General features: G+C 71.4%; 187 protein-coding genes, 2 tRNA genes and 5 pseudogenes (2 of these 194 cut by a window edge). 98 read left to right on the top strand and 96 right to left on the bottom strand.

Annotated elements, in window-relative coordinates; all coding sequences use genetic code 11:
- The 4 genes from KQY30_RS20500 to KQY30_RS20515 form a co-directional block, all read right to left on the bottom strand.
- On the bottom strand, positions 1-3,122 hold the 5' portion of the coding sequence (locus tag KQY30_RS20500) for a caspase family protein (RefSeq protein WP_217308084.1). 1,888 nt of this gene lie to the left of the window's left edge; only the first 3,122 of its 5,010 coding nucleotides appear in the window; it begins with the start codon at positions 3,120-3,122; its stop codon lies off the left edge, out of view.
- 12 nt (positions 3,123-3,134) lie between these two features.
- On the bottom strand, positions 3,135-3,542 hold the full coding sequence (locus KQY30_RS20505) for a hypothetical protein (protein WP_217308085.1): 408 nt from the start codon (positions 3,540-3,542) through the stop codon (positions 3,135-3,137).
- 85 nt (positions 3,543-3,627) lie between these two features.
- Positions 3,628-4,290 (bottom strand): HD domain-containing protein, encoded by a 663-nt coding sequence (locus tag KQY30_RS20510; RefSeq protein WP_217308086.1) that lies wholly within the window; start codon positions 4,288-4,290, stop codon positions 3,628-3,630.
- Positions 4,291-4,489: 199 nt separating this feature from the next.
- Positions 4,490-6,832, bottom strand: coding sequence for a cation-translocating P-type ATPase (locus tag KQY30_RS20515; protein ID WP_217308087.1), 2,343 nt, complete (start codon positions 6,830-6,832; stop codon positions 4,490-4,492).
- A 274-nt stretch (positions 6,833-7,106) separates the two neighbouring features.
- Here KQY30_RS20515 and KQY30_RS20520 point away from each other — a divergent pair, with 274 nt between their 5' ends.
- Positions 7,107-7,820, top strand: a complete 714-nt coding sequence (locus KQY30_RS20520; RefSeq protein WP_217308088.1) for a copper homeostasis protein CutC — start codon at positions 7,107-7,109, stop codon at positions 7,818-7,820.
- Between the two features lie 105 nt (positions 7,821-7,925).
- Here KQY30_RS20520 and KQY30_RS20525 read toward each other — a convergent pair whose 3' ends face one another.
- Entirely contained in the window at positions 7,926-8,774 is an 849-nt protein-coding gene (locus KQY30_RS20525; protein ID WP_217308089.1) for an NAD(P)H-binding protein, read from the bottom strand.
- A gap of 127 nt (positions 8,775-8,901) precedes the next feature.
- Positions 8,902-9,783, bottom strand: a complete 882-nt coding sequence (locus KQY30_RS20530) for an SDR family oxidoreductase (RefSeq protein ID WP_217308090.1) — start codon at positions 9,781-9,783, stop codon at positions 8,902-8,904.
- Positions 9,784-9,866: 83 nt separating this feature from the next.
- Here KQY30_RS20530 and KQY30_RS20535 point away from each other — a divergent pair, with 83 nt between their 5' ends.
- Together KQY30_RS20535 and KQY30_RS20540 are read left to right on the top strand one after the other, a co-directional pair.
- Positions 9,867-10,445, top strand: a complete 579-nt coding sequence (locus tag KQY30_RS20535; protein WP_217308091.1) for a TetR/AcrR family transcriptional regulator — start codon at positions 9,867-9,869, stop codon at positions 10,443-10,445.
- 158 nt (positions 10,446-10,603) lie between these two features.
- On the top strand, positions 10,604-11,332 hold the full coding sequence (locus KQY30_RS20540; protein WP_217308092.1) for an SDR family oxidoreductase: 729 nt from the start codon (positions 10,604-10,606) through the stop codon (positions 11,330-11,332).
- Here the strand turns inward: KQY30_RS20540 and KQY30_RS20545 are convergent.
- Both KQY30_RS20545 and KQY30_RS20550 read right to left on the bottom strand, forming a co-directional pair.
- Positions 11,311-13,535, bottom strand: a pseudogene (locus KQY30_RS20545) (UvrD-helicase domain-containing protein). The gene KQY30_RS20540 and the pseudogene KQY30_RS20545 sit on opposite strands and share 22 nt — an antisense overlap.
- A 158-nt stretch (positions 13,536-13,693) precedes the next feature.
- Complete coding sequence (locus tag KQY30_RS20550) at positions 13,694-14,002, bottom strand: hypothetical protein (protein WP_217308093.1); 309 nt, start codon at positions 14,000-14,002, stop codon at positions 13,694-13,696.
- A gap of 6 nt (positions 14,003-14,008) precedes the next feature.
- Between KQY30_RS20550 and KQY30_RS20555 the strand changes: the two genes are divergently transcribed.
- Positions 14,009-14,212: a hypothetical protein gene (locus tag KQY30_RS20555; RefSeq protein WP_217308094.1), complete on the top strand. Its 204-nt coding sequence runs from the start codon at positions 14,009-14,011 to the stop codon at positions 14,210-14,212.
- Between the two features lie 258 nt (positions 14,213-14,470).
- Positions 14,471-15,592 (top strand): glycosyltransferase 87 family protein, encoded by a 1,122-nt coding sequence (locus tag KQY30_RS20560; RefSeq protein ID WP_217311193.1) that lies wholly within the window; start codon positions 14,471-14,473, stop codon positions 15,590-15,592.
- A 79-nt stretch (positions 15,593-15,671) separates the two neighbouring features.
- Here KQY30_RS20560 and KQY30_RS20565 read toward each other — a convergent pair whose 3' ends face one another.
- Positions 15,672-17,315: a DNA repair helicase XPB gene (locus tag KQY30_RS20565; protein ID WP_217308095.1), complete on the bottom strand. Its 1,644-nt coding sequence runs from the start codon at positions 17,313-17,315 to the stop codon at positions 15,672-15,674.
- Between the two features lie 152 nt (positions 17,316-17,467).
- Between KQY30_RS20565 and KQY30_RS20570 the strand changes: the two genes are divergently transcribed.
- The gene (locus tag KQY30_RS20570) at positions 17,468-18,085 is read left to right on the top strand and encodes a VanZ family protein (RefSeq protein WP_217308096.1); all 618 of its coding nucleotides are present in this window, start codon (positions 17,468-17,470) and stop codon (positions 18,083-18,085) included.
- A gap of 141 nt (positions 18,086-18,226) precedes the next feature.
- Complete coding sequence (locus tag KQY30_RS20575) at positions 18,227-20,029, top strand: pectate lyase (RefSeq protein WP_217308097.1); 1,803 nt, start codon at positions 18,227-18,229, stop codon at positions 20,027-20,029.
- Positions 20,030-20,071: 42 nt separating this feature from the next.
- On the opposite strand, the gene KQY30_RS20580 is transcribed toward KQY30_RS20575, so the two are convergent.
- The gene (locus KQY30_RS20580; protein WP_217308098.1) at positions 20,072-22,798 is read right to left on the bottom strand and encodes a helicase C-terminal domain-containing protein; all 2,727 of its coding nucleotides are present in this window, start codon (positions 22,796-22,798) and stop codon (positions 20,072-20,074) included.
- Positions 22,799-22,994: 196 nt separating this feature from the next.
- Between KQY30_RS20580 and KQY30_RS20585 the strand changes: the two genes are divergently transcribed.
- Positions 22,995-24,056 carry a hypothetical protein gene (locus KQY30_RS20585; protein ID WP_217308099.1) on the top strand — a complete coding sequence of 354 codons (1,062 nt, stop codon included), beginning with the start codon at positions 22,995-22,997 and terminating at the stop codon, positions 24,054-24,056.
- Positions 24,057-24,260: 204 nt separating this feature from the next.
- Positions 24,261-24,443 carry a hypothetical protein gene (locus KQY30_RS20590; protein WP_217308100.1) on the top strand — a complete coding sequence of 61 codons (183 nt, stop codon included), beginning with the start codon at positions 24,261-24,263 and terminating at the stop codon, positions 24,441-24,443.
- A gap of 260 nt (positions 24,444-24,703) precedes the next feature.
- On the opposite strand, the gene KQY30_RS20595 is transcribed toward KQY30_RS20590, so the two are convergent.
- Positions 24,704-25,264, bottom strand: coding sequence for a hypothetical protein (locus KQY30_RS20595; RefSeq protein ID WP_217308101.1), 561 nt, complete (start codon positions 25,262-25,264; stop codon positions 24,704-24,706).
- 169 nt (positions 25,265-25,433) lie between these two features.
- Here KQY30_RS20595 and KQY30_RS20600 point away from each other — a divergent pair, with 169 nt between their 5' ends.
- Positions 25,434-30,356: a cation-translocating P-type ATPase gene (locus KQY30_RS20600; protein WP_217308102.1), complete on the top strand. Its 4,923-nt coding sequence runs from the start codon at positions 25,434-25,436 to the stop codon at positions 30,354-30,356.
- A 32-nt stretch (positions 30,357-30,388) separates the two neighbouring features.
- On the opposite strand, the gene KQY30_RS20605 is transcribed toward KQY30_RS20600, so the two are convergent.
- The 3 genes from KQY30_RS20605 to KQY30_RS20615 form a co-directional block, all read right to left on the bottom strand.
- Complete coding sequence (locus KQY30_RS20605) at positions 30,389-31,234, bottom strand: ABC transporter ATP-binding protein (RefSeq protein WP_217308103.1); 846 nt, start codon at positions 31,232-31,234, stop codon at positions 30,389-30,391.
- Positions 31,231-32,304, bottom strand: coding sequence for an iron chelate uptake ABC transporter family permease subunit (locus KQY30_RS20610; RefSeq protein ID WP_254407634.1), 1,074 nt, complete (start codon positions 32,302-32,304; stop codon positions 31,231-31,233). The genes KQY30_RS20605 and KQY30_RS20610 overlap by 4 nt, the downstream gene beginning before the upstream one ends.
- Positions 32,305-32,384: 80 nt before the next feature.
- On the bottom strand, positions 32,385-33,419 hold the full coding sequence (locus KQY30_RS20615) for an iron ABC transporter permease (protein ID WP_217308105.1): 1,035 nt from the start codon (positions 33,417-33,419) through the stop codon (positions 32,385-32,387).
- Between the two features lie 214 nt (positions 33,420-33,633).
- Between KQY30_RS20615 and KQY30_RS20620 the strand changes: the two genes are divergently transcribed.
- Entirely contained in the window at positions 33,634-34,335 is a 702-nt protein-coding gene (locus KQY30_RS20620; RefSeq protein WP_217308106.1) for an HAD family hydrolase, read from the top strand.
- On the opposite strand, the gene KQY30_RS20625 is transcribed toward KQY30_RS20620, so the two are convergent.
- Positions 34,314-34,571 carry a hypothetical protein gene (locus KQY30_RS20625; RefSeq protein WP_217308107.1) on the bottom strand — a complete coding sequence of 86 codons (258 nt, stop codon included), beginning with the start codon at positions 34,569-34,571 and terminating at the stop codon, positions 34,314-34,316. The two genes, KQY30_RS20620 and KQY30_RS20625, sit on opposite strands and share 22 nt — an antisense overlap.
- 177 nt (positions 34,572-34,748) lie before the next feature.
- Here KQY30_RS20625 and KQY30_RS37150 point away from each other — a divergent pair, with 177 nt between their 5' ends.
- Complete coding sequence (locus tag KQY30_RS37150; RefSeq protein WP_046507938.1) at positions 34,749-35,132, top strand: cold-shock protein; 384 nt, start codon at positions 34,749-34,751, stop codon at positions 35,130-35,132.
- 191 nt (positions 35,133-35,323) lie between these two features.
- Here KQY30_RS37150 and KQY30_RS20635 read toward each other — a convergent pair whose 3' ends face one another.
- The 4 genes from KQY30_RS20635 to KQY30_RS20650 form a co-directional block, all read right to left on the bottom strand.
- Positions 35,324-36,202 (bottom strand): 1,4-dihydroxy-6-naphthoate synthase, encoded by an 879-nt coding sequence (locus KQY30_RS20635; RefSeq protein WP_217308108.1) that lies wholly within the window; start codon positions 36,200-36,202, stop codon positions 35,324-35,326.
- Entirely contained in the window at positions 36,199-36,960 is a 762-nt protein-coding gene (locus KQY30_RS20640) for a futalosine hydrolase (protein ID WP_217308109.1), read from the bottom strand. Before KQY30_RS20640 ends, KQY30_RS20635 begins: the two co-directional genes overlap by 4 nt.
- A gap of 46 nt (positions 36,961-37,006) precedes the next feature.
- Positions 37,007-37,486, bottom strand: coding sequence for a DUF2771 domain-containing protein (locus KQY30_RS20645; RefSeq protein WP_217308110.1), 480 nt, complete (start codon positions 37,484-37,486; stop codon positions 37,007-37,009).
- 98 nt (positions 37,487-37,584) lie between these two features.
- Positions 37,585-38,982 (bottom strand): MFS transporter, encoded by a 1,398-nt coding sequence (locus KQY30_RS20650; protein ID WP_254407243.1) that lies wholly within the window; start codon positions 38,980-38,982, stop codon positions 37,585-37,587.
- A gap of 492 nt (positions 38,983-39,474) precedes the next feature.
- Here KQY30_RS20650 and KQY30_RS20655 point away from each other — a divergent pair, with 492 nt between their 5' ends.
- A complete protein-coding gene (locus KQY30_RS20655; RefSeq protein WP_217308112.1) occupies positions 39,475-40,482 on the top strand; it encodes a DUF3027 domain-containing protein in 1,008 nt (335 codons plus the stop codon).
- Positions 40,483-40,699: 217 nt separating this feature from the next.
- On the opposite strand, the gene KQY30_RS20660 is transcribed toward KQY30_RS20655, so the two are convergent.
- Complete coding sequence (locus KQY30_RS20660; RefSeq protein ID WP_254407244.1) at positions 40,700-41,110, bottom strand: hypothetical protein; 411 nt, start codon at positions 41,108-41,110, stop codon at positions 40,700-40,702.
- Positions 41,111-41,571: 461 nt separating this feature from the next.
- Between KQY30_RS20660 and KQY30_RS20665 the strand changes: the two are divergent.
- A pseudogene (locus tag KQY30_RS20665) lies at positions 41,572-44,729 on the top strand (molecular chaperone Hsp90).
- 167 nt (positions 44,730-44,896) lie between these two features.
- Positions 44,897-45,778, top strand: coding sequence for a DUF5707 domain-containing protein (locus KQY30_RS20670; protein ID WP_217308113.1), 882 nt, complete (start codon positions 44,897-44,899; stop codon positions 45,776-45,778).
- Between the two features lie 143 nt (positions 45,779-45,921).
- Here KQY30_RS20670 and KQY30_RS20675 read toward each other — a convergent pair whose 3' ends face one another.
- The 3 genes from KQY30_RS20675 to KQY30_RS20685 form a co-directional block, all read right to left on the bottom strand.
- Positions 45,922-48,483, bottom strand: a complete 2,562-nt coding sequence (locus KQY30_RS20675) for a cation-translocating P-type ATPase (protein ID WP_217308114.1) — start codon at positions 48,481-48,483, stop codon at positions 45,922-45,924.
- A gap of 234 nt (positions 48,484-48,717) precedes the next feature.
- Positions 48,718-49,029 (bottom strand): DUF2530 domain-containing protein, encoded by a 312-nt coding sequence (locus KQY30_RS20680; RefSeq protein ID WP_046508126.1) that lies wholly within the window; start codon positions 49,027-49,029, stop codon positions 48,718-48,720.
- 95 nt (positions 49,030-49,124) lie between these two features.
- Complete coding sequence (locus tag KQY30_RS20685; RefSeq protein WP_217311542.1) at positions 49,125-49,451, bottom strand: hypothetical protein; 327 nt, start codon at positions 49,449-49,451, stop codon at positions 49,125-49,127.
- A gap of 163 nt (positions 49,452-49,614) precedes the next feature.
- Between KQY30_RS20685 and KQY30_RS20690 the strand changes: the two genes are divergently transcribed.
- From KQY30_RS20690 to thpR, 3 genes are all read left to right on the top strand, one after another.
- The gene (locus KQY30_RS20690; protein WP_217308115.1) at positions 49,615-50,055 is read left to right on the top strand and encodes a MarR family winged helix-turn-helix transcriptional regulator; all 441 of its coding nucleotides are present in this window, start codon (positions 49,615-49,617) and stop codon (positions 50,053-50,055) included.
- Between the two features lie 28 nt (positions 50,056-50,083).
- Positions 50,084-51,442: an MFS transporter gene (locus KQY30_RS20695; RefSeq protein WP_217308116.1), complete on the top strand. Its 1,359-nt coding sequence runs from the start codon at positions 50,084-50,086 to the stop codon at positions 51,440-51,442.
- A gap of 244 nt (positions 51,443-51,686) precedes the next feature.
- Positions 51,687-52,343 carry an RNA 2',3'-cyclic phosphodiesterase gene (thpR, locus tag KQY30_RS20700; protein WP_217308117.1) on the top strand — a complete coding sequence of 219 codons (657 nt, stop codon included), beginning with the start codon at positions 51,687-51,689 and terminating at the stop codon, positions 52,341-52,343.
- A gap of 153 nt (positions 52,344-52,496) precedes the next feature.
- Here thpR and KQY30_RS20705 read toward each other — a convergent pair whose 3' ends face one another.
- From KQY30_RS20705 to KQY30_RS20715, 3 genes are all read right to left on the bottom strand, one after another.
- The gene (locus KQY30_RS20705) at positions 52,497-53,480 is read right to left on the bottom strand and encodes an aldo/keto reductase (protein WP_217308118.1); all 984 of its coding nucleotides are present in this window, start codon (positions 53,478-53,480) and stop codon (positions 52,497-52,499) included.
- 90 nt (positions 53,481-53,570) lie between these two features.
- Entirely contained in the window at positions 53,571-54,584 is a 1,014-nt protein-coding gene (pip, locus tag KQY30_RS20710) for a prolyl aminopeptidase (RefSeq protein WP_217308119.1), read from the bottom strand.
- Positions 54,585-54,736: 152 nt separating this feature from the next.
- Positions 54,737-55,423: a GDSL-type esterase/lipase family protein gene (locus KQY30_RS20715; RefSeq protein ID WP_217311195.1), complete on the bottom strand. Its 687-nt coding sequence runs from the start codon at positions 55,421-55,423 to the stop codon at positions 54,737-54,739.
- A gap of 120 nt (positions 55,424-55,543) precedes the next feature.
- On the opposite strand from KQY30_RS20715, the gene KQY30_RS20720 reads away from it, so the two are divergent.
- Positions 55,544-56,602: a WD40 repeat domain-containing protein gene (locus tag KQY30_RS20720; RefSeq protein ID WP_217308120.1), complete on the top strand. Its 1,059-nt coding sequence runs from the start codon at positions 55,544-55,546 to the stop codon at positions 56,600-56,602.
- 133 nt (positions 56,603-56,735) lie between these two features.
- Here KQY30_RS20720 and KQY30_RS20725 read toward each other — a convergent pair whose 3' ends face one another.
- Entirely contained in the window at positions 56,736-57,158 is a 423-nt protein-coding gene (locus KQY30_RS20725; RefSeq protein ID WP_217308121.1) for an ArsI/CadI family heavy metal resistance metalloenzyme, read from the bottom strand.
- Positions 57,159-57,333: 175 nt separating this feature from the next.
- Between KQY30_RS20725 and KQY30_RS20730 the strand changes: the two genes are divergently transcribed.
- Genes KQY30_RS20730 through KQY30_RS20745 form a run of 4 tightly spaced genes read left to right on the top strand, consistent with a single transcriptional unit; the run spans position 57,334 to position 59,385 of the window.
- A complete protein-coding gene (locus KQY30_RS20730) occupies positions 57,334-57,654 on the top strand; it encodes a helix-turn-helix transcriptional regulator (RefSeq protein WP_217311196.1) in 321 nt (106 codons plus the stop codon).
- The gene (locus KQY30_RS20735; protein ID WP_254407245.1) at positions 57,651-58,457 is read left to right on the top strand and encodes an aquaporin; all 807 of its coding nucleotides are present in this window, start codon (positions 57,651-57,653) and stop codon (positions 58,455-58,457) included. The genes KQY30_RS20730 and KQY30_RS20735 overlap by 4 nt, the downstream gene beginning before the upstream one ends.
- A complete protein-coding gene (locus tag KQY30_RS20740) occupies positions 58,454-58,882 on the top strand; it encodes an arsenate reductase ArsC (RefSeq protein WP_217308122.1) in 429 nt (142 codons plus the stop codon). The genes KQY30_RS20735 and KQY30_RS20740 overlap by 4 nt, the downstream gene beginning before the upstream one ends.
- Before the next feature lie 29 nt (positions 58,883-58,911).
- Positions 58,912-59,385, top strand: a complete 474-nt coding sequence (locus KQY30_RS20745) for a GNAT family N-acetyltransferase (RefSeq protein WP_217311198.1) — start codon at positions 58,912-58,914, stop codon at positions 59,383-59,385.
- Positions 59,386-59,523: 138 nt separating this feature from the next.
- On the opposite strand, the gene serC is transcribed toward KQY30_RS20745, so the two are convergent.
- Together serC and KQY30_RS20755 are read right to left on the bottom strand one after the other, a co-directional pair.
- Complete coding sequence (serC, locus tag KQY30_RS20750; protein WP_217308123.1) at positions 59,524-60,642, bottom strand: phosphoserine transaminase; 1,119 nt, start codon at positions 60,640-60,642, stop codon at positions 59,524-59,526.
- 213 nt (positions 60,643-60,855) lie between these two features.
- Positions 60,856-61,515, bottom strand: coding sequence for an ATP/GTP-binding protein (locus KQY30_RS20755; protein WP_217308124.1), 660 nt, complete (start codon positions 61,513-61,515; stop codon positions 60,856-60,858).
- Between the two features lie 311 nt (positions 61,516-61,826).
- On the opposite strand from KQY30_RS20755, the gene KQY30_RS20760 reads away from it, so the two are divergent.
- Positions 61,827-64,832 carry an FAD-binding and (Fe-S)-binding domain-containing protein gene (locus KQY30_RS20760; protein ID WP_217308125.1) on the top strand — a complete coding sequence of 1,002 codons (3,006 nt, stop codon included), beginning with the start codon at positions 61,827-61,829 and terminating at the stop codon, positions 64,830-64,832.
- A gap of 92 nt (positions 64,833-64,924) precedes the next feature.
- Here the strand turns inward: KQY30_RS20760 and KQY30_RS20765 are convergent, their stop codons facing one another.
- Positions 64,925-66,025 (bottom strand): alpha/beta fold hydrolase, encoded by a 1,101-nt coding sequence (locus KQY30_RS20765; RefSeq protein ID WP_217308126.1) that lies wholly within the window; start codon positions 66,023-66,025, stop codon positions 64,925-64,927.
- A 182-nt stretch (positions 66,026-66,207) separates the two neighbouring features.
- Here KQY30_RS20765 and KQY30_RS20770 point away from each other — a divergent pair, with 182 nt between their 5' ends.
- The 6 genes from KQY30_RS20770 (at position 66,208) to KQY30_RS20805 (ending at position 75,683) form a co-directional block, all read left to right on the top strand.
- The gene (locus tag KQY30_RS20770; protein ID WP_254407246.1) at positions 66,208-67,185 is read left to right on the top strand and encodes a DMT family transporter; all 978 of its coding nucleotides are present in this window, start codon (positions 66,208-66,210) and stop codon (positions 67,183-67,185) included.
- A gap of 113 nt (positions 67,186-67,298) precedes the next feature.
- Positions 67,299-68,147 carry a TIGR03084 family metal-binding protein gene (locus tag KQY30_RS20775; protein WP_217308127.1) on the top strand — a complete coding sequence of 283 codons (849 nt, stop codon included), beginning with the start codon at positions 67,299-67,301 and terminating at the stop codon, positions 68,145-68,147.
- Positions 68,148-68,479: 332 nt separating this feature from the next.
- Entirely contained in the window at positions 68,480-70,543 is a 2,064-nt protein-coding gene (locus KQY30_RS36585) for an acyclic terpene utilization AtuA family protein (protein ID WP_254407636.1), read from the top strand.
- 78 nt (positions 70,544-70,621) lie between these two features.
- On the top strand, positions 70,622-72,220 hold the full coding sequence (locus tag KQY30_RS20795; protein WP_217308128.1) for an acyl-CoA carboxylase subunit beta: 1,599 nt from the start codon (positions 70,622-70,624) through the stop codon (positions 72,218-72,220).
- A 185-nt stretch (positions 72,221-72,405) separates the two neighbouring features.
- Entirely contained in the window at positions 72,406-74,547 is a 2,142-nt protein-coding gene (locus KQY30_RS20800) for a biotin carboxylase N-terminal domain-containing protein (RefSeq protein WP_217311200.1), read from the top strand.
- Positions 74,544-75,683, top strand: a complete 1,140-nt coding sequence (locus KQY30_RS20805; protein WP_217308129.1) for an acyl-CoA dehydrogenase family protein — start codon at positions 74,544-74,546, stop codon at positions 75,681-75,683. Before KQY30_RS20800 ends, KQY30_RS20805 begins: the two co-directional genes overlap by 4 nt.
- Positions 75,684-76,099: 416 nt before the next feature.
- On the opposite strand, the gene KQY30_RS20810 is transcribed toward KQY30_RS20805, so the two are convergent.
- Positions 76,100-76,453, bottom strand: a complete 354-nt coding sequence (locus tag KQY30_RS20810; RefSeq protein ID WP_217308130.1) for a DUF6415 family natural product biosynthesis protein — start codon at positions 76,451-76,453, stop codon at positions 76,100-76,102.
- Between the two features lie 239 nt (positions 76,454-76,692).
- On the opposite strand from KQY30_RS20810, the gene KQY30_RS20815 reads away from it, so the two are divergent.
- The 4 genes from KQY30_RS20815 (at position 76,693) to KQY30_RS20830 (ending at position 79,411) form a co-directional block, all read left to right on the top strand.
- On the top strand, positions 76,693-76,947 hold the full coding sequence (locus tag KQY30_RS20815; protein WP_217308131.1) for a hypothetical protein: 255 nt from the start codon (positions 76,693-76,695) through the stop codon (positions 76,945-76,947).
- Positions 76,919-77,437, top strand: a complete 519-nt coding sequence (locus KQY30_RS20820) for a DUF6879 family protein (protein WP_217308132.1) — start codon at positions 76,919-76,921, stop codon at positions 77,435-77,437. Before KQY30_RS20815 ends, KQY30_RS20820 begins: the two co-directional genes overlap by 29 nt.
- Before the next feature lie 12 nt (positions 77,438-77,449).
- Positions 77,450-78,304 carry a helix-turn-helix transcriptional regulator gene (locus tag KQY30_RS20825; RefSeq protein WP_217308133.1) on the top strand — a complete coding sequence of 285 codons (855 nt, stop codon included), beginning with the start codon at positions 77,450-77,452 and terminating at the stop codon, positions 78,302-78,304.
- A gap of 123 nt (positions 78,305-78,427) precedes the next feature.
- Positions 78,428-79,411 (top strand): threonine/serine dehydratase, encoded by a 984-nt coding sequence (locus tag KQY30_RS20830; RefSeq protein ID WP_217308134.1) that lies wholly within the window; start codon positions 78,428-78,430, stop codon positions 79,409-79,411.
- A gap of 150 nt (positions 79,412-79,561) precedes the next feature.
- On the opposite strand, the gene KQY30_RS20835 is transcribed toward KQY30_RS20830, so the two are convergent.
- The 3 genes from KQY30_RS20835 to KQY30_RS20845 all read right to left on the bottom strand — a co-directional run bounded on the left by KQY30_RS20835 (position 79,562) and on the right by KQY30_RS20845 (position 81,304).
- Entirely contained in the window at positions 79,562-79,996 is a 435-nt protein-coding gene (locus tag KQY30_RS20835; protein WP_217308135.1) for a nitroreductase family deazaflavin-dependent oxidoreductase, read from the bottom strand.
- Positions 79,997-80,014: 18 nt separating this feature from the next.
- Entirely contained in the window at positions 80,015-80,362 is a 348-nt protein-coding gene (locus KQY30_RS20840) for a VOC family protein (protein ID WP_217308136.1), read from the bottom strand.
- A 198-nt stretch (positions 80,363-80,560) separates the two neighbouring features.
- On the bottom strand, positions 80,561-81,304 hold the full coding sequence (locus KQY30_RS20845) for an SDR family NAD(P)-dependent oxidoreductase (protein ID WP_217308137.1): 744 nt from the start codon (positions 81,302-81,304) through the stop codon (positions 80,561-80,563).
- A gap of 155 nt (positions 81,305-81,459) precedes the next feature.
- Between KQY30_RS20845 and KQY30_RS20850 the strand changes: the two genes are divergently transcribed.
- Positions 81,460-82,053 carry a TetR/AcrR family transcriptional regulator gene (locus KQY30_RS20850; RefSeq protein ID WP_217308138.1) on the top strand — a complete coding sequence of 198 codons (594 nt, stop codon included), beginning with the start codon at positions 81,460-81,462 and terminating at the stop codon, positions 82,051-82,053.
- A gap of 700 nt (positions 82,054-82,753) precedes the next feature.
- Complete coding sequence (locus tag KQY30_RS20855; protein ID WP_254407247.1) at positions 82,754-83,785, top strand: SGNH/GDSL hydrolase family protein; 1,032 nt, start codon at positions 82,754-82,756, stop codon at positions 83,783-83,785.
- Positions 83,786-83,850: 65 nt separating this feature from the next.
- Here the strand turns inward: KQY30_RS20855 and KQY30_RS20860 are convergent, their stop codons facing one another.
- From KQY30_RS20860 to KQY30_RS20870, 3 genes are read right to left on the bottom strand one after another with little or no spacing between them, the layout of a single operon-like run.
- On the bottom strand, positions 83,851-84,069 hold the full coding sequence (locus KQY30_RS20860; RefSeq protein WP_217308139.1) for a DUF397 domain-containing protein: 219 nt from the start codon (positions 84,067-84,069) through the stop codon (positions 83,851-83,853).
- Positions 84,070-84,079: 10 nt separating this feature from the next.
- Positions 84,080-84,298: a DUF397 domain-containing protein gene (locus tag KQY30_RS20865; protein ID WP_217308140.1), complete on the bottom strand. Its 219-nt coding sequence runs from the start codon at positions 84,296-84,298 to the stop codon at positions 84,080-84,082.
- Positions 84,295-85,131: a helix-turn-helix transcriptional regulator gene (locus KQY30_RS20870; RefSeq protein WP_217308141.1), complete on the bottom strand. Its 837-nt coding sequence runs from the start codon at positions 85,129-85,131 to the stop codon at positions 84,295-84,297. Before KQY30_RS20870 ends, KQY30_RS20865 begins: the two co-directional genes overlap by 4 nt.
- 107 nt (positions 85,132-85,238) lie before the next feature.
- On the opposite strand from KQY30_RS20870, the gene KQY30_RS37155 reads away from it, so the two are divergent.
- The 5 genes and pseudogenes from KQY30_RS37155 to KQY30_RS20895 all read left to right on the top strand — a co-directional run bounded on the left by KQY30_RS37155 (position 85,239) and on the right by KQY30_RS20895 (position 90,222).
- Complete coding sequence (locus KQY30_RS37155; RefSeq protein WP_302185326.1) at positions 85,239-85,772, top strand: ATP-binding protein; 534 nt, start codon at positions 85,239-85,241, stop codon at positions 85,770-85,772.
- Complete coding sequence (locus KQY30_RS20880; protein ID WP_254407248.1) at positions 85,769-86,425, top strand: hypothetical protein; 657 nt, start codon at positions 85,769-85,771, stop codon at positions 86,423-86,425. The genes KQY30_RS37155 and KQY30_RS20880 overlap by 4 nt, the downstream gene beginning before the upstream one ends.
- A 391-nt stretch (positions 86,426-86,816) precedes the next feature.
- Positions 86,817-88,274, top strand: a pseudogene (locus tag KQY30_RS20885) (AMP-binding protein); the annotation flags it as partial.
- 311 nt (positions 88,275-88,585) lie between these two features.
- Positions 88,586-89,455 carry an enoyl-CoA hydratase family protein gene (locus KQY30_RS20890; RefSeq protein ID WP_254407249.1) on the top strand — a complete coding sequence of 290 codons (870 nt, stop codon included), beginning with the start codon at positions 88,586-88,588 and terminating at the stop codon, positions 89,453-89,455.
- Between the two features lie 194 nt (positions 89,456-89,649).
- Positions 89,650-90,222, top strand: a complete 573-nt coding sequence (locus KQY30_RS20895) for a TetR/AcrR family transcriptional regulator (RefSeq protein WP_217308143.1) — start codon at positions 89,650-89,652, stop codon at positions 90,220-90,222.
- A gap of 127 nt (positions 90,223-90,349) precedes the next feature.
- Here KQY30_RS20895 and KQY30_RS20900 read toward each other — a convergent pair whose 3' ends face one another.
- The gene (locus KQY30_RS20900) at positions 90,350-91,477 is read right to left on the bottom strand and encodes a citrate synthase 2 (protein WP_217308144.1); all 1,128 of its coding nucleotides are present in this window, start codon (positions 91,475-91,477) and stop codon (positions 90,350-90,352) included.
- A gap of 381 nt (positions 91,478-91,858) precedes the next feature.
- Between KQY30_RS20900 and pdxH the strand changes: the two genes are divergently transcribed.
- Positions 91,859-92,494, top strand: coding sequence for a pyridoxamine 5'-phosphate oxidase (pdxH, locus tag KQY30_RS20905; RefSeq protein ID WP_217311204.1), 636 nt, complete (start codon positions 91,859-91,861; stop codon positions 92,492-92,494).
- Positions 92,495-92,960: 466 nt separating this feature from the next.
- Positions 92,961-94,415, top strand: a complete 1,455-nt coding sequence (locus KQY30_RS20910; RefSeq protein ID WP_217308145.1) for a PAS domain-containing protein — start codon at positions 92,961-92,963, stop codon at positions 94,413-94,415.
- 182 nt (positions 94,416-94,597) lie between these two features.
- On the opposite strand, the gene KQY30_RS20915 is transcribed toward KQY30_RS20910, so the two are convergent.
- From KQY30_RS20915 to KQY30_RS20925, 3 genes are all read right to left on the bottom strand, one after another.
- Positions 94,598-96,082 carry a SulP family inorganic anion transporter gene (locus KQY30_RS20915; RefSeq protein WP_217308146.1) on the bottom strand — a complete coding sequence of 495 codons (1,485 nt, stop codon included), beginning with the start codon at positions 96,080-96,082 and terminating at the stop codon, positions 94,598-94,600.
- Positions 96,083-96,195: 113 nt separating this feature from the next.
- Positions 96,196-96,780, bottom strand: a complete 585-nt coding sequence (locus KQY30_RS20920; RefSeq protein WP_217308147.1) for a carbonic anhydrase — start codon at positions 96,778-96,780, stop codon at positions 96,196-96,198.
- A 690-nt stretch (positions 96,781-97,470) separates the two neighbouring features.
- Positions 97,471-98,226 (bottom strand): SIS domain-containing protein, encoded by a 756-nt coding sequence (locus tag KQY30_RS20925; protein ID WP_217308148.1) that lies wholly within the window; start codon positions 98,224-98,226, stop codon positions 97,471-97,473.
- A gap of 262 nt (positions 98,227-98,488) precedes the next feature.
- Here KQY30_RS20925 and KQY30_RS20930 point away from each other — a divergent pair, with 262 nt between their 5' ends.
- Both KQY30_RS20930 and KQY30_RS20935 read left to right on the top strand, forming a co-directional pair.
- Positions 98,489-99,181: a metal-dependent transcriptional regulator gene (locus tag KQY30_RS20930; protein WP_217308149.1), complete on the top strand. Its 693-nt coding sequence runs from the start codon at positions 98,489-98,491 to the stop codon at positions 99,179-99,181.
- Between the two features lie 770 nt (positions 99,182-99,951).
- Entirely contained in the window at positions 99,952-100,905 is a 954-nt protein-coding gene (locus KQY30_RS20935; RefSeq protein WP_217308150.1) for an alpha/beta fold hydrolase, read from the top strand.
- Between the two features lie 106 nt (positions 100,906-101,011).
- On the opposite strand, the gene KQY30_RS20940 is transcribed toward KQY30_RS20935, so the two are convergent.
- From KQY30_RS20940 to KQY30_RS20950, 3 genes are read right to left on the bottom strand one after another with little or no spacing between them, the layout of a single operon-like run.
- Positions 101,012-102,649 (bottom strand): transporter, encoded by a 1,638-nt coding sequence (locus tag KQY30_RS20940; RefSeq protein WP_217308151.1) that lies wholly within the window; start codon positions 102,647-102,649, stop codon positions 101,012-101,014.
- Positions 102,646-103,512, bottom strand: a complete 867-nt coding sequence (locus tag KQY30_RS20945) for an ABC transporter ATP-binding protein (protein WP_217308152.1) — start codon at positions 103,510-103,512, stop codon at positions 102,646-102,648. Before KQY30_RS20945 ends, KQY30_RS20940 begins: the two co-directional genes overlap by 4 nt.
- A 57-nt stretch (positions 103,513-103,569) precedes the next feature.
- Positions 103,570-104,256 carry a bifunctional DNA primase/polymerase gene (locus KQY30_RS20950; protein WP_217311205.1) on the bottom strand — a complete coding sequence of 229 codons (687 nt, stop codon included), beginning with the start codon at positions 104,254-104,256 and terminating at the stop codon, positions 103,570-103,572.
- Between the two features lie 327 nt (positions 104,257-104,583).
- On the opposite strand from KQY30_RS20950, the gene KQY30_RS20955 reads away from it, so the two are divergent.
- From KQY30_RS20955 to KQY30_RS20965, 3 genes are all read left to right on the top strand, one after another.
- Positions 104,584-105,966 carry a transcriptional regulator gene (locus KQY30_RS20955; protein ID WP_217308153.1) on the top strand — a complete coding sequence of 461 codons (1,383 nt, stop codon included), beginning with the start codon at positions 104,584-104,586 and terminating at the stop codon, positions 105,964-105,966.
- A gap of 316 nt (positions 105,967-106,282) precedes the next feature.
- Positions 106,283-108,007: a hypothetical protein gene (locus KQY30_RS20960; protein WP_217308154.1), complete on the top strand. Its 1,725-nt coding sequence runs from the start codon at positions 106,283-106,285 to the stop codon at positions 108,005-108,007.
- A gap of 132 nt (positions 108,008-108,139) precedes the next feature.
- Positions 108,140-108,433, top strand: coding sequence for a hypothetical protein (locus tag KQY30_RS20965; RefSeq protein ID WP_217308155.1), 294 nt, complete (start codon positions 108,140-108,142; stop codon positions 108,431-108,433).
- 145 nt (positions 108,434-108,578) lie between these two features.
- On the opposite strand, the gene KQY30_RS20970 is transcribed toward KQY30_RS20965, so the two are convergent.
- Positions 108,579-109,853 (bottom strand): ABC transporter substrate-binding protein, encoded by a 1,275-nt coding sequence (locus KQY30_RS20970; protein WP_217308156.1) that lies wholly within the window; start codon positions 109,851-109,853, stop codon positions 108,579-108,581.
- Between the two features lie 173 nt (positions 109,854-110,026).
- On the opposite strand from KQY30_RS20970, the gene KQY30_RS20975 reads away from it, so the two are divergent.
- Positions 110,027-110,473 carry a hypothetical protein gene (locus KQY30_RS20975; RefSeq protein ID WP_046500344.1) on the top strand — a complete coding sequence of 149 codons (447 nt, stop codon included), beginning with the start codon at positions 110,027-110,029 and terminating at the stop codon, positions 110,471-110,473.
- Between the two features lie 41 nt (positions 110,474-110,514).
- On the top strand, positions 110,515-111,465 hold the full coding sequence (purU, locus tag KQY30_RS20980) for a formyltetrahydrofolate deformylase (RefSeq protein ID WP_254407250.1): 951 nt from the start codon (positions 110,515-110,517) through the stop codon (positions 111,463-111,465).
- Between the two features lie 128 nt (positions 111,466-111,593).
- Here purU and KQY30_RS20985 read toward each other — a convergent pair whose 3' ends face one another.
- Together KQY30_RS20985 and KQY30_RS20990 are read right to left on the bottom strand one after the other, a co-directional pair.
- Complete coding sequence (locus tag KQY30_RS20985; RefSeq protein ID WP_302185327.1) at positions 111,594-112,943, bottom strand: zf-HC2 domain-containing protein; 1,350 nt, start codon at positions 112,941-112,943, stop codon at positions 111,594-111,596.
- Positions 112,944-113,035: 92 nt separating this feature from the next.
- Complete coding sequence (locus KQY30_RS20990; RefSeq protein ID WP_217308158.1) at positions 113,036-113,626, bottom strand: RNA polymerase sigma factor; 591 nt, start codon at positions 113,624-113,626, stop codon at positions 113,036-113,038.
- Positions 113,627-113,917: 291 nt separating this feature from the next.
- On the opposite strand from KQY30_RS20990, the gene KQY30_RS20995 reads away from it, so the two are divergent.
- Together KQY30_RS20995 and KQY30_RS21000 are read left to right on the top strand one after the other, a co-directional pair.
- Positions 113,918-114,430, top strand: a complete 513-nt coding sequence (locus KQY30_RS20995; RefSeq protein WP_217308159.1) for an EF-hand domain-containing protein — start codon at positions 113,918-113,920, stop codon at positions 114,428-114,430.
- Between the two features lie 595 nt (positions 114,431-115,025).
- Positions 115,026-115,583, top strand: a complete 558-nt coding sequence (locus tag KQY30_RS21000) for an ATP-binding protein (RefSeq protein ID WP_254407251.1) — start codon at positions 115,026-115,028, stop codon at positions 115,581-115,583.
- Here the strand turns inward: KQY30_RS21000 and KQY30_RS21005 are convergent.
- Positions 115,547-116,770 (bottom strand): GlxA family transcriptional regulator, encoded by a 1,224-nt coding sequence (locus KQY30_RS21005; protein WP_217308160.1) that lies wholly within the window; start codon positions 116,768-116,770, stop codon positions 115,547-115,549. The two genes, KQY30_RS21000 and KQY30_RS21005, sit on opposite strands and share 37 nt — an antisense overlap.
- A 209-nt stretch (positions 116,771-116,979) precedes the next feature.
- Here KQY30_RS21005 and KQY30_RS21010 point away from each other — a divergent pair, with 209 nt between their 5' ends.
- Positions 116,980-118,209, top strand: a complete 1,230-nt coding sequence (locus tag KQY30_RS21010; protein ID WP_254407637.1) for an MFS transporter — start codon at positions 116,980-116,982, stop codon at positions 118,207-118,209.
- Between the two features lie 253 nt (positions 118,210-118,462).
- The gene (locus tag KQY30_RS21015) at positions 118,463-119,710 is read left to right on the top strand and encodes an MFS transporter (RefSeq protein WP_217311207.1); all 1,248 of its coding nucleotides are present in this window, start codon (positions 118,463-118,465) and stop codon (positions 119,708-119,710) included.
- A gap of 248 nt (positions 119,711-119,958) precedes the next feature.
- On the opposite strand, the gene KQY30_RS21020 is transcribed toward KQY30_RS21015, so the two are convergent.
- The 4 genes from KQY30_RS21020 to KQY30_RS21035 form a co-directional block, all read right to left on the bottom strand.
- Positions 119,959-120,258, bottom strand: coding sequence for a helix-turn-helix domain-containing protein (locus KQY30_RS21020; RefSeq protein ID WP_217308162.1), 300 nt, complete (start codon positions 120,256-120,258; stop codon positions 119,959-119,961).
- Between the two features lie 159 nt (positions 120,259-120,417).
- Entirely contained in the window at positions 120,418-121,566 is a 1,149-nt protein-coding gene (locus tag KQY30_RS21025) for an NAD(P)/FAD-dependent oxidoreductase (RefSeq protein ID WP_217308163.1), read from the bottom strand.
- Between the two features lie 150 nt (positions 121,567-121,716).
- Entirely contained in the window at positions 121,717-122,547 is an 831-nt protein-coding gene (locus tag KQY30_RS21030) for a pyridoxal 5'-phosphate synthase (protein WP_217308164.1), read from the bottom strand.
- A 154-nt stretch (positions 122,548-122,701) separates the two neighbouring features.
- Positions 122,702-123,349, bottom strand: coding sequence for a TetR family transcriptional regulator (locus tag KQY30_RS21035; RefSeq protein WP_217308165.1), 648 nt, complete (start codon positions 123,347-123,349; stop codon positions 122,702-122,704).
- A 307-nt stretch (positions 123,350-123,656) separates the two neighbouring features.
- Between KQY30_RS21035 and KQY30_RS21040 the strand changes: the two are divergent.
- Positions 123,657-124,448: pseudogene (locus KQY30_RS21040) on the top strand (VOC family protein); the annotation flags it as partial.
- Between the two features lie 399 nt (positions 124,449-124,847).
- Complete coding sequence (locus tag KQY30_RS21045; protein WP_217308167.1) at positions 124,848-127,418, top strand: PQQ-binding-like beta-propeller repeat protein; 2,571 nt, start codon at positions 124,848-124,850, stop codon at positions 127,416-127,418.
- Positions 127,419-127,424: 6 nt separating this feature from the next.
- Here the strand turns inward: KQY30_RS21045 and KQY30_RS21050 are convergent, their stop codons facing one another.
- Entirely contained in the window at positions 127,425-128,201 is a 777-nt protein-coding gene (locus KQY30_RS21050) for a hypothetical protein (protein ID WP_217308168.1), read from the bottom strand.
- A gap of 151 nt (positions 128,202-128,352) precedes the next feature.
- Here KQY30_RS21050 and KQY30_RS21055 point away from each other — a divergent pair, with 151 nt between their 5' ends.
- A complete protein-coding gene (locus KQY30_RS21055) occupies positions 128,353-128,931 on the top strand; it encodes a hypothetical protein (protein ID WP_217308169.1) in 579 nt (192 codons plus the stop codon).
- A gap of 130 nt (positions 128,932-129,061) precedes the next feature.
- Here the strand turns inward: KQY30_RS21055 and KQY30_RS21060 are convergent, their stop codons facing one another.
- The 3 genes from KQY30_RS21060 to KQY30_RS21070 all read right to left on the bottom strand — a co-directional run bounded on the left by KQY30_RS21060 (position 129,062) and on the right by KQY30_RS21070 (position 133,284).
- Positions 129,062-129,298, bottom strand: a complete 237-nt coding sequence (locus tag KQY30_RS21060; RefSeq protein WP_254407252.1) for a hypothetical protein — start codon at positions 129,296-129,298, stop codon at positions 129,062-129,064.
- Positions 129,299-129,504: 206 nt separating this feature from the next.
- On the bottom strand, positions 129,505-132,453 hold the full coding sequence (locus KQY30_RS21065; protein ID WP_217308170.1) for a BTAD domain-containing putative transcriptional regulator: 2,949 nt from the start codon (positions 132,451-132,453) through the stop codon (positions 129,505-129,507).
- Positions 132,454-132,612: 159 nt separating this feature from the next.
- Positions 132,613-133,284 carry a hypothetical protein gene (locus KQY30_RS21070; RefSeq protein WP_217308171.1) on the bottom strand — a complete coding sequence of 224 codons (672 nt, stop codon included), beginning with the start codon at positions 133,282-133,284 and terminating at the stop codon, positions 132,613-132,615.
- 177 nt (positions 133,285-133,461) lie between these two features.
- On the opposite strand from KQY30_RS21070, the gene KQY30_RS21075 reads away from it, so the two are divergent.
- The 3 genes from KQY30_RS21075 to KQY30_RS21085 all read left to right on the top strand — a co-directional run bounded on the left by KQY30_RS21075 (position 133,462) and on the right by KQY30_RS21085 (position 138,013).
- Positions 133,462-134,697: a HupE/UreJ family protein gene (locus KQY30_RS21075; protein WP_217308172.1), complete on the top strand. Its 1,236-nt coding sequence runs from the start codon at positions 133,462-133,464 to the stop codon at positions 134,695-134,697.
- A gap of 133 nt (positions 134,698-134,830) precedes the next feature.
- Positions 134,831-136,807 (top strand): metallophosphoesterase family protein, encoded by a 1,977-nt coding sequence (locus KQY30_RS21080; protein ID WP_217308173.1) that lies wholly within the window; start codon positions 134,831-134,833, stop codon positions 136,805-136,807.
- A 72-nt stretch (positions 136,808-136,879) separates the two neighbouring features.
- Positions 136,880-138,013, top strand: coding sequence for a DUF916 domain-containing protein (locus KQY30_RS21085; RefSeq protein ID WP_217308174.1), 1,134 nt, complete (start codon positions 136,880-136,882; stop codon positions 138,011-138,013).
- A 123-nt stretch (positions 138,014-138,136) separates the two neighbouring features.
- Here KQY30_RS21085 and KQY30_RS21090 read toward each other — a convergent pair whose 3' ends face one another.
- Complete coding sequence (locus tag KQY30_RS21090) at positions 138,137-139,612, bottom strand: CehA/McbA family metallohydrolase (RefSeq protein ID WP_254407638.1); 1,476 nt, start codon at positions 139,610-139,612, stop codon at positions 138,137-138,139.
- Between the two features lie 432 nt (positions 139,613-140,044).
- Here KQY30_RS21090 and KQY30_RS21095 point away from each other — a divergent pair, with 432 nt between their 5' ends.
- Positions 140,045-140,875, top strand: coding sequence for an LLM class F420-dependent oxidoreductase (locus tag KQY30_RS21095; RefSeq protein ID WP_217308175.1), 831 nt, complete (start codon positions 140,045-140,047; stop codon positions 140,873-140,875).
- A gap of 81 nt (positions 140,876-140,956) precedes the next feature.
- Here the strand turns inward: KQY30_RS21095 and KQY30_RS21100 are convergent, their stop codons facing one another.
- Positions 140,957-141,409, bottom strand: a complete 453-nt coding sequence (locus KQY30_RS21100; protein ID WP_254407253.1) for a type II toxin-antitoxin system VapC family toxin — start codon at positions 141,407-141,409, stop codon at positions 140,957-140,959.
- Entirely contained in the window at positions 141,384-141,614 is a 231-nt protein-coding gene (locus tag KQY30_RS21105) for an antitoxin (protein WP_217308176.1), read from the bottom strand. Before KQY30_RS21105 ends, KQY30_RS21100 begins: the two co-directional genes overlap by 26 nt.
- Positions 141,615-141,773: 159 nt before the next feature.
- On the opposite strand from KQY30_RS21105, the gene KQY30_RS21110 reads away from it, so the two are divergent.
- From KQY30_RS21110 to KQY30_RS21125, 5 genes and pseudogenes are all read left to right on the top strand, one after another.
- Entirely contained in the window at positions 141,774-144,437 is a 2,664-nt protein-coding gene (locus KQY30_RS21110) for a bifunctional FO biosynthesis protein CofGH (protein WP_302185328.1), read from the top strand.
- Between the two features lie 8 nt (positions 144,438-144,445).
- Entirely contained in the window at positions 144,446-147,220 is a 2,775-nt protein-coding gene (locus KQY30_RS37160; RefSeq protein WP_217308177.1) for a tetratricopeptide repeat protein, read from the top strand.
- 301 nt (positions 147,221-147,521) lie between these two features.
- Positions 147,522-147,659, top strand: a pseudogene (locus tag KQY30_RS36605) (XRE family transcriptional regulator); the annotation flags it as partial.
- Positions 147,660-148,064: 405 nt separating this feature from the next.
- Positions 148,065-149,183: an ADP-ribosylglycohydrolase family protein gene (locus KQY30_RS21120; protein WP_217308178.1), complete on the top strand. Its 1,119-nt coding sequence runs from the start codon at positions 148,065-148,067 to the stop codon at positions 149,181-149,183.
- A gap of 312 nt (positions 149,184-149,495) precedes the next feature.
- Positions 149,496-150,866 carry a CoA transferase gene (locus tag KQY30_RS21125; RefSeq protein WP_217308179.1) on the top strand — a complete coding sequence of 457 codons (1,371 nt, stop codon included), beginning with the start codon at positions 149,496-149,498 and terminating at the stop codon, positions 150,864-150,866.
- A 251-nt stretch (positions 150,867-151,117) separates the two neighbouring features.
- On the opposite strand, the gene KQY30_RS21130 is transcribed toward KQY30_RS21125, so the two are convergent.
- The 4 genes from KQY30_RS21130 to KQY30_RS21145 form a co-directional block, all read right to left on the bottom strand.
- Positions 151,118-152,713 (bottom strand): sodium:solute symporter family protein, encoded by a 1,596-nt coding sequence (locus KQY30_RS21130; protein ID WP_217308180.1) that lies wholly within the window; start codon positions 152,711-152,713, stop codon positions 151,118-151,120.
- 475 nt (positions 152,714-153,188) lie between these two features.
- A complete protein-coding gene (locus KQY30_RS21135; RefSeq protein ID WP_217308181.1) occupies positions 153,189-153,398 on the bottom strand; it encodes a DUF397 domain-containing protein in 210 nt (69 codons plus the stop codon).
- Positions 153,399-153,689: 291 nt separating this feature from the next.
- Entirely contained in the window at positions 153,690-154,547 is an 858-nt protein-coding gene (locus KQY30_RS21140; protein ID WP_217308182.1) for a helix-turn-helix transcriptional regulator, read from the bottom strand.
- 684 nt (positions 154,548-155,231) lie between these two features.
- Entirely contained in the window at positions 155,232-155,972 is a 741-nt protein-coding gene (locus KQY30_RS21145; RefSeq protein ID WP_217308183.1) for a GPP34 family phosphoprotein, read from the bottom strand.
- 706 nt (positions 155,973-156,678) lie between these two features.
- Here KQY30_RS21145 and KQY30_RS21150 point away from each other — a divergent pair.
- The 3 genes from KQY30_RS21150 to KQY30_RS21160 all read left to right on the top strand — a co-directional run bounded on the left by KQY30_RS21150 (position 156,679) and on the right by KQY30_RS21160 (position 162,710).
- On the top strand, positions 156,679-159,282 hold the full coding sequence (locus tag KQY30_RS21150; protein ID WP_254407254.1) for a D-alanyl-D-alanine carboxypeptidase: 2,604 nt from the start codon (positions 156,679-156,681) through the stop codon (positions 159,280-159,282).
- A gap of 525 nt (positions 159,283-159,807) precedes the next feature.
- Positions 159,808-161,496 carry an MFS transporter gene (locus tag KQY30_RS21155; RefSeq protein ID WP_254407641.1) on the top strand — a complete coding sequence of 563 codons (1,689 nt, stop codon included), beginning with the start codon at positions 159,808-159,810 and terminating at the stop codon, positions 161,494-161,496.
- A 467-nt stretch (positions 161,497-161,963) separates the two neighbouring features.
- A complete protein-coding gene (locus tag KQY30_RS21160) occupies positions 161,964-162,710 on the top strand; it encodes an adhesin (protein ID WP_254407255.1) in 747 nt (248 codons plus the stop codon).
- Positions 162,711-163,033: 323 nt separating this feature from the next.
- Here the strand turns inward: KQY30_RS21160 and KQY30_RS21165 are convergent, their stop codons facing one another.
- The 4 genes from KQY30_RS21165 to KQY30_RS21180 all read right to left on the bottom strand — a co-directional run bounded on the left by KQY30_RS21165 (position 163,034) and on the right by KQY30_RS21180 (position 168,300).
- Positions 163,034-163,360, bottom strand: coding sequence for a hypothetical protein (locus KQY30_RS21165; RefSeq protein ID WP_046500602.1), 327 nt, complete (start codon positions 163,358-163,360; stop codon positions 163,034-163,036).
- Between the two features lie 403 nt (positions 163,361-163,763).
- On the bottom strand, positions 163,764-164,573 hold the full coding sequence (locus tag KQY30_RS21170; protein ID WP_217308187.1) for an MBL fold metallo-hydrolase: 810 nt from the start codon (positions 164,571-164,573) through the stop codon (positions 163,764-163,766).
- Between the two features lie 398 nt (positions 164,574-164,971).
- Positions 164,972-167,569, bottom strand: a complete 2,598-nt coding sequence (locus KQY30_RS21175; protein ID WP_217308188.1) for an ABC transporter permease — start codon at positions 167,567-167,569, stop codon at positions 164,972-164,974.
- Positions 167,563-168,300 carry an ABC transporter ATP-binding protein gene (locus tag KQY30_RS21180; protein WP_217308189.1) on the bottom strand — a complete coding sequence of 246 codons (738 nt, stop codon included), beginning with the start codon at positions 168,298-168,300 and terminating at the stop codon, positions 167,563-167,565. Before KQY30_RS21180 ends, KQY30_RS21175 begins: the two co-directional genes overlap by 7 nt.
- 349 nt (positions 168,301-168,649) lie before the next feature.
- On the opposite strand from KQY30_RS21180, the gene KQY30_RS21185 reads away from it, so the two are divergent.
- Both KQY30_RS21185 and KQY30_RS21190 read left to right on the top strand, forming a co-directional pair.
- Positions 168,650-170,002: a sensor histidine kinase gene (locus KQY30_RS21185; RefSeq protein WP_217311212.1), complete on the top strand. Its 1,353-nt coding sequence runs from the start codon at positions 168,650-168,652 to the stop codon at positions 170,000-170,002.
- Positions 170,002-170,634 carry a response regulator transcription factor gene (locus tag KQY30_RS21190; protein WP_217308190.1) on the top strand — a complete coding sequence of 211 codons (633 nt, stop codon included), beginning with the start codon at positions 170,002-170,004 and terminating at the stop codon, positions 170,632-170,634. Before KQY30_RS21185 ends, KQY30_RS21190 begins: the two co-directional genes overlap by 1 nt.
- 50 nt (positions 170,635-170,684) lie before the next feature.
- Here KQY30_RS21190 and KQY30_RS21195 read toward each other — a convergent pair whose 3' ends face one another.
- Positions 170,685-171,665, bottom strand: a complete 981-nt coding sequence (locus KQY30_RS21195; protein WP_217308191.1) for a zinc-binding dehydrogenase — start codon at positions 171,663-171,665, stop codon at positions 170,685-170,687.
- 134 nt (positions 171,666-171,799) lie between these two features.
- Between KQY30_RS21195 and KQY30_RS21200 the strand changes: the two genes are divergently transcribed.
- Both KQY30_RS21200 and KQY30_RS21205 read left to right on the top strand, forming a co-directional pair.
- Positions 171,800-172,456, top strand: coding sequence for a TetR family transcriptional regulator (locus KQY30_RS21200; protein ID WP_217308192.1), 657 nt, complete (start codon positions 171,800-171,802; stop codon positions 172,454-172,456).
- Between the two features lie 34 nt (positions 172,457-172,490).
- The gene (locus KQY30_RS21205; RefSeq protein WP_217308193.1) at positions 172,491-173,600 is read left to right on the top strand and encodes an IS630 family transposase; all 1,110 of its coding nucleotides are present in this window, start codon (positions 172,491-172,493) and stop codon (positions 173,598-173,600) included.
- On the opposite strand, the gene KQY30_RS21210 is transcribed toward KQY30_RS21205, so the two are convergent.
- Entirely contained in the window at positions 173,581-174,042 is a 462-nt protein-coding gene (locus KQY30_RS21210) for a hypothetical protein (protein WP_254407256.1), read from the bottom strand. The genes KQY30_RS21205 and KQY30_RS21210 overlap by 20 nt on opposite strands.
- A gap of 304 nt (positions 174,043-174,346) precedes the next feature.
- Positions 174,347-174,419: transfer RNA gene (locus KQY30_RS21215), tRNA-Arg, on the bottom strand.
- Positions 174,420-174,594: 175 nt separating this feature from the next.
- Here KQY30_RS21215 and KQY30_RS21220 point away from each other — a divergent pair.
- Entirely contained in the window at positions 174,595-175,362 is a 768-nt protein-coding gene (locus KQY30_RS21220; protein ID WP_217308194.1) for an SDR family NAD(P)-dependent oxidoreductase, read from the top strand.
- A gap of 367 nt (positions 175,363-175,729) precedes the next feature.
- Positions 175,730-177,496, top strand: coding sequence for a class I adenylate-forming enzyme family protein (locus KQY30_RS21225; protein ID WP_217308195.1), 1,767 nt, complete (start codon positions 175,730-175,732; stop codon positions 177,494-177,496).
- A 12-nt stretch (positions 177,497-177,508) separates the two neighbouring features.
- On the opposite strand, the gene KQY30_RS21230 is transcribed toward KQY30_RS21225, so the two are convergent.
- Positions 177,509-178,897 carry a M6 family metalloprotease domain-containing protein gene (locus tag KQY30_RS21230; protein ID WP_254407642.1) on the bottom strand — a complete coding sequence of 463 codons (1,389 nt, stop codon included), beginning with the start codon at positions 178,895-178,897 and terminating at the stop codon, positions 177,509-177,511.
- Between the two features lie 498 nt (positions 178,898-179,395).
- On the opposite strand from KQY30_RS21230, the gene KQY30_RS21235 reads away from it, so the two are divergent.
- Positions 179,396-180,055: a TetR/AcrR family transcriptional regulator gene (locus KQY30_RS21235; RefSeq protein WP_217308197.1), complete on the top strand. Its 660-nt coding sequence runs from the start codon at positions 179,396-179,398 to the stop codon at positions 180,053-180,055.
- A gap of 499 nt (positions 180,056-180,554) precedes the next feature.
- On the top strand, positions 180,555-182,141 hold the full coding sequence (locus KQY30_RS21240) for a DHA2 family efflux MFS transporter permease subunit (RefSeq protein ID WP_217308198.1): 1,587 nt from the start codon (positions 180,555-180,557) through the stop codon (positions 182,139-182,141).
- A gap of 286 nt (positions 182,142-182,427) precedes the next feature.
- Here the strand turns inward: KQY30_RS21240 and KQY30_RS21245 are convergent, their stop codons facing one another.
- Complete coding sequence (locus KQY30_RS21245) at positions 182,428-182,952, bottom strand: MarR family winged helix-turn-helix transcriptional regulator (RefSeq protein ID WP_217308199.1); 525 nt, start codon at positions 182,950-182,952, stop codon at positions 182,428-182,430.
- A gap of 311 nt (positions 182,953-183,263) precedes the next feature.
- On the opposite strand from KQY30_RS21245, the gene KQY30_RS21250 reads away from it, so the two are divergent.
- Together KQY30_RS21250 and KQY30_RS21255 are read left to right on the top strand one after the other, a co-directional pair.
- On the top strand, positions 183,264-184,046 hold the full coding sequence (locus KQY30_RS21250; protein WP_217308200.1) for a dioxygenase: 783 nt from the start codon (positions 183,264-183,266) through the stop codon (positions 184,044-184,046).
- A 398-nt stretch (positions 184,047-184,444) separates the two neighbouring features.
- Positions 184,445-185,440 carry an RNA polymerase sigma factor RpoD/SigA gene (locus KQY30_RS21255; protein WP_217308201.1) on the top strand — a complete coding sequence of 332 codons (996 nt, stop codon included), beginning with the start codon at positions 184,445-184,447 and terminating at the stop codon, positions 185,438-185,440.
- Positions 185,441-185,581: 141 nt separating this feature from the next.
- Here KQY30_RS21255 and KQY30_RS21260 read toward each other — a convergent pair whose 3' ends face one another.
- The gene (locus tag KQY30_RS21260; RefSeq protein ID WP_217308202.1) at positions 185,582-186,586 is read right to left on the bottom strand and encodes a YafY family protein; all 1,005 of its coding nucleotides are present in this window, start codon (positions 186,584-186,586) and stop codon (positions 185,582-185,584) included.
- A gap of 63 nt (positions 186,587-186,649) precedes the next feature.
- Here KQY30_RS21260 and KQY30_RS21265 point away from each other — a divergent pair, with 63 nt between their 5' ends.
- The 4 genes from KQY30_RS21265 (at position 186,650) to KQY30_RS21280 (ending at position 192,790) form a co-directional block, all read left to right on the top strand.
- Positions 186,650-188,320, top strand: a complete 1,671-nt coding sequence (locus KQY30_RS21265; RefSeq protein ID WP_217308203.1) for an MFS transporter — start codon at positions 186,650-186,652, stop codon at positions 188,318-188,320.
- A gap of 146 nt (positions 188,321-188,466) precedes the next feature.
- Positions 188,467-189,228 carry a DeoR/GlpR family DNA-binding transcription regulator gene (locus tag KQY30_RS21270; RefSeq protein WP_217308204.1) on the top strand — a complete coding sequence of 254 codons (762 nt, stop codon included), beginning with the start codon at positions 188,467-188,469 and terminating at the stop codon, positions 189,226-189,228.
- A 255-nt stretch (positions 189,229-189,483) separates the two neighbouring features.
- A complete protein-coding gene (pfkB, locus tag KQY30_RS21275; protein ID WP_217308205.1) occupies positions 189,484-190,431 on the top strand; it encodes a 1-phosphofructokinase in 948 nt (315 codons plus the stop codon).
- Between the two features lie 166 nt (positions 190,432-190,597).
- The gene (locus tag KQY30_RS21280; RefSeq protein WP_217308206.1) at positions 190,598-192,790 is read left to right on the top strand and encodes a fructose-specific PTS transporter subunit EIIC; all 2,193 of its coding nucleotides are present in this window, start codon (positions 190,598-190,600) and stop codon (positions 192,788-192,790) included.
- Positions 192,791-192,858: 68 nt separating this feature from the next.
- Here KQY30_RS21280 and KQY30_RS21285 read toward each other — a convergent pair whose 3' ends face one another.
- Positions 192,859-193,719, bottom strand: a complete 861-nt coding sequence (locus KQY30_RS21285) for a DUF6227 family protein (protein WP_217308207.1) — start codon at positions 193,717-193,719, stop codon at positions 192,859-192,861.
- Between the two features lie 146 nt (positions 193,720-193,865).
- Complete coding sequence (locus tag KQY30_RS21290; protein WP_217308208.1) at positions 193,866-194,897, bottom strand: P1 family peptidase; 1,032 nt, start codon at positions 194,895-194,897, stop codon at positions 193,866-193,868.
- 425 nt (positions 194,898-195,322) lie between these two features.
- On the opposite strand from KQY30_RS21290, the gene KQY30_RS21295 reads away from it, so the two are divergent.
- Complete coding sequence (locus KQY30_RS21295) at positions 195,323-195,544, top strand: hypothetical protein (RefSeq protein WP_217308209.1); 222 nt, start codon at positions 195,323-195,325, stop codon at positions 195,542-195,544.
- A gap of 31 nt (positions 195,545-195,575) precedes the next feature.
- On the opposite strand, the gene mscL is transcribed toward KQY30_RS21295, so the two are convergent.
- From mscL to KQY30_RS21325, 6 genes are all read right to left on the bottom strand, one after another.
- Positions 195,576-196,052 carry a large conductance mechanosensitive channel protein MscL gene (mscL, locus tag KQY30_RS21300; protein WP_217308210.1) on the bottom strand — a complete coding sequence of 159 codons (477 nt, stop codon included), beginning with the start codon at positions 196,050-196,052 and terminating at the stop codon, positions 195,576-195,578.
- Between the two features lie 168 nt (positions 196,053-196,220).
- A complete protein-coding gene (locus KQY30_RS21305; protein ID WP_217308211.1) occupies positions 196,221-196,769 on the bottom strand; it encodes a hypothetical protein in 549 nt (182 codons plus the stop codon).
- A 354-nt stretch (positions 196,770-197,123) separates the two neighbouring features.
- On the bottom strand, positions 197,124-197,957 hold the full coding sequence (locus tag KQY30_RS21310; RefSeq protein WP_217308212.1) for an S-methyl-5'-thioadenosine phosphorylase: 834 nt from the start codon (positions 197,955-197,957) through the stop codon (positions 197,124-197,126).
- 93 nt (positions 197,958-198,050) lie between these two features.
- Positions 198,051-198,425: an FmdB family zinc ribbon protein gene (locus tag KQY30_RS21315; RefSeq protein ID WP_217308213.1), complete on the bottom strand. Its 375-nt coding sequence runs from the start codon at positions 198,423-198,425 to the stop codon at positions 198,051-198,053.
- A gap of 66 nt (positions 198,426-198,491) precedes the next feature.
- Positions 198,492-199,889 carry an MFS transporter gene (locus KQY30_RS21320; protein ID WP_254407257.1) on the bottom strand — a complete coding sequence of 466 codons (1,398 nt, stop codon included), beginning with the start codon at positions 199,887-199,889 and terminating at the stop codon, positions 198,492-198,494.
- Positions 199,890-200,254: 365 nt separating this feature from the next.
- Positions 200,255-201,847 (bottom strand): potassium/proton antiporter, encoded by a 1,593-nt coding sequence (locus KQY30_RS21325; RefSeq protein WP_254407644.1) that lies wholly within the window; start codon positions 201,845-201,847, stop codon positions 200,255-200,257.
- Between the two features lie 407 nt (positions 201,848-202,254).
- Between KQY30_RS21325 and KQY30_RS21330 the strand changes: the two genes are divergently transcribed.
- The gene (locus tag KQY30_RS21330) at positions 202,255-205,023 is read left to right on the top strand and encodes a penicillin acylase family protein (RefSeq protein ID WP_217308216.1); all 2,769 of its coding nucleotides are present in this window, start codon (positions 202,255-202,257) and stop codon (positions 205,021-205,023) included.
- A gap of 31 nt (positions 205,024-205,054) precedes the next feature.
- Here KQY30_RS21330 and KQY30_RS21335 read toward each other — a convergent pair whose 3' ends face one another.
- A complete protein-coding gene (locus tag KQY30_RS21335) occupies positions 205,055-205,678 on the bottom strand; it encodes a 5-formyltetrahydrofolate cyclo-ligase (RefSeq protein WP_217311213.1) in 624 nt (207 codons plus the stop codon).
- A gap of 105 nt (positions 205,679-205,783) precedes the next feature.
- Between KQY30_RS21335 and galU the strand changes: the two genes are divergently transcribed.
- The 7 genes from galU (at position 205,784) to KQY30_RS21370 (ending at position 211,275) form a co-directional block, all read left to right on the top strand.
- Positions 205,784-206,686: a UTP--glucose-1-phosphate uridylyltransferase GalU gene (gene galU, locus KQY30_RS21340; protein ID WP_217308217.1), complete on the top strand. Its 903-nt coding sequence runs from the start codon at positions 205,784-205,786 to the stop codon at positions 206,684-206,686.
- Positions 206,687-206,689: 3 nt separating this feature from the next.
- Positions 206,690-208,024 (top strand): gephyrin-like molybdotransferase Glp, encoded by a 1,335-nt coding sequence (glp, locus tag KQY30_RS21345; protein ID WP_217308218.1) that lies wholly within the window; start codon positions 206,690-206,692, stop codon positions 208,022-208,024.
- Positions 208,025-208,179: 155 nt separating this feature from the next.
- Positions 208,180-208,635 (top strand): cyclic pyranopterin monophosphate synthase MoaC, encoded by a 456-nt coding sequence (gene moaC / locus KQY30_RS21350; RefSeq protein WP_254407258.1) that lies wholly within the window; start codon positions 208,180-208,182, stop codon positions 208,633-208,635.
- Complete coding sequence (locus KQY30_RS21355; protein WP_217308219.1) at positions 208,632-209,210, top strand: molybdenum cofactor biosynthesis protein B; 579 nt, start codon at positions 208,632-208,634, stop codon at positions 209,208-209,210. Before moaC ends, KQY30_RS21355 begins: the two co-directional genes overlap by 4 nt.
- Entirely contained in the window at positions 209,207-209,830 is a 624-nt protein-coding gene (locus KQY30_RS21360) for a GNAT family N-acetyltransferase (protein WP_217308220.1), read from the top strand. Before KQY30_RS21355 ends, KQY30_RS21360 begins: the two co-directional genes overlap by 4 nt.
- Before the next feature lie 142 nt (positions 209,831-209,972).
- The gene (gene glpR / locus KQY30_RS21365) at positions 209,973-211,118 is read left to right on the top strand and encodes a gephyrin-like molybdotransferase receptor GlpR (protein ID WP_217308221.1); all 1,146 of its coding nucleotides are present in this window, start codon (positions 209,973-209,975) and stop codon (positions 211,116-211,118) included.
- 83 nt (positions 211,119-211,201) lie between these two features.
- Positions 211,202-211,275: transfer RNA gene (locus tag KQY30_RS21370), tRNA-Ala, on the top strand.
- A gap of 235 nt (positions 211,276-211,510) precedes the next feature.
- On the opposite strand, the gene KQY30_RS21375 is transcribed toward KQY30_RS21370, so the two are convergent.
- Both KQY30_RS21375 and KQY30_RS21380 read right to left on the bottom strand, forming a co-directional pair.
- Complete coding sequence (locus KQY30_RS21375) at positions 211,511-213,271, bottom strand: hypothetical protein (RefSeq protein ID WP_217308222.1); 1,761 nt, start codon at positions 213,269-213,271, stop codon at positions 211,511-211,513.
- Between the two features lie 65 nt (positions 213,272-213,336).
- Positions 213,337-214,266 (bottom strand): hypothetical protein, encoded by a 930-nt coding sequence (locus KQY30_RS21380; protein ID WP_217308223.1) that lies wholly within the window; start codon positions 214,264-214,266, stop codon positions 213,337-213,339.
- A 72-nt stretch (positions 214,267-214,338) separates the two neighbouring features.
- Here KQY30_RS21380 and KQY30_RS21385 point away from each other — a divergent pair, with 72 nt between their 5' ends.
- Complete coding sequence (locus tag KQY30_RS21385) at positions 214,339-214,656, top strand: helix-turn-helix transcriptional regulator (protein ID WP_217308224.1); 318 nt, start codon at positions 214,339-214,341, stop codon at positions 214,654-214,656.
- Between the two features lie 204 nt (positions 214,657-214,860).
- On the opposite strand, the gene KQY30_RS21390 is transcribed toward KQY30_RS21385, so the two are convergent.
- Positions 214,861-215,421 (bottom strand): hypothetical protein, encoded by a 561-nt coding sequence (locus tag KQY30_RS21390; RefSeq protein WP_217308225.1) that lies wholly within the window; start codon positions 215,419-215,421, stop codon positions 214,861-214,863.
- 188 nt (positions 215,422-215,609) lie between these two features.
- On the opposite strand from KQY30_RS21390, the gene KQY30_RS21395 reads away from it, so the two are divergent.
- A complete protein-coding gene (locus tag KQY30_RS21395; protein ID WP_217308226.1) occupies positions 215,610-216,491 on the top strand; it encodes a barstar family protein in 882 nt (293 codons plus the stop codon).
- Between the two features lie 39 nt (positions 216,492-216,530).
- On the opposite strand, the gene KQY30_RS21400 is transcribed toward KQY30_RS21395, so the two are convergent.
- The 8 genes from KQY30_RS21400 to KQY30_RS21435 form a co-directional block, all read right to left on the bottom strand.
- Positions 216,531-217,019 (bottom strand): DUF4265 domain-containing protein, encoded by a 489-nt coding sequence (locus KQY30_RS21400; protein WP_217308227.1) that lies wholly within the window; start codon positions 217,017-217,019, stop codon positions 216,531-216,533.
- 31 nt (positions 217,020-217,050) lie between these two features.
- The gene (locus KQY30_RS21405; RefSeq protein ID WP_217308228.1) at positions 217,051-217,635 is read right to left on the bottom strand and encodes a hypothetical protein; all 585 of its coding nucleotides are present in this window, start codon (positions 217,633-217,635) and stop codon (positions 217,051-217,053) included.
- A 250-nt stretch (positions 217,636-217,885) separates the two neighbouring features.
- A complete protein-coding gene (locus KQY30_RS21410; RefSeq protein ID WP_217308229.1) occupies positions 217,886-218,683 on the bottom strand; it encodes a hypothetical protein in 798 nt (265 codons plus the stop codon).
- Positions 218,676-219,767, bottom strand: a complete 1,092-nt coding sequence (locus KQY30_RS21415) for a hypothetical protein (protein ID WP_217308230.1) — start codon at positions 219,765-219,767, stop codon at positions 218,676-218,678. The genes KQY30_RS21410 and KQY30_RS21415 overlap by 8 nt, the downstream gene beginning before the upstream one ends.
- Before the next feature lie 260 nt (positions 219,768-220,027).
- Positions 220,028-221,314, bottom strand: a complete 1,287-nt coding sequence (locus KQY30_RS21420; RefSeq protein WP_217308231.1) for a hypothetical protein — start codon at positions 221,312-221,314, stop codon at positions 220,028-220,030.
- A gap of 469 nt (positions 221,315-221,783) precedes the next feature.
- Positions 221,784-222,179, bottom strand: coding sequence for a DUF5958 family protein (locus tag KQY30_RS21425; RefSeq protein WP_217308232.1), 396 nt, complete (start codon positions 222,177-222,179; stop codon positions 221,784-221,786).
- Complete coding sequence (locus KQY30_RS21430) at positions 222,176-222,649, bottom strand: Fic family protein (protein WP_217308233.1); 474 nt, start codon at positions 222,647-222,649, stop codon at positions 222,176-222,178. Before KQY30_RS21430 ends, KQY30_RS21425 begins: the two co-directional genes overlap by 4 nt.
- A 182-nt stretch (positions 222,650-222,831) precedes the next feature.
- On the bottom strand, positions 222,832-223,503 hold the full coding sequence (locus KQY30_RS21435) for a hypothetical protein (RefSeq protein WP_254407259.1): 672 nt from the start codon (positions 223,501-223,503) through the stop codon (positions 222,832-222,834).
- 156 nt (positions 223,504-223,659) lie between these two features.
- Between KQY30_RS21435 and KQY30_RS21440 the strand changes: the two genes are divergently transcribed.
- The gene (locus KQY30_RS21440; RefSeq protein WP_217308234.1) at positions 223,660-225,834 is read left to right on the top strand and encodes an ATP-binding protein; all 2,175 of its coding nucleotides are present in this window, start codon (positions 223,660-223,662) and stop codon (positions 225,832-225,834) included.
- Positions 225,835-225,943: 109 nt separating this feature from the next.
- Here KQY30_RS21440 and KQY30_RS21445 read toward each other — a convergent pair whose 3' ends face one another.
- On the bottom strand, positions 225,944-227,770 hold the full coding sequence (locus tag KQY30_RS21445; RefSeq protein ID WP_217311216.1) for a hypothetical protein: 1,827 nt from the start codon (positions 227,768-227,770) through the stop codon (positions 225,944-225,946).
- A gap of 252 nt (positions 227,771-228,022) precedes the next feature.
- On the opposite strand from KQY30_RS21445, the gene KQY30_RS21450 reads away from it, so the two are divergent.
- Together KQY30_RS21450 and KQY30_RS21455 are read left to right on the top strand one after the other, a co-directional pair.
- Entirely contained in the window at positions 228,023-228,529 is a 507-nt protein-coding gene (locus KQY30_RS21450; RefSeq protein WP_217308235.1) for a DUF5949 family protein, read from the top strand.
- Positions 228,530-228,577: 48 nt separating this feature from the next.
- Complete coding sequence (locus tag KQY30_RS21455) at positions 228,578-229,270, top strand: vitamin K epoxide reductase family protein (protein WP_217308236.1); 693 nt, start codon at positions 228,578-228,580, stop codon at positions 229,268-229,270.
- Positions 229,271-229,414: 144 nt separating this feature from the next.
- On the opposite strand, the gene KQY30_RS36615 is transcribed toward KQY30_RS21455, so the two are convergent.
- Both KQY30_RS36615 and KQY30_RS21465 read right to left on the bottom strand, forming a co-directional pair.
- On the bottom strand, positions 229,415-229,789 hold the full coding sequence (locus tag KQY30_RS36615; protein WP_254407260.1) for a hypothetical protein: 375 nt from the start codon (positions 229,787-229,789) through the stop codon (positions 229,415-229,417).
- A 225-nt stretch (positions 229,790-230,014) separates the two neighbouring features.
- Positions 230,015-230,254: a chaplin gene (locus KQY30_RS21465; RefSeq protein WP_217308237.1), complete on the bottom strand. Its 240-nt coding sequence runs from the start codon at positions 230,252-230,254 to the stop codon at positions 230,015-230,017.
- A gap of 392 nt (positions 230,255-230,646) precedes the next feature.
- On the opposite strand from KQY30_RS21465, the gene KQY30_RS21470 reads away from it, so the two are divergent.
- Positions 230,647-230,686, top strand: the beginning of a protein-coding gene (locus KQY30_RS21470; protein WP_254407261.1) for a glycosyltransferase. Its footprint extends 1,265 nt past the window's final position; 40 of the gene's 1,305 nt are visible here — the first part of the coding sequence; its start codon is at positions 230,647-230,649; its stop codon lies beyond the right edge, outside the window.

The following is a 230,686-nucleotide window of genomic DNA, read 5'->3' on the forward strand; positions in this document are numbered from 1 at the left end:
TCGCTCGTCTGCGCCCGCTCGGCCACCGCGTCCGCGAACCGGATGGAGAACGCGCTGACCCGTTCCAGCCAGTCGGGACGCAGCAGGGGGCGCGCGGTCGAGAAGAGGCTGGGCAGCGCCTCGTCCATGAGCCCGTCCACATAGGCGCTGTCGAGCGCACGGATGGTCTTGCGGTCGACGCTCAGCTCCGGCTGGTGCTCCCCGCCGAGATTGACCAGCGCGCCGTACGGCTCATGCCCGTTGCTGGCCGCGGCCAGGAGTCCGTCGCTGAGGAGCCAGCCCGTACCGTCCACCCACCACACGTCCGGATGGTCGGACGGGAAGCTCGCGCCGCTGAGCGAGAACATCTCCGCGTCGTTGAGCCAGGCCAGCTCCGGGCCGCTGATGGAGAGCTGTCCCGGGTCCCAGCCGTAGCGGCGGGAGCCGTGTTCAGCCGTTGTACGGTACGGCGCCAGCCAGAGCACCCGCTGCAAGGTGTCGACGCAGGACACGCGCTCCACGTGCTCGGTGAGGAGCAGCCGTACCGTCGTCCCCGGCTCGGTGCCCTGGCCCAGGTCCTCGATACGGAACAGATTGCCCGGACCCGCGATCTTGACCTGGAGCCTGCGTCCCGGGCGGCCGTCGCGGCCCATGCGGCAGGTGGTCACCTCGATCTCGTCGGCCAGCATGAAGTAGCTGAGCACACCGATGCCGAAGCGGCTGTTGGGGTGCAACTCGATGCGCGGTTCGCCGAGTTCGGCCCAGGCGGTCTGCTCCTCGATGTACTCGGGGAGGTCCACGAAACGGGCGCCGCCCTGCGAGAAGACATTGCTCAGCTCGTTGATGCCCATGCCGATGCCGTTGTCGCGGCATTCCAGGTACGGGCGCCCCTGGTCGTCCACGGACTGGAGGAACTCGATCAGTCCGTCGAACCGCTCCTCCGGGCGCTGTCCGGACCGGCGCAGATATTCCGTACGGCGGTCGCGGTAGCGGACCGCGTCCAGGGCGTTCTGGTACAGCTCGCGGATCGCAAGTTCGCGTTCGCCGTACAGCTCCTCGCCCATGAGCAGTTCCTGCACCCGGTCCTCGGCGAGCTGGAAGCGGATGCCGTCGGAGAGATGGGCGGGGGTGTTGCCGCTGAGGCGGACGCGGTCGGCGTCGGCGTACGGGGGCAGGGAGCGCAGCGGCGCGAGGGCGGGCGCCGGGGAGCGGTTGATGTCGCGGAGCAGGGCGTCGACGCGCTGGGCGTGCTCACGGAGCGCGATCTGTACGGCGGGGTGCTCGCAGAGTGCCTTGAGGGAGCGGCCGAGGCCGGAGTTGGGCCAGTTCGAGCCGCGGATCGTGGTCAGCAGGTCGGTCAGCTTGACGCTGTCGGAGATCCCGATGTGCTCGACGAGGATCTCGGGCAGGTCCAGCGGGTCGACGGCGAAGGCCTGCGCGGTCTTGGCGAGGGAGGCGACGAGGGGCTCGCGCAGCTCGTGCTCGTCCCTGGTCGTGGCGGCGACGAGATCGTGGTCGGACTCGTCGTGGTCGCCGGGGCGGGGGGTACGGCGGGGTACGGCGAAGGGGGCCGCCCGCAGCTCCTGGAGGAAGCGCATGAAGCGCTCTCCGGACAGCACGTCGGCGGCCCAGGCCGGGCACTCGGGATCGCCCGGAGGCGGTCCGAGCAGGGTCTTGAGGGTCTGGGACGCGTACAGCTCGGGCTGGCGGATCAGCCAGCGGTGGAACAGCCACCAGCGGATGCGCTCCACCGAACCGTCGGAGACGCCGCGCTGTTCGAGGGTACGGAGACGGCGCTGGAGGCGCGGGAAGCCCTGGGCGAACTTGGCGAAGCGGTCGCGCTCGGGGGTGGTCTCCTCGGCCTCGGCTCCGGCTGCCGCTCCGGCCCCGGCTCCGGCCCTGGTCCTGGTCCTGGGGGAGCCGTCGGCCGCGGGGCCCCCGGTGACCACGCCCGCGCGCTGGGCCGCCTCATGCGTCCAGAAGGCCTGGCCGACCAGGGGCAGAAGGACGGCCAGCGCGGCTTCGCTGGGCGAGAGCTGGGTGCCGGGGGCCAGCTTGTCGGTGAGGAAGCCAAGACGGTCCTGGGCGCGCTTGGCCAGTTCGCCGTCGTGCCAGGGGTCGTCGCGGAGCGCCGCGGCGGCCTTCTCGTACCCGTCGGCGAGCCGGGCGGCGAGGGTGCCGCAGACCTCCTTGAGGGCATCGCGGGCGTTGCCCGGGGCGGTGCGCTCCCACACGGGATGGGTGGCGGTGCTCCGTACCCAGGGGTGCTCGGAGGAGTCGCGGGCCGGGCCCGGCAGTACGGTGAACTCGGGCCAGGGGATGTCCGTTTCGACCCTGATCTGCTGGACCGGGGGCTTCTTGCCGTACGCCGTGTGCAGTTCGGTCACCCGCTGCTGGACGGCTTCGGCGAACTCGCCGATGTGCAGGGTGTGCTGGACCCCGGTCACGATGTCGGAGACGGCGCGGGAGAACAGACTGAAGGAGTCGCCGGGCTGGGTGCCGATGCCGGTGTCGGTCCCATGAGCGTCCTCGCTCTGGACGACGGCCTCGGACTCGTCCACGTACAACGCGTACTGGCCCTTGGAACAGGCGTATATGTAGGCGACCTTGCGGCGCAGGGCCGCCGCGATCTTGGGCTTTTCCCAGCCGGGCATCCGGGGCGGAGCCGCCTTGGCCCTCCGCGCGGCGCCTTCGCGGCAGGCGTCGATGAGGAAGACGACCTGGCCGGCGGGGGAGTCTTCGAGTTCCTTCTGCCAGCCGATCTCGATACAGCTATCAGCGAAGGAGCCGCCTTCGTAATAGGCGTCCTCGGGGATGAGGTAGTCGCGGCCCTCGAAGTGCAGGCCATGGCCGCTGAGCAGGATGAACAGGGTGTCGCCGCGGCCGGCTTCGCGCAGGAAGCGCAGGACGTGGCGGTTGACGGCGTTCGGGGTGATGCCTCGCTGCGACTCGGCGATCTCGACGGGCTGGAAGCCGCGTTCGGAGAGCGCGGTGTTCATCCGCTGGAGATCGTCCCGGATGAAGGGGAGGGACCGGATCGCCGGTTCGTCGTACTCACTGGCGCCGATGAGCAGGGCCTTGTGGCGCGGGCGTGACGACGGTCCGGAGCGGGGCGAGGGTGATGACCGGTACGACGGCGGCATGGGCGGGGACCGCTACGACGGGCGCTTGAACGTCAGGGTCAGACCGCGGGTGCCCTGGATCTGGCCGCTGCCGATGAGCTGGATACCGCCGCTCGCGGTGACCTGGAAGGAGAGCTGGGCCTCGGCGAGGGGGAGCGTACCGCCACGGTTCGCGACCTCCTCGAAGACCTTCTGGAGGGCGTCGACGGTGTCCGCGAGGTTCTTGCGGAGGGGGCCGAGGGGGACGGAGCGCAGGACGGTCTCGCCGTCGGAGCCGTGACGGAAGAGACCGCCCATGGCGTTGCCGTCGCCGCCGTCCTCCTCTTCGACCACGTCGACCCAGAACGGCAGAGTCCCGCCCTCGGTCTGCTCGTCGATGTGGCCAACGGTGTCAACGTGGTCGATGTGGCCCGCGAGGTGGTCCGCCGTCTGCTCCGTCATACCGAAAACGCCCCCTGAAGCTGATGGAGACTCAACTCTAGTGCGGCGTAAGGCGTCTATCGACTGAACGGGCGCGAACGAGGTGTCATTCCGCCCGGAGGCCGACCAGCTCCGCGGTGAGATTGGCGCGGGCGCGGGCCTCCCACTCCCGTACGGCATGAGGGGTACGGAACAGCCCCGGCAGCGCGAGCAGTTGTTCCAGTACGGCCGCCCGCCCCGCCCGGAAGCCGGCGTCGGGGACGAAGCCGTACTCCTCCCGTACCGCCGTCCGGTATGTCTCGTACGCCGCCGGGGCCGAGGCCAGCACCGCGAGGTCGGCATCGCAGAGGACGGCTCCGTTGCGGTCGCCGGGGGCGGCGGCGTGGGTGGTGGTGAGACGGACGAGCCGGGCGACCTCGCGCGTACGGTCGTCGCTCAACCCGGCCTCGGCGAGGGCGCGTTCGGCGAGCCGGGCGGAGCGCTCCTCGTTCTCGGAGCGGTCGGGGCGGTAGACGGCGTCGTGGAACCAGGCGGCGAGGCGTACGAGATCGGGGTCCTCGGCGTACTCGGCGAGGGTGTCGATGTGGTCGAGGACGGCGAGCAGGTGGGCGGTGGTGTGGTAGCGGCGCTGGGGTTCGGCCCAGCGTGCGAGCAGGTCGTCGGCGTAGGGGTACGGGTCGGGGCGCGTGTCGTCGCCCGGGTCGCGCAGGGCGTTGAGGGCGGCGGCGAAGCGGTCGCGGAGGGCGGGGTGCGGCTCGGGTGCGGGCATGGGACGACCTTAGGCCGGGGGCCGGTGGGCGTTTCGTACGGCGGGTGTACGGAACGGCTACCGGCCCCGGCCTGGAAGGGCATCAGCGCCATGGAGTCCAGCGCGCTGGGCTGCTGGGCCTTGAACGACGGCACCTTGAAGTCCAGCGCCATGGGCTCCAGTGCCTTGGACCGCTGCGCTCGGACTGCGGGACTGCCGACTACAGCGCTCGGAACCCGCGCAGCCGGAGCGAGTTGCCGACCACGAACACCGACGAGAAGGCCATGGCCGCCCCGGCGATCATCGGGTTGAGGAGTCCGGCGGCGGCGAGCGGGATCGCGGCGACGTTGTAGGCGAAGGCCCAGAAGAGGTTGACGCGGATGGTGGTGAGTGTGCGGCGCGCGAGGCGGATGGCGTCGGCGGTGGCGCGCAGGTCGCCCCGTACGAGCGTGAGGTCGCCCGCCTCGATCGCGGCGTCGGTGCCGGTGCCCATGGCGAGACCGAGGTCGGCCTGGGCGAGGGCGGCGGCGTCATTGACACCGTCGCCGACCATGGCGACGCTGCGGCCCTCGGCCTGGAGTTTCTTGATGACGTCGACCTTGTCCTGGGGCAGGACCTCGGCGATGACCTGGTCCGGGTCGATGCCGACCTCGGCGGCCACGGAGGCGGCGACCGCCTTGTTGTCGCCGGTGAGGAGGACCGGGGTCAGACCGAGGGCGCGGAGCCGGCGGACCGCTTCGGCGCTGGTGTCCTTGACGGCGTCGGCGACTTCGAGGACGGCGCGCGCCTCGCCGTCCCAGGCGACCGCGATGGCGGTACGGCCCGCCGCCTCGGCCTCGGACTTCCGCTGCTCCAGGCCGGCGGGGAGACGGATCTCCCATTCGGCGAGCAGCCGCGTACGGCCGACGAGGACGGCGTGTCCTTCGACGACGCCCTGGACACCGAGACCGGGGACGTTGGCGAAGTCCTCGGGCACCGGAAGCTCGGGTACCGGAAGAGCGCCGTCGGTCCCGCCCGTGCCGGTCGCGGCGGCCAGACGTTCGGTCGCGCCGGTGGCGACGGCCCGTGCGATCGGGTGTTCCGAGGCGTGTTCCAGCGCGCCCGCCAGCCGGAGCGCCTCGGTCTCGTCCGTACCGGGAGCGGTGTGGACGGCGAGCAGTGTCATCCGGCCGGTGGTCACGGTGCCGGTCTTGTCGAGTACGACCGTGTCGGCCCGGCGGGTGGATTCGAGCACCTCGGGCCCCTTGATCAGGATGCCGAGCTGCGCCCCGCGCCCGGTTCCGACCAGCAGCGCCGTGGGTGTGGCCAGGCCCAGCGCGCAGGGGCAGGCGATGATCAGGACGGCCACGGCGGCGGTGAAGGCCGCGGCCGGTCCGGCGCCGTTGCCGAGCCAGAAGCCGAGCGTCGCCAGGGCGAGGGCGATGACGGCCGGGACGAAGACGGCGGAGATCCGGTCGGCGAGGCGCTGGGCTGCGGCCTTGCCGTTCTGGGCCTCCTCGACCATCCGGGCCATCCGCGCGAGCTGGGTGTCCGCGCCGATCCGGGTCGCCTCGACGACCAGCCGCCCGCCCGCGTTGAGGGTGGCTCCCGTCACCGCGTCCCCGGCGGACACCTCGACCGGCACGGATTCCCCCGTGAGCATCGAGGCGTCGACGGCGGACGAGCCCTCGACGACCGTGCCGTCGGTGGCGATCTTCTCGCCGGGCCGTACGACGAAACGGTCGCCGAGCCGGAGACTGGCCGTGGGCACGGTGGTCTCGCGCCCGTCGCGCAGGACGGTGACCTCCTTGGCGCCCAGTTCCAGCAGCGCGCGCAGGGCCGCGCCGGCCTTGCGCTTGGAGCGGGCCTCGAAGTAGCGGCCGGCCAGGATGAAGGCGGTGACCCCGGCGGCGGCTTCCAGATAGATGTTCCCGGCGCCGTCGGAGCGGGCGATCGTCAGCTCGAAGGGATGCGTCATCCCGGGCATCCCCGCCGTACCGAAGAACAGCGCCCACAGCGACCAGCCGAACGCGGCGATGGTGCCGACCGAGATCAGCGTGTCCATGGTGGCCGCGCCGTGCCGGGCGTTGGTGAGGGCCGCGCGGTGGAAGGGGTAGCCGGCGTAGACGACGACCGGGGCGGCGAGGGTGAGGGAGAGCCACTGCCAGTACTGGAACTGGAGGGCGGGGATCATCGCCATCGCGACGACGGGTACGGAGAGGACGACAGCGGTGATCAGGCGCTCGCGCAGGGAGCGCAGCTCGGCGTCCTTGGCCTGGTCCTCGGCGCTCGGCCGGTCGTCGCGGGGCTCGCCGGGCTCGCCGGGCGAGGGCTCCGGCCGTACGGGAGCGGGCTCGTGCGCGGTGTAACCGGTGGCCTCGACGGTCGCGATGAGGTCCTGTACGGCGACGTCCCCGCCGCGGTAGACGACCTTGGCCTTCTCGGTCGCGTAGTTGACGGTGGCCTCGACGCCGTCCATCCGGTTGAGCTTCTTCTCGATCCGGGCGGCGCAGGAGGCACAGGTCATACCGCCGATCAGCAGCTCGACTTCGGCGGGTGTGCCGGTGGTCTGGGCGAGGCTCATGGCTGATGGCTCCTCGGTGTCGGCCCGTACATCTTCATCGTACCCCCAGGGGTATCCCTTTCCTTCAGGTATACCTCGGGCGGGCGATGACTTCAACATACCCCTCGGGGGTATTTTTATTCGGGTGTCCCGATTCTGGTGGGGCCCACGGTACGGGTGCGCCGGTGCGCCGGGTTTTGGCTCCCCTTAGGCTGGACATTGGACTAGACCTATAGCCCGGCCCAGCCTTGTCCTGCCCGTCCCCGAAGTCCACCCCCCTATGAATGAGGTCCCCATGAGCAAGCGTGCAGTCCTGGAGGTGATCGCCCTCGACGCGGCGGACGCGGTCGCCGCGTCGCGCGGAGGCGCTGACCGCCTCGAACTCGTCACCGACATGGCGGCGGATGGGCTGACCCCGCCCCGCGAGACCTTCGCGGAGATCCGTGCGGCGGTCGACATCCCGCTGCGGGTGATGCTGCGGCTGGCCGACGGCTTCACGGTGGCCGAGCCCGGCGCGCCCGGCGACGCGGACGCGCTGGTGGAGGCGGCGCGCGGGCTGCGGGCGGAGGGGGCGGACGAGTTCGTCCTCGGCTTCCTCGACGAGGACGGGATGCCCGATCTGGTGACGGTGGAACGGCTGCTCGCGGAGCTGGACGGCTGCCGCTGGACCTTCCACCGGGCGATCGACCGCGCGGTCGACCGCGACGCGCTGCGCAAGCAGCTCGCGGATCTGCCGGGGCTCGACACGTACCTCACCGCCGGTTCGGCCACGGGCGTGGACGACGGGCTGCCGACGCTGCTCGCGGAAGCGCGCGCGGCGGGCCGCGGCGAACCGGGCTACGGCCCCCACATGCTGGTCGGCGGCGGCCTCCGCCTCGACCATGTGGAGGTCCTGGTCGAGGCGGGCGTCGACGGCTTCCACATCGGCGGCGCGGCACGGCCGGGCGGCTGGGAGGCGCCGGTGTCGTCGGAGGCGGTACGGGAGTGGCGGACGAGGCTGGACGGGTAAGGGGGGAGCCGGGGCGGGCCGCGGACCCGCGCGGCCGGCCCGCGGCTCTGCGAACCGGCCGTAGACGACTTCGAACCGGCCGCGGACAACCGCGTCCTGTCCGGTTCAGCGGAAGTCGTCGGCGTGGTCGGCGGCCCACTGGGCGTAGGTGTGCGCCGGAGTGCCGGTGATCTTTCCGACGATGGCGGAGGTCGTGACCGGGACACCGTCGGCGGCGGCCCATTGGTCCACGATCGCCTCGGCCACGACCGGAGGCATTGTTCTGCCGACTTCCGCGCGAGCCTCCTCGTCGGAGATGTGCTCGATCCGGATGCGGCGGCCGATGGCCTCGCCGATGTGCTCGACCTGGCGTCGCAGGGTCAGGGACTCGGCCCCGTAGACGGTGTAGGTCTGGTGCGAGTGGCCCGGTTCGGTCAGGGCGGTCACCGCCAGTGCCGCGATGTCCTTCTCGGCCACCGGAGCCGACTGCGCGAGGGGATAGGGAAGGCGGACGACGTTGTCGGTGCGGATCGATTCGGCCCACCAGGTACGGGTGTTGGTGGCGAACGTGCCCGGCCTGAGGAACGTCCAGTCCATGCCCGACCGTTGGACGGCCTGCTCGATCGTGCGGTTCAGGCGGGGGACCGGGTGGTCGGCGTCGGGGTTCAGCACCGACACCGACGAGAGCAGAACCACCTGCCGGATCCCCGCGGCCGTGGCCGCCGCGGTGACCTTCTCGATGTCGTAGGGCTTCTCGGGGTGGAGCATTCCGTAGAGGAACGCCTTGTCCGCACCGTCGAGCGCCGCGGCCAGCGTCTCGGGACGCTCCAGGTCGGCGGCGGCGGTTTCCCAACCGGGCGTCAAGCCCGCGGCCGGGGTTCTGCTGACTGCTCTGACCTGCTCACCGGCGGCCAGCAGGCCGGCGGCCACGTGATGCCCCACGTTGCCGCGAGCGCCGAAGACGACTGTCACCATGACGGGAACTCCTGCTTGGTTGTGGACTTGTTGGACGTGGACGTGGACGTGGAGGTGTGGACGTGAAGTGCCGCTGCCGGTGCGGGCGTCGGCAGCGAGTGACGTGGGTGAGGGGCCCGGTCCCCGGTCAGGGCTGAATGTTCTCCAGGTCTTCCAGAAGGCTCGGGTGCTTCGGCTCCCAGCCGAGGGTCTGCCGGGTGTGCGTGCTGGACGAGGGCTGGTCGTACGCGAAGATCGGGCCGAGAGGACCGTAGGTCTCCGGCGGCACCGACTCGACCGGCAGGCCCAGCCGTCGGCCGATGACCGCGGCGATGTCACGCACCTCGTCGCCCTCGTCCGCCACGGCGTGCCAGGAGCTGCCGGCCGGGGCCAGCTCCAGGGCGAGCCGGAAGAGGGCTGCCGCGTCGAGCGCGTGCACGGCCGGCCAGCGCTGCGTGCCGTCGCCCGGGTAGCCGGACACTCCGGTCTGGCGTGCGATACCGGTCAGCAATCCGGCGAATCCGCCCGTGCCCTGGTTGTGGACCGTGCGCGGCAGTCGTACGGCCGTGCTCCGTACTCCGCGCGAGGCCAGGCCCAGGACCGCCGTGACCGCGCGACCGCGACCACCGACCGGCCCGTCGGTCGGCAGCGGATCGGCCTCGGTGGAGGCCCGGCCCGGCGCGGCGGGCGTACCCGAGGCGGTGACGAAGGGGCGGTCGCTGCCGACGAGTGCCTCGCCGAGGGCCGCGAGGGCGGCGCTTTCCTCGGCGACCGCGTTCGCGAGGGCGTCGGGGCTGCTGAAGTCGTTGGCGAATGCCAGATGGATCACCCCGTCGACCTGGGCGACGCCGGCGCGAAGGACGTCCAGGTCGGCGAGGGCTCCCCGGAGCGGCTCGGCGCCTGCCGTCTCGGCGGCCAGCGCGGACGCGTCGGAGCGGGCGAGCGCGAGGACGGTGTGGCCGTTGCCGAGCAGTTCGGCGACGACGGCGGAACCGATCAGACCGGTGCCACCAGTGAGCAAGACACGCATGGGACTCTCCCCAAGTGATGGGACTCTTGTCCCGTCACCCTAACAGGTGATGGGACAAGAGTCCCATCGCGTATGATCGACCCATGGGGCGATGGGAACCAGGGGCGCGCGAACGCCTCGTCGTGGCTGCTGTCGACCTGTTCACCGAGCAGGGGTACGACGCGACGACGGTCGCGCAGATCGCCGAGCGTGCCGGGGTCACCAAAAGCACGTTCTTCCGGCACTTCCCCGACAAGCGCGAGCTGCTGGTGGCCGGGCAGGAGACGCTGAGCCGGCTGCTGGCCGAGGGGATCGCCGAGGCGCCCGCTGACGCCAGTCCACTCGAAGCGGTCGCCGCCGGTCTTGAGCGCGCCTCAAGCGCGATGGGCGCCATGAACCGGGAGCTCGCGCCCCGTCTGAAGGCGGCCGTCGCCGCCAGCGCCGAGCTTCAGGAGCGTGACGCCCTCAAGAGCGTCAGCCTCGCGGCCGCGATGACGACCGCTCTGACCGCCCGCGGCGTACCCGGCCCGACCGCGGCACTCGCGGGCGAGCTGGGCGTCCTCGCCTTCAAGCGGGCGTACGCCGAATGGGCCGAGGGTGACGGCTCCGGCAAGGGCGAGCTCGCCGAGTACGCCCTGGCGGCCCTGGACGAGCTGCGCGCGGCGAGCGCGTCGCTGGGCTGACCGACTCTTCCTCACCGCCTGGCCGCCTCACCGCCTTGCCCGCCGGGCGCCGGACCTGCCTCCGACGTGGGGGGGCATATGCCAAATTCGGGTATGCATCCCATTGGAATCCCTGAACTCCACTGGAATCCCACTGAACTCCCACCGAAGGGCATCTCATGAAGTTCGCGGTCATCGGCGGTACGGGGCTGATCGGGTCACAGGTCGTCAGAAAGCTGAACGCCGCCGGTCATGAGGCGGTACCGCACGGGCACTCCACCGGAATCGACGTCATCAGCGGCCGGGGACTGGACCAGGCGGTGGACGGGGCCGATGTCATCGTCAATCTGACGAACTCCCCGACCTTCGACGAAGCCTCCCCGGCCTTCTTCCGGACCTCGATGGACAATCTGCTGGCCGCGGGCCGGAAAAGCGGCGTCGGCCATTTCGTCATCCTCTCGATCGTCGGCGTGGATCAGGTGCCGGAGCTGGACTACTACCGGGCCAAGGCGCTCCAGGAGGACATCCTCGCGGCCGGGCCGATCCCGTACTCGATCGTCCGCGCCACACAGTTCATGGAGTTCATCGAAGCTGTCCTGTCCTGGACCGCCGACGGCGACACCGTCCGGCTGCCCGCCACGCCGATCCAGCCGATCGCCGCCGAGGACGTGGCCGAGGCGGTGGCGGACGTCGCGGCGGGCACCCCGCTGAGAGGCATTCGCAACATCGCCGGTCCGGAGATCTTCTCCCTGGACGAGCTGGGCCGGATCACCCTGGCCCACAAGGGCGACAAGCGTACGGTCGTCACCGACCCCACCGCCGGCATGTTCGCCGCCGTCAAGGGCGATGTCCTCACCGACAAGGACGCCCGCCTCGCCCCCACCCGTTACGCGGACTGGCTCTCCTGAACCGCTCGTACGACCGGGGGCCGGCCCAGAAGCTCGGCCGGGAGGGGCTCCGTGTGGAGGATCGTGAGACCTGAGACCGCGCGCGTCAGGGCGACGTACAGCCGACGGAGGCCGGTGCGTTCGTCCGGTTCCCCGGAGACGACGGGCGTGGGGTCGTCCAGGACCACGTAGTCGTATTCCAGGCCCTTCGCCAGCGAGGCCGGGACCAGGGTGAGGCGGGAGTCCGCGGTCGTCTCCTCGCCCGGGGAGAGCCAGGGCAGGCCGGCCGCCGTGAGTGCCTCGCGCAGGGCGGGGATTCTGGAGTCCGCGGCGATCAGACCGGTGGAGCCCTCATGGGCCAGGGCTTGCGTGCAGGCCGCTACGACCGCCGTGTCCAGGGCGGCCGCGTCGGGCACCTCCCGTACCTCCAGCGAGCCCGGCGACTCGCGGACCGACCGGACCTCCGCCAGGCCCGGCGAGATGTGCGGGAGCAGCCTCGACGCGTACGCGATGACCTCGCGCGGTACGCGGAAGCCCGCCGTCAGCTCCTCGACCACCGCGTCCGCCTTGCCGAGATGGCGCAGGGCGTCCGCCCAGCTCGCCGTTGCCCACGGGGTGGTCCCCTGGGCCAGATCGCCCAGGACCGTGGCCGAACCCGTCGAGCAGCGGCGCCCCACCGCGCGGTACTGCATGGGGGACAGGTCCTGCGCCTCGTCCAGCACGACATGGCCCAACGAGTGTGTACGGGCGATCAGATCGGCCGTCTCGTCGATCAGCACCGCGTCCGCCGCCGACCACTTCACCGACTTCAGACCGCGCGCCGGCTTCGTCCACAGGATCGTCCGCTGCTCGTCGGCCGTCAGCAGGTCCGCCGCGTGCTCCGCCAGGAACTCCGCGTCGGAGAGCAGCCGGAGCACCAGTTTCGCCGGATCGACCGGCGGCCAGACGGCCTTGACCAGCGCCTTCACCGCCGGGTTCCGTGCCACCGCGTCCTGCACCCGGTCGTCGGGCGCCTCGCCCGCCCGTTCCATCTGTACGAGCACGGCGTGCGCGACCCGTTGCGGCAGGGCCTCGCGGGCGGCTCCGTACCGGATGTCCCGGGCCAGCAACTCCCGGATGATCTCTTCGAGTTCGTACACCGGGACCCGCCACCGCCGTGAGCCGCGCACCACCACGACGCCCTCGGCCGGCAGGGTCACATGGGACCGTACGGCCCGGCGCAGGACCTCGGCCATCCTGGCGTCGCCCTTGACGACCGCGGCGGGCGCGGGGTCCGTACCGCGTACCTCCACCGCGGCGACCGCGGTGACCAGATCGTCCACCGTCGACTGCCGCACCTCCAACTCGCCCAGCGCGGGCAGGACCTGCTCGATGTAGTGGAGGAAGGAGGCGTTCGGTCCGATGACCAGGGTGCCGGTACGGGCCAGCCGCTCGCGGTGCGCGTACAGCAGATACGCGACCCGGTGCAGGCCGACCGCGGTCTTGCCGGTGCCGGGACCGCCCTGGACACAGACCGTACCGCCGAGCCCGCTCCGTACGATCTCGTCCTGCTCGGGCTGGATCGTCGCGACGATGTCCCGCATGGGGCCGACACGCGGGCGTTCGATTTCCGCCTGGAGCAGTTTGCTGGTGCGCGCGGCCTCGGCGGGGTCGGAGAGGTGCTCGTCCTCGTACGCGGTGAGGTCGCCGCCGGTGTAGCCGAAGCGGCGGCGCAGCGCGACACCGAGCGGGTCCTTCTTGGAGGCGCGGTAGAACGGCTGGGAGACGGGGGCGCGCCAGTCGATGACCATGGGGTCGCCGTCGGCGTCGTGCACATGGCGACGGCCGATGTACACCGTCGAATCAGCCGCCTCCGGCAGCGGGCGGTCGCCCTCGGCGCCTTCGGCGCTCGCGGCGCCCACGGCGTGCAGATAGTCGAGGCGGCCGAAGAAGAGGGGGTGTGGGAGAGATCGGCGAGGGCCTTGATGCGCTCCTCGATCTGGGCCTCCAGGACGGCGGCGTTGACCCAGTTCGCGGTGACATCGCTGATGTCGAGCGCTTCGACGTCCTCGCGCATGGCGCGGAGGGCGGAGCGGGAGGCGCTGAGATGGGCGCGTTCGGTACCGAGGGGGTCGGCGAGGTCGGTGGGTTGAGTGGGTTCGTCGGGAGCGGTGGATTCGGTGCGCTCGGCTGGCTCGGTGAGGGTGGCGAGGTCGGGGGTCTGGTCGGGGTCGTACGCGGGCACGGTCTTTGCCTCCGGGCAGTACGCATGCCGAAACACCGCGAGCCGGTCGGTCGGCGGCCCTGGCGGTCGGCGTGGATCACATCATGGCGGTGGCCGTCCGGTTTCCGTCCGGACGGCGGCGCTCCGCAGAGGGAGGCGGGCAAGAGAGGAGATTGTAGTCAGCGGGGGCGGGACGGGCGAATGGTTTTTCTGCCGCCGCCGCTGTCGGCCCCTGCGACGGGCCCGCGCCGCCACCGCGCCGCCTGGGTGACCGGCTCGCGCTGCCCCCGCGCCCCGCCGAGCTGCCCCCGCCGTGCCGCCTGGGTGACCGGCTCGCGCTGCCGCCGCCGTGCCGCTCCCGTGTCCGTCCCGTAGGGGAGACCCCGTATGCCGGGAGTCGTACGGGCCACCGCGCCCCGAGTCGTACCCGCCGCCCGGCAGCTTCCGTCCTTGGTGCGATGCGTACGCCGGTGCAGCGAATCCATCATGGACCTATGAGCACAGCAGCCTTCACCCCAGCCCACGCCCCGCACGGCGCGCCGCCCGGCGCGACGGCCTCGGGCGCCGCCCCCCACCCGGCCCACCATGTCGGCAACGCGCTGCGCGCGGTCAAGGTCTTCGTGAGCACCGCGTTCCGGGTGGCGGTCCTCGGAGAGTACGCGGAGGAGGCCGGCATACGGCGCCGCTCGACCCTCTGAGCTGAGAGCGCTCTCAGCGTTCTCGGCGGCCGAGCCCGTCCGTACCGCCCCCGTATCGCCCCCGTACCGCCCCCGCACCGTCCCGCACCCCTCTGAGCACCGCTTACGATGGTCACCGTTGCTGCGTGGCACGCCTGATCCACTAGGGTCGCGGCCGTGACCTACCCGACCGTGACCCTCCGCTCACTCGCCGCAGTGGGCACGCTCGCCCTGTCGCTGGCCGTGTTCGCCACCCTCTGCGTCGCCCGGCGCATCCCCATGGCCGACACGCTCGTCTACCGTGCGGAAGGCGCGGCGGTCGTCGGCGGCACCGACCTCTACGGGTTCACGGTCACCCAGTGGCAGCTCCCCGCCACCTATCCGCCCTTCGCCGCGATCCTCTTCGTACCCACCACCTGGCTGCCCGTCGACGCCCTCAAGGTTGTCTTCGTCATCGGGAACGTCGCGCTGCTGGCTCTGTTCGTACGGCTGTCCTGGCGCTTCGCGGGGCTGCCGGCCGGTCCCGTACCGCTGCTCGTGGCCGTCGCGGTCGGGCTGTGGCTCGAACCCGTCTTCCAGACCGTCCTCTTCGGCCAGATCAATCTCGCCCTCGCGTGTCTTGTGCTGTGGGACCTGTCGAGGGCCGAGCACGCGATCGGGAAGGGCTTCGCGCTCGGCGTCGCCGCCGGCATCAAGCTGACCCCGGCGGTCTTCATCGTGTACCTGCTGGTGACCGGCCGGGTACGGGCGGGCCTCACCGCCCTCGCGTCCTTCACCGGCACGGTGCTGCTGGGGGTGCTCGTACTCCCGGCGGCCAGCGCCGAGTTCTGGACGCGGCGGCTCTTCGAGACCGGGCGGATCGGCAAGCCGTGGATCGTCGACAACCAGTCGTTGCAGGGGCTGCTCGCACGCGTGCTGCACACTCCGGACCCGGGCGCGCTGTGGGCGGTGGCGGCGGTGGTCACGGCGGTGGGCGGACTGTGGACGGCGCGCAGGGCGGTCGTAGGGGCCGGGTCGGAGAGCTGGGGAGTGCTGGTCACCGCGCTGACGGCGCTGCTCGTGTCGCCCATTAGCTGGTCGCACCACTGGGTGTGGTGCGTTCCGCTGCTGGCGGTGCTGATCGCGGAGGGCCGGTTCCGGATGGCGGCACTGGTCGGGGTGGTGTGGACGGCCCGCAGCTTCTGGGCCGTACCGCACGAGGGCGAACGGGACCTGCGGCTGCCCTGGTGGCAGCAGCCGCTGGCCTCGCCGTACGCGCTGTGCGCCCTTGGCCTGCTGGCCTTCGCGGTCTGGCGCGTCTGCACCACGGCGGGCACGGCGCCGGTACGCGGCGGGGTGCTGGTCCCGTCGCCGCGTACGAAGTCGGGCTCGGGCGTGAGCACGTCGGCGGGGACGGGGTGAGGGACGGGATCCCGTCCCTCACACAGGGTCCCCGGCGCCCTGCCCCTCGGTCTCTCAGCCCTTTCCGGCTCCGACCCCTTCAGTCCCCCGCCAGCAGTTCGTCCGCGTCCACGATCCGGTACGCGTACCCCTGCTCCGCCAGGAAGCGCTGCCGGTGCGCCGCGAAGTCCTGGTCGATGGTGTCGCGCGCAACGACCGAGTAGAAGCGCGCCTCGTGCCCGTCCGCCTTGGGCCGCAGCACCCGGCCCAGCCGCTGCGCCTCCTCCTGGCGGGAGCCGAACGTGCCCGAGACCTGGATCGCGACCGTCGCCTCCGGCAGGTCGATCGAGAAGTTCGCGACCTTCGACACCACCAGCACCGAGATCTCGCCCTGCCGGAACGCCTCGAACAGCAGCTCCCGCTGCGCGTTGCTCGTCTCGCCCTTGATGACCGGCGCGCCGAGATGCTCGCCCAGTTCGTCGAGCTGGTCGATGTACTGCCCGATGACCAGCGTCTGCTCGCCCATGTGCTTCCGTACCAGCGCCTCCGTCACCCGCCGCTTCGTCGGGGTCGTCGCGCAGTACCGGTACTTCTCCTCCGTCTCGGCGGTCGCGTACGCGAGGCGCTCGCTGTCGGTGAGGTTGACCCGTACCTCCACACAGTCGGCCGGGGCGATGTACCCCTGCGCCTCGATCTCCTTCCACGGCGCGTCGAACCGCTTGGGCCCGATGAGCGAGAAGACGTCGGACTCGCGGCCGTCCTCCCGTACGAGCGTGGCGGTCAGTCCGAGACGGCGGCGGGCCTGGAGATCGGCGGTGAACTTGAAGACCGGCGCGGGCAGCAGATGCACCTCGTCGTACACGATGAGACCCCAGTCGCGGGAGTCGAACAGTTCCAGGTGCGGATAGATGCCCTTACGACGGGTCGTGAGCACCTGGTACGTGGCGATGGTGACGGGGCGGATCTCCTTCCGCGTACCGCTGTACTCGCCGATCTCGTCCTCGGTCAGCGAGGTGCGCTTCACCAGCTCGTGCTTCCACTGGCGGGCGGAGACGGTGTTGGTGACCAGGATCAGGGTCGTGGCCTTGGCCTGCGCCATCGCACCCGCGCCGACCAGGGTCTTCCCGGCGCCGCAGGGCAGGACGACCACGCCGGAGCCGCCGTGCCAGAAGCCCTCGACGGCCTGCTTCTGGTACGGGCGCAGCGCCCAGCCGGTCTCGTCCAGCTCGATGGCGTGCGCCTCGCCGTCGACGTAACCGGCGTGATCCTCGGCCGGCCAGCCCAGCTTGAGCAGCGTCTGCTTGATCTGGCCGCGCTCGGAGGGGTGCACGGCGACGGTGTCCGGATCGATCCGGGCGCCGACCAGCGGCTGGATCTTCTTGGAACGGAGGATCTCCTCCAGCACCGGACGGTCCGTGGACGTCAGCACAAGGCCGTGGGTGGGGTGCTTGGAGAGGACGAGCCGGCCGTAGCGGGCCATTGTCTCGGCGACATCGACGAGCAGGGCGTGCGGCACGGGATACCGCGAGAACTCCACCAGCGCGTCCACCACCTGCTCGGCGTCATGCCCGGCGGCCCGGGCGTTCCACAGCCCGAGCGGGGTCAGCCGGTAGGTATGGATGTGCTCGGGGGCCCGCTCCAGCTCGGCGAACGGCGCGATGGCGCGACGGCAGGCCCCCGCCTGCTCGTGGTCGACTTCGAGCAGCAATGTCTTGTCGCTCTGGACGATGAGGGGTCCATTCACAGCCGCGCCCTTTCCGTATGTCCGTATGCCAAACGCCCAGTCTCCCGCATCCGGCCCTGATCCGGACCACGAAGGGAGCCCGGGGATCCGCTTCGGGGGTCGCCGGGGCCGCCGGTGGGCGTACCGGGGCGGGGCGGGGGCATCAGGGGGGTATGGATGGTGGGAGGGTGAGCGCCCGGATCGGGCGGGGAATCGTGGTGGCGGTGGCCTTTGTGGCGCTGGTGGCGTTCTCGGCCGTACTGGCCAGACTCACGCTGACGCCGTCCCCGGCCTCCGCGGAGATCGCGGGGGCCAATTTGCGGCCGGGGCACTCGTTGCGGCAGTACGTGGAGAGCTACACATTCCTCGGCGCGTGCAAGCAGATCGGCGGGAATCTGCTGCTGGGGGCGCCTTTCGGGCTGCTGCTGCCGGTGCTCGGGCCGCGCAGGATGCGGATGGCGCGGGTGGTGCTGCTGACCGCGCTGGTGATGGTGCTGGTGGAGCTGGCCCAGGGCGCGATCGTCGAGGGGCGTGCCTTCGACATCGATGATGTGATCCTCAACACGACGGGCGCGCTGCTCGCGTATCTGGTCGCGCTCACCGCGTACCGCGTGATCGGCCGCCGGGTGGGCCGCCTCCGCCGCCCCCGTCGCCCTCGCCTCAGCGGCCCGCGTAAGCCTCGCCCCCGTAAGCCTCGTCCGGGTAAGCCCCGCCTCCGCTTCCGCGGCTTCCGGGCGTCCTCGAAGGCGTCCCCGAAGGCGTCCCCGAAGAAGAGCGCCGCCAAGGGCTGACCTCGTTCTCATACGAAAGTGCTGTCCACATACTTGAAGAGCGTGCGTGGGGTCACTACCTTCCCGAGGTGACAGCGGCACCCGTGTTCAGCCACCGCCGAGGGAGGCACTTCTCGTATGAAGAAGCCCTGGAAAACGCCCTTGAACCGCCGCACATTCAGTCAACTCGCCGTTACTCCGCTGCTCGCGGGGCCCGCGCTGCTGCGGCCCGACGCGGCCCGGGCCGCGTCGGGAGCCGCGTCCGGAGCCTCGTCTCGGAGTACGGTCGTACGTGCCATGAAGCGAGCTGTCGCGTTCATGGACGGGACCGTCTCCTACAGAGGTGGATACGTCTGGAACTATCTGCCTGATCTCTCCGTCACCTGGGGCGAGATGGAGGCCAAGCGCACCATGTGCTGGGTCCAGCCGCCCGGTACGCCCTCCGTCGGTCACAGCCTGCTCGACGCGTACCACGCCACCGGCGAGGAGGTCTGCTGGCGGGCCGCCGAGCGGACCGGGCTCGCGCTCGTCGAGGCCCAGCTTCCCGTCGGCGGCTGGAACTACATCCATGACTTCGCCGGCGAGGACTCCCTGCGCGACTGGTACGAGACGATCGGCGCCAACGGCTGGCGGCTGGAGGAGTTCCAGCACTACTACGGCAACGCCACCTTCGACGACGCCGGCACCTCGTCCGCCGCCCAGTTCATCCTCCGGCTGTACGCCGAGCGACGCGACCCCCGCTTCAAGCGCTCGCTGGACCGGGTCATCAGCTTCCTGCTCGCCTCGCAGTTCAGGGGCGGTGTCGCCGACGGCGGCTGGCCGCAGCGCTTCCCCGCGTTCGCCGGATCCGTCAGCCGTACCCCCTGGCCCGACAAGCGCCCGCCCTGGCTGCTGGGCGATGTACGGCACGGCATGGAGGACGGCGAGTACACCCAGCAGGTCACCTTCAACGACGATGTCCTCGGCGAGAACATCAAGTTCCTGCTGATGTGCATATCGACCCTCGGCCGCCGCGATCTGATCGACCCCGTCCTGCGGGCCATGGAGTGCCTGCACCGGATGCAGCAGCCCGCGCCCCAGGCGGGCTGGGGCCTTCAGCACCTCTCCCGCGCCAAGGGCGGCCGGCCTGCGGGGGCGCCCGCCGGAGCGCGTTCGTACGAACCGCGCGCCCTCGCCACCCACACCACCCAGACCAATGTCCAGCAGCTCTTCCACTACTTCCGGCTGACCGGCGACCGTGCCTATCTGCGCCGGGTGCCCGAGGCCCTGGCCTGGCTGGAGAGCTGCGCGCTGACGAGCGAGCAGATCGCCGAGAACCCGCTGCTGGCCGGCCGTACCCACCCGACCTTCGTCGAACTCGGCACCAACCGCGCCCGGTTCGTGCACCGCTTCGGCTCCAACATCCGCAATGGCGCGTACTACAACGACTACGACCACAAGGACACCCTCAGCCACTACTCGGGCGGCCGCTCCATCGATCTCGCCGGTCTGCGCGCCACGTACGAGGAACTCGCCGCGCTGACCCCCGCTCAGATCGCCGCCCTGCGCGCCCGTTCACCGCTCTCGCCCGCCAACGCGCACGGCGGCCGGATCCCGCTGCCGCGCTACTTCTCGCCGCGCGACCTCCAGCTCTCCGACCTGCTGCGGGACGCCCCGCTGCCGCTGCCCACCGTGACGGAGGCCGAGGCGGCGGCGCTCGTGGACGGCCTCGGGACGCGGGACCACTGGCTGACGCCGATCGACCAGATCACCAACCCGTACCAGGGGCCGGGCTCGACGGAGCCGTACGACGGCCGGGCGTATATGAGCAAGCATGTCGGCGACCCGCGCGACACCTCGCCCTACAGCCCGAAGGACCCGCCGCTGGAGCCGCCGTACCGGCCGGCCGAGCCGCCGCTGTGCATCAGTTCGGCCGCGTACGTGGCGAACATGGCGAAGCTGATCGGGTACGTGGCGGGTGGCTGAGGACTGCTGAGGACCCCTGAGGACTGCTGAGGACTTACGGACCTACGCGGGGTCGTCGGCCAGTTCGGCGACCCCGGTGATCCGGTGCAGCGGGTAGGTGCGGACCTCGTCCGCCGTGTGGTCGTACGCCGTCACATAGCCGCCCTCCACCCGCACCGGGGCGATGACCCGCTGGCTGGCCGCGCCGTCGGCGTTGACGTAACCGATCCAGACCGCCGAGCCGGTCATGGCGGCGGCCTGGACGGTCGCGAGGGTCTCGGCGGAGGTGGTACGGGGGAGCCGGCCGTCGGGTGAGAGCGCGACCGGTGACGCGCCGTCGGCCGACGGCTCCGGGTGCGCGGCCGGTACGGACGGCGGCACCTGCACCGGCACCTGCGCCTGGGCCGGCTTGCGCGCCACCGTGGCCGCCCGGTCCCCGGCCCTGATCGCCCGTACCGCCGCGCCGAGCAGCGTCGCGTCCGGTACGGGCGGGCCGTCCGGAACCGGCGCGGGCGCGGCCCGGGGCGGCGTCCGGTGGGCATGGGCGCGGGTGATCATCACATCGCCCTCGGCGGACTCGGCGGCGGGCGCGAACCCCATCGTGCGCAGCCCGTCCAGCAGGGCCGCCGGGTCGGCGTGGGCGGACAGCACGGTCGGCGCGAGCCGGCGCAGCCGCAGGGACTGCGAGCGCTTGTCGGCGAGGATCTCGTCGAGTACGGCCTCGTCGTCGCAGCGTACGTACGCGGAGGCGGAGCCGACCCGGAGATGGCCGTGCTTGCGCGCCACATCGTCGATGAGATAGGCGAGCGGCTGCGGAACGGGCGTACGGCTGTGGGCCTTCAGGAAATCGTGCAGGTCGGAGGCGGACTGGCCGGCGTCGAGGGCGCGCCGTACGGACCCGGGGGTGAAGCGGTAGACCGTGGCACCGCCCTTGGACTCGACATCGGCGGCGATGGAGAGCAGCTCGGCGAGCGGGCGGAGGAGGGGGCCGGGGGCCACGGCGGTGAGGTCGGCCTGGAGGAGGACATGGTCGAGCGGCTCGGGGAGGTGCGGGGCGAGGGCCGCGGCGGCGCGCAGGCCCGCGGTGCTGAGCGAGGCGGTGCCGGGCGGGGTGGTGGAGAGCGGGGCGGTGATGGGCAGGGCGGCGGTGACGGGCGGGGCGGTGCTGGGCGCGGTGGGAGTGGACGCGGTGGTGGTGGGGGCGCCGCTTCCGGAGTCGCCGCTCGCCACCCCCGCCTTCGGACCCAGCAGCGCCCGGCCATGAGTTGAGAGCGCTCCCCGGCCCGTCACCCCCAGCATCTCCGCCTCGTTCAGCGTCCAGGCCGCCAGCCGCGAGCGCAGATCGTCCGCCCGCCCGGTGGCCGACGCGCCGCGCAGCGGGCGCTCCCAGCGCAGCCGCGCCAGCAGCGATTCGGGGTCGGGGGCGATGCCCTCCGGCAGGGTGGCGAGGAGTTCGAGGATCCGTCGCCGTACCTCGGGCGCGGCACCCCGGTCCAGGTCGGGGCCGAGCGCCGCGAGCGTACGCCCCTTGCTGTCCTGACTGCCCGCCAGTCCGGGCGTACGGGTCGACGCCAGCCAGGCCGTCGCGATCCTGGCCCACCGCTCGGGCGGGGGAAGCTCCTGCCACTCGTCGTACGCGGGCGTCGGCGCGTACCGCTCGTCGGCCTCGCCGTCCGTGGCCAACAGCCCTGCCGTATAGGCGAGTTCGACCCAGAAGGCGGCCACGGTCTCCGAGGCGCCAAGGGCACTGGCGGTGCGTTTGAGATCGCGTACGGAGAGGCCGCCCGCCCGCAGGACGTTCGGCCCGCCCTCGTTCCAGTCCTTGGCCAGCTCCTCGACGGTGGCGAGCGCGGTGTACGCCTGGGCGGCGGCCGCGCTGTCCACCACCAGCGGTCGCGTTCCGGCGGGCGCCCCGCCGGCGGCCTCCGGCGCGCGCGGCGCGACAGCGGGGGCGAAGGGCTCCGGCGTACGGTGTGCGCGCCCGGCGCGCAGATGCAGCGCGGCCTCACGCGGGAGCACGACCGTACGGGTGGTCGCGGGCAGCAGCAGCCCCCGGTCGCGCAGCCACTGCACGGGCGGGGTGGGCGTGGAGGTGACCTCCCCGTACGGCGGCCCCCACACCAGCCGGTCCAGCACTGAGAGCGCTTCCATCGGCGCGGTGTCGAGCAGCGCGGCCATCCGCGTACGGTCGGTGAAGAGCCCGCTCAGCGCGGCGACGGCGGAGACCGGATCGTGCGTGGAGGGCAGACCGGCCGCCGCGAGGATCTCCTGGAGACGGCCCGGCGACATGCCCGAGGTGGCCTCGGCGACGGTCGGGCCGAGCCCGGTCGGGGAGGGGTGCGCGGGGGAGGGCGCGAGGAGTTCGCGGGCGGTACGGACCAGCCGCAGCCGGTCGTCACCGCCCCAGATCAGTGCCCGGTCCCGCAGCGCGCGGACCGCGCCCGGGAGCGCTTCCTCGATCCGCGGATCGCCCTCGTCGCCGGTCAGCAGCGCGCGCAGCGTGTCGTAGGGCGCGGGCTCCGGCGCGACGGCCAGCGCCTCCGCGGTCTGCAGCGTGAACCGGTCGAGCCGCTCCAGCGCCCGTACGACCGACGCCCGGGTGCCCGCGCGGGTCGCGAGCTGCGACAGGTCGCTGGGGACGGGGGTGAGGAGATCGGGCCTGGCACGCAGCAGCGCGGCGAGTGAACTGTCGCTCTGGGTACGCAGGGCCTCCGCGAGCGTGCGCGGTGGCGTACCGCCGGTTCCTTCGGGCACGTGCGCCTCCTGCTCGGCCTTTCCACGGGTCCCCATCCGTTCCACGTTAGCCCCTGAGGGGCGCTTCGCCCGCGCCGCGGGGCCCGGGGGCGGCGGCGGGTGTGGTGCCGAGTCTGCTCCGTACCCTCCTCGGAGCGGACATACGGCGCGCGTGTTCGGGGTGGACGTTCGGGGATGACTCCGACACCATCGCGGGTGGCGGTGAGCGCTTGTCGCTTGTGCGGAGGACTGTGTGGGGATCGAGAGCGACCAGCTCGTCTTTGACTATCTGAGCCGGGTCGGGGACGTGGCACAGCAGCGGCAACTCCCCTCCGGGGAGCGGATGCGGCTGGTGTCGACGCTGCGGAACGAGATCGACCGGCGGCGCGGCAGACCGGGCTTGGGCGGCCCGGCCGCGGTGCGCCGGATCCTGGGGCGGCTGGGGACACCGGACGCGGTGGTACAGGCGGCTTCCGAGGGCGTGTTTGAGAGCGCTCCCGAGAGCGCGTACGAAGCGGTGTTCGAGGACGGGCCGCAGGAGCCGCGGCCGACCGTGCCGGGGCAGCGCACGGCGGAACCTGTCGACGCGGACGTCCTGCGGGTCGCGGCGCCGCCACCTCCGCTCGACACGCCGGCGCCGGAATTCGGCGAGCCCGACTGGTGGCGGATCCAGCTCGGGCCGATGGACCCGACGGCGGGCGACCGTGGGGTCTGGGCGGGGATCGAGGTCCCCGAAATACTGAAACCGCCGCCGGAGGATCCGGAGGAGACCGAGAAGAAGAAGGCGAAGGAGAAGGCCGCCGAGGAGGCGGCGAAGGGCGGCGCGCGCGGGTGGTGGCTGAAGCTCAGGCGCCTGGGCGGCTTCGGCGGGAAGCCCGGCGAGTCGGGCAAGCCCGCCAAGTCCGGGGAGCCGGCTGAGACGAAGCCGGACCCGAAGGCCGGAGACGGCGGAAAGCCCGCGAAGAAGCCCGGGGTGCTGAGCGGATTCTCCAGCCCGTTCCTGCTGGTGGCCGCGGCGCTGCTGGTGGCGGGCGCGGTGCTCGGTTCCTGGATCGCCCTGGGCCTGGGCTGGCTCCTCGCGTACGCCTCGCGCAGGCTCTCCCGTACGGAAGCGAAGTGGGCGGTCTTCGGTCTGCCCGGCATCTCCGCGGCGGGCGGCCTGGTCTGGCTGTGGGGCCGCATGGACGGCCGCTGGGGCGAACCGCTCCCGGACACGGGCATGGCGGAAGCGCTCTCAGGGGCCTGGCCGGTGGTACTCCGCACAGCGGCGGTGGCATCGGCGCTGTACCTGATCTGGCGAGCCCGCCGCCGCTAGCCCGCCCGCCGCGGGCCCGCCGCCGCTAGCCCGCCCGCCGCGGGCCCGCCGCCGCTAGCCCGCTGCTGCTGGCCCGCCGCCGGTTCCGGTGGTGTGCCTTGTCCTCGAAGTCCTCGATCGCCCGGACCGGGGGCCCGCTCCCTCGATCCGGCCGCGCTTCATTCGTCCAGTGTTCATCTGGCATTGGTCGGCAGGGTCCCTCGGATGGCTCACAAATGGGAGGAACAGACAGCATCGACAGAAAGGGCGCCGATGTCCGGCTTCCTGGTCTCGCTCCTCACCAGGGCGGCAGTCATCGCGATCGAGATGGTCGTCACCCGCCTGGTCACCCGGCTCTGGACGGAGTACGCGCACTCGCGGGATGCCGCGAATCCGGCCTTCGCCTGACGGAAGCGTTCGCCTGACGGAACGGGCCGCCGGGCGGCCGCCCCGGCACACGGCGCCCCGGCACACGGCGCCCCGGCACACGGCGCCCCGCCCTGCACGTGGCGCCCCGGCACTTGCGTCAGCGGGCCCCGCACGTGGCGCCCCGGCGCGTGCGCCGACACGCCCGGCGCGCGACGCCCCGCCCGCTACGTAACGGCCCGCCCGGCGGCCCCGCGTCGACCGCGGGTCCGCCGGGCCGGCGGTGTCGGCTCAGGCCTCACTCACGCCTTCGCGGTCGCCTTCTTGGCCGCGCCCCTCGTGCCGCCCCGGGCGCCACCTCTCGTACCGCCCCTCGTGCCGCCTCGCGCGGCCGGCTTGCTCTCCTCCTCCGCCGGAGGAGTGGCCGCGGTCTTGCGGGTTCTCCTGGTAGCGCTCTCAGCGCGCCCGCCCTTCTTGGCGCGCCCGCCGCCATCGCTCTCTCCGTCCTCCCCGCGCCGTCCGCTGCGCGCGACCGCGGTCGCGGCCCCGATGGCCACCGCGACCGGCCAGTCCAGGGCTCCGAGGACCGCGAGGGCGCCCAGACCGCCATAGAAGGCGAGCCGTTTGGGCGGTGGCAGCGATGGCATTGACGGCATCGAGGGCAGTGGAGGCTTCGGCGGCGTCAGCTTCGAGCCCGCCACGCGGGCGTTGGCGGTGATGTCGCTCGCCGTGAGGTACGGGATGGGCAGGTCCGCGTGAAGGGTGTGCATCCGCAGGCCGCCGCCCGACCGGGTCCCGGACGTCCGGTCCGCCCCATCACCCGTATGTCCGGCCGCACGCCGTGTCCTGGTGGCGTCTGTCACGGTGATCGCCTCCTTGAGCATTTGTCCTTTTTATACTACTTTTTTGATCGCATCCGTGCCGTACGAGCCCCCTGTCCGCCGCCCCTTGTCCGCGGTCGGCGGGGTGCGTCCTGTCCTGCCCCGGCCGCCCCGGCACTCGGCCCGATCAGCCGAACGTGGACGGTGAGTTGTGGGAATCCCCGGACTCGGCACTCTGAGGGCTGTCGCGCTCAGGACTGTCGCGCGGCCCGCCACGGCTGTGCTCCCCGCCCTCGGCGTAGTGCACGCGGTGGTGGAGCCCCTGCTGTCCCGGGCTCATGAGCGAGTGCGGACGTACGAGGGCGGACGGGCGCATCTGACCGTGCGCGGGCTGCGCGGCCCGGCCGGTGCCAAGGTCGCCGAAGCCCTGGAACAGGGGCTGGCCGAGGTGCCCGGTGTGCGGTGGGCCGCGGTGAACGCCGTCCTGCAGAGCGTGGTCGTCGCGGTGGAGGGCCCGGCGGAGGACGAGTCGACCGTAGGCGCGCTGCTTGAGGTCGTCGAGGCGGTCGAGGAGGCGTACGACACGGCGCACGGGCCGCTGCCGCTCCACCCGGCCGCCGCCGAACCGGCCGGACGGGCTGTCTGGTCCCTGGCGACCCAGACCGTCGCGCTCCCGCTCGCCGTGATGGGGCGCCTCACCCACCACGCCCCGCTGCCGATCGAGCTGGCCTCCGTGGTGACCATCGTCGACACGCAGCCGCGGCTGCGGCGGATGGTCGGGAAGGTGGTGGGGGAGCGGAACACCTCCGTCGTACTCGCCACCCTGAACGCCGCGGCCCAGGGCAGCGCCGGCGGATTCCTCGGCCTCGCCGTCGACGCCGTACGGCACGCCCTCAGCGCGGCGGAGCTGAAGGCCCACCGCACCGCTTGGACCAGCGCCGAGCCGGATCTCGCCCGGGAACCCCAGCTCGCGCGCGCGGAGTTCCGGGACCCCGTGCCGCGTCCTGCTCCGCTGCGGCCGGGGCCCGTCGAGCGGTACGCCGACATGGCGGCGGTCATCGCGGGGCTGACCTTCGCCGGGGCGCTGGCGGTGACCCGGCGTACCGGCAGCGCGGCCAGTGCCTCGCTCGCGGCCATCCCCAAGGCGCCCGTTCTGGCCCGGGAGGGGTTCGCCTGCGTTCTCGGCGGCGCCCTCGCGCACAGCGGCACCCTGGTCCACGGCCCGGACTCGCTGCGCAGGCTCGACCGTATCCGTACGGTCGTCCTCGACAGCGCGGCCCTGACCACCGGCGCGCATGTCCTCGCGGATCTCGTCCCGCTCGACGAGGCGTCCGCAGGCGACCTGGCCGCCACCGCCCACCGGCTCTTCGACCCCCATGACCCGGAACGCCTCAGCCGGGGCGATGCCGGGGAGGGCGGCGTCGACGGCGAAGGAGGCGGTGAAGGCCGGGGCGGCAGCGCCGATCAGGAGCAGGGCGCGGGCGGACACGCGGACGAGCCGTCGGTACGCGCGGAGGAGAAGGCTCCGGGGGCGTCCCCTGCCCCGGGGGCATCCCCTGCCCCGGGGGAGTCCTCCGCCCCGGACTCGGCCTCAAGCCCCGAGTGGTTCCTCGGCCCGCTGGACCGGCTCAGCCTGCGCGGCCGTGCGGGAACCCGGGCGCGGGCGCGCCTGGAGCGTGAGGGGGCCGCGCATGTGCTGGGCCTGGCGCGGGGCGACCGGCTGATGGCGGTGATCAGCACCGTACCGGAGGTGCACGAGGCCGCCGAGCGGCTGGTGGGCGCCGCGCGGCGGGCCGGACTGCGGGTGCTGGCGGCGGACGGCCACGCCCCGGCCGTCGTGACCGGCACCGACGGCACCGTACGCGGTGGCGAGAGGCTGGCCGCGTCCGTACGCGAACTCCAGGCCGACGGCACCGGGGTGCTGGTGGTGTCCCGCGACCGGGAGGCCCTGGACGCCGCGGACGTCGGGGTGGGCATCGCCGGTTCGCAGGGCCGTCCCGCCTGGGGCGCCCACCTCTACACCGCGGATCCCGGCGGGGCCGTGATCGTGGTCGAGGCCTGCGGGGTCGCTCGCCGGGTCGCCCGCCGCGGGGTGTGGCTGGCCAAGGGAGCCGCGGGCCTGGGCAGCACCATGACCCTGGCCGGACGGTCCGGACAACCGGGGGAGCTCAGTCTGTCGGCCGTCAACTGGGCCGCCGGGCTCGGCATCGCGTACGGCGCCTGGTCCGCGGCCGAACTCCTGCGCCGCCCGCCGGTGCACGGGGCTTCCCGGCAGCCCTGGCACGCGATGCCGCCGGAGACCGTGCTCGCCAGAACGGCCGGCGAGGAGAACGGTCTGACGCAGCGTCAGGCCGACGCCCGTGCCTCGCGGTCCGGCGACCACGCGGCCCAGCCGCCTTCGCTGCCCCGTGCCGTCATCACCGAACTGGCCAATCCGCTCACGCCCGTTCTGGTGGGCGGCGCGGCGCTGTCGGCGGCGGTCGGCGGGGTCCTCGACGCGGTCATCGTTCTCGCGGTGACCGGTCTCTCCGGCCTGATCGGCGGCACCCAGCGCCATATGACCGACCGGGCGGTGCGCCGTCTGCACCAGCGGTCGGCCGTACAGGCCCGGGTGGTGCGGGACGGTGAGGCGCGGGCTGTACCGGCCGAGGAACTGGTGGTCGGGGACGTCGTCACGGTCGGCTCCGGCGATGTCGTTCCCGCCGACTGCCGGCTGCTGGACAGCCATGGCCTGGAGGCCGACGAGTCGGCGCTGACCGGCGAGTCCCTGCCGGTCGCCAAGGCCGTACGCCCGGTGCTCGCCGCGGACGTGGCGGACCGTACGTCCATGCTGTACGAGGGCACCACCGTGGCCGCCGGCCGGGCCCGGGCCGTCGTCGTGGCGACCGGCACGGCCACCGAGGCCGGGCGCGGTGCCATGGCGGGCCGGGGCGCCCGGCCGGCGGTGGGCGTCGAACACCGGCTCGCGCGGATCACCAGGACCACCCTGCCCCTGGCGCTCGGCTCGGCGGGGGCGGTGATGGCGGCGGGGCTCCTGCGCGGCCGGCCCGCCCGCGAGACGGTGGGGGCGGGCGTGGGGCTGGCGGTGGCGAGTGTGCCGGAAGGGCTGCCCTTCCTGGTCTCGGCGGCCCAACTCGCCGCAGCCCGCAGGCTTTCCACGCTGGGTGTGCTGGTGCGCGATCCCCGTACGATCGAGGCCGCGGGGCGGGCGGACGTACTGTGCTTCGACAAGACCGGCACGCTCACCCATGGACGGATCGAGCTCGCGCTGGTCGTCGCGCACGGGGGCGACGGGGCGGAGGCCGGGGACGGGCGCGGCGTGCCGGGCGACGAGGGGTCCGGGCCCGGTGACCGCGAAGGGCGTCCGCCGGAGTGTCTCGGCCATCGCCAACAGGCCGTACTCGCCGCCGCGTTGCGTGCCACCCCGCGTCCGCGCGACAACCAGAAGCTGGAGCACTTCACCGATCGCGCCGTGGTGTCCGGCGCCGAGCGGGCCGGCGTCTCCCGTACCGACGGAGCGCGCGGCTGGCGACGCACCGCGAGCCTGCCGTTCGAGCCGAGCCGCGGCTTTCACGCCACCCGGGGCCGCGACGGTACGGACCGGCTGCTGTCGGTCAAGGGCGCCCCGGAGCGGGTCGTCGAACTCTGCGACCTGAGCCGGGAGTCGAAGGACGCGCTGCTGGCCGACAGCGAGAAGCTGGCCGCCGAGGGCCACCGGGTCCTGGCGGTCGCGGAGTCGCGTGACCAGGGCGGCGGCCCGCTCACCGACGACGCGGTGCACGGCCTCGGCTTCCTCGGCTTCCTGCTCCTCAGCGACAAGGTCCGCAGTGGCGCGGCGCGTTCGGTACGGCAGCTCGCCGAGGCGGGCGTGCACATCGTGATGATCACCGGCGACCATCCGCAGACCGCCGAGTCGATCGCCCGCGAACTCGACGTGGCCGACGGGCGGAGGGTCGTCACCGGCGCGGACCTGGACGCCCTGGACGACGACGAACTGGAAGCGCTGCTACCGCATGTCGGTGTGGTTGCCCGGGGGACGCCGACGCACAAGGTGCGGGTCGTCAAGGCGTTCCAGCGGCTCGGCCGTACGGTCGCGATGACCGGCGACGGAGCCAATGACGCGCCCGCGATCCGGCTCGCGGACGTCGGTATCGCCCTCGGTACCCGGGCCACCCCGGCCGCCCGGGCGGCGGCGGACCTCGTCGTCACGGACGACCGGCTGGAGACCATCCTGGCCGCGCTGGTCGAGGGACGCGCGATGTGGGCGTCGGTACGGCAGGCACTGGCGATCCTCCTCGGCGGGAACCTGGGCGAGATCGGTTTCACGGTCCTGGGCTCCACGGTCAGCGGCGCCTCGCCTCTGACGGCCCGTCAGCTCCTGTTGGTGAACCTCTTCACTGACCTCGCGCCGGCCATCGCCGTGGCCCTGCGTCCGCCGGGGGAGGACGCCAGAGGGCGCCTTCTGCGCGAAGGCCCCGAGTCGTCGCTCGGCACCGCGCTGACCGACGAGATCACCGTACGGGCCATGGCCACCGCGCTGGGAGCCGCGGCCGGCTGGATCGCGGCGTGCGCGACGGGCCGCCCGGCCCGTGCCCGTACGGTCGCGCTGGCCGCGCTCGTCGCCACCCAGCTTGGCCAGACCCTCCTGGTCGGCTGGCGCAGCCCCGCGGTCCTGGCCTCGGTCGCCGGCTCCATGGCGGCCCTGGCCGCGGTCATCCAGACGCCCGGCGTCAGCCACTTCTTCGGCAGTACCCCGCTCGGCCCGGTCGGCTGGACGATCGCCCTGACGGCGGCGACGGCGGGCACGATGGCGGCCCTCCGTCTCCCCCCGGTGGCACGGCGCGCGCGCACGTCCCTGGACAGTCTGTGGTCGGAAGGCCTGTGGTCGAACCCGCCGGAGGGCGGGTACCGGGCGGGCCTGATCGCCATGTGGAAGCGCCTGACGGACACGATGAACACGCCGGACACGGCCGATACGACGGGTGCGACGGGCGTACGGGAAGCAGGGGCGCCGGGGCCGGCCGACGGCGCCCGCACATCACACGCGCCCGAGGCTGTGCGCATCCCGGACATGGACGTCTACGAGGCCCCGGCCCTGGACGCCCACGCGGGCAACGGCGTCCGTACGAAGTGACGCGACGGCCCGCCGGACCTGTCGCCGCGTCCTCAATCGCCGGACGGGCTCCCTGTTGTGTCCTCAATCGCCGGACGGGCTGAGATTTTCCCCGGCCGGAACGGTGCCCCCGGTACCACCAGCGGTGAGCCCGTCACCGGGTCCGGGATCACCACCGCTTCGAGGCCGAAGACCTCCCGTACCAGCTCCGCCGTCACCACCTCCCCCGGCGCGCCCTCCGCGATCACGCGGCCCGACTTCATCGCGACGAGGTGGTCGGCGTAGCGGGCCGCCTGGTTGAGGTCGTGGAGGACGATCACGACCGTACGGCCCTGCTCATGGTTGAGGCGGCGCACCAGGTCGAGGACCTCCACCTGGTGCGCGATGTCCAGGAACGTCGTCGGCTCGTCCAGGAGCAGCAGATCCGTCTCCTGTGCCAGGGCCATCGCGATCCAGACGCGCTGCCGCTGCCCGCCGGAGAGTTCGTCCACCGGCCGGTCGGCGAGAGCGCTCACATCCGTACGGGCCATCGCCTCGGTCACCGCGCGCTCGTCCTCGTCCGACCACTGCTGCCACCAGTGCTGGTGCGGCTGGCGCCCGCGCGCCACCAGGTCCGCGACCGTGATCGCCTCCGGCGCGACCGGGGACTGGGGCAGCAGCCCGATCGACCGCGCGATCCTCTTCGTCGGGATCTTCGCCAGCTCCGTACCGTCCAGCAGCACCGAGCCGCCGCGCGGCTTGAGCAGCCGGCCCAGCGCGCGCAGGGTGGTCGACTTGCCGCAGGCGTTCGGGCCGACGATGACGGTCACCTGCCCGTCGGGGACGGCCAGTTCGAGCTCGTGGACGACCGTACGGTCCTCGTAGGCGAGCGTCAGCCCGCGGGCCATGAGCCTGCTCATGCGGTCCCTCCCTTTCGTACCCCCGTCGCACCCGCGCCCACGGCACGGCTCCGGACGATCAGCCAGATCAGATACGGCGCGCCCACCGCCGCCGTCAGCACGCCCACCGGCAGCTCAGTCGGCGCGAGCACCTTGCGGGCCAGCAGATCGGCCAGTACGACGACGACCGCGCCCGTCAGCGCCGAGCAGAGCAGCGGGATCTGGGCGGTACGGGTCAGCCGGCGCGCGATCTGGGGTGCCAGCAGCGCCACGAAGTCCACCGGCCCCGCCGCGCCCGTCGCGACCGACGCCAGCACCACGCCGAGCAGGACCAGACCGAGCCGGACGCGCCCCAGCCGTATGCCCAGCGCGGTGGCCGTGTCGTCGTCCACCGACACCGTGCGCTGCGCGTACGCCGCCCACAGCATCGCGGGCAGCAGGGCGAGCAGCAGCCAGCCGAGCGGGGCGGCCTCGTCCCAGCCGCGGCCGTTGAGCGAACCGGTCATCCAGACCTGTGCCTGCTGCGCGACCAGATAGTCGCCCTTGGTCAGGAAGAGCGTGGTGACGGAGCGCAGCGCGATCGCGAACCCGATCCCGATGAGGACGAACCGGGTCGCGTGCAGCCCGCCGCGCCAGGCGAACACGTACACCAGCGCCGCCGCCAGGATCCCGCCGGCGACCGACAGATACGGCAGCACGGCGAACGAGGTGACGCCGAACGTCATGGCGCCGACCGTGAGAGCGCTCGCACCCTGGCTGATGCCGATGATGTCCGGGCTGGCCAGCGGGTTGCGGGCGACGGTCTGGATCAGCGCGCCCGCGACCCCGAACGCCAGCCCCACGAACAGCCCGGTCATCATGCGCGGCAACCGCAGTGTGCCGACGACGAGTTCGTTCGCGGACGGCTGCCCGCTGAGCACCCGTACCACCTCGGACGGCGGTACGAAGCTCTCGCCGACGCTCAGATACGCGACGCACACCGCCGCCAGCACCACCGCGAGTCCGACGGCGGCCACGGCCGCCCGCCGGTGCAGCAGGAACGAACCGCGCCCGATCCGTAGGCGGGTGTATCCGGTCGGCCGTATGCCCATCACGCGGGCGTCCGTCGGGTCAGCGGAGCCAGGGGAGTCGGCGGCGCCGGCCGTGTCGGTGCCGCTCGTGGTCCGCGCCGTCATGCCGGCACCGCCTTCCTGCGTACGAGCGCGACCAGGAACGGCACCCCGAGCAGCGCCGTCGCCACCCCCGCCGGTATCTCGCCCGGCGGGAACACGATCCTGCCGACCACATCGGAGACGAGCAGCATCACAGGACCCAGCAGCGCGGCCATCGGCAGCACCCAGCGGTGATCGGTGCCGACGATCGCGCGGGCGATATGCGGAACGGCCAGACCGACAAAGGCGATCGGCCCCGCCGCCGCGACGCCGACCCCGGTCAGTACGGTCGCGCCGACCCCGCCCAGGACCCGTACCGCCGCGACATTCTGGCCGAGCCCCTTCGCGACGTCCTCGCCGAGCGCCAGCGCGTCCAGACCGCGTGCCACCGAGACCACCAGCACCGTGCCCACCAGCAGGAACGGCCAGACCTGGGCCACCACTTCGGAGTCCCGGCCCGCCACCGAGCCCACCTGCCAGAAGCGGAACTCGTCCAGCGCCGCCGCGTCGGTCGTCAGTACGGCCGTGGTCACCGAGAGGAGCAGCGCGTTGATCGCGGCGCCGCCCAGGGCGAGTTTGACCGGGGTCGCGCCGCCGCGCCCGCTGGAGGCGACCGCGTACACCGCCACCGAGGCGATGCCCGCGCCCGTGAACGCGTACCAGACATAGCCGGTGAGGGTGTGCACCCCGGCGAACGCGATGGCCAGCACCACTCCGGCCGAGGCGCCCTGGCTGATGCCGAGGATGCCCGGGTCGGCGATCGGATTGCGGGTGATGCCCTGGAGGACGGTGCCCGCGAGGGCGAGCGCGGCGCCGACCATCAGCCCGATCAGCGTGCGCGGCACCCGGAGTTGACGGATGACCTCGGCGTCGTCTCCGCGCGCGCCGTGCAGCAGCGCGTCGAAGACGGCGGAGGGGGCGACGGCGCGCGCGCCGACCGCGAGGCTGAGGAGGACCGCGAGCAGTACGGCGACGACGGCGGCGGCCGTCCAGCCGATACGGCGGGCGACCAGGACGCGTCTGACACCGGGGACCGGCGGGGCGGCGGCTGACATGCGGACCAATCGGGGCGAGTGCGGGGCGGGCGGTCAGGTGCGGGTGCGGGTACGGGTACGGGTACGGGTGTACGAGCCGGGGTGCGCGAGTGCGGGGCAGGCGGTCGGGTGCTCAGGTGCGGGTGCGGGCTGGGGCGGCTGGGGTCGAGGCTGGTTAGGTTTGGCTAAGTCTAAGCACCCGGTTCAAGCCATCCCCCTGGGCACAATGGGTGCCATGGCTTCCTCCTCGGCCCGTCACGCGCCCACGGTCGGCTTTGACCTCGATATGACCCTCATCGACTCCCGCCCCGGTATTCACGCCGCCTACCTGGCACTTTCCGCCGAGACCGGGGTCGAGATCGACGCCGATCTCGCCATCACCCGGCTCGGCCCGCCGCTCGAAGAGGAGCTGGCGCACTGGTTCCCCGAGGACCGGATCGAGGAGATGGGCGACCTCTACAGGGAGATCTATCCCACATTCGCCATCGCCCCGACCCCGGCGATGCCCGGCGCCCGCGAGGCGATCGCCGCGGTGCGGGCGCTCGGCGGCCGGGCGATCGTCGTCACCGCGAAGCACGAGCCGAACGCCCGGCTCCATCTCAGCCACCTCGGCATCGAGCCCGACGCGGTCATCGGCTGGCTGTGGGCGGAGGCCAAGGGCGAGGCGCTGCGCGCGCACGGCGCGACGGTGTACGTCGGCGACCACACCGGTGATGTGCGCGGAGCGCGTACGGCGAGAGCGCTCTCAGTCGCCGTACCGACCGGACCGTGCGACGAGGAGGAACTACGGGCGGCCGGCGCCGATGTGATCCTCAAGGACCTGACGGCGTTCCCGGCGTGGCTCAACGGCTACGCGGCTGCGCTGCCCGGCGACTTGGCGGTTGCCCCGGCCGCTCCGGTCACCCCGGTCACTGATCAGGCCGCCGATTTCGCCTGACGGCGCTGCGCCCCGATCGAACGCAGCACCCCCGCCCCCGCGATCAGAAAACCGACCCCCATCAGCATGCACACGGCGTAAGCGAACGACGGGAACGGGTCCGTCCCCAGGAACAGCGGCGCCACAGTGATCAGGGTCGCGATCGCGCCGACGATGAAGACGATCGCGCCGATACGGACGAGTCCGTCGCCGGGCCCGGGCTCGTCCGTGGTACGGGGTGCAGGAGTAGCAGTCACCTCACCAGGGTAGTTCCCTGCGGACAGCAGCGGACAGGAACCATACGGCGACGTCTTGTCACCAGCCTCTGGACCATTAGCCTTGGGGGTGGCGGGTCGGTGGACCCGCTGTAGTGCTATCCAGAGCCGTTTTTGTGCGCGCCCAGCGCCCCAACGAGTACGAGGACGAGGACAGACGTGCCTACCGGCAAGGTCAAGTGGTTCAACAGCGAGAAGGGCTTCGGCTTTCTCTCCCGTGACGACGGCGGCGACGTCTTCGTGCACTCGTCGGTCCTCCCTGCCGGAGTCGACGCGCTCAAGCCAGGTCAGCGCGTGGAGTTCGGTGTGGTCGCGGGCCAGCGCGGAGACCAGGCACTCTCGGTGACGGTCCTCGACCCGACCCCCTCGGTCGCGGCGGCGCAGCGCCGCAAGCCGGACGAACTGGCCTCGATCGTCCAGGACCTGACGACCCTGCTGGAGAACATCACGCCGATGCTGGAGCGCGGCCGCTACCCCGACAAGGTCCATGGCGCGAAGATCGCGGGCCTGCTGAGGGCGGTCGCGGACCAGTTGGACGTATGACAGACGTGTGATGTCCAACGACAGAAGTCCAACGACAGACATCTGACAGCGGACATCTGACAGCAGACGTCCGAGCGCAGACGTATGACACAGGAAGTCGCCCGGATCCGGACCAGGTTCGGGCTCCCGGCCGGACAATTCCGGCTCCGGGCCGGTTGATCCGGCCCCCGGGCCGGATGATCGGCTTCGGATCAGACAAAACGCAGCGCGTCACGGCCGAGGGGCGGTACGAGTCCCTCGGCCGCGGCACGCGTGAGCAGCCCGTGGACCGCCGCGTAACCGTCGTCGCCCAGATCCGCGGTGAACTCGTTGACGTACAGCGCGATGTGCTGGTCCGCCACCGCCGGATCCATCTCCTGGGAGTGCTCCAGGACATACGGGCGTGAGGCCTCCGGATCGTCCCAGGCCATCCGTACCGACCTGCGTGTCGACTCCGCCAGCAGCTCCAGCGTCCCGGCGCCCAGAGAGCGCTTCGCGATGATCGCGCCCAGCGGGATCGGCAGTCCGGTCGTGGTTTCCCAGTGCTCGCCCATGTCGGCGAGGCAGTGCAGTCCGTAATTCTGATAGGTGAACCGCGCCTCGTGGATGACGAGTCCGGCGTCCACCTTGCCGTCCCGTACCGCCGGCATGATCTCGTGGAACGGCAGGACGACCACCTCGCCCACCCCGTCCGGTACGACATCCGACGCCCACAGCCGGAACAGCAGATAGGCCGTGGACCGCTCGCTCGGTACGGCGACCGTCTTGCCGGTCAGGTCCGTGCCCGGCTGCCGCGTCAGCACGAGCGGACCGCAGCCGCGGCCGAGCGCGCCGCCGCAGGGCAGCAGGGTGTACTCGTCGAGGACCCAGGGCAGCACGGCGTACGAGACCTTCAGCACGTCCAACTCGCCGCGCTCCGCCATGCCGTTGGTGATGTCGATGTCCGCGAAGGTGACATCGACATCGGGCGCGCCCGGCACCCGGCCATGGGCCCAGGCGTCAAAGACGAACGTGTCGTTCGGGCAGGGCGAGTAGGCGATCCGGAGCGGCGCGGCGGGGGTGGCCCCGGGCACGGGTGACTGCGCGGTCATGACGGCTCCTCGAAGACCGGGGTGAGCAGCGTGAAGGCGTGCCGCAGCGATTCCAGCGCCCGGCCGATCTGCCAGGAGGCGCGGTCGCGCGGTCCCACGGTGTTGGAGATCGCGCGGATCTCGGCGCACGGTACGGAGTGGACGGCGGCGGCCTCCGCGACCCCGTACCCCTCCATCGCCTCGGCGGCGGCACGCGGATGACGCTCCGCCAGCGCGGCGGCGCGGGCCGCCGTACCGGTCGCGGTGGAGACGGTGAGGACGGGGGCGAGGACCGTGGGGGCCGCCGGATCGGCCCGGCCGGCGTCCAGGATCTTGGCGAACCGGGCCGCCAGTTCCGCCGGGGGCCGGTGGACGCTGCGCCCGAAGCCCAGTTCGTCGACCGGCAGATAGCCGTCGGGTGTCTCGGCGCCCAGATCCGCCGCGACCATCGAGTCCGCGACCACCAGCGAGCCGACCGGGGCGCGCCGCGCGAAACCGCCGCCGATCCCGGCCGAGATGACGAGATGGTACGGAGGGTCGTACGGCGAGGCCGCCAGCGCGGTCGCGGTGGCGACGGCAGCCGCCGTCGGACCGACCCCGCCGGCCAGCACATCCACCACCGGTATCTGCACGGAGCCCGGGCGCGGCGTGTACTGGGCGTGGCTCGCGATCTCGTATCCGCCGGTCAGCTCACGGACACCGCTGCCGGCGAACCGGCCGAGCCCCGCGACGACGGAGTCGGCCTCCGCCGCCACCGCCGTCACGACAAGTACGCGCATCGGGGGCCTTCCAGGAGGGCGCGGTCAGTGGCCGGTGAGCCGGGGGTCAGGAGGTCTTCTTGAACTCGAACTGCCAGATGCCGATCAGTTCCTTGCCACTGGTCTCCACGATGCTGACCTGCGTGGCATTGGTCGTCTGGCCGGTCTGGCTGGAGAAGAACGCGCTTCCAGGGATCGTACGGTACGTCTTCTTGTACGGCTCCTGCTCGGCCTGCTGGCCGTCGATGAACAGCGTCCAGCCGTGCTCGGCGATGACCGGGTCGACACCGAAGTGGACCTGGTCGTCCATCGCGACCTCGACGGTCTTCTCCGCCTTCTTGTTCAGACAGGGCTGGATGTCGGCGGGCTTGATCGCCGCGCCGTCGTTGTAGCAGGCGGCCTCGGTGTTGACCGAGTTGTCGCCGACCGTCACGGTGGCGAGCGGCGTCGGCTTGTCACAGGCGGCGAGGACGAGGAGCCCGGCGGATACGGCACCGAGGGCGACGCCGGCCCTGCGGGCTCTGCCAGAGAAGAACGCAACGGTCATGGGCCGAAGGCTATCGGTCGTACCGGCGGGGCCCGCGAGGGGGTACGGCGAGCCGCCCCTGGTCACGGTCGCGCGGGCGCCGCGCCGCGAGACCGGCGTCACGCCACACGCGGGTGCGAGGCGCCGCCGTGTCTGGCCGCGGTGAGCAGTCCCCGTACGGCGGTCAGCGCCCCCGCACCGATGATCGCCGCGGCGACGGACATGCCCAGCACCCCGTTGAGCGGCAGCGCGATCCCGATCGCGCCCCCCACCACCCAGGACATCTGGAGCAGCGTCTCGGAGCGGGCGAAGGCGGAGGTCCGCACCTCCTCCGGTACGTCCCGCTGGATCACCGCGTCCAGGGACAGCTTCGACAGCGCCTGGCTCAGGCCCGCCGTCGCGCACAGCAGAGCCATCAGCAGGCCGCCGAAGAACAGCGCCGCGAGAATCGCCACGCCGAGCGCGATCCCCAGCATCGTGGCGATGATCAGTTCGGGGCCGCGGGCCTTGAGCCAGGCGCCGATCGCGGTGCCCAGCGCGTTGCCCGCGCCGGCCGCGACGCCCACCACACCGAGGGAGACGGCCGCGGACTGGCCAGGCAGCGGATGCTCGCGCAGCAGGAACGCGAGGAAGAAGATCAGGAAGCCGGAGAGGGCGCGGTGGGCCGCGTTCGCCTGGAGGCCGTGCAGGACGGAGGGGCCGACGGTACGGAGACCGGGCCGCCGCTCGCCGCGCTTTCCGTTCTTCCCGTTGCGTCTGTCGCCGTTGCGCTCCCCGTGGGTGACCAGGCGTGCCTTGCGCTCGCCCTTCGCCGAGTCGACCTTGTGAGGCAGGGTGAACGCCAGGAACGTTCCGCCAAGGAAAACCAGACTCGCGCCGTACAGCGGCCACTTGGGCCCGATCTGGTGCAGCCCCGCACCGATCGGCGCCGCGACACCGGTGGCGAGCAGCCCGGCGAGGGTGACCCGCGAGTTGGCCCGTACCAGCGAGAAACGCGGTGGCAGCAGCCGCGGCACGACCGCGCTGCGGACCACTCCGTACGCCTTCGACGCGACGAGTACGCCCAGCGCCGCCGGATACAGCTCCAGGCTGCCCGTGATCACCGCGGCCGACATCATGACCGCGAGCGCGGCCCGGGTGAACATCGCGGCGGCCATGGCGGCGCGGCGGCCGTGCGGGAGACGGTCGAGGAGCGGGCCGATCACCGGGGCGAGCAGGGTGAAGGGGGCCATGGTGATGGCGAGATAGAGCGCGACACGGCCGCGGGCCTCGTCGGTCGGTACGGAGAAGAAGACGGTCGAGGCGAGCGCGACGGTGATCATCACATCGCCGGCGCCGTTCACGGCGTGCAGCTCGATCAGCTTGCCGAGCCCCGACTCGCCCGCGCCGTGCGCGTGGGTGGCGCGGCGGATGCCCTTGGCGGTGCCGGTGACCGGCACGCGTACGGCATGGCCGATGGCCCGCCCGGTCCTGCGGAGCGGGCCGGCTGCGTCGTCGGACGAGCTTGCGGCTGCCACCCCGTCATAGTGCCCCAACGGTCCGGGGTGCGAACCGATCCCGGCCGTGACGGGGCCGTGACGGTGCCATGACGGAGGAGCGAGGGGGAGCCCGGGGCGCGGGGGCGGGCCGGGCGCCTTCGCAGGCCGGGGCGGGACCGGCCGGACGGGACCTCCTGCCGACCCGGAGTGGACCTTCTGCCGGCCCGGCGCGGGTCCGCGCCGGGCCGTTCGCCGGGTCACGGGCTTGTTGCGGTGTTGCCCGAAGTACGGGAAAGGCGGCGTGCAGGTGGGCGGGGGGCGATGGAGGGGGTAGCGTGCGTAGCGCGCCACCGGCGGTTGTTCTCGGCCGCGCGCCTCTTCGTCATCCCGCAGAATGGAAGACGATAGGTGTGCCCGAGGCGAGGTCGGGCGCGGACGTCGATGCGGCCCTCTGGTCCGCTCCGCCCGCGGCTCGTACATCACGAATCGGCCGGCGCACCCGTGATACGGCGTAGGAGAGAAGCGAGACCTGTGAGTGCTGCGACGACGCGAAGCCGTACCCCTGACCGCCTGTGCGTCGAGGCGGTAGACCTCGCCAGGGCAGCCGCCGAGGAAGCGGCCGCGCCCGGGGTCGTCGGGGAGCATGTCTCGGCGGTGGCGGACGGCGACCGGGTCGTCACCCATTTCTTCGAGTGCAAGGAGCCGGGGTACCGGGGCTGGCGCTGGGCGGTGACGGTCGCGCGCGCCTCGCGGGCCAAGGTCGTCACGCTCGATGAAACGGTGCTGCTGCCGGGGCCGGACGCCCTGCTGGCCCCGGAATGGGTGCCCTGGAGCGAGCGGCTCAGGCCCGGTGACATGGGGCCGGGCGATCTGCTGCCCACGGAGGCGGAGGATCTGCGGCTGGAGCCCGGCTACTCGGGCGAGGACGCGCCGCCGCCGAACTCGGTGCTGGCCGCGGACGCGGTGACCCCGCGGAACCTCGCGGAACTGGTGGAGGCGGAGGACGCGGGGCCGGAGGAGGACCTGGCTCCGGAGGGCGGTGCGGCCGGGCGCGGCGAGGCCGGCGCTTCGGGCGCCGGGAGCGGTGCGGCCGGAAGCGGTGTGCTGCCGACGCGGGGCACGATCGCATCGGTCGCCGAGGAACTGGGCATGCGCCGGGCGCGGGTGCTCTCGCGGTACGGACTGCATGTCGCGGCCGACCGCTGGGACGAGGCGTACGGCGCGAAGACGCCCATGGCGCAGGCGGCGCCCGCGCCCTGTGTCTCCTGCGGTTTCCTGCTGCCGCTGGCCGGTTCGCTACGGCAGGCCTTCGGGGTGTGCGGGAACGAGTTCTCCCCGGCCGACGGGCATGTCGTATCGCTGGCGTACGGCTGCGGCGGGCACTCGGAGGCGGCGATCATGCCCAAGCCGCCGCGCCCCGCCCCGCCGGTGCTGGACTCGATGGGCGCGGACGCCTTCCCGCTGCGCCCGGCGCCCGACAGCGGCTCGGTGCCGGCGGCGGAACCGGGGGACGAGTCGGAGGACCTGGGCCACTCGTAAGGCCGGAGCCGTAAGGGCACGTCGTAAGGGCTCGTCGTAAGGCCGGAGTCGTCAGGTGGGCGGCGCAAGGCCGGCGTCGTACAGGCGGGCGGCGTCGGAAGGCGCGCGTTCGCCGCGGCGAGCCCGGTCGCGGGGGTGGCGGACGCCGGTCCGCCCTGACGGACGGCCATCCGCCAGGGCGAAGCGTCACACACCCATGAGCGACGTTCCAGCGGAATCAGCTACCGTAGCCACCACCTCGCAGCGCCCGGTATCCGCCCGGGCAGGTGAGCGTGACGCGCTTGGCCCCGGAGAGCGGGCCTACGACGTACCGGTAGCCGTTCGCGCAGTCGACATAGACGTAATACCGGCTGCCGTCACAGGAAACAGCGAACGTGGAACCGGAGAAATACGGGTCCCAGCACCGCAGCGAGGCCTCCTGCGGCGGCACCTCTCTATCGGCCCCGGACACCGCCGGGGCACCGCCGCTGACGGTCCGCCCGGTGTTCAGATCGGCCGCCGAATACCCGGCCCCGCCCGGTGCCTCGGGCCCGTCCGCCGAATAGGCCGCCGGAGCCAGCCCGCCGCCGATTCCGAGGGCGAGCAGCACCATGGCCAGGATCACGCCCAGAGATTTGAGAATCCTCATTTCGCTCCCTTTCCGCCCCGGTGCCCCCGGCACAACCAGCCGGTCGTATGCCCGGGACAAATCGAGGATCCCGGCCCCGCGATACCGCAATCAATACGGGCAAGCATTACGTTCCGTAATCACGGCGGAATTCCTGTTTCCGTGAAATCCTTGCCGCCGCTGGGCAGAGTCGTTTCCCCTTGCCTCTCGCCCGAATAGCAGATTCACCCGAATGTGTGGCGAATTCTTGTCAATGCGGTTTTATCCAGAAAGCGGCGGACGGTGCGGACGCGATCGGCGGCCGGTGGGTGAACGGGGGGCGTTTTCTGGCTGTCGACCTCATCGCGTACGGCCCGCACCGGACGCGGCGGGAGTATGTCTGTCCTGGACAGCAGCCCCGCACCCCCTCGTCCGTGTGTACGCGGTACCTTCGGGCCGGACGGGGATGGTGGGGCGCAGCCGGAGCAGAGTGGAGTCGGAACGTGAGCGGCAGGACGACCGAGGGGGCCGACCCGTTCGGGACGGCGCGGCTGCGGCGTGGGGTGCTTGACGCGTGGGGGGCCAGCCCCGCGCGGTTCCGGGAGGACGCCAACGCCGAGGAGGACCTCGCGCTCGGCGGCTACCGTGACCGGCTGGTGGTCGAGCTGGCGCAGAACGCCGCCGACGCCGCCGCCCGCGCCGGGGTGCCGGGGCGGTTCCGGCTGACCCTGCGGCCCGGGACCGCGGACAGCCCCGCCGTACTGGCCGCGGCCAACACCGGCGCCCCCCTCGACGCCGCCGGTGTCGAGTCGCTCAGCACCCTGCGCGCCTCCGCCAAGCGCGAGGGGCACGAGAGCGCGGTCGGGCGGTTCGGTGTCGGCTTCGCGGCCGTGCTCGCCGTCAGCGACGAGCCCGCCGTCATCGGCCGGCACGGTGGTGTCCGCTGGTCCCTCGCCGAGGCCCGCGAGCTGGCCGGGCAGGCCGCCGTGACCAGCGAGGGACTCGGGGACGAACTGCGCCGCCGCGAAGGGCACGTACCGCTGCTGCGGCTGCCCCTGCCCGCCGAGGGCACGGCCCCCGAGGGGTACGACACGGTCGTCGTCCTGCCACTGCGCGACGGCACCGCGGCCGATCTCGTCGAGCGGCTGCTCGCCGGGATCGACGACGCCCTGCTGCTGACCCTCTCCGGGCTCAGCGAGATCGTCGTCGAGACCCCGGACGGGGAGCGGGTGCTGCGCCGCTCGCAGCACGGGCCGTATGTCGACATCGAGGACGGCGGGGCCGCGAACCGCTGGCGCGTCGTCGCCCACCACGGCCCCACCGCGCCCGCGCTCCTCGAAGGGCGCCCCCTGGAGGAGCGGCTGCGCCCCCACTGGTCGGTCACCTGGGCCGTCCCCGTGGACGCCGAGGGCGCCCCCGGCGTCCACGCACCGCGCCCGTCGTGCACGCCCCGACCCCCACCGACGAGCCCCTCGGCGTGCCGGCGCTGCTGATCGCCTCGCTGCCGCTCGACACCACCCGGCGCCACCCCGCGCCCGGACCGCTCACCGACTTCCTGGTCGAGCGGGCGGCCGACGCGTACGCCGAACTGCTCGGGAACTGGGAGCCCGTCTCCACCGGCACCATCGATCTGGTGCCAGGACCGCTCGGCAAGGGCGAGCTGGACGGGCGGCTGCGGGCCGCGATCCTGGAGCGGCTGCCCCGGGTCGCCTTCCTGGCGCCCGCCGCCCCCGCCGCGCAAGCCGGAGACGACGACGCCAAAGACGGCGAAGAGCGCGAACTCCCCGCCGCCCTCCGCCCCTTCGAGGCCGAAGTGGTCGAAGGCGCCGGCGCCGACACCGTACGCGTCCTCGCCGAAGTGCTGCCCACCCTCCTCCCCGCCGGCTTCGAGCGCCGTACCGAACTGCGCACCCTCGGCGTCGGCCGGCTCCCGCTCGGCGAGGCCATCGAGCGGATCGCCGGTGCCGAGCGCCCGCCCGCCTGGTGGCACCGGCTGTACGAATCTCTCGCGGGCGTCGACCCCGAGCGTCTTTCCGGGCTGCCGGTGCCGCTGGCCAACGGGCGTACGGCCATCGGCCCCCGCCAGGTCCTGCTGCCGCTGCCCGACTCCGAGCCCGCCACCGACCTCGCCCGGCTGGGCCTGAAGGTCGCGCACCCCGAGGCCGCCCACCCCCTGCTGGAGAAGCTGGGCGCGCTGCCCGCCACCCCGCGTGCCGTGCTGACGACCCCTCAGGTACGTGCGGCCGTCGCCGCGTCGCTCGACGCGGGCGAGGTCTGGTACGCGGACCTGGGCGCCGCCGACACGCCCGACGCCGAGGAACTGGCCGAGACCGTCCTCGGTCTCGTACGGGACGCCGGTCTGGAGGCCGGCGACGAACCCTGGCTCGGCGCGCTCGCACTTCCCGACGAGGACGGTGAACTGGCGCCCGCCGGGGAACTCGTGCTGCCCGGCAGCCCGTTCGCCGGCATCCTCCGCGAGGACGAACTCGCCTTCTGCGACGCCGAGCTGGCCGAGCGCTGGGGCGAACAGCCGCTCGCCGCCTGTGGTGTGCTGGCCGACTTCGCGCTCGTACGCGCCACCGATGTCGTCCTCGACCCGGACGAACTGGAGCCCCGCGACGGCGACTTCGCCGAGCCCGACGACGCGGGCCTGCTGGACGCGGTCGACGTCTGGTGCGAGGACGTGCTGGACCGGCTGCCCGAGACGCCCGTACCGCCGGTCGCCACGGAGATCGTCGCCGTACGGGACCTGGACCTGGTGGACGACGACGCCTGGCCGCGGGCGCTGGCGCTGCTGGCCCGGCCGCCGTACCGGGACGCGGTGACCCAGTCCGTACGGATCCTGCTGCCCGACGGCACGACGGAGACCGTGCGGTCGTACACCGCCTGGTGGCTGCGCGACCATCCCGTACTGGACGGGCGGCGCCCGGCCGGACTGCGGGCGGCGGGCGGCGATCCGCTGCTGGCGGGGCTGTACGACTCGGTGGACGCGACCGGCTTTGACGACGCTCAGGTGCTGCGGGCGCTGGGGGTACGGACATCCGTCGCGGCGCTGCTCGACGAGCCGGGCGGCGCCGCCGAACTGCTGGGCCGGCTCGCCGACCCGTACCGCGAGGTCACCCCGCAGCAGCTCCACGGCCTCTACACCGCCCTCGCCGACCTCGACCCGGAACAGGTGACGCTCCCGGACGAGCTGCGGGCGGTGGTGGACGGGGAGGTACGGGTGGTCGACGCGGCGGACGCGGTGGTCGCGGACGCGCCCGACCTGCTGCCGCTGACGGGCGGGCTGCCGCTGCTGCCGGTGTCCCCGACGCGCTTCGCCGAACTGGCGGAGCTGCTCCAGGTACGGCGGCTGAGCGAGACGGTCGTGGCAGAGGTGACGACGGAGGGCGAGGAGCACACCGTTCCGGAGTCGGTCCACGTACTGCTCGGCGCGGGCACGCCCGAGGTGTACGTCGAACACGAGGAACTCCGCGCGGGCGGAGTCGAACTGGACTGGCGCCGCACCGCCGAGGGCGTGGTCCACGCGTCGACCCTGGAGGGCGTGGCGGCGGGCCTGGCGTGGGCGGCGGGCCAGTGGCCACGACGCTTCGAGGTGGCGGCACTGCTGGAAGACCCGTCACGGACGGAAGAACTGGCACGCGACCGCTGGTTCGACTAGCGCACGTCCGGCGATCGAGGCCGAACCGGCAGCCGGTCGGCCCCGGCCCGTTTGTTCGATCTTCGTAAAGACTCCATCCTTCTCCGCGTTCGCGTACAACCATTCACGGATTCCCCATGTCTGGCTTTCCGGGTCAACGGACCCGTAGAACCAGACTTGGGGACCATATGCGTATTCGTGCCACCGTTGCCGTCGTCTCCGGCGCCCTGGCCCTGTCCGCCCTCGCCGTACCGGCCTCGCAGGCGTCACAGACCGCTCCGTCGGACAGGCACGCCCCGGCGGCCGGGCAGTACGGCTTCCCGGAGCGGCAGCACACCGCTGTGCCGCAGGCGAAGCAGCGCGCGCTGGCGGCCACGGCCGCCAACACCGCACCCGTGCTCAACAAGATCGTTGTGAACGGCGGCAAGCCCATCGTGGTCGGCCTGACCGGCACCAAGAAGGTGTCCGTCGCCATCACCGCCTCCGACAACTCGGGCATCATCGACGCCGCCACGATCATCTGGATCGGCAGCACCGTCGAGGACCCGAACGGCTACGCCTTCTACCAGAACGAGGACGCCGCCACCTGCAAGGCGGCCAGCGCCACCACCTCGACCTGCACGCTCACCGTGACGGTCGACTCGCAGGAACTGATCAACACCGACGCCAGGACCTGGAAGGTCGGCGCTATCGCGCTGGCGAAGGACCAGGAGATCGTCCGCAAGGACGCCTTCGGCAGCGTCCAGCTCCAGCGTCTGTCGCGGCTGACGGTGAACGCCGCGCCGGAGCCCGTCAAGAAGGGCAAGACCATCACGGTCACGGGCAAGCTGGACCGCGTCAACTGGGACGGCGGCAACTACACCGGCTACGCCTCGCAGCCGGTGAAGCTCCAGTTCCGTAAGAAGAACAGCACCACCTACACCACCGTCAAGACGGTCAAGGGCGCCACCACCGGCGCGCTCAAGACCACCGTCACGGCGTCGGTCGACGGCTACTACCGGTGGAGCTACGCCGGCTCGGCCACGACCGCCCCGATCAACGCCACGGGCGACTACATCGACGTGCAGTAGGACGTGCGGTAAGCCGTGCGGCAAGACGTGCGGTAAATCGAGGCAGGCATGACGAAGGGGCCCGGCGGACAACCGCCGGGCCCCTTCTTCTCGTACAGGCGCGTACGGGCGGCCTCGCGCTTCTTCGTACGGGCGGCCTCCCGCTACGCCGGGAATCTGCGTTCCACCCAGCGCCAGCACAGCTCCAGCGCCCCCGACGCCACCGCCGCGATGCCCACCGCCGCCCAGGGCATCGTCGTGCCCACCAGCTTCAGTGCGAAGAAGTGCTGGAGCGCGGGCACGCCCAGCACCACCAGGAACGCCACCCCCATCGCCGCCACCAGGCCGATCCGCCACCAGGTGTACGGGCGTGCCACGATCGCCAGGACCCACATCGCGACCAGGAAGAGCGTGAGGGTCGCCGCGCTGGTCTCCGCGTTGAGGGAGTCGGGGCCGGTGTAGTAGTGCCGGGCCACCAGGTACGTGACGAAGGTGGCGAGCCCGGCGATGACCCCCGAGGGGATCGAGTAACGCATCACCCGGCGTACGAAGTTGGGCCGCGCCCGCTCCTTGTTCGGGGCCAGCGCCAGGAAGAACGCCGGTACGCCGATCGTCAGCGTCGACACCAGCGTCAGATGCCGGGGCAGGAACGGGTACTCCACCTGGAAGCACGCCACCAGGATCGCCAGCAGCACCGAGTAGACCGTCTTCGCCAGGAAGAGCGTCGCGACCCGGGTGATGTTGCCGATGACCCGGCGGCCCTCCGCCACCACCGACGGCAGTGTCGAGAAGCTGTTGTTGAGAAGCACGATCTGGGCCACGGCCCGGGTCGCCTCCGAGCCCGAGCCCATCGAGACGCCGATGTCCGCGTCCTTCAGCGCCAGGACGTCATTGACACCGTCCCCGGTCATCGCGACCGTGTGCCCGCGCGACTGGAGCGCGCCGACCATGTCCCGCTTCTGCCGTGGGGTGACCCGCCCGAAGACCGTCGCGGACTCGACCGCCTCGGCCATCTCCTCCCGTACGGCGGGCAGGTGCCGCGCGTCGACCGTACGCTCCGCACCCGGGAGGCCCAGCTTGCCGGCCACCGCGCCGACCGAGACGGCGTTGTCGCCGGAGATGACCTTCGCGTCGACGTCCTGCTGGGCGAAGTACGCGAGGGTGTCGGCGGCGTCCGGCCGCAGCCGCTGCTCCAGTACGACGAGCGCGGCCGCTTCGGCGCCGGCCGCCGCGTCCGGGGCGTCCAGTTTGTCGGGGGCACCGGCGGCACGGGCCAGCAGCAGGACCCGCAGGCCCTGCTCATTGAGGCGGTCGACCCCGGCGAGCGCGGGATCGCCGGGCGGCAGCAGCACATCGGGTGCGCCGAGCAGCCAGCCCGAGGAGTTGCCCGTGCCCGAGGAGTCGGCTGTGCCCTTGGACCCGCCCGTGGACGCGCCGCTGGATCCGCCCCTGGACTCCGCCTCTGCGAAGGCGGCGCCGCTGTACTTGCGCGCGGAGGAGAAGGGCAGCGCCGCCGTCACGGGCCACTCGCCGCGCTCATCTCCGTACGCGTCGACGATCGCCCGCAGGCTGGCGTTGGGGCGCGGGTCGGACGCCCCGATCGCGCCGAGGACCTTCCGTACGTACGTCTCGTCCGCACCGCCCAGAGGCCGCAGCTCGCGGATGTCCATCCCGCCCTCGGTGAGCGTGCCCGTCTTGTCGAGACAGACGACATCGACACGCGCGAGCCCCTCGATGGCGGGCAGTTCCTGGACGAGGCACTGCTTGCGGGCGAGCCGGATGACCCCGATCGCGAAGGCCACGGAGGTCAGCAGCACCAGGCCTTCGGGGATCATCGGGACGATGCCGCCGACGGTTCTGGCGATGGAGTCCTTGACATCGGTCTGCTTGACGAAGAGCTGGCTGAGGATGAGTCCGGCGGCGGTCGGGATCATCATCCAGGTCACGTACTTGAGGATGGTGCTGATGCCGTTGCGCAGTTCGGAGTCGACCAGGGTGAAGCGGGACGCCTCCTCGGCGAGCTGCGCGGCGTACGCGTCGCGGCCGACCTTGGTGGCGCGGAACGCCCCGGTGCCGACGACCACGAAGCTGCCGGACATCACGGAGTCGCCGGGGCGCTTGAGCACCGGGTCGGCCTCGCCGGTGAGCAGCGACTCGTCGACTTCGAGGCTTTCGCCCTCGACCACTTCGCCGTCGACGACGACCTTGTCGCCGGGGCCCAGTTCGATGAGGTCCCCGAGGACGATCTGCGAGGTGGAGACCGCGGTGGCGACGCCGTCACGCCGTACGGTCGGCCTGGCCTCGCCGATCACCGCGAGTCCGTCGAGTTTTCTCTTGGCGCGCAGTTCCTGGATGATGCCGATGCCGGTGTTGGCGAGGATCACATAGCCGAACAGGGTGTCCTGGACCGGCGCGACAAACGCCATGATCACCCACAGCACGCCGATGACCGCGTTGAAGCGGGTGAACACATTGGCGCGGATGATCTCGGACGTGGAGCGGCTGCTGCGGACGGGTACGTCATTGACCTCGCCGCGGGCGATGTGCCGCGCGACCTCGGCGGCGGTCAGGCCGGTGTGGCGGCCGGAGGGCCGCGGAAGCTTGATGGGGTGTACGGGGTCGAGTTCGGCGCCCGCGTCGATGGTGGGGCCATGAGATCCGCGGCCGTGCGGCTCGGGGCCATGGGGCTCGGGGCCGTCGGTGTCGATCTTCGCCCGTTGCGTCATGGTTCCGACGGTACGGTGCCGGGACGGCGATCACCCGCCGGGGGCCCGCAGATCAGACCCTGGGACGAGCCGGTACGAGAGGGAATGGTCCTCCGGCAGTACGCGCGGGGGAGTACGGGCGGGTACGGGGATGTGATCGGGGTGCGGGTGCGGGTGCGCGGAGGCCGGGCGCGGGTGGGCGGCGGCCGGGGTTTGTGGGGTACGTGCCGTGCGGTGTGCGGGGCGGCGGTTCGGTCAGGCCGCGGGGTGGTGCGGGGGTGGGCCCGCCTCACCCTTCTCCTCCGCCTCCTTCGCCGCCGCGGCCCGCTTCAGCGCCGCGTCCCTGCCCCGTACGTACCAGATGCCGATCAGCCCGAGACCGCCGCCGGCCAGACAGGTCCAGATCCACCAGGCGTGCCCGTGGTCGCTGAACCAGCCGTAGAACGGGAGCTGCACCAGGAAGAGGACGAACCAGATGATCGTGCCGCCCGTGATGGTGCCGACGACCGGCCCCTCCAGAGGCTCGGGCGCGGCGCGCCGGGGCGCTCTCGTCGAAGAACCGGTCATGGCGTTCAGTCTAGGCGGGGCCAGGTGGCGCTACGTGGGGGGCCGGGCGGGGCCGGGTACGGGGCTGAGCGGGGTCGGGTACGGGGCCAGGGGCGCTACGCCGGCGCCTCCGGCGGTCTGTGCGCGGCGACGGCCGCCCGGCCGCTCGCCGGGGCCAGCGCCCCGGTCCCGGACGCCGGCCGCGATGCCAGGCCCGTCCCGGATGCCCTTCCCGTGACGCCCGTCACGGTCACGCCCGTCACGCCCGTCGCGTAGAACCGCTCCGTCTCCTCCACCGCCGCCATGAACCGTTCGTCGAAGTCGTCGCGGACGAGTGTGCCGACCACATAGTCCTGGACGCTCATTCCGCGTCTGGCGGCCCGCCGCCTGAGGCGGTCGAGCAGCTCACCGTCTATCCGCAGGCTGAGCACTGTCGATCCCATACGGAACAGCCTCGGGCGCGGCCCGGCCCGGTCGTGTCACTTTCCGGAGCAGACTCACTCGTATGAGTGATGTGTGGGGATTCGCGGGCCGGTTCGTGGATCCCCGGGGCGCGTGGAGCGACCGACTGGTATTTAGGTAGGGTAATGAGTTACGCTAACAAACATGCCTGACCTGTCCCACGGTGACGAGAACGACGCCGCCGTGAACGCCCTGCGCTCCGCCGTCATGCGGCTGGGCCGGCGCCTGAAGCACCAGCGGGTGGACGAATCGCTCAGTCCCACCGAGATGTCGGTGCTGGGCACCCTCGCCCGCTGTGGCTCCGCGACGCCGGGCGAGCTGGCCCGCAAGGAGCATGTCCAGCCGCCGTCGATGACCCGCATCGTGGCACTGCTGGAGGCGAAGGGCCTGGTCAGGCTTGAGCCGCATCCCGACGACCGTCGGCAGAAGGTGGTCAGCCAGACCGAGGAGGCCGAGGCGATGCTCGAAGAGAGCCGCCGCAGGCGCAATGTCTGGCTGGCGTCCCTCGCCGAGGGCCTGGACGAGGACGAGTGGGCGAAGCTGCGCGCTGCCGCCCCCGTACTGGAGAAGCTCGCCCACCTGTGATCCGCGCGCCCGAGGAGGCGAACCCACTTTGAGTACGGGACCCGGAGCAGACTCCGCCCCCGCACCGAAATCCACCCACGACAGCACGGCCCGGCATCCCCGGGCGACCGGCGGCGGGACCTTCTCGTCGCTGAAGATCCGTAACTACCGCTTGTTCGCGACGGGTGCCGTCGTCTCCAACACCGGTACATGGATGTCCCGGGTGACCCAGGACTGGCTGGTCCTCAGCCTCACGGGTTCCTCGGCCGCCGTCGGTATCACGACGGCCCTCCAGTTTCTGCCCATGCTGCTCTTCGGTCTGTACGGCGGGGTGGTCGCCGACCGCTACCCGAAACGGCTGCTGCTGCTCTTCACCCAGGCCGCGATGGGACTGCTGGGTGTCTCGCTGGCGGTCCTGACCCTGTCCGGGCAGGTGCATGTCTGGCATGTGTATCTGATCGCGTTCCTGCTCGGAATGGTGACGGTCGTCGACAATCCGGCCCGGCAGTCGTTCGTGTCCGAGATGGTCGGCCCGGACCAGCTCCGCAACGCGGTCAGCCTCAACTCCGCGAACTTCCAGTCCGCGCGGCTGATCGGGCCCGCCGTGGCGGGCGCGCTGATCACGACCGTCGGCAGTGGCTGGGCCTTCATGCTGAACGGTCTGTCCTTCCTGGCTCCGCTGGCCGGCCTGCTGCTGATGAGACCGCACGAACTGCACAAGACCGACCTCGTCCCGCGCGGAAAGGGACAGCTCAGGGAGGGGCTGCGCTATGTGCGCGGACGCCCGGAGCTGATCTGGCCGATCGTCCTCATCGGCTTCATCGGTACGTTCGGCTTCAACTTCCCGATCTGGCTGACGGCCTTCGCACATGAGGTCTTCGACGGCGAAGCCGGGATGTACGCGTTCTTCAACATTTTGCTGGCAGCCGGCTCCCTGGCCGGCGCCCTGCTCGCCGCCCGCCGCCGCTCCACCCGGGTACGGCTGATGCTCCTCGCGGCGATGGGCTTCGGTCTGCTGGAGATCGCGGTGTCCGTGTCGCCGACGGTCTGGCTGTTCTCACTGCTGCTCGTACCGATCGGCATGATCGGCATGACGACCAACATAAGCGCCAACACGAGTGTCCAGATGGCCTCGGACCCGGAGATGCGGGGCCGGGTGATGAGCCTCTACATGATGGTCTTCGTCGGCGGCACCCCGGTCGGCGGCCCGCTCCTCGGCTGGATCACCGACACCTACGGCGCCCGCATCGGCTTCGCGACGGGCGGCGCGGTCTCACTCCTGGCGGCGGCGACGATCGCGGTGGTCCTGACGCGGGTGGCGGGGGTCCGGGTGAGAATCGACCTGCGCCGGGGCCGCCCGTACGTCGAACTGGTCACGAAGGAGCGCGAGCTGGCCACGGTCGCGTAAGGGGGCGCGGGGGTCCGCCGCGCCGGAAGTCGTCGGTCTTCCGCTGCTCGGGGAAGCTGATCCGTACGGTCGACCTCACGCCTCCCGTCGCACCGAATACGTCCTTCAGCGTGCGCACGACAAGGCGTCTGGTCCGCCGGCGCTCCATTCCCCACCGACAGGCGATCCGCGGCAGCACCCGGTACAACGATACGCACGGTGATCGGGTTACGTACGGGCTCGCGCCGTGGGAAGACTTGTCCGTATGAGACTCTTCACCGCCGTGCTGCCGCCTGCCGAGGCGGCCGAGGAGTTGGCGCGGGCGCTGGAGCGGGTGCGGGGGATGGCCGGGGCCGGGGGGTTGCGGTGGACCGGGCGTGACGGGTGGCACTTCACGCTCGCGTTCATGGGGGAGGTCGAGGACCGGCTGCTGCCCGAGCTGACCGTACGGCTGGAGCGCGCCGCCCGCAGGACCGAGCCGTTCCCGCTGCGGCTGCACGGCGGCGGGCAGTTCGGCGGGCAGGTGCTCTGGGCCGGGGCCGCCGGGGGCATCGACGCCCTGCACCTCCTGGCCGAGCGCGCGGAGGCCGCCGCGCACCGGGCCGGGGTGCCGATGGACCGGCACCGCCGCTACCGGCCGCATCTCACCGTCGCCCGAAGCCGTACGCCCATGGATCTGGGGCCGTACGTCGAGGCGCTCGGCGGCCCCGACGGGTTCGAGGGCACCCCCTGGGACGTCACCGAGCTGTCACTCGTACAGAGCAGTCTGCCGGTGAGCGGGGTGCCGGGCGAGCAGCCGCGGTACGAGACGGTGGCCCGCTACCCGCTCGGCCGGGCAGCGGCCGGTGCGGCCCCGGCGGCCGACGCGGCCCGTACGGGCAACCGCGACCCGGGCGAGGAGCGCGCCGCCCCCGGCCGTTAATCTCGACACGTGGACCCCAAGACCCGAAACCAGATCATGGCCGTCGTGCTGGTGCTGATGTTCGCGATCATCGCCGTGGCGGCCGCGGTCGGCTAGGTCCTGTCCGCCGGACACGCCCTAGGCCGGCCCCGGCCGCTCGTCCCGTACCGCCTGCTACCAGGCGAACGCCTCCGGCGAAGGCCCAGGACCCGGGAAGATCTCGTCCAGCGAGGACAGGACCTCGTCCGACAGCTCCAGCTCCACCGCGCGCAGCGCGGATTCGAGGTGCTCGGCCGTCCGCGGGCCGACGATCGGGCCCGTCACCCCCGGCCGGGTCAGCAGCCAGGCCAGCGCCGCCTCGCCCGGGTCGATGCCGTGCTTGTCGAGCAGGTCCTCGTACGACTGGATCTGCGTGCGGATCGCCGAGTCGGCGAGCCGGCGGGTGGTGCGGCTGCCCGCGCCGCCCTCGCGCTCCTTGCGCAGCGCGCCGCCCAGCAGACCGCTCTGGAGCGGCGACCACGGGATGACCCCGAGGCCGTACTCCTGCGCGGCCGGGATGACCTCCATCTCGGCGCGGCGCTCCGCCAGGTTGTACAGGCACTGCTCGCTGACCAGGCCGAACGAGCCCAGCCTGCGGGCCGTCTCATTGGTCTGCGCGATCTTCCAGCCCGGGAAGTTGGACGACCCCGCGTAAAGGATCTTGCCCTGCTGGATCAGGGTGTCGATGGCCTGCCAGATCTCCTCGACCGGGGTGGCGCGGTCGATGTGGTGGAACTGGTACAGGTCGATGTGGTCGGTCTGGAGCCGCCTGAGGCTCGCGTCGACCGCGCGGCGGATGTTGAAGGCCGAGAGCTTGTCGTGGTTGGGCCAGGCGTCGCCGTCCGCGGCCATGTTCCCGTAGACCTTCGTGGCGAGGACGACCTTGTCCCGGCGGTCGCCGCCCTTGGCGAACCAGGTGCCGAGGATCTCCTCCGTACGGCCCTTGTTCTCGCCCCAGCCGTAGACATTGGCCGTGTCGAAGAAATTGATGCCCGCGCCGAGCGCGGCGTCCATGATCGCATGGCTGTCGGCCTCGTTGGTGAGGGGGCCGAAGTTCATCGTCCCGAGGACGAGTCGGCTTACCTTGAGTCCGGTGCGTCCGAGCTGCGTGTACTTCATGACTCCACAGCCAACGCGTTCGAGCGTACTCAAGGCAAGCCCGGCTGCGCCCTGTGGCCGATTCGGCCGCCCTCCGCGCGCGCCCGCAGGTCAGCGCGCGAACTCGTCGAGCGCGGCCCGTACTTCACCGCGCCCGGCGTCGCTCCCCATGTGCCCCGCGTCCCCGACCACCACCAGCCGCGCGTCCGGCCAGGCCTTCGCCAGCTCCCATGCCGTACCGAGCGGCCCGGCCAGATCGAACCTGCCGTGCACCAGCACCCCGGGGATCCCCGCCAGCCGCCCCGCCTCCCGCAGCAGTACGCCCTCCTCCAGCCAGGCACCGTGCGCGAAGTAGCGCGCGCAGATCCGCACGAAGGCCAGCCGGGCCGCCGGGGGCCTGCCGGTGTACGGGGCGGGGGAGCCGTTCGGCTCCTGGGAGAGTACGGCGTCCTCCCACGCGCACCAGTCGGCCGTCGCCCGCTCCCGTACAGCAGGATCCGGGCTCTCCGTCAGCCGGGCGTAGGCCGCGACGAGATCGCCGTCGCGCTCGCTCTCCGGGAGGCCCGAGCCCGCCTGAAAGCGCTCCCAGGCCTCGGGGAAGAGCCGCCCGGCGCCCTTGTACAGCCAGTCGATCTCCGAGCGCCGGGTCGTTGTCACCCCGGCGATGACGATCTCCGAGACCCGCTCCGGGTGCCGCTCGGCGTACGCCAGGATCAGCGTCGAACCCCAGGACCCGCCGTACAACAGCCAGCGCTCGACACCGAGTCGCACCCGCAGCCGCTCCATGTCGGCGATCAGATGGTCGGTGGTGTTGTGGCGCATGTCGGTGGCGGGGTCGCTCGCGTGCGGGGTGCTGCGGCCGCAGTTGCGCTGGTCGAAGAGGACGACGCGGTAGCGCTCGGGGTCGAAGTACCGCCGGGCGTACGGGGAACTGCCCGAGCCCGGGCCGCCGTGCACGACCAGCGCGGGCTTGCCGCCGGGATTGCCGCACACCTCCCAGTGGACGAGGTTGCCGTCGCCGACGTCGAGCATGCCCTGCTCGTACGGCTCGACGGGCGGGTAGAGCGGCAACGGCCCGGCAGCGGGCGGCTGTTGCACAGGCGTGGCGGCCCGGTCCTCGTCCATGGAGAGCGCTCCTCGTACGCGGTGCGGATCTGCGGAGCCGGTACGGCCCCCCGCACCGTACCGACTCCGCCGCCCGCGACGCGCGCGAGTTCTAGGCGTCCGGTATCCAGCTCCATGGAAGCCCAGCGGCACCCGTCCCCCGGCCGGTGCGCTCAGCCGCGTCTCTCGTACGGTGCGCCCAGCCCCCACGCCTGGTGCATCGCGTCGGCGAAGGCGGCCGCGAGTTTGTGCTCGCCCGAGGGCGCCGGGTGTGTGCCGTCGTAGGTGTCCGCGTGGATGTCGTACGCCGCCGGGCGGGAGGCGAGCAGCAGCGGGGAGCCGGGCCGGTCCAGGTCGGCGACGGCCTTGCCGAGCAGTTCGTTGAAGCGGCCGACCTCGGCGGCGAAGGCCGGGTCGGCCTCCGCCCGGATGTTCGGGACGACCGGCAGGAACACGGCCCGGATCCGCGGATTCGCCGCGCGGGCCCCGGCGATGAACGCGCGCGCGTTGCGCTCGGTCTGCGCGCTGTCCGTATAGAAACCGAGGTCGATCAGGCCCAGCGAGACCAGCAGGATGTCCACGCGCCCGGCCCGTACCGCTTCGCCGATCAGCGGCCACATGTGGTGAAACCCCACACCCCAGCCGGCGAGATGGTGGCGCGCCCCGGCCGGGAAGTCCGGCGCGCCGTACGCGTACGAGACGGGCGCGTCGGCCTCGGGGTCGTACAGCTCCGTACGGGGGCCGACGATCCGGTACGGGCCGCCGAAGGCCGCTTCGAGGTGCTGCCACATCCGGTAGCGCCAGGTGATGTCACCGGCACGGCCGACAGTCATGGAGTCACCGACGAACAGGAAACGCATCCGGCCATCATGGCCGAACCGCCGGTCCCGGCGGCCGGTGCGGGCGGGGACATCCCGGGACATGCCCTGGATATCCGTACGGACCCCCGGTGCGCGGCGGCGGGGTGGCAGGCTGGTGGCATGCGTTCGCTTCTCCGCCCTTCCGGCCTGCGTCTTTCCGGTGCCGTCGCCGCCGCCCTGCTCGCGGCCGCCGCCACCGTCGTACCGCCGGGCATGTCCGTCAGCTCGGCATCGGCCGCCGACGGACAGTCCGAGCAGACGCCCGACCAGACCTTCACCATCAAGGATCCGCGGATCGTCGAGTCCAGCGGACTGGCCGCCAGCCGGCTCCACCCCGGCATCTACTGGACGCACAACGACAGTGACGACGGGCCCTATGTGTTCGCGGTGGACTCACGGACCGGTGAAACGGTGGCGATGGTCACCATGCGGGGCGTGGGTGAACCCAGGGATGTAGAGGCGATCTCCATTGGTTCCGATGGGAATGTGTATGTCGGCGACATCGGCGACAACCTCAACGGGAGCTGGGACCATGTGTGGATCTACCGCTTCCCCGAGCCGAAACGGCTGGCGGACACCACGGTGCGGGCGACGCAGTTCACCGTCACCTACGCGGACGGGCCGCGCAACGCCGAGGCGCTGATGGTCCACCCCGTGACCGGCCGGGTCTACATCGCCTCGAAGAACGACAACGGCGGCGGGCTGTACGAGGGCCCGGCCCGGCTGTCCTCGTCCGGCAACAACGTGTTCCGGCGGATCGGCGAGGTGCCCTGGGTGACGGACGGGGCGTTCTCACCGGACGGCAAGGAGCTGGTGCTCCGCTCGTACTTCAGCGCCCGTGCCTACGCGTGGCGGAACGGCGCACTGGGCGCGGACCACGCGGTCCGCGCCCCCTTCCAGGCCCAGGCCGAGTCGGTGACGTACACGGCGGACGGCAAGGCGCTGATGTTCGGCTCGGAGGGCAAGGACAGCGAGGTCGTACGGGAGGACCTGGACAACGGCAAGGGCGACGGCTCCGCCAACTCCCCGTCCCGGGAAGGCGGTTCCACCACCCCGGGCAACGACGCCGGGGCAACCGGCGGCAGCGGCTCCAAGGGCAGCGCCACCCTGGGGGTGTTCATCCTCGCGGGCGGCGCGGCACTGTTCTTCGGCTTCCGGCGCCTGCGCGCCAAGAAGTGAGCGGGCGTCGCCGGCCCGGGCGCGCACCGGCGATTACGAGACCGGCGCCGGCCCTGAGGGACAACGGGCTCACGTGCCGGCGGGCCCGTGTGCCGGCGGCCCCGTGTGCGTCGTGGGGCGGCGGCAGCACGCGTCAGGCGCCGCAGCACGCCGCCGGTGTGCCGCTGCCGGCGCTCCCGCCGAGGGTGTCGGCGTCGGCCTTGACCACGTACACCTCCCACGGCTCCTTGCCCGGCCCGCTCACCCACACCTTGTCCTGGAGGGCGTAGCAGCACGAGGTGTCGTTCTCCTCGAACGTGGCCAGGCCCGCGTCCCGCAGCCGGGCCGTGGCCGCGGTGACCTCCTGGGTGTCTTCGACCTCGACACCGAGATGGTCGAGGCGTGTCTCTTCGCCCGTGTCTCCTTCGATGAGGACGAGCTTGAGCGGGGGCTCGGTGAGGGCGAAGTTGGCGTAACCCTCCCGCCGCTTGGCGGGCTCGGCACCGAACAGCTTGGAGTAGAAGGCGATCGAGCCTTCCAGGTCGGCGACGCGCAGAGCGAGCTGGACTCGGGACATGGTGGTCTCCTTCTCGGGGTCCTGTGCCGGTCTCGGGTCTGTATTGACAGTTGTCGATGCAAAGGAGGTTGGCACCTGTTTAGAGGGATGTCAATATAGAGCCATGTCGAAACAAGACGGTCTGCCGGTGACCCATCTGCCCGTGGTCGGACAGGACGCGGTGTGCTGTGTCCCGATGGTTCGTGAGCCGCTGGGGGAAGCGGACGCGGCCGGGCTGGCGCGGATGTTCAAGGCGCTGTCGGATCCCGTCCGGCTGCGGCTGCTCTCCCTCATCGCCTCCTACGAGGGAGGCGAGGCATGCGTCTGTGATCTGACCGGCCCGTTCGACGTCTCCCAGCCGACCATCTCCCATCACCTCAAGGTGCTGCGCGAGGCCGGTCTGGTCGGCTCCGAGCGGCGCGGCACCTGGGTGTACTACTGGGTGCTGCCCGAGGCCCTGGCGAAGCTCTCCGACCTGCTGCGCGCCCCGGCCGCGCCGGCTGAGGTCCCGGCGTGAGCGCCCCGGCGCCACCGCTCCGGCGTGCGGCGGTGCCACTGGTCCGGCGTGCGGCGGCCGAGGCCGTCGGCGCCGCGGCGCTGGTGGCCGTTGTGGTCGGCTCCGGGATCCAGGCGGCCGAGCTGAGCCACGACACCGGCCTGCGGCTGCTCGCCAACTCCCTGGCCACCGTCTTCGGTCTGGGCGTGCTCATCGCCCTGCTCGGCCCCGTCTCCGGCGCGCACTTCAACCCCGTGGTGACGCTCGCCGCCTGGTTCACCGGCCGCCGCACGGCTTCCGAAGGCGGCCTCGGCCTCCGGGAGGTCGCCGCGTACATACCCGCTCAGCTCGCCGGAGCCATCGGCGGCGCGGTCCTCGCGGACGCCATGTTCGCGAGGCCGCTGGTCAGTTGGTCCACGCACGACCGGTTCGCCGGTCATCTGTGGCTGGGTGAAGCGGTGGCCACGGCGGGACTGGTCTGGCTCGTCCTTGGTCTGGCCCGGGCCGGCCGCGCGCATCTGGCGCCGGTCGCGGTCGCCTCGTACATCGGCGCCGCCTACTGGTTCACCTCCTCCACCAGCTTCGCCAATCCGGCCGTGACCATCGGCCGGACGTTCACCGACACGTTCGCCGGCATCGCGCCCGGGTCGGTGGCTCCGTTCGTCGCGGCCCAGTTCGCCGGGGCGGCCGTCGGACTGGCCCTGGTCGCCGTCACCTTCGGGCGCCCGGCACCCGTGACAGGTGACGGCACTGCCGTACCACCCGGCGAGCAACGGCTCCCCGCCCCCGCCCAACCCGCTGAAGAGAGCGCACTGTCCTCATGAGCACTGCCACCACCCCTTCCACCCCCTCCGTGCTGTTCGTCTGCGTGCACAACGCCGGCCGTTCCCAGATGGGCGCCGCTTTTCTCACCCACCTCGCCGGGGACGGGGTCCGGGTCCGCTCGGCCGGATCCGCCCCCGCCGACGCAGTGAACCCGGCCGTCGTGGAGGCGATGCGCGAGGTCGGTGTCGACCTCTCCGCCGAGGTCCCCAAGGTGCTGACGGCGGAGGCCGTGCAGTCGTCCGACGTCGTGATCACGATGGGCTGCGGGGACGCCTGCCCGTACTTCCCGGGCAAGCGGTACCTGGACTGGAAGCTGGACGATCCTGCCGGACAGGGCGTCGAGGCCGTCCGGCCGATCCGCGACGAGATCGAGCGGCGCGTCCGGGGCCTGCTCGCGGAGCTCGGTGTCGAGGTGATGCCGTGAGGACCGACGCCGGTGTGCGGGTCACCGCGATGCGGCCGGAGCACGCGGCGGCCGTACTGGCGATCTATCAGCTCGGTATCGACGAGCGGAACGCCACCTTCGAGACCACGGCCCCGACCTGGCAGGCGTTCGACACGGCCAAGCTGCCGGATCACCGCCTGGTCGCCCTGGACGAGGAAGGCCGGGTCCTGGGCTGGGCGGCGGTGGTACCGGTCTCCGACCGGTGCGCGTACGCCGGGGTGGTCGAGCATTCCGTCTATGTCCACCCCGACGCCCGTGGCCGCCGTGTCGGCCTGGCACTGCTGACCGCCCTGATCGCCTCCACCGAGGCCGCGGGGATCTGGACGATCCAGTCCGGTGTCTTCCCGGAGAACACCGCCAGCCTGGCCCTGCACCAGCGGGCCGGTTTCCGGGTCATCGGCACCCGCGAGCGCATCGGCCGCCACGGGGGCACGTGGCGCGACGTCGTCCTGCTGGAACGCCGCAGCCCGGCCGTCGACTGACCTGCCCGCCCGGCGCCTTGTCCCCCGTACGAGCGCGGGAGATCTTGTCCCCCGTACGAGCGCGGAAGATACGGAACGGGCCCCGCCGCCGGTTGGCGATGGGGCCCGTTCCGTGAGTGCCGGGGGATTCCGGTGTCGTCAGAGGCGTTCGATCACATAGTCGATGCACTCCGTCAGCGCCGCCACGTCCGCCGGGTCGATCGCCGGGAACATCGCCACCCGGAGCTGGTTGCGCCCCAGCTTGCGGTACGGCTCGGTGTCGACGATGCCGTTGGTGCGCAGCGCCTTGGCGACCGCCGCCGCGTCGACCTCGTCCGCGAAGTCGATGGTGCCGATGACCTGCGAGCGCTTCGCCGGGTCGACCACGAACGGCGTCGCGTACTTGGACGCCTCGGCCCACCCGTACAGCGTCCGCGCGGAGGTGGCCGTGCGCCGGACCGACCAGTCCAGACCGCCCTGCGAGTTGAGCCAGTCGAGCTGCTCGTTGAGCAGGAAGAGCGTGGCCAGTGCGGGGGTGTTGTACGTCTGGTTCTTCAGCGAGTTGTCGATCGCGGTCGGCAGCGAGAAGAACTCGGGCACATGCCGCCCCGAACCGTGCACCCGCGCGGCGCGCTCCAGCGCGGCCGGCGAGAAGACGCCGATCCACAGTCCGCCGTCGGAGGCGAAGGACTTCTGCGGGGCGAAGTAGTAGACGTCCGCCTCGGCGATGTCGACGGGCAGGCCGCCCGCGCCCGAGGTCGCGTCGACCAGCACCAGCGCGCCGTCGTCCGCGCCCGCGACCCGTTCGACCGGGGCCGCGACACCCGTGGAGGTCTCGTTGTGGGTGAGGGCGTAGACATCGACGCCCGGCTCCGCCATCGGGTCCGGGTGCGTGCCGGCCTCGGTGGTGATGATCGTCGGCTCGGCCAGCCAGGGGGCGAGCTTCGACGCCTTGGCGAACTTGGACGAGAACTCACCGAAGGACAGGTGCTGCGACTTGTTCTCGATCAGACCGTGCGTCGCGATGTCCCAGAAGGCGGTGGAGCCGCCGTTGCCCAGGATCACCTCGTACCCCTCGGGCAGTGCGAAGAGGTTCCGTACGCCCTCGCGCACCGAGCCCACGAGGTTCTTCACCGGGGCCTGGCGGTGGGACGTACCGAGGAGGGAGGTACCGGTGGCGGCCAGCGCGTCCACCGCCTCCGTCCGCACTTTGGAGGGGCCTGCGCCGAAACGGCCGTCGGCGGGCTTGATGTCAGCGGGAATCTGGATATCGGCCACGGCCCCGGAGCCTAGTCCCTCCGCCGGGGCGGCGGGCAACGCTGTCCGTCGGATGAGACGCCGGTCAGGGGGCCGGCGGTACGGTGCGGGGGCCGGGACGGGGGCCTCTTGAGGGGCTTTCGAGCGCCTCTCAAGGGAGTCGCGGCGCCGCGCCGGGGGCCTTCCGCCGCGCGACCGGTCTTCACCCTCAGGGAGGACGGCGTCACTCCGCGCTCAGCTCGCCGCGCCCTCGGCCTCCTTCTCCGCCGCCCGCTTGGACGCCAGCTCGTACAGGTACTGCACCAGTGTGATCAGGACGTACTTGCTGGACGAGCGGTCCCGCGCGTCGCACTCCACGAGCGGTACGTCCGGAGCCAGCGCGAGCGCCGTACGGATCTGGTCCACCGCGTGGAAGGGCCCGCCGAAGTCGTTGCACGCCACGATGAAGGGCGTGCCGTGGTGCTCCAGCCGGTCGAGGGCGTACCAGGCGTCGGGAAGCCGGCGGGTGTCGACCAGTACGACCGCGCCCAGGGTCCCGGCGAACAGCCGTTCCCAGAGGAACCAGAAGCGCTCCTGGCCCGGGGCGCCGAACAGATACAGGACCGACCGCTCGTCGAGGGAGATCCGGCCGAAGTCGAAGGCGACGGTGGTCGAGTTCTTTCTGCGGAGCCCTTCGAGATCGGGGAGTACGTCGACGCCCTCGCCCGCGCGGGACATCGACATCGTCTCCTCGGTATTGAGGGGACGGATCTCGCTGACGGAGCGGACCATGGTCGTCTTGCCGACCCCGAAGCCGCCCACGATGACGATCTTCAGGGCGTTGTCGATGGTCCTGGCCAGCGCCGGCACGGCCAGGGGATGACCTGTGGGCCGTTCGGAGGTTGCGGAGTCCAACGCGCACCTGCTTCGGGATGTCGGGACCGGGAAGTCGCTGAGTGTGGGGGGCTGCGACGAGCGGCGGGGGTGAGCTGGAGCGAGCTGGAAGGGGCGGGGGAGAGCCGGCTGGAGCTGGGAAGAGCTTGGGCGGGGCGGGGGCGATCCCGTGGTGACGGACTCGGAATCTGTTGAATATTGCTCAAACGGTGGCCACTATATGAGATTTGACGATCAGTTTGGGAGCTTCCTGTTCGGTTTTCTTCCACAGTCTGCGCGCGACGGGCACAGAAAAGCCCGGGCCGGGACAAAGTGCGGGGCATCCTGGGCATATGGCTGAGCCGGATACGCACACAGCGACCACACCGACCGGGGCGACCACGAGTGCGGCGGCCCCGGCGGCCACGGCACTGGCGCGGGCGCTGAGAGCGGCCGTACGCGGCGAGGTGGAGTTCGGCGCGGCGGCCCGTGCCCTGACCACCATGGACGCCTCCAACTACCGCCGGGTCCCGGTCGGGGTCGTCGCACCGCGCGACGCGGCGGATGTGGCCGCCGCGCTCGCGGTGTGCCGGGAGCACGGCGTACCGGTCGTACCGCGCGGCGCGGGCACCTCGATCGCCGGGAACGCCACGGGCGTCGGGGTGGTCCTGGACCTCACCCGCCACCTCCGCTCCGTCGTGTCCCTGGACGCGGAGGCCCGTACCGCCGTCGTCCAGCCCGGTGTCGTCCTCGACGACCTGCGGGCGGCGGCACGGCCGTACGGACTGACCTTCGGCCCCGATCCGTCCACCCACAGCCGCTGCACCCTCGGCGGGATGATCGGCAACAACGCCTGCGGCTCGCACTCCGTGGCCTGGGGGACGACCGCCGACAATGTGCGCGAGCTGTCCGTCATGACGTACGGCGGGGACACCCTGCGCCTCGGCCGCGGCTGGGACGGCGCCCCCGCCGGACTGCGCGAGCTGGTCGAAGGCAGTCTCGCGCCGCTGCGCACCGGCTTTCCCGCCGGGCTGCCCCGGCTGATCTCCGGTTACGCCCTGAACGCGCTGCTACCCGAGGCCGGCACCGACCTGGCCCGCGCCTTCTGCGGCAGCGAGGGCACGCTCGGCGTGGTGACCGAGGCGTCCGTACGGCTGGTCGAGGCACCCGCCGCGCGCGCCTTGGCCGTCCTCGGCTACCCGGACGAGAGCGCCGCCGCCGAGGCCGCGGCCGGGCTGCTGCCGTACGGTCCGCTGACCGTCGAGGGCATGGCCGAGGACCTCGTGCGGACCCGGGGGGCGGGCCGGGGCGGGACCCGGGGCGGGCCCGAGCTGCCGGGCGGCGGGGCCTGGCTCTTCGTGGAGACCGGCGGCGCGACCCCCGCCGAGGCACGGGCCGCCGCCATGACCGTCCTGGGCGCGGCCGACCCGCTCGACGGCACGGTGGTGGACGACCCGGCCGGGCAGCGGGCCCTGTGGCGGGTACGGGAGGACGCGGCCGGCACCGCCACCCGGATGCCCGACGGGAGCGAGGCCTGGCCCGGCTGGGAGGACTGCGCGGTGCCGCCCGCCCGGCTCGGCCCGTATCTGCGCGACTTCCGCACGCTGCTGTCCGAGCACGGCCTGCGCGGCACGCCGTACGGGCACTTCGGCGACGGCTGCATCCATGTCCGTATCGACTTCGACCTGATCAGCGGCGACGGTGTCCGGCGCTTCCGGGAGTTCTCGCGGGAGGCCGCCGCGCTGGTGGTCGCGCACGGCGGCTCGCTGTCCGGGGAGCACGGCGACGGACTGGCGCGCTCGGAGCTGCTGACGACGATGTACGGGGACGAACTGACCGGGCTCTTCCGCCGGTTCAAGGACGTGTGGGACCCGGCGGGCGGGATGAACCCGGGCGTCCTCGCCCGGCCCGCCGCGCTCGACGAGAATCTGCGCTTCTCCGTGCTGCCGCGCGAGCGCGTCGAGGTCGCCTTCGGCTATCCGCACGACGGGCCCCGCGGCGGGGACTTCTCCGCGGCCGTGCGCAGATGTGTCGGGGTGGCCAAGTGCCGGGTGGCCGGGCCGAGTTCGGGTCCCGGGGTGATGTGCCCCTCGTACCGTGCGACGGGCGAGGAGCAGCACTCCACGCGCGGGCGCGCCCGGCTGCTGCACGAGATGCTCGCGGGCGAGGTGGTCACGGACGGCTGGCGCTCGGAGGAGGTACGGGAGGCCCTCGACCTGTGCCTGTCGTGCAAGGGGTGCCGCAGCGACTGTCCGGTGGGCGTGGACATGGCCACGTACAAGGCGGAGTTCCTGCACCACCACTACAAGGGACGGCGGCGGCCCGCCGCGCACTACACGATGGGGCGGCTGCCGGAGTGGCTGCGCGCGGCGGCGCCGCTCGCGCGGGCCCTGAACGCGGCGGCGGGGGTGCCGCCGCTGGCGGGCCTCGCCAAGCGGCTCGGCGGCATCGCTCCGGAACGTACGATTCCGCGCCTGGCGCCCGAGCCCTTCGGCCGCTGGATGCGCCGGCACACCAAGGGCAGGGCCGAGGTCCTCGCGCGTGACCGGTCCGCGATCCTGTGGCCCGACACCTTCACCGAGCACCTGTCGCCGTCGGTGGGGCGGGCGGCGGTACGGGTCATGGAGGCGGCCGGGATCGGGGTGGTGCTGCCGCCGCAGGGCAGGCGGGTGTGCTGCGGGCTGACGTATGTGTCGACGGGCCAGCTCGACCGGGCCCGTACGGTGATGCGCCGCACCCTGGACCGGATGGAACCCCTGCTCGATCTGGACCTGCCGGTCGTCGTCCTGGAACCGAGCTGCGCCGCCACCCTCACGACCGATCTGCCGGAGCTGCTCGGGGACGACCCGCGCGCGGAGCGGCTGGCCGCGTCCGTACGGACCTTCGCCCAGGCGCTGGAGGAGTGCGCCCCGGACTGGGCGCCGCCGAGGATCGACCGCCCGGTCACCGGCCAGACCCACTGCCACCAGCACGCGGTCCTGGGCGACGCGGCGGAGCGGCGGCTGCGTGAACGAGCGGGACTGACCGGTGAGCTGACGGGCGGGTGCTGCGGCCTGGCGGGCAACTTCGGCTTCGAGCGCGGCCACTACGAGGTGTCGACGGCCTGCGCGGAGGACCAGTTGCTCCCGGCGGTACGGGCGGCGGAACCGGGGACGGTCGTGCTGGCGGACGGCTACTCGTGCCGTACGCAACTGGCGGAGCCAGGGGGGTATCGGGCGAGGCACTTGGCGGAGGTGTTGGCGGAGGGGCTTCCGGGGCTTTCGGAGGCGCTTCCGGCCGGGCCTTCGGAGATGCTTCCGGCCGGGCTTCCGGAGGTGCTTCCTCGGTCGCCGGAGGGGCCTCCGGACGTCCGGAGCTGACGGCGGAGCTGACGGCGGGGGCACAGGCGACCCCGCCCGTCCGTCCCTTCCCCATGGCGGGCGGGACGGACGGGCGGGGCGCGGACGGCTGGTCAGCCAGCGGTCGGGCGGCGTCTGCGGGTTGCCGCCACCACGGCGGCGCCTGCCATGAGGGCCGCACCCGCGAGGCCCGCCGTGCCCGGGCGCGTGGAGTCGGTGGCGTTCGTGGGTCCGGTGGGCCCGGCGGGTCCGGTGCCGCTCGTGGAGCCGGTGGCGGCGAGGGTTCTGGCCGGGTCCTTGGTGGCGGGCCGGTGGGACGGCTGGAGGCGGGCCGCGGCCAGGATGAGGTCCGTGACGGCCTCGGGGTCGGTGAGCATCGCGAGGTGCGGGGCGTCGATCTCGACGGTGTGCGAGTGGGCCCGTTCGGCCTCGAAGCGTTCCAGCTCGGGCGAGATGGTCCTGTCCGCGGTGGAGACCATGGCCCAGGAGGGGATGGTCCGCCAGGCGGCGGGCCCGGCCGTGTCGGCGAACGCCTGGGCGGCGATGGGGCGCTGAGTGGCCGCCAGTACCGCCGTCGTGGCCGCCGGGAGGGACGCCGCGAACACCGGCCGGAAACGGTCGGCCTTGATGTAGAGATCGGTGGCGGTGGACCCGTCGGGCAGCGTGAACGGTACGGACCTGAGGGCCGGCGTGAGTTCGCTGCCCGGGAACTTCGCGGACAGCACCGAGAGGACCTCGCCCTTGTCGGGCATCAGCGCGTTGATGTACACGAGCGCCTTGACCTGCGGATTGCCGACCGCCGCGCCGCTGATGACCGCTCCCGCGTACGAGTGGCCGACCAGGACGATCGGGCCCTTGATGCTCCTCAGGACGCTGGCGATGTACGCGGCGTCGCCGTGCAGGCCGCGCAGCGGATTGGCGGGGGCCATGACACGGTAACCGTCGTTCTGGAGGCGCGGTACGACCTCGCGCCAGCTCGACGCGTCGGCGAAGGCGCCGTGCACGAGCACGATGGTCGGCTTGTCGGTGCTGCCGCGGTGGGCCGCGGCGGGCAGGGCGCCGGCGGCGGGGGCGGTGCCCGCGAGCGCCGTCGCGGTGAGCGCCGCGGCCAGCGCGTACCCGCGGCGCGAACGTATCCGATGCCCCGGACGCGCACCTTTCCCGGGGCCGGAACCCGGACGTATCCACGGGCCGGGAGCGGACGGCATGGCCATGTCTGTCTCCTCTGGGAGGCGGATGGGGTTCGGCATCAGTGTTGCCAGGTCAGCGGGGGCGGGGCGCGCGGTGAGCGGCATGTGGGTGATGCGGCCGAGTGGAGTACAATGTGTTGGACTCAAGGTCCATTGAAGTGCACCAGTGTCAACGTAAACCAGATGTGCATCATGAAGGGATTCCGGTGGAAGAGCCGCTTACGACTACGGCTGCCGCTGCCCCGAGCGCGCCGGCCACCCCGCGCGCGGGCGGCGACGGTCGCTCCGCCGGGCCTGTCGCGCTGGTGATGGCGGGCGGTCTCTCCGTACAGTTCGGGGCCGCCATCGCCGTACTCCTCATGTCCCGCACCGGCGCCCTCGGGGTCGTCTCGCTGCGGCTCGCGCTCGCCGCGGCGGTCCTGCTGGTGGTGTGCCGGCCCACGGTGCGCGGGCACTCGCGCGCCGACTGGGGTACGGTCATCGCCTTCGGCGCCGTGATGGCCGCCATGAACGCGCTCTTCTACCAGGCGGCCGACCGTATCCCGCTGGGCGCGGCCGTCACCCTCGAAGTCCTCGGCCCGCTCGCGCTCTCGGTGTTCGTCTCCCGGCGGCTGGTCAATGTGCTCTGGGCCGGCCTGGCGCTCGGCGGGGTACTGCTGCTGAGCGGTGGCGGGTTCGACCGGCTGGACCCCATAGGTGCGGCTTTTGCGGTGTTGGCCGGCGCCATGTGGGCGGCCTATATAGTTTTCAGCGCGCGAACCGGCCGGCGCTTTCCGCAGGCCGACGGGCTGGCGCTGGCGATGACGGTCGCCGCGCTGCTCGCGCTGCCGCTGGGGGTCGTCGAGTCGGGGTCCAGACTGCTGGTGCCCTCGACGGTGGGGCTGGCCCTCGCGGTCGCGGTGATGTCATCCGTTCTGCCGTACACCCTCGAACTGCTCGCCCTGCGGCGGATGCCCGCGCCCACCTTCGCCATCCTGATGAGCCTGGAACCGGCCATCGCGGCGACCGCGGGCTTCCTCCTCCTGGACCAGGCGCTCTCCGCCGGCGACGCGCTGGCGATCGCACTGGTCATCGCGGCGAGCATGGGCGCGGTACGGACGCAGGTGGGCGGGAAGGGCGTGGGGGGCGGGCGGGAGGGTGCGCGCCGGGCCTGGCGGAAGGGCGCGCAACAGGGGGAGCGGTAGGGCGCGCGGGGCGTGGGGGCGGGCGGGAGTAAACCAAGCACGCTTGCTTGTTTCTCCGGGCGCTGCCATGCTCCGGGGCACGCACACCGCCGTGTCCCGAGGGGAGCGCATCCGTGTCCGCACCCGGCTCTGCCGCAGTGGTCGAGTTGCTGGACGATCTGCGCGACGAGAGCGAGGAACTCGACCGGCTGGTCGCCCGGCTCGGGCCCGAGGGCTGGCAGCTCGCGACCCCGTCACCCGGCTGGTCCGTCGCCCATCAGATCGCGCATCTCGCGTGGACGGACCGTGCGGCGCTGCTGGCCGTCACCGATCCGGAGGCGTTCGCAGGGGAGTCGGGCAAGGGGCAGTCGGGCGCGGGGGAGCGGGGCGCGGGGGAGCCGGGCGCGGCTCGCGCGGGTTCCGGATCCGCCGTCGACGAGGCGGCGGCCGCAGGTGCGGCGCTTCCGTCGGCCGAACTGCTGTACCGCTGGCGTGACGGCCGTGCGCGGCTGCGCGATGCCTTGTCGGGGGCGGCGCCGGGTGCGCGTTTTCCGTGGTTCGGGCCGCCGATGAGCGGCGCCTCGATGGTGACCGCACGGCTGATGGAAACGTGGGCGCACGGTCAGGACATCGCGGACGCGCTGGGCGTACGGCGCGAACCGACCGCGCGGCTGCGGCATGTGGCGTGGATCGGCGTACGGGCACGCGACTACGCCTATCTCGTACGCGGCGAACAGCCGCCCGCCGACCCCTTCCGCGTCGAACTGACCGGCCCCGGCGGGGAGTTCTGGGCGTACGGCCCGGAAGGCGCGGCCCAGCGGGTGACCGGCCCGGCGCTGGACTTCTGCCTCCTGGTCACGCAGCGGGCGCACCGTGCGGATGTGTCGGTACGGGCGGAGGGCCAGGACGCGGACCACTGGCTGGACATCGCCCAGGCCTTCGCGGGCCCGGCGGGCGAGGGCCGCGAGCCCAAGGGGGCGTGATGGCGAAGCCCATGCCGGCCGAGGCTGCGCCGGGCGGGCGGCCCATGTCGGCGGGCCCTGTGTCCCGTGGCGCGGTGTTGGGCGGGTGGCCCGTGTCGGCGGGCCATATGTCTCGCGGCGCTGTGTTGGGCGGCGACATGAGGGGCGGGCCCATGCCGGCGGGGGCCGTGTTGCGCGGTGCGATGTCGGCCGGGGACATGTCCGGCGGCCACATGTCCTCCAGCCACACATCCTCCAGCCACACGTCCTCCCGCACCATGTTGGGCGGCCACATGTTCTCTGACCACATGTCCTCCGACACCATGTCCGGCGGCCATATGTCTCCTGACGCCATGTCGGCGCGGACCACACTCATCGGCGCGAGCCCGGAAGTACTGCGGATCGGGAACGCTTCCGGGTTCTACGGCGACCGGTTCGACGCGTTGCGGGAGATGCTGACCGGAGGGCAGCTCGATGTGCTCACCGGGGACTATCTCGCCGAGCTGACCATGCTCATTCTTGGGCGGGACCGGATGAAGGACCCGGGCGCCGGTTACGCCAAGACGTTTCTGCGGCAATTGGAGGAGGGCCTTGGGCTCGCCCATGAGCGGGACGTCAGGATCGTCACCAATGCCGGTGGTCTGAATCCGGCCGGACTCGCCACCGCGATCAGGGAGTTGGCCGCGCGGGTGGGCGTACCGGTGCGGGTCGCGCATGTCGAGGGCGACGATCTGCTGGGCCGGAAGGAGTGGGGCGACGGCGTTCTCACCGCCAACGCCTACCTCGGCGGCGCCGGGATCGCCGCGTGTCTGCGCGCCGGGGCCGATGTCGTGGTCACCGGCCGGGTCACCGACGCGGCGCTCGTCACCGGCCCGGCCGCCGCCCACTTCGGCTGGGACCTCCTCCCGGGCCCCGGTGGCATCGCCGACCCCGCCGACCCGGACCGCCCCACTGACCCGGACCGCCCCACCAGCTCGGACCGCGCGGCCGACTCGTACGCCTCCACCGACTCGTACGCCTCAACCGGCCAGCACGGCCCCGGTGGCCCCACTGTCCCCGCTGCCCCCACTGTCTCCATCGGCCCGGACCGCCCCACCCGTCTTCACGCCCTCGCCGGTGCCGTCGTCGTCGGGCATGTCCTGGAGTGCGGGGCCCAGGCCACCGGTGGGAACTACTCCTTCTTTACCGCGCACGACATCCGCCGCCCCGGCTTCCCCCTCGCCGAGATCCATGCCGACGGGTCCGCCGTCATCACCAAGCACCCCGGTACGGGCGGGGTCGTCGACATCGGGACCGTCACCGCGCAGTTGCTGTACGAGACCGGGGGCGCCCGGTACCCGGGGCCCGATGTGACCGCGCGGCTCGACACCGTACGACTGGCACAGGAAGGGCCCGACCGGGTCCGGATCTCGGGTGTACGGGGCGAACCGCCGCCCGCCACCCTCAAGGTCGGGCTGACCAGGATCGGCGGCTGGCGCAACGAGGTCGTCTTCGTTCTCACCGGGCTCGACATCGAGGCCAAGGCGCGGCTGGTGCGCGAACAGGTTGAGGACGCGTTCGCCGGACGGCGCCCGGCGGAGGTGCGCTGGGAGCTGGCCCGTACGGACCGGCCCGACGCGGACACCGAGGAGACGGCCAGCGCCCTGCTGCGCCTCGTCGTCCGCGACCGCGATCCGGAGGCGGTGGGCCGTGCCGTCACCAGCGCGGCGGTCGAGCTGGCGCTCGGCAGTTACCCCGGCTTCCATGTCACCGCGCCGCCGGGCAAGGGCGCGCCGTACGGGGTTTTCGAAGCGGTGTACGTCGACCCGGCGGAGGTCCCGCACACGGCGGTACTGCCGGACGGCCGGCGTCTGTCGGTGCCGGGTCCCGTGCCGGGTCCGGCACCAAGCCGCGTACCAGTTCCCGTGCCAAGCCCCGTGCCGGGTTCGGGGCCCAGCCCCGTACCGGATCCCGTCCCAGGTCCGGCGCCAAGTCCCGTACCAAGCCGCGTACCAAGTCCCGTACGTGCCGAGGCGCTTGCGCCCGTACCCGTACCCGTACCCGTACCCGCTCCCGGGCTGCCCGACCCCCTGCCCTCCGGGCTGTCCACCCGCCGCGCCCCCCTCGGCCTTGTCGCGGGTGCGCGCAGTGGTGACAAGGGCGGGGACGCCAATGTCGGGGTGTGGGCGCGGGACGACGACGGCTGGCGGTGGCTGGCCCACACCCTGACCACCGAGCGGTTCCGGCAGCTCATCCCCGAGAGCCGGGAGCTGACCGTCGTCCGCCATGTTCTGCCCGGTCTCCGTGCCCTGAACTTCACCGTGGAGGGGCTGCTCGGTGAGGGAGTCGCGGCCCAGGCCCGGTTCGACCCCCAGGCCAAGGCCCTCGGCGAGTGGCTGCGCGCCCGCCACCTGGACATCCCGGAGGTACTGCTGTGATCCCGGAGGTACTGCTGTGAGCCGAAGGACCGCGACGACGGACCGCCCGGCCGGTCCCGTACCCCCGGAGGCCGCCCCGTGACCGTGCTTCCCTCCGCCCTCGACACCGCCTCCGCCGAGTACGCCGCCCACCGCGAAGCCATGCTCACCAAGCTCGCCGAGCTGGACGCCGAGCACGCCAAAGCACTGGCCGGCGGCGGCGAGAAGTACATCGCGCGCCACCGCGCCCGCGGCAAGCTCCTCGCCCGCGAGCGGATCGAGCTGCTCCTCGACCCCGACACCCCGTTCCTGGAGCTGTCGCCGCTCGCCGCCTGGGGCAGCGACTACCCGGTCGGCGCGTCCATGGTCACCGGTATCGGCACGGTCGAGGGCGTCGAGTGCGTGATCACCGCCAACGACCCGACCGTACGCGGTGGCGCCTCCAACCCCTGGACGCTGAAGAAGGCCCTGCGCGCCAACGAGATCGCGTTCGCCAACCGCCTGCCGCTCATCAGCCTCGTCGAGTCCGGCGGCGCCGATCTCCCGTCCCAGAAGGAGATCTTCATCCCCGGCGGCGCGCTGTTCCGCGACCTCACGCGGCTCTCCGCCGCGGGTATCCCCACCGTCGCGGTCGTGTTCGGCAACTCCACCGCGGGCGGCGCGTACGTACCCGGCATGTCCGACCACACCGTGATGATCAAGGAGCGGTCCAAGGTCTTCCTCGGCGGGCCGCCGCTGGTGAAGATGGCCACGGGCGAGGAGAGCGACGACGAGTCGCTCGGCGGCGCCGCCATGCACGCCCGTACGTCCGGCCTCGCCGACCACTTCGCACTCGACGAACAGGACGCGCTGCACCAGGCCCGGCGGATCGTCGCCCGCCTCAACTGGCGCAAGGCGCACGCCGATCCGGGCCCGGCCGCGCCGCCGAAGTACGACGAGGACGAGCTGCTGGGGATCGTGCCCGGCGATCTGAAGATCCCCTTCGACCCGCGCGAGGTGATCGCGCGGGTGGTGGACGGTTCGGACTTCGACGAGTTCAAGGCGCTGTACGGGCCGAGCCTGGTGACCGGGTGGGCGCGGCTGCACGGCTATCCGGTGGGGGTGCTGGCGAACGCGCAGGGGGTGCTGTTCTCGGCCGAGTCGCAGAAGGCCGCGCAGTTCATCCAGCTCGCCAACCAACGGGACATCCCGCTGGTGTTCCTGCACAACACCACCGGTTACATGGTCGGCAAGGAGTACGAGCAGGGCGGCATCATCAAGCACGGCGCGATGATGATCAACGCGGTGTCCAATTCCCGGGTGCCCCATCTGTCGGTGCTGATGGGCGCGTCGTACGGGGCGGGGCACTACGGCATGTGCGGCCGGGCGTACGATCCGCGCTTCCTCTTCGCCTGGCCGAGCGCCAAGTCCGCCGTGATGGGCCCGCAGCAGCTCGCCGGGGTGATGTCGATCGTCGCGCGGGCGTCGGCGGCGGCGAAGGGGCAGCCGTACGACGAGGGTGCCGATGCGGCCGTACGGGCGATGGTGGAGCGGCAGATCGAGGCGGAGTCGCTGCCGGTGTTCCTGTCGGGGCGGCTGTACGACGACGGGGTCATCGACCCGCGCGACACCCGGACCGTGCTCGGTCTGTGCCTGTCCGCGATCCATACCGCGCCGGTCGAAGGTGCCAGGGGCGGCTTCGGTGTCTTCCGGATGTGAGCGCGGTGTCGTGCGACGGCGTGCGGTGTCTTCCGGTGTCGTGCGGTGCGTTCCGGTGCCTGCTGGTGTCGTGCGGTGCGGTGCGGTGTCGTGCGGTGCCTTCCGGGGTCTTGCGGAGTGTGCGGTGTCTTCCGGGTGTGAGCCGGACGTGAGGGCGTGAGTACGTGAGGAGTGCGAGTGCTGTGGTGATCACTTCTGTGCTGGTCGCGAACCGGGGCGAGATCGCCTGCCGCGTCTTCCGGACCTGCCGGGAGCGGGGGATCGGGACGGTCGCGGTGTACGCGGATCCGGACGCGGGCGCGCTGCATGTACGGGAGGCGGACACAGCCGTACGGCTGCCGGGGGCGGCGCCCGCCGACACGTATCTGCGGGGCGATCTGATCGTGAAGGCGGCGCTGGCGGCGGGCGCGGACGCCGTACACCCCGGGTACGGATTCCTCTCCGAGAACGCCGGGTTCGCGCGGGCGGTGCTGGACGCGGGGCTCGTGTGGATCGGGCCGCCGCCGGACGCGATCGAGGCGATGGCCTCGAAGACACGGGCGAAGGAGCTGATGGGGGCGGCCGGGGTACCGCTCCTGGCGCCCGTCGATCCGGCCGCGGTCACGGAGGCGGACCTGCCGCTGCTGCTGAAAGCGGCGGCGGGGGGTGGCGGCCGGGGGATGCGGATCGTACGCGAACTCTCCTCGCTCGGCGCCGAGTTGACGGCTGCGGCGGCTGAGGCGCGGTCGGCGTTCGGGGACGGCGAGGTGTTCGCGGAGCCGTACGTGGAGGGCGCCCGGCATGTCGAGGTGCAGGTCCTCGCGGACGCGTGGGGCACGGTGTGGGCGCTGGGCACCCGGGACTGCTCCCTCCAGCGGCGCCACCAGAAGGTCATCGAGGAGGCCCCGGCGCCGGGCCTGCCGCCCGCACTCCGTACCGCACTGCACGAGTCGGCGGTCCAGGCGGCCCGGGCGGTCGGCTATGTGGGTGCGGGGACGGTCGAGTTCCTGGTCTCCGCGGACGGCCGCCCGTACTTCCTGGAGATGAACACCCGCCTCCAGGTCGAACACCCGGTGACGGAGGAGGTCTTCGGCCTCGACCTGGTGGCGCTGCAACTGTCGGTGGCGGAGGGCACACCGCTCCCGCCGGAGCCGCCGCGCGCGCACGGCCACGCGCTGGAGGCGCGTCTGTACGCGGAGGACCCGTCGCGGGCATGGGCCCCGCAGACGGGCACGCTGCACGCGCTGGACTTCGCCGGAACCACCGCTGCGGGGCGGGCCCCGGACGCACCCCGCCTCCGCGTCGACACCGGCTACTCGGCCGGGGACACCATTGGGGTGCACTACGACTCCCTCCTCGCCAAGGTCGTCGTCTGGGCGCCCACCCGGGCCGAGGCGCTGCGGAAGCTCCGGCATGCCGTGGGGCGGGCACGAGTGCACGGGCCCGGGACCAATCGGGAGCTGCTCGTACGGGCGTTGGGGCATCCTTCGTTCACGGACGGGCAGGTGGACACCGGGTTTCTGGAGCGGTGTCTCGACGCGCTGACCGGGCCCGTGGCCGGGGAGCGGTACGCCGCGGTCGCCGCCGCACTGGCCGACGCCGCCGCGCGGGGGAGCGGTGGGGTGCGGGGAAACGGCGCGGGGCAAGGGGGCGGCGGCGGTGCGGGGCTGCCCGCGCGGGTCGGCGGCTGGCGGAACGTGGGGGCGGCGTGGCAGCGGAAGACCTATGGCGAGCACGAGATCCGCTACCGGGCCACGAGGGACGGATTCGTCGTGGCGGGTGTCGCGGGTGTTGAGGGCGTCCCGGGTGTCGAGGGGGTGCAAGGCGTCGAGGGGGTCGAGCGCGTCGAGAGCGTGCAAGGCGTCGAGCGCGTTGAAGGCGTGGAAGGCATCGCGGACGACGTGGACGTGGACGTGGACGTGAACGCGGACGTGGACGTACGGGTCGTCGCCGTCGCACCCCGCCGGGTCAGCCTCGAAGTCGAGGGCGTCGTACGGCACTTCGAGGTCACCGCGTACGGCGACGAGGTCCATGTGGACAGCGCGGACGGCTCGTACCGGCTGACCGCCCGGCCCCGTTTCACCGACCCGAGCCGCCGTACCGAACCCGGTTCGCTGCTCGCGCCCATGCCCGGCACCGTCGTACGGGTCGCGGACGGGCTGGCCGAGGGCGCGCGGGTCATCGCCGGGCAGCCGCTCGTCTGGCTGGAGGCGATGAAGATGGAGCACCGCGTCACCGCCCCCGCCTCCGGCACGCTCACCGCGCTGCACGCCGTCCCGGGCCGCCAGGTCGAGGTCGGAGCCCTGCTCGCCGTCGTCACGGACACCGCACAGGAGGAGACAACATGAGTGGCAGCGGCCTCATCGAGACCGAAGAACAGACCGCCCTCCGCGCCGCCGTCGCCGCCCTCGGCCGGCGCCATGGCCGCGGATACGACCGCGAGACCCTCTGGCGCGAGGCCGGCAAGCTCGGCTATCTCGGTGTGAACCTGCCCGAGGAGTACGGTGGCGGAGGCGCCGGAATCGCCGAACTCTCCCTCGTACTGGAAGAGTTGGGCGCGGTCGGCTGCCCGCTCCTGATGCTGGTCGTGTCGCCCGCCATCTGCGGCACGGTCATCGCCCGCTTCGGTACGGACGAACAGCGGCGGCGCTGGCTTCCCGGCCTGGCCGACGGTTCCCTCACCATGGCCTTCGGCATCACCGAACCGGACGCGGGCTCCAACTCCCACCGCATCACCACCACCGCCCGCAAGGACGGCACCGACTGGGTGCTCAACGGGCGCAAGGTCTTCATCTCGGGCGTCGACATCGCCGACGCCACGCTCATCGTCGGCCGCACCGAGGACGCGAGGACCGGCCGCCTCAAGCCCTGCCTCTTCATCGTCCCCCGCGACACCCCGGGCTTCCGGCGCTCGCCGATCGAGATGGAACTGCACGCGGCGGAGAAGCAGTTCGAGCTGGTCATCGAGGACGTACGGCTGCCCGCCGACGCCCTCGTGGGCGACGAGGACGCCGGACTGCTCCAGCTCTTCGCCGGGCTCAACCCCGAACGCGTCATGACCGCCGCCTTCGCTCTCGGCATGGGCCGGTACGCCCTGGCCCGCGCCGTCGAGTACGCGAAGACCCGCCAGGTGTGGAACGACCCCATCGGCGCCCACCAGGCCATCGCCCACCCCCTCGCCCAGGCCCATATCGAGCTGGAACTTGCCGGACTGATGACCCGTAAGGCCGCGGCCCTGTACGACGCGGGCGACGACACGGGCGCGGGCGAGGCGGCGAACATGGCCAAGTACGCCGCCGCCGAAGCCTGCGTACGCGCCGTCGACCAGGCCGTACACACCCTCGGCGGCAACGGCCTCACCCGCGAGTACGGCCTCGCGTCCCTGATCACGGCCGCACGCGTGGCCCGGATCGCACCGGTCAGCCGGGAGATGATCCTGAACTACGTGTCCCATCAGTCCCTGGGCCTCCCCAAGTCGTACTGACACAGCCGATTCCGTGCGCCAATGCACACAACTCGCCCACCCCGCCACATCACCGTGGCTAAGGTGACTTTCCCTGGGAGACGGTGCGTGGAAAACGGGGGACGTTCATGGAGTCGGCTTCTGGCGTGATGAACGCGGCCGAGGTCGGAACACCCCCGCCTGCGCGGGGACCACCCCTTTCTGAGCTGCGGTGTTAGTGGGGCTTTGCTGTTCCTTGACCAATGCCCGTTCGCATGCCTTCATCGTCTCAGAGCCATGTGGTGAGGTTCTTAGAGCCCCCAGTTGCGCATGCGGTCGGGGCTTGTGCGGCTGCTGGGTCAGACGGCTGTCGAGCGGTGAGCGGTTCATGCTCTGGCGGCCTCTGAGGGGGCGGTGTGGGGACGACGGGGCGTCGTCGCCCAGGAGGGTTTGCGCTGTCATCGTGTCGGGCTCTCCGTCGGGAGGTCCGTGCCGTATCGCATGAACAGCCACTCGCAGTCGAGCGCGAGAAGCCGTACCTGCACATGCGCGGCCAACTTGCTGGCTGCCAGGGGTTGTTGGGCTTCGGTTGAGATGCCGTTCAGGCGTGAGGTCAGGACGTACCACTCCCGGCTCCCGCGCCACATGCGGTCGGTCTGGTTCTGCGCGATGGGGAGCATCTGGCTGATGTAGTCACGGAGTTCTTCGGCCAGTTTGTTCAGCTCTTCGTGGGTGTCTGCTTCGTGGACGACCGCCCGGGCCCTGTCGACAGCGGCCCGTACCGCGCTCGCGGTGCTCGTCTGTCCGCCCATGGCCGCCTGCCTCCGTGCGCACTCGTGCCAGCAATCCCGCGCGGCCCGGCGCGAAGCGCCCTGAATCCCGCTTCTCCGACCGTAGGGAGGAACCGTTCGGCCAGTCAGCAAAGTTGCACCGAATTACAGGCGACTTGGCCCCTCCGTATCGGGCGATGAGGCCCTCTTGACGCTTTCACCCGGAGGTATGACCGTGATGAAAACCCCTGTAACTTGACCGGCAACGGAGGTTCAAGGACATGCGGATTCAGTTCGTCGGGATCGACCCCAGTACGGACCGCAACGAGTGCCCGACAGTCTGGGTCGACAAGGAAGGGCAACGGCTGCTGATCCAGAGCTACAACGCCGACGAAGCCTCGCGAGCACAGTGCGAGGCCACATCCCCCGCGTACGGTCCCGTACCGCCCACCGAGACAATCATCAGCATCCCGGCCCGCATGGTGCCGGCCATCAGGAAGGCGATCGATGCCCTCGACGGTCCCGGACTTCACTGAACTGCTCGGCGCTGCGAAGCACTCGGCCGTCCATCTGGAAATGCGGGACGTGTACTACTCGAACCCCAGATTCGAGGCGTGGCAGCGAGGCGAGCGTATCGACTGGTCGGACCGGTCACAGTGGTGGTCGTCGTTCCACGACGAGATCGCGGACGCTGTCGCGCGGGGCGTCCACGTACGGCGCGCTCGCGTGGTCAGCGAGCCCGTGACCGAATACATCGCCTGGGAGCACTACATCACCAAGGCGAACGTGGCCGCGGGCGAGAACGTCCGGTGGCTCCCCCGCCGGAACACAACCGATCTGTTGTTGCCGGGCAATGACTTCTGGATCTTCGACGAGCGAGTAATCAGGGCTCATCACTTCGCGGGCAACGGGGATATCGTCGAGCATCAGATCCACGACGACCCGACCACCGTCGAGATGTGCGCGTCAGCCTTCGAGCGGATCTGGGAACGGGCCATCCCGCACGACGAATACGAGATCAGGTAGCCCACCCCACCCATGCCCCTCTCACCATCGTCCAGCGCGCATCAGGCACGGGCAGCTCTCGCGGAACGTCTGCGGGAGCTGCGCCTGGACGCCGGAATCACGGGCAAGGAACTGGCGGCACGCTGTGGCTGGTCCGTCGCCAAGTCCTCCCGCATAGAGAACGCCCGAACCGCCCCTTCGGACGCCGACATCCGGGCCTGGTGCACAGCGTGTGGGGCGGATGCGCAGGCGCCTGATCTGGTGGCCGCGAACCGCCAGGCCGACTCCGCATACGTGCAGTGGAGGCGGCTTCAGCGCAGCGGCCTCAAGCGTCTACAGGAGTCGAGTATTCCCTTGTGGGAACGGACTCGCCTGTTCCGCACCTACTGCTCCCACGTGGTGCCCGGAATCCTTCAGACGCCCGGTTACGCCACGGCGATGCTGAGCAATATCGCCCGGTTCCGGGGTACCCCCGACGACGTGATCGACGCTGTCGACGCCCGGATGCGACGTACGCACGTAATGCGCGACGGGGAACATGCCTTTGTGCTTCTCATCGAGGAGTCCGTACTTCGATACCGCCTCGGGGACACGGACGTCATGGTCGGCCAGATGGGCAACCTGCTCGCGGCGATGTCGCTGCCGTCCGTATCGATCGGCGTGATCCCTTCCACTGCGGACCGCGAACATGCGATGTGGCCGCTGGAGGCATTCACCGTCTTCGACGGTGATCAGGTGCAAGTGGAGCTGCTTTCCGCATCGGTGACGGTTACCGCTCCGGATGAGATCGAGCTGTATGTGCGCGCGTTCGAAACCCTGCGGGGCATGGCCGTGTACGGGGCGGAGGCCCGGGCTCTGGTCATGAAGGCCATCGACGCCCTGTCCTGACCCGGGTGCTCCCCGGGCCGCCCCGCGGCCGTGGCCGGTCGTGGCCGGTCGTGAGCGTGCGCCGCGCCTCGTTGTCCTCGTCCCCGGCGGGGGCTGGTTCTGGTGGCGCTACGCTGCTGTGTTGTGCAGCAGACGCGCCTCGATACTGGTCGGATCCGGGCCGCTCGGCGGGTGATCGACCCCGTTTTTCTTGATACTCCGCTGTACCGCTGTGAGGCGTTGGAGGCCGGGCTCGGGTGCGCGGTGAGCGTCAAGCTCGAAACGGCGAATCCGGTCCGCAGTTTCAAGGGGCGCGGTACCGAGTTGGTCGCCGGTCTGCTCGCCGGCAGTGGCTCGCAGGCCGTGGTGTGCGCCAGTGCGGGCAATCTTGGTCAGGCCCTCGCCTGGTCCGGTCGTGGACGGGGGCTCGACGTCACCGTCGTGGCATCCCGCTTCGCCACCGCGGCCAAGCTCGACCGTATCCGCGCACTGGGCGCCACGCTGGAACTGGTGGACGGCGACCACGAGTTGGCCCGTGAGCGGGCTGCGATGATTGCCCACTACGATGGTATCCGGCTGCTCGAAGACAGCCTGGACATCGAAACCTGCGAGGGCGCGGCCACCATCGGTCTGGAACTGGTGGACGCCGCGCCGTCGTTCGACACCGTCCTGATCGCCCTCGGCGGCGGGGCGCTGGCCACCGGTATTGGGCATGTGCTCAAGGCCATGGCGCCCGAAGTCGAGGTGATCTGTGTCCAGCCGCTGGGCGCACCGGCCATGACACTGTCCTGGCGCGAACGGCGCGTCGTCACCACCGACTCGGCCGACACCATCGCTGACGGCGTCGCCGGTCGCCGTCCCATCCCCGCCGTCCTGGACGACCTTCTCCTGGTCGCCGACGACGCCGTCCTGGTCCGGGAGGCGTCGATCATCGCCGGTATGCGGATGCTCCTCGACCACGCCGGCCTCGTCGTCGAACCTTCGGCCGCGCTCGGCATCGCGGCGATCCTCGAAGACCGTGACCGCTTCGCCGGTCGGCACGTCGTCACCATCGTGTGTGGCAGCAACGTCGACGTGGACGCCTACCACCGCTGGGTCGGCGGTACGGCCCCCGGCCGGAGGTCTTGAGGATCGCGACCGCTCCCGCCGAGGATCGCGGACCGCTCCCGCCTGAGCCTTGCCAGTCGCGGCACTTGGCCGTTTCGTCTGGGTCACCGGGCGGACCGGGTGAAGACGCCCCAGGCGGAGCCCGGCCAGGTGGACAGCCGCACGAAAGATTTAGCCGAGGTCGGCCGGTTCCAGGAGCAGCAGGGGGATCACCCGGCCGCCCGCCCGCTTCCGGTACTCGGGGTAGTGCGGCCAGTGCGCTTCGGCCAGCGCCCACCAGCGGGCCAGCTCCTCACCGGCCGGCTCCCGGGCCCGGAACTCCCGGACCCGGTCGCCGTCCTGGAGCCGTACCAACGGGTCGGCCTGTACGTTCCAGTACCACGCCGGGTGTTTCGGCGACCCGGCGGCGGAGGCCGTCACCGCGTAGACGCCGTCCTGCTCGATCCGGATCAGCGGGGTCTTCCTGACCTTGCCGGACTTCGCGCCTCTGCTGGTCAGGATGACCACCGGACGGCCCTCCAGCGTGCCGCCCTCGCGCCCGCCGGTCGCCTCGTACAGTGCCACCTGTTCCCGGACGCGCTCGCTCGGGCTGGGCTCGTACTCCATGTCGGCGCTCCTCCGCTCTCAGCCCGCGACCAGGTCGAATTCGTTGCCCTCGGGGTCGGCGAAGGTGGTCCAGCGGACCGTGCCCTTGTCGACGTCGTTGAGCCGGGTCGCGCCGAGCGCGGTCAGGCGCTCCGACTCGGCCTCGAACTCGGTGGTGACCAGGTCGAGGTGGAGCCGGTTCTTCACCGACTTCGGCTCGGGCACCTGATGGAAGCTCAGCCTCGGCACGCCCTCCGCCGGGTCGATCGAGGCGAACTCGGCGCTCGCGCCGGGGGCGACCTGCCGCCCCAGTGTGTCCGCCCAGAAACGGGCCAGCTTGGCGGCGTCGGCGGTGTCGACGCTCAGGCCGTACAGGGTGTTACTCATGATCGTCTCTCCTCGGGTGAAGCGGATTCATGGCTTGGGATCGGGTGTGGGACCAGGGACCAGGGACCAGGGGATGGGAAGCGTGGAGTGGGGGCTGGGGAGCATGGAACGGGGACGGGAAGCGTGGGGTGGGGAACGCGGATGGGGAACGGGGAGTCAGGTGCCGGGTGCCGGGTGCCGGGCGCCCGGGGAGCCGGCTCAGATCGCGGTCCGGCCGCCGTCCACGGCGACGGTGGCACCGGTCACATAGCTCGCCTTCGGCGAGGCCAGGAAAGCGACCACCTCGGCGATCTCGGCAGGCTCGGCGGCACGCTTCATCGCGGTGGTCGCGCCCAGCGTGTCGTACAGTTCGCGTCCTTCGGGCCGGGTGTAGACCGGCCCGGGGGCCACGGTGTTGAAGCGGACACCCCGGGCGCTGTACTCGGCCGTCCAGCTCTGGGTCAGTGAGGCCAGCGCGGCCTTGGTCGCGCCGTAGGCCGCACCGTTGGCGAGGCCGAGACTGCCGGCCATGCTGCCGATGCTGATCACACTGCCCGACCCCCTCGCGGCCATCGCCGGAGCGATGGCGGCCACCAGGAAGAAGGGCGCGCGGACGTTGCCGTCGAACATGGCGTCGTAGTCGGCCGGCGTCATCTCCTCGGTCGGCGCCCAGAAAGACACCCCGGCGTTGTTGACCAGTACGTCGATCTCTCCCACCTCGGCGGCCAGCCGGCCCGCGCCGTCCGGCGTCGTGAGATCGACGGCGACGAACCGGGCCCGGCCGCCGGCCGCGGCGATCTCCGCCACGGTCTCGGCGCCTCGCCGGGCGTCGCGGCCCGCCACGACGACGGTCAGGCCGTCGGCGGCCAGCCGGTTGGCGATGGCCCGGCCGATGCCGGAGGTGGCGCCGGTGACCAGCGCGGTCAGGGGGCGGGAGTCGGAGGCGGCGCTCTGTACGGACATGGGAGGAACCCTTCGAGTAGAGAAGTAGAGAAGTAGAGAAGTCAGACAGGTCTGTCTGGCAAGAACAGGGAACAAGGTAGACAGACCTGTCTGCCTGTGTCAATGCCAAGAGCCCCCCTTCCAGACAGACAGATCGGTCTGCTAGGGTGAGTGCTATGTCCGAAAAGCTGCTCTCTCCCAAGGAACGCAGTGCTGCCGCGCGGGCGCGACTGCTGGCGGCGGCGAACGAGCTGTTCTACGCCGAAGGTGTGCAGTCGGTCGGGATCGACCGGGTCATCGAGCGCGCCGGGGTCGCCAAGGCGACGCTCTACAGCGCGTTCGGAAACAAGGACGGCCTGGTCAAGGCCTATCTCCAGGCCCGTCACGCCGCCACCGCCGAGCGGATGGAGCGCGAGCTGCGAGCGCGCTACGACACCCCCAAGGAGCGCCTGATCGGCGCCTTCGAGGTGCAGGGGCTGTCCTTCACCGAGCCGGGCTTCCGTGGCTGCGCGTTCGTCAGCGCCAGCTCCGACGCCCCGCCCGGCGGCGTGGTCGACCAGGCCTCCCGGGACTACCGCGCATGGCTGCACGACCTCTTTTACGACCTGGCCCAGCAGGCCGGCGCCGCCGACGCCCGTTCACTCGCCCAGCAACTGGTCCTGCTCTACGACGGCGCCGGCATCGGCGCCTGGATGGACCGCGACCCCAGCGCCGAAACCGCGGCCCGCACCCTGGCGGCCGTCGTCGTGAACGCCGCCATCCCGGATTGAGCCGCCCGCGCCCGGTCAGTCCTGGGTGATGCGGTTACGGTCGCGCTCGACGATACGAAGAAGACGGCCCGCCCATTCGCGGGCTGGGGCTGGGGCTGGACGGGAACGCGACGGCCGCACCATGCGGAAGGGTGCCACTGGCGCGGGCCACTGCTGCGGGCCGCTGGTGCGGGCCGCTGGTGCGGACCGCTGAGGGGGCGCCGTCTGGGACGGGGCGGTGCCCGGCGTCCGAGGCGTCCGAATCGTCTCGTACGAACCAAGGGCCGCACCCCGCCTTCATCCCACGTCAGGGGCCTGGCGGGGCTCGACGCGCCGTCGGCTGACTTTTGGCCAAGTACGCGAAGGCGGCAGCGCCGACCACGGAACTCGGCTTCGATCGCCGCTCCGCTGTGCGACATCGCCGGCCGTCTGCCGGACGTCCTCGCCCCCTCATCGCACGGCCACGTCGCGGGGCCCTCGCAGTGGTCGGGCAGGCATTTTCCCTTTCGGGTCATGATCACATCGGGGCTCGTTGGTCGTTCCTCCCCGATGTCCTTGCTGAGCAGGCGAGATGGACACGCGTGAGGGGTTGGCCGGGAACGCCCGGTTTGGTTCACGCGTATTGGATCATCACGTTCCGCGCATGAGTGAATGCGAAGCGTTACATTCGTTCGCCTCTTCTCTTGGGCCTCGACGAAAGGGCACAAGCTTGCCTTCGGCCATGCGTAAGACGACGAAATCTCCGGTGGTGCGGCGGCTGGCTGCCGCGGCCGTCGCGCTGGGTAGCTGCCTGGCGCTCGCCGGCGCGGCGGAAAGCGCGGGCGCGGCGCCCGCCGACCCCGTACCGACCGTCTTCTTCGGCGACTCGTACACCGCCAACTTCGGCGTCGCTCCCTTCAACCAGGACGGTAAGAGGGACTTCTGCTTCCAGGCGAAGGAGAACTATCCCGCCGTCGCCACCCGGCGCCTCGCGGACAAGGGCATCACGCTCGACGTTCAGTCGGACGTCTCCTGTGGGGGCGCCCTCGTCAACCACTTCTGGCAAGAACAGGAGCTGTTGCCCGGCACCGGCATGACGGTCCCGCCGCAGCAGGACGCGCTCAAGGCCGACACCCAGCTTGCCGTGGGAAGCATCGGCGGAAACACGCTGGGCTTCAACCGCATCCTGAAGCAGTGTTCCGACAAGCTCCGGAGCCCCTCCCTGCTGCCGGGGGAGCCGGTCGACGGGGACGAACCGGCCGCCAAGTGCGCTGAGTTCTTCGAATCCGGGGACGGAAAGCAGTGGCTGGACGGCCAGTTCGAGCAGGTCGGCTGGGAACTGGAGGAGCTGCTCGACCGCATCGGCTACTTCGCCCCGGACGCCAAGCGCGTCCTGGTCGGCTACCCCCGGCTCGTGCCCGGGGACACCACCAAGTGCCTGACCGCGGCGCCCGGTCAGACGGAGCTGCCGTTCGCCGACATCCCCGAAGACGCCCTGCCGGTCCTGGACCAGGTCCAGAAGCGGCTGAACGACGTCATGAAGAAGGCCGCCGCTGACGCCGAAGGCGGCGCCGACTTCGTCGACCTCTACGCCCGCACCGGCACCAACACGGCGTGCGACGGCGCCGACCGGGGCATCGGCGGCCTGCTGGAGGACTCTCAGGTCAGTCTCGGCGACTACAAGCTCCCCTGGTACGCGCACCCCAATGCCAAGGGCCGCGACATCCAGGCCGAGCAGGTGACCGAGACGGTTGAGCAGATTCTCAACCGGTAGAGGCGTTATGAAGAGCCCCGCCGCTCCCAAGGGAAGGAGTGGCGGGGCTCAGTGCTGCGCGCGGATCAGGCGTTGAGGTTACGGGTGAACTCGCCTGCCTTGACGTTCTCTACGAACGAGGTGAACGCGTCGGCGGGGATGTCGAGAACCGGACCGCTCGGGTTCTTGGAGTCACGGACGGGTACCACGCCGTGCGTAGTGGCGAGGTTGGCAGCGACCTCGATGCACTGGCCGCCGTTGTTGCTGTAGGAGGACGTGAACCAGCGGGGGGATTCGGTCGTCACGGGCGCTCCTTCACACGTCGAAGCCAGGGGTGAACTCGCCTGCCTTGACGTTCTCTACGAACAAGGTGAACGCGTCGGCGGGGATGTCGAGAACCGGACCGTTCGGGTTCTTGGAGTCACGGACGGGTACCACGCCGTGCGTAGTGGCGAGGTTGGCGGCGACCTCGATGCACTGGCCGCCGTTGTCGCTGTAGGAGGACGTGAACCAACGGGGGGATTCGGTCGTCACAAGGTGCCCTTTCGTACCTGCTCAATCATGGCCACAGATGTCGCCTGAGAGAGCGCTTCGGCCTGCAACTGATGGTAGGCCGTCAGCATGGGCAGTACAGATTTGCTGTCTCGTTCGAGATGGCCCCGTTGTGCCGACTCGGCGTACGACATGAGTGACCGGTCTGGCAACGTGAGCACCGTAATCGGCAGCCTGAATGAGCTACGGTGCCCCATGGTGAACTCTGCGATCTGAAAGACGGTGTTCGGCAGCTCCGCGAACTCGATCAGCCGCGCCAACTGTGCCTCCATGACGGCGGGGTCACCGATGGGCCGACGGATACAGCTCTCGTCCAGCACCACAAAGATCAGCGGCGAAGGCGTCCGGTTCAGCGCTGCTTGCCGCTCGGCGATGAGCGAGACCCGTTCGCTTGCCTGGTCAGGCGTGATTGCTCCCCGCTTGACAGCGCTCTCGGCGAGGACGGCGGCGTACTCCACTGTCTGAAGCAGACCGTGGACAATGCCCACCTCGTACAGCCGGATCTCCGCCGCTCGCCCCTCCTGCCCAACGTATTCGGGGAACCCCTCCAACAGGCTGCCGTGCCGGATCTCGCGCCACTCGCGTTCGAACGAGTCTGCCGTGCCTTCGGTGCCGAAGGTGCGGTCGGCACTGCGCACAAAACGCAGAGTCGGAGGCTTGCGACCAGTTTCCACGGCTGAAATATGAACACTGGAGTATTCCATCCGTGCCGCCAGCTCGTCCTGCGTCCAGCCACGCCTCTCCCGCGAGCTGCGGAGACGCGCTCCGAAGGCTGCTTGAGGGCCGCTGTCGGGGTGTAACTCCTTGCGATTCAAAGGGGTTTCGCCCGCCCTTCCTTCGCCGCTGAAACGTTGAAGAGGTCCCAACTCTACGCCACTCTGAGTGCTCCCGGTAGTCGTTTCGCTACGGAGAGGAGTGGGCCTTGTCCTGCAAGCGCATCCCCGCCAAGTCCCGACGCGACGCTGACGAGTTGGCCGAAAGCGACAAGGGCAGATGGAGGCCGTGTGACATGTACGGGAAACCCACGCCGAATCCAACCGGCAGCCGCGTTGTATTGCGATGGAGTCCGGATCCGCGGTGCGTCGCGTACGCGCGGCTCGAATTGCGGAAGGCTCTGGCCGATTGGGGCCTGTCCATCCTGGAGGACTCCGCCGTCCTGATTCTGTCCGAGCTGCTCAGCAATGCCGGCTTGCACGCGAAGGTGACGCCGGAACAGACCATCGAGACGCGCTACTTCCGCAGCTCGGGCGCTCTCCGCATCGAGGTGCACGACGGTTCGCCGGACCGCCCCCAGCCTCGGCCGGCCGGTCCGGACGCTTCGGACGGGCGGGGGCTGCTGCTGGTCGACGCGCTGGCGGATGCGTGGGGCGTGGCCGAGCGGAACGGGCCGGGGAAGGTCGTTTGGGCGTCCTTGTCGGTGCCGCACGTACGGCCCGTAGAGAGGGATTGCCCGTGACCGCGCCGGTGGGGAGGCCTCCGGTCGTTCCGTACGTCGCCTGCTGGTCCTCGGAGCACCGGCCCCAGGGCACATTGGTCGTCCGTGGCGGCGGCATCGCGTACGCCGACGAAGGGCCGTACGAGCGTGACGACATGGGTGTGCTCTGGAAGCGGGTGGGGATCAGTCCGGGGAAGGGGCGGCCGGAGTTGGGGAACGTGCACTTCCTGCGGCAGCGCCGGGCCATGCGGAAGCTGCTGTGCCAGATCTGCGGCGGGCCTTCCGACCGTACCGAGGCTGGCACGTTGTGGCTGGTCGGCGAGGACGCGGACGAGCCGGAGCTGCACAAGCCCGGCTACGTCACCACTCACCCGCCCCTGTGCGTACCCTGCGCGGTCACCTCGGTCGGGGCCTGCCCCCACTTGCGCAAACGCCATGTCGCCCTGCGGGTGCGGACATTCGTGATAGTGGGCGTACATGGAGCCCTGTATCAGCCGGGCGGGCTGTTTCCCGTGGTGTACGACGCGGGTGGCGTGGCCTTCGAGAGCTGGCGGCTCGGCTGGGTGCTCGCCAGCCAACTGATCATGGAGCTCCTTGAGTTCACCGTCGTCGACCTGGACGCGGAACACACCGCGTACCTGAAACGGACGGAAGCGCGAGCTCACCCCTTGTAGCTCGGCAAGGCAGAACCCCAGGCGCCGCGCACCCCAATCGGGGCGCGATCCGGCCCATTGGTTCCTGGGTCTCCCCAAGGCGTGGTGATACACGCGATTCTTGCTGTCCCAACGCCCGCTCGCCCAAACGCCGCGTCGAAGGGGTCGTCTCATGGTGTTCCGCAGCGAGTACGAGCATGTCCCGGCCGTCGATCTGCCCATCCACGAGGCGGTGCTGGGCCGCGCCGCCGAGTTCGGGGAGGCGGTGGCACTTGTTGACGGTACGAGTGACGCGCCCGGGGCCGGTTCGTTCGAGGCCGGGGCGGGGGCCGGGGCCGGTTCGCCCGGGGCCGGTTCGTCCGGGGGCGGGGCCGGTTCGTTCGAAGCCGGTGGGGACGGTCTGCCGCCGACCAGCCTCACGTACGCCCAACTCGACCGTCTGCACCGGCAGATGGCCGCCGCCTTCGCCGACGCCGGGGTGCGCAAGGGCGATGTCCTGGCCCTGCACAGCCCCAACACCATCGTCTACCCGGCCGTCTTCTACGCCGCCACCCGCGCCGGCGCCTCCGTCACCACCACCCACCCCCTCGCCACCCCCGAGGAACTCGCCACCCAGCTCCGTGACTCCTCAGCGCGATGGATCGTGACCGTGTCGCCGCTGCTGGACGTGGTGCGCCGCTCGGCTGAACTCGTGGGCGGGATACAGGAGATCTTCGTGAGCGACCGGGCGGCGGACGGGCATCGTTCGGTGCTGGACATGGCGGCGTCGGCCGGTAGGGCCGTCCCTCCGCCGGACGTTGTCATCGACCCCGGCGAGGACATCGCGGCCCTCCCGTACTCCTCCGGCACCACCGGTCTCCCCAAGGGCGTGATGCTCACGCACCGCTCCATCGCCACCAATCTGGCGCAGCTCGAACCGGTCATGCCGATGCGGCCCGGTGACCGTATCCTCGCTGTTCTTCCCTTCTTTCACATTTATGGGCTCACTGCCCTGATGAACGCTCCGCTGCGCCACGGCGCGACCGTCGTCGTGCTGCCGCGCTTCGACCTCGACCAGTTCCTCGCGGCCATCGAGCGGCACCGCATCAACGGGCTGTACGTCGCCCCGCCCATCGTGCTCGCGCTGGCCAAGCACCCGGCCGTCGCGCGGTACGACCTGTCCTCGCTCGACTACATCCTCAGCGCCGCCGCCCCGCTGGACGCCCGGCTGGCCGCCGCCTGTTCGGCCCGGCTGAACCTGCCGCCCGTACGGCAGGCGTACGGGCTGACGGAACTGTCGCCCGGCACTCATGTCGTACCGCTCTCCGCCGACAGCCCGCCGCCGGGTACGGTCGGCAAGCTCCTGCCCAGCACCGAGATGCGCATCGTCTCCCTCGACGACCCGGATCTCGACACCGGCCCCGGCACCGAGGGCGAGATCCTGATGCGCGGACCGCAGGTCATGAAGGGCTACCTCGGCCGGCCCGAGGCGACCGCCGAGATGATCGACGCGGACGGCTGGGTGCACACCGGAGATGTGGGCACGGTCGACGCGGACGGCTGGCTGTTCGTCGTGGACCGGGTCAAGGAACTCATCAAGTACAAGGGCTACCAGGTCGCCCCGGCCGATCTGGAGGCCGTGCTCCTGACGCATGAGTCGATCGCGGACGCGGCGGTGATCGGTGTGTACGACACCGAGGGCAACGAGGTGCCCAAGGCGTATGTCGTCCTCCGGCCGGGTACGGAGGCGCTCACCGAGGGTGATGTGATGGCCTATGTCGCCGAGCGGGTCGCGCCGTACAAGAAGGTCCGGCGGGTGGAGTTCATCGGAAGCGTGCCCCGTGCCGCGTCCGGCAAGATCCTCAGACGCGAACTGAGGGACCGCGAAGAGAGGAACCGCGAGTTGCGCGACCTCGGGGCGCAGGGGCCTGTGCTCGGGGCGCGGGGGCCCGCGCTGTACGAGCCGTACGGAGCGGGACCGCACGGCGCGGAACTGTACGGCGCCGATCCGCAGGGCGCTGTGCAGCGGGGCGCGGTGGATCGGAGCGCTGTGGATGGGGGTTCGGCGGATCGGGGTTCGGCGGATCGGGGTTCCGCGTCGTACGAGGCGCAGGACCCGGGACCGTCCGACCAGCCGTCGTACGGTCCCGAGGCGCCTGGCCCGCGGGGGCGCGACACATGGTCCCGGGAGAGGGAGAACAGGTGACGGACCGCACCAAGGGCACCAAGGACCACATGACCAAGGACCACATGACGGACCAGCACACGGGCGACCACATGGGCGACCACACGGACGATCACGCGAGCCACGACACGGACCATCACGCGAGCCATCGCACAAGACCGGTCATCACCGCGCACGAGCGGGGCATCACCACCCTGACCCTGGACTCGCCGGCGAACCGGAACGCCCTGTCGGCGCGGCTCGTCGCCGCGCTCGGGGACGCCCTCACCGCCTGCGGCGCCGATCCCTCCGTACGGGCGGTGGTGCTCACGCACACCGGGAACACCTTCAGCTCGGGCGCCGACCTCAAGGAACCGGCGAGCCCGTACGCCTTCGTCGCCCTGATGCGGCAGATCGTCGAACTGCCCAAGCCGGTCGTGGCGCGCGTCAGCGGGCATGTGCGGGCCGGCGGGCTCGGGCTGCTCGGCGCGTGCGACATCGCGATCGCGGACCGTACCTCCGACTTCGCGTTCACCGAGGTACGGATCGGCGTCGCGCCCGCGGTGATCTCGCTGCCGCTGCTGCCCCGCGTCCAACCGCGCGCGGCGGCCCGCTACTGCCTCACCGGCGAACGCTTCGACGCCGGGCGCGCGGCGGAGGCAGGGCTGATCACCGAGGCGGCCGAGGACGCGGACGCTGCGCTCGCGCCCGTACTGGACGGCCTGCGCAGGGCGTCCCCGCAGGGTCTCGCCGAGTCCAAGAAGCTGCTGACGGTCGAGGTGCTGGAGGCCTTCGACCGGTACGCGGAGGATCTGGTACGCCGGTCGGCCTCGCTCTTCGTGACGGCGGAGGCACGCGAGGGCATCACGGCGTTCATGGAACGACGGGACGCGGCGTGGGTGCGGTAGGGCGGGTACGAGGGGGGGCGACGGGGTCTGTTGGGTCCGCCGGGCCGACCGGGCCGACCGGGTCGCCCGGTTCCGCCGGTTCCGCCGGGCCGACCGCGTCTGCTGGGGCCTCCGGTTCCGCTGGGCCCGCCAGCGCCGTCGCGTCCACCAGGCCCGTCAGGGCCAACCCGTCCGTCGGGGCCGCCGCGTCCAACGTGCCCAAGCAGGGCCGCAGCCGTGCCACCCGCAGGCGGCTGTTGGAGGCCGCGGTGGCCTGCCTTGCCGAGTACGGGTGGGGCGGGTCGACGGTCTCGGTCGTCGCCGAGCGCGCCGGGGTCTCGCGCGGCGCGGCCCAGCACCACTTCCCGACCCGCGAGGACCTGTTCACCGCGGCGGTCGAGTACGTGGCGGAGGAACGGTCCTCCGCGCTGCGCGCCCTGGTCCCGGCGGGGCCAGGACACCGGCACGAGGCGGTCGAAGGGATCGTGGCGCTCTATACGGGACCGCTGTTCCGCGCGGCCCTGCACCTGTGGGTCGCGGCCGGCGACGAGGACCAGCTACGCCCCCGGGTCACCGAACTGGAGGCGCGGGTCGGCCGCGAGGCCCACCGCATCGCGGTGGAACTGCTCGCGGCCGACGAATCCGTCCCGGGCGTACGCGAAACGGTCCAGGGGCTGCTGGACATGGCGCGGGGGCTGGGGCTGGCGACGCTGCTGACGGACGACAGCAAGCGGAGGGAGCGGGTGGTGACCCAGTGGTCGCGGATCCTGGACGGGGTACTGCCCTGAGGCCACGCCCGGCCCCCGGGCCAGCCTGGTGCCGACCCGCCCGGGTGCCGGTCCGGCCTGGACGTCGGCCCGCCCGGACAGGCCGCCGTACTCCGTCCTCAGCCGGGCGGGCCGCCGCGCTCTGTCCTTACTCGCCTGACGTGCTCGCATTCAGTTCGCCGAAGCCCTCGATCTCGCGCGGGTCACGGGTGCCCGGGCCGATGTAACGGGCCGACGGGCGCACCAGGCGGCCCGTGCGCTTCTGTTCCAGGATGTGCGCCGACCAGCCCGCCGTACGCGCGCACGTGAACATCGACGTGAACATGTGCGCCGGCACCTCCGCGAAGTCCAGCACGATCGCCGCCCAGAACTCCACGTTCGTCGCCAGCACCCGGTCGGGCCTGCGCGCGTGCAGTTCCTCCAGCGCGGCCTTCTCCAGCGCCTCGGCCACCTCGAACCGCGGCGCCGCCAGGTCACGTGCCGTACGCCGCAGCACCCGCGCCCGCGGGTCCTCGGCCCGGTAGACCCGGTGGCCGAAGCCCATCAGCCGCTCGCCGTTGTCCAGGGCGCGCTTCACGTACGCGGTGGCGTCGCCCGTACGCTCGATCTCCTCGATCATCCCGAGCACCCGCGAGGGCGCCCCGCCGTGCAGCGGCCCCGACATCGCGCCGACCGCGCCGGACAGCGCCGCCGCCACGTCCGCGCCGGTGGAGGCGATGACCCGGGCGGTGAACGTCGACGCGTTCATGCCGTGCTCGGCGGCCGAGGTCCAGTACGCGTCGACGGCCTTCACATGGCGCGGGTCGGGCTCACCGCGCCAGCGGATCATGAAGCGCTCCACGACCGTGCGCGCCTTGTCGATCTCCCGCTGCGGCACCATCGGCAGCCCCTGCCCGCGCGCCGACTGCGCGACGTACGAGAGCGCCATCACGGCGGCGCGCGCCAGATCGTCACGAGCGGTCCGCTCATCGATGTCGAGCAGCGGCTTCAGCCCCCACACCGGCGCGAGCATCGCCAGCGCGGACTGCACATCGACCCTGATGTCCCCGGAGTGCACCGGGATGGGGAAGGGCTCGGCGGGCGGCAGACCGGGATCAAACGCCCCGTCGACCAGCAGCCCCCACACATTGCCGAAGGAGACCTGCCCCACCAGGTCCTCGATGTCGACGCCCCGGTAGCGGAGCGCACCGCCTTCCTTGTCCGGTTCGGCGATCTCCGTCTCGAACGCGACGACTCCTTCGAGACCAGGTACGAAGGAGGTGGCGAGGTCGGACATGAGCGGCTCCTCATGAGAGTGCGACGGATGGTCACCCCGGGTGGATGCCTCCGTACTGCGGCGGTCCGGAAGGCAGGAACCACAGCCTCCGGTGTTCGAAGGCCACAGTGCCTCACTCGAAGATTTTGGCGAGTTCCTCCGATGCGGGGAAGCGTGATAACCGGCACACTGCCAGACTTCGTCCCCGAAGGATTGGCGGCACTCAGTGCCGGGAAAACTCGGCCCTACAGCAGTGGTGCCACGGCAAAGCCGTACGGCGGTGGTGCTACGGCAAGGCCCGACGGCAGCGGTGCCACGGCGACGGGGGCGCTACGGCAGGATGGCCCCGTGCTTCACGAGAATCCGGATCCCGCCACTGGCCCTGTCACGGACCCCGCCGCCATGCGCGAGCAGTACCGCACCACGCCGCTGCTGGAGGCGGACCTCGCCGCCGCGCCCATGGAACAGTTCGACCGCTGGTTCACCGCCGCCGCGGCCTCGGACCTCCACGAGCCGAACGCGATGGTGGTGTCCACGGCGACCCCCGACGGCCGCCCCTCCTCGCGACTGGTGCTGCTGAAACGGTACGACGAGCGCGGCTTCGTCTTCTTCACCAACTACACCTCGCGCAAGGGCCACGAGATCGACGAGAACCCGCAGGTCTCGCTGCTCTTCCCCTGGCACCCGGTGGCCCGCCAGATCATCGTGACGGGCACGGCGGCCCGTACCGGCCGCGACGAGACGGCCGCGTACTTCCGCACCCGCCCGCACGGCTCCCAGCTCGGCGCCTGGGCCAGCGACCAGTCGTCCCCGATCGGCTCCCGCGAGGCGCTGCTCGACCGCTACGAAGCCCTGGCGGCCCGCTACCCGGACGACGAACAGGTCCCGGTGCCGCCGCAGTGGGGCGGCTACCGCGTCACCCCGGAGACCGTCGAATTCTGGCAAGGCCACGAAAACCGCCTGCACGACCGCCTCCGCTACATCCGCGAGGAGGCCCACGAGGGCACGGCCTGGCGCATAGAACGCCTCTGCCCGTAGCCGCGAGGCACAAGCCGCAGACCTGGCCCGGAGTGCGCAAGGCGCACGAAAACGCAGAAACCCGCGGGCTCGGGTTCCTCCGAAGAGGAGCCGGCCGGACGTACCGGCGAGCCCGCGGGTCGGTGACTGCTTGGGATTTCGGCCTTCGACCGGCCGAGTACTGCGGAGAGTACGACGACGGGCCGTTAGCCCGCAGCCACCTCACTTGTCCGGACTGAAACCATTTTCCGGATCACCTCCTTTCGGTGTGAGCCACACGTTAGGCGTCCCCACGGCACGACTCAAGGGATTTACGGAGACCTTGACGCCCCCCCCGTACGCGCCCGGTGGTGCGCCGATCGCGTACCGGGCGGAGAATTGTGCGAAGCAACGATTTCGGGGAACCTTGTGTGTGCTGGGTCACGTTCGGGTTGAATGACGAGGCGTGCGTCAGCACAGGCGGAGACGCCCTGCAGGGGGTGCCAGGATGAGTGCTTCTCGGAGTGAGACCACCGACGCGCGAGGGCCCGAAGGGCCGGAGCCCGATCCCGAGGCGAAGGCCGGGGCGGTGGCCGCGGACGAGGCGGAGCGGGATGCGGCGGGGTCGGATCTGCTTGCCGCGCTGCTGGACGGGATGGACGCGGCGCTGTGCGCGTTCGACGCGCACGGTGTGATCACCCACTGGAACCGCGAGGCCGAGCGGATACTGGGCTGGTCGGCCGAGGAGGCCGTGGGGCGGCAGGGGTTCGCCGGGTGGGCCGTGCGCAGCGCCGACGCGGATGACGTGCAGGCGCGGCTGATGGCCGTCATGGACACGCCGGGGCGCCAGGTCGACGAGTTCGCGCTGCTGCGCAAGGACGGCGGGCGGGTGCTGATCCGTACCCAGTCGGCCGGGATGCGCGGGACGGACGGCAAGCCCGTCGGGGTGTACAGCGCGTTCAGCGAGGTCCATGAGCAGATCGATCTGGAACGGTCCATCGCGCTCAGCGAGGCGCTCTTCGACGACGCGTCGTGGGGTGTCGTCCTCGTCGATGTCGATCTGCGGCCCACGGTCGTCAACAGCTACGCGGCGCGCGCGCTCGGTTCCGGGCGTACGGCGGTGCTGGGGCGGCCCCTGGGCGAGCTGGTCATCCAGGGCGTCGAGGAGCTGGAGGCCGCGCTGCACCATGTGCTGGCCGAGGGCGCGCCGAAGTCGCCCACCGAGCTGTGGGTGACGGTCCGTACGCCCGAGGGCGACCGGCGGCGCTGCTGGCGCAGCGGGTTTCTGCGGCTGGCGTCGCCGCTGGCGGAGGAGCCGGTGCCGCTGGGTGTGGGCTGGATGTTCCAGGACTCGACGGACGCCAAGCGGGCCGCGCAGGAGGCGGACCGGCTGCGGTTCCGGTCCAGTCAGCTCCACCGGGCGGGGCGGGCGGCGGTGGAGTGCGAGGACCCGATGGAGGCGGCGACGGTCTATCTGGACTTCGCGCTGGCGGGCTTCGCCGATCACGCGCTGATCGACCTGGTGGTGGGGGAGCCGTACGCCGGTTCGTTCTCGTCGGCGCCGGACGTGCCGGTGCGGCTGGTACGGGCGGTGGCGACCCCCGCGGGCGGCGGTTCGGGGCCGAGTACGCAGGTGTCGGCGGGCGGGATACCGGTGCGGTACGCGGTCGGGCATCCGGCGTTGCAGGCGATGGACCGTACGGGCTCGGTCCGCGCGAGCGCGCCCGCGGGTGCCGCTCCGTCGCCGACCTGGGCGACCTCGCGGCAGTGGCCGGCGGACGCGGTGCACGCGCTGTGCACGGTGCTGCGCAGCCGGGGGCGGTCGCTGGGCGTGGTGACGTTTCTGCGGGGCGCGAGCCGGGCCGCGTTCGAGCGTCCGGACGCGGTGTACGCGGAGGATGTGACGGTCCGGGTGGCGGCGTCCCTGGACCTCTCCCGGGCACTGCCGGACGACGAGGTCTGAGCCGGACGCGGACACCAGCCGGACTCCGGACGCCCGGGAAGCGCGTGCCCGCGCCGCCGGAGTGAACGCGCCGCCGCGCGGTGCGGGCTCCGGATGCGCCGGGCGGCTGGGACGCGCCGCCCGGCGCCTCGTACAGGCTGCTCCGTACTCGTACAGCCCTGGTGCAAGCTCCGTACCGCCGGTCAGGCCGTGGTCGGCGGGTTCATCCTCACCGGTTCGGTCTCCGCGTCGTTGTGCCGCAGCGCCCAGTTCTCCAGGGCGATCCGGCACGCGTGGTCGACATGGTGGAGCCCGGACAGGTCCAGTTCGATCGGGCGGTCCTTCGGCAGTGCCTCCAACTGCTCCATGGTCTTGGGCAGCCGCAGGAACGTGGCGTTGCCGGTGATCGACACCACCATCCGCCCACCGGTGAGTTCGCGTACGTCGAGATGGAGATGCGAGATCTCCCACGCCGTTTTGATCACCGCGAGCAGCAGCCCCAGGATCACGCCCTCGAAGAGATTCGTGACCAGGATCGCCACCGCCGTGATCGCGAGGATCACCGCCTCGCCGCGGTGCTCGCGCCACAGCGGCGCCATGTCCTTCACCGGCACCAGCTTGCAGCCGGCGTGTACGAGGACGGCCGCGAGCGCCGCCAGCGGGATCACGCCGATCGCCGCGGGCAGCAGCGCCGCGAACAGCAGCAGCCACAGGCCGTGCAGGATCCGGGAGAGCGGAGTGCGCGCCCCCGCCTGCACATTGGCGGCGCTCCGTACGATGACCGCGGTCATCGGCAGCGCACCGAGCGCCCCGCAGAGCGTGTTGCCCACGCCCTGTGCCATCAGCTCCTTGTTGTAGTCGGTGCGCGGCCCGTCGTGCATACGGTCGACCGCGGCGGCGCTGAACAGGCTCTCCGCCGACGCGATCAGGGTGAAGGCGAGGACGGTGCCGATCGCGGCCACACCCGCGAGCTGCCCGAAGTCCTCGGTGCCGGGCGGCCGTATGGACTCCAGCAGGCCCTGGACCTCCACCTTGGCGAGCGGAAGGTCCAGCAGCAGGGTCACCCCGGTGGCCAGGGCGACCGCGGCGAGCGGGCCGGGGACGACCCGGACCCGGGCGGGCAGTCTGGGCCATGCGATCAGTACGGCGACGGTCCCGGCCCCGACGAGGAACGCGACCAGCGCCGTACCGTCCGTGATGATGTCCAGGGCCAGCCCGGGCAGTCCGGCGAGCTTGCCGAGCCCGCCGGAGGGCTGTGCGGTGTCGGCCATCGCGTACACCTGGCCCAGGACCAGTACGAGACCGATCCCGGCCAGCATCCCCTGGACCACCGCGACCGAGATGGCCCGGAACCAGCGGCCGAAACCGAGGGCGCCGAGGGCGAGTTGGAGCAGTCCGGACACCAGGACGATGGCGCCGAGGGCACCGAGACCGAAGTCGGTGACCGCTTCGTACACGAGGACGGTCAGGCCGGCCGCCGGGCCGCTGACCTGGAGCGAGCTGCCGGGCAGGCAGCCCACGACGAGACCGCCGACAATGCCGGTGACCAGGCCGAGTTCGGCCGGCACACCGGAGGCGACCGCCACCCCCACACAGAGGGGCAGCGCGACGAGAAAGACGACGAGGGACGCGAGTATGTCGCGCCTCAGGACACGTTGGTCCTTCAATTGGGACAACTGGGAGAACATGAGGGGCGTTCCTAGAGGGTGCGGTCCGCGCGCACGAGCGGACGAATGGGGAGTGGGGTCGTACTGAGGCGGACGAGACCTTGGATGCGCTCGTCCGGGCCGAGGCCGCCGTGTCACAGCGGTCTGAACTCCCCGCCCAGGTCGGGCCGGTGGACGCTGATCGCGCCCGTGTCCACTTCGTAGTACCAGGCGTGCAGGGAGAGCCGCCCCTCGGCGTTGCGCTCCCGTACGGCGGGATAGCCGCGGAGGGTGGCGAGCTGGGCCACGGCGTGGTGGCGCACGGCGTGCGCGAGGCCCTGGGCGGCCGGCAGCGACGGGACTCCGAGGTCGAGCCAGCCGCGGACGGTGGGAACGGCGGACAGGTCCTCGCCGCGGACGAGCGCGCCCACGGCTCCGCAGTGGGAGTGACCGCAGACGACGATGTCGCGGACGCCGAGCACGCGCAGCGCGTACTCGATGGTGGCGGCCTCGCCGCTGGGCCGCTCCGCGTCGTACCGCGGGACGATGTTGCCCGCCGTACGCAGCTCGAACAGCTCACCGGGACGTGCGCCGGTGATGAGGGACGGGATGACTCGGGAGTCCGAGCAGGTGATGAAGAGCGCTTGCGGCCGCTGTCCGGCCGCGAGTTCGCGGAACTCCTCGTGGCGCTCCGCCACCTGGACGGAGAAGGTTCGGGCGTGGTCGATGAGTGACTTCATGATGGCCTGCCTCCTGCGCGGCGGACGTGCCGGGGCGCGGTGTGGTCGGGTCAGTGGGGGGTGAAAAGGGGGTGCGTTACGGGCCGCCGGGTAGGCGTCACCCCTGCCGGATCGCGGCAGTCGGGGGTGGCCGTCGGACGGCCTGTGTGGGTCGGCCGGGAAAACCGGTCAGAGGGCGGGCGATTCGGGCCGGACGGTGGACTCGCGGTCCAGTCGGACTCTCATGGCTCGCCTTTCCTCCGTGCTTTCCGTGGTGCGTGGTGCGTGGTGCGTGGTGCGTGGTGTATCGGTGTGTGGTGCGCAATGCGGTCGAACTGTGCGGTCGGAACTGTGGTGGCACTGTGCGGTCGAACCGTGGTCCTACGGCCGACCGTGACGGTGCGTCAGGTGTGTTTCACGCGGTATCGGACGCGGTGTATGTGCCGACACCTCGTCAGCTCCGATGATGCAACACCGCAGCTTCTCCTACTTTGCACGAACATTACCTTCTCGTGAAAGATCAGAAATCCGCCAACCGGGCCTTTGGTGACGCAAATTCGAGGGTCGAGGGTACGGCGATGGCCGGGGCCCGCGGGGGAAGTTCCCGCAGGCCTCGGCCATTTGTTCTAGTCGTTCGACTGATCAGCCGCTCCGGCACCCGTCGTTGCTTTGGCTACTTCGGTACGGTCTGCGTTCGAACGGGGCGTCCGTTCAGTGACGGTAGAAGATACGGTCGGAGTACTCCGTCATTACGCGGCGATTCCAGTCGGCCCCACCGTCCACATTGGCGGACCGCAGCAGTGGGGGCTCGATGCCCCGGTCGACGAGTTCCTCCGCGGCCGCGGCCATCATCGCCTGCATCAGCGCGCTGGTGACGACGGTGGAGGCGGGGGCGAAGGGCGCCTCGATACCGGGGGCGGTCAGTTCGGCGTCACCGACCGCGATCTTGTTGTCGAGGACGATGTCGCAGTGGTCCTTGAGGAAGCTCCCCAGGGGATTGCGGGCGGTCGTCTCCGTCGCATAGGCCACGGACGTCACACCGATCACCTTCAGCCCCAGGGCCCGGGCGTGGGCCGCCATCTCGACGGGCAGGGAGTTGCGCCCGGAGAGGGAGATGATCACCAGCACGTCCCCGGCCCCGGCGGGGCTCGAATCGAGTGCGGCGGTGGCCAGACCGTCGACCCGCTCCAGCGCGGAGCCGAGCGTGGCGGGCATGACGTCGACACCGACCGCGCCGGGTACGGCGAGCAGATTGGCCAGCGCGAAACCGCCCGCCCGGTAGACGATGTCCTGCGCGGCGAGCGAGGAGTGCCCGGCGCCGAACGCGAAGATCCGGCCGCCGGCGGCGACGGTGTCGGCGATCGCGGCGCCGGCCGCGGCGATGGCGGCGGACTCCTCGTCCCGTACGCGGCGGAGCAGCCCGATCGCGGCATCGAAGAACTGACCGGACAGCTTGCTCTCGCTCATCGAGGAGGCCCTCCCAGGCGTGGGGTTTCCGGGGGTGCCCGGAGTTCCGGGCGGTGTTCCCGGAGGCGGGTGATGTCTGTGTCGCGGATCACGTTGAGGTCTGGACCATTACTCTGTCAATACGGCTGCCCGCCGTGCGTGACCGCCGTCCGCCGTTCATGCGGAGCGCGCCGCCTCGGCTTTACTTCCGCGCGGCACGGTTGTCGGTGGTATGCGTCAGAATTGCATTCAGGGCCAGCGCACGATTTATCGAGGGGCACGTATGTCCGGACTGATCGACACGACGGAGATGTACCTCCGCACCATCCTGGAGCTGGAAGAGGAAGGTGTGGTCCCAATGCGCGCCCGGATCGCCGAGCGGCTCGACCAGAGCGGGCCGACGGTGAGCCAGACCGTGGCCCGGATGGAGCGGGACGGGCTGGTGCAGGTCGCGGGCGACCGGCATCTCGAGCTGACCGGGGAAGGGCGCCGGCTGGCGACCCGCGTGATGCGCAAGCACAGGCTCGCCGAGTGTCTGCTGGTCGATGTGATCGGCCTGGAGTGGGAGCAGGTGCACGCGGAGGCGTGCCGCTGGGAGCATGTGATGAGCGAGGCGGTGGAGCGGCGTGTGCTGGAGCTGCTCCGGCACCCGACGGAGTCGCCGTACGGGAATCCGATCCCGGGCCTGGAGGAGCTGGGCGAGAAGACCGAGGCGGATCCGTTCCTCGACGCGGGGATGGTGAGCCTGGCGGAGCTGGACCCGGGCGCCGAGGGCAAGACGGTCGTGGTGCGGCGGATCGGTGAGCCGATCCAGACGGACGCCCAGCTCATGTACACACTGCGGCGCGCGGGGGTGCAGCCGGGGTCCGTGGTGAGTGTGACGGAGTCGCCCGCCGGGGTGCTGGTGGGCAGCAGCGGCGAGGCGGCGGAGCTGCAGACCGAGGTGGCGTCGCACGTCTTCGTCGCGAAGCGCTGAGCCGGGCCCGAAGCGCCGAACCGGGCGCGGGGCGGTGCCGGACCGGGTGCCGGTGCGCGGTCCGTGCTGAGCGGGGGGTGGCCGGGCGGGGGCGTCGGCGGTAAGTACGTAGTACGGGTGCGGGCGTTGGGGGGCGTGCGGGGAGCATTCGAGGGCGGGGGGCGTGCGCTTTCCGGCCGGAACGGCAGCGGTGGGACGCATCGCGTGCCAGGCTGTCGGCAGGGTCTGTCTCCCGGATCTGGCTGCGGACCCTGGGGCATGTGACCTGAAGGCGGCCGGGCTCCCGGCCACGCCCGGGGAGGGAGCAGGGTTGTGCGCCTGTGTGGGGGTGGGCACGGTGCGTCGCGGCCGTGGCACGGCCCGTGTGTCCTGCGGGGGCAGGACCTGGGGTACGTGCGTGGCCGCGCGGAGATTTCGTATGCGATGACCTCTGTCCGCGGGGGCGGCTCCGGTGCCGTGCGGCACCGGAGCCTGTCCTCCCCTGCGCTGACCCGGAGCCCCGAGCTCTCAGGGTCATTCCCCTCGGGCCGTCATCCCCGAGCGGCCCGCCTCCCGGAGAAGATCTCCCCCGGGCCGTGTCCGGCAATCCTTGATCGCTGTCACTCGAACGAGCGGTGTTGCTCAGGGGAAGCGTGTTCTCGAACGAGAGTTCGATAGTCTGGCAGGGCTGGACGGGCGCGCATCGGGCCGTAAGCGGAATCCGACGGCCGACAACCACTCAGGACGACCACGGGTACGACCATTCAGGACCGAAGGGGGTGCCGGGACGCATGGTGCGGCGCATCGATGTGACCGGAGCGGACGGTGTACGTCTCGCTGCCTGGGAGTTCACCTATCCGCCCGGGCGGCGCGCGGAGCCGGAAGCGGAACGGGCCGGGGGCGCCCGGGACGGCCGGGACAACGGGGAGCAGGCGGGGGAGCGCGGACCGGAGCGGACCTCCGGCGTGCCGCCGCGGACCCCTGGTGTGCTGCTGCTCCACGGCCTCATGGGCCGCGCCTCGCACTGGGCCCCCACCGGACGCTGGCTCGCCGAGCGGCACCGTACGGTCGCACTCGACCAGCGGGGCCACGGCTTCAGCGAGAAGCCGGCGGACGGGGCGTACACCCGGGAGGCGTATGTCGCCGACGCGGAGGCGGTGATCGAACAGCTCGGGCTCGGTCCCGTGACACTCATAGGGCACTCGATGGGCGCGCTCACCGGATGGCAGCTCGCCGCGAGGCGGCCCGATCTGGTGCGGGCCCTGGTCATCTCCGACATGCGGGCCTCCGCGCTGGGCGCGGCGTCGCAGCGGCAGTGGGCCCAGTGGTTCGAGGCCTGGCCCGTCCCGTTCGCCACGCTCGACGACGCGCGGAAGTGGTTCGCCGAGGACGACCCGTGGGCGGACCGGCCCACTCCGTCGCGCGGCGAGTTCTTCGCCGAGGTGATGACGGAGCGGGCGGACGGCTGGCACCCGGTCTTCTCGCGCGACCAGATGCTGACCTCGCGGGCGACCTGGGTCCATGACGCCCACTGGGAGGAGCTGACCCAGGTCCAGTGCCCCGCGCTGGTGGTGCGCGGACTGGACGGCGACCTGGGCCGCGCGGAGGCCCAGGAGATGGTCCGGGTCCTGCCGCGCGGCCAGTACGCCGAGGTGACGGACGCGGGCCATCTCATCCACTACGACCGGCCGGAGGCGTATCGCGCGGCGATCGAACCGTTCCTGGACGGGGTGCTCACGCAGTGACCGGGGGCGGTGGCCGGGGTCGCGGTGTTTCGCCGGGTCCGTCCGGCTGACGGTTCGTCCTCAATCGCCAGACGGGCTGGATATGTCGGCCTGGGTCGGCTGTGGCCTACCCCTTGCTGACCGCCGTCAGGATCTCCGGGAGGCGGGCCGCCGTGCGCGGGGCCGCCAGGCGGAGGCCTCCGGCGGTCGCCAGCGCCCCGTACACCGTGCCCACGGGCAGCAGCAGCCACGTCCAGCCGTCGGCGCCCGCCACATGGAGCCAGACGGTCAGCGCGATCACCGGCGCGCAGATCAGCGCCGCCGCGAGCATGCCGCCGACGATGGAGATCCAGGCGAGCCCGGCCTGTCCCGGGGCGACGTTCTTGTACGCGCTGTCCTGCGGGATCGAGTACGGGAAGCGGGCCGAGGCCACCGAGCCCGTCGCCAGCATCGCGCCGAGCAGCGCGAAGGACAGGCCGAGCGCCTCGGGCAGCGCGTGCCAGTCGCCCAGCAGCGCGGCCGTCGCCACGGTCACCAGCGTCGCGTACGGCAGGGTGATCAGCAGCAGCGTCAGGGCCCGCGCCCGCAGCTCCAGATAGGCGTCCCGGGTCGAGGAGATCGTCAGCGCCACCATCCAGAAGGCGGAGGTGTCCTGGCCGAACTGGTTGTACATCTGGATGCCCAGCATGCCCGCCGCGAAGCACGCGAAATAGATCGTGCCCCGGCCCTGGATCGCGTTGAACAGCGGCACGATCAGCCCGATGGCCAGCGAGGTCACCCAGGCCGCCTTGGTCTTCGGGTCGCGCCACACATAGCGCAGACTGCGCAGCATCACCGTGCCCGTACGCCCCTCGGGCAGCAGCCGCCCCAGCCGTCCCGCCGCCGAGGCGGATTCCGTACGGGAGGGTTCCGCGGCGGCGAGCGTCGAGCCGTCCGGGGCCGTCATCAGCTTCACCAGCGACCGCTGCCACAGCCACAGCAGCGCCACCGGGGCGGCGGCCGAGAGCAGCAACTGCGCCGCGGCCGTTCCGTACGCGCCCGCGCTCACCGAGTCCACCGCGCCGAGCGCCGCCGCGGGCGGCAGCCACCGTACGAGCCCGGCCGCCGGGTCGAGCTCCGACAGGCCGCCCGCCTCGCCGAGCCGCTGCGCGGCGAAGTTGACGACCTGGATGCCCACCGCGATCAGCAGACCGCTCAGAACGGCCAGATCGCGGCCCTTGCGCGAGGTCAGCAGCCGGATGTTGGCGGTCGCGACGGCCCGAGCCAGCACCACACACGTCAGCAGGGCCAGCGGTACGGCGACGACCGCCACGGCCACCGCCGCCGCGCCGTGCGCCACCGCGATCGCCGAACCGAGCAGCAGACAGAGGGAGAACACCGGCCCGATCCCCACCAGCGACGCCATCAGCAGCGCCCTGACCAGCGGCCGGGGCCGCAGCGGCAGCATCACCAGCCGCGTCGGGTCCAGGGTCTCGTCCCCGCCGGGAAAGAACAGCGGCATCACGGCCCAGCCCAGCCCGAGGACGCCGGCCAGCAGCACGACCAGCGTGCCCGCGTGATCGTTTCCGCGCAGCAGTACCAGCCCCAGGAGCTGTCCCGCCGCGATCAGCAGCGCGAAGACCGCGGAGACCACATACGCGGCGGTGCGGCCCGACGACTGCCGCAGACCATTGCGCAGCAGGGACAGCTTCAGCCGTACGAAGACAGGGGTGAGCGGGACGCCGCCGGGAGCGGGAGCGGTCCCGGCGGGCGAGGTCCGGCTCATCGGGCGCCGCCCAGCCAGTCCAGGGACTCACCGGTGTCGCGGGACCCGGCGCCCACCAGTTCCAGGAAGGCGCTCTGGAGAGACGGCGAGCCGCCCCGTACCTCCGCGAGGGTGCCCTGTGCGCGGATCCGGCCCCCCGCCATCACCGCGACCCAGTCGCACAGCGACTCGACCAGCTCCATCACATGGCTGGAGAAGACGACCGTCGCGCCCGAGTCCGTATAGCGCTCCAGCACGCCCCGGATGGTCTGGGCCGATACCGGGTCGACGCCCTCGAACGGCTCGTCCAGGAACAGCACATGGGGGTTGTGCAGCAGCGCCGCCGCCAGGCCTATCTTCTTGCGCATGCCGGTCGAGTAGTCGACGACGAGCTTGTGCTGGGCGCCGGCCAGGTCCAGTACGTCCAGGAGCTGGGTGGCGCGTTTGTCGGTCTCGGTACCGGGCAGCCCCCGCAGCCGCCCGGTGTAGCCGAGGAGTTCGCGGCCGGAGAGCCGCTCGAAGAGCCGCAGCCCCTCCGGCAGGACCCCGATCCGGGCCTTGACCTCGGCGGGGTCGCGCCACACATCGTGCCCGGCCACCAGCACCCGCCCCTGGTCGGGCCTGAGCAGGCCCGTGATCATGGACAGGGTGGTGGTCTTGCCCGCGCCGTTCGGGCCGACGAGGCCGATGAACCGGCCCGCGGGCAGCTCCAGATCGATCCCGGCGACGGCGATCTGCTCGCCGAATCGTTTCCACAGCCCTTCGACCCGAACGGCGGGCGGTGGCGTCCCCGTCCCGCCCGCACCGCCCGCCGTTCCGGTCGCCCCGGTGGCCGGTTGCTCCGGCGCCCTTCCCTGTGCCTGGTCCCGTGCCTGGTCCGGCATGGCGCTGCCTTTCGGTGTCCCGTATATCTACGGCACCACCCTATGTACGCCGGATCGCTATGTACGACGGGTTCGCCGTGCGGCGGCCTCCTGCCCGCACGCGTAGGTCAGCGGGCTCATCAGCTCCTCCGCGTCCGGCAGCCAGCGGTTCGCCAGCGTCGGCCTGCGGGCCCACTGCACCGCGCCCCTGCCGCCGACCCTGGTCGGCGGCGCCGCCACGTACTGCCCCTCGCCCAGCGCCACCAGATCGATCGCCTGGGGCGCCCAGCCCTGCCCCCGTACCAGTTCCTCCGCCTTCGCCGCCGCGCCCGGCAGGACGAAGAACACCATCCGCCGGTCCGGTGTGCAGGTCACCGGGCCGAGCGCGAGATTCAGCCGCTCCATCCTGGCCAGCGCCAGAAAACCGGCCGACTCCGGTACGTCCAGCGCGTCGAAGGTGCGTCCCGTCGGCAGCAGCACCGATGCCCCGGGCCTCGTCGCCCACAGTCTGCGCGCCGCCGCCGCGCTGCCCGTCGCCTGCGCCGCCCACTCCGGTCCCGTCGCGTGCGACCCCGGCAGGGGGCAGCCCGCCCGGCGGCACGAGCACCGCTCCGTGCCCTCGACCGCCTCCAGCCATGTGCCGGGGAACACGTCCCAGTGCCTCTCTTCCGTGTACCGCACCGCGCAGTCCAGCGGCAGTTCGCCCCGCTGCCCCGGGATCCGCGCGGCGTCCCTGACTCCGATCGTCTCTTCCACGCACAGCACAACTCCCGCCATCACCACGGGTTACGGGCGCACGGCGCCGCGCCGTGCGCCGATTCCGCCCATGGGGCGCATCGATGCATGGGCGGGGGCGCGCGTGCGGGTGTGCGGCGGTATCCGGGTAGCCACCCCCGAGGCTTCGACACCATGGGGGCGAGCAGTGAGCAACAGCGGGCAGCGAGGGCGAACAGCGGGCCGGCCGGGCCGTGTTTACCGACGCTTCCGAAGAACCGTCGAAAATTTCGCTTATCGCCGAACATGCGCATTCTCCGCAGATCTGCCGGGCATTGGTCACTTAGCTGATCACTGCGGCCACAGGGGGTATCCAAATTGGCAGCCAGGCCTCTCGTAGCGCGACAGCCGAACGAACGGCTCCAGGCGCTCATCCAGGAAGCCGGGTGCTCCAACGCCGGGCTCGCCCGCCGCGTCAACATGGTGGGTGCCGAGCGCGCGCTCGACCTGCGGTACGACAAGACATCGGTGGCGCGCTGGTTACGCGGACAGCAGCCACGCGGCCGGGCCCCGGGCATCATCGCCGAGGCGCTGGGCCGGAAGCTGGGCCGTACGGTCACCATCGACGAGATCGGGATGGCGAACGGCAAGAATCTCGCCTCCGGCGTCGGCCTCCAGTTCTCACCGACCGTCCTCGGCGCGATCGAACAGGTCTGTGAGCTGTGGCGGAGCGATGTGGGGCGGCGGGACTTCCTCTCCGGCTCCGCCGTCGCGTCCTCCGCGCTCGTCGAGCCCAGCAGGGACTGGCTGATCACCGCCGCCGACCCGGCCGTCGCACGCAACACCGGCGCGCGGGTGGGGGATTCGGATGTCGACGCGGTACGGGCGATGACGCACTCGCTCATCGATCTGGACCACCGCTTCGGCAGCGGCCATGTGCGGCCGGTCGTCGTCCACTATCTGAACAGCGTGGTGGCGGGCCTGCTTTCGGGCTCGTACCGCGAATCGGTCGGGCGCCGGCTCTTCGCGGCCGTCTCCCGGCTGACCGAACTGGCCGGGTACATGGCGGTGGACACCGGACAGCCGGGGCTCGCGCAGCGCTATTACATCCAGGCGCTGCGGCTGGCCCAGGCCGCGGGGGACCGCGGATACGGAGGCTATGTACTGGCCGCGTCCATGAGCCATCTCGCGGCGCAGCTCGGAAACCCGCGGGAGATCGCGCAGTTGGCGCGGGCGGCGCAGGAAGGGGCGCGCGGCCAGGTGACCCCGCGTGCGCAGGCCATGTTCTACGCGGCCGAGGCGCGCGGCCACGCGCTGATGGGCGACAGCAGGACCTGCGAGGCGGTGGCGGGCCGGGCGATCGAGTCGCTGGAGCGGGCGGACGCGGAGTCGGGCGACGACCCCGAGTGGATCGCGCACTTCGACCAGGCCTATCTCGCCGATGAACTGGCGCACTGCTACCGGGATCTGGGGCAGCCGGAGGCGGCGGGGCGGCATGCCGCGGACGCGCTGGAGGGCCACCCCGAGTCCCGGGCGCGGAGGCGGGCGATCGGGCTGGTGCTGCTGGCGATGGCCCAGGTCCAGCAGCGCGAGGTGGAGGAGGCGTGCCACACCGGCCTGCGCGCGGTCGAGCTGCTGGGCACGCTGCGCTCCAGCCGGGGCGCGGAGTATCTGGACGATCTCCAGCAGCGTCTTGAGCCGTTCGGAAACGAGCCCGTGGTACGGGAGTTCGGGGCGCGGCTGGAGATCCAGGCGGCATGAGAGGGGCTCGCCGGGCACCCGCGTGAGGGATGTCACGGGACGGGTGAAAGTTCTGTGACGAGTCTTGCGCGGGGATGTCCTGGAGGTGTCGTGCGTGCGGGTGCCGTACGGGCATGGTGCTCATGCCGTGCCCGAGGCGTGTCCAGGGCCGTGATCAGGCCCAAGTCCCCGCCGGTACCGGCGTTTTCGGCCTCGGTATCAGGGTCTCCCGGGGGCGGGGCGTTACCGGATCCGGGCGCGTGGCAGTTTCCGCGATTCACCGGGTAGCGTGAACCGACGTTCGGTAGGTCCACACGTTCCACACGTAGGAGTCCCGGTGACGCACAGCGGACAAGGGGATGAGCCGCGGCACCCCGCCGCTCGGCCCGCGCACGAAGGCGTTGTGCTGCCCGGCGACGGCAGCGCGCCCTGGATCCCGGGCCAGTCCGCGGAGGAGCCCGCACAGGGGCCCGCGGGCGGGCAGCCGTGGGGACAGCCCTGGGGACCGGCGGACGGGCAGCAGGACCAGTCCGGGTACGGCGGCGGGGACCAAGCGGGATACGGCGGCGGGGCCCAGCCGCAGCACGGCGGCCAGCCTCCGCACGACGGCCGGCAGCAGGGCGGGCAGCCCCAGTACGGCGGGCAGCAGGGGTACGGGCAGCAGCCGGGCGGCCAGTCCTACGGAGGACCGCAGGATGGCGCCCCGTACGGAGGCCAGCTCCCGCCGAGCCGGCCGCTTCCGCCGGCGCAGGAGCCCACGCAGGGCCCGGGGCAGCCCTATCCGCAGCAGGAACAGCCGTACCAGCAGCAGAGCCAGCCGTACCAGCAGCCCCAACCGCCCCGGCACGCCCAGCCGTTGCCCCCGCAGGCCCCGGCGGCGGGCAGCGCGGACGCCACGCAGTATCTGCCGCCGGTGGGCGCGGCGCCCGGCATACCCGGCGCGGGGGACGCGGACGCCACCCAGTTCATCGCCCCGATAGCCGCGGGCCCCGGCCCCGGCATGCCGCCGCCCGAGAGCGCCGCCGAGGCCACCCAGTTCCTGCCGACGCCCATCCAGGGCCCCGGTCCGGGCGGCCCGGACGCGGACGCCACGCAGTACATCGCACCCGTACCGGCCCAGCAGGGACCCGCGCGGAACGTCCCGGCCGCGCCCCCCGGCGCCCCGTACGGCATCCGGCCCGGCGAGCCCGGCGAACGCCAGCCGCCCGCCGAGTTCGACAGCCTCTTCCGCAGCGACGCGCCGCCCGGCGGCGGCCAGGGCGCGGACTCGACGCAGCCGCTGCCCCAGTTCGGCGCCGGCCACGGCCTCCAGCAGGGCGGCCGCAGGCCCGCCGCCGCGCCCTACGAACCGCCGCAGCACGCCTCGTACGACCAGGGCCGGGCGCCGCAGGAGCCGCGCCGGCCGCAGGGCCGCGCCGCCGGGCGCCGCAAGTCCTCGCCCGTCCCCGTGATCGCGGCCGTCGTGATCGGCTGCGCCGTCCTCGGTCTCGGCGCGGGCGCGTTGATGAGCGGTGGCGGCGACGACCCGGCGCAGGACAACAGCGCGGCCGTGGGCGCGGTGAGTTCGCCCCCCGCCGAGCCGTCGACGCAGAGCGAGGCCGCCGACCCGGCCAAGCCGCAGGCGGAGGCGCTCGACAAGCTGCTCGCGGACAGCGGCAGCAGCCGGGCCACGGTCATCAAATCGGTCGAGTCGATCAAGTCCTGCGACAACCTGGAACAGGCGGCCACCGATCTGCACGGCGCCGCCGAGCAGCGCCGCGATCTGGTGACCCGGCTCAAGGACCTGACGCTCGACAAGCTGCCCGACCACGAGGAGCTGACCTCGTCGCTGACCGAGGCCTGGGAGGCGTCGGCCTCGGCGGACGACCACTACGCGAACTGGGCCAAGCAGGTCAAGGGCAAGAAGAACTGCAAGGACGGGCAGGCGCGGGTGACGCAGCAGGCGGCGGAGGGGAACCGCGCGAGCGGCGACGCGACGGCCGCGAAGCAGAAGGCGTCGAAGCTGTGGAACGGCATCGCGACGAAGTACGGACTCTCACAGCGCCCGCCGACCCAGCTCTGACATCGCCGGCCGCCGCGGGAGACCAGCGGCCGGGAGCCGAGGAGGCCGGGCGAGGCGCCGGGTGAGGTGCCGGGCAGAGTGCCGGGCGGGGCGGGCAGGTTTCACACGGTCACAAGCGGCAACACGCTGGACATGTCCTCACGTCATCGCAGTGGAAGCGGCTCCGCGGCGACGCTCATCGTCGTCGTCGCGGACATCATGGCCTTCATCCTGGGCCTCTGGATCGTGATGTACCTGCTGGACGCCAACCGCGCCAACGACCTGGTGGAGTTCGTCCGGGACGCGGCACGCTGGCTGGCCGGCTGGTCCTACGACCTGTTCACCTTCGACGAGGCATGGGCGCGTGTCGTCTGCGGCTACGGACTGGCCGCCGTCGTCTATCTGCTGATCGGCCACGGCGTCGCGGGCCGGGTGCGGCGTCTCTGACCGGCGTGCCCCGCCTGCTCGGATCAGCGGCGGAGGCGGCGTCCGAAGGCGCCCACGAGGGCGGGGCGGGGCAATTCCCCGGGCCGGGGAACGTCCCCTCCCCGCCGTCCCTCCCCGCCGTCCTTCGCGGCCTTCCTTCCCGGCCTTACTTCACCGTGCCGCCGACCGTCTGGCCGACGTCGACGAAGCCCTTCTTCTGCGCCACCAGGCGGCCTTCACGTACCACCTGGAACGTCACGTCCCTGTTGACGATCCGGGGGAAGCCCGGCGCGCCCAGCATGTCCTCGTACCGCCAGCGCAGCGGCGGGGTGAGCCCGCCGGTGTCCACCTGTACGCCCCGGTCGAGGGCGTCCGCGATCTTGCCCGCGGTGATCACATCGGCGTTGATCGACTCGATGACCTTCTTGAGCGCGGTGTACGCGATCCAGGTTGTCTGCGACCCCGGGTCCGCCGGGTCGATGTCGTTGTCGCCGAAGGCGTACTTGTCGATCACGTTCAGCATCGGCTTCCACGCCGGGTCGGTCGCCACCGGGTACCAGCCGGTCAGATACGCGCCCTCGAAGGGGCCGGTCTTGCCGCCCGTGCTGTCGATGAGCGGCTGGCCCACGCTGCCGAGGACCGAGGAGACCTTGATCTCCCGGTCGTCCTCCGGCACCCGGCGGTAGGAGTCGAAGAAGGTCTCCGTACGGTCGCCGAGCACCGCGGTGACGCAGCCGCCGTCCCCCGCCCGCGAGCGGGCCTGCTCGGCCTGGCGCGTGTAGTCGGTGGCGTCCTCGGGCGCGCGGATGTCGCCCGCGGTGCCCCTGCCGCCCTGTGCCAGGCCGGAGTTGAGCAGCTCGGGCAGATCGTCACCGGAGATGGTGTCGGGCCGTACCAGCGCCGTACGCTCGCACTCGCGGGCCAACTGCCTGCCGTTGCCGGCGAGAAGCGTCGCCTGGCCGCCGTTGACGGGATAGGAGAGGAAGCTGGTGAACTCCTCCTCGGTGAGCCCGTATCCGCCCAGGAACGGGATGGACGCGGCCTCCAGCGGCGCCATGAACTCCCGGCCGTGCTGGCTGTACGAGCCGACGACCGCGACCGCGTTCTCGTTCACCGCGCGGCGCGCGCAGTCGGCCGCCCCCGCGGTGCTGTTGTTCTCGTTGCAGGTGAGGACGCGCAGCGTATGACCGTCGATCCCGCCGTCCGCGTTGACCCAGCGGGCGAACGCCTTGGCCATGGCCGGCATGCCCGGCTGATTGGTGGCGTTGGTTCCGACGGGCGCCCAGGTCATGACCGTCACGGGCTCCCTGGAGCCCCCCGAGCCGCCAGGGAGTACGCCGCAGCCGGTCAGGAGCGACGCTCCCGCCACCGCGGTACAGACGGTACGAAACACACCGGACTGGAAGGGGCGGAAGGAAGAAGAGCGACGCCTACCGGTCATAGTCATGCAGGCTGCCGCCCCCAGGTAACGGAGGAATGGTTAAAGTTCAACGTTTGATGACTTAGGGGTGAATTACGGGGGCCGATGGGTCCGGCTCCGTACGGACCGTAGAGTCAAGGACTGTGCAGCAAGGTTCCGAGAACTCTTCCCGTCGTACCCGTCACTCCCCCACCATGGGCGGCATGCCGCTGAATGACATGCCATGGTGGCGCTGGCGCAGCAATGTGCGCTCGGCGCTGCACATGCTTTCCGATCCCGTCTTCCATCAGGAGTACTGGCTGGCCGGCCGCGAGGGGTACGGCGATGTCACCGACGCCGTGTACCGGCTGGTCGAGGACACCTGGCTGGACAACTGGTCCGCCGAGAAGTACGTCGGCACGATCTTCCGCGACTCGGCCGAGGCCGCCCTGGTCGATCTCGCCGTGCTGCGGGTGCTGCGCATCATGCACCAGGTCGGCGCGGACGCGCCCGTGTCGGCCTATCTGGAGCACCACGGCTGGCCGGAGGCGGTACGGGCGGCCCGCGAGGCGCATGTACGGCTGGCGACCAGCGACGGGGACGATCCGGACACCGTGCCGAAGTCGCTGGACGTGCTGCGGATCATGACGCGGTCGGTGTGAGTACGGCGGGGTTCCGCGGCGGTGTGGGATCCTCTGAGGTCATGAGCACCGCCCCGCAGCGGCCGCCCGCCGCGAACGCGCCCGCGAAGCCCGAGCAGCCCGCGCAGTCCGAGCAGTACGTGAAGCCCGAGCCGCGTGTGAAGCCCGAGCAGTACGTTCTGACGCTGTCCTGTCCGGACAAGCAGGGGATCGTGCACGCCGTGTCCAGCTATCTGTTCATGACCGGCTGCAACATCGAGGACAGCCAGCAGTTCGGGGACCACGACACCGGCCTGTTCTTCATGCGGGTGCACTTCTCGGCCGGCGCGCCGGTGACCCTGGAGAAGCTGCGGGCCAGCTTCGCCGCCATCGGGGACGCCTTCCGGATGGAGTGGGAGATCCACCGCGCGGACGAGCGGATGCGGATCGTCCTGATGGTGAGCAAGTTCGGCCACTGTCTGAACGATCTGCTCTTCCGGGCCGGGACCGGCGCGCTGCCGGTGGAGATCGCCGCGGTGGTCTCGAACCACACCGACTTCGCCGAGCTGGCCGCCTCGTACGGCATTCCGTTCCACCACATCCCGGTGACCAGGGACACCAAGCCGGCCGCCGAGGCGGAGCTGCTGGAACTGGTCCGCGCGGAGCGGGTGGAGCTGGTGGTGCTGGCGCGCTACATGCAGGTGATCTCCGACGATCTCTGCAAGCAGCTCAACGGCCGGATCATCAATATCCACCACTCCTTCCTGCCGAGCTTCAAGGGCGCGAAGCCGTACCACCAGGCGCACGCGCGCGGGGTGAAGCTGATCGGCGCGACCGCGCACTATGTGACGGCCGATCTCGACGAGGGCCCGATCATCGAGCAGGAGATCGAGCGGGTCGGCCACCAGGTCACGCCGGGGCAGTTGGTGGCGATCGGCCGGGACGTGGAGTGCCAGGCGCTGGCGCGTGCGGTGAAGTGGCACGCGGAGCACCGGATCCTGCTGAACGGGCACCGTACGGTCGTCTTCGCCTGACCTGCCCGTCGCGCCGGCGGGTGGGGTGTGACGAATATCTCACCGGGTGCGTCGGATCACCGGGTGCGTCGGAGGCGGGTGGCCCCAGGGCGGGTGCCCAGGAGCCGGGTGCCTCGGAGGCGGGTGGTTCAGAGGCGGCTCATCGAGGCCGCCGCCGACAGCACGTCCCGGATCGCTTCACGGTCGCCGTCCTGCCCCGCCGCCGCTTCCTCCGGTGTGACATGCCCCGCCACGAGCTGGCAGAACTCGACCGCGTCCAGGGCGACTTGGCCCACCGAGCGCTCGGGGCTGCCCAGCGCGGCGGGGGAGTCCAGGGCGATGTACCAGCTTCCGCCGCCCGCGCCCTCCACCTCCAGCCGCAGCGACCGGCCGGGCGAGCCCGCGGTCACCAGATCCCGGGCGGGCCCGGCGAGACCGTTGCGCCGGCGGGTCGCGATGGCCGACGGCAGCACCCGCGCGGCCAGATCGATCATCCGGTGCAGATGGGCGCCGCTGGGCGGCTCGTACGGATAGTCGACCGCCTCCGCGATGTCCGTACCGTGCACCCAGCACTCGAAGGCGCGGTCCAGCAGCGCGTCGCGCAGCGGCAGGGCGAAGAAGTCGCCGTACGACACGGAGAGTTCGGCCACCCCGCGGCCGGCGAAGGACACCGTGCGGATCAGCGCGTGGGTCTGCTCGCGCCAGGGCTCGTGGACGGCACGGGTGGGCGGCGACTCGGCGGTCCGCCAGTGGATCTCCGTACGGTCGGTGGGGTCGTCCGGGGCGCCGGCGCCGAGCGGATCGTCGAGACCGAGAGCGCCCGCGACCAGGCCGTCCACGGTCATGAGATGGTCGATGACCCCGGCGACGGTGGTCCTGCGCGAGACGGGCCGCTCCTCCTCGAACCATCTCAGCCGTACGGGCGCGTGCCACTCGCCGTCCCCGATGTCCCGCAGCAGCGCGTCGAGCCGCGCGGTCTCCGCGTCGTACGGAGCCGACCAGGCGGGCACGGGTATCCGGGCGGGTCTGCGGCCGAGGCAGCTCTCCAGCACCCGGGAGCGCAGCAGCCCCACGGCGTCGCGGAGGCGGAGCGCCTCGTCGGCGCAGGGCGCGCACTCGGTGAGATGCTCCTCGACCAGCGCGGTCTCCTCGGCGGAGCAGGCGGCGAGGGCCCAGGCGCCGAGCAGTGAGGCGAGCAGTGAGTGGGGCGGCTTGCCGGCGGATGCGCTCGGCTCGGCTGAGCCCTGCTCCCGGTCCTGCTCCTGGCCCGACTTTTGGCCCTTGGACCGGTCCTGGGACTGAGTCCGGGCCGGGTCCTGGCTCTGGTCCCGGCTCGGGGTCCGGGCCTCGGACCGGTCCCGGCTCGCGGTCCGGGCCTCGGACTGGTCACCGTTCGGGGGCTGGGTCCTGGACCGGTCCCGGGCTTCGGACTGGTCCTGGTCCTCGGGCCGGTCCCGAGGTTCCGGGGGCGGGGTCCGCTCGTGTCGGCTCGGAGTCATGTCGTCCGCGGCCTGCCTCGGGCCCGGGATGCGCGGGGAGGCGGGCTGTCCTTTCCGGTCGCGGCCGCCCGGGCCGCCGTCCAGCGGGCCGGTCACAGCGAGCGTCCGTTCCCCGGTGGCGAAGTGCCGTCCGCCGCATGCGTGCTGGCGGTCGAGAGGAGCTGGAGTCCGAGCCGGAGCCTGCGCCGGGCCTCGTCCTCCGTGACCCCGAGATCCGCCGCGGTCTGGCGGTAGTTCCTGCGCCGGAAGTACGCCAGTTCCAGCGCGGCCCACAGCGGGGCCGGCATCGACCCGACGATGTAGTCGGCGCGGGCCGCCGCCGAGGCCCTGCGTATCTTCTCCTCCAGTTCGGCCAGTTCCTCGGCCGTGCCCTCGCCGTTCGCCTCGTACGCCGCCGCCTCGGTCTGCCGGAACCTGCGTATGGCGGTCCGGCGGGTGATTCCGGCCACCCAGGACCGCATCGAGCCCTGCTTCGGGTCGTACGTTCCCGGGTTGTCCCAGACATGGGCGAAGACTTCCCGGGTGACGCGGTCGGCCTCGTCGCTGTCGTCGAGCACACGGTTCGCCAGGCTGTGCACCAGCGGCGCGAACCGGTCGTACAGCTCACCGAGCGCGGCTGCCTCGCCCCGCGCGAGCCGCTGCTGCATCCTGCGGTCCCACCGGGGCGGAGTGTCCTTCGCCATACGACCCCCAGCCCTGTTCCTGCGCCCGTCCGCCCGCCCCTGCCACCAACGTGCCGTACGTGCCGAATCCCGCCGTCCCTTCGAATGTAGTGGGCGGCGCCGAGGACACACGCCCCTTTGTGGCAAGTGCGCCCCCACGGCACTCATCACGTTTCGGACGGGCTCAGTGGGGCAGGCGCACCGAATGCCCGGACCGCACCGGACGGTTCCGGGCTGCTTCGGACCACCGGGCCGCGGCTCCTCCGTGCCACAGAGGCGCGCGGGAGCCGTCCGTCGTCGTACCCTCCGGGGATGGACAGCGCAGAGTACGAGGGCAAGATCGCCTCCCGGTTCGCAGCCTTCGACCAGGACGGCAGCGGTTATATCGACCGCGAGGACTTCAGTGGTGCGGCGGCGGCACTGCTGGCCGAGTTCGGCACGACCGCACGCTCCGACAAGGGCCAGGCCCTCTACAACGGGGCCGAGGCGTTCTGGCAGGGCATGGCCGGGATCGCGGATGTGGACGGCGACCAGCGGGTCAGCAGGCAGGAGTTCGTGACGGGCGCGGTGAAGCGGCTGCGGGACAACCCCCAGCGGTTCGCCGAGATCGCCCGGCCGTTCCTGCGCGCGGCGATCGCCGTGGCCGACGAGGACGGCACCGGGGTGACCCGCGCGGCGGCCGAACGCGCGCTGCTGGTACTGGGAGTCGGCGCGGAGGCGGCGGCGATGGTGGCCGAGCGGCTCGACGCGGACGGCGACGGCAGGATCCACGAGGAGGAGATCCTGGCCGGCTTCGCCGCGTACTACGTCACACCGGAACCCTGACCGGCCGGGGCCGGTGTTCGATCCGGCCCCGCCCGTCCGTCGCGGCTGGTCCGCCGTGGCTTGCCGGCCGCGACTGGTCCGTCGTGGCTTGTCTGTTTTCATGAGTTTTTTGTGCGTTCTTTCATGCGTCCGCCTCGCCGGGAAAGTTCGCGCGTCGGCGAAAAGTTCTGGCCCCAGCGTTCTGCTGCGTCACCGTGTGTGCCGACGCGGCCGTTTCACGGTCGATACCGGGTTGTGTCCTTACGGCGGGCCGTCACAGGCCGGAGTCGCTTCGGGCTCCGGTACGCTCCATGGGGTGCGAGAGCTTGTGAGGCGCGAGGATCGCGGTGCTGCCAGGAGGGTGGCTCCGGGACCGGGGATGTGCGCCGCTCGCGCGGTACGGAGGCGCCGTACGCCCCCTTGTTCGACTCCCCGCAGCGCGCGTCGCACAGTATGCAGCACGCGTACTCCTTCGCGCTGGAATATGCCCGAAGCGCTTGTTGCGGTGACTGTACGTCAACCATGCTGTCTCGCAAGGGCATCACGTTCAGTGATCCTGTCGAGGACCTTGTCGAGGCGCGAGGCGATGTGTCCGCCGGTTCGGATGGTGTGAGCGGTGCAGGTGCTTCAGGTTCAGTTGGAGGTCGGGCCCGACCCGGCGGAGGTGGGGCGTGCGCGCCGATGGGCCAGATCCCGGCTCGTCGGCTCGGGGATAGGGGACGACGAACCGGTCGCGGAGACCCTGATCCTGCTCATCTCCGAGCTGGTCACCAATGCCGTGGTGCACACGGGCTGTCCGGCCGTGCTGCGGATGCGGTTCCGGCCCGGCGGGGCCGAGGCCGGTACCGTACGGGTCGAGGTCGCCGACGCGAGCGCGTGTCCGCCGCGCCCGCGCCACGCGGAGGGCGACGACACCAACGGCCGTGGTCTGGAGCTGGTCGACGGGCTGGCCGACCGGTGGGGCTGGCAGCCCGAGGGCGCGGGCAAGCGGATCTGGTGCGAGGTCGACCGCCTGGCGCCGGAGCGCGCGCCGGGCGCGTACGAACCGGCCGCGTATGAGACCCGGCCCGCCACGAACGGTCCCGCCTATGAGACCCGGCCGCCCGCGGGCGGCGGGGGCGGCGGGGCGCGCCCCGCCTACAAGCGGTCGTGCGCGGTGCCGCGTCCCGCCTGACCGTCAGGCGTCCGACGGTCCCGCGCGTCGTGACGGTCCCGCGCGCCGTCCGGCCGTACCCCTGCTTGTGTTCCCACCTGGGTAGCCGCCAGTGTTCCTGCTCGGGTCCCCGCCGCTGTTCCTGTTTGTGTTCCCACGTGGGTACCCGTTTGGGTCCCCGCGCGGAAGGTGCGCCGGTAGACCGTCGGTGCGACACCCAGCGCCGACTGGAGGTGCTGGCGCATCGACTGCGCCGTACCGAACCCCGAGTCCCGCGCCACCTGATCGACCGACAGATCCGTCGACTCCAGGAGATGCCGGGCCCGTTCGACCCGCTGCCGCACCAGCCACTGTCCGGGGCTGACCCCCGCCTCCTCACGGAACCGGCGCGTGAACGTCCGTACGGACATGGCCTCCTGCTCCGCCATGTCGCGCAACTGGATCGGCTCATGGAGCCGCGCGAGCGCCCATGTCCTGGCGGCGGCGGTGGTCGCGAGCTGGGGTTCGGGGACCGGACGCCGGACGTACTGGGCCTGGCCGCCGTCCCGGTGGGGCGGTACGACCGTACGGCGCGCCACGTCGTTGGCGACCGCCGCGCCGTGGTCGCGGCGCACGATATGGAGGCAGAGGTCGATCCCGGCGGCGACCCCCGCCGAGGTCAGCACATCGCCGTCGTCGATGAACAGGACGTCCGCGTCGACGCCGACCCGCGGGAACATGCGCTGGAAATGGGCGGCGTGGAACCAGTGGGTGGTCGCGGGCCGGCCGTCCAGGAAGCCCGCGGCGGCCAGGACGTAGCTGCCGGTGCAGATGGAGACCAGACGGGTGCCCGGGCGCAGATGCGCGAAGGCGGCCTTCAACTCCTCGGAGAGGATGCCCTCCTCGTAGACCGGACCGAGTCCGTACGAGGCGGTGGCGATCACGGTGTCGGCGGTGGCGAGGGCCTCGGGGCCGTTCTCGACGAGGACCGAGAAGTCCCCGCTGGTACGGACGGGTCCCGGCGGGCGGACGGAGCAGGTGACGACCTCGTACAGCTCGTGGCCGGAGGAGTCGCGGGCGATACCGAAGATCCGCAGGGGGATGCCCAGTTCGAAGGGGAGCAGACCGTCGAGGGCGAGGACGACGACCCGGTGGGGGCGGGCGCGGTCGCTGGCGCCGGCGCCGGGGCCCGGGCCGGAGTCGGAGCCGGGGCCTGGTGCGTCCTGCATGGGGGTCCTCCGGTCTGGTGTGCCGGGTGCGGGGGCTTGCGGTGGTCCGGCGGTGATCTGGTGGCGGTCGTGCGGCAATCGTGCGGCGGTCGTGGGGCGGTCCCGCGGTGGTCCTGCGGCGGTCCGGTCCGTGGATGCGTGTTGGAGGCCCGGACCACCGCTTGATATCTGTCACCCCTGTGACTCAGAATCGCGTGGCGGCCCAGGCCATTCCCGAGCCGGACATTCCCGGTGACCCGCTGGAGACGGTGGAGCTCACCCTCTGGAACCGTAACTTCCGGCTCTTCTTCCTCGCCCGTACCGTCGCGCGCTTCGGTGACGGGATGGTGCCGGTCGCGCTCGCCGCGGGGCTGCTCGACGCGGGATACGGCGCCTCGTCCGTGAGCTTCGCGCTCGGCGCGTGGATGGCGTGCTTCGCGGGCTTTGTGATCATGGGCGGGGTACTGGCCGACCGGTTCACGCCGCGCCGGATGATGGTGCTGGCGGACGTGGTGCGGGTGGTGGGCACGGTGGTGCTGGCCTGCGCGTTCGTCCTGGGGCCGCCCTCACTGTGGCTGGTGTACGCGCTGAGCGCGCTCAGCGGGCTCGGCGCGGCGATCTTCCAGCCCGGCGTGGCCAGCATGCTGCCGCTGATGGCGCCCGACGTACAGCGCGGGAACGCGGTCCTGCGGGTCGCCGAGTCGCTGACCACGATGGCGGGGCCTGCGGTCGCGGGCGGGCTGGTCGGCTTCGGCGGCCCCGGACTGATCTTCGGGGTCAACGCGGCGACCTTCGCGGTCAGCGCGGTGTGTCTGTTCCTGATCCGGATGCCGTTTGTCGCGCCGGTCGTCGGGGAGTCGATGCTCGCCGAACTGCTGGGCGGCTGGCGGGAGTTCAGGGCGCGGTCCTGGCTGTGGGGGGTGATCGCGGTCTGGTCGGTGTACGGGATCACCGTGCTCGGTCCGATCACCCCGCTGGAGGCGGTGGTGGTCACCGAGCGGCACGGCTCGGCGATGTTCGGCCTGATGATGGCGGTCGCCGGCGCGGGCAACGCGGCGGGCGGGCTGCTGGCGATGCGGGTACGGCCGCGCAGACCGCTGTTCGCGGGGACGTTCGCGCTGTTCGGGGTGGTCGCGAACGTACTGGTGCTGGCGTACGACGTACCGGTGTCCGTGCTGGCCGCGGGGTTCTTCCTGGGGGGTGTGGCGCTGGCGTTCTGGCTGGTGATGTGGTCCACGACGGTCCAGACACAGGTCCCGGCGGAGGCGCTGAACCGGCTGCACGCGTATGACGTGGCGGGCTCGCTGATCATGCTCGCGGTGGGGCGGGCGCTGGCGGGGCCGGTGGCGGAGGCGGTGGGGGTGCGCGAGGTGCTGGTGGCGGGGGCGGTGATCAATGTGGCGGTGTGCGGGGTGCTGCTGGCGGTGCCGGTGATCCGGTGTCTGCGGCGGGTGGAGTAGGGCGGGGTGCGGTAGGGACGGTGGAGTGGGGCCGGGTAGGGGCCGGGGGAGCAGGGGCGGGCGGGCCGGCGGCGGCGCATGGCCCGATCCTAGCGAATGCTGTCCTCCGGGCCACTCGTAAGGACTGTTCCGTCCATCGATCCTGTCTGACGTGACACAGTCAACCGAACTTCCCGCTCAGGACGACGCGGGCCGTACCCCGGCCGCCGCCGGCACTTCCCGTACGCCGGGAGCACCTCGTACCCCCGGGCGTATCCACCGGGCGTGGTTCGTCGCGGTCGTCACGTTCGTGACGATCATCGGCGCGGCGGCCTTCGCCTCGCTCCCCGGTCTGCTGATCGACCCGCTGCACCAGGAGTTCGAGTGGTCGCGCGGCACGATCGGCTTCGCGGTCTCGGTCAATCTGGCGCTGTACGGGCTGACGGCGCCGTTCGCCGCGGCGCTGATGGACCGGTTCGGCATCCGCCGGGTGGTGGCCGTCGCGCTGACGGTCATCGCGGTCGGGTCGGTGCTGACGGTGTGGATGACCGCGGCCTGGCAACTGGTGCTGTACTGGGGGATTCTGGTCGGCCTGGGCAGCGGTTCGATGGCGCTGGCCTTGGCGGCGACGGTGACCAACCGCTGGTTCGTGGCGAGGCGCGGGCTGGTCACGGGGATACTCACCGCGGCGGGCGCGTCCGGGCAGTTGGTCTTTCTGCCGCTGCTGTCCTGGCTGGTGGAGCACCACGGCTGGCGGCCGGCCGCGGTGACGGTCGCGCTGGCGGCGCTGGCGGTGGTTCCGTTCGTCTGGCTGCTGCTGCGGGACCATCCGGCGGATGTGGGGCTGCCGGCGTACGGGGCGACGGAGTTCGTACCGAAGCCCGAGCCGGTGCCCGGCGCGGCGCGGCGGGCGGTCTCGGTGCTGCTGTCGGCGGCGCGTACGGGGCCGTTCTGGCTGCTGGCCGGTACGTTCGCGATCTGCGGCGCGTCCACGAACGGCCTGGTCAAGACCCACTTCGTACCGGCCGCGCATGACCATGGCATGCCGATCACGGCGGCGGCGTCGCTGCTTGCGGTGATCGGTGTGTTCGATGTGGTGGGGACGGTCGCGTCGGGCTGGTTCACGGACCGCTTCGAGGCGCGGCGGCTGCTGGCGGTGTACTACGCGCTGCGCGGCATTTCGCTGCTGTTCCTGCCGATGCTGCTGGCCCCCTCGGTGCACCCGCCGATGCTCTTCTTCATCGTCTTCTACGGCCTGGACTGGGTGGCGACGGTGCCCCCGACGATCGCCCTGTGCCGCGAGCACTACGGCGAGGACAGCGCCATCGTCTTCGGCTGGGTCCTCGCGTCCCACCAGGTGGGCGCGGCGGTGATCGCCTTCGCGGGCGGTCTGGCCCGCGACATCTTCGGCTCCTACGACATGGTCTGGTACGCCTCGGGCGCACTCTGCGCGGCAGCGGCCCTGATGGCCCTGATAATCCGCCGCCCGCCGACACCGAAGGCCCTGCCGGTCCCGGCCTGAGAGCTGCGCCCCTCGACCGCCGGGCGAGACCGGGGGCACTCGCCGCTTCGGCGAAGCCGGACCTTCGCCCGAGCCGGGGCCGGTGGGCGGCGGCACGGCTCGCGCGCCGCGGGGGTGACGATGACGCCCGCGGTCCTGCCCTGGCACCCGGAACACCTGGTCCTCGTCCCGGACCTCGAAGTAGGCCACTACTTCAAGGCCTGACCGGTAAGAACGCCTGACCGGCAAGGCCGAGGCGTCGGTCTTCGTCAGCTTGCTCGGTCGAGCGGTTCGAAGGCGACGCTGAGTCGCAGATGGAGTGCGGCCGCGATGCGCTCAAGCAGGGGCAGAGTGGGCATCGTTCCGCCCGCTTCGAACCGCGCCACAGCGGGCTGCCGCAATCCCGCCGCTTCGGCGAGCTGGGCCTGCGTCATCCCGAGCGCCTCGCGGCGCTCCCGTACGGCACGGCCGAGTTCGTAGCGGACCCGCGTCGCTTCGTACGCTTCCCGGGCCTCCGGGTGAGCCAAGGTCTCCTCCCTCAGCTCGGCCCACTTCTTCTGGCCGCTCATCACGTCACCCCTCATCGACTGTGTGCGCCTGCTCGATACAGCGGCTCATCGCCCGAGCCGCCCGCTCGATCTCCGCGGTCTCCCGCATCCGCTGTTTGCGGAAGACCGTGAGAAGGATGATCCGCCTCCCGCTCGATCGGGACGCGCTCGCGGAGTCGGTCAGCGGGTCAGGGCCTTGGCTATGCGGTGGGCGTCTCGGGAGAGTTCTCGGAGCATGCCGCTGATGGGGTTCGTGAAGCCCGTGAAGTAGAGGCCCGGGGCTTGGGGCGGGGTGTGGGGGCCGTGGGTTTGGGGGCGGCCGGTGGGGGTGAGGACGTTCAGGGGGCCGAGCAGGGGCTCCAGGGCCCGGGTGTAGCCCGTCGCGGCTATGACCGCCTCGGGGGTGATCCGGGTGCCGTCCGCCAGGACGACCTTGTTCTGGTCGAAGGACTCAACCGCCGCCACCGGCTCGACCCGGCCCGTCCGTACCGCTTCGATCAGGCCCACGTCCTGTACCGGGATCGCGCCCTGGCGGACGCGGGTGTACAGGCCCGTGTCCGGGCGCGGCAGGCCGTACGACGACAGGTTCGGGACGGAGAGCCGCGCCATCCCCGCCGCCGCGATGTTCACGGACCAGGCCGGCAGCCGCCGTACCAGGATCCCGGTCCGCTGGGCCGGCCAGCCCGCCGTGGAGCGGCGCACGATGTGCGGGGCGGTACGGACCGCCAGCCGTACCCGCGCCGCGCCGCCCTCGGCCAGATCGACCGCGATCTCCGCACCCGTGTTGCCGACGCCGACGACCAGGACGTCCTTGCCCGCGTACGGCCCGGCGTCGCGGTACGCGCTCGCGTGCAGCAGCTCGCCGCCGTACGACTCGACGCCCGGCCAGGACGGCATCCGCGGCGTGTGGTTGTAGCCGGTGGCCACCACGACCGCCCGTCCGGTCAGCTCCCGCCCGCCGGTGGCGTGCAGCAGCCAGCCCGTGCCGTCGGGGGCGGGCTCGATCCGGGTGACCTCCACCCCGGTGACGATCTCCAGCCGGTTGAGCTCCGCGTACTTCTCCAGATAGCGGACCATGTCCGCCCGCGACACCCACCGCCCGAACGACCGCGGCATCTTCAGCCCCGGCAGCGCCGACCCGCGGCGGGTGGTGTGCAGCCGCAGCCGGTCGTAGTGGTTGCGCCAGGAGGCCCCGACCGCGCCGGACTTCTCCAGGACGACGGCCCGCGCGCCCCGCCGGCGCAGCATGGCGGCGACGGCGAGCCCGCCAGGGCCACCGCCGATGACATATACGGGGCGGTCCTCGGTGCGGTCGAAAACGTCGGGCATGAGAGCTGAGCGTAATCGAACCATCACGTGGTGGGTCTCGGTCGGACCGGAATACGGTTGCAAATCGATCACGCCCCGCGGGTACGGTGAGCATGTGGTGCGGGGCCGGTGAACATCGTCCCGGCGGGCCGGTGAATAGTGCACCACCCGCTACGGCCAGAGCAACTCCCGTACCCACGCGTCCCCTTCGCGCCGGTAGCGCAGCCGTACATGACGCCGTCGCGCCTCGCCCTGGAAGAACTCCACCTCGTCCGGCACCAGTACGTACGCCGTCCACGACGCCGCCTCCGCGCCGGGCTCGCGCTGTGCCCGCCGCCAGGCCGCCTCACTCGCCTCCGCCAACTCCCGGGCCGAGCACAGCACTTCGCTCTGCCGCCCCACCAGCGCCGCCGCCAGCGCACCCGTCGAGCGGGCGTGCAGATCGGCGCTGCTCTCCTCGGGCCCGGCCGTCCGGACGGCGCCCCGGATCCGTACGGCACGCGCCTGCGCCGGCCAGTAGAAGCCGAGCGCGGCCTCCGGGCGTACGGCGAGCTGCCGGCCCTTGCGGCTGGTCGCGTGCGAGGCGAAGTGCCAGCCCTGGGCGTCCGCGTCGTGCAGCATCAGGGTCCGTACGTCCGGCCGCCCCCGCTCGTCGGCGGTCGCCAGCGTCATGGTGTGCGGCTCGGGCTGGCCGGCCGCCACGGCCTCGGCGAACCAGCGCCGGAACAGCGGCAGCGGCCCGGTGGGCGCGGTGGACGGATCGAATACGGGCAGCTCGCCGATGTCCCAGACCGGCTGCGCGCGCAGCAGGGCCCGGAAGGCCTCCTGCCGGGCGGCTTCGGCGGCCTGCGAGCCCTCGGCGGCCCGCGAGCCCTCGGCGGCCCGCGAGCCCTCGGCGGCCTGCGAGCCCTCGGCGGCCCGCGAGCCCTCGGCGGCCTGCGAGTTCTCGGCGGGCCGCGAGTCCTCGGAGGTCTCGGTGCTGTTCTCGTCGCTGTTGTTCATAGGAAGGCGATCGCTCGGGTGGTTCCTTGTGAAACGTGGTCCGGACACGGGAGCGCCGACAGGGATCGTCTGTGTGATCCACCGTCGGCGTGACAGGACAGTGAGGGGCACGCCCGTACCGTGCCCGCCGGCAGTGCGCCGGCTCGTTCGTGCGCTACTTCGTGGGCTTCCTTCCGGTGATGCCGAGATGGACCAGCAACGCGAGATTCGGCTTCAGCTCGGCCTGCTTGACGCCCCAGCTCTGGAAGTTCTTCTGGTGCGAGGCCACCGAGGAGAGCATCACGACCAGCGAGCCCGCCAGCGCCGCCGGGTTCACGTCCTTGTCGACCCGGCCCTTGGCCTGGAGCTCCTTCACGGACTCCGTGAGGGAGTTGGTGACCGAGTTGAGGATCCGCAGCCGGATGCGGTTGAACCGCTTGTCGCCCTCGGCCGCGCCCAGGTCGACCACACGGAGGATCGCGTCGTGTTTACGCCAGAAATCGAGGAACCCCTCGACCAGTTCCTCCGAGGTCTGCCAGCCCGCCTTGCCCGCCCAGGAGCGGCCGGAAACCAGCGCCGTCAACCCGGCGCCCTCCTTGGCCATTTCCTCGGCGATCTCCAGGACGGCGCCCTCGACGTCCGGGAAGTACTGGTAGAAAGTCGCGGGGGACGTGCCGGCCCGCCGGGCGACGTCGATGACCTTGACGTCCCGGTACGGCGAGGAGCTGAGCATCTCGCCGAGACAGTCGAGCAGCTTCTGCCGCGTCGCCTGCCCGCGCCGACCAGCCACCCGGCCGTCGACGGTGCGCACTTGTCCTGTCATGCCGTCAGCTTACCGAGGGGTGATCCCAGCGCGATTTGGCCGAGTGCAAATGGGGAACCGGCCACTCCGCGCACGGGCTGTGCGTACGGTCAGTTATCCCCAGGCGCCACTCACGAGTGAATAATGTTATCAACAGCCTGTGGATAACTTCGGTGGACAACTCGCGGTGGCGACGGGCTCACGCTGCGATACTTGAGCAATTGTTCTAATTTTTCCTGTGCACTCCCGGTCCAGGCCCATTAACTTGACTGTGACGGGGACCACAGCGTTATGCACAGGGCATGCACAGGGAAGGACGGATCCGGCCATGGCCGAGTTCGCGGAGGGCACACCCTGCTGGGTGGACGCGGCGCTTCCCGATCTCGCGGCGGGCAAGCGATTCTACGGAGAGCTGTTCGACTGGACCTTCGAACCGGGGGACCCCGGAACCCTCGGGCACGGCGGGTGCGCGACCGCCTTCAGCGACGGAAAGCGGGTCGCCGGTCTCCTCGCCAAGCGGGACGGCCGGATGCCCACCGCCTGGGGCGTCTACTTCGCCACCGCCGACGCGGCGGTGCTCACCGACCGGATCATCCGCGCGGGCGGCCGGCTCGTACGGCCCCCGACCCCCGTCGGCCGCCTCGGTGTGCTCGCCCAGGCCGCCGACCCGGCCGGCGCGGTCTTCGGCCTCTGGCAGGCCGGGGACGAAGCGGGCTTCGAGAAGCGGGGCCTCCCCGGATCGTTCTGCTGGACCGAGGTCTACACACGGGACAAGGAGCGCGTCGACCCCTTCTACGAACGGGTCTTCGGCTTCCTGGGCGCGGACGTGCCCGACGGGCCCGTCGACTTCCGCCTGTGGTTCCCGGCCGGTACGGGTACGGAGCCGGGCGCGGTCGGGGCCGTCGGCGCGATCGGCGGACGCAGCGTCATCACGGACGCCTTTCCCGCGGAGATGCCGGGTCATTTCCTCATCTACTTCGCCGTCCTGGACTGCGACCAGACCGCGGAGGCCGTCGTCCGGCTCGGCGGCCGGGTCACCACACCGCCGTTCGACATCGAGTCGGGCCGGATGGCCGCGCTGATGGACAACCAGGGCGCCGCGTTCGCCGTACTGGCAGAGTCTGATCCGTACGGACAGCGGTACGGGCACCGGTACGAGCAGGAGCGCGTGCCCGAAGCCCGTTCCACGGTCGGTCAGGAGCTGGTCGGTCAGGAGCCGGGGAGTCAGGAGCCGCCGGGGAGTCAGGAGCCGGTGCGTCAGGAGGCAGGGCGTCAGGAGCCGGAAACGGAGCCCGGACAGAACGCCGGCCGGGCGCGTGGCCGGGCTTGGATCGGCCGCGGAAGGGCGGAAGACCGGCGGTAAACGGGCGATCAGCGGCAAAGGTGTGACACATGTGGTGTCCGGATCGAGGTGAGACACCCCGATCCGCCCCCGGGTTCGCAACCGGTGCCTCGGACAGGAAGAATCAGGGGGCACGGGGCCGTACCTTGGTGGCCCGTACGGGGAGGTGGCAGGCAAGTGGAGCAGCTTACGCAGCACGATCCGAGACGCATCGGCCCTTTCGAGGTGCTGGGGCGGCTCGGGGCCGGCGGCATGGGGCTGGTCTATCTCGCGCGCTCGGCGTCGGGGCGCCGGGTGGCGATCAAGACCGTACGGACCGAGCTGGCCGAGGACCAGTTGTTCCGGGTCCGCTTCACCCGCGAAGTGGAGGCGGCGCGGGCCGTCAGCGGGTTCTACACGGCGGCTGTCGTGGACGCCGACCCGAGGGCCGCGGTGCCCTGGCTGGCGACGGCGTACGTACCCGCCCCCTCGCTCGAAGAGATGGTCAACGAGTGCGGCCCGATGCCCGCCCAGGGCGTGCGCTGGCTGGCGGCGGGGATCGCCGAGGCGCTCCAGTCGATCCACGGCGCCAATCTCGTTCACCGCGATTTGAAGCCGTCCAATGTGCTGGTGGTGGAGGACGGGCCGCGGGTCATCGACTTCGGGATCGCCTCCGGGGTGTCCAACACCCGGCTGACGATGACCAATGTGGCCGTCGGCACGCCCGCGTACATGTCGCCGGAGCAGGCGCGGGACTCGCGCAGTGTCACGGGCGCGAGCGATGTCTTCTCGCTCGGTTCGACCCTGGTCTTCGCCGCCACCGGGCACGCGCCGTTCCACGGGGCGAACCCCGTCGAGACGGTCTTCATGCTGCTGCGTGAGGGGCCCGACCTGGAGGGGCTGCCGGAGGAACTGCGGCCGCTGATCGAGTCGTGCATGCAGATGGACGCCACGCGCCGCCCCTCGCCCGCCGATCTCCAGGCACAGCTCGCCCCGCATCTCTTCGCGTCGGGCAGTGACGACAGCGGTACGGCCTCGGCGTGGCTGCCGGATCTCGCCACCGCGATGATCGAGCGGCGCAGGGCCGGGGGGCGGGTGCCCGCGGGGGCGGTACGGCCGGCGGAGCCCGTGGCCGCACCGGCTCCCGTACCACCGCCGCCCGCGCACCGGCCCGCGCCGCCCGCGCAGGCCCCGGACTGGGACGCCGCGTGGCGCCCGGACGGGGGCGGTGGCCGGCACGGCGGGCCGCGGGGCGCCGAGCGCGAGGGCGGACATCAGGGGGCGGGGCACCGGGACGGTGCGCATCCGGGCGGTGGCCGGCACGGCGGGCGGCCCGAGCCGCTCGCGGCCTCTGCCTCAGCCGCCGCCCCGCCTGCCGCGCCGCCCCAGCAGCCAGGGGCCGCCGGTCCGCTCCGGCTGTCCGGCTCGCCGGTGCCGATCGGTCCGGGACCCCGGGTCGCGGACACCCGCGCGGCCGTTGTCGTGGGCCCGGGCGCCGGAGCGGGCCCGGCCACCGGCTGGATCCGCCCGCCGGCCGGGCTGAACGGAACGGACGCGCTCGCCGGCCCCGTACCGCCTCCGGTGCCCCCTGCCGTACCGCCGCCCGCGCAGCCGCCCGACACGGCGGCGGCCTCGGCCCGCTGGCGGCCCTGGCGGTTCCGGATGTCCAACGACGTCTGGGGGACCCCGGTCGTCGACGGCGATCTGCTCTACGTCACCTCCTTCGAGGTGCACGCGCTGGACGTGGGCACCGGCCGCCGCCAGTTCAAGACCCGGGACGTGGCCTGGGCCATGGCCGTCGCCGGGGGCCGGATCCATGCCTCCGACGGCCCCACGCTGTACGCGCTGGACGGCAAGGACGGCAGCGAGCGCTGGCGGCTCAGGACGGACGCCTGGGTGTACTCGCTCAAGGTCGACCGCGGCACGGTGGTCACCGGGACCCGCGGCGGCGGTGTGCAGGCGTGGGAGGCGTCCACCGGCGAGAAGCTGTGGGAGACCACCGGGGCCCAGACCGACTTCGAGACCCCGGAGGCCGGGCCCGTGGTCTCCGACGGCACGGTCTATGTGTGGAAGGACGCCCGGCTGCGGGCGCTGGACGCGCGGTCCGGCGCCGAGATCTGGTCGTATCCCATTGGGGACGCGGCCTCCTGCGGGGGCGTTCCCGTACGGGTGCGGCCTGCGCCGGACGGGCAGCTCTATGTCTCGGCCGGTACGCGCGTCCTGTCGGTCGACATCTCCACCGGGCGGGTGCGCTGGCACTTCGAGGCGCCCGCGGTCTTCCTCTCCCCGCCGGCCTTCGCGCCGGGGCCCGCCGTCACGGGCGGCGGGGTCTATCTGGCCGACTACCTCGGTACGGTGTACGCCCTCGACGCCGCGACGGGCAAGGACCGCTGGCGTATCGCGACGGAGTCGCGGCAGTCGATCGAACCGGTGCTGGTCGCCGACGGCAATGTCCATGTCGGCAGCGGCAGCGCGCTGTACACGCTGGACGCGGTGACGGGCACGCCGAAGTGGCGCTTCGCGGCGGGCGGCGAGGTGATCGGCGCGCCGGTGGTCGCGGACGGCAGGCTGCACTTCGGCTCGGCGGACCATGTGCTGTACACGCTGGACGCGAGCGGGGGACAGCTCCGCTGGAAGCTGGCGACGGGCGGCGAGATCACGGGGTCGCCGGTGGCGCGGCGGGGCGTGGTGTACGCGTGCAGCAAGGACCGGTGTGTGTACGCGCTGGACGCGGTGAAGGGGACGGCGACGGGACGGGGGGCGCGGTAGCGCGGCTCAGCGGTGCGGGGGGCCGTCGTCACGGTCCTGGTTACGGGGGTCCTGCACGGGGAGTGACTGGGTGTCGCCGTCGTGGAGCTGGTCGTACGGGGGCTGGTACGGGGGCTCGTACGGGCCGTGGTGCGGGGGCTGCGGCGGGTGCGGGGAGTCGTAGCCGTAGCCGTCGCCGTATGGCTGCCCGTACTGGTCGTGCTGCCCGTACTGCTCGTGCTGGCTGTACTGCCCGTACTGGTCTTGCTGTCCGTACCACTGCTGCCTCGGGTCGTACGGATGCGAGCCGTACGGTCCCCAGTCCTCCTCCTGCGGGGCCGGTGCCGGGGGCGTGTACGGGGCGTACGGGGTGTGCGGTGCCGGGAACCGTACGTGGCGTCCGCTCATCACCAGCGCGGCGAGGAGGAGCAGCACTCCGCCGCCGAGGGCGTACGCGAGGCCGACGTCCAGGCCCGAACCGTTCCCGCCGACGCTCAGCCCGCCCGACGCCTGGCCCTGGCGCACCATCCACAGCGCGGTGAAGCCGAGGACGATCAGCCCGGCCAGCGCCGTCAGCAGCCGCGAGCGCAGTGCCAGGGCGATCAGGGTGAGCAGGGCGGCGAAGGCGAAGGGCAGCAGCAGGGAGGTCGCCAGGGCGGCGCTGGTGGGGGTGATGCCGTTGAACAGGTCGGCGACGCGGTAGTCCTGGCCCTGACGCCCGTCGAACCAGGCGAGGAAGACGCTCAGTACGGTGGCCGCCGCCCCGGCCAGGGCGAGGATCGAACCGATGGCGTTACGGACCATCGCCGCCTCCTGACCCGGACATACCGCTCCGGTCCACGACGCTACGCCGGGTCCCCGGGCCGCGCCATGTGACGGCGGACGCCCGCTGTTAGGGTGTCGCGATTGACAGGTCCATGGGGGCCACGGGGACAACGGGGGAAGGGCTTCGGTCTTGCTGCGTCGACATGCGAAATTGGCGGCCGTGCTGGTCGTGGTGGTGCTGGCTCTGACGGGTTTCTCGTCGGGGTCGGGCAAGGGGTCCGGGTCGGGCAAGGGGTCCGGGTCGGGGAAGAGCAAGGGGTCGAGCAGCGGCGGCGGTGGCGGGGGTGGCTGCTCCAGCTCCAAGAAGAAGAACAACGGGTACGTGGGCTCGGGCTCGGGCTCGGACTACGACTCCGACGACGACTACTCGACCTCGTCCGGCGGCTCCTCCACGTCCGGCACGTCCGGCGCCACGGCGTCGTCCTCGGACGGTGTCCAGGTCATGATGGTCTCCTGCGCGCGCAGGGCGAGCGGCAAACGGAAGGCCGTCACGTACGCGAGCGTCGTGGTGACGACGGACCCGGGTGTGTCGGGCACCTACGAGGTCGAGGTCGACTTCAAGGACGCGTCGGGCAGGGTCGTCGACAGCGGCGACACGGAAGTGACGCTGACGAGCGGCGACACCCAGACGCTCCGCGTCCCGATGGACTTCCCGAACCAGGTCGCGAAAGTCCGCACCTGCGTCCCGGAAGTGACCCCGGCGATCTGACCGTACGGTCCGCGGATACACCCGTAGGGGGCCGAGCGACGCGCTCGGCCCCCTACGTGTTCCCCCGTGCGTTTCGCGGCCGCGGCGGCTCCCCCTCCGCGCCGCCGCGGCCGCTCCCCGTCGGAACTGGTCAGGGCTTGGGCGGGGCGGGCGAGTGGCTGTCCATCGTCGTGATCTCGGACTCGCCGGCGGGCGTGGACGGCGAGTGGCTGTCCAGCGTCGTGACGTCCGCTTCCTTCGTCTCCTTCGCCGGCGCAGACGGCGAGTGGCTGTCCTGCGTGGTGGGGTCCGTGGCCTTCTTGGGCGGCAGGATCGGCGAGTGGCTGTCCAGCGTCGTGATGTCCTCGTTCTTCGTCACATCGCTCATATCTGGGATCTCCCCTGGAACTTGTCGTGCACTGGCTGGAATCGCCCGTTCGGCGGCTCCCCCGGAGGTCGCCGAACGGGCGATTCGGGCGCCCCACCCCCCGTGGGTGTAGCGCGTGCAACCCGTCTGCCCCCCGAGGCGACGGATCGTGTACCGAGCCTCGCAGGTACGCATAAACAATCGATGAACGCCCAGCCGGACGGATATCAGGCCGCTTTGAGGGGTGAGAGGAGCAGCCGTACCTCTGCCGCTCCGGCCCCGTCGAGCTGCTCGTGGATGGCCAGCGCCTCCTGCCAGCAGACCTGCGCGCGGTCGAGCTGGCCGAGGCTGCGCAGCGACTTCCCCAGCAGCGTCAGGGCGTTCGCGTGCATCCACTCGCCGCCGATGAAGCCGGTCGACAGGGCCTGTTCGGCGTGCTGCGCCGCGTTGGCGGGGCGCCGGGCCGACAGATGGACCTGGGCGATACGGAAGTGGGTCGTCCCCTCCCAGAGGCGCTGCCGCGTGTCCACGAAGACGTTGAGCGCCTCGGAGAGCTGCTCCAGCGCATCCGGGTACCGCCCCGACTGGGTGAGGACGATGCCCAGCGCGTACCGGGCGTTGGCGAGGCGCAGGGTGAGCCCGAGTTCGTCGTATATGGCCACACCCTGGCGCGCCAGCTCGACGGCGTCGGAGGTGCGTCCCATGGAGGCGACGACCCGGGAGAGGTTGCACAGGGCGCTCGCCTCACCGGGCCGGTTCCGGTCGGCGCGGAACGCCTCGATCGCCTCCAGCAGGTATTCCTCGCCCGCCTCGTACTGGTCGGTGCAATTGGCGATGATCCCCAGCTCGTTGGGCAGGTTGCTGGCGATCCAGGCGTCCGGCTGCGCCGGCTTGAGTTCGGCGGCGCGGCGCGCCTCCGTCCCCGCGGCCTCGAACCGGCCCGCGCTGTTGTGCACCTGCGCGAGAGTCACCCGGGCACGCCCCTCCGCGTGCGCGTCCCCGACCGCGGCGGCCGCGTCCCGCGCCGCTGTCGCCGCGGCCTCGAACCGCTTCGAACTCGCGCCGGACTCGGCGAGGTCCTTGGAGGCCAGCAGAAGATCCACCGCCCGCCGCAGCCGGTCCGCGCCGAGGGACTGCTGCGCACAGGCCAGTATCGAGCCGGCCTCCGAATGCAGCCAGTCCAGCGCGACGGCGCCGTCGTCGAACTTCCGCCCCGGGTAGCGGGTGGGCTCCAAGTGGTCGACCGTACGGTCCCCCGGGCGTTCCAGCGCGTACACCCTCGACGCCGTCGCCAGATAGAAGTCCAGCAGCCGGGACATCGCCGACTCCCGTTCCGACGGCGGCTGTTCGTCGCGTTCCGCGCAGGCACGCGCGTAGAGGCGTACGAGGTCGTGGTAGCGGTAGCGGCCCGGGGCGGCGGATTCGAGGAGGGAGGTGTCGACCAGCGACTCCAGCAGGTCCTCGGTGTCCTGGAGCGGCAGGTCGAGGACGGCCGCCGCCGCGGCCAGGGAGAGGTCCGGGCCGTCCGCGAGGCCCAGCAGGCGGAAGGCGCGTGCCTGGGCCGGCTCCAGCGCGCCGTAGCCGAGTTCGAAGGTCGCCTTGACCGCGAGGTCACCCGCCTGGAGCTCGTCCAGCCGCCGCCGCTCGTCCGCGAGCTTCGCCGCCAGGACCGAGACCGTCCAGGTGCGGCGCGCCGCCAGCCGGGACGCCGCGATCCGGATCGCCAGCGGCAGGAAACCGCACGCCGCCACCACGTCCAGCGCCGCCTTGCGTTCCGAGGTGACCCGCTCCTCGCCGACGATCCGGGTGAAGAGCTGGAGCGCCTCGTCCGGCGACATCACATCGAGGTCGACGAGGTGCGCGCCCGCCAGGTCGACCATCCGCACCCGGCTGGTGACCAGCGCCGCGCAGCCTTCCGTACCGGGCAGCAGCGGCCGTACCTGCGCCGCGTCGTGCGCGTTGTCCAGCAGGACGAGGATGCGGCGGCCGTCGAGCGTCGAGCGGTAGAGCGCGGAGCGTTCGTCGAGCGAGTCGGGGATGGCGGTGTCGGGGGTGCCCAGGGCCCGCAGGAACGCGCCGAGGACCGTCTCCGGCTCGGCCGCCCGCGCGCCCGCGCCCTGGAGGTCCACGTACAACTGCCCGTCCGGGAAGTGCGCCCGCGCCGCGTGTGCGACATGCACGGCCAGCGTCGTCTTGCCGACCCCGCCGATACCGGCGAGCGCGGAGACGGCCATCACGGATCCGCCGGCGGCGGCGAGCCGGTCGCCCAGCTCCCGTACGAAGGAGGCGCGGCCGGTGAAATCGGGCACGGTCGCCGGGAGCTGGGCGGGCCTGCGCACGGTGTGGACGGGGGCGGGCTCCTCCACCGGACGGGCCAGTTCCGCGTCGGCCTGGAGTATCCGCTGCTGGAGCTGGGAGAGTTCGGGGCGCGGGTCGACGCCCAGCTCGTCGGCGAGGAGACGGCGCGTGTCGGCGTACGCGGCGAGCGCCTCGGCCTGCCGGCCGCTGCGGTAGAGCGCCAGCATCAGCAGCTCGCGCAGCCGTTCGCGGAGCGGGTGCGCGGCGGTGAGCGCGGTCAGCTCGGAGACGGCCTCGGCGTGGCGGCCGACCTCCAGGTCCAGATCGAGGCGGGTCTCGGTGAGCTGGAGACGCCATTCCTCAAGGCGGGTGCGCTGGTTGTCGGCGTAGGGGCCGGGTACGGAGGCGAGCGCCTCGCCGTCCCACAGGCCGAGCGACTTGTTGATCAGCGTACGGGCCAGATAACGGTCCCCGGTGGCGCGCGCCTTGTCCGCGTCGGCGGCCAGGTCCCTGGCGATGTTCAGATCGAGGGAGCCGGACGCGGTGCGCAGGGCGTACCCGCCGGCCTCGGTGATCAGTACGCCGGGGCTGAGCACCTTGCGCAGCCGCGAGGCGTATGTCCGTACGGCGGCGAGCGCCTGCGACGGCGGTTCCTCGCCCCACAGGGCGTCGATCAGCTCACTGGCGGTCGCGGTCCGCCCGTCCCGCATCAACAGGGCGACGAGCAGGGCGCGTTGCTGGGGGGACCCGGACGACAGCGCTTCGCCGTCGCGCCAGGCGCGTACGGGTCCGAGCACGCTGAAGCGCAGTTCTGCGGTGTCCCCCGGCACTCCCGGAGCCCGCTGCTCCGGTACGCGCGGCCCGCCGTCACGGTCCATAGCTCCCCCTGCTCCCGGTGCTGCCGGTTTCGCCTTCGACAGTCTGCCTTGTCGGAGGTGCGTGCGTCAGCAGTGAGTCAGGGTCTGCACAAGCCTTCAACGCTTTCACGCCGCCCGTGATAGGGCAGTACGAGCCGGGCAAACGCGACCGGACAGGATCTAGTGATCGTCCAGCCAGATCACGATCCCCGTCAGGTCGTTGAGCACCGCCGCGACACCCGCCCTGATGGCCGCCGCGCAGCGCTCCGCGGTGAACGAGGCGGGGTCGTACGTCGAGGAGGCGCCGAGCCCTTCGCCACGGAACGACGCGCCGGACCAGTCGACCGCCGTGACGTTGTGGGTGGGTTCGGCCAGTTCCGCGCCCACCACGAGGAACGGCTGGTCCAGGTGGTTCGGGGTGACCGTCGCGAGCGGGTCCACCAGGTCGTTGCCCGCGCTGACGATCAGGTCGGGGTTCATCCCGAGGGCCTCGGTGATGCTGGGGATGAGGTCGTGCGGGCCGTCGGCGACCACCGTTCTGAGGTCGACGTGTTCCGCCCCCGCCCAGTCCTCGACCGCCTTCACCAGGGCCTTGGTCGGGCGGTCGTCCCCCGACGTGAGCAGGACCACGCGGTAGTCCTCCGACGGATGGACCCCGGACCAGGAGCCGGGCCGCGGTGTGGTGGTCGACTCCGGGACGGGCGAGGAGGAGGGCTCGACGAACCCCGCGCCGAGGGTGCCGACGGCGGAGGGCTTGGGATGCGGCCGCGACCAGTCGTCGCCGGAGCTGCATCCGGTGACCAGCGCGGCGGCCGCGGCCAGCGTGGCGACGGCCCGAAGCAGGGGGCGCAAAGTGATCTTCCTCCGAGTGATGGTGGATGGTGCGCCTGCATCCTCCTATGCCGTCCTCTGCGGTGTTCCTCCACGGGTGTCGTTCTTGCTCTTGTTCTTCCGTTCTTCGCTGATGGGCCGGGCCCTGTTCATCCATGACATGCACCGTGCACAGGCAACCTGAAGGAGTCACTCCACATGTCACAACGGGTCCGCCGCGCCACAGTGCTGATCACAGCGGCGGTGATCGCTCTCCTGAGCGCCGGTCAGCCGGCGCTCGCCCACGGCTTCACCTCCACCGTGTACGCCCACATCACCGCGGGCGGCGACGGCGGCCCCGACGGGGGCCTGATACGTACGAAGCTGGAGCTCGAATACGACCTCTTCGTCGTGTCCGCCGCCGACTACGAGGACGACGACCCCCTTTTCCAGACGGGGAACGCCGCGTTCGAGGACGGTGACACCGCAGCCCAGGCCGCGGCGCTCAACGCCCACGCGAAGTCGGCCGTCTCGTATGTCACCAAGCGCTTCACCGTCAGCTCGGGCGGCGGCGAGGCCTGTACGGCGACGCAGGCCGGCGACTTCACGATCGGCCGGCGGGAGGGCGTACCGTACGCGAATCTGCTGCTCGACTGGGCCTGCCCGGCAGGCGGCGACGACGCCGAGGTGCGCAGCGGGCTGTTCCCCGACTCCGAGACCTACGTCAAGGGCACCAAGACCATCGTCGACTACAAGCTCGACGCTCGCTCGGGCAGCGCCGCGCTCGACGCCGAGCATCCGTCGTTCTCGATGGGTCAGGCGTGGTACGAGCGGTTCTGGGAGTTCTTCCGGCTGGGCGCCGAGCATCTGCTGACCGGGATCGACCACATCCTGTTCCTGCTGGCGCTCATCGCCGGGTCGCGGCGGCTGCGGGAGATCGTGCTCGCGGCCACGAGCTTCACGCTGGCGCACTCGGTGACGTTCATGCTCGCCGCCCTCGGACTGGTCGACGTACCCGCGAGCGTCGTGGAACCCGTCATCGCGCTGTCGATCGCGGTGGTGGCCGGCTGGTACCTCTGGCGGGTCTGGCGGCACGGCGGCCACGCGACCGATCTGGACCTCGACGCCGCGGCGGGACGCGGTCACTTCGGGCTGGACCGCGCCGGCTGGACCCGCCTGGGGGTCGTCTTCTGCTTCGGCCTTGTGCACGGGCTGGGCTTCGCGGGCGCGCTGGGCATCGACGAGGCGTGGTCGTGGACCCTGCTGTGGTCCCTGCTGGTGTTCAACGTCGGCATCGAAGCGGTGCAGTTGGGGATCATCGCCGTCATCTTCCCGCTGCTGGCCGTACTGCGGCACCGCGCGCCGAGGACCGGACTCTGGGCCACCGGCGCGATCTCCGCGGGTGTGGCCGCCATGGGCCTGGTGTGGTTCGTGCAGAGGGTCGCCGGGCTGTGAGGACGGTGTGTGCCTCCCGTGCGAGCCAGAAGTTCAACTGGCCCGAAGTCTGTCGTCGTGTCCGGTTCACCAACGGGGGAGACATTTTGTTTCCCAATACATGCACCCATGTGCGTAAAAGGAACGTAAATTGATGACATCAAGACCCTCCGCACAGGCCCTCGGTCCTGTGCGACGCCGTGTGGCCACCGGGGCCGCAGCGGCGCTCCTGAGCTTCTCCGTCGCCCTCGGCGGCGGCCTGGCGTCCCCTGCCGCGGCTGCCGACCCCGCCGCGCTGACCGGCATCATCCTCGGTGTGGGCGCCAACGAGTCCCAGCGCACGGTGACGTGGTACTCCTCCGCCGACACGGCGCAGGTGCTCCAGGTCGCCCCGACCGCCGAGCTGGTCAACGGCGAGTTCCCGGCCGGTGCCGCGACCTTCGACGCCACGGGCGGCGCGAACATCGCCACCAGCGGCGGCTTCAACCGTCACGCCACGATCACCGGCCTGAAGGAGGACACGCAGTACTCGTACCGCGTCGGCTCCGAGGGCAACTGGTCCTCGGCGTACTCCTTCAAGACGCAGGACTTCGAAGGCGACTACGACTTCCTGTTCTACGGCGACCCGCAGATCGGTTCGTCCGGCGATGTCGCGAAGGACCAGGCCGGCTGGCAGGACACCCTGGACGTCTCGCTGGCGGCCAACCCGAACGCCGAACTCCTGGTGTCCGGCGGCGACCAGGTCGAGACGGCCAACACCGAGACCCAGTGGAACGCCTTCCTCGCCCCCGACAAGCTCCGTCAGTACCCGTGGGCGGCCACCATCGGCAACCACGACGTCGGCGGCAAGGCGTACGAGCAGCACCTCTACACCCCGAACACGGACCGCTCGGGCCCGCTGTACTCCAACGGGAACCCGGCGTCCAACACGTCCGGCGGTGACTACTGGTACATCTACAAGGATGTGCTGTTCATCGACCTCAACAGCAACAGCTACGCCACCTCCCAGGGCGGCGGCGGTGACGCGGCGCACATCAAGTACGTGACCGACGTCATCAACCAGCACGGTGCCGAGGCCAAGTGGACGGCGCTCGTCTACCACCACTCGATCTACTCGCCGGCCGACCACGCCAAGGACGGCGACAACAAGGTCCGTCGTGTGGACTTCCCGACGACGTTCTCGAAGCTCGGTGTCGACCTGGTGCTCCAGGGCCACGACCACAGCTACTCGCGCAGCTACGCGATCAAGAACGGCGCGAAGGCGAACCCGGACGAGAAGCCCGGCGACGCCGATGTGTACCCGGGTCCCGGCGGCGTCATCTACGTGACGGCCAACTCCGCCTCGGGCTCGAAGTACTACGACATCACGAAGCCGGACAGCAGCGGTACGAGCGGTGCCGGCAACGGTGCGGACCCGCTGAACCCGAACAGCTACTGGTACAACTCGGTGCAGAACCAGGAGCACGTGCGTACGTACGTCAAGGTCCAGGTCCGCAACGACAAGCTCGTCGTCGAGAACGTACGCAGCGGCACCTGCGCGGCCCCGAACGCGGCCGTCGAGCGTGGCCTCGTGTGCACCAACACCCCCGAGGGCCAGCCGGTCGGCTCGATCGTCGACAAGGTCACGGTGCACCCGTACAACGGTGACAACCAGGCCCTCGCGGTCAACGTGCCGAACGTCGCCCCGGGCGAGTTCGGCTGGACGATCGACGGCTACAACGGCCTGGTGGACCTCGGCACCGCCGAGGAGCGCAACGGTGACCACTTCGAGGCGGACGGCAAGATCAACCCGCTGCTCGTCTCGGACAGCCGCCGCTCGCTCGCCCCGTGGTCGATCTCGGCCAACGTGAGCGACTTCAAGGACGCCGACAAGACGTTCTCGGGCTCCTACCTCGGCTGGACGCCGCGCGTGCTGGTGAACGGCGCGGGCTCCAAGGCCGGCGAGCCGGTCGCCTCCGGCTACGACGACCAGGGTCAGGGTCTGTCCGTCTCGCGCGGCCTCGGTTCGGCCGAGCAGGGCCACGCCCGGGGTACGGCCAAGCTGGGCGCCGACCTGGGTCTGAAGATCCCGGACAGCGTTCAGAAGGGTGGCTACCGCGCCACTCTGACGATCACTGCGCTCAGCAGCTGATCACATCCGTTCCACGGCGGGGCAGGCGCCTTCGGGCGGCCTGCCCCGCCTCCCGTCCAGGAGAAGCTTGAGATGTACGCGTCCGTACCGCCCCGGAAGTCCGCACCGCGCCGGCAGTCCACACAGCTCCGGAAGTCGGCACCGCGCCGGAAGACCGCCGTCGCGGGCCTCGTCCGTACCGCCGCCCTGGCCCTGCTCATGGTGGTCGCGGTCGCCGGTCTGTCCGCGGGTCCCGCCGCGGCGGCCGAAGGCGATGTCACCTGGACGGTCAGGACGGCCCCGAACAGCTACGGCGACGACCGGTCCAGCTACAGCTACACCGTCAACCCCGGCGGACAGCTCAAGGACGCCATGGTCGTGGCCAACCGCAGCAAGACCCCGCTCGAACTCGCCGTCTACGCCGCCGACGGGTACACGACCGACACCGGCCAGCTCGACCTGCTCACCCAGGACAAGAAGTCCGTCGGCATCGGCGCCTGGGTCCACGCCGGCCGCAGCAGCGTCGTGATCCAGCCCGGCAAGTCCGCCGAGATCCCCTTCACGGTCGGCGTGCCGGACAACGCACCGCCCGGCGACTACGTCGGCGGCATCCTCACCTCGCTGAAGCAGTCCGACGACGCCGAGGGCATCAATGTGGACCGGCGCCTCGGCATCAAGGTCAAGCTGCGGGTCAGCGGGGCGCTCAAGCCGAACCTCGCGGTCGAGGACCTGCATGTGGAGTACGACGGGTCGGCCAGCCCGTTCGCCACCGGCGACGCCACCGTCACGTACACGATCCACAACACCGGCAACGCGATCCTGTCGACCCGTCAGGCGGTCTCGGTCTCGGGCCCGTTCGGCTGGCTGCGGACGGACGCGGGCCGGATCGCCGCGCCGCCGGAGCTGCTCCCGGGCGAGGACTGGAAGGTGAAGGTCCCGGTCCACGGCGTGCGGCCCGCGGTCAGCCTGGCCGCCACGGTGACCCTCACCCCGCTCCTCACCGACGCCTCGGGCACCACCACCGCCCTCAAGCCCGTCGAGTCCACCACCCACGGCTGGGCGGTCCCCTGGACGCTGCTGGCGCTGGTGCTCGTCCTGATCGCGGCGGGAGTCGGCACGTTCCTCCTGATCCGCCGCAACCGGGCCCGCCGCAAACTGGCGGAGGAGGCCCGCGTACGGACCGCGGTGGAACAGGCGCTGCGCGACAAGGAGACGCAGCAGAGCTGAGGCTGAGAGCCGACGGCCGACGGCCGACGCGTGCGGGGCACGCGCCGGCCCGCTCCGGTCGGTGGTCGGTCCCGGTCAGTGGCCGGCACCGGTCGGGGTCGCTCCGGTCGGTGGGCGCCCCGGTCAGTGGTCGCCGAGGAAGATCGGGTTCGTGAAGGCCGCCAGGGGGCCCGGGAGGCCGGGGATCACGGGGGTGTGACGGACCTCCGCCCGTACGTACGTCGCGTACGACGGGGTCGTCCGCCAGTCGATGGTGGCCGTGCCCGAGGCCGGGACCGGGGCCGTGTGGAGAGTGCCCTGGTCGGTGATGAAGTGGGCCGTGCAGCCGGGGGCGCCGGTCACCAGCAGACGGACCGTCACCGGGGTGTCCGCCGGGACGCGGAGGCGGTCGCCGATGTCCGCGTGCCGGCCGCGGCCGCCCGTCGCGGTGAAGGCGACGGAGATCTCCGAGGACTCGGCGACATAGCTGTGGCCCGCGCGGATGCCGGCCAGGATCGCGTCCCGGGTCAGGTCCTCGGCCAGGACCACCGTCTGCGGGGTGCCGATGGGGTCGGGGTCGCGGTGGGCGTCGCTGTTGCCCATCGCCGGGGTCCACGGGCGGCCCGAACGGGCCGCGGAGACCAGGGTGTTGTCCCAGTCGGCCAGTGAGACCTCGTCGTCCACGGTGTACGGGCCGTTCCACACCTCGACCGCGTCGGCGTCGGCGAAGCCGAACTTCCAGTTGCAGCCGATGCAGGTGGCGTGCGGATGGGCCGGTACGACCAGACCCCGAGCACGGTGCACCTCGCGGGCGTAGTGGCCGAACCGGTTGTCCCGCGCGCGGTAGCGCCAGTCCACGAAGGTGCCCGGGTCCGTACCGATCGCCAGGACGTGCCCGTTGCGGGTGGTGACTTCCTCGCCCGTGAGGATCAGCAGGTCGTCGCCCCACAGCCCGGCCCAGGCGCTGTGCCCGGAGTAGGTGTTGTGCTCACTCGTATTGATGAAATCGAGGCCCGCGGCGCGTGCGAGCGCCGCGATCTCCGCCGGAGTGCGCCTGCCGTCGGAGTGCACGGAGTGCAGATGGCAGTCGCCGCGGTACCACGCCCGGCCGCGCCCCTTGGCGCGCTCCGGCGGGTGGACCGGGCGCGGCGTGGTGCCGGGGGCGCCGAACCTCAGCGTGATGGTCACCTCGTACGCGAGGCCCTGCGGGGCGACGGTGTATGGGCCGAGCGCGATGTGCCAGGTGCCGGGGCGGACCGGGCCCGGGATGTAGCCGGGGGTCGCCTCGTCGGCGCGCAGGAAGAACTCCGTACGGGCGCCGCCCGACCAGCCGCGGAAGCCGCGCCCGCCGAGGGCCGTGCCGCGTTCGTCGAAGACGCCGATGTCGAGGGCGTTGCCCTGGGTGCCGGCCGGCACCGGGGGCCGCTCGTAGCTGTACGAGACATGGATCTCGCGGACGCCGCGCGGCACTTCGACGGGCAGATAGACGAAGTCCGGGGAGCCGGCCGGCAGGGTGCCGGTCACGGTCCTGGTCAGTCCGTCACTGTCGCCGGCCTGGGCGGGTGCCGCGTTCGCGAAGCTCACGGTACTCAACGTAAGCGCGGCGGCGGCTCCCGTCATCAGGAGCCTGCGCCTGTCGGGACCGCCGAGCCCGTGGTCCCCGTCTTCGAGGAGGCCGCTGAAGTCGGCGAGCCCGTGCGGTCCGTGCGGTCCGCGCCGTCCGTGGAGGTCGTGGACTTCGCGGCGGGCCGCGTGGTCGTCTGCGTGGTCCTTGCGCATACCGGCGGCTCCCAGGGTGCCGAGGGGGACACGGGTGGTCACACAACACGTGCATTCAAACCCTCGTACGGAGCCATGAACCCGGCAGCAAGGAAAGGGGTTTGACAGGTGGCGGAAACGCGGCGGGGACGTTGCGCCCGTGCGCGCCGCGGTGCCCACGGGGCGGTTACGGTGGCCCCTGCGTCCCCCACGGGCCCCTGCGTCCCCCACGGCACAACCGCCGCACGGTCCCCGTACAGCCCCTTCCACATCTCCTCCGTAGAAAGGCCACCCATGCGGATCGCGACCATGATCTTCCTCACCGACGAGACGATCACGCCCGTACGGCTCGCACAGGAGCTGGAACAGCGGGGGTTCGCCGGTCTGTATCTCCCCGAGCACACCCATATCCCGGTCGAGCGGACCAGCCCGTACCCGGCCGGCGGCGACCTGCCGCGCGAGTACACCCGTACCTTCGACCCGTTCGTCGCGCTCGCGCAGGCCGCGGCCGTGACGGAGCGGCTGGGGCTCGGCACCGGCATCACCCTGGTCGTACAGCACGATCCGATCGACCTCGCCAAGCAGATCGCGACCCTGGACCATCTCTCCGGCGGGCGCTTCACGCTCGGCGTGGGCTTCGGCTGGAACAAGGAGGAGGCCGCGGACCACGGCGTCGAATGGACCTCGCGCCGTGAGCTGACCCGCGACCGGATCGGGCTGATGCGCGCGCTGTGGGCGGCGGAACCGACGGCGTACGAAGGGGAGTTCGGGTCCGTACGGGCGAGCCACGCGTATCCGAAGCCGGTACAGGGCGCCGCACCCCGTACCCTGATCGGCGGCGCGGCCGGCCCGAAGCTCTTCGCGCAGATCGCCCAGTACGCCGACGGCTGGCTGCCGATCGGCGGCGCGGGCCTCGCGGAGACGGTGCCGGTACTCCGCACGGTCTGGGAAAAGGCGGGCCGGGACCCGGAGAGCCTCCAGATCGTGCCGTACTCGGTACGCCCGACCCCGGGGAAGATGGCGTACTACGAGGAGTTGGGCATCGAGGAGGTCGTCCTCCAACTCCCCCCGGCGGACGAGCCGGAGGTCCTGCGAGCGCTGGACGAGTACGCGCAGTATCTCTGACGGGCGGGACGGAGGCGGGCGCCGTGGGCCGTGGGCCCGCCTCGGGGACCGTGGCGCTGTACCCCGGCGCCGAAGCCGGGATCAGCCCGGAGTCTCGAAGACTTCGATCCGGCACCGCCCGGCGCCGCTGCGCTCGATCCTGGCGTCGCTTGTGATCAACGGAACTCCCAGAGTCTCGGCGAGGGCGACGTATTGGGCGTCATATGCAGACTGATTCGCCGACAGTTTTTTGACTCGCTCCCAGAGGATCAAGGTTTCGTGCCGGTCGATCGGCAGATCCCGGAAAGTCGCCATGGCCTTGCGGAGCGGTCTTTCGCCGAGCTTGGGCTCCCCTCCACGCCGACCGCGGGCCAGGCCGAGCAGGGTGGACATGACTTCGTAGTCGATCAGGTGGGGCGCGGCGAGCCGGTCCTCCCCGGCGACGCGTTTGCGCACGTGATGCCCGGTGGGACCGTCGTCGGTCAGGAAGAAGACGAGCGCGGAACAGTCAATAACGATCACCGGGCGATCACCGGGCCGCTCTTGCGTCGTCAATCGCGGCCCGTACGTCCGTGACGGTCAGCGTCGTACTCGCCTCTGCTTCGGCGCGTGCGGAGACTTCGGCGAGCGTGGGAGTGGTGGCCGCGCCGACGAGAAGGTCCAGCGTGTAGGCCTGGAGGGATTTTCCGGCTTCGGTGGCACGGGCTTTCAGTATGGCGAGGGCGCTTTCCGGAACGTCCCGGATGGTAAGAGCAGTCATGACTGCAACGTAGCATCCCTGCATGCAAAATGCATGCGGTGGTGCTCGGGCCTGACCTGGGCAACCGACGCGGACGCTGCTCCCGAGCGTGCCCGTGAGCTGTGTCTCCGGTTCGGGGCGCGCCCTCGTGAGACCGGGGCTCGAACGTATCCTCAAAGGATGACGACGCGCGCGCCGCAGGATCCTGGGAGCGGACAGCCCATCGGGCGATCCGCCGAAGACGCCACCCGCCAGCACGACGACGCACGCCCCGCCCCACGCCCCACCGCCAACGCCATGCGCCGGGCGCTCAAGCGGGCGCGGGACGGGGTCGCGCTCGACGCCGGCGAGGCCGCCGTGCTGCTTCAGGCGCGGGGGGACGATCTCACCGATCTCGCCGCCTCCGCGGCGCGCGTGCGGGACGCGGGGCTCGTGGCGGCCGGGCGGCCCGGGGTCATCACGTACTCCCGCAAGGTCTTCATCCCGCTGACCCGGCTGTGCCGCGACAAGTGCCACTACTGCACCTTCGTGACCGTGCCCGGCAAGCTGCGCCGGGCCGGCCACGGCATGTTCCTGTCGCCGGACGAGGTGCTGGAGATCGCCCGCAGGGGGGCCGAACTGGGCTGCAAGGAAGCCCTGTTCACACTCGGCGACAAGCCCGAGGACCGCTGGCCCGAGGCCCGCGAGTGGCTGGCGGCCGAAGGGTACGACGACACCCTCGCGTACGTCAGGGCCATGGCGATCCGGGTGCTGGAGGAGACCGGCCTGCTGCCGCACCTCAACCCCGGCGTGCTCTCCTGGACCGACTTTCAGCGGCTCAAGCCGGTCGCGCCCAGCATGGGCATGATGCTGGAGACCACCGCGACCCGCCTCTGGTCCGAGCCCGGCGGCCCGCACCACGGCTCGCCGGACAAGGAGCCCGCCGTACGGCTGCGGGTGCTGGAGGACGCGGGCCGCTCCAACGTCCCGTTCACCAGCGGGATCCTGATCGGGATCGGGGAGTCGTACGAGGAGCGCGCCGACTCCCTCTTCGAACTCCGGCGCGTCCAGCGGGCCTACCACGGCATCCAGGAAGTCATCGTGCAGAACTTCCGCGCCAAGCCGGACACGGCGATGCGCGGGATGCCCGACGCCGAACTGGAGGAGCTGGCCGCGGCCATCGCCGTGGCCCGCCACATCCTCGGCCCCTCCGCGCGGATCCAGGCGCCGCCCAATCTCGTGGACGCCGAATACGCGCTGCTGATCGGCGCGGGCATCGACGACTGGGGCGGGGTCTCACCGCTGACCCCCGACCATGTCAACCCCGAACGCCCCTGGCCGCACATCGACGAACTCGCCGCGAAGACCGCGGAGTCCGGCTTCGAGCTGCGCGAACGGCTCACGATCTACCCGGAGTTCGTCCGGCGCGGCGAGCCCTGGCTCGACCCCCGGCTGCTGCCGCACGTACGGGCGCTGGCGGACCCGGAGACCGGCCTCGCCCGCGAGGTGAACCCGGCCGGGCTGCCCTGGCAGGAGCCGGACGAGGGGTTCACCACCTCCGGCCGGACCGATCTGCACCGCACCATCGACACCGAGGGCCGCACCACCGACCGCCGCGACGACTTCGACGAGGTGTACGGCGATTGGGAGGCGCTGCGGGAGGCGGCGGCGCCGGGCATGGTGCCGTCCCGTATCGACACGGACGTACGGACGGCCCTCGCACGGGCCGCCGACGACCCGGCGAAGCTCACCGACGCCGAGGCGCTCGCGCTGCTCCACGCGGAGGGGCCCGCGCTGGACGCGCTGACCCGGATCGCGGACGAGCTGCGCCGCGACGTGGCCGGCGACGACGTCACGTACATCGTCACGCGCAACATCAACTTCACCAATGTCTGCTACACCGGCTGCCGCTTCTGCGCCTTCGCCCAGCGCCGTACGGACGCCGACGCGTACACCCTCTCCATCGACCAGGTCGCCGACCGGGCGCAGCAGGCGTGGGAGGTGGGCGCGGTCGAGGTCTGCATGCAGGGCGGTATCCACCCGGACCTGCCCGGTACGGCGTACTTCGACATCGCCCGCGCCGTGAAGAAGCGCGTCCCGGGCATGCACATCCACGCCTTCTCCCCGATGGAGATCGTCAACGGCGCCTCGCGCACCGGTCTGTCGGTCCGCGAGTGGCTGACGGCCGCCAAGGAGGCGGGGCTCGACTCGATCCCGGGCACCGCCGCGGAGATCCTCGACGACGAGGTCCGCTGGATCCTCACCAAGGGCAAGCTCCCGGCCACGACCTGGATCGAGGTCGTCAAGACGGCCCATGAGCTGGGGATCCGCTCCAGCTCCACGATGATGTACGGGCATGTCGACCAGCCCCGCCACTGGCTCGGCCACTTCCGTACGCTGGCCCGGATCCAGCAGGAGACGGGCGGCTTCACCGAGTTCGTCACGCTCCCCTTCATCCACACCAACGCCCCGGTCTATCTGGCCGGTATCGCCCGCCCGGGGCCGACGGACCGCGACAACCGCGCGGTGACGGCCATGGCGCGCCTCCTCCTCCACCCCCACATCACCAATATCCAGACGAGCTGGGTGAAACTGGGCGCGGAAGGCGCGGCGGAAATGCTCCGCTCCGGCGCCAACGACCTGGGCGGCACCCTGATGGAGGAGACCATCTCCCGTATGGCGGGCTCCGGTTACGGCTCGTACCGCTCGGTCAAGGACCTGGTGGCCATCGCCGAAGCGGCGGGCCGCCCGGCGAAGCCGCGTACGACGCTGTACGGCGAGGTCCCGGAGGAGCGCGTCAGAGCGGCGACGGCCTCGGACGGCCATCTGCCGGAACTGCTGCCGCTGCTCGGCGCGGGGGAGTGAGGTCCGGCGTGGGTGGCGCGGCGCGGCCGTCCATGCAGGAGCGGATCCGGCGTCGGCGGCGGGGCGGGTTCGTCGGGCGGCGGGAGGAACTGGGGCTGTTCCGGGGGAACTTCGACATTCCGCCGGACGACGACCGGCACCGGTTCGTGTTCCATGTCCGGGGGAACGCCGGGGTCGGCAAGACCTCGCTGATGCGGGAGCTGGAGGAGGCCGCGCGGGAGCGGGGGGCGCTGACCGCGTATACCGATGAGGCCGTGGCCGGGGTGCCGGAGGTGATGGCCGCGGTCAGCGAGCAGTTCGGGCGGCAGGGCCGGCCGCTGAAGGCGCTGGACCGGGCGCTCGCGACGTACCGGCAGCGGCAGTTCGAGGCGGAGTCGGCCGCGGTGCAGGCGGGACTGTCGGCCGGACCGCAGGTAGGACTGTCGGCCGGGCCGTCGGTTGGACTCCAGGCCGGAGCACAGCCGGGACCGTCGGCCGGCCTCCAGGCCGGGGCGGGGGCTGGGGCGGACGGGCCGTCGGCCGGTTCGCGGGCCCTCGCCACGGCCGGTCTCGCCGGGCTCGGGATGGTGCCGGGTATCGGCGCGTTCGCCGCGATGGCCGATCCGGGGCAAGTGGCGGAGGGAGCCGACCGGTTACGGGCGGCGCTCAGCGCTCGGCTGCGCAGCCAGGAGGACGTACGGCTGGTGCTGTCGCCGCTCCAGGTACTCACGCCCGTACTGGTTTCGGAGATACGGCGAGCGGGCGCCGAAGTGCCCTGGATCGCGCTCTTCTTCGACACGTACGAACGCACCGCGCCGTTTCTCGACGAGTGGCTGCGCGATCTGATCACCACCGAGCGGTACGGCGCGCTGCCCGACCATGTCGTCATCACCCTCGCCGGACAGCGCGGGCTGGACCCCGGCCACTGGGGCGACTACGCGGACGTGGTCACGGATCTGCCTCTCGGACCCTTCACCGAGAGCGAGGCGCGACGGCTGCTCGCCGACAAGGGCGTCGTCGACGAGCCGGTCGTACGGGAAGTGCTCCGGCTCTCGGGGCGGCTGCCGGTGCTGGTCTCCACCCTCGCCGCCGGCCGGCCCGACGGCCCCGGCGATCTGGACGATCCCAGCGCGACGGCCGTGGAGCGCTTCCTCAAATGGGAGCGCGACCCGGCGCGCCGGGCGGTGGCGCTCGCGTGCGCACTGCCGCGCGGGCTGAACGAGGACATCCTGCGGTGGGCGGTCGGCGGGCGTTCGGCGGGTGTGGGGGCGGGTTCGGATTCGGGCGCGGGTGTGGACACGGGAGCCGGTTCGGGCGCGGGTGCGAGTTCGGGGGCGGATACGGAGGGGACTGCCGGGAGGAGCGACGGGCAGGGGACCACCGGGACCGCTGGGCTCGCCGGGGCTGCCGGGTTCGCCGGGACCGTCGGGCTCGCCGCGATCGTCGGCGAGGAGGAGGCGGCCGGGCTCTTCGGCTGGCTGTGCACCCTGCCGTTCGTCAGCGGTCGGTCCGGCGGCCGGGCGCGGTACCACGATGTCGTACGCGACCCGATGCTGCGGCTGCAACGGACCGCCTCCCCGCGCAGGTGGACGGAGGCCCACACCCGGCTGGCCGAGGCGTTCGCGCGCGAACGCGCGGCGGCCGAGGACGGACTGGAGCCGCACCTGGGCATCGGCGCCGACCAGCGCTGGGCCGAGGAGAGCTGGCGCGGGCCGCGCCTTGAGGAGTCGTACCACCTGCTCTGCGCCCGGCCGCGCGCCGCCCTGCCCGCTGTGCTGCGCGACGGCATCGCGGCCTGCCGGCTGGGCCCGGTGGCGGCACGCCGCTGGGCGCGGACGCTCGCGGACGCGGGCCGGGACAGCGGTTCCGAACAGCTCGGCGCCTGGGGCGCGGAGTGCCTCGGGGCGCTCGGGGACGAACGGCGGTACGCCATAGACGTACTTGGGCTGCTGCTCGTCCGCCCCGAACTGACCGAGGCCGACCGGACCGCCGCGTACACCGCGCGTGGCTGGAACCACTTCCGGGCCGACGCGCACGAGGAGGCCCTCGCCGACTACGGCCGGGCGGTCGCGCTCGACCCCGCGCATGTGCCCGCGTACCACGGCCGCGCGCTCACACTCCGGGCGCTGGACGACTTCACCGGGGCGCTGGCCGATCTGGACCGCGCGGAGGAGCTGGCGCCCGGGACGGCGTGGGTGCCGCGCGAGCGCGGGGAGACGTACCGCAGGGCGGGCCGGTACGAAGAGGCCGTCGCCGAACTGGACCGCGCTCACGCCCGCGATCCACACGACCCGGTGATCCTGGGCAGCCGGGGACAGGTCAAGTTCCAGCAGGGCGAGGAGCGGGAGGCCCTCCAGGACCTGGACCGGGCCATCGAGCTGTGGAGCGACTACACCTGGGCGCTGCGCCGACGGGCACATGTCCGCGGCCGGCTGGGCGACACCGCCGGAGCGCTGGCCGATCTGGGCAGGGCCGAGCGGCTGGACCCGGAACTGGCGCAGGTGCCGGGGCAGCGGGGGGAGGTGTACCGGTGGGCGGGCCGGTACGAGGAGGCGGTGACCGAGTTCACCCGTGCCCTGGCCCTCGACCCGTCGTACACCTGGGCCCTGGGCAGCCGCGCCATGGCACTGAAGTCCCTGGGCAGAACCCCGGAGGCCCTGGCCGACCTGAACCGCGCACTGGAACTGAGACCGGCCTACGACTGGGCACGCGCCAGGAGGGACGAACTGCTGGCGGAGCAGGACGCGAGCGCCGGGCCCGATGACGACCCGGGCGCCACCGCCCCCGGTCGTGCCGACGCGTAGCCACACCGGCGCCGGACCGCAACCGGCACCGCCTCCCCGGAAAGGCCCCGACCGGAAGACTGCCCTCCGGCAGGGTCATGAGCGACCACGCCCGCTGGGCCGTACCAGCGGCACCGAAAGCGACGCCCAGACCACTTTCCCCGGCCCAACCCGCCCGGCCACGCCCCACGCGTCCGCCAGCGCGCCGACCAGCAGCAGCCCCCGCCCGTCCGGCGCGTCCGTATCCGGCGTTCGCGGCTGCGGCCGGTCCGGCGAACCGTCGTGCACCTCGATGCGGAGAGCGCCCGAGCTGCGGAAGTAGCTGACTCCGCACCTTGCCCGCCTGGTCGGGCACGACAGCCCACTTCTTCACCTGCGCCGACGCGGTGACGGAGGCATGTTCGGCCGATTCGCCGATCATGCGGAGGAGTTGTGGGTCAACGGCGTGCCCGCCATGTAGTTTGCCGGCACGTCAAAGATGACAAAGCGTCTCGCAGTGCCGGGTTGAGGTGCGGAACGCCTAGATGTCGTGTGGCCGGATGGCGCCGTTCGGCGGGTGTCCCGTCCGTGACGTGAAGAACCCGGGCAGCGGTCGGCGGCCGGGCCGGGGTACGTAGCCGTATCAGGTCCGCCTCGTCGGGACGGCCCGGCGGAGAAACGGTCGGACAGGGCGACCACCCGAGGCGGCTGGCCGGGCGGGCGGAGGTGGCGGGCCGGGGCCGGCGGGCGAGGTGGCGGGCCGGGGTCGGGGCCGCGGGTTCATACCGGCCATGATCCTTCGTACACCCTCAACTCCCTGTTCCCGTTCCACTACAGTGCTGCGCATCTGCGGAGTCGCTGCGAGGCTCATGGGGAGGGAGGGCTCGTGAGCACACCGTCCGGGGCCGTCTGGGGCCGTGCCGAGCAACAGGACTTCCGCAGCAGAGTCCGGGGCTGTCTGCTGGGCGGGGCCATCGGGGACGCGCTCGGGGCGGGGGTCTCGGGGCTCAGCCTGGAGGAGATCAGGGCCGCGCACGGCCCGGAGGCCGTCACCGACTTCGTTCCCGCGTACGGCCGTCGCGGCGCCGTTTCCTCCGCCACACAGCTCACCCTCTTCACCGTCGACGGCCTGATCCGCGCCCAGGTCCGCAGGGACACCGGCGCCTGGCATCCGCCGACCGATGTGCACCGGGCCCATCTGCGGTGGGCGGCGACCCAGCGCGACTGGGGGCCCGATCTGCGCCGCAAGGACAACGGCTGGCTCGCTCAGGAGGAGTGGCTGTACGCGCGCCGCGACCCGGCCCGGTCGTGTCTCATGGGCTTCGGCGACGACATCATGGGCACGCTCGACAAGCCCAAGAACCCCACCGCGCGGGACGCGGGCGCGGTCGTGCGGTCCGCGCCGTTCGGGCTGCTGGTCGGCTGGGAGCCGCAGCTCGTCTGCCAGCTCGCCGTGGAGTGTGCCGCTCAGACGCACGGGCACCCGAGTGCGTATCTCGCGGCGGGCGCCTACGCGGTGATCGTGCACGCGCTGGCCCGCGCGGAGAGTCTCGACGCGGGCGTACAGCGCGCTCTCGCCCTGCTCGCCGCGCGCCCCGGGCACCAGCCCGTGACGGAGGCACTTCAACAGGCGCTCGGCGCGGTACGGCAGGGGATCCCGGGCCCCGGGCGGATCGCCGCGCTCGGCGGCGAGGGCCACGCGGCCGAGGAGGCGCTGGCCGTCTCCGTCTACTGCGCGCTGGTGAGCGAGGACATCCGTCACGGCCTGCGGCTCGCCGTCAATCACGACGGTCCCTCGGGCACCACCGCCGCTCTCTGCGGTGCCCTGCTCGGCGCGCACCACGGCGAGACGGCGCTGCCGCCGGCCTGGCTGGCCGAAGTGGAGGGCCGGCCCACGCTCCTCGAAATCGCCGACGACTTCGCGATGGAGATGACCCAGGGGCCCGCACTGCACAGCCCGGCGGTCGCGGCCTCGGGCTGGCTGACCCGCTACCCGCGCGGTTGACGGATCCGGGCGCGCACACCTGCCCGCCCGCCATCGGCCGCAGTTCCGCGTTCCGCTCCGGTCCCGTGCCCGGAGAGCGACGCGGCGCGGACGAGTCACGAGGCCGCACGCGGTGCGCCGGCCAGGCGGTCCCGGCCAGGCGGTCCCGGGCAGGTGATCCCGGGCAGGTGGTCCCGGCCAGGCGGTGCCGGACCGCGCGGCCGGACTCGGCTGTCCTCGGTGGGTGCGGGTGCCTGTTCACGGTGGATGCGGCTGCCCGCGCTGAGTACGGCCCCATGGCGGCCCACCCGCAGGCCAGTGCAGGCTGGCGGGATGACGCACACCGACGACCGGGCGACCGCGCAGGCCTGGGCCGCCCTTGGCGGTCCCGCCGGACTGCTGGAGAGGGTGTCGTACGAGGGGGCGAGCGGCGTGTTGCCCGCACGTCTGCCGGTACGGGAGCTGGCGCGGGCCACCGTGGGCGTGTGCTCGCTGGCGGCCGCGGAACTGCTGGCGGTCCGGGGCACCGGACCCGTACCGGCGGTCCGGGTGCACGAGGGCGCGGTGGCCACGGCGTTCGTCAGCGAGCGGCATCTGCGTGTCGACGGCCGGACGCCGGTGTCCTTCGCACCACTGTCCGGCTTCTGGCGTGCGGCGGACGGCTGGGTACGGACCCATGCCAACTACCCGCACCACCGTGCCCGGTTGCTGGACGCGCTCGGCATCCCCGACACCGGCGACGACCGGGCGTCGGCCGAGCTGTTGTCGGACGAGCTGGCCACCCGCTCGGCACAGTCCGTACAGGAGACCGTCTACGCGGCGGGCGGCCTGGCCGTGGCCGTGACCCCGCCCGGGGCCACCATCCCCCTGGTCGAGACACGGCTCGTCGGGCAGAGAGGGTCACGGGCGCTGCCGACGGGATCACTGCCCGCTTCGCCGCTGCCTGCCAGTGGTGTGAGGGTCCTGGACCTGACCCGGGTCATCGCCGGCCCGGTCGCGACGCGCACACTCGGCCTGCTCGGCGCCGATGTCCTGCGCGTGGACCCGCCCTGGCTTCCGGAGGACGCGGACAGCCACGCCGACACCGGCTTCGGGAAGCGCTCCACGCTGCTGGATCTCTCCGCTCCCGGAGACCGGGGCGTCTTCGAAGATCTCCTGGACTCGGCCGATGTCGTGCTCATGGGCTACCGGCCCGGCGCGCTGGACCGGTACGGACTGGCCCCCGACGCGCTGCTGGAGCGGCGGCCCGGTCTGATCGTCGGCCAACTGTGCGCCTGGGGTTGGTCGGGACCGTGGGCTTCACGGCGCGGCTTCGACAGCCTCGTCCAGGCCGGGAGCGGTATCGCCGTGGCCGAGGCTTCCGCCGACGGCACCCCGGGAGCGCTGCCCGCGCAGGCACTGGATCACGGAACCGGCTACCTCCTCGCGGCCGCCGTCCTGCGCGCGCTGACCGACCGGCAGGCGACCGGCGTCGGGAGGTGTCTACGGCTGTCGCTCGCGGGCACCGCGTCCTGGCTGCTGCATGACATCCTTCCGGCACCGATCGAAGGCGAGGCTTACGCGCCACGGCCCTGGCGGGCCAGGTGCGTGTCGCCCTACGGCGTGCTCGACCACGCGCTTCCCCCGGTGCGCTACGACGGAGCACCCCGGAACTGGGACCGTCCGCCCACCGAGTGGGGCAGCGACCGGCCGGTCTGGACCTGACCGCGTACGGGACAGCGACAGGCCACGTCCGACAGCGGACCACAGCGGTACGGGCACACACCCGGAACCCAGCACCCAACACCCGGCACCGAGCACCCGGCAGCACCCGGCACAGGCGCTGCGCCAACCCGCCGTAGCGCACACAGCCGTACGGGCACACAGCCGTACGGGCGCACAGGCCGGCACCGCACCCGTACGCCCGTACAACCACCCCGCGGCGGACCCGAGCTGACCCGTACCGCCGCGGTTCCTCAGCCGTCCGAGCCCTTCCCGCCCGGCAGCTTCGTGTCCGTACCGTCCCCCTGGGCCGGCACCCGCGCCGCCGCGCCCGCCGTCAGGCCGGGACCGCCCTCGTCCGCATCCTCGTTGATCTGCGCCAGCAGCGCATCGCGGTCCTCCGAGGGCTCCGGCTTCACGTAGCCGATCACGATGTACAGCACCAGCGAGACCGCGAGCGGGATCGAGACCTGGTACTGGAGCGGGACTCCGCCCTCGACACTCCAGTTGATCGGGTAGTTGACCAGCCAGAACGCCAGCAGACCCAGGGCCCAGCTCGTCAGCGCCGCCGTCGGGCCCGACCTGCGGAACGGCCTGAGCAGGCCGAGCATGAACGGGATCGCGATCGGGCCCATCAGACCGGCCACCCACTTGATGACGACCGTGATGATGTCCTTGAACGTCGGCGAGTTGACCTGGGTGGCGACCGCCATCGACAGCGCCAGGAACGCGATCGTCGACAGCCGGGCCGCCAGCAGCCCCGCCCGCTCCGACCAGCCGCGCGCCGCCTTGGACAGGGTCGGCGCGATGTCCCGGGTGAAGACCGCGGCGATGGCGTTGGCGTCCGACGAGCACATCGCCATGGTGTGCGAGAAGAAACCGACGATGACCAGGCCCAGCAGACCGTGCGGCAGGAGCTGTTCGGTCATCAGGGCGTACGAGTCGGACGCGTCCGGCTTCTGCGCCTCGACCAGCAGCGGCGCGCACCACATCGGGAAGAACAGGACCAGCGGCCACACCAGCCAGAGCACCGCGGAGAGCCGGGCCGAGCGGGTGGCCTCACGGGCGCTGGCGGTGGCCATGTAGCGCTGCGCCTGGTTCCACATGCCGCCGTTGTACTCGAAGGTCTTGATGAAGAGGAACGCGAGCAGGAAGGTGACGGTGTACGGTCCCGCCGTCGGGTCGGCATGGCCCTCGGGCAGCTTGTCCCAGACCGTCCACAGCGCGCTGAAGCCGCCCAGTTCGCCCATGACGGCGACGAGCATCGCGATCCCGGCGAAGAGCTGGATGATGAACTGGCCCAGCTCGGTGAGGGCGTCGGCCCACAGCCCGCCGACCGTGCAGTAGATGCCGGTGATGACACCGGTGATGAGGATGCCCTGGTTGAGGGAGATCCCGGTGAAGACGGAGAGCAGGGTGGCGATGGCGGCCCACTTGGCGCCCACGTCCACGATCTTCAGCAGCAGCCCGGACCAGGCGAGGGCCTGCTGGGTCTTCAGGTCGTACCGGTTCTTCAAGTACTCCAGCGGGGACGCGACATGGAGCCGGGAGCGCAGCCGGTTGAGCCGGGGCGCGAAGAGCTTCGCGCCGATCCCGATGCCGATGGCGATCGGCAGCGACCAGGTCACGAACGAGGTGATGCCGAAGGTGTACGCGATGCCCGCGTACCCCGTGAACATCACCGCGCTGTAGCCGGACATGTGGTGCGAGATGCCCGACAGCCACCAGGGCATTTTGCCGCCGGCGGTGAAGAAGTCGCTGACATTGTCCACGCGCTTGTGCGACCAGAGGCCGATCGCGACCATCACACCGAAGTATGCGATGAGCACGATCCAGTCGAGGCTGTTCATGTGCCCCCTCCAGGGGTCCGCCTTGTGAACGATCGGTGCTCTTCGTCAGTGCGTCCGGTCAGCGGTGCCCCCGTGCGGGAGCGGGGACTTCGGGGATTGAACCGCCTGGCGCGGCAGGTGGTCAAGAGTCCTTCCGGTCATAAGTGTGAACTCGGATCAGAAAGCAGAACGATTTTACGTGTTCTTGACCTTCGGGGGCGTTGTCGTGAACGTGACGGCGACCACACGATGAGCGAGCACTTCGTCAGGAGTCCGTGTACACGCGTGAATCCGTGTCACGCGTAAAACAGAAGCGACCGCACGGGATGCGGGTCCCTTGCGGTCGGGAGAGGCGGTGGGCGGTCGGTCCGCGTGCCGGAGGTGTCCGGGATGGCCGAGCCCCGGGTGTCCGGGCATGGCCGAGCCCCCTCGGCCAGGACGGCGGACCGGTCGAGAGGGCTCTATCAGTGGTGCGGAGGCAGGGCGTTGAGCGACCTCAGCCGAGGTCGAAGGCGCCCTTGTTCATTTCCTGTACGAAGGCATTCCATGACGTGGGGACGAAGGAGACCGAGGGGCCCTCGGGCGCCTTCGAGTCCCGGACGGCAATGGACTGGACGACGGGGGACCTGACTTCTACGCACGCGCCGTTTCCGCCGGAGTACGAGGACTTGGTCCACGTGTCCGTAGCGCCCTGAAGGATTGCCATGTTCGCTCCGGTTCACCGAGTGGTGGGACATCGCGCCAACGTCTTGCTGGCATGATCGACGCTACTCGCCTCACTCGATGGGCGGGACAGCCATTCACTCGTCCTGATGGCATCTCCCGCTGGATCCTTACGTGCCACGGCGGTTGAGGTGTACGGTGCCCTCTCCTCGGGCGCGGCCGGCTCAACGGCGCCTGGGCGCTGCCACGATGGTGCCTCGGCGATGTGCCGGCGGTGCGTCGGTGACGGCTCAGCGGTGGCTCAGGGGCGGCTCGGCGGTCGCGCAGTGGTCGCTCAGCGGGCGTATTCCTTTGCGATATTCGCGATGAACTGCCGGGTCTGGTCGACATTCAGGGCCTGGGCGCGAAGATGCTCGTACATCACGCTGTACCGCTGCACGTCATTCGCCTTCTCCAGATAGAGATCGCTGGTCACTCCCTCGATATAGACCACGCTGGAGTCCGCGGTGTCCGGGAATTCGAGAATCGCGTAGTGCCCGCTGATCCCGGGGTGCGCGCCCATGTCGAACGGCAGTACCTGCACGGTCACATGGGGAAGCTGCGACTGCTCGACGAGATACTCCAGTTGCTCCCGCATGAGCTGCCGCCCGCCGACGGCCCGGCGCAGCGCGGACTCGTCGACCACGGCCCAGAGGCGGAGCGGGTTCTCGGGGGAGTTGATCCGGTCCTGGCGTCTGATCCGTACCCCCACGCGCTTCTCGACATCGGGCGCTGCGGACTCCGGCAGCGCGCCGTTGATCAGCGCCTCCGCGTAGGCACGGGTCTGGAGCAGTCCGGGGACCACTTGCGGTTCGAAGACGCGGAGCGAGGCGGCGTCCGTCTCCAGGCCGATGTAGACGCTGTACGGGATGTCGCCGAAGGCGTGCCACCAGCCCTGCTGACGGGAGTCCTTGGCCATTTGCATCAGCGAGTCGACGATGCGGTGGTCCTCGACCTCGTACACCCCGCAGAGGTCGCGGACATCGCGCTGGCTGATGGAACGGCGGCCGTTCTCCAGACGGCTGATCTTCGACTGGGAGACCAGCAGGCGCTCCGCGACCTCCTCGGCCGTCATGCCCTTGATCTCCCGGAGCCGGCGCAACTCCTGGCCCAATCGCCGTCGCCTGACGGTGGGGTTGACGCTGGACGCCACGGAAACTGCACCTCCGACTGGGTAGCCGTACGTATCTACTGCTCAGCAGACTGCCACCAAAGGTCTCAACTGCGCTGGAAAATGGCGACAGTGGCGACGGACTCCGGTGCGCCGGTGTGCGCTCCCCGCCGCGAGCGGGACGCACCGGGTCCCGGGCGGGGCCAGGGCGGGACTGTCACGGACCTGTCACAGACCCGTCATGGGGCCGCTACGGGACGGCTACGGGCGCGCTACAAGCGGGAGGGGGTACGGGGGCGGGGCGCGGGGCCGGGGGGCCGGACGGCGGCGCTCAGCGGGCCTCGGCGCGCGCTGTGGGGGCCGGTGCGCGCGGCGGTGTCCGGTGCGGTCCGCACGTACCCCCATGCGGGATCGCCGACGGGGATCACCGAGTGAGATCGCCGCGTGGGACCGCTCGTAGGGTCCGGGCCGGGGCGGGTCCGGGCCGGGGCGGGTCCGGGGCGGCGCCGGAACGCGGCGCGCGGGGCAGCCCGTTGGGAACAGGCTGCCCCGCGCGTCTCTTGCGGCTCCCGAACCGGCTCTGGGGACGTCGGTGCGACGTTGCGGCGGCGGTGCTTCTTCAGTTGTGCCCGGTCGTACGCGTGCGCCGCCTGTACGGCTCGCACGCCACGTACGCCGTTGCCCCGGCTGCCTCGCGACTGCGCTGCGGCTGCCCCGCGACTGCCTTCAGTGCGCTGCGACGCGAGCCATTTTCCCGCGGTTCGGCTGCGACGGTACGGCCGACGGCCGGCCGCCCGGGGCGCTGGGTGGGGCACCCTGAGCGGGGTTGCGGCGCTGCTGCGCGCCCACGCCGTTCTGGACGTCCATCACGGCGTGCGCCACCAGGCCGCCCATCGGGTCGTGCCTGATCAGGTCCCGGAGCCGGGAGCGCGACGAGCGCCCCTCGTTGCCCGGGTACAGGTGCTTGCCGAGTCCGACCGCGTGGGCCAGTGCGGCGAGCGCCGCGGTCCGCGGGTCCGGTGGTACGCCGGTGCGGATCGCACTGTCCAGCCGGGCCCTGATCTCCCGGCTGATCGCCGTCTCCGTCGCCTGGTAGCGCGTCGTCGGCAGCACCCCGCACATCTGGCCCGCCACGGCATGCACCATGCCGCACCGCTCCAGATGCGAGAGATAGGTCTGGCGCAGCCCCAGCCGGGGCCCGCCAATCCAGTGGACGGCCCGAACCGGGCTGCCGCGCCTGCGCAGCAGTTCCAGCGCGGAGTCCAGAGTCGGATCTCCGGTCGGCCGTGGCATCACCACGGCGATACGATCCCCGTCAGGGGCTATCCGTCCTGCCAGAGCCAGCTCTACTAGCTGTGCTCCGGCCAGGCCGAGGTCGAGCGACTGCGGCTGCGCTGTGGTACCCGTGGCCGGGTCCAGAGCGAGCAGCAGAAGCTCCTCCGGAATTGTTCTGCGGCTCCTGCCCATCCATGCCTCCCCGCGTGGATGAATGACAGGGTGACCCCTCTCACATTGGTCTGTCGAGAGCGCCTGGGTGCTTTGTGCGGGAACCGTTATGTATGTCGTTCTCGTCTAGCCCGGGGAGCGCGGTCCCAGAGCAGGACACTGATGATGGTTCGGACAGCGCGGTACGTCGGCGGTACGTCGGATGAGACATGAAGGAGACACGGTGGCGGGCGAGTCCCCCGGCAAGTCGGAGCAGCGCAAACCGTCGGGGGAGACGGGTGACACGACTCCGGGCGAGTGCGACCCGCGGCTCGCGGTCTTCCGGGATTCGTCCCCGGACCGCCCTTCGTCACCAGTAGCAACCGCAAATCGCACACCCGCGGACCGAACCCTGACCTTGACCCCGGACCGCCCGGGCACGACGGCCCCGGTAAGCCCGGACGGCGGTACGGCGGGACCTCGCGCGAGTGGCTCGGAGCCGCCGGCCGACCAGGGGGACACGGGCCCGGCCGACGCCGGTGCCCCGGACTCCGGCGACCGGGCTCCGGGTATGGCCCGGACGGGTGCGCCGTCGCGGAGCGGGGCCGGGCCTGCGGACGCGACGCAGGTCGGCAAGGCCGCGGGAGGCGGCTCCGCGGCTACGGGTGGGACGCGGACGGGCGGTGCGGAGTCCGACGGCTCTGGTCGCGCGGGCTCGGAGGGTTCGGCCCGGCAGGGGGGTACGAGCGTGGCCCAGGCGGCTGTTCCACCGCGGAGCGGCGAGCAGGCACGTCCCGGGGCGCCTGCGCCCGGTGGCGGCTCCGGTACCGGTACGGCTACGGCTCGCGCTGGTGCTCTGTCGGGTGACGGCGAGGAGAACCGGGGCAGCGTCCCGGCGCCGGGCGAGGCCGCCCGAGGCGGCTCCGCCTCGGCGAAGGCTGTCCGGACCGATGGTCCGGGGTCCGACGGCTCCGGCCGTGGCGCTACCGCGACGCCCTCAAAGTCCGCGTCCGCGGGGCCTGCTGGCGGTCCGTCGCCCAGCGACGAGAACGTACCGGGCGGCTCCGGGCCCGGCGGCTCGCCGGATCCGGCCGGGTCGGCCGGTACGGGCACGGCCCGGGCGGGGGTTCCGTCGGCCGGCGACGCGGCGGGGCGCGGTGTCCCGGCAGCGGGTGGCGCGGTTCACGGCGGCAAGACCGCCGAGGGCGGCTCCGCGGCGACTGTGGTCCTGCGGCCGGGGGAGGCGGGCGCGGGCTCCGTCGGCGGTCCGTCGAGCAGCGACGGGAACGTCCGGGACGGCTCGGGCCGTGACGGCGAGGAGGGCCGGGGCTCTGGCTCCGCACCCGGTGAGGATGCGCCTGGCGACGCCGTGCGCGGTGGTGCCTCGCGCAACGACGAGCAGGAGCGGGGCGGCGCCCCGGCGCCGGACGGCGAGGCCTCCCGGGGCGGCTCCGCCTCCGCGGGTACGGCTCGGGCCGGTGGCGCGGAGTCCGGCGACGCCGCGCGCGGAGGCGATTCGGCGTCCGCAGGTGCGGCCCGGAAGCCGGAGTCACCGGAGGCCGGTGACTCCGCGCGTGGCGACGCCCCGGCGACGGACAAGCCCAGCGGCGAGGCCGCCCAGGGCGGCTCCACCGCGTCCCGGCCGAGCGGCGCCCAGCCCAGTGGTGCCGGCGCAGGCAGTGCCGAGGGCGGACAGGGCGCCCAGGGCGGTCCGGAGGCCCCCGGCTCCACGCACGGGGGCGAGGACGCCCAAGAGGACGGCCAGAAGGACGCCCGAGAGGACGCCCAGGACGGTGCCGCCGACGGCCGCGCCGAGGGCAGCCGCCCCGCGTCCGCCAAGAGCGCGCCCAGCGACGAGCGGCAGGGTCCCGCCTGGGCCCGTGACGGGATCGATCAGCCCACCGCCGTACTCACCACGCGCCCCAAGCCGGACGCACAGCCGCAGATCGATCAGCCGACCACCTCCCTCAGGCTGCCCCGCGACCCCGCGAGCACCTTCGTACCGCTGCGGCCCGAGTCGCCGGTGCCCGACGCCGAGCGGACCCGGCAGCAGCCCATGCCGCCGCTGCCCCCGCTCGATCTGCTCGCCGAGCTGACGAACACCCCGCCGCCGCCCGAGACCCCCGTCCGTACCGTCGTCCGGCGCGTCAAGATCTGGACGCCGCTCGTACTGCTCCTGCTGATCGTCTTCGCCGTCGTACAGGCCGTGCGCCCCCTCCCCGCCCCCCGGCTCGCGCTGTCCGCCGACCCCACGTACACCTTCGAGGGCGGCGAACTCGACCTGCCGTGGCCGAACGAGGGCCAGGGCGGCGTCGTGGTCGAGGGCGTCGGGACCATCGGCATGTACGGCGAGCAGAAGCCCGCGCCCATCGCCAGCGTCGCCAAGACCATGACCGCGTACGTCATCCTCAAGGACCACCCCATCAGCGGCGACCAGGTCGGCCCGCAGATCACCGTCGACAAGCAGGCGGGCGAGGAGTCCAACCGTCCCGACGAGTCGACGGCGCCCATAGAGGAGGGCGAGCAGTTCACCCTGAAGCAGATGCTTCAGCTCCTCATGATCCCGTCGGGCAACAACGCCGCGCGTCTGCTCGCCCGCTGGGACGCCACGACCGAGGAGGCGTTCGTGAAGAAGATGAACGCCGCCGCCAAGGAACTCGGCATGACGGACACGACGTACACCGACCCGAGCGGCCTCCAGGCCACCACCGTGTCCACCGCCGCCGACCAGATCGAACTCGGCAAGGCGGTCATGCAGAACGAGGTGTTCCGCGACATCGTCAACACGCCCCAGATAAAGATCCCGGGCGTCGAGCCGATGATCTACAACAACAACCGGATCCTGCTGGAGCCGGGCGTGAGCGGAATCAAGACCGGTTCCTCCACCCCGGCCGGCGGCAATCTGCTCTGGTCGGCGAACACCGTCGTCGACGGCAAGAACCGCCGGATCATCGGCGCGGTCATGGGCGCTCAGCAGGGCACGACGCTGGACGACAAGCTTCAGCTCTCGATCGACAACAGCCTCAAGGTGATCAAGGCCGCGCAGGAGGGCGTCACCTCGGCCGGGGTCGTCAAGAAGGGCGAGGTCGTCGGGTACGTGGACGACGGCCTCGGCGGCCGGACCCCGGTCGTGGCGACGAAGGAACTCAGGGCGGTCGGCTGGGCCGGGCTCGATGTGAAGCTGAAGCTGGGCGCGGGCGCCGGGCGCGAGGTTCCGCACACGGCGGAGGCGGGCACGGTGATCGGCGAACTGACCATCGGTACGGGTACGGGCAAGGTCTCCACCCCGGTCGCACTCCAGCGGGCCCTGGCGGAACCGGGCTTCGGGGCGAAGCTGACGCGCGTGGGCTGAACCCGCTGGAATCTCGAAACCCACTGGAATACCGACGCCCGGGGAGGGCGGCCCTCATCGGCCCCGCCCCGGGCGTCGTCACGTGCTAGCGTCCCGAAACGGACATCTGCCAGGGTGACCGGACCGAAAGGGTGACCGGACCGACCGGACCGACCGGACGGCACCGGGCGGCACCGACCGGGCAACTGCGGGGCGCGGGGCGGCGTCCTTGCCCACATCGGCCGTGCCGCCGGGCAAGCCGGCCATTGGCGGAGCCTCCGGGAACCGCCGGGAGCCGCCGTACAACGCGGGCAGGTGACCTCCGGGCGGTGAGGGCGGCCTCCGGGCGGTGAGACGGGCGACCGTCGGGCGGTGGACGGACGACCGACCGCCGGGCGGTGAGACGGAAAGACGTGGAGAGCCGCAGTGACCACCACTGAGCCGACGCACGCCGACGGCAGCGAGGGACCGGCCCCCGGGCCGCGAATAGGGCTGCCCGCCCCCGGATCCCCCGCCCCCGGACCCCCCGCCACGCTCCGCGCCCTCATCGAGCGGCACCCCGTCCTCGCCACCACCTTCGTCGCCGCCGTCGTCCACATCGTCTGGTTCTTCTTCTTCGCCAACAGCGGCGGCGACATCGCCGCCCAGGACGCCTGGGCCGAGTTCGTCGGCCGCTATCCCGACTCCGCGTACAACCTCGCCTGGTACGGCGGCATGCACCCCGTCTCGTACAGTGTCGTCTCGCCGTACCTGATGTCCGTCCTCGGCGTGCGTACGACGATGATGGTCGCCGGCACCGTGTCCGCCGCCCTGACCGCGCTGATCCTGGCCCGCGTCCGCGCCGTGCGGAATCCGGTGGCGTGCTCGGTCGCGGGGATCTTCGCGTTCCTCTGCAACGCGCTGTCCGGGCGCGTCACCTTCGGCCTCGGCGTGATGTTCGCGCTCGGCGCGGTCGCCGCCGTCTTCTGCTGGCCGCACCGCTGGCGTACGAAACGCTGGGCCAAGGCCGTCGCCGCCGCCCCGCTCGCCGGGCTCGCGACCGCGGCCAGCCCGGTGGCCGGGCTGTTCCTCGGCGTGGTCGCGGCGGCGCTCTTCCTCAACAAGCGGCGCCCCGGCGCGTACGCCCTCGGTCTTGCGCCCGCCGCCGTCGTGGCGCTCTCGGCCTGGCTGTTCCCGTTCTCCGGTACGCAGCCGATGTCCGTGGGGACGGCGTCGCTGCCGTTCCTGTACGCGGTGCTCGTGTTCGTCCTCGTACCGCGCGAGTGGCGTACGGTCAGGGCCGCCGCGGCCGTCTACGGCGTCGGGGTGCTGCTGACGTATGTGATCGACTCGCAGATCGGGTCGAACGTGTCCCGGCTGGCGATGATCATCGCAGGGGTGGTGCTGTGGGCGGCCGTGCCGTACACCGCGCCGCGCACCCGCCGCCGGTACGCCCTCATGATCGCCTTCGTCGGGCTCAATCTCTGGATCGGCTTCAAGGGCGTGGACGACATGGTGCGTACCGCGCCCACGGCGTCCTGGGCCCGCGAGCTGGCGCCGCTGGTCAACCAGTTGCAGCAGGCCGGCGCGGAGAAGGGACGGGTCGAGGTGGTCCCCGCCAGCAGCCACCGCGAGGCATCGGCGCTCGCCCCGTACGTCAATCTCGCCCGCGGCTGGAACCGGCAGGCCGACATGGAGCGCAACCCGCTCTTCTACGACGACACCCTCACCGCCGAGAACTACCGCGGCTGGCTCGACCGCTGGGCCGTGCACTTCGTCGTACTCCCCAAGGGCAAGCCGGACTCCGGCGCCGGCCTGGAGGCGGAACTCGTACGGCGCGGACAGCCGTACCTCGAACACCTCTGGGGCGACACCAACTGGCAGCTCTACGCCGTCAAGGACCCCAAGCCGATGGCCGACCCGCCCGCGACGGTGGACCGGGCGGGCGCGGGCGAGCTGACGATCCATGTGAAGTCGGCGGGGCGCGTGCTGATCCGGATCCCGTACTCGCCGTGGCTGGGGCTGGTCGACGGGGACGGTAAGAGTGTCGTACCGCCGCAGGAGACGGCGGCATCGAAGGCGCACGAGGACGGGCCGAAGGTCTACACCAACCCCAACGGCTGTCTGATGAAGGCGGAGGAGACGGTGGAGGGCGACGAGTGGACCCTGCTCCTGGCGCCGAGCCCCGGCGTCTACCGGCTGGCGGCGCCGTACCAGCTACCGCGCGGGACGGGATGCCCGGAGGAACTGCGGTAGGCCCGCTGTGGCCGGGGGACGGGGAGCTGCCTGGGCGGTGGGTACGGGCCTGCTGCGGCGGGGGGCAGCCGGTGTGCGGGCGGGTGGTGCGGTTGGTGTACGGGTCGGTGTGCGGGTGGGTGGCGTGGGCCGGGTGCAGGCGGTGTGCGGGTGGGCGGTGCGGGCCGGTGCCGTCGGCGTGCGGGCGGGTGCAGGCGGTGTGCGGGCGGCCCGGTTGACGCGGTGTCTCATGCGAATCGGCGGCTTCTGCTGCCGGGCGGCCCCGCGATCCCCCATAGTGAGGCGGCATGAGGTGCGAACGGTGCGGGAACGGCCGGGGAGGCCCACTGCCGGGCATGGTCTGCCCCGTGTGCGGGGCTGACAGCCGTACCACTTCTCGTACGGGACCCCGTACACGTACAGGACCCCGTACGCACCGGAGAGCACCCTCGGCGCGCGACTCCCCCTCGCGGGGCCAGGTGCTCGCCGTGGTGGTGCTGACCCTGTGCTGTGTGGGCGCGACGGTCGCGGCGGTGGCCGGTTCGGGCGGCGGGGACCCCGTCGAGGACACCGGACCCCGCGCCGCGCCGACCGGGTTCGGACCCCCGCAACTGCCGGGCCTGGCGGGCGCGGCCGACCCGGGCGAGAGCGCCGATCCGGCGGGCACACCGCCCGACTCCGATGCCGACTCCGGCGCCGACTCCGCCGGTGGCTTCACGGCCTGGGCGGGCCCGGGCTGTACCACCGGCGCGTACGAGGAGCACGGCCGCTTCGAGAACGGCGACGCCGCCTGGTACACCGTCCCCTCCGGGGGCCACCGCGACGCCGCCTGCGACGGCAGCTTCACCGCAGTCCCGATGTCCGGCAGCCCCGACCACGACCGCGGCTCCACCGCGATCTGGTCCTGGAAACTGGGCAAGGAGTACGCGCGCTGCGCCCTCGCCGTCTACGTACCGGACAGCGGCCACGCCCCCGACTCCGCCGGCCATCCCACGGTCTACCGCGTCCTGACCGCCGCCTCACGCACCACCTCACCCGCCGCCTCCCACACCCCCGAACCCACCTTCGGCATCCGCCAGACCACGCACCGCGGCACCCTGGTCGACGTCGGCAGCTATCGGGTCGACGGCGACTCCTTCTCGGTCCAACTCCTCGACCGGGGCCAGGACTGGGGCACCCCGGACCGCTACTCGGCCCACCACGCGGCGGCCCAGATGAAACTCGCCTGCGCCTGAGGCGGGGTGGGGCGGGGGACGAGCCACCCGTTACCCGAGGGAACGGCGGAGGCCCTCGCTTTCAACACCCGCCGCGGGCGGCGGAGCCGGGCGACACGGGCGACTCGGGCAGCAACTCGGGGGAGCGGCTGAGGATCCGCCTGTGGAGCTGGTTCGTCACCGGGCAGATCGCGCGCCCGGGACGACCGCCGCCGTACGCGGCTGACGCCGAAGCACCGCGGCACCGTACGGAGCACGGCCGACGGCGCGCGGAGCCATCGGCCGTGCCGGGTACGGAAGTCGTGCCGGAAGCGGGGCCGGGCACACCCTGGGGGCGTACCGGGTCAGCGGCCGAGCGCCCGGGCGAGCTGACCTTTGTTCATCGACGAACGCCCTTCCACACCGCGCTTCTTGGCCTCGGCGTACAACTGGTCCTTCGTCGGCCCCTGCGCCCCGCTGTGCGACCGCTGCCCGCCGCGCTGCGAAGCGGACTTGGGGTCGCGCATCGAGGTGCTGCTCGCCGTCTTCGCCTCCCCGGACCGCGCCCGCTCCTTGTTGACCGTGCGCGACGCCATTTCCTTCGCCCGGCCCGTGGGCGTACCACTCTTCTCCGCGCCCTCCTTGATGTGCTCGTACTGGCGCTCCCGCTTGGGACTCGAACCTCGCGGCATGTCACTTCTCCTTGACCCTGGCTCCGGCCCCTGGCGGGCCGGGCGCGTTCGACGACGACGGTGGGCGACGATGGGCGCGTACCCGCTGATCCACGGCCCTCACATCGGCCGCCGCGACACGCCCGCCCGTTCCCACTGCACGCCCGGAAGCGGCCCGGCGCGACACGAGGTGCGCCGTACGGGGGACGCGGGACGGCGCCGTACGACGCCGCACGCGAGCCGTGACCGTCGGTCGCGGACCGCCAAGGCCCGCCGGAGAGCGGCCTTTCGACGCCACGAGCCCTCGGCGGCCTCCGCTCTGGATGACTGCTGCCCGTACCAACTCCGGTGCGGTACGGGTGGTTCGGCGCCCGGCACCAGCCCGTGCGATCTCGCTTCACAGCGGTCGCAGGGTTCACAGGATTCACAGGGTCACGGAGTCGCCCGGTGCGAGGACGAGCAGATTGTCGAGGCCGTGGCGGGTGAACGCCTCGCGGAGGTCGTCCGGGCCCTCGGTGAAGTGCTGCCAACCCTCGCTGTGCACCGGGATGACCGTGCGGGCCCCGAGGAGGCGGGCGGCTCGGGCCGCCTGGTCGCTGGTGAGGGTGAGGTAGCCGTCCAGGAGCGGGGTACGGGCCGCGCCCGCGAAGAGTACGGCGATGTCGACCGGCGCGAAGCGCTTCGCGATCCGGGCCACGACGTCGAGCGAGGCGTTGTCGCCGCTGATGTACACCGTCGGGGAGTCGTCGGCGGTCAGGACGAATCCGGTGACCGGTCCCGTGATGTGTTCGGTGTTGTCCGGACCGTGCTGGGCGGGCACCGCGGTGATCCGTACGGGGCGGCCGTCCGGGCGGCCGAGAACCAGATGCTCCCAGGGCGCCAGCCCGGACGCGGTCCCGCCGAGGCGTCCGGCGGCCACGGGTGTGGTGACCGTGACCGGGACATCGGCCAGCAGCGCGCGGCCCCGCCGGTCCAGGTTGTCGGCGTGCTGGTCGTGCGAGAGGAGCACGGCGTCGAGTTCGCCAACGTCCGTGGGGCGGATGGCGGGGCCGGTGGTCTTGACCAGGGTGCGGGTGCCGCTGGCGATCGGCCCGGGAGGGTCGAACGTGGGATCGGTCAGCAGCCGCAGCCCCCCGCTCTCGAAGAGAGCGGTCGGCCCCCCGACAAGCCGCACGACCACGGCCTCCCGAGCCCGTCCGACAGGGTCCGCCGGGGTCCGCCGTGGCGTATCCATGGCCCCATTGTGCGCACGCGCCGATGCGGGACGCCGCCCGGCGGAAGGCGCCGGGGCACGCGCCCCCCCGCATCGGCCGGCCCGTCGGCGGGGCGCCGCCCCCCCGCGTCGGTCGGCCCGTGGGTGGGGCGACCCCTCCGCGTCGGTCGGCCCGCCCCGGGGGCGGCGCCTGGCGTTGGTCGGCCCGTCGGTGGGGCGGCGCCTGCTCCGGCACTGCCCAGCGTGTGCCGGGAGCCCTGGTACCTGCCCGCCGGGGGGCGCCTGGCGTTGGTCGGCCCGTCGGTGGGGCGGCGCCTCCTCCGGCGTTTGCCGGCGCGAGCAGGGAGCCCCAGTACCTGCCCCGCCGCCGAGGCTCAGCGGCGTCGGCCCGTGCCGGGTGCCGCGTGCTGCCGCCGGGGTCACTCCCGTACCCCCGCCAGTTCCACCGCCCTGCGGCGTAGCGCGAGTCCGGCGGGCATGACCGACGAGGCCACCGCCAGGAGTGCGCAGGCAGCCGCGATCGTGCCGAGGGCCGGCCAGGGTATCTCCAGGGACGTCCGCACCGACAAGATGCCCAGGGCACCCCATATGCCCAGCAGATTGAGTCCGGTGACCAGCAGGCCCAGCACTCCGCCCACCGCGACCACCGTCAGTGCCTCGGCGGCGACCACGCGCAGTACCTGCCAGGTGGTGGCGCCGGTCAGACGGAGTACGGCCAGGTCGCGCAGGCGGTCGGAGGTCGCCATGACCATGGTGTTGGCCAGGGAGATACCGGTGTAGAGCAGGGCGATGCCGAGGACCAGCAGGAGGCCGAGCCGGGTCGTGCGGTTGGTCTCGGGGTAAGTGGCCCGTACCCACTGATCCTTGGTGAGGACCCGCCCGACGGCCTGCCCGTCGGCGGGTCTTATCGCCTCGCGCAAACCGGCGGCCACGGCGCTCGCGTCCGCGCCGTCCGCCAAGGCGACATCGACGCGGTCGACGGCCGCGCCCGGGGCGTTGCGTGGGGTGATGTAGACGCCGTTGTTGCCCGTACCGGTGGGCATCACGGCCGCGATCCGCAGCGACTTCCTCGTACCGTCGCCGAGCCAGACGTCCACGCGCTGCCCCACGGAGTGCCTCTCCCATTCCTCGTTGACGATGATCGAGCCGTCGTCGAGGTCGGCGGCGCTTCCGGCGGTGAGCGGCAGCCGGGTGGTGGCGGTGAGCGGGCCGGTGGCGGCGGCTCGGGCATCGGACCTGATGAGCGCGATGCCGTCCTCCAGGGTGTACACGGCGCTGGACGAGGTCGCGGACACCTCGGCGGCACCGGGCACGGCGCGCAGCCTGTTCAGTGTCGCCTCGCCGAACCCCGCGCCGTTCGCCCCGTCCGTCCCACCCGTCCCGTTCGCCGCCGGGACGACCACGAAATCCGCGGCCGTCCGCTCCCGTACCTCCGTCGCCTTCGCCTCGTTCAGTACGGCGGTGGCGCCCAGCAGCGAGCCCGCCAGCGCGACCGTGACCAGGACGGGTGCCGCGACGGCGGCGGTGCGCCGGACACCGGCGGCGGCGTTCTCCCGTACGAGCATGCCGACGGCCCCCGGGAGCCGGGCCGGAAGCCAGGCGATCAGCCGGGTCAGCGGGCGTACCAGGACCGGCGCGAGCAGGGCGACCGCGGTGATCAGCATCATCGGCCGGCTCACATACGTCTTACGGTGCAACAGCTCGCCCGGGTCGGTGACCAGCGCGAGCCCGAGCGTGACGGCCGCGGTCAGCAGCAGTGCCAGCCCGGCCAGCAGCCGCCCGCGGGTCAGCGCGCCGCTGTCCACGGACGCCTCGCGCAACGCCTGGGCGGGGCCGGTCCTCCCCGCCCGCCAGGACGCGGCCGCCGCACCGCACAGCGCGACGAGCAGGCCGGTCCAGAAGGCCAGGTGGTACGGCCAGACGGCGCCGCCGATGGTGAACCAGCGCGGGGCGAGGCCGCCTCGTACCACCTGTTCCGCGAGCAGCGGCGCCGCGTACGCGCCGAGCACGCAGCCGGCGGCCGAGGCGAGGACGCCCACCGCGAGAGCCTCGGCGACGACCATGCGGCGGATCTGCCCCGGAGTCGCCCCCGCGGTACGCAGCAGCCCGAACTCCCGGCGCCGCTGGGCCACCGCGAAGGCGAAGGTGGACGCCACCACGAACACCGACACGAAGCCGGTGACTCCGCCGGCCGTGCCGAACATGGCGTTCATCGCGGTGAGGGCCTCGCTGTCCCGGCCGGGATCGGCGTCGGCGAATCTTCGGGCGTCGCCGGTGAGGACCCGTACGCCCGCGCTGCCGCGCACGGCCTCGCGTACGGCCGCGGCATCGGCGTCCACGACCAACTGGAGGCTGCGCGGGGAGAGTTGGGCGGCACGCCGGTCGGTGAAGAAGACGGCGTTCTCGAAGGGGACGGTGTTCTTGGAGCCGGGCCGGGCATCGGTGCCGGCGACTCGTACGGTTCCGACGACCCGTACGGTGCCGCGGTCGGTCCGTACGCGGGTGCCGGGCGCGGCCCAGTCACCGGTGACGACGACTTCGTCGGCGGTACGGGGTGCGCGTCCCGCGTCAATTTGGTACGGAGCGAACGCGGCGGTGGACCAGGGGTGGCCCACCAACTCGCCGGCCTTTTCGGACCCTTCGGACCCTTCGGGCCGCTCGGCCGGTCCGGCCGGTCCGGCCCGTACGACTCGTACGACTCGTACGGCGAAGGACCGGTCCTCGACGACCGTGCCGAGCCGCTTCAGCTTCGCGACGACCCCGGCGGGCACCGTACGAGGGTGCGCGAGCCGCTGGACCCGGTCGCCGACGGGTGTGGGCACCCGCAACGTGTCCGCACCCCTGACCACAACGGGCGCGGCGGCGAAACGCTCGGGTCCGCGCGCGGGCGCGCTCAGCGAGGACGCCAGGGCCAGCCCCATGACGGCGATCAGCGCCACGCCCAGGGAGAGGGCGACGAAACTGCCCACGAAGGTGACCCAGCGGACGCGCAGGGTACGCAGGGCGGTAGTCAGCACGGCGCCGCCTCCAGCCTCGTCATGCGCGCCGCGATGTCCTCGGCGGAGGCCCCGGTCAACTCACCGTTGACCCGCCCGTCGACCAGGAAGACCACGCGGTCCGCGTACGAGGCGGCGACCGGGTCGTGCGTGACCATGACGATCGTCTGGCCCCCGTCGTCGACCATGCCGCGCAGCAGCCCGAGCACCTCACGGCCGGTCCGCGAGTCGAGGGCACCGGTCGGCTCGTCACCGAACAGGACCGCGGGACGCGTGATCAGCGCACGGGCGAGCGCGACCCGCTGCTGCTGGCCGCCGGACAGTTCCGACGGGCGGTGCTGCGCCCGCTCAGTCAGTCCGACCTGGCCCAGCACCTCGTGTAGCCGGGCTTTCGAGGGGCGGCGGCCGGCGAGCCGCAGGGGCAGCGCCACATTCTGTTCGGCGGTCAGCGACGGCAGCAGATTGAACGCCTGGAAGACAAAGCCCACGCGCTCGCGGCGCAGCAGGGTCAGTCCGGTCTCGCTCAGCTTTGTCAGCTCGGTCCCGCCCACGGTGACCGAGCCCGATGTGGGACGGTCCAGCCCGGCCGCGCACTGCAACAGCGTCGACTTGCCGGAGCCGGAAGGGCCCATGACGGCCGTGAAGGTTCCGCTCGGGAAGGAGAGCGAGACCTGGTCGAGGGCGGTCACGGCCCCGCCGGACGATCCGTACCGCCTTGTCAGGCCACGCAATCGGATGGCGTCGTTCTTCATCTGTCCCCAATCGGCCCCCGCCCATCGGCGTCGGTGCGCGTACTCGTGTCGGTTTCGGTGCTCGTATCGGTGTTGTCGCCTCCACCACGAAACCGTGCGGACGTACCCCGGCGCACTACGGCAGGTACGAGACTTGAGGTAGGGCCAGGCCTACCCCCGGTCCTCCAGTTGGACCGATGGAATGATGAACGGCGGTCCTCCTACCGTGGTCCCCATGCACCCCGCGATCCCCGGGCACTCCGCGCACCCCGCGCACTCCGAGCTCCCTGCGCACTCCGAACTTCGCGTGCACACCGAGCTCCCCGAACTCCCCGCGCACTCCCCGCACCCCCGGAACGTGTGGCAGGCCATGTCCCGGCCCGGCTTCCTGCTGTCGTCGTGGCCGTGGCGCTCGGTGGCGTACCTGGTCAGCGGGGCGGTGACCGGCGCCGCGACCCTGCTGCTGATCGTGATCACGGCGGCGGCCGGCGGGATCCTCGCCCTCGTCCTGGTGGGGCTGCCCCTGCTCGCCGCCACAGCCCTCAGCGGAATCCCGCTGGCGTGGGCGGAGCGGCGCAGGCTGCGCCTGATCGACCTGGACCCGGCGTCCGACCCGCACCGGACACCGGCCGCGCACGGGCTGTGGGGCTGGCTGACGACCCGTCTGCGGGAACGGGCCACCTGGCGCGAACTCGGGTTCACCCTGCTCTTCGCCGGGCTGCTCTGGCCGGTCGACGCCCTCGTGATCGCCGTCGCATTGCTGTCTCCCCTGTCCATGGCCGTCACTCCGCTGCTGATGGCCACGGTCGGCGACGGCCGCGAGGCCAAGGTGCTCAAGCAGTGGACGGTCACCACCTGGCCGGCGGCCTTCGGTGCCGCCGTGCTCGGGCTCGTCCTCATGGGCCTGTGCGCGTACGTTCTCGGCGTTGCCGCGGGTGCGCGGGCCGGACTGACCCGTCTTCTGATCGCCTCGCGCGAGGGGGATCTGGGTGCCAGGGTCATCGAACTGGCCCGTTCCCGGGTCCGGTTGGTCGACGCCTTCGAGGCCGAGCGGCGCCGTATCGAACGCGATCTGCACGACGGAGCGCAGCAGCGGCTGGTGGCGCTGACGATGACCCTCGGCCTGGCCCGGCTCGACGTACCGCCCGGGTCGCTCGCCGACCAGCTCGCCAAGGCCCACGACGAGGCGGGCAGGGCGCTCGCGGAGCTGCGCGAGCTGATCCACGGCATCCACCCCAAAGTGCTCGCCGACTACGGTCTGGAAGCGGCCATCGCCGACGCCGCGGACCGTTCCCCGGTGCCCGTGGACGTCGGCCTCGAACTACCGGGCCGGCTGCCCCGAGCCGTCGAGTCCGCCGCGTACTTCGTGGTCTGCGAGGCGCTCGCCAACACAGCCAGGCACAGCGGTGCGAACCGCGCGGAGGTGACCGGCCGTCACCGCGACGGCCGGCTGTTCCTGGTGGTACGGGACGACGGCCGCGGCGGCGCCGACACCGCGACAGGCAGCGGGCTCACCGGTCTCGCGGACCGGGTGTCGGTCCTGGATGGCAGACTCTCCCTGTCCAGTCCGCCGGGCGGACCAACCGTGCTGCGTGTGGAGTTCCCTTGCGTTCCGAGCGAGCCCCGCGAGCCCAGCAAGTCCCGCGAGCCCAGCAAGTCCCGCGTTCTGAGGGAGCCCCGAGTTCCCAGCGAGCACCGCGAGCAGACCGGTCGCTCCGGGTAGTGCTCGCCGAGGACAGCGTGCTGCTGCGGGAAGGGCTCATCGGCCTGCTGGACCGCTTCGGCCACGAGGTGGTGGCGGCTGTCGGCGACACGGAGGCGCTGGTCGCCATGGCCGGGGCACATGCACCCGACATCGTGGTGACGGACGTACGCATGCCGCCCGGCTTCCAGGACGAGGGGCTGCACGCGGCGGTGCGCCTGCGCGAGCAGCGGCCCACGCTGCCCGTCCTGGTCCTCAGCCAGTACGTACAGCGGACCTACGCCTCCGAACTCCTCGACTCCGGCGACGGATCCGGCGTCGGCTATCTGCTGAAGGACCGGGTGGGCCAGGTCGAGGAGTTCATGGACGCCCTGCACAAGGTGGCCGACGGCGGAACGGTCGTCGACCCCGAAGTCGTACGCCAGCTCCTCCGCCACCGCCGCGACCCCCTGCAACACCTCACGCCACGCGAACGCGAAGTCCTGGCCCTGATCGCGGAGGGCAGATCAAACGGCGCGATCGCCCGCGAACTGGTGGTGTCGGAAGCAGCGGTGGGCAAGCACATCGGAAGCATCTTCACCAAACTGAACCTGCCGCCGACGGACGAGTCCCACCGCAGAGTCCTGGCGGTACTGACGTACCTACGGGACTGACGGCGTACGGCGCAACTCCGGCATTCCGCGAGCGGCACCGCCGTACAGCCTCATGGGGTGAGGACGAGGCGGCCGTTGGCCGTGTGGTTCTCCAGCCGCTCGTGTGCGGATGCGGCGTCCGCCAGCGACAGGATCTCGATCTCGGTGTCGGCCAGTCCGGCGGCGGCGGCTTTCAGCGCTGCCTCGGCCGCGGGCCGGATGGCCTCGGGGTGCGCCGGCAGGTAGGCGCCGGCGTTGAACCCGGCGACAACGATGTTGCGTTGCCAGATCTGATTGCCGTCGATGCGGTGGTTCCAGTCGCCGCTCGCATTGCCGACCAGCAGCAGACGGCCGGACAGGGCGAGCAGGTCCAGGCTCTGGGTGCGGACAGAGCCGCCCACGGGGTCGACGATGACATCGAACTTCTCATCGCCGAGGGCGTCGGGCAACTCGGCGGAGTCGACGATCCTGTCGTACGGCAGCTTGGTGGCCGCCGCCGCGCCCATCCTCTCCGTACGGACCGTACCGACCACCCGTGACGCGCCCAACTGCCGTGCGACGCCGGGGAAGGCGGCCGCGAGCGCGCCCAGTGCGCCATGGACGAGAACGCTCTCACCCGCGGATATCTGGATGGCGCGGGTGAGCGCGACGTGGGCCATGATCGCGTTGGGGACGACGGCGACGGCGAGGGCGGGATCGATGTCGTAGCCCTCCGTCGACACGACCCGCGACTGGTCGCCGACGTACACCGAGGCGTATCCGCCCGTGGCGTCGCCGGAGAGCGTGACCACCTTCTCACCGATGGCGAAGCCGGTGACCCCGTCACCGAGCGCCCGCACGGTGCCCGCGACCTCAAGACCGGGAACGTACGGCGGCTGCGGCAGCCCTTCGCGGCCCTGGAACAGGCCCTGCCGGATGTAGACGTCGATGAGTCCGACGGCGGCGTGAGTGACGTTGATCGCGACCTGACCGGGCCCGGGCGCGGGATCCGGCAGATCGGCGAGGGCGAGCACATCCGGCTCACCGAACCGGCCGGCCTGAACAGCCTGCATGGCGGTCTCCCTTCGAAGACGTACGTTGCTCGATAACGCACGTCGTGATGCGTTAATTCGACCGTAGCACGGGGGTCCGCAGTAACGCATCGTGAGGTGCGTTACGCCCATGGCGTGCGCGTTATGCTCACGGCATGCGTCAGAGGGCTCGATCGGTCGAGGACAAGGCACGTCGCGCCGAAGCTCTGCTGGAAGCGGCGGAGGCGCTCGCGCTGGAGCTCGGCGGCATCCGGTACGTCACCCTGGCCGCGGTCACCGAACGGGCCGGCCTGCACCGCACCGGGGTGCGGCGGTATTACGCCAGCAAGGAAGAGCTGTTCCTGGAACTGGCCGAGCGGGGCTGGGGCCAGTGGCGTGACGCGATCAAGGCCGAGGCGGCCGACCGTACCGGCCTCGGGCCCGCGGACACCGCCGCGGTGGTCAGCGGGACCCTCGTCTCACTGCCGGTGTTCTGCGACCTGCTGACCCATGTCCCGTTGCACTTCGAAGGCGACGTGGACCTCGAACGGGCCCGCCGGTACAAGACCAACGCCTTCGCCGCTCACGACGAGATGGCCGCCGTACTGGATCGCATGAGCGTCCTGTCGGCCGAGCAGATCGTCAACCTGCTGGCGGTAGCGGTTGTGCTGGCCGCTGGCTTCTGGCAGGTGTCCCACCCGACCCCGACCCTCGCGACCCTGTACGAACAGGTACCGGCCTGGGGCCACGCCGCCCTGGACTTCACACCGCGCCTGGACCACCTGCTGAAGACGTTCGCGATCGGCCTCACGGAGACACCCACCCCGACCTAGTGTTCTGAGTCTTAAATTTCCGTAGGGTTGGGTCATGGTGCGTCCGGGACCGAAGCTTGTGCCGTTGGATCTGACTGATGCTGAGCGGTCGGTGTTGGAGGGTTGGGTTCGGCGGCGTAAGTCCGCGCAGGACATGGCGATGCGGGCTCGTGTGGTCCTGGCCTGTGACGAGGTCGGGGAGGACGGTTTCCCTGTGTCGACGCGTGTGGTGATGGAGCGGGTCGGGGTGTCGCGTGACACCGTGTCGAAGTGGCGTCGGCGGTTCCTCGCGGACCGTCTGGACGGGCTGTCGGACGAGCCCCGTCCGGGCCGGCCCCGCACGGTGGGGGATGAGCAGGTCGCCGATCTGATCGCGCGGACTCTGGAGTCGGGGCCGGAGGATGCCACGCACTGGTCGACGCGGTCGATGGCGAAGAGGACGGGACTCTCCCAGTCGACCGTTTCGCGGGTCTGGCGGGCGTTCGGGCTGCAGCCGCACCGCTCCGAGACGTTCAAGCTGTCCGCGGACCCGTTCTTCGTCGACAAGGTCCACGACGTGGTGGGACTGTATCTCGACCCGCCGGAGCGGGCGCTGGTGCTGTGTGTGGACGAGAAGTCGCAGATCCAGGCACTGGACCGGTCTCAGCCGGTGCTGCCGATGATGCCCGGGGTGCCGGAGCGGGCGACCCACGACTATGTCCGCGCCGGCACCACCACCCTGTTCGCCGCGTTCGACGCGGCCACCGGCAAGGTGATCGGTTCGCTCCACCGCAGGCACCGGGCCGAGGAGTTCAAGAAGTTCCTGGGCAAACTCGACAGAGAGGTCCCTGCCGGGCTCCAGGTCCACCTGATCTGCGACAACTACGCGACCCACAAGACCGCGGCAGTCAAGAAGTGGCTGCTGGCCCGTCCCCGGTTCCACATGCACTTCACGCCCACCAGCTCGTCCTGGCTGAACCTCGTCGAGCGATGGTTCGCCGAGCTGACGAACAAGCGGATACGGCGAGGCGTCCACAAGTCGGTCCAGGCACTGGAGAAGGACATCCGCACCTGGATCGACTCATGGAACGAGGACCCCAAGCCGTTCATCTGGACCAGGACCGCCGACCAGATCCTCGAATCCCTCGCCTCATACTGCCGACGAATTAGCGACTCAGGACACTAGGCCCTGTCCGGCGGATCTTCGCGGGCCCGGAACGCCTGGCACGGCACCTCGCTGCGTTGTCGGAGTCGTCCACGCGGCGCATCACTGCCCCGGCCTGGTCGCCGGCGGCATCGGTCACCGAGCCCAACCACCCCAGCAATTCGGCGCGCATGGGCCCGGGGAAATCCCCGGACCTCTTGTCGACGGGCAGGGCGGTGCGTGGGTCGAGGAGGATCGCGGCCACGTAGAGCGCGGCGGGGACTGTCGCGACGTAGAGGGTGTTCTGGTGATGCACCACGTGGTGGAGATGGTCCAGGGCCCGTGATCGCACCTGCTGATCGGCGTCCAGGAGCGCGACGAGCTGCGCGGGAGTGTCCTCCGCTGTCCCGAGGGCATGCTCCAGAGCGGCCCAGTCGGTTTCGGCCAGTACGGTGGCCGGACCGGGCGGCGGAGTCAGGTTCACCGATGATCCCACCGGACCCGGTCCATTGCGTGCACTGCTGCGTCATCAACGAGCCGCTCGACCTCGTCGGACGCCTCCCGCTCGTCGATGACGAGGAGTCGGCCTCCGAACGGGACGGACGGTCGTCGTCCAGCCGAAACGCCACCCAACCTCCCGAGCGGCACGCCGGTGGTGCTTCAACTCACCCATCTCCACAGTGTCGTCGTCGCCGCTCCCCGTGCTCTGCGCGGACCAATGGGTGCCACAAGACCGGAGGCCCCGCCGTCCGCCAGGACGACAGAGCCTCTGAGCTGCTGCTTCTCTGTGCCCCCGGCAGGATTCGAACCTGCGACACCCGCTTTAGGAGAGCGGTGCTCTATCCCCTGAGCTACGAAGGCGAAGGCTGGGGTGTGACCCGGCACCAGGGTAGCCGATCCGGGAGGGGCGGTGGGGGGCGGAGTCGGCCGTGGCCTCTGCGTCTTGAAGTCCTCGGCTTTGAAAGCGATGAGTTTCTGTGTGGGGCGGAGTCATCGCTTCGGAACGGATACGTCCCCCACAAGGAGGAGAGCCGACATGCTGCTCAAGGACAAGACCGCCGTCATCTATGGCGGCAGCGGCGCCATTGGCAGTGCCGTGGCCCGGACCTTCGTACGTGAAGGTGCCCGGGTCTTCATCGCTGCCAGGACGCCCGCGCCGCTGGAGCGGGTCGCGTCCGAGATCGGTGCTGAGATCGGTGCCGAGAGCGGCGTCATCGAGTCCGCCGTCGTGGACGCGCTCGACGAACAGGCCGTGGACGCGCACGCGGACGATGTCGCCGCGCGGGCCGGGGGGATCGACATCTCGTTCAATCTGATCTCCCACAACGATGTGCAGGGCACCCCGCTCGCCGAGATGTCGTTCGCGGACTTGCACCAGCCCGTCGAGACCGCCCTGCGCACCAACTTCCTGACCGCGCGCGCCGCGGCGCGCCATATGATCCCGCGGCGGTCGGGCGTGATCCTCATGTTCGGGGGTTACGGCGATCCGCATCCCGGCTACAGCCTGGGCGGGCTGCAGGTCGCCTTCCAGGCGGTCGAGGCGTTGCGCAGGCAGCTCGCCGCCGAGCTGGGGCAGTACGGAATCCGCGCGCTCACCCTCCAGACCGCGGGCATCGTGGACACGATCCCCGAGGACATGGAGGGCGGTCAGGCCATCGTCGAGGACACCGTGCGACGCACCCTGCTGAAGCGGGCCGCCACCCGGGAGGACGTCGCGAACGTGGCCGCCTTCGCCGCCTCCGACCGCGCCCGGTCCATGACCGCGACCGCGCTCAACATCACTTGCGGTACGGAGGTCGGCTGAGGGGCTGAGGCCGGTTGAAGCCGGCTGGGGAGAGCAAGATCGCTGGTTGACGGGTCCGGCGGCATCCGCATAGCGTCGCCGCCGACCCCCAGGACCGAGCCGGCCCCTCGCTCGGACCATCAGCGACTGCCGACCGCCGACTGCCAACCGCCCCGACCGCCGACCCCCAGGACCGAACCCCCCGCCCGGACCACCGGCGACCGCCCGCACCACTAGGAACCGCCGCCCGCCGACCCCGAGGTCCGAGCCTCCCGCCCAGACCACCGCCGACCGCCCGACCGACCCAACCCCCGACCGACCCAACCCCCGACCGCCCCGAGCGACGACCGCCGAGCGATCGCCGAGCGTCCGCCGAGAAAGGTGCCGTGTGTCCGAGCAGCCCGAGCAGTCGGACATCCTCACCGCGCCGGGTGCGCCCTTCGCCGTCGTACGGGCCGAGAACGGTTCGCCGATGTACGCCGACGGGCCCCGCACCCTGCGCGAGTTCGTCGAGGCGACCTGGGCCTACGGCGACCGCCCGTTCCTGGTGGCGGAGGGCGGGACGTACACGTACAGCCGGTTCTTCGCCGCCGCCACCGCGCTCGCCAACCATCTCCACGACTCGTACGGGCTGCGCCCCGGCGACCGCGCCGTCATCGCCATGCGCAATCACCCGGAGTGGCAGATCGCCTTCTGGGCGGCCCAGTTGGCGGGGCTGGTCGCCGTACCGCTCAACGCCCGGTGGACCGAGGACGAGTTCGGCCACGCCCTGGACGACTGCGCGCCGCGCGTACTGCTCGTGGACGGCGAGCGGCTGCTGCGTGTCGCGCGCTGGGCAGAGCGGCGCGAGGGGGTACGGACGGTCGTCTTCCGCCTTGAAGACGGCAAGCCGGGGGAGACAGGCGAACGGATTGAACGGTACGAGGACCTGCCCGCCCCCGATCCCGCCGCCGCCCCGCCCGATGTCGAGGTACGGGCCGAGGACGACGCCACCATCATCTACACCTCGGGTACGACCGGCCGTCCCAAGGGCGCCGTCGCCACCCAGCTCGCGCAGGCCGGCGCGGCCATGAACCCGCGCTACCAGGCCGCCGCCTCCGCCCTCGCGCGCGGGCGGATCCCCGGGCAGGGGCCCGCGCCGGTCACGCTCATGACGTACCCCTTCTTCCATGTCGCCGCGTTCACCTGCCTCTACTCGGCCATGGCGGTCGGCGGCACGCTCGTCCTGATGCGGAAGTGGGACGCGGGGGAGGCCCTGCGACTGATCCGTGAGCACACGGTGACGCAGTTCGCCGGGGTCCCCACCACCGCGCTCCAGCTTCTGGACGCGGCGGCCACCACGAGCGACGGCGACGACCCGCTGGAGACGCTCACCCTCCTCAGCACGGGCGGCGCCGCCCCGCCGCCCGCGTTGCTCACCCGCCTCACCGCCCGCTGCGGCGAGCGCGTCGAGCCCCGCAACGGCTACGGCCTGACGGAGACCTGCGGCGGAGTGCTGGCCGCCTTCGGCGAGGAGTACCGGCGTTTCCCGGGTACCGCGGGCCGGCCGACGCCCGCCACGGAGGTACGGATCGCCGGGCCGCGGGGCGAGCCCGTACCGGACGGGCGGAGCGGCGAGCTGTGGCTGCGCGGGCAGTCGCTCGTACGGGGCTACTGGCGTGACGAGGCCGCGACCGTGGAGGCCTTCACCCCGGACGGCTGGTTCAGGACCGGTGACCTCGCGACGGTGCAGGACGGACGGGTCACGGTCGTGGACCGGATCAAGGAGCTGATCGTCAGGGGCGGCGAGAACGTGTCCTGCGTGGAGGTCGAGGGCGTACTCCACGACCATCCCGATGTCCTCGACGCCGCCGTGCTCGGGATCCCGCACCCGGAGCTGGGCGAGGAGGTCGCGGCGGTGGTACGGGTGCGTCCCGGCGCCGCGACCGCTGCTGACGAGCTGCGGGCGCATGTCGCCGCCCGGCTGGCCGCCTTCAAGGTCCCGGCCCATGTGCTCGTACGGGAGGAGCCGCTGCCCCGCAACGCGTCCGGCAAGCTCCTCAAGCGCGAGCTGCGCGCCGAGGTCCTCAAAGAGGTCCTCGAAGCCGGATCGGAACCAGAAGCCGGTTCGGAGCCAGAAGCCGGTTCGGAGTCAGAAGCCGGTTCGGAGTCGTAGGACCCGCACTGCTCACGGCCGTGACACCCGCACCCTGAAGTTGCCGCCCGGCTCCTTCGCCATCACCGTGATCCGGATGTCGTGGTCGGCGTCCACGAAGGTCTCGCCCGGTTTGTACAGCGCGTCCGACAGTTCCGCGTGCACATTGGGCCGCCGCGTGCAGCCGCCGCTGTTCCTGCGGCTGTCCGAGACCGCTATCGGGCCGTGCCCGGTGTCGACCGTGGAGTCCACGCGGTAGATCAGGACGCCGGGCTCGCAGACCGCCTCGTCGTTGCCCGCCCTGGTCCGTACCTCCACCGCGTAACCGGACTCCTTGGAGACCGGTACGAAGGTCACCTTCGGGCCGCCCGTCCTGGCCAGCGGCTCCAGCAGATATTCACTGACCCCGGACATCGACGCGCAGCGGATCTGCTCGTCGTCGAGCCAGCCGAGCTTCCACTTGTGCCAGCCCAGCAGATCGTTGTTGGCGCCCCAGTCCTCGGACATGATGTCCCAGTGCCCGACCGAGCTGCCGCCGTCCATGGTGTAGAGGTCGGGGAGGCCGAAGACATGGCCGTTCTCGTGCGGCAGCACGCGGTAACCGGTCTCCGCGTACGAGCCCGAACCGTCGTCCTGGCGGCTGTAGACGAAGGACGTGTTGGCGAGGGGCGTGCCGTCGGCCTCGGGCGCGTCCGGGTTGCCGGAGAAGGTGACGGACAACACGGTGTCCAGCGCCGAGGGCCCGGCATTGGGCGTGACCAGGACGTTGACCAGGTCGTACGCCGCGAAGTCCACCCGGGCGTCGGCGGCGGCCACGATGTCCTCGACGAGCCGCCGGTAGCCGGGTTCGTACGGCGCGCCGCGCTCTATCCCGTACGCCGCGAACGTCAGCGGCATCCGCAGCCAGTCCGTCAGCGGAGCTTCGGCCTTGTAGTCGAGCCGTCCGTACGAGCTGGTTCTGAACCACTGCGAGGTCTTCGGGAAGAACTCGGCGAGCCGGTCGAGCGCCTTGCCGGGGCCCTGTGCGTCCGGGAAGTCGATCATGAGGTTGAGCGCGCGGACCGTGCCGGTGGAGGGCGAGTAGCCGGGCGGGGTGGGCAGCCCTTCCGACATCTGTACGGTCGTGGTGGCGGCGATACGGCAGGGGGCGAGGGAAGCGTCCCTGCCCGCGGCCAGGGAGCCCGCGGAGGCGCGGGTGGGGCCGGGGAGCGTGTCGCTGGCGGTGGTGAGGACGGCGAGGGTGAGAGCGGTGAGGCCGGCGAGGGTGCCGAACCGATGGGAGCCTCCGCGGTGTCCATGGCGCTTCTGGAATCCGCGACGGGTCCGGCGGTTCTGGCGGGGCTGGTGGGCCTGGTGGGCCTGGCAGCTCTCGTGGGTCTGGCGGGTCTGGCGGGTTTCGTCGGTCTGGTAGGTCTGGCGGATCTCGTGGGTTCGGTGGGTCTCGTGGGTCCTGCGGGGCGCTGCGCTCGCGCTGCTGTCGCCGCTCTCGCCGCCGCTCGTGGTTTCCGGAACCCCTGCTTCCGTAACCCCTGGGGTGGTGCTCTCGCCACCGGTGTCGCCACTCGTACCGTCGCCACTCGTACCGCCGTGGCCCGTGTTTCCGGCACTGCCGCCGGTTCTGCGTATCCGACGCGTCTGCTTCATGCGGTCGCCTTCGGGTCCGCGGCAGTCGGCCGTCCTGACTGCCCTCCGTTCGATCACCCTCCGCCGTTCGGCGTGTCGGCGCGCGCTGGGTGCGGCCGATCGTGGGTAATTTCGGCGTGTCGAGGAGCTTCGGCGCGCATACCTGGGGTTTGTGACTCAGGTCACATGGGTTCCCTGAAATAACCGGGGACCGCTTCCCCGTTTGCATCTACGTCCGACTGAACACCTCCGGTCCCCGAAACGGGGACGGACCGAAAACCGAGGGAAGGGCAAGACGTGACCGCCGTCACCGCCGCCGCACCCGAAGCGCGCCGTACGACACGGCCGCGCGCGGACGCTCTGCGCAACCGGGAGCGGATCGTCGTCGCGGCACGCGAGCTGTTCGTGGAGTACGGGCCCGAGGCCCCGCTCGACGAGATCGCCCGCCGCGCCGGAATCGGCAATGCCACGCTCTACCGCCACTTCCCCGACCGGAACGCCCTCATCCACGACGTCGTGCTCTTTGTGATGGCCCGTGCCACGGACCACGCGGAGAGGATCGCCACCGAGGAGTCCGACCCGTTCCACGCGCTGCGCCGATTCGTGCACATCGCGGCGGACGAGCGGATCGGGGCGCTCTGCCCCCTGCTGTCGAACGCGTTCGACAGAGACCATCCCGATCTGTACGCCGGACGTGAGCGCCTCGAAGGGGCCATCGAAGGGCTGATGGAGCGGGCGCGGAAAGCGGGACGGCTGCGTACGGATGTCGCCGTCGGCGATCTGATGGTCGCGCTGTCCCAGCTCACCCGCCCGTTGCCCGGCACCGGCTGCCTGACCATGGACCGGTTCATCCACCGGCATCTCCAGCTCTTCCTCGACGGGCTGGAGGCGCCCATCCGGTCCGAACTGCCCGGCTCGGCCGCGACCCTGGAGGATCTGCGCCGCGCCGCTCCGTGACGCGCCCTGAACCATGAACTCCGGCGCCGGAATCCCAGACCGGCGGCCGAGCGCAGGAACCGATACCGGGGGGCTGCGCATCACGTACGGATCACACGGACCACCGGACCGCGGACCCGGACCACCGGATCGCGGACCACACGGACCGTAGGGACCGTTCGTACGGACCACGCGGACTGCCCACCGGGGCGGACCGCTCGTCCCGGACGGACCGTACGGCTCGCGCGGTCGCTCGGCTCGCGCGGTCGGCCCGGGTTGCGGCTGCCGCGTACCCGTCGTCGTACCGCGGTTCCACCGTGCCGTCGCTCCGTCGGCCCGTACGGGACCCGTGCCCGTCGGACCCGTGCCCGTCGGACCCTGTACCCGTACGACCTTCGGTTCTTCCGTACACCATCCGGTCACCTGGTGGTCCCGGTGACTCCATGACCTCGTAAGTCGGGCAGCGTCGCCTGTACTTACCGACCTTTTCGCCTTTCTGCACCCTTAGGTGGATATCTCCATGTCAAAATCAGCGTCCTCGGCCGAACCGGCCGGATCCGAACAACACCCGGCCGCGGCCCCGGCCGCGCGGCACTCCTCGGTGCCACATGTCGAGCCCACCCGCTGGAAAGCTCTGACCTTCATCGCCCTCGCGCAGCTCATGGTCGTGCTCGACGCGACCATCGTGAACATCGCGCTGCCCTCCGCCCAGCGGGACCTGGGCATATCGGACGGCAACAAGCAGTGGGTCATCACCGCCTACGCCCTCGCCTTCGGAGGGCTGCTGCTGTTCGGCGGGCGCCTCGCCGACCTGTGGGGACGTAAGCGCGTCTTCGTCATCGGTCTGCTCGGCTTCGCCACCGCGTCCGCCATCGGCGGCGCCGCCAACGGCGAGGCGATGCTCTTCGGTGCCCGCGCGCTCCAGGGCGCCTTCGGCGCGCTGCTCGCGCCCGCCGCGCTCTCGCTGCTCGCGGTGCTGTTCACCGACGCCAAGGAACGGGCGAAGGCGTTCGGTATCTACGGCGCGATCGCGGGTGGCGGTGGCGCGGTCGGTCTGATCCTCGGCGGTGTCCTCACCGAGTACCTGGACTGGCGCTGGACCTTCTTCGTCAACATCCCGTTCGCGATCGTCGCCGCGCTCGGCGCGTACTTCGTGATCCGCGAGCCCGAGGGCGGCCGCAACCGCTCCCCGCTGGACCTCGCCGGTGTTGTGCTCTCCACGCTGGGCCTGGTCTCGCTGGTGTACGGCTTCACCCGCGCCGAGTCCGACGGCTGGTCCGACACCATGACCATCTCGCTCTTCGTCGCCTCTGCCGTGCTCCTGCTGGCGTTCGTCGTCGTCGAGTCGAGGGTCGCGCACCCGCTGCTGCCCCTGCGCGTGGTGGCCGACCGCAACCGCGGCGGTGTCTACTCCTCGCTGGGCCTCGCGATCATCGCGATGTTCGGCCTGTTCCTGTTCCTGACGTACTACCTCCAGGTCGTCAAGGGCTACTCGGCGATGAACACCGGCTTCGCCTTCCTGCCGATGATCGCGGGCATGATCACCGGATCGACGCAGATCGGCGCGCGGCTGATGACCCGCGTGGCGCCGCGGCTGCTGATGGGCCCCGGCTTCCTGGTCGCGGCGCTCGGCATGCTGCTGCTGACGCAGCTCGAAATCGGTTCGTCGTACGTCGGTCTGATCCTGCCCGCGCAGCTTCTGCTGGGTCTGGGCATGGGTACGGCGTTCATGCCGGCCATGTCGCTCGCCACCTACGGCATCGAGCCGCGGGACGCGGGCGTGGCCTCGGCGATGGTGAACACCTCGCAGCAGGTGGGCGGCGCGATCGGTACGGCGCTGCTGAACACGATCGCGGCCTCGGCGACGACCTCGTACATCACCTCGCACGCCACGGCCGGCGGCAACCCGCAGCTCCTGGAGCTGCGGGGCATGGTCGAGGGCTACTCCAGCGCCATCTGGTGGGCGGTCGGGATCCTGGCGGTCGCCGCCGTGATCGCGGTGACGGCCATCAACACCGGGCGTCCCGGCAGCTCGCCGGCGGCCTCGGGCGGCGAGGGCGCGGAGGGCCTGGAGGACGCGACGAAGATGCCGATCGCGATGCACTGAATGCGTTGACCGCGCTGACCGCGGTGCGCTGACGGGTGTGACGCGTTGACGCCCACGATGCACTGACGCGCGTGATGCGTTGACGGTAGTCATGCGCTGACGCGCGTGAGCGCTGACGGGTGTGATGCGCTGAGGATGCGCTGACGTGGTCGTACGGCCTGGTGGTCGTGTTGCCGTACGACCCGGCAGTCGCATCCGGCGATCACCCGCATCCGGCGATCACCGCCGGCCGGCCATCGTGCCGGACAACCGAAGAACGGATGATCTGCCCTGGTGTTCCCGCGGCTCAGCGGCGCCAGGGCAGATCCGCGCCCGTACCCTCCGGCTGCAACCCCTCGGCCATCACCTGCATGATCTCCCCGAGGTGCTTCACCTGCTCGGGGCTGAGCCGGTCGAAGATCGCCTGGCGTACGGCGGCGACATGCCCCGGCGCGGACTGTTTCAGCACCTCGTTGCCCAGGTCGGTGAGGAAGGCGTTCTGCCCGCGCTTGTCGGACGGGCAGTCCTCGCGCTGGACCCAGCCGTGCTGCTCCAGCCTGGCGATCGCGTGCGAGAGCCGCGATCGGGTGATCTTGGCGTCCTTGGCGAGCTGGGTCATCCGCATCCGGCGCCGGGGCGCCCGTGCGAGATGCACGAGCAGCGCGTAATAGATGTGCGGCATCCCCGCGTCGCGCTGCAACTGGCGGTCGAGATGGTCCTCCAGCAGCGTCGTCGCCTGGAGATAGGCCTGCCAGACGCGCTGTTCCTCGTCGCTGAGCCAGCGCGGCTCCCCGCCGGTACCGGCGTCATTGCCGGTGGATGCCGTGGTCATGTAATCCACTGTACTCATTCTTGAAAGTTAAACTAGGGCTGGATAGGGTTGTATGAAATGAGTGCTTGAGGCTTCAAACGGATTGCCTCGACGGGCGGTGGCTTGGCGGCTTGGTGGCCGGGTAGTCGGTTGTCGGGCGGCCGGTGGTCGATTGTCCCGGCGGCCGGTGGGCCGGTCCGGTGGCCGGTGCCCGACGGCGGTGCCTGGTTGCGGTGCCCGGTGGACCGGTGGCTCGACGGGCAGTCCGGCCCCGGCCGGGGTCCGAGCCCGAGTCCGAGCCTGAGTCGCAGCCGACAACCCCGGGAGTCGCCATGAACGCCGTCGCGGAGCGCATGCCCGCCCTCTATCTCTCCCATGGCGCCCCGCCGCTCGCCGACGATCCGGTCTGGCCGGCCGAACTGGCCGCCTGGGCCGCGGCGCTGCCGCGCCCGAAGGCGATCCTGGTGGTCTCCGCGCACTGGGAAGAGGCCCCGCTCGCGCTCGGCGCCGTCGAGACGGTCCCCTTGGTCTACGACTTCTGGGGCTTCCCCGAGCACTACTACCAGGTACAGTACGCCGCCCCCGGCGCGCCCGAACTCGCGGACTCCGTCAGGAAGTTGCTGCGCGGGGCCGGTACGTCCGTCGTCGATTCGCCGGACCGGGGGCTCGACCACGGGGCGTATGTGCCGCTGGTGGAGATGTTCCCGGCCGCCGACATCCCCGTACTCCAGGTCTCCATGCCCACGCTCGACCCCCGGAAGCTGCTGGAGACCGGGCGCAGGCTGGCGCCGCTGCGGGACGAGGGCGTGCTGATCGTCGGCAGCGGTTTCTTCACCCACAATCTGGCGGCGCTGCGGCACGCGGGAGGAGGGGTGCCGGGCTGGTCGGCGGAGTTCGACGACTGGGGGATGCGGGCGCTGCTGGCCGGGGACGTCGACGCCCTGCTCGACTTCGAGAACAAGGCCCCGGCGGGGCGGTACGCCCATCCGCGCACGGAACACTTCGCCCCGCTGTTCGTGACCCTCGGCGCCTCGGAGGGCGAGCTGGACAGCGGCAGGAGCGTCATCGACGGGTTCTGGATGGGGCTGGCGAAGCGCTCGGTGCAGTTCGGCTGAGACGGCGGCGCGGCGTCGGGTCGGTGGCGGCGCAGCCCCGGCGGCCGGCCGTCCGGTCGTCCGCGGTCGGACGCCGCCCTGGCGGCCCCGGCGGCCGTCCGCCGCCCGAGCAACCATTGCCGAGCAGGGGCCGTCTTGAAGATGAGAGCGAGGTTACTTCGGGGGAGGCGGAAGATGCGGCCACAGGGTGCCCGGGAAGGTCATTACCCCGGCCCTGACCTGGGGTTCTGTCCCCCTCTGGGGCTTCTGTCCACCCCGGTCGGCGGCGCAGGGTACTGCATGATCAGAAAACAGATGTACGCCATGGGAATTCTGTCCGGATTCCAGTCGTTGTTTCCTTCGGATGCAGGGCACCCGTGAGGGTGTCGCGACCTACTCAGTTCAGTAAGGGAGCTCGCATGGCAACCCGTGCCGTCGCCCGTCGTACCGCCGCCGGCGGGACGAACGCGGCAAGCAGTGTTCGCGCTGGAGGCGGGGAGATCGCCGACCGCGACCTGGTCGGCATGTACCTCGACGAGATCGCGCGTACGCCGCTGCTCGACGCCGCAAAGGAAGTCGAGCTGTCCCAGACCATCGAGGCCGGAGTCTACGCCCGGCAGATCCTCGACGGAGAGGTGGAGAGCGAGGCGGGTGGCGCTTCGCGCGAGGAGCTGGAGGCGCTGGCCGCCGCGGGCGAGCGCGCGAAGGACATCTTCATACGGTCGAACCTCCGCCTGGTGGTGGCCGTGGCGCGCCGCTATCCGCGCAGTGGCCTGCCGCTGCTGGACCTGATCCAGGAGGGGAACGCGGGCCTGGTGCGCGCGGTCGAGAAGTTCGACTACGCGAAGGGCTTCAAGTTCTCCACGTACGCCACCTGGTGGATCCGCCAGGCCATCACCCGCTCCATAGCGGACCAGTCGCGCACGATCCGGCTGCCGGTCCATCTCGTGGAGGAGCTGGGCAGGATCCGCCGTGTGCAGCGGGAGTTCAACCGGGAGAACGGACGGGATCCCGAGCCCGAGGAAGTCGCCGCCGAGCTGGGCACCAACCCGGCGCGGGTCAACGACGTGCTGGACTGGGCCCGTGACCCGGTCAGTCTGAACATGTCGGTGGACGACGACGGCGACACCCAGTTCGGCGATCTGCTGGAGGACACCTCCGCCGTGTCGCCCGAGCAGTCGGTGCTGACGCTGCTGCGCAGTGAGGAGCTGGAGGACCTGATAGGCAAGCTCGACCAGCGCACGGCCTCGATCATCAAGATGCGGTACGGCATCGAGGACGGGCGGGAGCGTACGCTGACGGAGGTCGGTAAGCAGCACGGTCTGACGCGTGAGCGGATCCGGCAGATCGAGAAGCACGCTCTGCTGGAGCTGAAGAGGATGGCACGCGATACAGGTTTTGACGCGGCTGCGTGAGGACTTTTCGACGCGGCGGCGTGACGTCGCCGTCCAGTAGCCGTAGGGTCGGCCTTACTCGTACTGTCTCTTCGTACGCACCGGCCGATTCAGCGGCCCCCATAGACGAGCCCCGGCACCAACCCCCCCAGGTGCCGGGGCTCACCTCTTCTCCGGGTCCGTGGTTTTCCGCTCGTCCGTCGTGCTGACGGCGGTGGCGCGGATGAGGCGGGCGCCCAGCTCCCGGAGATGATCCGTCAGACGCGCCGGCTGACGCACGGTGAACTCGCAGTCCACCAGCGCGAGTCGCAGCGCCAGCCACTCCGGCGAGTCGCTGGTGGTCGTACGCAGCCGGCAGGAGTCCGGGCCGGTCGGCTCGGGCGTGCCGAGATAGGCGGGGAGCCGTGCCCGTACGGCTTCCACGGGCGCCGCGAAGCTCACATCCACCTCCGTGAGCGGCTGCCTGCGGTAGATCGACCGGCTCAGAAACTGCCTCGCGTCCCCGGTCGGCACCTCCCGTGGGCTGAACCGGGCGCCGGTGGCGAACGGCTCGTCGACCCGGTCGATCCGGAACGTACGCCAGTCCTCGCGCCCCAGGTCGTACGCCACCAGATACCAGCGCCGGTCGGTGGAGACGAGACGGTACGGCTCGACCTGCCGCTTTGTCTCCGTACCGTCCCCGGAGCGGTAGCCGAAACGCAGTCTCTCGTGGCCCGTGACGGCGGCGGCGATCACGGTCAGCGTGCGGGGGTCGACGGTCGCGCCGTCGCCCCGGGTCAGCGGGATCGTCGCGGCCTGGAGAGTGGAGACCCGGTGGCGCAACCGGGACGGCAGCACCTGCTCCAGCTTGGCGAGGGCGCGTACGGAAGCCTCGTCGACGCCCTCGATCGCATGGCCCGCGCCGGCCCGCAGCCCGACGGCGATGGCGACGGCCTCCTCGTCGTCGAGGAGCAGCGGGGGCATGGCCGTACCGGCGACCAGGCGGTAGCCGCCGATGGCGCCCTTGGTGGCTTCGACGGGGTAGCCGAGGTCGCGCAGCCGGTCGATGTCGCGGCGGATGGTGCGCGGGCTGACGCCGAGACGCTCGGCCAGCTCGCTGCCCGGCCACTCGCGGGGGGTCTGGAGGAGGGAGAGCAGGGTGAGGAGCCGAGCGGGGGTATCGGTCATGGGATCCATGGTGCGGGTTATCTAGGACATGAACCGGCCTAGATCACTTCTAGCGTGCGGAGCATGAGTACTTCGCCCGCCGTAGTGGATACGGCTGTAAGAGATACGGCTGCTGGGGCGGCCGGGGTTGTCGCCGGGGCTGCTTCTGGGGCTGACGCGGGGCCCAGTGCAGGGACTGATGCGGGTGGGGCCGACGGCTCTGCCGCCGAGCCCGAGCCCGCGCCCGGGTCCGTCGACCGGCGGCGGTGGCTGGCGCTGGCCGTCGTGATGACGGCGGCGTTCATGGACCTGGTCGATGTCACCATCGTCAATATCGCGATCCCGAGCATGGAACGGGACCTGGGGGCCTCGTTCGGGGCGATCCAGTGGATCACCGCGGGATACGCGCTGGCCTTTGCCGCCGGACTGATCACGGGCGGTCGGCTCGGTGACATCCATGGCCGTAAGCGGCTGTTCCTGATCGGAATCACCGGCTTTACGATCGCCTCCGCACTCTGCGGTTTCGCCGCGAGCCCCGAGATGCTGGTCGGCTCCCGGCTGCTCCAGGGCGCGATGGCGGCGATGATGGTGCCGCAGGTGCTGGCGATCATCCATGTCACCTTTCCCGCGGAGGAACGCGGCAAGGTGTTCGGGATGTTCGGTGCGGTCGTCGGCCTCGGCGCGGTCTCGGGCCCGCTGCTCGGCGCGCTGCTCACCCAGTGGGATCTCTTCGGCCTGGCATGGCGGCCGATCTTCCTGATCAATCTGCCGGTGGGGATCGCGGGTGTGCTGCTCGGCCGGAGGTTCATCACCGAGTCCAGGGCCCCCAAGGCGCTCAAGCTGGACCTGATCGGTGTGGTGCTGGTGACCACCGCCCTGCTGATGCTGATCTATCCGCTCACGCGAGGGCGTGAGCTGGGCTGGCCGCTGTGGGGGCATCTGTGCATGGCCGCCAGCCTGGTCGTGCTGGCGGGCTTTGTGGCGTACGAGAGGCGGAAGACGCGCAAGGACGGTTCGCCGCTCGTCGAGCTGTCGCTGTTCAAGGTGAAGAGCTTCGCCGCGGGCATTGCCGTACAGCTCACCTTCGGTGTCGCCCTGGGCATCTTCTTCCTGGTCTGGACGCTCTATATGCAGATCGGACTCGGCTGGAGTCCGCTGCGGGCCGGGCTGACCGGTGTGCCGTTCTCGATCGCGGTGTCGGTGGCGGCGGGCCTCTCCGTACAGAAGCTGGTGCCGCGCTTCGGGCGTGCCGTACTTCAGGCCGGGGCGCTGACGATGATCGCGGGGCTTCTGCTCTACATCTGGGAGGCCGGGCGGTACGGGCTGGAGATCCACTCCTGGCAGATGGCGCTGCCGCTGACGGTGATGGGCCTCGGCATGGGGCTGATCGTGGCGCCGCTGACGGACGCGGTGCTGTCGGGGGTGCCGCGCGAGCACTCGGGTTCGGCGTCCGGACTCATCAACACCACGCAGCAGATGGGCAACGCACTGGGGCTCGGCCTGGTGTCGGTGGTGTTCTTCGGGGTGGTCGACGAACGGGTCGCGGCCGGCGGTCCCGGCGGGCCGGGCGCTGCCTTCGCGGACGGGTTCCAGCACGCGCTGTGGTGGGTGATGGCGGTGCTCGCGGTCATCTTCGCGGTGATGTTCGCGCTGCCGGCCCGGGCGCGGGAGCGTGCGGAGGACGCGGGGGAGGTTGAAGGCGCCGGGGCGGCGGAGAGTGCGGGGTCGGCGGAGGGCGCGGGGGCGGCCTTGTGAGGGTGGGAGCGGTGCGCGCCGTATGAGTCGCGCGCATGCAGTCTGAGTGTGTCCGTTCCGTGCCCGGATCTGTTTACTTTCTGGAAATCCGGGCGTAGCGTGTCGCCGAAACCACAGGTTCGGGCATGGAACGGACGTAAAGTCATATGTACGCACCGGAGCGCCAGCAGGAGATCCTGCGCCTGGCCCGCGAGGTCGGGCGGGTCGATGTCCTCGCGCTCGCCGAGGAGTTCCAGGTGACCGCCGAGACCGTACGGCGTGATCTCAAGGCTCTCGACCGCGCCGGACTGGTACGGCGGGTGCACGGCGGCGCCATCCCGGCCGGGCGGCTCGACTTCGAACCCGACCTCGCCGAGCGCGAGTCCACAGCGGCCGACGAGAAGGACCGTATCGCCCGCGCGGCGCTCGCCGAACTGCCGCGGGACGGCAGTGTGATCCTCGACGCGGGCTCGACCGTGGCCCGGCTCGCGGCGGCCCTTCCGCTGGACTGCGGGCTCACCGTCGTCACCCACGCGCTGCCCGTCGCCGCCCGCCTCGCCGACCATCCGGGGATCGACCTCCACCTCGTCGGCGGCCGGGTCCGGCACCGTACCCGCGCGGCCGTCGACGCCTGGGCCCTGCGGGCGTACGGGGAGATCCGCGCCGATGTGGTCTTCCTCGGCACCAACGGCTTCTCGCCCGACGGCGGGCTCACCACCCCCGACCTCGCCGAGGCGGCCGTCAAGCGCGCGCTCGTCGGCGCCGCCCGGCGGGTGGTGCTGCTCGCCGACTCCGCCAAGCACGGCCAGGAACACTTCGCGCGCTTCGGCACCCTCGCTGATGTCGATCTGCTCATCACCGACAGCGGACTCGGCGCCCCGGACACCGCGGCGATCGAGGCCACGGGCACCGAAGTCCTGAGCGTGTAGGGGGCTGGGGTGTCGGAGGAGGCTGGGGCGAGCGGGGAGGCCAGTGTGTCCGGGGAGGCTGGGGTGCGTGGGGCGGCCCGGGTGTACGGGGATGGGGAAGCGAGGCGCCGGGGGGAGCGTGGGCAGGGACGCGCGGCGGGCGCACAGGGCCAGGGGCAAAGGGAGAGCCAGAGGCAGAGCCGGGCGGCGGTCGAACAGGGGCAGGGCCATGGACAAGGGCAGGGGCAGCGTCGGGCGGCGGGTGCGGGCGGGCCGTTGATTCTCACCGTCACACCGAACCCGAGCCTGGACCGTACGTACGAGGTCCCCGCTCTCGACCGCGGCGAAGTCCTGCGCGCCACGGCCGAACGCATGGACCCCGGCGGCAAAGGCGTCAATGTCTCGCGGGCCGTCGCCGCGGCCGGCCGGCGCACCGTCGCCGTACTGCCGCTGGGCGGCGCGCCCGGCGCGCTCGTCGCCGAACTGCTCGCCGGACAGGGCATCGAGGTCGCCCCCGTGCCGGTCGCGGGCGCGACCCGCTCCAATATCGCGCTCGCCGAACCCGACGGCACCCTCACCAAGATCAACGCGCCGGGTCCCGAACTCACCCCTGTCGAGTCGCAGTCCCTGCTCTCCACGATCCGTACGCACGCCGGCGCCGCCGCCTGGATCGCCTGCTGCGGCAGCCTTCCGCGCGGGCTCGCGCCCGAGTGGTACGCCGAACTGGTCGCCCGCGCACACCTCGCCGGCGCCAGGATCGCCCTGGACACCTCCGGACCCTCGCTCCTGGCGGCACTCCGGGAGCGGCCTGATGTCGTCAAACCGAACGCCGAAGAACTGGCCCAGGCCGTCGGCCGCCCCCTTGCCACGGTCGGCGACGCTCTCAAGGCGGCGGAGGAACTCCGTACGTACGGTGCCAGGGCCGTCCTCGCCAGCCTCGGCGCCGACGGCCAGCTCCTGGTCTCGGACGCGGGGACATACTTCGGCTCCGCGGCCGTCACCGCCGTACGCAGCAATGTCGGTGCCGGTGACGCCTCGCTGGCCGGCTTTCTGACGGCGGGCGGCGAGGGCCCGGACGCCCTGGCATCGGCGGTGGCGCACGGCGCGGCAGCGGTGCAACTTCCCGGCAGCGTGATGCCCTCGCCCACGGACCTGGACCCTTCGGCGGTCACGGTGACCGCCGACGTACCGATGGACCGCCCCCTCACGGAGCCCGCCTCATGAGCCGCCCCTCGTGTTCCCCCTTTCCCAGTGTGTCCGTACTTCCCGGTGTCCCTGAGCCGGTCCGTCAGCGGGTTCCTCAGCGGGTCCGTCAACCGGTCCCTCAGCGGGTCCGCGGGCAGTTGATCCGGACAGTCCCCCAGCAGATATGCGAGCGAAGGAGCCCGCGATGAGCGAGTTGATCACCGCGGACCTGGTCGACCTCGACCTGGCCGCCGAGACAAAGGAAGCCGCGGCCCGCTCGCTGGCCGAGCGGATGGTGACCCGGGGCCGGGTCACCGACCTGGACGGGTTTCTCGCCGATGTGGCCGCGCGCGAGGCGCAGATGCCCACCGGCCTCGACGGCGGGATCGGCATCCCGCACTGCCGGAGCGCTCATGTGACCGAAGCCACCCTGGCCTTCGGCCGCTCGGCGCGGGGCATCGACTTCGGTGCCCCGGACGGTCCGGCCGACCTGATCTTCCTCATCGCGGCCCCGGCTGGCGCCGACGACGCGCACCTGACCATCCTCTCAGCCTTGGCCCGCCGTCTGATGAACGAGGACTTTACCACGGCCCTGCGCACGGCCACGGATCCCACAGCGACGGCATCCCTGATCAGCGGTGACAGCGAGCCCGTCGGCACTGAACCCGGCACCCCCGAGCCGGAGGCCGTTACGGCCGAGCCGACGGGCGGTACCGGCACCGGAGTTGGCGCCGGGGCCGGGGCTGAGGCCGGTGCCGCGACTCAGGCCGAAGCCGAAGCCGGGCCCGAGACCGGGCCGGACGTCCCCGTTTCCGCCTCCGAGCCGGACGCTCCCGCCGCCGACCGTGTCTTCCGGATTGTTGCTGTCACCTCCTGCCCCACCGGTATCGCGCACACCTATATGGCCGCCGAGGCCCTGGAGAAGGCCGGTCGGCACGCCGGTGTCGAGGTGGTCGTCGAGCCTCAGGGGTCCGCCGGATTCACCCGGCTCGACCCCGCTGTCATCGCCGCCGCGGACGGCGTGATCTTCGCCCATGATGTGCCGGTACGGGAGAAGGACCGGTTCGCGGGCAAGCCCACTGTCGATGTCGGCGTCAAGGCCGGTATCAACCGCCCCGCCGAACTGATCGCCGAGGTGCGGGGCAAGGTCCAGCGCGGCGAGATCACCGCCCCGGCCGCCGGGCGTGGCGAGGGCTCTCCCGGCACACCCGTGGACAACGCAGGCGATCCCGGCGAGGGGTACGGCACCAAGCTGCGCAAGTGGCTGATGTCCGGGGTCAGTTACATGGTTCCGTTCGTGGCCGCGGGCGGGCTTCTCATCGCCCTCGGCTTCGCCATAGGCGGCTACACCATCAACAAGGCTCCCTCCGTCGCCGAACACTTCGTCTGGACCGACCACACGAGCTGGGCGGCCCTGCTGTTCCAGATCGGCGGTCTGGCCTTCAGCTTCCTCGTGCCTGTCCTCGCGGGCTATATCGCGTATGGGATGGCCGACCGCCCCGGTCTCGTACCGGGCTTTGTCGGCGGCTCCATCGCCCTCACCATCAACGCGGGCTTCCTCGGCGGTCTGGCCGCCGGTCTGATCGCGGGCGGCACCGTGATGGCCATTCAGCGGGTGGGCGTGCCCGCCCCGTTGCGGGGCATCATGCCGGTTGTCGTGATCCCCCTGGTCTCCTCGGCGGTCGTCGGCTTTCTGATGTTCCTGGTGGTCGGCAAGCCCATAGCCTCACTCCAGAAGGCACTCACCGACTGGCTCTCCGGCCTCTCCGGCGCCAACGCGATCATCCTGGGCGTCGTTCTCGGCCTGATGATGTGCTTCGACCTGGGCGGCCCCCTGAACAAGGTCGCCTACGCCTTCGCCGTCGGCGGTCTCGCCAACCCCAACGAGGGCAGCCTCAAGGTCATGGCCGCCGTGATGGCCGCGGGCATGGTCCCGCCGCTCGCGATGGCGCTGGCCACGACCGTACGCGGCAAGCTGTTCACCCGTGCCGAACGGGAGAACGGCAAGGCCGCCTGGGTACTCGGTGCCTCCTTCATCACCGAGGGCGCGATCCCCTTCGCCGCCGCCGACCCGCTACGGGTGATCCCGTCGGCGATGGTGGGCGGCGCGGTGACCGGCGGGCTGTCGATGCTCTTCGAGTGCACCCTCCGGGCACCCCACGGCGGCATCTTCGTGATCCCGCTGATCGGCGATCCGTTCCTCTATCTGCTCGCCATCGCGGTCGGTACGGCGGTGAGCACCTGCCTGGTCGTCCTGCTCAAGGGAGCCCGGAAGACGGGCCACCCCGACCAGGGCGAAGGAGCCCCCGGCCCTGACGACGCGGCCGACGCAGCCGCACCCGGGGCGACGGGCGCCGCCGGAGCCGGACCCGACCCCAAGGTCCCGGCGGCTGTCTGAACCCGTTTCCCCCTGTCGTACGACCGCCCACCCCTGGCGGCCGTTCGACACTCCCTCCCCGAGTCACCTCACAGCACCCGCGCGCGGAGCTCCATGGCCTCGCGCGCGGTGCTCTCCGACTCGTACACCTCGCACATGTGGCGGCCGTCCGGTGTCGCCGTGTGCTCCACCTCCCAGAGGCTCATCTCGCTGCCGTCGATCAGAAGGAACGCGTGCTCGTAGAGCATGAATCCCGCGTCCTTGCCCTCGACCTGGCACTGCCGGCCGAAGACCTGGGTGATGTGGTGCGCGAAAGCCGTCTGCAGCAGTCGCGCGGTCGCCTCGCCGGGCCGGTCGGCGTTCTCCGCCCGGCGCAGCACCCGGCGCGCGTGGTCGGGGGAGTTGTCCGGGAAGTACTGCCGGGGCCTCGGCGCCTGAGGCAGCGCCCGCAGCCCGCGGAGCAGGGCGAGATGGGCGTCGATCTCGGCGGTGCGCTCGGACTCCAGCTCCGCGAGCAGACCGGCCGCGGCATCGTCCACGGGCGCTCTGCCCTCGGACGGCACCTCGTCGGGCCCGGAGACCAAGGGCGGTCCGTCGGGTCCGTCGACGGCCGACCGCGCCGCCTCGGGACTGCTGGGATGGCTGAGCCGGGCCGCGGCGAGCCGCACCTCGGACTCTTCCGCGTACAGCTCGTGCAGCCGTGCCCCGTCCCGGCCGGTGTTGTGCACCAGCTCCCACAGGGTGAGCGAACTGCCGTCGCGGAGCAGGAAGGTGTGCCGGTAGGTCTCGCGGTGCAGCCCCGCACTGTGGTGCGCGGAACACAGCGAGCTGGCGTGCGCCAGCGCGTGGCCGAGCTTTTCGACCAGTGCGTCGGGCAGGTCGAAGGAGTTGAGTGCCCGACCCAGGAGTCGCTCGAGGTGCGTCTCGGTTGTCTCGTGAGGATCGTTCAAGATGGGTCTCCAGGCCGTCGCCACATGTCACTTGGTGATTGCATAACGTAGCGCCTAGGGCTGACATTGCGTCCCAGGTTTGGGAAAACGAAGGGGGCGTACGCGAAGTTCCCGTGCGCCCCCCGCCAACTCGGCCTCCGCGCCGGTCAGTCGAGGCCGTACAGCTCGCTGTACGAGAAGAACGTCCCGCCGGGCCCCCGGACGCTCTTCGCCGCGCTGACGGCCCGTACGATCGCCCTGGTCACGACGTCCGCACCGGCCGCCAGCACTTCGTTGAGGGCGAGCGGATCCCCCTCGGTGAGGGCCCGTCCGCCTGTCGACAGGGCAAAAACCGTGTCCCCGTCGTTGAGCAGATGAACCGGACGGACGGCGCGCGCGATACCGTCGTGCGCCGTCCCCGCGAGCTTTTGCGCCTGGGGTCGGGACAGTTCGGCATCGGTGGCGACGACGGCGAGCGTGGTGTTGAGCGGCGCCGGACCCTGCCGCTCGCGCAGCTCGGCCAGGCGCAGTTGCGCCGCCACATGGACCTCCGGCGCCGGATATTCCGTACGCCCGCTGAAGTAGCGCCCGTACAGCACACCCGTGAGCGGATCCACCGCCGAGCCCGCCGCGTTCGCTACGACCAGGGCCGCCACGGTGATGCCGGAGTCAAGGACCGTGCTCGCCGTACCGATCCCGCCCTTGAGGGGGCCGACGAGGGCGCCCGTCCCCGCGCCCACTCCGCCCTCCGCGACCGGTGCCCCGCTCGCCGAACGGGCCGCCGCCTCCACCGCCGCTCGCCCCGTCGCCGCGTCCGGGCGTATCCGCCAGTCCCCGCCGCGCCCCAGGTCGAAGACACCGGCCGCCGGGACGACCGGCACCACCTGGTCCGGGCCGGGACCGACCCGGATGCCCCGTCGGCGCTCCTCCAGCCAAGCGACCACACCGGACGCCGAGTCGAGTCCGTACGCGCTGCCGCCCGTCAGCACGACCGCGTCGACGCGCTGGACGATATTGCGCGGGTCGAGGGCATCGGTCTCCCGGGTGGCCGGGCCGCCGCCCCGCACGTCCACCGCGGCCACCACCCCGCCCTGTGGGGCGAGGACGACCGTGGTGCCGGTGAGCGCACGGTCCCCTGCCACCCGGGCGTGTCCGACCCGCAGACCCGCCACATCGGTCAGTGCGTCATTGATTGCCATGAACCCCATCCGTACCACGCGTTCCTGAGGAGGCCACGAGCGTCACCCCGACCCCGCCGCCACCGTCGCCACCAGCCCCGCGACGAGAACCGCCCAGGACGTGACGAACGTACAGGCGATCGACCCCACCGCCGACCCGTACGGTACGAGTCGGCCGTACCGCACGGGCACCGAGGCGTGAACCCGTGACCATCGGGCCCACGCCCTGCGACCGCCTTGACGAAGCCGTGCCCCGGTGGGCTCCGCATGGCCGGGCGCGGCCGCGCGGAGGAGGCCCCCTGCCGCGCCGTTCGACTTCATGCGGCCGGCAGTCCGGAGAGGCGGCTCGCGGGCCCCTGAGGCGCCCGCCGGGGGCCGGGAAGGGCGGGTCCGGCCCGGCCGCCTCGCATATCCCGGCGCGGACCGCACCCCCGTACCCTGGGGGTATGAGCACCGCCCCCACCCCCGAGCCGCCGGCCACGGAGCCGTCGCCGCCCACCCGTCCCCGGGCGCCCCGGCCCCGACCGGCGTTGATCTTCGACGATCCGCTGGACCAGCAGTCCTCGGACGACACGGACAGCGGCTGGGGAGAGCGGCCCGCGGGTGGCGGCGACAGCGCCGCGGATCTGGCCCGGTTCCTGGACGAGAAGCCGCCCCACCACCTCTGAGCGCCGCTGCCGACGTCGGCCGTCAGGGCCGTTACGGAGTGTTTTGCCCCGGCACGGTGCGCTGCGCGACCAGGGCGTCCCTGATCTCCTTCAGCACCTCCAGCTCGCTGACCTCGACGACCTCCTGAACCTCTTCGTTGGCTGCCTGCTGCCTGGCCCGCCTGGCGAGATACCTGGCCATCGGCAGGACCATCAGGAAGTAGACGACCGCCGCCGTGATCAGAAAGGTCAGGGTCGCGCTCAGCACCGTGCCCCACATGATCGGAATGCCGGTGACGACCTCGCCCGCCGCGTTCGTCTCGCAGGGCGATTTGAGACACGAGCTGTACTTGTTCAGATCCTTGGTGCCGAACGCGCCGACCACCGGGTTGATGAGGCCCTTGACGACCGAGTTCACGACATTGGTGAAGGCGGTGCCGATGACCACCGCGACCGCGAGGTCGATCACATTGCCGCGCATCAGGAAGGCCTTGAAGCCCGCCAGCACGCTCTCTTTCTCCTTGCTCACGAGTGAGCCCTTCTTCACATGTGCGGTTGGACTGACAATCTGCTCCGCAACCTAAGGCGGCGCGTGCCCGCGCTGTCCAATCCGCATACGCGATCAGGCGACGCCACAGTTCGCCAGTGCGACTCAGTACACCCCGGACCCGCCGCAGAAGGCCCAGCAGCCACCGGCTCAGCACACCGTCACCGCCAGCCGTGAAGTGATACTCGCTCCCGCCAGTGCCGTGGCGGTGGCACGTGGCACGGACAGCACGACCAGTGCCCCGGTTTCCGAGGAGATCTCATGTGCCTCGGGGATTTCGGCCACCCGGACCCCGCTCGCCACCACCCGTGCCTCCGGTCCCGCGTCCGCCACTCCCGCCGGCCCCGGCGGGATCGCGGCGGTCGCGATCACATCGACCAGATCGCCCCGCCGCAGCAGCCGGACCGTCTCCGCGTCGGCGATACGGACCGCCGCGGACACCATCCGCCCCCGGTGCTCCGTGGGTTGTCGCCCGGACGAAGCCGATGCCGGTGGCGGCGACGCGGCCACGGCACCGGCCGCGGCCTCCGCACGGGCGTCCGCGTCGGCCGCGGCACCGACCGCCCCGCTCGCCCCGGTGGCGGCCAGCGCGGCGGCCGTCATGGCAAGACCGGCCGCGGTCGCACGGCGCTGCCTGAGCAGGGCCCGGCGCAGCCGCTGCCCGGAACGGCGCACCCGCAGCGGACCGAACGGCGGCACACCGCGCGGCTCCGGTGCGGCGGGAGGCGGAAGGGGAGAAAGGAGAGAAGGGGAAGAAAGGGGAAGGGGCGAGGATGGGGGAGAAGCGGTCGAGCGAGAAGGAGAAGAAGAGGAAGCAGGGGGACGGATCGCACGAATTGTGCGAGAAGGAATGAGACATGGCGAACACCGCCTGACGTGAGGAGTTTCTTCGATCGCTCCCCACGATCCACGGTCCGGCACGATCCCGCCGGAACCTGTGGATCACCTGGCGGTTGTGGACAACTCCGCCACCCGCACGAGTGGTTCAGGCGTTCGCCCGCTCAAATCCCGTTTCTCCGCGCATGGTTCGCGGAGGCCTGGGGCAACCCGTGATCAGGGCAGTTTGAGCCCGGTGTCGATCCCGTCCAGCGCATGCGAGCAGAGACAGTCGCGCGTCCCACTCGGCTGCAGTCCCGCCACTGCGTCGAAGAGCACGGTGCGCAGCCGGTCGACATTCGCGGCGAAGACCCTGAGGACCTCCTCGTGGGATACCCCCTCTCCGGTCTCCGCCCCCGCGTCCAGATCCGTCACAAGTGTCATGGAGGTGTAGCACAGGCCCAGTTCACGAGCGAGTACGGCTTCGGGGTGCCCGGTCATCCCGACCACCGACCAGCCCATCGCCGCATGCCACCGGGACTCGGCTCGCGTCGAGAAGCGCGGACCCTCGATGACCACGAGTGTCCCGCCGTCCACCGGCTCCCAGCCGTGCCGGCGCGCCGCCGCCAGTGCCGCCCCGCGCCCCTCGGGACAGTACGGGTCGGCGAGCGAGATATGGACGACCTTGGACGCGCTGCCGTCCGGCAGCGGTACCCCGTCGTAGTAGGTCTGTGTCCGCGCCTTGGTGCGGTCCACGAGCTGGTCGGGTACGAGCAGCGTGCCCGGCCCGTACTCCGGCCGCAGCCCGCCCACGGCGCACGGGCCCAGTACCTGCTTCACACCGACGGAGCGCAGTGCCCACAGGTTGGCGCGGTAGTTGATGCGGTGCGGGGCCAGGCCGTGCGAGCGGCCGTGCCGGGGCAGGAACGCGACCTGCCGGCCCGCGATCTCGCCGAGGAAAAGGGAGTCACTGGGCGGTCCGTACGGAGTGTCCACCTGGACCTCGGTCACATCCTCCAGAAAGGAGTAGAAGCCCGAGCCACCGATCACGCCGATCTCTGCGTTCGCCATCCGATCACAGTAGCCGTGCCGTCCGCGGCATACACGAAGGACCCCGGCCGCGGGATGCGGCGGGGCCCTGCGAGAGAAGAGGACGACGCGGGATCAGGCGGCCGACGAGCCGCTGGAGCTGCCGCTCGACGCCGAGGAACCAGAGCTGGAACCCGAACCCGACGCGGAGGAACCGGAGGTCGAGGAGGAGGCCGACGCCGTGGTCTTGGACTCAGACGACGAGGACGACTTCGTACCCGAGGAGGCCGAGCCCGACGAGTTCGCCGAAGCGGGGGCGCTGCCCGACGACGAGCCACGGCTGTCGTTGCGGTAGAAACCGGAGCCCTTGAAGACGATGCCGACCGCGGAGAACACCTTCTTCAGGCGTCCCTGGCAATTCGGGCAGACGGTAAGGGCGTCATCGGTGAACTTCTGCACCGCCTCAAGGCCCTCGCCGCACTCGGTGCACTGGTACTGATAGGTCGGCACTTGCTCCTCCTGGCACTCTCACTCAATGAGTGCTAACGACGCTCCATAGTGACGTATTCCGCGCGATCAGTCCACTGCCATCGGAACGCGGTGACTCATCCCACGCGCGGCGACCCGTTCCGGGTGCTTCGGGGCCAGCCGCGAACGCAGTAGTACCAGGGTGGCTAGAGCAGCCACCGTACCGATGAGCGGGACGGCGAATCCGGCGCTCGCGCCATGGGCGTCGGCGAGCTGTCCCGCGACGGTCACTGCCGCGGCCTGGCCCAGCGCGACCGCGCCGGTCAGCCAAGTGAAGGCCTCGGTGCGGACCGAAGCGGGCACGAGCGACTCGACCAGTGTGTAGCCGGTGATCAGGGCGGGTGCGATACAGAGCCCGACCAGCAGGCCGAGCCCGGCGAGGAGCGGCACCGAGTGCACCGACCACAGAGAGGAGGCGACCAATGTCAGTCCCGAATATCCCGCTATGAGCCTGCGGCGGGGACCGGTCTTCCAGGCGATGGCGCCGCACACGATTCCGGCGAGCATATTGCCGGCGGCGAAGATCCCGTACAGCACACCGTTCATTCCGGGGGCACCGATCTCCTCGGTGAACGCCGTCAGCGAGACCTGCATACCGCCGAAGACGGAACCGATACCGAGGAAGGCCACGGCCAGTACCCGTACCCCGGGCACGGACAGCGCGGACCGGCCGCGCTCTGCCGGGGCGCCCGCCTCGTGCCGGGCGGTCCTTGGCTGTGTCCCGTGCTGGGCGGCGAAGAGCAGTCCGCCGGCCAGGGTGAGCGCGGCTTCGGCGATCAGTCCGGCCGCCGGGTGGACGCCGGTGCACAGCGCGGTCGCGAGCACGGGCCCGATGACAAAGGTGAACTCGTCCGTCACGGACTCGAAGGCCGCCGCGGTCGGCAGCAAGGAGGAGAGGGAGGAGGGAGACGAGGCAGCATCCGAAGCGGACGAAGTGTCCGTGGAGCCTGTCCCCGATTCGATGCGCGCCTGGCCCGCTGGACCGGACCCGGTGCCCAGCAGAGCGGCCCAGCGGGCCCGGACCATGGGGCCGATCTGCGGGACGGAGGCGCCGGTGGGGACGGCCGCGGCGAACAGTGCCCACAGAGGGGCGTGCGCCAGGGCGAGTGCGGTGAGCGCCACCGCCGAGCCGGTGTGGACCAGTACGCCCGGTACCAGGACCGCGCGCTGTCCGAACCGGTCCGCCAGCCTGCCGCTTCTCGGTGCGAAGAGAGCCATGGAGACGCCGGTGACCGCGGCGACGGCTCCGGCGCTGCCGTACGAACCGGTGGTGTGCCGGACCAGCAGGACGATGCCGATCGTCAGCATCGCGAAGGGCTGCCGGGCGGCGAAGCCAGGGAGGAGGAATGTCCAGGCGCCTGGTGTGCGGAGGAGTTGCCCGTAGCCGGGGCGGCTCGGGGCGCTGCCCCTGGGCGGTGCGTCGGTGCCGACCGTGTTGCGGGACACGGCCCTTGCCTTTCTGCCGCCTGGTAGCGCGCCCCGGGGGTACGGGGGCAGCCGAGGGCTGTCCTCTTGCGCGGAACTGCGGTAGATACCAGGGCCCACGGAGGGGAACGCCACGGCCGCCATACGGTCGCGCCAGCCCTGCGTCAGGCAGAGGTGGTCGATCAGTCAGGTGCGCCTTCATCGTACAGGTACGGGAAACCAGCCCCCTGGGAATGGCCAGGCGCTAGGACCGTACGCCTGCGATTACGCCCCCGGGGACATTGCCCCGCCCGTCATCCGGACCGCTGCCCCGCCCGTCACCCGCGCCAGCCCGCCAACCGTAATCCGGACCATCGCCCAGCCCGTCACCCGCACCAGTACCCCGACTACCCCGACCGTCCGCCGACCCCCGCACCCGTCTCCGTACCACTCCCCGAGGAGGACCCCGACCCGGACCCCGATCCCGAGCCCGCCCCCGACCCCGATCCCGACGAGCCCGTGCCCAGCCATCCGGCCAGCTTTCCGCCCTGGCCGACTGCCCGCAGGCGCCGTTCCGCCGCGTCGCGTACCGGATCCGTGGCCACCACCAGCAGTTCGTCGCCCCGGCGCAGCACGGTCGAGGGCGACGGTACGAAGCTCTTGCCCTCCCGTACGACCAGGGTCACCGCGGACCCCGAAGGCAGCCGCAGTTCGCCGACCTCCACGCCGTGCATCTTCGACCGCGGGGGGATCGCCACGGAGAGCAGATGGCCGCGCAGCCGTTCCAGCGGCGCCGACTCGATGCCCAGGTCGGCGGCCTCGGCGGAGTCGCCGAGCCGCAGCGCCTTGGCCAGCCAGGGCAGCGTCGGCCCTTGCACCAGCGTGTACACGACGACCAGGATGAAGACGATGTTGAAGATCCGCAGGCTGCCCTCGATCTGCGACACCATGGGGATGGTCGACAGGATGATGGGCACCGCGCCGCGCAGCCCGGCCCACGACATCAGTGCCCGTTCCTGCCAGGGGATACGGAACGGCAGCAGGCTGACCACCACGGCCAGCGGCCGGGCCACCACCGTCAGGACAAGGCCGACGATCAGCGCGGGCAGGAAGTCGTCGCCCAGTTCGTGCGGGGTCACCAGCAGTCCGAGCAGCACGAACATACCGATCTGCGCGATCCAGCCGAGCCCCTCCGCGAAGCCGCGGTTGGCCGGGGCGTGCGGCAGTTTGGAGTTCCCGAGGATCACCGAGGTGACATAGACGGCGAGGAAGCCGCTGCCGTGCGCCGTGGCACCGAGCGCGTACGCCGAGACCGCGATGGCCATCACCGCGATCGGGTAGAGCCCGGAGGCGGGCAGGGCCACATGCCGCAGTCCGTAGGCGCCCGCGAAGCCCACCGCGAGCCCGATGCACGCGCCGATGGCGAGTTCGAGCGCGATCACGCCGACGAGTACGTACCAGTGCTCGACCGGCCCCGATGCCGAGAGCGCGACCACGATGATCACCACAGGGGCGTCATTGAAGCCCGACTCGGCCTCCAGCGCCCCGGTTACCCGGGACGGCAGCGGCACCTTGCGCAGCACGGAGAAGACCGCGGCCGCGTCCGTCGAGGAGACGACCGCGCCGATGATCAGCGCCTGCCGCCATTCCAGGCCGACCAGGTAGTACGCGGCGGCGGCGGTCACCCCGACGCTCACCCCGACCCCCACGGTCGACAGCGCGGCAGCGGCGGGCAGCGCCGGCCGCACCTCTTTCCACTTGGTGCCGAGACCGCCCTCGGCGAGGATCACGACCAGGGCCGCGTAGCCGATGACCTGGGTCAGCCCGGCGTTGTCGAACTTGACATGGAAGATCCCGTCCTGCCCTATGACCACCCCGATTCCGAGGTAGAGCAGCAGGCTGGGGAGGCCGCTCCGGGAGGAGATCCGTACGGCCGCGACCGCGATCAGCAGCACGAGTGAGCTGACGAGCAGGAGTTCATTGAGCTGGTGGACAGTCAGCGGCCGATCCTTCCCCTCGCGCACGCCGGATCGTTCCTCCGGCGGCCGGTACTTCGTTACCTTACCTAATCTTTAACGTTTTCTTGACGCCTTCGATTGTCAGTGCGAGTTTCAGGCGGGCTCGGATGTGATCTGCGTCGCGCTCGCACCCGGAAACCGTCGTGCTCGCACCCGAAAGCCGTCGCGCTCGCCCCCGGAAACCGGTGTCAACTCGGCATGAATCCCGCTTGTATCCTTCTGTGATCGTTCGATGAGTCGCACTACATGACACCGCGTCGGGGCCTGGGAACGCCTGCGCCTATGGTTGCTCCAGCATTCCAGGACCACCCTGCCCCTCGAAGGACAGCGATGCCCGCCAACACAGCCCCCCTTCCGTCAAAAAGAAGGGGCGACGCGCCCGTCTGATCGTGATCGTCCTGGTGCTGGCGCTTGTCGCGGGTGTCGGCTACGGCTCGTACTGGGGCGTCAGCACCGTCCGCGCCTCGTTCCCCCAGACGACCGGATCGATCCAGCTCAAGGGCCTCTCAGGACCCGTGGACGTCCGGCGTGACAGTTACGGCGTCCCGCAGATCTACGCCAACAGCGACGCCGACCTGTTCCGTGCCCAGGGCTTCGTCCAGGCACAGGACCGCTTCTGGGAGATGGACGTCCGCCGGCACATGACCGCCGGGCGCCTCTCCGAGATGTTCGGCGCGAGCCAGGTCAAGACCGATGCCTTCCTGCGCACCCTCGACTGGCGCGGGGTGGCTCAGCGCGAGTACGACGACGTGCTGTCGGAGGAGACCAAGAAGAACCTCCAGGCGTACGCGGACGGCGTCAACGCCTATCTCGAAGGCCGCGACGGCAAGGACATCTCGGTCGAATACGCGGCGCTCGACTTCATCAACGACTACAAGCCCGCGAAGTGGACCCCCGTCGACTCGGTGGCCTGGCTCAAGGCGATGGCCTGGGACCTGCGCGGCAACATGCAGGACGAGATAGACCGCTCGCTGCTGACGAGCCGGCTGAGCGAGAAGCAGATCGACGACCTGTACCCCCCGTATCCGTACGACCGGAACAAGACCGTCGTCAGTGAGGGCGGGATCGACCCGGCCACCGAGAAGTACGACCCCGAAGCCGAGCCCACCAGCACGGCCCCCGGCGACTCGAGCACCGACGGCACAGGCACAGGTACGGGTACAGACACCGGCACGGGTACCGGCACCGGCTCCGGCGCGGGTACCGGCATCGGCACCACCGACCCCGCCGCCGGCACCACCGCCTCGGAAGCCACCGAGAACTTCGGCTCCCAGCTCCAGGCCCTCTCCGGCACCCTCGACGAGATCCCCGCGCTCCTCGGCCCCAGCGGCGACGGCATCGGCTCCAACTCCTGGGTCGTCTCCGGCCGCTACACCACCACCGGGAAGCCGCTCCTCGCGAACGACCCGCACCTCGCCCCGCAGCTCCCCTCGCTCTGGTACCAGATGGGCCTGCACTGCCGCAGCGTCTCGGAGACCTGCCAGTACGACGTCGCGGGCTACACCTTCTCCGGGGTGCCCGGCGTCATAATCGGCCACAACCAGGACATCGCCTGGGGCTTCACCAACCTCGGCGCCGATGTGACCGACCTCTACCTGGAGAAGGTCGACGGCGACTCGTACCTGTACGGCGACAGCGAGAAGCCCTTCAAGACCCGCGAGGAGACCATCAAGGTCGCGGGCGGCAAGAGCAAGACGATCACCGTGCGGTCCACCGACCGCGGCCCGGTGGTCTCCGACCGCGACACCGAGCTGGCGAAGGTCGGCGAGAAGGCCCCGGTCGGCGATGTCGCCCCCGACCGCGGCGACGGTTACGCGGTCTCGCTCCAGTGGACGGCGCTCCAGCCCGGCAAGTCCATGGACGCGGTCTTCGAGCTGAACAAGGCCAAGGACTTCGCCGGGTTCCGCAAGGCCGCCGAGCACTTCGAGGTCCCCTCGCAGAACCTCATCTACGCCGACACCAAGGGCCACATCGGCTACCAGGCGCCCGGCCGCATCCCGATCCGCGCCGAGGGCGACGGCCGGATGCCGGCTCCCGGCTGGGACCCGAAGTACCAGTGGGAGGGGTACATCCCCTTCGAGCAGTTGCCGTACGAGTACGACCCCAAGCGCGGCTACATCGTCACCGCCAACCAGGCCGTCGTCGACCCCAAGAAGTACCCGTATCCGTTCACCGAGGACTGGGGCTACGGCGCCCGCAGCCAGCGGATCAACGATCTCATCGAGTCGAAGATCAAGGACGGCGGGAAGATCTCGACCGACGACATGCAGACCATGCAGATGGACAACAGCAGCCAGATCGCCAAGCTGCTGATGCCGATCCTGCTGGAGATCAACGTCAAGGACCCGTCCGTACGCGAGGCGCAGAAGCTTCTCGAAGGCTGGGACTACACCCAGGAACCCGACTCGGGCGCGGCCGCCTACTTCAACGCCGTCTGGCGCAATGTCCTCAAGCTGGCCTTCGGCAACAAGCTGCCCAAGGAGCTACGGGTCAAGGGCCAGTGCCTCAATGTCCGCCCCGCCAACGACTCGGCCCCGCTGGACGACCTCGACCAGGTGATACGGGAGTGCGGCCAGCGCGACCCCGCGTCGGCGCAGCCGGACGGCGGCGACCGCTGGTACGAGGTGGTACGGCGCATCCTCGACGACGAGGACAACGCCTGGTGGAGCGTCCCGGCCAGCCGCAAGCTGCCCGCCACCACGACCCGCGACAAGCTGCTCGAACGCGCCATGGCCGACGCCCGCTGGGAGCTGACCGCCAAGCTCGGCAAGGACACGTCGAGCTGGACCTGGGGCCGGCTGCACCAGCTCACGCTGGACAACCAGACCCTCGGCACCAGCGGCCCCGGCTTCCTGAAGCGGATACTCAACCGTGGTCCGTGGAACCTCGGCGGCGGCGAGGCGGCGGTCAACGCGACGGGCTGGAACGCGGCGGGCGGCTACGAGGTCGTCTGGGTTCCGTCGATGCGGATGGTCGTCAATGTCGGCGACTGGGACAAGTCCCGCTGGATCAATCTGACGGGCGCCTCGGGCCACGCGTACAGCGCGCACTACACCGACCAGACGAGCAAGTGGGCCAAGGGCGAGCTGCTCGACTGGGCCTACGGCGTCAACGCGGTGGAGCAGTCGACCGCCGACACCCTCACGCTGACGCCGTAGCGGTGGACGCGACCTCGGACACCGGGCGGTGTCAGCTCCTGTGCTGGCACCGCCCGTCCGGCACGCGCGCGTCCCCGGTGCCGAAGCGCAGCACGCCCCCGGGCGTCACCACCGCCCGTACGGGACGGTCGTGCGGCTCCGCCGGCACCCGCTCGACGACCTCGCCGTCGTACAGCAGGACGGCCAGGGCCGGTGCCGCCCCCGCCCGCTCCAGCCGGCCGAGCACCCGGTCGTACGAGCCGCCGCCGCGCCCCAGCCGCATACCGCGCCCGTCCACCGCCAGGCCCGGCAGCAGCACCACCTCCGCCTCCAGGACGGCACCGGGGCCGAGCCGCTTACCGTCCGGTTCCAGCAGCCCCCGCCCGGCCCGTACCAGCCGCTCCGCGCCCTCGTACAACGCCCAGTCGAGGTCGTTGTCCGCCATCAGCACCGGCAGCAGGACCCGTACGCCCCGCGCGCGCAGCGCGTCCAGCAGCGCGCGCGTGCCGGGTTCGCGCCCCACGGAGACATACGCGGCGACCGTACGGGCCCGGGCCAGCTCCGGCAGCTCCAGCGCGCGCCGCGCGAGAACCGCCGCGGCGCGCCGGGCGTCCTCACTCGACAGCAGGCGCCGCGCGGCGAGCAGTTCGCTCCGCAGGGCCGCCTTTCCGGGCATCTCATCACCCACCAGACATCACAAACCTCTCGTATGCGTTTGTATGAGGCGAAAGTTAACCGGAGCATCATCTTCCGCCCATACGCAACAGATACTGTGTTCGGCATGACTCAGTCGCCCTCCCGGATCAGCAAGGCTGTCATCCCCGCCGCCGGCCTCGGCACCCGGTTCCTGCCCGCCACCAAGGCAACTCCCAAGGAGATGCTGCCGGTCGTCGACAAGCCCGCGATCCAGTACGTGGTCGAGGAAGCCGTGGCAGCCGGTCTCTCCGACGTGCTCATGGTCACCGGCCGCAACAAGCGGCCTCTTGAGGACCACTTCGACCGGAATTACGAGCTGGAGGAAGCGCTCACCCGCAAGGGAGACACCGAACGCCTGGCGAAGGTCCAGGAGTCCAGCGACCTCGCCACCATGCACTATGTGCGCCAGGGCGACCCCAGGGGCCTCGGCCACGCCGTCCTGTGCGCGGCGCCGCACGTCGGTGACCAGCCCTTCGCGGTCCTGCTCGGCGACGACCTGATCGACCCGCGCGACCCGCTGCTGTCCCGCATGGTCGAGGTCCAGGAGCGTGAGGGCGGCAGCGTCGTCGCGCTGATGGAGGTCGATCCGTCGCAGATCCACCTGTACGGCTGCGCGGCCGTCGAGCCCACGCGCGACGCCGACGTGGTCAAGGTGCACGACCTGGTCGAGAAGCCGGACGCCGCCGACGCGCCGAGCAACTACGCCATCATCGGCCGCTATGTCCTCGACCCCGCCGTCTTCGGGATCCTGCGGGAGACCGCGCCCGGCCGGGGCGGCGAGATCCAGCTCACCGACGCGCTCCAGCAGCTCTCCGTCGACGAGAAGGTCGGCGGTCCCGTCCACGGCGTGGTCTTCAAGGGCCGCCGCTACGACACCGGTGACCGCGGCGACTATCTGCGTGCCATTGTCAGACTCGCGTGTGAACGTGAAGATCTGGGACCGGACTTCCGGACCTGGCTCCGCAGTTATGTCGCCGAGGAGATGTAGCACTTGAGCAGCACGGCACAACCGGTACCGGCCTTCGGGCACGAGCGTCTCTGGTCGGTGGACGACCATCTCGCGGACATCCTGGCCGCGGTCCATCCGCTCGACCCGATCGAGCTGCAACTGCCCGACGCGCAGGGCTGTGTGCTCGTGGAGGACATCACGGTGCCGGTGGCCCTGCCGCCGTTCGACAACAGCTCCATGGACGGTTACGCGGTCCGCACGGCCGATGTCGCGGGGGCCACCGAGGAGTTCCCCGCCGTGCTGACCGTCGTCGGCGACGTCGCGGCGGGCAGCGGCTCCCTGCCCGAGGTCGGCCCCGGCGAGACGGCCCGGATCATGACCGGCGCCGCGCTGCCGCCCGGCGCCGAGGCGGTGGTCCCGGTGGAGTGGACCGACGGTGGTACGGGGGGCGGGGCGGCCCTCTCGATGCGCCCGGCCGGTGAGGCTCCCGGCGGCGCGAGCGGCGAGGTGCGGGTGTACCGCCCGATCGAGGCCGGCGGGCATGTCCGCTCCCGCGGCAGCGATGTGCGGGCCGGTGATCTGGCCCTGGAGGCGGGTACGGTCCTGGGCCCGCCGCAGATCGGGCTCCTGGCCGCCATCGGCCGCGGCTCGGTACGGGTCAGGCCGCGCCCGCGCGTGGTCGTGCTCTCGACCGGCAGCGAGCTGGTCCAGCCCGGCGAGGAGCTGGGCGAGGGCCAGATCTACGATTCGAACAGCTTCGCGCTGACCGCGGCGGCCCGGGACGCGGGCGCCATCGCGTACCGGGTGGGCGCCGTCACCGACGACGCCGACACGCTGCGCGCCACCATCGAGGACCAGCTCATCCGCGCCGACATGGTGGTCACCACGGGCGGCGTCAGCGTGGGCGCGTACGACGTCGTCAAGGAGGCCCTCTCCGCGGTGGGCGACGAGGACGAGGACGGCGGCGGGGTCGATTTCCGCAAGCTCGCGATGCAGCCGGGCAAGCCGCAGGGCTTCGGGGCGATCGGCCGCGAGCACACCCCGCTGCTGGCCCTGCCGGGGAATCCGGTCTCGTCGTACGTCTCCTTCGAGCTGTTCGTACGGCCCGCGATCCGCCGGCTGATGGGTCTGGAGGACGTCCACCGTCCGACGGTCCGGGCCACGCTCTCCGCCGACAAGCCGCTGACCTCCCCGGCCGGCCGACGCCAGTTCCTGCGCGGTACGTACGACGCGGCGACGGGCTCGGTCACCCCCGTCGGCGGCGTCGGCTCGCACCTGGTCGCCGCCCTCGCCCATGCCAACGCGCTGATCGTCGTCCCCGAGGACTCCGTCCTGGCCGAGCCCGGGGCGGACGTCGATGTCGTCCTGATCGGGTGACGGCCCGGTGGTGGCGGTACCGTGTCTGCCCACAGAGGCCCTGACGGGCCCGGACCGGGAGCGCCACAGCGAATGACCGCGTTTTCCCGGGGGAGACCCCCGGACCCTCTCAGCAGGGCAGCCTGACCCACATCGACGAGTCGGGAGCGGCCCGCATGGTCGATGTCTCGGCGAAGGAGATCACCGCGCGCACCGCCAGTGCCAGCGGCCGGGTACTGGTGTCGCCGCGAGTCGTCGAGCTGCTCAGGGGCGGGGGAGTGCCGAAGGGGGACGCCCTCGCCACCGCCCGTATCGCCGGCATCATGGGCGCGAAACGGACCCCGGAGCTGATTCCGCTCTGCCATCCGCTCGCGGTCTCGGGGGTCACGCTCGACCTCGCGGTCGCGGACGACGCCGTGGAGATCCTGGCGACGGTGAGGACGACCGACCGTACGGGCGTCGAGATGGAGGCTCTGACCGCCGTCTCGGTTGCCGCGCTCACCGTCGTCGACATGGTGAAGGCGGTCGACAAGGGCGCGGTGATCACGGACGTACGGGTCGAGGAGAAGTCGGGCGGCAAGTCCGGCCACTGGACCCGCCGGGCCTCCGCGTCGGACGGGAGTGCCTCATGAGCGGGCCCGCGGGAGACGGTACGGAAGCGGTGCCCGGTACGGGACCGGCGGCGTCCGCACCGTACGGCTCGGGGCCGGTGCGGCCACTGCCGTACCGCGCCCTGGTCGTCACCGCCTCGAACCGCGCCGCCGCCGGTGTCTACAGCGACACGGGCGGCCCGATCCTGGCCGGCGGCCTCGCCGCGCTCGGCTTCACGGTCGACGGACCGAAGGTCGTCCCCGACGGCGAGCCGGTCGAGCGCGCCCTGCGCGACGGCGTGGCCGCCTCGTACGACGTCATCCTGACCACCGGCGGTACGGGCATCTCGCCCACGGACCGCACCCCGGAGGCGACCCGGCTCCTCCTGGACTACGAGATCCCGGGCATCGCCGAGGCGATCCGCGCCGAGGGCACCGCCAAGGTCCCCACCGCCGCGCTCTCCCGGGGCCTGGCCGGGGTCTCCGGGCGGACCCTGATCGTCAATCTGCCGGGCTCGTCCGGCGGTGTGCGCGACGGTCTCGCCGTGCTGGGCCGGCTGCTCGTACACGCCGTGGACCAGATCCACGGCGGCGACCACCCCCGTACCTCCGGATGAACCCGGCGTGGCCCGTGACCCTGGTGGACGGTGAGGTCACCCTCCGCCCCATAAGGCTGCGCGACCAGCGCGCCTGGCGCGAGGTGAACCGGCGCAACCGCGACTGGCTGCGCCCCTGGGAGGCCACGATCCCGCCGCCGCCCCCGGGCGGCCCGGTCGCCCAGCGCCCCACCTACCGCCAGATGGTCCGCCATCTGCGCGCGGAGGCCAACGCGGGCCGGATGCTGCCCTTCGTGGTGGAGTACCAGGGGCGGCTGGTGGGCCAGTTGACCGTCGCCGGGATCACCTGGGGCTCGATGTGCTCCGGGCATGTCGGCTACTGGGTGGACCGCGAGGTCGCGGGCCGCGGTGTGATGCCCACGGCGGTGGCGCTCGCCGTCGACCACTGTTTCCGGATGGTCGGACTGCACCGCGTCGAGATCTGCATTCGCCCGGAGAACGGGCCGAGCCGAAGGGTCGTCGAGAAACTCGGATTCCGCGAGGAAGGGCTGCGTCCGCGCTATCTCCATATCGACGGGGCATGGCGGGACCATCTCGTGTTCGTCCTCACGGCCGAGGAGGTGCCCGAGGGGCTGGTCCGCCGGTGGCGCCAGGCACGACCAGGAACACATAGAAAATAAGATAAGTGTTCGATATTGATCGGCATATGGCCATAAACTGATCTGAACAGTCACAAAAAAAGTCCGTGGTATCAGCCAGATCGTGCGACACACCGGCTCAATTGGCCGATGCCCTCGTGCGAACCCCTCTACGGTGTGAACCGTGAGCAGCAGCGGCCTCATCTACGCAGTCATCGTCGGGGCCTGGGCCGCCTACTTGGTGCCGATGTGGCTCCGCAGGCAGGACGAGCTCAATGAGGCACGTCCGACGGAGCGCTTCAGTACCGCCATCCGGCTGCTGTCCGGACGGGCGGCCATGGAGCGCCGTTACGCCAAGGAGCTTCAGGGGCGCGCCGCCGAGGAGGCGGGGCCCGGCGGGGAGCCGGACGCCGCCACGGAGTCGATGAGCTCCGTGGACGTCCGGGCCTTCGCCGCGCCCCCGGCCCGTACGGAAGCGCGGATGGAGATCCGCGCGGACGTCCCGGCCCCGGGCAGACCGGCACCGTCGCGGTCCCGGCCCGGTCGGGGACGGCAGGCGGGAGCAGGCGGTACGGGCGGGGCCGCGCCCGAGGAGGTGCCGGCCCGGCGCGGGCGGCCCTCGGGAGGCGCGGCCGAACGCGCCCGGCGTGCGCAGCGCTCGCAGGTCCTGGCGCGCCGCCGGCGTACGACGATGGTTCTCTTTGTCGCCTTCACGCTCGGCACGGTCGTGGCGGCGGTCGGCGGCCTCGGCTTCCTCTGGGCGCCCGGAGTCCCGGCCGTCCTCCTCAGCGTGTACATCGTGCATCTGCGCGCCCAGGAGCGGCGCCGCTTCGCCTTCACGATGGACCGGCGCAGGGCCGAGGCGGCCGCGCAGCGGCTTCGCGAGAACCGTCCGCGCCGCCATCAGCCCTCGACGGCCGCCGCGGGCGAGCCCGACGAGGAGCCCGAACCCCGCCCCGAACCGGAACCGGCCCCCAAGGTCTCGCCCCAGGAGGCGGGCCGCCGCGCCCTGGTCGAGCAGACCGACCACGCGGAGTGGGTCGACCAGCAGCGCGAACGCGGCCCGGCGAGCGGCGAGAGCTGGGAGCCCGTACCGGTTCCGCTCCCCACGTACGTCACGGCCCCGGTCGCCCCGCGCGCCACCAGCGGCGTCGAGGTGGGCGACCCGGAAACCTGGAGCGCGGCCCGCTCGTCCACCGCCGAGCCCACCCCCGACCCGGCGACGCCCCAGCGCGCCACTCCGCCACCCCGCCGCCCCCGCGACGGCGGCAGAACCCCCCTGTTCGACCAGTACGACGAAGAATCCCGCCCCCGAGCGGCCAACGAGTAACCCGGCCCCGCCCCACCCCGTGACCAGCCCCTAACGGATTTCCGAGCACGGCGGCGGGGGTGCTAAGGTTTCACACGTCGCAAGGGCCTGTGGCGCAGACTGGTAGCGCACCTCGTTCGCATCGAGGGGGTCAGGGGTTCAAATCCCCTCAGGTCCACCCAACGACAGTTCTCGAGTAGCTCTCGAGAATCGTCACGAGATCCCGTTCAGCCGAGAGGCTGGGCGGGATCTCGGCGTTTGTGGGGTGTGTTCGAGGTAGTGTCCGAACGCGGACGGGGCTTTGGGCGGTTGCCCGGCGGAGGATCGGCCTGGGGTGCGGGGTGGTTCGGGTGCGTGAGAGGCGTCGGAGCTGCTGCTGGGCGTGCTTGAGCTCGTCGTGTCGTGCTGGGGCGTCATGTGCTCGTGTGGACCATCGTTGGCGGCTGGGGTGGGGAGAGCCCGTTCGCGACGAGGGAACCCGGAGCCGTTTCCGAGGGCACCGTGATCACATCGGCAGGATCCTCATTGGCTGTGGTGCCGGCGGTCTGGTCCCAGGTGAACAGCATCTGCAGGTTGGCGCTGCAGACCATCAAGGCGAGGAGGATGGTCTGCGCGACGCGGCCGTGGGCGAGCCGCTTGCTGGGGTCGGCGATATTGATGCCGTGGCTCTTGAGCCGTCCGTTCGCTCCTTCGATGTTGGCCCGTTCGGGCCGGTAGGCGTCCTGCCAGCTGGGGTGGAGGTAGTGCCGGTCCTGGCGGAACTTGTCGCTCTTGCCCAGGTCACCGGGCCGGACCGTGATCGTCGGTTTCCGGCAGATCCGCGGCAGTTCCTTCTCGGGCAGGGCTCGCAGGCGTTCGGCCTGCGGGATGGGCACGGTCGGTTTGGCCGCGGTGTGTGCGGCGGTGGCCCGCCGGTCGGTGAGGTCCACGGCGGCAGGTCGTGGTGCGGGGATCTGGTGGACCTGGTTGAAGCGGGGACAGGCCACTTTGGGCGATGGTCCGCTCGCTGGGCACTGGAGCCGGATCGCCCCGCGCTCGTCCGCGGACTCCTTGAGACGCAGGTAGTACGGCTCGCGGGCGGCGATCTGCTCGCGGAGCAGGGTGTCGTCGGCGATGCCGCGTACGGCTTTGTCGCTGAGGTCGAAGGTCGCCTGGGCGAGGGCGGTGGGCATGGCGGGGCAGGCAAGGGACCCGTCGACGAGCAGGGCGCCTTCGTGAGTGCCCTGGACACCGCGGTTCTCTCGTTTGTAGTCGAGGACGAGCTGGTAGCCGAGGCGTCTTGCGGGCTGGGCGAAGTGTTGGGAGACCTGATCGGTGTAGGCGCGGTCGGACGCCAGGATTCCGGTGGGGAAGCCGAACGGGGTCAAGGCGGTCAGAGCGTGGATCGCGTTCGGGCCGATCCGCTTGCCGGGGCTGTCCAGGACGAGGCCGAGCACGAGCTGGGGGTGTCGGCTGACGCGCTTTCCGGCCTGGGGATGGCCGGCCGGGTGCCTTCGGCTGGCGGCGACGAGGAGGGTGGCGGAGTGCCCGAAGATCCCTTTGTCGGCGCCGCCGCAGTAGTGCCAGCCGGCGGTGAGCTCGACGGACGCGAGACCGCGATGCTCGCTGGGCTCGTGGTGCCAGGCGGGAACCGGGGTGGTGTCGACCCCGATATCGCCCCGCCAGCCCTTGAACAGGCCCCGGCGGTGAGCGAGGCGGACCGTGATCAGGACCAGGCGGTCGCTGATCTCCTGCAGCAGAACCCGGCGCCGCACTCGTTCGCTATCCGTGTCCTCCCAGGCCGAGACCGCGAGCCTGGCCTCGTCAGCGGGCAGCCGACGACGCCGGTCGCAACGGAAGGGGTCCAGAGCGGTGGTCAGGCGGTCGAAGGACCGGTAGACACAGCGGGTGAACGCGTGCCGTCCGTGAGCGTCGAGCGAGCCAGGCTCCGGGACCCCCAGCCAGCCCCGGGCAGGCGCCCGCAGCTCGTCCAGGAGCACGCGGCAGACATCCGCGAGAGTTGCGCTGCGGTGATAGTGCAGAGACAGCAGCAGCCCCACCAACACGGTCCGCACCGGCAGACCCTTCGGCCCGGGGCGCCCCGCCAGCTCGGCGTCGACCAGCTCCAGCACACCCGAACCATGCAAGAGAGCGTCGAGGTGCCCGACCTTCGAGTCCGGGATCTCGAACGGCACGTCGGTGACCGGCCGCGGCCGACACCTCCTGATCTTCTCCGGACTCCGCCAGGCCCGGGGCTTGGTCACCGATCCGGCCCACGCAGGAGCCGTGCAGCAGTGGCGTCATCGACGGGCGGCACCAAGTGCTGCCAGCGCGCCAGGGACGCGGCCGAGGCGAGCCCAGCCGCCTGCGCGATCAGATGGTGATCGATATGCGCGCGCATCAACTCGACGATCCACGTCGCCCGCAGCCTGCCTACCTGCACCGCAGGCAGATCCCGCGGAGGCCGGTGAAGCAGGGACCAGGAGCCGATCAGGTTCTTGGAGTACTCGACGGTCCGCCTCGGCCGGAACAAGTACCCGCCGCCCGCCCTCTCCGCCAGCTCACCCAGGACTGTGTCCCAGGCGGCCCTGGCCACCAGCGGGACCAGCCGCTCGACGCCCTTGTGCAGCAGCGGTCCGTTCCGGCGCGGACGGCGCAGATCGATGCCCCGGCTGGCTGCGACCTCCTTCGGCATCAGCCCCAAGCCGGCGCCCAGCCCAAGCAGCGCGAGCGCGTCGGTCTTCTGCTGGCGCGGCAGATGAGTGGCCCAGTGCCGCAGACCCGCCAACTCGGCTGCGGTGTAGGGCTGGTGTGGGCTGGCCTCGGCGTGCATCCGGGCCGGGGGCGCCTCGCCGCGCTCGCTCCAGGCCAACGCGTCGCGTACGCGCAGAAGCCACGTCCGGTACGTCCGAACCGACGACGCCTCGATGTCCCCGGCCCGCGAGAGCACGAACGCGTCGATCACCTCGTTGCGCAGCCACGCATCCGCAGACCGCTCGATCGCCGCCGCCTCGGCCCACAACGCCAGCCTGCCCACCACGTGCAGCAGCCGCTCCACGTCGTAGGGCACGGCTGTCACGGCCGCGGCGACGACCGACCGCACCAGCGGAGCGACCTCGGCCCAGAGCGGCGGAACGTCCTTGGGCTGGTAGCGGGTGATCTTCGCGGAGGTGACGGGATCAAGGACCACGGTCCATGCATACCGGCTGGACAAGCAGCCATTCCGCAGCTGATCAACTTCAACGGACAGGATGGTGCGCGCATGGTCGGCGGACGCGCCCGCGCACGCTCCCCCAGGGAACTGACCGACAATCCGGAAGCCTGGCCCGAACAGTCGAGCGCCGACACGGCCGCCGAAGCGGTCCGCTACATCGCACGCACTCTCGCCATGGTCCTGGACGACCGGGGCCTGAGTCTGCGCGCGACTGCCGCCGGCTCCGGAGTGAACAGGCAGGCCGTAGCCGACCTTCTCGCGGGACGGTCCTGGCCGGACGTGGCGACCGTCGCCCGCCTCGCCCACTTCACCGGCACCAACCTGTGGCCGCACAGCATCAACATCGATCGGAAAGGAACGCATTGAGCCTCGATCCACGCCCGAAGATGCCAAATGGCGACTGGGCATGACGAAGTTCGCGGCTCCGCGCATCGAGCGGCGAAAGTCTCCACTACGCTCGAAAACGCGCGGAGCCACCTGTCGGATGGCGCTCACGCACCCGGCACCGCCGAGTCGATTGGTAGTCCCTCGGCGGTGCCACCTGAAACGCCGCGCGCTCGCGGCCCCGGTTCACTCCCGAGCGTCCCCCTGCCGCTGTTCACCGGCGCTGGCCGGGGCGATCGTGAACCAAGCCGTAGGGTCCTCCATCAGCCTGCCCTCCCGCACAAGTGCCTTCAGGCGGGACCTGGTCGTCTCCACGCGCCGCCCCTTCGACGTGTCCGAGACGTCCTCGCCGATCGCCGCAGCGATGTCCTTCACATACATCGGTCGTCCAGCCCCAGCCAGCAGCACCAACGCACGCTCACGCGTGACCTCCCGCTCCAACGGGCCCGCAGGCTCGGACTCACCAGCAGCGGTTCCGTCAGTTCGAGGAGGGGAGGCGGGGGGGCCATGCTCTGGGTCCGGTTCGCCACTGTCGTCAGCGTCCGGCTGGCCGCCTTCCGTGTCGTGTGCGGCGTACTCTGAGCCGCCCAGCGAAACGACCGTCTTCCGAGTGATCACCAGATCTGCCAGACGACCCTCGGCAGCCGCGATCCGTCCATGCAGAGCATCCAACTCCTTGCTCAGGACAGACAACTCGCCGCGAACGGCTGCCTCTTCCCTATCCAGACGCTCGAACAGTGACGCCATTCAGACCGCCCTCACGCTGCCGACTACCCGACTCCGACGACATTCGAAGCCCCAGCCAAAACTAGGGCGGACTGCAACAAGATCGCAGAGGGTGACTGCAACTGCCCTCAACCGATCGCACACGTCCATCTCCAGGCCGTACCGCATCGATGGGCGACCATTCTTGCCGCGCGCCATAGGCTCACCTCATGCCGACCGACGACAGCCCGCAGAGCACCGCCAAGCACTGGCAGGACTGCACGGACGTGTACGACTTTCTCGAGCAGATCCGCCTCCGGCCCGGCATGTGGCTGCCTGGTGGCTCACTCCAGCACCTGCAGTCCATGCTTACCGGCTACCGGGTGGCGCTTGGTGTGCACAGCATCGACGAACCCTGGGCCTTCTGGCCCGAAGACGACTTCAGCCGCTGGCTCTGCGAGTATCGCGGCATCGCCGGCTCCCTCACCTGGGCAGCTGAGATCGAGCGCAACACCCCCGACGGCTCGATTCCCGTCGAAGAGTTCTTCCGTCTCCTCAACGCCTACCGGAGCGACGCGGCACAGAATCCGGAGCCAACCGCCACGACTACTCGGCTTCCCGGCATCGAGTACATGACCAACACCTTCGTCACCCTCTTCTGGCGCAAGCGCCTCCTCACACAGGCAGTGGAACGTCTCGAAGACCGAGGATTCCGCGTCATCCGCTTGGAAGCCGGCCAGTGGAACACGGAACGGGACATGCACCACGCCATGGCCGCGGCCCTGGATTTTCCCGACTACTACGGTCGCAACCTGGACGCGCTCAACGACTGCCTCGGCGACGTGGCCTGCTACGGCGGCTACGACGATGCTCCCGAGGGCACCGGACTGGTCCTCGTCTTCACTGACTATGACCGGTTCGCGGCAACCTGTCCCAGGGCGGCGCAAGTCGTCCTGGACATCATCGCCGACCAGGCCCGCCAAGCGGCCGTACTCCAACGACGCTTCTTCAGCCTGGTCCACAGCAATGACGCCAACATCAAGTTCGAACCTGTCGGTGCCATGCCCGTCATGTGGAACAGCGACGAGTGGCTCGACGCAAACCGTCACTGAGGACAAGCCTCGGAGTGCAAACGCGCGCTGCGGCAGTCCTTACTCCGTCGCCGTAGCCCTCCAAGCAGCAGTGACGCACCCTTCTTCCCAGTGCCACCACTCCTTTGCCTCACCGTGCTCCAGGAGCTTGCGGATCCGCTGCAGGTCCGCCTGCGGCGGGACATCGAGCGCCACCATCCCGTACCGCTCGATACCCTCGCCCGTCGTGCCGAGCTTGTGGAAGATCTCCAGGACGCTTTGCCTAGCAGCAGCTGATCCGCTGTCCTTCAACACGATCAGCCGGATCGTGCAGTTCTCCGAGGCTCGGACCGTCTCTCCTGCCCAGAGGAGACCTTCGCTGTCGGGCTCCACCTTGATGATGTCCCCGCTAGCAACTCCACGTACGAACCATGGAGTGTTGTCCAAACGCACCGTGCCGTCACCGAGGTCCACCGCCCACAGGCTCTCGACGCTCGCCGGCGGCCAGCCGTCCTCGTCCACATCCATCCGGAAGTGGACCTTCACATGGTCGCCACTGATGCTCGTCACAACACCATCATCCACAGGGGACGATCATCGTTCAGATGAGGCCCATGAAGTCGAGGAGGAACCACTTCTCGTACTCATACCGCTCGCGAAGTGTGAATGTTCCGTCTGCCACGAGATCCTTGCCGTCCCACCACCATCGTGGCTTCGAATCGAGAGCCTCTGGATAGTTGAAGAGCTCGTGGGGAAGGGGTTGCTCATCGAAGTTGCTCGGAGGCATCCAACCCTGTTCGCCGACGATGACGCCCGCGACGGCATCGGCTGTGAGTACGAAGTCGGGAGTTTCGTCGTCGTTGAACGTAAGCCGCCATTCACGCTCGTGCAGCCAATCCGCGGAGCCGGGTTCGTAGCGCACTCGCCGGCCGCGGAATCGGGCTGGCATTCCATCAGTCGCGAGCAACTCCTCGTCCGAGAGATAGAGCACTGGCCGGGCACCAGCGGCTATGAGAGCCTCGCGGTCGAGTAGAAGCGCCCACGGCTCGTACGGCCCGCGCGGGCCAATGCCGTCGCGAAGCAGGACCCGACGAGCGGCATCGGAGGGCTCGCCCAGGCAGACCACAGCCTGGCTCTGGCGGTACGGCACACTCCCGCGAATCTTTCCCTCGCGGAGGATGCCCACCAGTCGATCCTCAGCGGTCCCATTCGCATGAGCCGGGGGATGGTCATCGCTGCTTCGTGGGCGTCCCGTGAAGTGAACGAGAGTGCCGGGAAGGTCAGGGTGAACGCCTACGCCGGGAGAGGGTCTCATACGTCTCCTTCGTGGTCTCAGTGCAGCAGAATACGGTCAGCGGCTCATGACCGTGATGCGTGAGCACGTTGGGACTTCGTCGTTTCCGCGTGCCGTTCGAGGCGTCTGGTGACCGGCGCGGTCATTCGGCGAGGTTGGGAAGCACTTTCCACCGGAGCCAGGCCAGCATCTGGTCGAGCAGGTGCACCGCCCGTTGCCGAGCAGGGAGTTCGCGTGGGGTGGGTCTCCAGTAGGAGGCGGTCAGCTCGTCGACCCGGGTGTGCAGTGCCTCTTCCGAGGCGGTGCCAGTGAGCAGTGCGAAGCGGAGGAAGCCGGAGAGCGGCCGGCTGTCGTGCAGGTCCTCTGCCAATGCTCCCGTTCGTTCCAGCAAGGGGAATGACGCCGGTTCCTCGGGGAAGCTGGCGCAGAGAGCGGCCAGAGCGAGGCGGACACCCAGGGACGCGGTATCCCAACGGGCCGCCAGCTCTGGAAGCGTCCGCCGGACGGCTGCGCGTGCCCGGGCAGCTGCGGCTGGATCACTCTGCGGGTGCTGCCGGGGCCAGCAGTCAGCCGTGAGGCGGTCGATCTCGGCGGCGATGTGGAAGAGGAGAGTCGTCAGGCTGGCTCGCTCATCAGCCGGAACGCGCTCGTCGGAGGCGAGGGCGGCCACCATGGGCACCGCCTGCGCGGTGTACGCGTTGCTGATGCCCTGGTGATGGATGTCGTTGTAGAAGTCGCTTGCGAACTCGCGGTCTGAGGCGAAGGGCCCGAACTCCGGCCCGAAGAGCAGAGCACTGTGCGGCGGCCGCTCGTCGGTAGGTATCCGATCGGTCACCACGGACCGGAAGATGCGCCGCAGACCGGGCTCGAAGCACTCGTCCCGGAAGCGGTCCGCTGCCGCAGCATCCCGCTCCTCCGGGGGCGGGAATGCATCAGCCATCGAATCTGATCCAGGGGACGTCGAACTGCCCGAGAGGGTGCAGGGCGCTGCGGTGGAGGGCGCCGATGCTGACGGCGGCTTCGCCGTCCTCTCCCGGGCCATCCGAGAGCGCGACCACGATGCCGGGGCCGGCGAGGAAGGTCGTCGGATTGAGTGGTGCCATGAAGGGCCGCAGTGGGACGTCCCGCAGCACGGAGCGGAGCAGGGGGACGATGTCGTCGGCAGAGGCGACGGCTTGTGCCAAGTAAGGAGCACTGAAAGTCGCCTCGTGCAGAACGAACTGGAGCAGGAACCTGCTCACAGGCTCCTGCTCCGGCAGTGCCTCGTCGTCCCGGACGAGCAGGACGGTGTGCTCTCCGTTCTCCGTGTCCGGACGGCGTGGGCAGCACCACGACCAGCATCCCTGAACCTCGCAGGCGAACGAGAAGTGCTCCTCGCCCCGGCCACACCGGTCGGGCTCCGGTTCGTGCACGTAGTTGTGCGAACCCAGGATTCCCGGCCGCTCTTCGGCCAGGCGGTAGAAAGCAGCCAGCACGGCCGGCACGGCCTCCGCCGACGTGTTGATGCGCGGTTGTCGGGACCGGGCGAACCACGACTCGACGAACAGCGTCAACGCCTCCTGCGGACGCGCCGCCACGAGATCCACCCACGTCGGTGTGGGCAGTACGGGATCGGGAACGGAGGGCCGGACCACCTCCAACAGCCCGCTGGGCAGCGGCTCGATGAACTCGAACTCGTAGCGGCCGGGCCCCCAGCGGCGGAACTCGGCTCGTCCGAGCAGCAAGCAACCGATACCGACCCTGATGGCGATGCTCACCGGCCGCTGCCGGAGTTCGTCGAAGCTCCAGACGTCCCGGTAGCCGGTCAGCGCCTCGTTGATGTCTGCGGGTACCTCGCCGACCAGACGGAACTGGTCCCGGCTCCAGACGCCGCTGGACGCCGGGTCGTCATTGGCGTCGGCGATGATCTGGATCTCCGTGGCACCGACGATCAACGAGGCGCCGGTCAGGTCGAACCTCATGGCAGGGCCGAGCCGGTCCAGCAGCGCACCTTCATCGACCCGGAGCGGGCTCCTCTGCGGCATCCCGGCAGTGTACGTGGGAAACGATCTCCGTCGGTTTGGGAAGCGATCTTCGTACGCCTCTGGAGCGCCTGGTCAGGCGTACTCGTGAACACCCCACAGCGGGCCGTTCACGAGGTAGCTCGTAGGCGGTTTACGAGATCCCGTCCGATCACTTTGATCGGACGGGATCTCGTCGTTTCCGGGCTTGTCGGGAGGGTCGGGAGGTCTGGGTGGCGGTGCCGGTGGCGGGGCGGTGGCGTGGTGTCGCGTATCAGCGCGTATCAGGCTGAGAGGTCGATGACGGCGATACGGTCGTACGGCTTCTCGTTGTGCTTCAGGACGGCTGTTTCCGCTGCTTGATGGTGGTGCAGCAGTTGGGAGATCACACGCACGCCGCCCGGTAGATCGTCCCGGATCAGGATGTCGAGGTGGTCGGAGTGATGGACGTAGCCGCCGTCCTTGCCTTGCACTGATGTGCTGCCGTTGGTCTCCGCTCGCCCCAGACCGGCTGCCTGAAGGGCGGTGGAGAGCTCGTCGGCGAATGTCTGCGCGAAGCGCCACGGGCGCCCGGCGGCGGGCAGAGTGAGGGAGAGCTGCCATGAGGTGCTGTTGGCCAGAGGGCTGACACCGGCCCAGGCGGCTATCAGTTCGCCCAGCTCCAGCCCTGCCAGGGTCTCGATGGCCCAGGCCGCCTCCACCGGGGCAACCGGCTGGGACAGCGCGCGGAACAGGGCGGTGTTGTCGAAGCCTGCCCGGGACAGCGCGGAAGCGAGGGGGCCGATGTGCCGGTGGCCGTTTGGCCCCGCACACCGATCGAGGGCGGCCCGTACCTCGGGGAGGCGGAGAGCGGGATCCGTCCGTACGGAGTGCAGCAGTTCCGTTGCGCGTGCGAGCATTTCGGACCAGGTGGCGAACGGGAATTCGGCCGATTCGGGCTCTCTCAAGGAGTACAGCGGCATTCCGTCGGGATCGTGCTGCGTCACTGCCTGGCAGCCGTCGGACCGGGGAGTCCACTCGATTCCGGTGCCGCGCAGATCCCGCAGGTCGAACCAGTCACGGGTCTCCGTGCGTACCTTCGCCGCTCCAGGGGGTACGGCATTGTTCGCTGCCGTGGGCAGAACAGCGCTGAAAGCCGCGTCGACCATGGGCGTGATCGCGTCCAGGTCGTCGTCCTCGGTCAGGAAAGCGAAACGCAGCAACAGTGCCAGCATCGGACCCGGGTGCCGCAGCGCCGGGTCGTACAGGGCCGCGGCGCGGCACAGCAGGTCGAGTTCGGACCAGGGCATGACGTGGGGGTGAAAGTGAGCTGTGTCATCCCAGCCCACGGTCTCGTCCTTCGCCGACTTCGGCGACTGGACGGCCAGGTTGACATAATCGACGCCCGGTTCGAACTCAAGCGTCAGCCCCAGGCCGCGGTCCAGCAGGAACTTCGCCTGGAGGATCTCTTCCTCCGCCCCCTCGACCTCCCTTGTCTCCTCGTAGGCATTCATCGCCTGGTCGTCGAAGAGATACAGGGGCCAGAAGTCAGGCTCTGCCATGCGGGCGGTCAGATCGTCGTAACGGGGCATGCGGGCACGCTATCGACAGGGTCCGACATCCCCTCACGGTAGGGACCGCGGCGCCCAGTTCTCTCGTCGACGGGAAACGATCAATGGACGGACCTCAGCGGTGGAGTGACAACGTGACCGTGCGGTGCGGGAGGTTGATGCCGGTGACTGAGCCGTCCGACCTGATGGAACTGTGGGCGGGGTCGGATGGCCGACCCTGGCGTGCGAACGTACGCCGCCTCCAGAACGTGCTCCTGCCCAAGCCACCCGGAGAACAGCTCGGCCTCATCTGACCGCCTGAGCCTTGAGGTTCCGCTCCCGCCTGGCTGGACAATCACGTCCGATGAAGGCAGCGGAGACGTACAGGCCCTCCGGCTCACTGACGGGCCGGCCGAAGCCGGTCTGTGGACGCGGATGCACGCCGAACAGGCATGCTCCGGCCTGTGGCCGTTGCTGCGGGGGAATGGCCCTCAGAGGGCGATGGGGATTGTCAGTCGACCGACAGTCTGTGCCACCAGTGACCGCAGCCGTCGGAGCAGAAGCGCTCGCGGCGCCGCGTGTCGGCGATCGTGAGCAGCGCGATCAGCAGTCTGAACGCCTTGCGGCGTTCGTCGAGAGGAGTGAGCCCGGCGATCTTTCCCAGTTGTTCGTCGATCCGGCCTCGTGAGATCAGCACCGCGGGCGTATGCGTCAGGCGCAGTCCGGCACGGTGGATGGCCTCCTGCGCGTCCTCGGCGACAGCGCGCGCCTGGACGCAGTGATGGCGCAGGTGCAGCATCACCTCGGACTGTTCCTCCCGGCCGAGACCGTCGAACCATTCGATGCCCTCTGACATCGGGCGCAGCCCCTGTGCGAGTTCGTTGAGCAGGACGTCCCGTTCGTTCATGGCTGCCTCCCGTGGGACAGACGCCGCTCCGCAGCGGTGATCAGGGTTCCGAGCAGCACCGCCAGATCGGCCGCGCCTTCGGCGTCGTCGGCCCAGCGGGTGGTCTGGAGCGGGTGCACCTGGTCGAGGAAGACGCGTTCGCGGGCCAGGACGAATGCCAGCGCCAGCATGGCCGCGCGGGCGTTGCCGTCCTCGAACGGGTGGAAGAACAGGGTGTCGAGGTAGGCCCGGGCGGCGCGTGAGGGGAGGGGCGGGTCCGGTTGAGCGCTCTCGGACAGACAGTGCTCGAATCGCGCCCAGGTGTCGGGGGCGAGGCCGTAGCGCTCCCGTCCGCCCTTCGCGAAGGCCGGCATCGTGCGGGTGCCCACAACGTCGTGGCCCAGCACGGTCCGCTGCCACTTCGCCATGAGGGCAAGCGTCAGCGGCCCGCCCTGCTCCGCGTCGGCGAAGGCCAAGTCGAGGGCGGTCATGACGCGCGTGGTTCCCTCGCTGTCACGTTCGCCCCGCGTTGCCACGAAGAAATGCTGGAAGCAGTCACGGGCCGCCGCACCAGAGGCCGGGCATGCGCCGCCGCGCCAGGATGGCCAGGAGATCTCCGTCCGGATGAGCAGCCAGTCGGAGAGGCTGTCTGCCGGTCGGCCGGGCCGGGAAGTCATCCGATTCCGCCCACGCCTCCGGCGAACCGCGAGCTCACCGCGTCGACCACCGGAACGTCAGGTGCGATCCAACTGCCGAACCGCCCGCCGACCGCGTTCTTGACGATCTCCCGCGCCTGGCCCTCGTCCATGCCGTTGTAGGCGAGGAACCATCGGAGGACCTGCATGCAGTGCCCGTACCAGCCGCTTTCGGCCTGGGTGCGGTCAGCGACGACGGTGACCAAGCGCGTGCACGCCCGCTCCCAGTACCAGGGGTCCACCGAAGACACCACCGTGTTCTCGGGTGGAGCCAGGGCCGCGAACCGCTCCGCCAGTTCCTCCAGCCAGCCACGCCATTCCCGAAGGGCCTCAACAACCAGTGGGGCAGTCGCATCCGGGGTCGTCACAGAGTCGGACGAACAGCACCACACCTCGACGACGCCCCCGTCGACGTCACCCTCGCCGACCGACCAGTTCCATCCGCAGGCCCATCGGCCGTACCGGTCTGCCAGGTAATGCGTGATGCGATCCAACGAACGCCAGAGATCCTCGCGAGCGACTTCGAGGCTGGGCAGCAAGGGCGCGACAAGGCCCGCCAACTCCTCCGCCGCAGCGTCGTCCATCTCGAACGGATGCCGAGCCGGATCCACATCTGCCCACGTCAGGGAATGTGCCCACAGTTCGCTCACCGTCCCACTCTGCCTCGCGCAGCCGCCCTCGCTCCACTCCATATCGAGTGCCCGCCGCATCAGCGGACTTCGGCGACGACCTCGGCTGTGTCCTCTACGGTTGCATGTGATGTGGCAAACGGCAGGACCAGGACTTCTGCGCGCGGGGGCGGTGTGATGGGCGACGGTTCCAGGAATGACCTGTCCGGGACGGTGTACGGGCCGGTTGTCCAGGCTCAGCAGATCCATGGCGGCATCACCTTCAATGTCCAGGCGCCGCCGGCCCACGGGCCCGGCTCCGCGCCGGATCAAGTGCCGCCCCTGACCTTCGAGTTCATCAACCGGTCCGCGGATCTGTCCTTACTGGACGACCGCCTCGGCGCCCCCGGGAGCGGCTCCTCCCGGGTCGGGTTCGGGGTGCTGACCGGGCTGCCGGGGATCGGGAAGACCGCGCTCGCGCAGCGCTGGGCGGAGAAGGCGCGTGAGCGGTTTCCCGACGGGCAGATCTATGTCGACTTCGCCGCGCTGCGCGGCCGTTCGGGCGGTGATGTCTCCGCGGCGGTGCGGCAGTGCCTGACGGCGCTCGGGGTGGACGACGCCTATATCCCGCAGTCACTCGCCGGCCGGGTCGAGCTGTTCCGTAGCAAGTCCGCGGAGCGGCGGATCCTGGTCGTACTGGACGATGTGAACCAGCCCGCGCAGGTCAGTGTCCTGGTCCCCAAGGGGCCGGGCAGCGCGCTGCTCGTCACCGGCAGCGGCAGGCTCGGGGAACTGGCCATGGACGGCGCGCGGCTGCTGCCTCTCGAACCGCTCGACCTGCGCAGCGGACTGGGGATCCTGGCCGACCGCTGCGGCGAGCGGGCCGTCGCCGCCGAGCGGGCCGCGGCCGAGCGGCTCGTCGAGTTGTGCGCGGGACTGCCGAAGGCGCTGCATGTGGTGGCGGCACGGCTGGTGACCGACTCCGGTCTCACCATGAGCGGGCTGGCCGAGGAACTCGCCGATGAGACCCGCCGGCTGGCGGGCATGTCTCTACGAGGACGAGGGGAGCACTCCGTGTCCGCGGTCCTGGGACTCGCCTACCGTGATCTGCCGCCCGACGCGGCCCGCCTCTACCGGCTGCTGGGATGGCTCCCCGGGCGGTCGTTCGACGCCGGGACGGCCGCGGTCGCCGCAGGCATCGGCACACCGGCCGCCGAGTCGCTCCTCGGCACGCTTCAGGAGTCCAGCCTCCTGGACCGGACGCCCGACGGCAGGTTCCGCTTTCACGATCTCGTACGCCTGCATGCCCGCGAGCGCGCCACCGAGGAGCAACCAGCGCAGGAGCAGCGGGAATTGACGGCCCGGGTCGCCACCCACTACCTCGCGCTCACCGCACTCGCCGACCGGGCCGTACGCGCCGACCGGCTGCGGATCGCCGATCTGCCCGAGCTGCTGAGCGGCGCCTCCGACCCCTTCACCGCGGAGAACGGTCCTCCTCCGCTGGAATGGCTGGACGCCGAGCGCGCCAATATCCTCGCCGTCCTCCGCCAGGCCTCCCGCCACGGCCTCCATACGCTGGTCTGGCCGCTGTCCGAGGCCTTCACGGTTCTCTTCCTGCACCGCAGGCACCTCGGCGACTGGAAGGAGTCCCTGGAACTGGGAGCCGCCTCGGCCGCCGAAGCCGTCGTCCCCGCCGCCGAGGCGCGCCTGCGCAGTCTGCTCTCCCGGCCGCTGATGGACCTCGGCGAGTACGACACGGCGCGTACGGAGCTGGAGACCGCGGTCGCCTGCGCCGACGCCGCCGGACATGCCGCGCTGGGCGCGTCGGTGCAGGAGTTCTTCGGCCGGTACTGGGACCGCTTCGACCCCGACCGGGCCATGGACGCCTACCGCCGGTCCATCGAACTCAACATCGAGGCCCGCGAATGGCGTGGCGTCGCCATCGTCACCTATTTCCTCGGCTGCGCCCAGGACGCCAGGGGCGACCACACCACCGCCCTGGAGACCCTGAGCACGGCGTACAAGGACCTGATGGACCGCGCCGACCGGCGGATGGCGGCCCGGGCCATGGCCGCGATCGGCGCCGCCCACGAGCATCTCGGCGAGACGGACGAGGCGAAGCGCGCCCTGGGCGAGGCGGCCCGGACCCTGCGCAAGCAGAACGCCAGCCACTACGAGGCACAGGCCCTGGTCCGGCTCGCGGACCTCACCGAGCGGACGGGCGGCGCACGCACGGACCAGGGCCTGGCGGCCGTACGGGAGCAGCTCACCAGGGCGTACGAGATCTACGCGGACGGTGGCAGCCCGGAGGCCGACACCCTGCGCGAGCGCCTCGACCGTCTCCGGGAGCTGCCCGGGTCCGGAGCGCGATGACGGGCCAGGAGGCGCGGCAAGGCCGCGCCCTCAGTACGGTCCCTCCGTACAGCGCCTTCAGCGCCTTCAGCGCGCTCTCAGCACAGTGGACCCAGTACGCCGGACGGTCTCAGTACGCCGGACCGCGCGGCCGGGAGGTACGGAAGCGCAGCGCCACATCCTCCTCCCGCACCCCGCCGACCCTGAGCGTCACGATGATGTCGTCCATCGCGATCCCCGCGCGCAGGCACGTGTAGACGACCGCCGCGGGCAGGCCCACCGGGACGCCGTCGCCGGTCGCCGTCGCCTCGACGGTCCGCCCGTCGCGCAGCCCCACCAGAAAGCCGCCTCCGCCCCCGCCCAGCGCCACCGCGGCCAGACGGCTGCCGGGAAACCGGCCGAGCGTCTCCCCGATCCAGCGCAGCGCGCCCACCGCGGTCGGCGCCGTGCGCTCGCGGACCAGCACCGAGGCGCTCTCGCTCAGCCGCCGGTCCCGTTCCTCCTCGTCGCACGCGAGATGTACGAACGACCCGGCAGTCTCCTCAGGTCCTGTGCGGCTGTCCTCGCAGGCCGCCGCGGGGTGACGGCGTACGGTCACGGTCCAGCGGCCGTCCTCCGCGTCGGCCTCGGTGGCCACCGTCCAGGACGTGACGGCCGCGGCGGGCGGATCGGGGCGGGGCAGCGTCAGCAGGGGAGGCGGCGGGGCGGAGTCCGGCTCGGCCAGCCCCATCAGGCGGTACAGCGCGGTACGCAGCCTGGCCAGCGCCTGCCCCGTATCCGCGAAGGCCCCGGCCGCGATCTCGGCGTACCGCCCGGGGCGGTGCGTCCGTACGGCCGACTCGATCTGCCCGCGCAGATCCCCGCGTGGATCGAGCCGGGGCGCGGTCCGGCCGAGCCGCGCGATCGCCGTCCCCGGCACGGCGTCGCTGCCGAACGCGGCGAGCAGTACGGGCTTGTCCAGCGCCGCACCGTACAGCGTCACCGAACCGTGGTCGCCCACCACGGCGTCCGCCGCCACCAGCGCCGACTGCCAGGCGCCGACCGGCGGCATCAGCAGCAGGCCCGAGTCGAGTGCGGCCGCCAGGAGCGTATGGAGCTGCCAGGCGCCGTGCCCCGACCAGACATTGGGGTGGACGATCGCCGCGACCCGGTATTCGTCGTACGGCAAGGACGCGAGCAGCCGCGCCGGAAGCTCCGGATCGCGGCCGATCAGGGAGGTCGGGCCCCAGGTGGAGCTGAGCACCACCAGCCGCCGCCCGTCCTCGACGTCCAGTGCGCGGCGGTACGAACCGGCCAGCGGCAGGCTGCCGGCCAGTCGGTCGAACACCGGGTCCCCCACCAGCAGGGTGTGGCCAGCGGCCTTGGGATGGGTGGTGAGGAGCTGCTCCTCCTGGTCCGGATGCGAGATGGCGAGCCAGGCGCGGCCCGCCTCCAGCAGCGCGTCCGGCACCACACCGGACAGCCGGGTCCGCGAGGAGCGGGAGTCGGGCACGAGCTTCTGGAAGCCGACCCCGTGCGGCAGGACGAGTACGGGACAGCCCTCGCCCGGCACACCCCAGTTGGGCACTCCGAGACCGGGCACACCGGCACCGGGCACGCCGAGACCCGGCACACCGGCTCCCGGCAGCCCCGCCCCCGGCACCTCGACGTTCTCGCTGGCGGAGACGATCAGATCCGGGGTGATGCTGCCCAACTGGGCCCAGGGCATGACCCGGCACCCCGACTCGTGCAGCAGATCGAGGACTCCGTCATTGAAGGCGGAGGTCGGGTCATGGGCGAAGACCACGGTGATCCGGTCGTCGCCGCGCAGCAGGGCCGGCAGGATCTCCAGGACCCGCACGGTCGAGGTGACCGTACGAACGGCCACGACCAGGGTCTTCTCGCCGGGGAAGGTGCTCCACCGCCGGGCGTCATGGCCCACCGGGACCCTGAGCGGCGGCCCCGCGCTACCGTGCATGGCCACGGATACACCGTACCGGGGGTGGCCCGTGCCCCTCGGCGAACGCGCACGGCAGCACCCCACAGCCCCCGTTTTCCCGGACTCACTCTCAGATGCCTTCCCAAGTTCCTTCGCACGGCGGAGACATGGATAAGTCTCGTACTGGAGAACGAAATTGAGGAATCGACGGCGGGAAGGGGCCGGGGAATTCCCCCACTCGGGTGACATGGGCTCACTGAATTTCTCCGGGGGCCACTACTGTGCCGAAGCATGACCTCTTCCAACACCGCGTCGGGCCGTATGCGGTACGCCCCTCTTCTGGGCACCCTCTCGGTGATTCCCTGGACCAGCGATCCTTCCGAAGGCGAGCGCAACGCGCCTTTTCTGCTTGCCTATTCACTCGGTGACGGCCGGGGCGGTCCGGCGGCCGGTGAGGAGGCCATGCGCGCGGTCCTCCAGGAGATCGGGCTGAATCCCGGTGGTGAACTGGTCGATGTCGCGCAGACGCCCCAGGTGCCGGTCAAACTGCTGGTGGAGGCGGGGCAGGCGGTGCTGACCATGCCGTATCTGACCTCGCAGTGCCCGGTTCCGCCGGAGTGGGAAGAGGACGCGCGGCGGACCCGGCAGGTCTATTTCATGGTGGCGACCCGCCCCTGGCCGGACGGTACGCCGGGGCGGCCGATGACCGAGGAGCGGCTGCGCGCCTTTGCCGGCGACGTCGGCATGCTCGCCGGCGCGGCGCACTGTCTGGTGCCGGTCAGCAGTCTGCGCGGCTGAGGCGCGGCGCGCGAGGCGAGGCATACGAAGCGAACGAATCGGAGCGTCATGGCAACGACTTGGGCCCGGACCACGCCCGCCGGAAAGACCGCGGAAGCCGGGAGAACCTGGAAATCCGAGCAGACCGAGGACCTCGGGAAAGACGCCGTCGGCGGCGGTACGGCGGAAGTGGGCGGCAGCCGCGGGTTCGCGCTGCTGTTGCTGATCACGGGCGCCGCCGGACTGCTGGCGGCCTGGGTGATCACGCTCGACAAGTTCAAACTGCTTGAGGACCCGGACTTCACTCCGGCATGCAGCCTCAACCCGGTGGTGTCCTGCGGCAACATCATGAAGAGCGAGCAGGCGTCGGCCTTCGGCTTTCCCAATCCGATGCTGGGGCTTGTGGCGTACGCCGTGGTGATGGGGATTGGCGCCGGGGTGCTCGCGGGTGCGCGTTATCGGCGCTGGTTCTGGCTGGGGTTGAACGCGGGCACGCTGTTCGGTGTCGGATTCTGCACCTGGCTCCAGTACCAGTCGCTGTACGAGATCAACTCGCTGTGCCTGTGGTGCTCTCTGGCCTGGGTCGCCACCATCGTGATGTTCTGTTACGTCACCGTCCACAATGTCGAGCACCGGATTCTGCCCGCTCCCGCCGGGGTGCGCGGGGCGCTGAGCGAATTCCACTGGGTGCCGCCCGTGCTGTGGACCGGGGTGATCGGGATGCTGATCCTGATCCGCTGGTGGGACTTCTGGACGGGCTGACCGACCTGCCCGGCTGACCCCGCCCCGTACCGCACCCCTCGTACCACCGCCCTCGTACCGCCCCTCGTACGACGCCGCGGAGTCCGGGTCCGCGAGGACCCGGACCGCCCGCTCCCTCCCGCTCCGTACCGGCGGTTACGGGGGTCACTTGCCGAGCGACAGCCCGCCCAGCAGCTTGCCGAGGCCCTGCTCCTTGCCACTGGCCTGCTTGGTGCCGGTCTGCTTGCCGCCGCCCTGCTTCTTGCCGCCCTGCTTCTTGCTTCCGGACTGCTTCTTCGCCTGCTTGTTGTTCAGCTTGTCCGTGGTCTTCTTCACCGCGTTGATGACGGAGCCCTCGTTCTCCGTGTCCAGCGCGTTGGTGTGGAGCGGCTTTCCGTCGCGCAGACCGTCGCGGGCGACGGTGTCCAGGGCGCCATTGAGGCTGGACGGGGTGAGGTTCTCGGCGGCGAAGGCCGGGGACGCGGCGCCCAGGGCCAGAACGGAACCGGCGATGACCGCGGCGATCTTCTTGGGCTTCATGGGGGAATCCTTCTTTCGGAGTTCAGTTCTCGGACGACAGGGCAACTCGGGCAACTCTCTTTCCGCGCAAGCCTCTTGAAGGTTTTCCGCGCGGCCCTGTCCCGTTCTGAGTAACGATTCTCCGGCGTGCCGGAAACGGCCCGGAAACGGGCAACAGAAGAGCCGCTCAGCCCTGGAAGGGACGAGCGGCTCTTCCGCGTCACGTCATCGACGAGGCGAATAAGGTCAGACGTTGAAGCAGGTGTTGCCGAACGTCGGGTTCAGCAGCCCGATGATGTCGATGGTGTTGCCACAGAGGTTCACGGGGATGTGAATCGGGATCTGGACGACGTTGCCGGACAGAACGCCCGGGGAGCCGACGGCCGCGGCCTTCGCGTCGGCGTCGGCGAAGGCGACGCCGGAGGTACCGGCGACAGCGGCGGCCGCCGCGGTGGAGAGAACAACAGCCTTGGCGATACGCGACATGTGAGAAGCGCTCCTCGGTCGTAATGAGATGGCATAGATGCCGGGCGCGACTGCCCGACTTATGCATCAACGCCAGGGGCGGCCATCGGTTGCGCACCCGAATGAGTGACGCTCCCCCAGGAGTTGGCCGCGGTCTGCTACCGGGACGTGCAATACGGCGCCGGTTCCCGAAGTCGTCTTGTACGTTCAGCCCGTTTCAGCGCGTCTGACGTGATTTTCACTCCGCGCTCTGTAAAGGTGCCTTCTTGTTTCGGTCTTTGCTTCGTTCTTTCGAGGCGGACCGGCTTATGCGTAATTCAGTGAGCAGTTGATGTACAAGCGCTTCGAGTCCGTTCAAGAGATTGCATTTCTGTAGCTATAGCTGTAGTAGCGACGAGTGGAAAGAGTTGCGCGTGCGGGCACAACGGCACCTTCCAGGGACCGGCTTCACAG

It is taken from the genome of Streptomyces sp. GMY02, assembly GCF_019056675.1.
Lineage (GTDB): Bacteria > Actinomycetota > Actinomycetes > Streptomycetales > Streptomycetaceae > Streptomyces > Streptomyces odonnellii.

Coding starts and splice junctions, on each gene's coding strand:
- KQY30_RS20505 (WP_217308085.1), bottom strand. CDS start 3,542: ATGACGGAGCAGACGGCGGACCACCTCGCGGGCCACATCGACCACGTT.
- KQY30_RS20510 (WP_217308086.1), bottom strand. CDS start 4,290: ATGCCCGCACCCGAGCCGCACCCCGCCCTCCGCGACCGCTTCGCCGCC.
- KQY30_RS20515 (WP_217308087.1), bottom strand. CDS start 6,832: ATGAGCCTCGCCCAGACCACCGGCACACCCGCCGAAGTCGAGCTGCTG.
- KQY30_RS20520 (WP_217308088.1), top strand. CDS start 7,107: ATGAGCAAGCGTGCAGTCCTGGAGGTGATCGCCCTCGACGCGGCGGAC.
- KQY30_RS20525 (WP_217308089.1), bottom strand. CDS start 8,774: ATGGTGACAGTCGTCTTCGGCGCTCGCGGCAACGTGGGGCATCACGTG.
- KQY30_RS20530 (WP_217308090.1), bottom strand. CDS start 9,783: ATGCGTGTCTTGCTCACTGGTGGCACCGGTCTGATCGGTTCCGCCGTC.
- KQY30_RS20535 (WP_217308091.1), top strand. CDS start 9,867: ATGGGGCGATGGGAACCAGGGGCGCGCGAACGCCTCGTCGTGGCTGCT.
- KQY30_RS20540 (WP_217308092.1), top strand. CDS start 10,604: ATGAAGTTCGCGGTCATCGGCGGTACGGGGCTGATCGGGTCACAGGTC.
- KQY30_RS20550 (WP_217308093.1), bottom strand. CDS start 14,002: ATGATGGATTCGCTGCACCGGCGTACGCATCGCACCAAGGACGGAAGC.
- KQY30_RS20555 (WP_217308094.1), top strand. CDS start 14,009: ATGAGCACAGCAGCCTTCACCCCAGCCCACGCCCCGCACGGCGCGCCG.
- KQY30_RS20560 (WP_217311193.1), top strand. CDS start 14,471: ATGGCCGACACGCTCGTCTACCGTGCGGAAGGCGCGGCGGTCGTCGGC.
- KQY30_RS20570 (WP_217308096.1), top strand. CDS start 17,468: ATGGATGGTGGGAGGGTGAGCGCCCGGATCGGGCGGGGAATCGTGGTG.
- KQY30_RS20580 (WP_217308098.1), bottom strand. CDS start 22,798: ATGGGGACCCGTGGAAAGGCCGAGCAGGAGGCGCACGTGCCCGAAGGA.
- KQY30_RS20590 (WP_217308100.1), top strand. CDS start 24,261: ATGGCTCACAAATGGGAGGAACAGACAGCATCGACAGAAAGGGCGCCG.
- KQY30_RS20605 (WP_217308103.1), bottom strand. CDS start 31,234: ATGAGCAGGCTCATGGCCCGCGGGCTGACGCTCGCCTACGAGGACCGT.
- KQY30_RS20610 (WP_254407634.1), bottom strand. CDS start 32,304: ATGGGCATACGGCCGACCGGATACACCCGCCTACGGATCGGGCGCGGT.
- KQY30_RS20615 (WP_217308105.1), bottom strand. CDS start 33,419: ATGTCAGCCGCCGCCCCGCCGGTCCCCGGTGTCAGACGCGTCCTGGTC.
- KQY30_RS20620 (WP_217308106.1), top strand. CDS start 33,634: ATGGCTTCCTCCTCGGCCCGTCACGCGCCCACGGTCGGCTTTGACCTC.
- KQY30_RS20635 (WP_217308108.1), bottom strand. CDS start 36,202: ATGACCGCGCAGTCACCCGTGCCCGGGGCCACCCCCGCCGCGCCGCTC.
- KQY30_RS20640 (WP_217308109.1), bottom strand. CDS start 36,960: ATGCGCGTACTTGTCGTGACGGCGGTGGCGGCGGAGGCCGACTCCGTC.
- KQY30_RS20645 (WP_217308110.1), bottom strand. CDS start 37,486: ATGACCGTTGCGTTCTTCTCTGGCAGAGCCCGCAGGGCCGGCGTCGCC.
- KQY30_RS20660 (WP_254407244.1), bottom strand. CDS start 41,110: ATGAGGATTCTCAAATCTCTGGGCGTGATCCTGGCCATGGTGCTGCTC.
- KQY30_RS20670 (WP_217308113.1), top strand. CDS start 44,897: ATGCGTATTCGTGCCACCGTTGCCGTCGTCTCCGGCGCCCTGGCCCTG.
- KQY30_RS20675 (WP_217308114.1), bottom strand. CDS start 48,483: ATGACGCAACGGGCGAAGATCGACACCGACGGCCCCGAGCCCCATGGC.
- KQY30_RS20680 (WP_046508126.1), bottom strand. CDS start 49,029: ATGACCGGTTCTTCGACGAGAGCGCCCCGGCGCGCCGCGCCCGAGCCT.
- KQY30_RS20685 (WP_217311542.1), bottom strand. CDS start 49,451: ATGGGATCGACAGTGCTCAGCCTGCGGATAGACGGTGAGCTGCTCGAC.
- KQY30_RS20690 (WP_217308115.1), top strand. CDS start 49,615: ATGCCTGACCTGTCCCACGGTGACGAGAACGACGCCGCCGTGAACGCC.
- thpR (WP_217308117.1), top strand. CDS start 51,687: ATGAGACTCTTCACCGCCGTGCTGCCGCCTGCCGAGGCGGCCGAGGAG.
- KQY30_RS20705 (WP_217308118.1), bottom strand. CDS start 53,480: ATGAAGTACACGCAGCTCGGACGCACCGGACTCAAGGTAAGCCGACTC.
- pip (WP_217308119.1), bottom strand. CDS start 54,584: ATGGACGAGGACCGGGCCGCCACGCCTGTGCAACAGCCGCCCGCTGCC.
- KQY30_RS20715 (WP_217311195.1), bottom strand. CDS start 55,423: ATGCGTTTCCTGTTCGTCGGTGACTCCATGACTGTCGGCCGTGCCGGT.
- KQY30_RS20720 (WP_217308120.1), top strand. CDS start 55,544: ATGCGTTCGCTTCTCCGCCCTTCCGGCCTGCGTCTTTCCGGTGCCGTC.
- KQY30_RS20725 (WP_217308121.1), bottom strand. CDS start 57,158: ATGTCCCGAGTCCAGCTCGCTCTGCGCGTCGCCGACCTGGAAGGCTCG.
- KQY30_RS20730 (WP_217311196.1), top strand. CDS start 57,334: ATGGTTCGTGAGCCGCTGGGGGAAGCGGACGCGGCCGGGCTGGCGCGG.
- KQY30_RS20740 (WP_217308122.1), top strand. CDS start 58,454: ATGAGCACTGCCACCACCCCTTCCACCCCCTCCGTGCTGTTCGTCTGC.
- KQY30_RS20745 (WP_217311198.1), top strand. CDS start 58,912: ATGCGGCCGGAGCACGCGGCGGCCGTACTGGCGATCTATCAGCTCGGT.
- KQY30_RS20760 (WP_217308125.1), top strand. CDS start 61,827: ATGGCTGAGCCGGATACGCACACAGCGACCACACCGACCGGGGCGACC.
- KQY30_RS20765 (WP_217308126.1), bottom strand. CDS start 66,025: ATGGCCATGCCGTCCGCTCCCGGCCCGTGGATACGTCCGGGTTCCGGC.
- KQY30_RS36585 (WP_254407636.1), top strand. CDS start 68,480: ATGTCGGCGCGGACCACACTCATCGGCGCGAGCCCGGAAGTACTGCGG.
- KQY30_RS20805 (WP_217308129.1), top strand. CDS start 74,544: ATGAGTGGCAGCGGCCTCATCGAGACCGAAGAACAGACCGCCCTCCGC.
- KQY30_RS20810 (WP_217308130.1), bottom strand. CDS start 76,453: ATGGGCGGACAGACGAGCACCGCGAGCGCGGTACGGGCCGCTGTCGAC.
- KQY30_RS20815 (WP_217308131.1), top strand. CDS start 76,693: ATGCGGATTCAGTTCGTCGGGATCGACCCCAGTACGGACCGCAACGAG.
- KQY30_RS20820 (WP_217308132.1), top strand. CDS start 76,919: ATGCCCTCGACGGTCCCGGACTTCACTGAACTGCTCGGCGCTGCGAAG.
- KQY30_RS20825 (WP_217308133.1), top strand. CDS start 77,450: ATGCCCCTCTCACCATCGTCCAGCGCGCATCAGGCACGGGCAGCTCTC.
- KQY30_RS20835 (WP_217308135.1), bottom strand. CDS start 79,996: ATGGAGTACGAGCCCAGCCCGAGCGAGCGCGTCCGGGAACAGGTGGCA.
- KQY30_RS20840 (WP_217308136.1), bottom strand. CDS start 80,362: ATGAGTAACACCCTGTACGGCCTGAGCGTCGACACCGCCGACGCCGCC.
- KQY30_RS20845 (WP_217308137.1), bottom strand. CDS start 81,304: ATGTCCGTACAGAGCGCCGCCTCCGACTCCCGCCCCCTGACCGCGCTG.
- KQY30_RS20850 (WP_217308138.1), top strand. CDS start 81,460: ATGTCCGAAAAGCTGCTCTCTCCCAAGGAACGCAGTGCTGCCGCGCGG.
- KQY30_RS20855 (WP_254407247.1), top strand. CDS start 82,754: ATGCGTAAGACGACGAAATCTCCGGTGGTGCGGCGGCTGGCTGCCGCG.
- KQY30_RS20900 (WP_217308144.1), bottom strand. CDS start 91,477: ATGTCCGACCTCGCCACCTCCTTCGTACCTGGTCTCGAAGGAGTCGTC.
- pdxH (WP_217311204.1), top strand. CDS start 91,859: ATGCGCGAGCAGTACCGCACCACGCCGCTGCTGGAGGCGGACCTCGCC.
- KQY30_RS20910 (WP_217308145.1), top strand. CDS start 92,961: ATGAGTGCTTCTCGGAGTGAGACCACCGACGCGCGAGGGCCCGAAGGG.
- KQY30_RS20915 (WP_217308146.1), bottom strand. CDS start 96,082: ATGTTCTCCCAGTTGTCCCAATTGAAGGACCAACGTGTCCTGAGGCGC.
- KQY30_RS20920 (WP_217308147.1), bottom strand. CDS start 96,780: ATGAAGTCACTCATCGACCACGCCCGAACCTTCTCCGTCCAGGTGGCG.
- KQY30_RS20925 (WP_217308148.1), bottom strand. CDS start 98,226: ATGAGCGAGAGCAAGCTGTCCGGTCAGTTCTTCGATGCCGCGATCGGG.
- KQY30_RS20930 (WP_217308149.1), top strand. CDS start 98,489: ATGTCCGGACTGATCGACACGACGGAGATGTACCTCCGCACCATCCTG.
- KQY30_RS20935 (WP_217308150.1), top strand. CDS start 99,952: ATGGTGCGGCGCATCGATGTGACCGGAGCGGACGGTGTACGTCTCGCT.
- KQY30_RS20940 (WP_217308151.1), bottom strand. CDS start 102,649: ATGAGCCGGACCTCGCCCGCCGGGACCGCTCCCGCTCCCGGCGGCGTC.
- KQY30_RS20945 (WP_217308152.1), bottom strand. CDS start 103,512: ATGCCGGACCAGGCACGGGACCAGGCACAGGGAAGGGCGCCGGAGCAA.
- KQY30_RS20965 (WP_217308155.1), top strand. CDS start 108,140: ATGTCCTCACGTCATCGCAGTGGAAGCGGCTCCGCGGCGACGCTCATC.
- KQY30_RS20970 (WP_217308156.1), bottom strand. CDS start 109,853: ATGACCGGTAGGCGTCGCTCTTCTTCCTTCCGCCCCTTCCAGTCCGGT.
- KQY30_RS20975 (WP_046500344.1), top strand. CDS start 110,027: ATGGGCGGCATGCCGCTGAATGACATGCCATGGTGGCGCTGGCGCAGC.
- purU (WP_254407250.1), top strand. CDS start 110,515: ATGAGCACCGCCCCGCAGCGGCCGCCCGCCGCGAACGCGCCCGCGAAG.
- KQY30_RS20985 (WP_302185327.1), bottom strand. CDS start 112,943: ATGACTCCGAGCCGACACGAGCGGACCCCGCCCCCGGAACCTCGGGAC.
- KQY30_RS20990 (WP_217308158.1), bottom strand. CDS start 113,626: ATGGCGAAGGACACTCCGCCCCGGTGGGACCGCAGGATGCAGCAGCGG.
- KQY30_RS20995 (WP_217308159.1), top strand. CDS start 113,918: ATGGACAGCGCAGAGTACGAGGGCAAGATCGCCTCCCGGTTCGCAGCC.
- KQY30_RS21005 (WP_217308160.1), bottom strand. CDS start 116,770: ATGCAGGACGCACCAGGCCCCGGCTCCGACTCCGGCCCGGGCCCCGGC.
- KQY30_RS21020 (WP_217308162.1), bottom strand. CDS start 120,258: ATGAGCGGCCAGAAGAAGTGGGCCGAGCTGAGGGAGGAGACCTTGGCT.
- KQY30_RS21025 (WP_217308163.1), bottom strand. CDS start 121,566: ATGCCCGACGTTTTCGACCGCACCGAGGACCGCCCCGTATATGTCATC.
- KQY30_RS21030 (WP_217308164.1), bottom strand. CDS start 122,547: ATGAACAACAGCGACGAGAACAGCACCGAGACCTCCGAGGACTCGCGG.
- KQY30_RS21035 (WP_217308165.1), bottom strand. CDS start 123,349: ATGACAGGACAAGTGCGCACCGTCGACGGCCGGGTGGCTGGTCGGCGC.
- KQY30_RS21050 (WP_217308168.1), bottom strand. CDS start 128,201: ATGGTCCGTAACGCCATCGGTTCGATCCTCGCCCTGGCCGGGGCGGCG.
- KQY30_RS21060 (WP_254407252.1), bottom strand. CDS start 129,298: ATGAGCGATGTGACGAAGAACGAGGACATCACGACGCTGGACAGCCAC.
- KQY30_RS21065 (WP_217308170.1), bottom strand. CDS start 132,453: ATGGACCGTGACGGCGGGCCGCGCGTACCGGAGCAGCGGGCTCCGGGA.
- KQY30_RS21075 (WP_217308172.1), top strand. CDS start 133,462: ATGTCACAACGGGTCCGCCGCGCCACAGTGCTGATCACAGCGGCGGTG.
- KQY30_RS21080 (WP_217308173.1), top strand. CDS start 134,831: ATGACATCAAGACCCTCCGCACAGGCCCTCGGTCCTGTGCGACGCCGT.
- KQY30_RS21085 (WP_217308174.1), top strand. CDS start 136,880: ATGTACGCGTCCGTACCGCCCCGGAAGTCCGCACCGCGCCGGCAGTCC.
- KQY30_RS21090 (WP_254407638.1), bottom strand. CDS start 139,612: ATGACGGGAGCCGCCGCCGCGCTTACGTTGAGTACCGTGAGCTTCGCG.
- KQY30_RS21095 (WP_217308175.1), top strand. CDS start 140,045: ATGCGGATCGCGACCATGATCTTCCTCACCGACGAGACGATCACGCCC.
- KQY30_RS21105 (WP_217308176.1), bottom strand. CDS start 141,614: ATGACTGCTCTTACCATCCGGGACGTTCCGGAAAGCGCCCTCGCCATA.
- KQY30_RS21110 (WP_302185328.1), top strand. CDS start 141,774: ATGACGACGCGCGCGCCGCAGGATCCTGGGAGCGGACAGCCCATCGGG.
- KQY30_RS21125 (WP_217308179.1), top strand. CDS start 149,496: ATGACGCACACCGACGACCGGGCGACCGCGCAGGCCTGGGCCGCCCTT.
- KQY30_RS21130 (WP_217308180.1), bottom strand. CDS start 152,713: ATGAACAGCCTCGACTGGATCGTGCTCATCGCATACTTCGGTGTGATG.
- KQY30_RS21135 (WP_217308181.1), bottom strand. CDS start 153,398: ATGGCAATCCTTCAGGGCGCTACGGACACGTGGACCAAGTCCTCGTAC.
- KQY30_RS21145 (WP_217308183.1), bottom strand. CDS start 155,972: ATGGGCAGGAGCCGCAGAACAATTCCGGAGGAGCTTCTGCTGCTCGCT.
- KQY30_RS21165 (WP_046500602.1), bottom strand. CDS start 163,360: ATGCCGCGAGGTTCGAGTCCCAAGCGGGAGCGCCAGTACGAGCACATC.
- KQY30_RS21170 (WP_217308187.1), bottom strand. CDS start 164,573: ATGGATACGCCACGGCGGACCCCGGCGGACCCTGTCGGACGGGCTCGG.
- KQY30_RS21180 (WP_217308189.1), bottom strand. CDS start 168,300: ATGAAGAACGACGCCATCCGATTGCGTGGCCTGACAAGGCGGTACGGA.
- KQY30_RS21185 (WP_217311212.1), top strand. CDS start 168,650: ATGTCCCGGCCCGGCTTCCTGCTGTCGTCGTGGCCGTGGCGCTCGGTG.
- KQY30_RS21195 (WP_217308191.1), bottom strand. CDS start 171,665: ATGCAGGCTGTTCAGGCCGGCCGGTTCGGTGAGCCGGATGTGCTCGCC.
- KQY30_RS21200 (WP_217308192.1), top strand. CDS start 171,800: ATGCGTCAGAGGGCTCGATCGGTCGAGGACAAGGCACGTCGCGCCGAA.
- KQY30_RS21205 (WP_217308193.1), top strand. CDS start 172,491: ATGGTGCGTCCGGGACCGAAGCTTGTGCCGTTGGATCTGACTGATGCT.
- KQY30_RS21220 (WP_217308194.1), top strand. CDS start 174,595: ATGCTGCTCAAGGACAAGACCGCCGTCATCTATGGCGGCAGCGGCGCC.
- KQY30_RS21240 (WP_217308198.1), top strand. CDS start 180,555: ATGTCAAAATCAGCGTCCTCGGCCGAACCGGCCGGATCCGAACAACAC.
- KQY30_RS21245 (WP_217308199.1), bottom strand. CDS start 182,952: ATGACCACGGCATCCACCGGCAATGACGCCGGTACCGGCGGGGAGCCG.
- KQY30_RS21250 (WP_217308200.1), top strand. CDS start 183,264: ATGAACGCCGTCGCGGAGCGCATGCCCGCCCTCTATCTCTCCCATGGC.
- KQY30_RS21255 (WP_217308201.1), top strand. CDS start 184,445: ATGGCAACCCGTGCCGTCGCCCGTCGTACCGCCGCCGGCGGGACGAAC.
- KQY30_RS21260 (WP_217308202.1), bottom strand. CDS start 186,586: ATGACCGATACCCCCGCTCGGCTCCTCACCCTGCTCTCCCTCCTCCAG.
- KQY30_RS21265 (WP_217308203.1), top strand. CDS start 186,650: ATGAGTACTTCGCCCGCCGTAGTGGATACGGCTGTAAGAGATACGGCT.
- KQY30_RS21270 (WP_217308204.1), top strand. CDS start 188,467: ATGTACGCACCGGAGCGCCAGCAGGAGATCCTGCGCCTGGCCCGCGAG.
- KQY30_RS21280 (WP_217308206.1), top strand. CDS start 190,598: ATGAGCGAGTTGATCACCGCGGACCTGGTCGACCTCGACCTGGCCGCC.
- KQY30_RS21290 (WP_217308208.1), bottom strand. CDS start 194,897: ATGGCAATCAATGACGCACTGACCGATGTGGCGGGTCTGCGGGTCGGA.
- KQY30_RS21295 (WP_217308209.1), top strand. CDS start 195,323: ATGAGCACCGCCCCCACCCCCGAGCCGCCGGCCACGGAGCCGTCGCCG.
- KQY30_RS21310 (WP_217308212.1), bottom strand. CDS start 197,957: ATGGCGAACGCAGAGATCGGCGTGATCGGTGGCTCGGGCTTCTACTCC.
- KQY30_RS21335 (WP_217311213.1), bottom strand. CDS start 205,678: ATGCCCGGAAAGGCGGCCCTGCGGAGCGAACTGCTCGCCGCGCGGCGC.
- galU (WP_217308217.1), top strand. CDS start 205,784: ATGACTCAGTCGCCCTCCCGGATCAGCAAGGCTGTCATCCCCGCCGCC.
- moaC (WP_254407258.1), top strand. CDS start 208,180: ATGGTCGATGTCTCGGCGAAGGAGATCACCGCGCGCACCGCCAGTGCC.
- KQY30_RS21355 (WP_217308219.1), top strand. CDS start 208,632: ATGAGCGGGCCCGCGGGAGACGGTACGGAAGCGGTGCCCGGTACGGGA.
- KQY30_RS21360 (WP_217308220.1), top strand. CDS start 209,207: ATGAACCCGGCGTGGCCCGTGACCCTGGTGGACGGTGAGGTCACCCTC.
- KQY30_RS21385 (WP_217308224.1), top strand. CDS start 214,339: ATGGTCGGCGGACGCGCCCGCGCACGCTCCCCCAGGGAACTGACCGAC.
- KQY30_RS21390 (WP_217308225.1), bottom strand. CDS start 215,421: ATGGCGTCACTGTTCGAGCGTCTGGATAGGGAAGAGGCAGCCGTTCGC.
- KQY30_RS21395 (WP_217308226.1), top strand. CDS start 215,610: ATGCCGACCGACGACAGCCCGCAGAGCACCGCCAAGCACTGGCAGGAC.
- KQY30_RS21410 (WP_217308229.1), bottom strand. CDS start 218,683: ATGGCTGATGCATTCCCGCCCCCGGAGGAGCGGGATGCTGCGGCAGCG.
- KQY30_RS21415 (WP_217308230.1), bottom strand. CDS start 219,767: ATGCCGCAGAGGAGCCCGCTCCGGGTCGATGAAGGTGCGCTGCTGGAC.
- KQY30_RS21420 (WP_217308231.1), bottom strand. CDS start 221,314: ATGCCCCGTTACGACGATCTGACCGCCCGCATGGCAGAGCCTGACTTC.
- KQY30_RS21425 (WP_217308232.1), bottom strand. CDS start 222,179: ATGAACGAACGGGACGTCCTGCTCAACGAACTCGCACAGGGGCTGCGC.
- KQY30_RS21430 (WP_217308233.1), bottom strand. CDS start 222,649: ATGACCGCCCTCGACTTGGCCTTCGCCGACGCGGAGCAGGGCGGGCCG.
- KQY30_RS21440 (WP_217308234.1), top strand. CDS start 223,660: ATGGGCGACGGTTCCAGGAATGACCTGTCCGGGACGGTGTACGGGCCG.
- KQY30_RS21445 (WP_217311216.1), bottom strand. CDS start 227,770: ATGCACGGTAGCGCGGGGCCGCCGCTCAGGGTCCCGGTGGGCCATGAC.
- KQY30_RS21450 (WP_217308235.1), top strand. CDS start 228,023: ATGACCTCTTCCAACACCGCGTCGGGCCGTATGCGGTACGCCCCTCTT.
- KQY30_RS21455 (WP_217308236.1), top strand. CDS start 228,578: ATGGCAACGACTTGGGCCCGGACCACGCCCGCCGGAAAGACCGCGGAA.
- KQY30_RS36615 (WP_254407260.1), bottom strand. CDS start 229,789: ATGAAGCCCAAGAAGATCGCCGCGGTCATCGCCGGTTCCGTTCTGGCC.
- KQY30_RS21465 (WP_217308237.1), bottom strand. CDS start 230,254: ATGTCGCGTATCGCCAAGGCTGTTGTTCTCTCCACCGCGGCGGCCGCC.